The sequence below is a fragment of the Pigmentiphaga aceris genome (assembly GCF_008119665.1).
Lineage (GTDB): Bacteria > Pseudomonadota > Gammaproteobacteria > Burkholderiales > Burkholderiaceae_B > Pigmentiphaga > Pigmentiphaga aceris.
Genome location: NZ_CP043046.1, coordinates 402,690 through 633,375 on the forward strand (window position 1 = coordinate 402,690; position 230,686 = coordinate 633,375).

General features: G+C 62.0%; 183 protein-coding genes, 2 tRNA genes, 3 rRNA genes, 1 pseudogene and 2 riboswitches (1 of these 191 running past the window's edge). Of the genes and pseudogenes, 106 read left to right on the forward strand and 83 right to left on the reverse strand.

The window, feature by feature from the left end:
- Nucleotides 1–209: 209 nt before the first annotated feature.
- The 3 genes from FXN63_RS01680 to FXN63_RS01690 all read right to left on the reverse strand — a co-directional run bounded on the left by FXN63_RS01680 (nt 210) and on the right by FXN63_RS01690 (nt 2,621).
- Nucleotides 210–938: an amino acid ABC transporter permease gene (locus FXN63_RS01680; protein ID WP_148812241.1), complete on the reverse strand. Its 729-nt coding sequence runs from the start codon at nt 936–938 to the stop codon at nt 210–212.
- 112 nt (nt 939–1,050) lie between these two features.
- Nucleotides 1,051–1,737, reverse strand: coding sequence for an amino acid ABC transporter permease (locus FXN63_RS01685; protein WP_148812243.1), 687 nt, complete (start codon nt 1,735–1,737; stop codon nt 1,051–1,053).
- Nucleotides 1,738–1,796: 59 nt separating this feature from the next.
- Complete coding sequence (locus FXN63_RS01690) at nt 1,797–2,621, reverse strand: transporter substrate-binding domain-containing protein (RefSeq protein WP_148812245.1); 825 nt, start codon at nt 2,619–2,621, stop codon at nt 1,797–1,799.
- 157 nt (nt 2,622–2,778) lie between these two features.
- Here FXN63_RS01690 and FXN63_RS01695 point away from each other — a divergent pair, with 157 nt between their 5' ends.
- Nucleotides 2,779–3,132, forward strand: a complete 354-nt coding sequence (locus FXN63_RS01695) for a VOC family protein (protein WP_148812247.1) — start codon at nt 2,779–2,781, stop codon at nt 3,130–3,132.
- A 109-nt stretch (nt 3,133–3,241) separates the two neighbouring features.
- Here the strand turns inward: FXN63_RS01695 and FXN63_RS01700 are convergent, their stop codons facing one another.
- On the reverse strand, nt 3,242–3,769 hold the full coding sequence (locus tag FXN63_RS01700) for an Lrp/AsnC family transcriptional regulator (RefSeq protein ID WP_148812249.1): 528 nt from the start codon (nt 3,767–3,769) through the stop codon (nt 3,242–3,244).
- Nucleotides 3,770–3,908: 139 nt separating this feature from the next.
- Between FXN63_RS01700 and hppD the strand changes: the two genes are divergently transcribed.
- The 3 genes from hppD (at nt 3,909) to FXN63_RS01715 (ending at nt 8,770) form a co-directional block, all read left to right on the forward strand.
- Complete coding sequence (gene hppD, locus FXN63_RS01705) at nt 3,909–5,033, forward strand: 4-hydroxyphenylpyruvate dioxygenase (protein ID WP_148812251.1); 1,125 nt, start codon at nt 3,909–3,911, stop codon at nt 5,031–5,033.
- Between the two features lie 290 nt (nt 5,034–5,323).
- Nucleotides 5,324–7,414, forward strand: coding sequence for a response regulator (locus FXN63_RS01710; RefSeq protein WP_246165001.1), 2,091 nt, complete (start codon nt 5,324–5,326; stop codon nt 7,412–7,414).
- 162 nt (nt 7,415–7,576) lie between these two features.
- Complete coding sequence (locus tag FXN63_RS01715; RefSeq protein WP_148812255.1) at nt 7,577–8,770, forward strand: amino acid aminotransferase; 1,194 nt, start codon at nt 7,577–7,579, stop codon at nt 8,768–8,770.
- A gap of 126 nt (nt 8,771–8,896) precedes the next feature.
- Here FXN63_RS01715 and FXN63_RS01720 read toward each other — a convergent pair whose 3' ends face one another.
- The 3 genes from FXN63_RS01720 to FXN63_RS01730 all read right to left on the reverse strand — a co-directional run bounded on the left by FXN63_RS01720 (nt 8,897) and on the right by FXN63_RS01730 (nt 14,894).
- Nucleotides 8,897–11,671, reverse strand: a complete 2,775-nt coding sequence (locus FXN63_RS01720) for a PAS domain-containing protein (RefSeq protein WP_148812257.1) — start codon at nt 11,669–11,671, stop codon at nt 8,897–8,899.
- Between the two features lie 110 nt (nt 11,672–11,781).
- Nucleotides 11,782–13,938 (reverse strand): putative bifunctional diguanylate cyclase/phosphodiesterase, encoded by a 2,157-nt coding sequence (locus tag FXN63_RS01725; protein WP_148812259.1) that lies wholly within the window; start codon nt 13,936–13,938, stop codon nt 11,782–11,784.
- Entirely contained in the window at nt 13,935–14,894 is a 960-nt protein-coding gene (locus FXN63_RS01730) for a LysR family transcriptional regulator (RefSeq protein WP_148812261.1), read from the reverse strand. Before FXN63_RS01730 ends, FXN63_RS01725 begins: the two co-directional genes overlap by 4 nt.
- Nucleotides 14,895–15,156: 262 nt before the next feature.
- On the opposite strand from FXN63_RS01730, the gene FXN63_RS01735 reads away from it, so the two are divergent.
- The 5 genes from FXN63_RS01735 (at nt 15,157) to FXN63_RS01755 (ending at nt 19,791) form a co-directional block, all read left to right on the forward strand.
- Nucleotides 15,157–15,807: a PCC domain-containing protein gene (locus tag FXN63_RS01735; protein ID WP_187395063.1), complete on the forward strand. Its 651-nt coding sequence runs from the start codon at nt 15,157–15,159 to the stop codon at nt 15,805–15,807.
- The gene (locus FXN63_RS01740; RefSeq protein WP_187395064.1) at nt 15,804–16,214 is read left to right on the forward strand and encodes a PPC domain-containing DNA-binding protein; all 411 of its coding nucleotides are present in this window, start codon (nt 15,804–15,806) and stop codon (nt 16,212–16,214) included. Before FXN63_RS01735 ends, FXN63_RS01740 begins: the two co-directional genes overlap by 4 nt.
- A gap of 342 nt (nt 16,215–16,556) precedes the next feature.
- Nucleotides 16,557–17,102, forward strand: coding sequence for a DUF2946 family protein (locus FXN63_RS01745; protein WP_148812267.1), 546 nt, complete (start codon nt 16,557–16,559; stop codon nt 17,100–17,102).
- 90 nt (nt 17,103–17,192) lie between these two features.
- Entirely contained in the window at nt 17,193–18,785 is a 1,593-nt protein-coding gene (locus FXN63_RS01750; protein WP_148812269.1) for a PepSY-associated TM helix domain-containing protein, read from the forward strand.
- A 109-nt stretch (nt 18,786–18,894) separates the two neighbouring features.
- Entirely contained in the window at nt 18,895–19,791 is an 897-nt protein-coding gene (locus FXN63_RS01755) for an alpha/beta fold hydrolase (protein ID WP_148812271.1), read from the forward strand.
- A gap of 28 nt (nt 19,792–19,819) precedes the next feature.
- On the opposite strand, the gene FXN63_RS01760 is transcribed toward FXN63_RS01755, so the two are convergent.
- The gene (locus FXN63_RS01760) at nt 19,820–21,319 is read right to left on the reverse strand and encodes an MFS transporter (protein WP_187395065.1); all 1,500 of its coding nucleotides are present in this window, start codon (nt 21,317–21,319) and stop codon (nt 19,820–19,822) included.
- A gap of 100 nt (nt 21,320–21,419) precedes the next feature.
- On the opposite strand from FXN63_RS01760, the gene FXN63_RS01765 reads away from it, so the two are divergent.
- Entirely contained in the window at nt 21,420–22,397 is a 978-nt protein-coding gene (locus FXN63_RS01765) for a LysR family transcriptional regulator (protein WP_148812275.1), read from the forward strand.
- A gap of 93 nt (nt 22,398–22,490) precedes the next feature.
- Nucleotides 22,491–22,958: a CreA family protein gene (locus tag FXN63_RS01770; protein ID WP_148812277.1), complete on the forward strand. Its 468-nt coding sequence runs from the start codon at nt 22,491–22,493 to the stop codon at nt 22,956–22,958.
- 268 nt (nt 22,959–23,226) lie between these two features.
- Here FXN63_RS01770 and FXN63_RS01775 read toward each other — a convergent pair whose 3' ends face one another.
- Complete coding sequence (locus FXN63_RS01775; RefSeq protein ID WP_187395066.1) at nt 23,227–24,531, reverse strand: MFS transporter; 1,305 nt, start codon at nt 24,529–24,531, stop codon at nt 23,227–23,229.
- A gap of 481 nt (nt 24,532–25,012) precedes the next feature.
- Between FXN63_RS01775 and FXN63_RS01780 the strand changes: the two genes are divergently transcribed.
- Nucleotides 25,013–25,612 carry a MarR family winged helix-turn-helix transcriptional regulator gene (locus FXN63_RS01780; protein ID WP_148812281.1) on the forward strand — a complete coding sequence of 200 codons (600 nt, stop codon included), beginning with the start codon at nt 25,013–25,015 and terminating at the stop codon, nt 25,610–25,612.
- 40 nt (nt 25,613–25,652) lie between these two features.
- Here FXN63_RS01780 and FXN63_RS26665 read toward each other — a convergent pair whose 3' ends face one another.
- Nucleotides 25,653–25,817 (reverse strand): hypothetical protein, encoded by a 165-nt coding sequence (locus FXN63_RS26665; protein ID WP_187395067.1) that lies wholly within the window; start codon nt 25,815–25,817, stop codon nt 25,653–25,655.
- A 25-nt stretch (nt 25,818–25,842) separates the two neighbouring features.
- On the opposite strand from FXN63_RS26665, the gene FXN63_RS01785 reads away from it, so the two are divergent.
- The gene (locus FXN63_RS01785; RefSeq protein WP_187395068.1) at nt 25,843–26,685 is read left to right on the forward strand and encodes a DMT family transporter; all 843 of its coding nucleotides are present in this window, start codon (nt 25,843–25,845) and stop codon (nt 26,683–26,685) included.
- Nucleotides 26,686–26,706: 21 nt separating this feature from the next.
- Here FXN63_RS01785 and FXN63_RS01790 read toward each other — a convergent pair whose 3' ends face one another.
- Together FXN63_RS01790 and FXN63_RS01795 are read right to left on the reverse strand one after the other, a co-directional pair.
- The gene (locus FXN63_RS01790) at nt 26,707–27,651 is read right to left on the reverse strand and encodes a response regulator transcription factor (RefSeq protein ID WP_148812285.1); all 945 of its coding nucleotides are present in this window, start codon (nt 27,649–27,651) and stop codon (nt 26,707–26,709) included.
- A complete protein-coding gene (locus FXN63_RS01795) occupies nt 27,632–31,033 on the reverse strand; it encodes a hybrid sensor histidine kinase/response regulator (RefSeq protein WP_148812287.1) in 3,402 nt (1,133 codons plus the stop codon). The genes FXN63_RS01790 and FXN63_RS01795 overlap by 20 nt, the downstream gene beginning before the upstream one ends.
- Before the next feature lie 285 nt (nt 31,034–31,318).
- Between FXN63_RS01795 and urtA the strand changes: the two genes are divergently transcribed.
- The 10 genes from urtA (at nt 31,319) to FXN63_RS01845 (ending at nt 41,521) form a co-directional block, all read left to right on the forward strand.
- The gene (urtA, locus tag FXN63_RS01800) at nt 31,319–32,518 is read left to right on the forward strand and encodes an urea ABC transporter substrate-binding protein (protein WP_246165145.1); all 1,200 of its coding nucleotides are present in this window, start codon (nt 31,319–31,321) and stop codon (nt 32,516–32,518) included.
- 203 nt (nt 32,519–32,721) lie between these two features.
- A complete protein-coding gene (gene urtB / locus FXN63_RS01805; protein ID WP_148812289.1) occupies nt 32,722–33,639 on the forward strand; it encodes an urea ABC transporter permease subunit UrtB in 918 nt (305 codons plus the stop codon).
- On the forward strand, nt 33,636–34,766 hold the full coding sequence (urtC, locus tag FXN63_RS01810; protein WP_148812291.1) for an urea ABC transporter permease subunit UrtC: 1,131 nt from the start codon (nt 33,636–33,638) through the stop codon (nt 34,764–34,766). Before urtB ends, urtC begins: the two co-directional genes overlap by 4 nt.
- A 44-nt stretch (nt 34,767–34,810) precedes the next feature.
- The gene (gene urtD / locus FXN63_RS01815; RefSeq protein WP_425468715.1) at nt 34,811–35,581 is read left to right on the forward strand and encodes an urea ABC transporter ATP-binding protein UrtD; all 771 of its coding nucleotides are present in this window, start codon (nt 34,811–34,813) and stop codon (nt 35,579–35,581) included.
- 173 nt (nt 35,582–35,754) lie between these two features.
- Nucleotides 35,755–36,447, forward strand: coding sequence for an urea ABC transporter ATP-binding subunit UrtE (gene urtE / locus FXN63_RS01820; RefSeq protein ID WP_148818823.1), 693 nt, complete (start codon nt 35,755–35,757; stop codon nt 36,445–36,447).
- 135 nt (nt 36,448–36,582) lie between these two features.
- On the forward strand, nt 36,583–37,812 hold the full coding sequence (gene fmdA, locus FXN63_RS01825; protein WP_148812295.1) for a formamidase: 1,230 nt from the start codon (nt 36,583–36,585) through the stop codon (nt 37,810–37,812).
- A 69-nt stretch (nt 37,813–37,881) separates the two neighbouring features.
- Nucleotides 37,882–38,226, forward strand: coding sequence for an FmdB family zinc ribbon protein (locus tag FXN63_RS01830; RefSeq protein WP_148812296.1), 345 nt, complete (start codon nt 37,882–37,884; stop codon nt 38,224–38,226).
- A 150-nt stretch (nt 38,227–38,376) separates the two neighbouring features.
- Entirely contained in the window at nt 38,377–38,736 is a 360-nt protein-coding gene (locus tag FXN63_RS01835) for a hypothetical protein (RefSeq protein ID WP_148812298.1), read from the forward strand.
- A gap of 39 nt (nt 38,737–38,775) precedes the next feature.
- On the forward strand, nt 38,776–39,156 hold the full coding sequence (locus FXN63_RS01840; protein ID WP_222863989.1) for a hypothetical protein: 381 nt from the start codon (nt 38,776–38,778) through the stop codon (nt 39,154–39,156).
- Between the two features lie 160 nt (nt 39,157–39,316).
- Nucleotides 39,317–41,521, forward strand: a complete 2,205-nt coding sequence (locus tag FXN63_RS01845; RefSeq protein WP_148812300.1) for an OsmC domain/YcaO domain-containing protein — start codon at nt 39,317–39,319, stop codon at nt 41,519–41,521.
- 75 nt (nt 41,522–41,596) lie between these two features.
- Here FXN63_RS01845 and FXN63_RS01850 read toward each other — a convergent pair whose 3' ends face one another.
- The 4 genes from FXN63_RS01850 to FXN63_RS01865 all read right to left on the reverse strand — a co-directional run bounded on the left by FXN63_RS01850 (nt 41,597) and on the right by FXN63_RS01865 (nt 44,912).
- Complete coding sequence (locus FXN63_RS01850) at nt 41,597–42,121, reverse strand: helix-turn-helix transcriptional regulator (protein WP_148812302.1); 525 nt, start codon at nt 42,119–42,121, stop codon at nt 41,597–41,599.
- Nucleotides 42,122–42,123: 2 nt separating this feature from the next.
- Nucleotides 42,124–42,405, reverse strand: coding sequence for a hypothetical protein (locus FXN63_RS01855; RefSeq protein WP_148818827.1), 282 nt, complete (start codon nt 42,403–42,405; stop codon nt 42,124–42,126).
- 183 nt (nt 42,406–42,588) lie between these two features.
- Complete coding sequence (locus FXN63_RS01860) at nt 42,589–44,007, reverse strand: MATE family efflux transporter (protein WP_148812304.1); 1,419 nt, start codon at nt 44,005–44,007, stop codon at nt 42,589–42,591.
- A 134-nt stretch (nt 44,008–44,141) separates the two neighbouring features.
- Complete coding sequence (locus FXN63_RS01865; RefSeq protein ID WP_148812306.1) at nt 44,142–44,912, reverse strand: EAL domain-containing protein; 771 nt, start codon at nt 44,910–44,912, stop codon at nt 44,142–44,144.
- A gap of 287 nt (nt 44,913–45,199) precedes the next feature.
- Between FXN63_RS01865 and FXN63_RS01870 the strand changes: the two genes are divergently transcribed.
- Nucleotides 45,200–46,480 carry a DUF445 domain-containing protein gene (locus FXN63_RS01870; protein WP_148812308.1) on the forward strand — a complete coding sequence of 427 codons (1,281 nt, stop codon included), beginning with the start codon at nt 45,200–45,202 and terminating at the stop codon, nt 46,478–46,480.
- 163 nt (nt 46,481–46,643) lie between these two features.
- Here the strand turns inward: FXN63_RS01870 and FXN63_RS01875 are convergent, their stop codons facing one another.
- Together FXN63_RS01875 and FXN63_RS01880 are read right to left on the reverse strand one after the other, a co-directional pair.
- Nucleotides 46,644–48,755 carry a 5'-nucleotidase C-terminal domain-containing protein gene (locus FXN63_RS01875; RefSeq protein ID WP_148812310.1) on the reverse strand — a complete coding sequence of 704 codons (2,112 nt, stop codon included), beginning with the start codon at nt 48,753–48,755 and terminating at the stop codon, nt 46,644–46,646.
- Nucleotides 48,756–48,867: 112 nt separating this feature from the next.
- Nucleotides 48,868–49,494, reverse strand: coding sequence for a DUF2239 family protein (locus tag FXN63_RS01880; RefSeq protein ID WP_148812312.1), 627 nt, complete (start codon nt 49,492–49,494; stop codon nt 48,868–48,870).
- 280 nt (nt 49,495–49,774) lie between these two features.
- Here FXN63_RS01880 and FXN63_RS01885 point away from each other — a divergent pair, with 280 nt between their 5' ends.
- Complete coding sequence (locus FXN63_RS01885; RefSeq protein ID WP_148812314.1) at nt 49,775–50,755, forward strand: aldo/keto reductase; 981 nt, start codon at nt 49,775–49,777, stop codon at nt 50,753–50,755.
- A 143-nt stretch (nt 50,756–50,898) separates the two neighbouring features.
- A complete protein-coding gene (locus tag FXN63_RS01890) occupies nt 50,899–51,546 on the forward strand; it encodes a YitT family protein (RefSeq protein WP_425468641.1) in 648 nt (215 codons plus the stop codon).
- Nucleotides 51,547–51,621: 75 nt separating this feature from the next.
- On the opposite strand, the gene ubiM is transcribed toward FXN63_RS01890, so the two are convergent.
- The 3 genes from ubiM to FXN63_RS01905 form a co-directional block, all read right to left on the reverse strand.
- On the reverse strand, nt 51,622–52,806 hold the full coding sequence (gene ubiM, locus FXN63_RS01895) for a 5-demethoxyubiquinol-8 5-hydroxylase UbiM (RefSeq protein ID WP_148812318.1): 1,185 nt from the start codon (nt 52,804–52,806) through the stop codon (nt 51,622–51,624).
- A gap of 323 nt (nt 52,807–53,129) precedes the next feature.
- Nucleotides 53,130–53,558, reverse strand: a complete 429-nt coding sequence (locus tag FXN63_RS01900) for an organic hydroperoxide resistance protein (protein WP_148812320.1) — start codon at nt 53,556–53,558, stop codon at nt 53,130–53,132.
- A gap of 128 nt (nt 53,559–53,686) precedes the next feature.
- A complete protein-coding gene (locus tag FXN63_RS01905) occupies nt 53,687–54,154 on the reverse strand; it encodes a MarR family winged helix-turn-helix transcriptional regulator (protein ID WP_148812322.1) in 468 nt (155 codons plus the stop codon).
- A gap of 168 nt (nt 54,155–54,322) precedes the next feature.
- On the opposite strand from FXN63_RS01905, the gene FXN63_RS01910 reads away from it, so the two are divergent.
- A complete protein-coding gene (locus FXN63_RS01910; protein ID WP_148812323.1) occupies nt 54,323–55,114 on the forward strand; it encodes a 2-keto-4-pentenoate hydratase in 792 nt (263 codons plus the stop codon).
- Between the two features lie 63 nt (nt 55,115–55,177).
- On the opposite strand, the gene FXN63_RS01915 is transcribed toward FXN63_RS01910, so the two are convergent.
- On the reverse strand, nt 55,178–55,615 hold the full coding sequence (locus FXN63_RS01915; protein ID WP_148812325.1) for a gamma-glutamylcyclotransferase family protein: 438 nt from the start codon (nt 55,613–55,615) through the stop codon (nt 55,178–55,180).
- Nucleotides 55,616–55,885: 270 nt separating this feature from the next.
- On the opposite strand from FXN63_RS01915, the gene FXN63_RS01920 reads away from it, so the two are divergent.
- Together FXN63_RS01920 and FXN63_RS01925 are read left to right on the forward strand one after the other, a co-directional pair.
- Nucleotides 55,886–57,187: a UDP-N-acetylglucosamine 1-carboxyvinyltransferase gene (locus FXN63_RS01920; protein WP_148812327.1), complete on the forward strand. Its 1,302-nt coding sequence runs from the start codon at nt 55,886–55,888 to the stop codon at nt 57,185–57,187.
- Nucleotides 57,188–57,271: 84 nt separating this feature from the next.
- Nucleotides 57,272–57,610 carry a zinc ribbon domain-containing protein YjdM gene (locus FXN63_RS01925; RefSeq protein ID WP_148812329.1) on the forward strand — a complete coding sequence of 113 codons (339 nt, stop codon included), beginning with the start codon at nt 57,272–57,274 and terminating at the stop codon, nt 57,608–57,610.
- Between the two features lie 108 nt (nt 57,611–57,718).
- Here FXN63_RS01925 and gstA read toward each other — a convergent pair whose 3' ends face one another.
- On the reverse strand, nt 57,719–58,351 hold the full coding sequence (gene gstA / locus FXN63_RS01930; protein WP_148812332.1) for a glutathione transferase GstA: 633 nt from the start codon (nt 58,349–58,351) through the stop codon (nt 57,719–57,721).
- A gap of 163 nt (nt 58,352–58,514) precedes the next feature.
- On the opposite strand from gstA, the gene FXN63_RS01935 reads away from it, so the two are divergent.
- From FXN63_RS01935 to FXN63_RS01995, 13 genes are all read left to right on the forward strand, one after another.
- Nucleotides 58,515–58,853 carry a winged helix-turn-helix transcriptional regulator gene (locus tag FXN63_RS01935; RefSeq protein ID WP_148812334.1) on the forward strand — a complete coding sequence of 113 codons (339 nt, stop codon included), beginning with the start codon at nt 58,515–58,517 and terminating at the stop codon, nt 58,851–58,853.
- 166 nt (nt 58,854–59,019) lie between these two features.
- Entirely contained in the window at nt 59,020–60,015 is a 996-nt protein-coding gene (locus FXN63_RS01940) for a Bug family tripartite tricarboxylate transporter substrate binding protein (RefSeq protein WP_148812336.1), read from the forward strand.
- Between the two features lie 338 nt (nt 60,016–60,353).
- The gene (gene dapA / locus FXN63_RS01945; RefSeq protein WP_148812338.1) at nt 60,354–61,247 is read left to right on the forward strand and encodes a 4-hydroxy-tetrahydrodipicolinate synthase; all 894 of its coding nucleotides are present in this window, start codon (nt 60,354–60,356) and stop codon (nt 61,245–61,247) included.
- Nucleotides 61,248–61,344: 97 nt separating this feature from the next.
- A complete protein-coding gene (locus FXN63_RS01950) occupies nt 61,345–62,406 on the forward strand; it encodes an ABC transporter substrate-binding protein (protein WP_148812340.1) in 1,062 nt (353 codons plus the stop codon).
- A gap of 135 nt (nt 62,407–62,541) precedes the next feature.
- Nucleotides 62,542–63,381, forward strand: a complete 840-nt coding sequence (locus tag FXN63_RS01955) for an ABC transporter permease (RefSeq protein ID WP_148812342.1) — start codon at nt 62,542–62,544, stop codon at nt 63,379–63,381.
- A gap of 3 nt (nt 63,382–63,384) precedes the next feature.
- Nucleotides 63,385–64,197, forward strand: coding sequence for an ABC transporter permease (locus FXN63_RS01960; RefSeq protein WP_148812345.1), 813 nt, complete (start codon nt 63,385–63,387; stop codon nt 64,195–64,197).
- A 73-nt stretch (nt 64,198–64,270) separates the two neighbouring features.
- Nucleotides 64,271–65,353 (forward strand): ABC transporter ATP-binding protein, encoded by a 1,083-nt coding sequence (locus FXN63_RS01965; RefSeq protein WP_148812346.1) that lies wholly within the window; start codon nt 64,271–64,273, stop codon nt 65,351–65,353.
- Nucleotides 65,354–65,358: 5 nt separating this feature from the next.
- Nucleotides 65,359–66,792 carry an FAD-binding oxidoreductase gene (locus FXN63_RS01970; protein WP_148812347.1) on the forward strand — a complete coding sequence of 478 codons (1,434 nt, stop codon included), beginning with the start codon at nt 65,359–65,361 and terminating at the stop codon, nt 66,790–66,792.
- 157 nt (nt 66,793–66,949) lie between these two features.
- A complete protein-coding gene (locus FXN63_RS01975) occupies nt 66,950–68,152 on the forward strand; it encodes an alpha-hydroxy acid oxidase (RefSeq protein ID WP_148812349.1) in 1,203 nt (400 codons plus the stop codon).
- Between the two features lie 27 nt (nt 68,153–68,179).
- A complete protein-coding gene (gene hutG / locus FXN63_RS01980; protein ID WP_148812351.1) occupies nt 68,180–68,986 on the forward strand; it encodes an N-formylglutamate deformylase in 807 nt (268 codons plus the stop codon).
- 43 nt (nt 68,987–69,029) lie between these two features.
- On the forward strand, nt 69,030–70,046 hold the full coding sequence (locus FXN63_RS01985; protein ID WP_148812354.1) for a LysR family transcriptional regulator: 1,017 nt from the start codon (nt 69,030–69,032) through the stop codon (nt 70,044–70,046).
- A 123-nt stretch (nt 70,047–70,169) separates the two neighbouring features.
- Entirely contained in the window at nt 70,170–71,147 is a 978-nt protein-coding gene (locus FXN63_RS01990; protein WP_222863990.1) for a hypothetical protein, read from the forward strand.
- Entirely contained in the window at nt 71,147–71,677 is a 531-nt protein-coding gene (locus tag FXN63_RS01995) for a restriction endonuclease (RefSeq protein ID WP_148812356.1), read from the forward strand. Before FXN63_RS01990 ends, FXN63_RS01995 begins: the two co-directional genes overlap by 1 nt.
- Nucleotides 71,678–71,911: 234 nt before the next feature.
- Here the strand turns inward: FXN63_RS01995 and pruA are convergent, their stop codons facing one another.
- The 5 genes from pruA to FXN63_RS02020 form a co-directional block, all read right to left on the reverse strand.
- The gene (gene pruA / locus FXN63_RS02000; protein ID WP_148812358.1) at nt 71,912–73,510 is read right to left on the reverse strand and encodes an L-glutamate gamma-semialdehyde dehydrogenase; all 1,599 of its coding nucleotides are present in this window, start codon (nt 73,508–73,510) and stop codon (nt 71,912–71,914) included.
- A gap of 64 nt (nt 73,511–73,574) precedes the next feature.
- On the reverse strand, nt 73,575–74,504 hold the full coding sequence (locus FXN63_RS02005; RefSeq protein WP_148812360.1) for an electron transfer flavoprotein subunit alpha/FixB family protein: 930 nt from the start codon (nt 74,502–74,504) through the stop codon (nt 73,575–73,577).
- Between the two features lie 2 nt (nt 74,505–74,506).
- Nucleotides 74,507–75,256, reverse strand: a complete 750-nt coding sequence (locus tag FXN63_RS02010; protein WP_148812362.1) for an electron transfer flavoprotein subunit beta/FixA family protein — start codon at nt 75,254–75,256, stop codon at nt 74,507–74,509.
- Nucleotides 75,253–75,888, reverse strand: coding sequence for a HutD/Ves family protein (locus FXN63_RS02015; RefSeq protein WP_148812364.1), 636 nt, complete (start codon nt 75,886–75,888; stop codon nt 75,253–75,255). Before FXN63_RS02015 ends, FXN63_RS02010 begins: the two co-directional genes overlap by 4 nt.
- Complete coding sequence (locus tag FXN63_RS02020) at nt 75,888–77,075, reverse strand: NAD(P)/FAD-dependent oxidoreductase (protein WP_148812366.1); 1,188 nt, start codon at nt 77,073–77,075, stop codon at nt 75,888–75,890. Before FXN63_RS02020 ends, FXN63_RS02015 begins: the two co-directional genes overlap by 1 nt.
- A gap of 264 nt (nt 77,076–77,339) precedes the next feature.
- Between FXN63_RS02020 and FXN63_RS02025 the strand changes: the two genes are divergently transcribed.
- Both FXN63_RS02025 and FXN63_RS02030 read left to right on the forward strand, forming a co-directional pair.
- Nucleotides 77,340–79,004: an electron transfer flavoprotein-ubiquinone oxidoreductase gene (locus tag FXN63_RS02025; protein WP_187395070.1), complete on the forward strand. Its 1,665-nt coding sequence runs from the start codon at nt 77,340–77,342 to the stop codon at nt 79,002–79,004.
- 122 nt (nt 79,005–79,126) lie between these two features.
- Entirely contained in the window at nt 79,127–80,299 is a 1,173-nt protein-coding gene (locus FXN63_RS02030) for a pyridoxal phosphate-dependent aminotransferase (protein WP_148812368.1), read from the forward strand.
- Nucleotides 80,300–80,408: 109 nt separating this feature from the next.
- On the opposite strand, the gene FXN63_RS02035 is transcribed toward FXN63_RS02030, so the two are convergent.
- Complete coding sequence (locus FXN63_RS02035; RefSeq protein WP_148812370.1) at nt 80,409–81,338, reverse strand: LysR family transcriptional regulator; 930 nt, start codon at nt 81,336–81,338, stop codon at nt 80,409–80,411.
- A gap of 178 nt (nt 81,339–81,516) precedes the next feature.
- Between FXN63_RS02035 and FXN63_RS02040 the strand changes: the two genes are divergently transcribed.
- From FXN63_RS02040 to rrf, 11 genes are all read left to right on the forward strand, one after another.
- On the forward strand, nt 81,517–83,049 hold the full coding sequence (locus FXN63_RS02040; protein ID WP_148812372.1) for an ABC transporter substrate-binding protein: 1,533 nt from the start codon (nt 81,517–81,519) through the stop codon (nt 83,047–83,049).
- A gap of 80 nt (nt 83,050–83,129) precedes the next feature.
- Nucleotides 83,130–84,047 (forward strand): ABC transporter permease, encoded by a 918-nt coding sequence (locus FXN63_RS02045; protein WP_148812374.1) that lies wholly within the window; start codon nt 83,130–83,132, stop codon nt 84,045–84,047.
- Between the two features lie 11 nt (nt 84,048–84,058).
- The gene (locus tag FXN63_RS02050) at nt 84,059–84,967 is read left to right on the forward strand and encodes an ABC transporter permease (protein WP_148812376.1); all 909 of its coding nucleotides are present in this window, start codon (nt 84,059–84,061) and stop codon (nt 84,965–84,967) included.
- A gap of 10 nt (nt 84,968–84,977) precedes the next feature.
- The gene (locus FXN63_RS02055; protein WP_148812378.1) at nt 84,978–85,964 is read left to right on the forward strand and encodes an ABC transporter ATP-binding protein; all 987 of its coding nucleotides are present in this window, start codon (nt 84,978–84,980) and stop codon (nt 85,962–85,964) included.
- Entirely contained in the window at nt 85,961–86,809 is an 849-nt protein-coding gene (locus tag FXN63_RS02060; protein WP_148812380.1) for an ATP-binding cassette domain-containing protein, read from the forward strand. Before FXN63_RS02055 ends, FXN63_RS02060 begins: the two co-directional genes overlap by 4 nt.
- Nucleotides 86,810–86,852: 43 nt before the next feature.
- Nucleotides 86,853–88,256 carry a M20 family metallopeptidase gene (locus FXN63_RS02065; RefSeq protein WP_148812382.1) on the forward strand — a complete coding sequence of 468 codons (1,404 nt, stop codon included), beginning with the start codon at nt 86,853–86,855 and terminating at the stop codon, nt 88,254–88,256.
- 1,498 nt (nt 88,257–89,754) lie between these two features.
- Nucleotides 89,755–91,285: ribosomal RNA gene (locus FXN63_RS02070) — 16S ribosomal RNA — on the forward strand.
- Nucleotides 91,286–91,355: 70 nt separating this feature from the next.
- Nucleotides 91,356–91,432, forward strand: a tRNA-Ile gene (locus FXN63_RS02075).
- A 54-nt stretch (nt 91,433–91,486) separates the two neighbouring features.
- Nucleotides 91,487–91,562, forward strand: a tRNA-Ala gene (locus FXN63_RS02080).
- A 391-nt stretch (nt 91,563–91,953) separates the two neighbouring features.
- Nucleotides 91,954–94,837, forward strand: a 23S ribosomal RNA gene (locus tag FXN63_RS02085).
- Nucleotides 94,838–95,033: 196 nt separating this feature from the next.
- Nucleotides 95,034–95,146, forward strand: a 5S ribosomal RNA gene (gene rrf / locus FXN63_RS02090).
- Together the 16S, 23S and 5S rRNA genes with 2 tRNA genes alongside form the textbook arrangement of a ribosomal RNA operon.
- A 378-nt stretch (nt 95,147–95,524) precedes the next feature.
- Here rrf and FXN63_RS02095 read toward each other — a convergent pair.
- A complete protein-coding gene (locus tag FXN63_RS02095; RefSeq protein ID WP_148812384.1) occupies nt 95,525–96,475 on the reverse strand; it encodes a LysR family transcriptional regulator in 951 nt (316 codons plus the stop codon).
- A 129-nt stretch (nt 96,476–96,604) separates the two neighbouring features.
- Between FXN63_RS02095 and tam the strand changes: the two genes are divergently transcribed.
- Nucleotides 96,605–97,366 (forward strand): trans-aconitate 2-methyltransferase, encoded by a 762-nt coding sequence (tam, locus tag FXN63_RS02100; protein WP_148818833.1) that lies wholly within the window; start codon nt 96,605–96,607, stop codon nt 97,364–97,366.
- Between the two features lie 342 nt (nt 97,367–97,708).
- On the opposite strand, the gene FXN63_RS02105 is transcribed toward tam, so the two are convergent.
- From FXN63_RS02105 to FXN63_RS02125, 5 genes and pseudogenes are all read right to left on the reverse strand, one after another.
- Nucleotides 97,709–98,263, reverse strand: coding sequence for an NYN domain-containing protein (locus FXN63_RS02105; RefSeq protein WP_148812386.1), 555 nt, complete (start codon nt 98,261–98,263; stop codon nt 97,709–97,711).
- A 1,305-nt stretch (nt 98,264–99,568) separates the two neighbouring features.
- A pseudogene (locus FXN63_RS27365) lies at nt 99,569–100,397 on the reverse strand (NYN domain-containing protein); the annotation flags it as partial.
- 62 nt (nt 100,398–100,459) lie between these two features.
- Nucleotides 100,460–101,386 carry a hypothetical protein gene (locus FXN63_RS02115; protein ID WP_148812388.1) on the reverse strand — a complete coding sequence of 309 codons (927 nt, stop codon included), beginning with the start codon at nt 101,384–101,386 and terminating at the stop codon, nt 100,460–100,462.
- A 400-nt stretch (nt 101,387–101,786) separates the two neighbouring features.
- On the reverse strand, nt 101,787–102,116 hold the full coding sequence (locus tag FXN63_RS02120; RefSeq protein WP_148812390.1) for a DHCW motif cupin fold protein: 330 nt from the start codon (nt 102,114–102,116) through the stop codon (nt 101,787–101,789).
- Between the two features lie 204 nt (nt 102,117–102,320).
- Nucleotides 102,321–102,959: a glutathione S-transferase family protein gene (locus tag FXN63_RS02125; protein WP_148812391.1), complete on the reverse strand. Its 639-nt coding sequence runs from the start codon at nt 102,957–102,959 to the stop codon at nt 102,321–102,323.
- A gap of 372 nt (nt 102,960–103,331) precedes the next feature.
- Between FXN63_RS02125 and FXN63_RS02130 the strand changes: the two genes are divergently transcribed.
- Complete coding sequence (locus tag FXN63_RS02130; protein WP_148812394.1) at nt 103,332–103,553, forward strand: hypothetical protein; 222 nt, start codon at nt 103,332–103,334, stop codon at nt 103,551–103,553.
- A 5-nt stretch (nt 103,554–103,558) separates the two neighbouring features.
- On the opposite strand, the gene FXN63_RS02135 is transcribed toward FXN63_RS02130, so the two are convergent.
- Nucleotides 103,559–104,092, reverse strand: a complete 534-nt coding sequence (locus tag FXN63_RS02135) for a hypothetical protein (protein WP_148812396.1) — start codon at nt 104,090–104,092, stop codon at nt 103,559–103,561.
- Nucleotides 104,093–104,365: 273 nt separating this feature from the next.
- Between FXN63_RS02135 and FXN63_RS02140 the strand changes: the two genes are divergently transcribed.
- From FXN63_RS02140 to FXN63_RS02170, 7 genes are all read left to right on the forward strand, one after another.
- On the forward strand, nt 104,366–104,995 hold the full coding sequence (locus FXN63_RS02140; protein ID WP_148812398.1) for a helix-turn-helix transcriptional regulator: 630 nt from the start codon (nt 104,366–104,368) through the stop codon (nt 104,993–104,995).
- The gene (locus tag FXN63_RS02145; RefSeq protein ID WP_148812400.1) at nt 104,985–105,956 is read left to right on the forward strand and encodes an ornithine cyclodeaminase family protein; all 972 of its coding nucleotides are present in this window, start codon (nt 104,985–104,987) and stop codon (nt 105,954–105,956) included. The genes FXN63_RS02140 and FXN63_RS02145 overlap by 11 nt, the downstream gene beginning before the upstream one ends.
- Before the next feature lie 19 nt (nt 105,957–105,975).
- Nucleotides 105,976–106,944 (forward strand): threo-3-hydroxy-L-aspartate ammonia-lyase, encoded by a 969-nt coding sequence (locus FXN63_RS02150; RefSeq protein ID WP_148812402.1) that lies wholly within the window; start codon nt 105,976–105,978, stop codon nt 106,942–106,944.
- 189 nt (nt 106,945–107,133) lie between these two features.
- Nucleotides 107,134–107,835 carry a response regulator transcription factor gene (locus FXN63_RS02155; protein ID WP_281290856.1) on the forward strand — a complete coding sequence of 234 codons (702 nt, stop codon included), beginning with the start codon at nt 107,134–107,136 and terminating at the stop codon, nt 107,833–107,835.
- A 139-nt stretch (nt 107,836–107,974) separates the two neighbouring features.
- Nucleotides 107,975–108,361, forward strand: coding sequence for a response regulator transcription factor (locus tag FXN63_RS02160; RefSeq protein WP_148812406.1), 387 nt, complete (start codon nt 107,975–107,977; stop codon nt 108,359–108,361).
- A gap of 35 nt (nt 108,362–108,396) precedes the next feature.
- Entirely contained in the window at nt 108,397–113,508 is a 5,112-nt protein-coding gene (locus FXN63_RS02165; RefSeq protein ID WP_148812408.1) for an AAA family ATPase, read from the forward strand.
- Complete coding sequence (locus tag FXN63_RS02170; protein ID WP_148812410.1) at nt 113,505–115,010, forward strand: ATP-binding response regulator; 1,506 nt, start codon at nt 113,505–113,507, stop codon at nt 115,008–115,010. Before FXN63_RS02165 ends, FXN63_RS02170 begins: the two co-directional genes overlap by 4 nt.
- A 26-nt stretch (nt 115,011–115,036) precedes the next feature.
- On the opposite strand, the gene FXN63_RS02175 is transcribed toward FXN63_RS02170, so the two are convergent.
- Nucleotides 115,037–116,014: an oxidoreductase gene (locus FXN63_RS02175; RefSeq protein ID WP_148812412.1), complete on the reverse strand. Its 978-nt coding sequence runs from the start codon at nt 116,012–116,014 to the stop codon at nt 115,037–115,039.
- A gap of 315 nt (nt 116,015–116,329) precedes the next feature.
- On the opposite strand from FXN63_RS02175, the gene FXN63_RS02180 reads away from it, so the two are divergent.
- Complete coding sequence (locus FXN63_RS02180; protein ID WP_148812414.1) at nt 116,330–117,193, forward strand: response regulator transcription factor; 864 nt, start codon at nt 116,330–116,332, stop codon at nt 117,191–117,193.
- Here the strand turns inward: FXN63_RS02180 and FXN63_RS02185 are convergent.
- Nucleotides 117,129–120,140 (reverse strand): ATP-binding protein, encoded by a 3,012-nt coding sequence (locus FXN63_RS02185; RefSeq protein WP_187395071.1) that lies wholly within the window; start codon nt 120,138–120,140, stop codon nt 117,129–117,131. The two genes, FXN63_RS02180 and FXN63_RS02185, sit on opposite strands and share 65 nt — an antisense overlap.
- A gap of 227 nt (nt 120,141–120,367) precedes the next feature.
- Entirely contained in the window at nt 120,368–121,822 is a 1,455-nt protein-coding gene (locus tag FXN63_RS02190; RefSeq protein ID WP_148812418.1) for a M81 family metallopeptidase, read from the reverse strand.
- Nucleotides 121,823–122,093: 271 nt separating this feature from the next.
- Here FXN63_RS02190 and FXN63_RS02195 point away from each other — a divergent pair, with 271 nt between their 5' ends.
- Nucleotides 122,094–123,029, forward strand: coding sequence for a LysR family transcriptional regulator (locus tag FXN63_RS02195; protein ID WP_246165004.1), 936 nt, complete (start codon nt 122,094–122,096; stop codon nt 123,027–123,029).
- 202 nt (nt 123,030–123,231) lie between these two features.
- Nucleotides 123,232–123,450, forward strand: coding sequence for a hypothetical protein (locus FXN63_RS02200; RefSeq protein WP_148812421.1), 219 nt, complete (start codon nt 123,232–123,234; stop codon nt 123,448–123,450).
- Nucleotides 123,451–123,549: 99 nt separating this feature from the next.
- Here FXN63_RS02200 and FXN63_RS02205 read toward each other — a convergent pair whose 3' ends face one another.
- From FXN63_RS02205 to glpD, 7 genes are all read right to left on the reverse strand, one after another.
- Nucleotides 123,550–125,283, reverse strand: a complete 1,734-nt coding sequence (locus tag FXN63_RS02205) for an ABC transporter substrate-binding protein (RefSeq protein ID WP_148812423.1) — start codon at nt 125,281–125,283, stop codon at nt 123,550–123,552.
- Nucleotides 125,284–125,372: 89 nt separating this feature from the next.
- Nucleotides 125,373–125,681 (reverse strand): DUF2160 domain-containing protein, encoded by a 309-nt coding sequence (locus FXN63_RS02210; RefSeq protein ID WP_148812425.1) that lies wholly within the window; start codon nt 125,679–125,681, stop codon nt 125,373–125,375.
- Nucleotides 125,682–125,709: 28 nt separating this feature from the next.
- Nucleotides 125,710–126,525, reverse strand: a complete 816-nt coding sequence (locus FXN63_RS02215) for a carbohydrate ABC transporter permease (RefSeq protein ID WP_148812427.1) — start codon at nt 126,523–126,525, stop codon at nt 125,710–125,712.
- A complete protein-coding gene (locus FXN63_RS02220; protein ID WP_148812429.1) occupies nt 126,522–127,412 on the reverse strand; it encodes a carbohydrate ABC transporter permease in 891 nt (296 codons plus the stop codon). The genes FXN63_RS02215 and FXN63_RS02220 overlap by 4 nt, the downstream gene beginning before the upstream one ends.
- Nucleotides 127,409–128,479 carry an ABC transporter ATP-binding protein gene (locus tag FXN63_RS02225; RefSeq protein WP_148812431.1) on the reverse strand — a complete coding sequence of 357 codons (1,071 nt, stop codon included), beginning with the start codon at nt 128,477–128,479 and terminating at the stop codon, nt 127,409–127,411. Before FXN63_RS02225 ends, FXN63_RS02220 begins: the two co-directional genes overlap by 4 nt.
- Nucleotide 128,480: 1 nt before the next feature.
- Nucleotides 128,481–129,554 carry an ABC transporter ATP-binding protein gene (locus FXN63_RS02230; RefSeq protein WP_148812433.1) on the reverse strand — a complete coding sequence of 358 codons (1,074 nt, stop codon included), beginning with the start codon at nt 129,552–129,554 and terminating at the stop codon, nt 128,481–128,483.
- Nucleotides 129,555–129,589: 35 nt separating this feature from the next.
- Entirely contained in the window at nt 129,590–131,170 is a 1,581-nt protein-coding gene (gene glpD / locus FXN63_RS02235) for a glycerol-3-phosphate dehydrogenase (protein ID WP_187395072.1), read from the reverse strand.
- A 131-nt stretch (nt 131,171–131,301) separates the two neighbouring features.
- Here glpD and FXN63_RS02240 point away from each other — a divergent pair, with 131 nt between their 5' ends.
- From FXN63_RS02240 to FXN63_RS02255, 4 genes are all read left to right on the forward strand, one after another.
- Nucleotides 131,302–132,069, forward strand: a complete 768-nt coding sequence (locus FXN63_RS02240) for a DeoR/GlpR family DNA-binding transcription regulator (protein ID WP_148812438.1) — start codon at nt 131,302–131,304, stop codon at nt 132,067–132,069.
- Nucleotides 132,070–132,149: 80 nt separating this feature from the next.
- On the forward strand, nt 132,150–133,643 hold the full coding sequence (gene glpK, locus FXN63_RS02245) for a glycerol kinase GlpK (protein WP_148812440.1): 1,494 nt from the start codon (nt 132,150–132,152) through the stop codon (nt 133,641–133,643).
- Nucleotides 133,644–134,110: 467 nt separating this feature from the next.
- Nucleotides 134,111–136,126, forward strand: a complete 2,016-nt coding sequence (locus FXN63_RS02250) for a DUF4034 domain-containing protein (protein ID WP_148812441.1) — start codon at nt 134,111–134,113, stop codon at nt 136,124–136,126.
- Nucleotides 136,127–136,128: 2 nt separating this feature from the next.
- Entirely contained in the window at nt 136,129–138,060 is a 1,932-nt protein-coding gene (locus FXN63_RS02255) for a M48 family metallopeptidase (RefSeq protein WP_148812443.1), read from the forward strand.
- A 46-nt stretch (nt 138,061–138,106) separates the two neighbouring features.
- Here FXN63_RS02255 and FXN63_RS02260 read toward each other — a convergent pair whose 3' ends face one another.
- Nucleotides 138,107–138,901, reverse strand: a complete 795-nt coding sequence (locus FXN63_RS02260; protein WP_148812446.1) for an SDR family NAD(P)-dependent oxidoreductase — start codon at nt 138,899–138,901, stop codon at nt 138,107–138,109.
- A gap of 305 nt (nt 138,902–139,206) precedes the next feature.
- Here FXN63_RS02260 and FXN63_RS02265 point away from each other — a divergent pair, with 305 nt between their 5' ends.
- Both FXN63_RS02265 and FXN63_RS02275 read left to right on the forward strand, forming a co-directional pair.
- The gene (locus tag FXN63_RS02265) at nt 139,207–139,815 is read left to right on the forward strand and encodes a TetR/AcrR family transcriptional regulator (protein ID WP_148812448.1); all 609 of its coding nucleotides are present in this window, start codon (nt 139,207–139,209) and stop codon (nt 139,813–139,815) included.
- Between the two features lie 424 nt (nt 139,816–140,239).
- Nucleotides 140,240–142,711 carry a hybrid sensor histidine kinase/response regulator gene (locus tag FXN63_RS02275; RefSeq protein ID WP_187395073.1) on the forward strand — a complete coding sequence of 824 codons (2,472 nt, stop codon included), beginning with the start codon at nt 140,240–140,242 and terminating at the stop codon, nt 142,709–142,711.
- A 122-nt stretch (nt 142,712–142,833) separates the two neighbouring features.
- Here the strand turns inward: FXN63_RS02275 and glmS are convergent, their stop codons facing one another.
- The gene (gene glmS, locus FXN63_RS02280) at nt 142,834–144,678 is read right to left on the reverse strand and encodes a glutamine--fructose-6-phosphate transaminase (isomerizing) (protein WP_148812454.1); all 1,845 of its coding nucleotides are present in this window, start codon (nt 144,676–144,678) and stop codon (nt 142,834–142,836) included.
- A gap of 144 nt (nt 144,679–144,822) precedes the next feature.
- On the opposite strand from glmS, the gene FXN63_RS02285 reads away from it, so the two are divergent.
- Nucleotides 144,823–145,278, forward strand: a complete 456-nt coding sequence (locus FXN63_RS02285) for an Lrp/AsnC family transcriptional regulator (protein ID WP_148812456.1) — start codon at nt 144,823–144,825, stop codon at nt 145,276–145,278.
- A 19-nt stretch (nt 145,279–145,297) separates the two neighbouring features.
- Here FXN63_RS02285 and FXN63_RS02290 read toward each other — a convergent pair whose 3' ends face one another.
- From FXN63_RS02290 to FXN63_RS02315, 6 genes are all read right to left on the reverse strand, one after another.
- A complete protein-coding gene (locus FXN63_RS02290; RefSeq protein WP_148812458.1) occupies nt 145,298–146,872 on the reverse strand; it encodes a GGDEF domain-containing protein in 1,575 nt (524 codons plus the stop codon).
- Nucleotides 146,873–146,926: 54 nt separating this feature from the next.
- Nucleotides 146,927–148,309: a bifunctional UDP-N-acetylglucosamine diphosphorylase/glucosamine-1-phosphate N-acetyltransferase GlmU gene (gene glmU, locus FXN63_RS02295; protein ID WP_148812460.1), complete on the reverse strand. Its 1,383-nt coding sequence runs from the start codon at nt 148,307–148,309 to the stop codon at nt 146,927–146,929.
- Between the two features lie 33 nt (nt 148,310–148,342).
- Entirely contained in the window at nt 148,343–148,954 is a 612-nt protein-coding gene (locus FXN63_RS02300) for a glutathione peroxidase (RefSeq protein WP_148812462.1), read from the reverse strand.
- A 43-nt stretch (nt 148,955–148,997) separates the two neighbouring features.
- Complete coding sequence (locus tag FXN63_RS02305; RefSeq protein WP_148812464.1) at nt 148,998–150,200, reverse strand: FIST signal transduction protein; 1,203 nt, start codon at nt 150,198–150,200, stop codon at nt 148,998–149,000.
- Nucleotides 150,197–150,727: a PhaM family polyhydroxyalkanoate granule multifunctional regulatory protein gene (locus tag FXN63_RS02310; RefSeq protein ID WP_148812467.1), complete on the reverse strand. Its 531-nt coding sequence runs from the start codon at nt 150,725–150,727 to the stop codon at nt 150,197–150,199. The genes FXN63_RS02305 and FXN63_RS02310 overlap by 4 nt, the downstream gene beginning before the upstream one ends.
- Nucleotides 150,728–150,855: 128 nt before the next feature.
- The gene (locus FXN63_RS02315; protein ID WP_222863991.1) at nt 150,856–152,049 is read right to left on the reverse strand and encodes a fumarylacetoacetate hydrolase family protein; all 1,194 of its coding nucleotides are present in this window, start codon (nt 152,047–152,049) and stop codon (nt 150,856–150,858) included.
- 213 nt (nt 152,050–152,262) lie between these two features.
- On the opposite strand from FXN63_RS02315, the gene FXN63_RS02320 reads away from it, so the two are divergent.
- Complete coding sequence (locus tag FXN63_RS02320) at nt 152,263–153,027, forward strand: DUF3108 domain-containing protein (RefSeq protein ID WP_148812469.1); 765 nt, start codon at nt 152,263–152,265, stop codon at nt 153,025–153,027.
- 134 nt (nt 153,028–153,161) lie between these two features.
- On the opposite strand, the gene FXN63_RS02325 is transcribed toward FXN63_RS02320, so the two are convergent.
- The 7 genes from FXN63_RS02325 to FXN63_RS02355 all read right to left on the reverse strand — a co-directional run bounded on the left by FXN63_RS02325 (nt 153,162) and on the right by FXN63_RS02355 (nt 159,506).
- Entirely contained in the window at nt 153,162–154,184 is a 1,023-nt protein-coding gene (locus FXN63_RS02325; RefSeq protein ID WP_148812470.1) for an ABC transporter substrate-binding protein, read from the reverse strand.
- The gene (locus tag FXN63_RS02330; RefSeq protein WP_148812473.1) at nt 154,184–155,353 is read right to left on the reverse strand and encodes an aminotransferase-like domain-containing protein; all 1,170 of its coding nucleotides are present in this window, start codon (nt 155,351–155,353) and stop codon (nt 154,184–154,186) included. Before FXN63_RS02330 ends, FXN63_RS02325 begins: the two co-directional genes overlap by 1 nt.
- Nucleotides 155,354–155,534: 181 nt before the next feature.
- Nucleotides 155,535–156,449 (reverse strand): ABC transporter permease, encoded by a 915-nt coding sequence (locus tag FXN63_RS02335; protein WP_148818837.1) that lies wholly within the window; start codon nt 156,447–156,449, stop codon nt 155,535–155,537.
- A gap of 80 nt (nt 156,450–156,529) precedes the next feature.
- Entirely contained in the window at nt 156,530–157,288 is a 759-nt protein-coding gene (locus tag FXN63_RS02340; protein WP_187395074.1) for an ABC transporter ATP-binding protein, read from the reverse strand.
- Between the two features lie 4 nt (nt 157,289–157,292).
- Nucleotides 157,293–158,324 carry a tRNA 2-thiocytidine(32) synthetase TtcA gene (ttcA, locus tag FXN63_RS02345; protein WP_148812475.1) on the reverse strand — a complete coding sequence of 344 codons (1,032 nt, stop codon included), beginning with the start codon at nt 158,322–158,324 and terminating at the stop codon, nt 157,293–157,295.
- Nucleotides 158,321–158,692 (reverse strand): dihydroneopterin aldolase, encoded by a 372-nt coding sequence (locus FXN63_RS02350; RefSeq protein ID WP_148812477.1) that lies wholly within the window; start codon nt 158,690–158,692, stop codon nt 158,321–158,323. Before FXN63_RS02350 ends, ttcA begins: the two co-directional genes overlap by 4 nt.
- A gap of 4 nt (nt 158,693–158,696) precedes the next feature.
- Nucleotides 158,697–159,506, reverse strand: a complete 810-nt coding sequence (locus FXN63_RS02355) for an SDR family oxidoreductase (RefSeq protein WP_148812479.1) — start codon at nt 159,504–159,506, stop codon at nt 158,697–158,699.
- Between the two features lie 199 nt (nt 159,507–159,705).
- On the opposite strand from FXN63_RS02355, the gene FXN63_RS02360 reads away from it, so the two are divergent.
- Nucleotides 159,706–160,872 (forward strand): class I SAM-dependent methyltransferase, encoded by a 1,167-nt coding sequence (locus FXN63_RS02360; RefSeq protein WP_148812481.1) that lies wholly within the window; start codon nt 159,706–159,708, stop codon nt 160,870–160,872.
- A 183-nt stretch (nt 160,873–161,055) separates the two neighbouring features.
- Here FXN63_RS02360 and FXN63_RS02365 read toward each other — a convergent pair whose 3' ends face one another.
- The 3 genes from FXN63_RS02365 to FXN63_RS02375 all read right to left on the reverse strand — a co-directional run bounded on the left by FXN63_RS02365 (nt 161,056) and on the right by FXN63_RS02375 (nt 165,344).
- On the reverse strand, nt 161,056–162,282 hold the full coding sequence (locus FXN63_RS02365) for a tRNA nucleotidyltransferase/poly(A) polymerase-related protein (protein WP_148812482.1): 1,227 nt from the start codon (nt 162,280–162,282) through the stop codon (nt 161,056–161,058).
- A complete protein-coding gene (locus tag FXN63_RS02370) occupies nt 162,282–163,268 on the reverse strand; it encodes a complex I NDUFA9 subunit family protein (protein WP_148812485.1) in 987 nt (328 codons plus the stop codon). The genes FXN63_RS02365 and FXN63_RS02370 overlap by 1 nt, the downstream gene beginning before the upstream one ends.
- A 108-nt stretch (nt 163,269–163,376) precedes the next feature.
- On the reverse strand, nt 163,377–165,344 hold the full coding sequence (locus FXN63_RS02375) for a lytic transglycosylase domain-containing protein (RefSeq protein ID WP_148812487.1): 1,968 nt from the start codon (nt 165,342–165,344) through the stop codon (nt 163,377–163,379).
- A 35-nt stretch (nt 165,345–165,379) separates the two neighbouring features.
- Here FXN63_RS02375 and FXN63_RS02380 point away from each other — a divergent pair, with 35 nt between their 5' ends.
- The 5 genes from FXN63_RS02380 to FXN63_RS02400 all read left to right on the forward strand — a co-directional run bounded on the left by FXN63_RS02380 (nt 165,380) and on the right by FXN63_RS02400 (nt 178,055).
- Nucleotides 165,380–166,075, forward strand: a complete 696-nt coding sequence (locus FXN63_RS02380; RefSeq protein ID WP_187395075.1) for a 5-formyltetrahydrofolate cyclo-ligase — start codon at nt 165,380–165,382, stop codon at nt 166,073–166,075.
- A 135-nt stretch (nt 166,076–166,210) separates the two neighbouring features.
- The gene (locus FXN63_RS02385; protein WP_148812491.1) at nt 166,211–166,894 is read left to right on the forward strand and encodes a carbonic anhydrase; all 684 of its coding nucleotides are present in this window, start codon (nt 166,211–166,213) and stop codon (nt 166,892–166,894) included.
- A 308-nt stretch (nt 166,895–167,202) separates the two neighbouring features.
- Complete coding sequence (locus FXN63_RS02390; protein WP_148812493.1) at nt 167,203–170,673, forward strand: Ig-like domain-containing protein; 3,471 nt, start codon at nt 167,203–167,205, stop codon at nt 170,671–170,673.
- A 397-nt stretch (nt 170,674–171,070) separates the two neighbouring features.
- A complete protein-coding gene (locus FXN63_RS02395; protein WP_148812495.1) occupies nt 171,071–171,997 on the forward strand; it encodes a sulfotransferase family protein in 927 nt (308 codons plus the stop codon).
- An 85-nt stretch (nt 171,998–172,082) separates the two neighbouring features.
- Nucleotides 172,083–178,055: an Ig-like domain-containing protein gene (locus FXN63_RS02400; protein ID WP_148812497.1), complete on the forward strand. Its 5,973-nt coding sequence runs from the start codon at nt 172,083–172,085 to the stop codon at nt 178,053–178,055.
- Nucleotides 178,056–178,167: 112 nt separating this feature from the next.
- Here FXN63_RS02400 and metF read toward each other — a convergent pair whose 3' ends face one another.
- The 4 genes from metF to FXN63_RS02420 form a co-directional block, all read right to left on the reverse strand.
- Nucleotides 178,168–179,019 carry a methylenetetrahydrofolate reductase [NAD(P)H] gene (gene metF / locus FXN63_RS02405; RefSeq protein ID WP_246165006.1) on the reverse strand — a complete coding sequence of 284 codons (852 nt, stop codon included), beginning with the start codon at nt 179,017–179,019 and terminating at the stop codon, nt 178,168–178,170.
- Between the two features lie 7 nt (nt 179,020–179,026).
- Nucleotides 179,027–179,365 carry a phage holin family protein gene (locus tag FXN63_RS02410; protein WP_148812499.1) on the reverse strand — a complete coding sequence of 113 codons (339 nt, stop codon included), beginning with the start codon at nt 179,363–179,365 and terminating at the stop codon, nt 179,027–179,029.
- Between the two features lie 153 nt (nt 179,366–179,518).
- Entirely contained in the window at nt 179,519–180,937 is a 1,419-nt protein-coding gene (ahcY, locus tag FXN63_RS02415) for an adenosylhomocysteinase (protein WP_148812501.1), read from the reverse strand.
- Between the two features lie 73 nt (nt 180,938–181,010).
- Nucleotides 181,011–181,189: riboswitch (S-adenosyl-L-homocysteine riboswitch) on the reverse strand.
- Between the two features lie 186 nt (nt 181,190–181,375).
- Nucleotides 181,376–181,582, reverse strand: coding sequence for a hypothetical protein (locus FXN63_RS02420; RefSeq protein WP_148812503.1), 207 nt, complete (start codon nt 181,580–181,582; stop codon nt 181,376–181,378).
- A gap of 404 nt (nt 181,583–181,986) precedes the next feature.
- Between FXN63_RS02420 and FXN63_RS02425 the strand changes: the two genes are divergently transcribed.
- The 13 genes from FXN63_RS02425 to FXN63_RS02485 all read left to right on the forward strand — a co-directional run bounded on the left by FXN63_RS02425 (nt 181,987) and on the right by FXN63_RS02485 (nt 201,440).
- Nucleotides 181,987–183,255 carry an MFS transporter gene (locus FXN63_RS02425; protein ID WP_148818843.1) on the forward strand — a complete coding sequence of 423 codons (1,269 nt, stop codon included), beginning with the start codon at nt 181,987–181,989 and terminating at the stop codon, nt 183,253–183,255.
- 35 nt (nt 183,256–183,290) lie between these two features.
- Complete coding sequence (locus tag FXN63_RS02430) at nt 183,291–184,676, forward strand: NarK family nitrate/nitrite MFS transporter (protein ID WP_148812505.1); 1,386 nt, start codon at nt 183,291–183,293, stop codon at nt 184,674–184,676.
- Between the two features lie 261 nt (nt 184,677–184,937).
- Entirely contained in the window at nt 184,938–188,693 is a 3,756-nt protein-coding gene (locus FXN63_RS02435; RefSeq protein ID WP_148812507.1) for a nitrate reductase subunit alpha, read from the forward strand.
- Nucleotides 188,690–190,258, forward strand: a complete 1,569-nt coding sequence (narH, locus tag FXN63_RS02440) for a nitrate reductase subunit beta (RefSeq protein WP_148812510.1) — start codon at nt 188,690–188,692, stop codon at nt 190,256–190,258. Before FXN63_RS02435 ends, narH begins: the two co-directional genes overlap by 4 nt.
- 73 nt (nt 190,259–190,331) lie before the next feature.
- The gene (narJ, locus tag FXN63_RS02445; protein WP_148812512.1) at nt 190,332–190,994 is read left to right on the forward strand and encodes a nitrate reductase molybdenum cofactor assembly chaperone; all 663 of its coding nucleotides are present in this window, start codon (nt 190,332–190,334) and stop codon (nt 190,992–190,994) included.
- A gap of 18 nt (nt 190,995–191,012) precedes the next feature.
- Nucleotides 191,013–191,696, forward strand: coding sequence for a respiratory nitrate reductase subunit gamma (gene narI, locus FXN63_RS02450; protein ID WP_148812514.1), 684 nt, complete (start codon nt 191,013–191,015; stop codon nt 191,694–191,696).
- A gap of 41 nt (nt 191,697–191,737) precedes the next feature.
- Nucleotides 191,738–192,484: a peptidylprolyl isomerase gene (locus tag FXN63_RS02455; RefSeq protein ID WP_148812517.1), complete on the forward strand. Its 747-nt coding sequence runs from the start codon at nt 191,738–191,740 to the stop codon at nt 192,482–192,484.
- Between the two features lie 87 nt (nt 192,485–192,571).
- Entirely contained in the window at nt 192,572–193,594 is a 1,023-nt protein-coding gene (moaA, locus tag FXN63_RS02460) for a GTP 3',8-cyclase MoaA (RefSeq protein WP_148818846.1), read from the forward strand.
- A gap of 505 nt (nt 193,595–194,099) precedes the next feature.
- Nucleotides 194,100–194,330, forward strand: a complete 231-nt coding sequence (locus FXN63_RS02465) for a hypothetical protein (RefSeq protein ID WP_148812519.1) — start codon at nt 194,100–194,102, stop codon at nt 194,328–194,330.
- 674 nt (nt 194,331–195,004) lie between these two features.
- Complete coding sequence (locus FXN63_RS02470) at nt 195,005–196,912, forward strand: type IV pili methyl-accepting chemotaxis transducer N-terminal domain-containing protein (RefSeq protein ID WP_148812521.1); 1,908 nt, start codon at nt 195,005–195,007, stop codon at nt 196,910–196,912.
- A 107-nt stretch (nt 196,913–197,019) separates the two neighbouring features.
- Nucleotides 197,020–197,703 carry a response regulator gene (locus tag FXN63_RS02475; protein ID WP_148812523.1) on the forward strand — a complete coding sequence of 228 codons (684 nt, stop codon included), beginning with the start codon at nt 197,020–197,022 and terminating at the stop codon, nt 197,701–197,703.
- Between the two features lie 213 nt (nt 197,704–197,916).
- Nucleotides 197,917–198,684: a response regulator transcription factor gene (locus FXN63_RS02480; RefSeq protein WP_246165007.1), complete on the forward strand. Its 768-nt coding sequence runs from the start codon at nt 197,917–197,919 to the stop codon at nt 198,682–198,684.
- Complete coding sequence (locus FXN63_RS02485; protein WP_148812526.1) at nt 198,681–201,440, forward strand: hybrid sensor histidine kinase/response regulator; 2,760 nt, start codon at nt 198,681–198,683, stop codon at nt 201,438–201,440. The genes FXN63_RS02480 and FXN63_RS02485 overlap by 4 nt, the downstream gene beginning before the upstream one ends.
- A gap of 38 nt (nt 201,441–201,478) precedes the next feature.
- Here the strand turns inward: FXN63_RS02485 and FXN63_RS02490 are convergent, their stop codons facing one another.
- Entirely contained in the window at nt 201,479–202,816 is a 1,338-nt protein-coding gene (locus FXN63_RS02490) for a UDP-glucose dehydrogenase family protein (RefSeq protein ID WP_148812528.1), read from the reverse strand.
- Nucleotides 202,813–204,063 carry a lysophospholipid transporter LplT gene (lplT, locus tag FXN63_RS02495; RefSeq protein ID WP_187395077.1) on the reverse strand — a complete coding sequence of 417 codons (1,251 nt, stop codon included), beginning with the start codon at nt 204,061–204,063 and terminating at the stop codon, nt 202,813–202,815. Before lplT ends, FXN63_RS02490 begins: the two co-directional genes overlap by 4 nt.
- A gap of 325 nt (nt 204,064–204,388) precedes the next feature.
- Here lplT and FXN63_RS02500 point away from each other — a divergent pair, with 325 nt between their 5' ends.
- Nucleotides 204,389–206,023: a GGDEF domain-containing protein gene (locus FXN63_RS02500; protein WP_148812532.1), complete on the forward strand. Its 1,635-nt coding sequence runs from the start codon at nt 204,389–204,391 to the stop codon at nt 206,021–206,023.
- Between the two features lie 58 nt (nt 206,024–206,081).
- On the opposite strand, the gene FXN63_RS02505 is transcribed toward FXN63_RS02500, so the two are convergent.
- Complete coding sequence (locus FXN63_RS02505; protein WP_148812535.1) at nt 206,082–206,300, reverse strand: DUF1289 domain-containing protein; 219 nt, start codon at nt 206,298–206,300, stop codon at nt 206,082–206,084.
- 76 nt (nt 206,301–206,376) lie between these two features.
- Complete coding sequence (gene metK, locus FXN63_RS02510) at nt 206,377–207,543, reverse strand: methionine adenosyltransferase (protein ID WP_148812537.1); 1,167 nt, start codon at nt 207,541–207,543, stop codon at nt 206,377–206,379.
- Between the two features lie 396 nt (nt 207,544–207,939).
- Here metK and FXN63_RS02515 point away from each other — a divergent pair, with 396 nt between their 5' ends.
- The gene (locus FXN63_RS02515) at nt 207,940–208,782 is read left to right on the forward strand and encodes a lysophospholipid acyltransferase family protein (protein ID WP_148812539.1); all 843 of its coding nucleotides are present in this window, start codon (nt 207,940–207,942) and stop codon (nt 208,780–208,782) included.
- Between the two features lie 710 nt (nt 208,783–209,492).
- Here the strand turns inward: FXN63_RS02515 and FXN63_RS02520 are convergent.
- Nucleotides 209,493–211,139, reverse strand: coding sequence for an ATP-binding domain-containing protein (locus FXN63_RS02520; protein ID WP_148812541.1), 1,647 nt, complete (start codon nt 211,137–211,139; stop codon nt 209,493–209,495).
- Nucleotides 211,140–211,257: 118 nt separating this feature from the next.
- On the opposite strand from FXN63_RS02520, the gene dapF reads away from it, so the two are divergent.
- From dapF to dksA, 6 genes are all read left to right on the forward strand, one after another.
- Entirely contained in the window at nt 211,258–212,154 is an 897-nt protein-coding gene (dapF, locus tag FXN63_RS02525) for a diaminopimelate epimerase (protein WP_148818848.1), read from the forward strand.
- A 98-nt stretch (nt 212,155–212,252) separates the two neighbouring features.
- The gene (locus FXN63_RS02530; RefSeq protein WP_148812543.1) at nt 212,253–212,915 is read left to right on the forward strand and encodes a DUF484 family protein; all 663 of its coding nucleotides are present in this window, start codon (nt 212,253–212,255) and stop codon (nt 212,913–212,915) included.
- Nucleotides 212,916–212,933: 18 nt separating this feature from the next.
- Entirely contained in the window at nt 212,934–214,025 is a 1,092-nt protein-coding gene (gene xerC / locus FXN63_RS02535; protein WP_148812545.1) for a tyrosine recombinase XerC, read from the forward strand.
- Nucleotides 214,026–214,251: 226 nt separating this feature from the next.
- The gene (locus FXN63_RS02540; RefSeq protein ID WP_148812547.1) at nt 214,252–214,746 is read left to right on the forward strand and encodes a Fur family transcriptional regulator; all 495 of its coding nucleotides are present in this window, start codon (nt 214,252–214,254) and stop codon (nt 214,744–214,746) included.
- Nucleotides 214,747–214,759: 13 nt separating this feature from the next.
- Entirely contained in the window at nt 214,760–215,893 is a 1,134-nt protein-coding gene (locus FXN63_RS02545; RefSeq protein ID WP_148812549.1) for a CobW family GTP-binding protein, read from the forward strand.
- A 229-nt stretch (nt 215,894–216,122) separates the two neighbouring features.
- Entirely contained in the window at nt 216,123–216,482 is a 360-nt protein-coding gene (gene dksA, locus FXN63_RS02550) for an RNA polymerase-binding protein DksA (protein ID WP_148818850.1), read from the forward strand.
- A gap of 65 nt (nt 216,483–216,547) precedes the next feature.
- Here dksA and FXN63_RS02555 read toward each other — a convergent pair whose 3' ends face one another.
- Nucleotides 216,548–217,099, reverse strand: coding sequence for a 6,7-dimethyl-8-ribityllumazine synthase (locus tag FXN63_RS02555; protein ID WP_148812552.1), 552 nt, complete (start codon nt 217,097–217,099; stop codon nt 216,548–216,550).
- 96 nt (nt 217,100–217,195) lie between these two features.
- Nucleotides 217,196–217,352, reverse strand: a riboswitch (FMN riboswitch).
- 176 nt (nt 217,353–217,528) lie between these two features.
- On the opposite strand from FXN63_RS02555, the gene hslV reads away from it, so the two are divergent.
- Entirely contained in the window at nt 217,529–218,077 is a 549-nt protein-coding gene (hslV, locus tag FXN63_RS02560; protein WP_148812554.1) for an ATP-dependent protease subunit HslV, read from the forward strand.
- 2 nt (nt 218,078–218,079) lie between these two features.
- Nucleotides 218,080–219,399 (forward strand): ATP-dependent protease ATPase subunit HslU, encoded by a 1,320-nt coding sequence (hslU, locus tag FXN63_RS02565; RefSeq protein ID WP_148812556.1) that lies wholly within the window; start codon nt 218,080–218,082, stop codon nt 219,397–219,399.
- Between the two features lie 156 nt (nt 219,400–219,555).
- On the opposite strand, the gene FXN63_RS02570 is transcribed toward hslU, so the two are convergent.
- Complete coding sequence (locus FXN63_RS02570; protein WP_148812558.1) at nt 219,556–220,347, reverse strand: sulfite exporter TauE/SafE family protein; 792 nt, start codon at nt 220,345–220,347, stop codon at nt 219,556–219,558.
- A gap of 281 nt (nt 220,348–220,628) precedes the next feature.
- Between FXN63_RS02570 and FXN63_RS02575 the strand changes: the two genes are divergently transcribed.
- Nucleotides 220,629–221,549 (forward strand): LysR family transcriptional regulator, encoded by a 921-nt coding sequence (locus FXN63_RS02575; protein WP_148812560.1) that lies wholly within the window; start codon nt 220,629–220,631, stop codon nt 221,547–221,549.
- A 127-nt stretch (nt 221,550–221,676) separates the two neighbouring features.
- Here the strand turns inward: FXN63_RS02575 and FXN63_RS02580 are convergent, their stop codons facing one another.
- From FXN63_RS02580 to cobT, 5 genes are all read right to left on the reverse strand, one after another.
- Nucleotides 221,677–221,964 carry a copper-binding protein gene (locus FXN63_RS02580; protein ID WP_148812562.1) on the reverse strand — a complete coding sequence of 96 codons (288 nt, stop codon included), beginning with the start codon at nt 221,962–221,964 and terminating at the stop codon, nt 221,677–221,679.
- Between the two features lie 232 nt (nt 221,965–222,196).
- Nucleotides 222,197–222,328 (reverse strand): hypothetical protein, encoded by a 132-nt coding sequence (locus tag FXN63_RS27245; protein WP_281290857.1) that lies wholly within the window; start codon nt 222,326–222,328, stop codon nt 222,197–222,199.
- The gene (locus tag FXN63_RS02585) at nt 222,321–222,980 is read right to left on the reverse strand and encodes a histidine phosphatase family protein (RefSeq protein WP_187395078.1); all 660 of its coding nucleotides are present in this window, start codon (nt 222,978–222,980) and stop codon (nt 222,321–222,323) included. The genes FXN63_RS27245 and FXN63_RS02585 overlap by 8 nt, the downstream gene beginning before the upstream one ends.
- Before the next feature lie 92 nt (nt 222,981–223,072).
- Entirely contained in the window at nt 223,073–223,879 is an 807-nt protein-coding gene (gene cobS / locus FXN63_RS02590; RefSeq protein WP_148812566.1) for an adenosylcobinamide-GDP ribazoletransferase, read from the reverse strand.
- A 52-nt stretch (nt 223,880–223,931) separates the two neighbouring features.
- A complete protein-coding gene (cobT, locus tag FXN63_RS02595) occupies nt 223,932–224,987 on the reverse strand; it encodes a nicotinate-nucleotide--dimethylbenzimidazole phosphoribosyltransferase (protein WP_246165008.1) in 1,056 nt (351 codons plus the stop codon).
- A gap of 548 nt (nt 224,988–225,535) precedes the next feature.
- On the opposite strand from cobT, the gene FXN63_RS02600 reads away from it, so the two are divergent.
- On the forward strand, nt 225,536–227,377 hold the full coding sequence (locus tag FXN63_RS02600) for an ABC transporter ATP-binding protein (RefSeq protein WP_148812570.1): 1,842 nt from the start codon (nt 225,536–225,538) through the stop codon (nt 227,375–227,377).
- A 61-nt stretch (nt 227,378–227,438) separates the two neighbouring features.
- On the opposite strand, the gene FXN63_RS02605 is transcribed toward FXN63_RS02600, so the two are convergent.
- The 3 genes from FXN63_RS02605 to FXN63_RS02615 form a co-directional block, all read right to left on the reverse strand.
- Nucleotides 227,439–229,655 (reverse strand): CopD family protein, encoded by a 2,217-nt coding sequence (locus tag FXN63_RS02605; protein WP_148812572.1) that lies wholly within the window; start codon nt 229,653–229,655, stop codon nt 227,439–227,441.
- Between the two features lie 74 nt (nt 229,656–229,729).
- Nucleotides 229,730–230,104 carry a copper homeostasis periplasmic binding protein CopC gene (copC, locus tag FXN63_RS02610; RefSeq protein WP_148812574.1) on the reverse strand — a complete coding sequence of 125 codons (375 nt, stop codon included), beginning with the start codon at nt 230,102–230,104 and terminating at the stop codon, nt 229,730–229,732.
- A gap of 231 nt (nt 230,105–230,335) precedes the next feature.
- On the reverse strand, nt 230,336–230,686 hold the 3' portion of the coding sequence (locus FXN63_RS02615) for an ABC transporter ATP-binding protein (protein ID WP_148812576.1). It continues 447 nt past the right edge of the window; 351 of the gene's 798 nt are visible here — the last part of the coding sequence; its start codon lies off the right edge, out of view; its stop codon occupies nt 230,336–230,338.

A 230,686-nucleotide genomic window follows, 5' to 3' on the forward strand; every position in this document is an offset into this window, starting at 1 on the left:
CCAAGCAGACAGCAAAACGGCAGACGTCCACAGGCGGGATCAGCTTTTAACCAAGCCGTTTTGAAGGCGTGGGTGGTGGGGCCGGATTGGCTGCCCTTCTGGACGACGTGGAGGGCGGGAGTCCCGACGCGAAAGTCCAGCGGGGCAGACGAGCCGGCCCCACCACCCGCGACTGACTAAAGAACCACCACACAGCCAAAAGCAAACCTTCAAGCCGGCTGATTCCGAACAGCAGCTACAACCACAGCCCCCGAGCCACTGCGTTTCTTCATGATCCGCTTCTCGATCAGGCTCACTCCCCGCCCAAGCAGATAGCAGATGACGAAATAGCTGATCGCCAGCAAGCCATACACCTCGAACGGCTTCGTCAACAACTGCCCATTCACCTGATACGCCGCATTGGTCAGCTCATCCACCCCGATCACATACGCCAACGACGTATTTTTCACCAGCACCACAAACTGGCTGAGAATGCTCGGGATCATATTGAACAGCGCCTGCGGCAACACCACACTCGCAAAAATCTGCGGCGTCGTCAGACCCAGCGCGCGCGCCGCCTGTGTCTGCCCCGACGGCAAAGACACAATGCCCGCGCGCACGATCTCACCCATATAGGCGCTCTCGTAGACGACCAACGCAAACAGCATCATCAGCGTTGCATTGATATCCTTGCCACCAATCAGCGGCACCAGGAAATACGCCCAGAACACCACCAACAGCAGCGGTAATCCACGCACCGTATGCACATAGAACGCCGCCACACGCGCAAGCGGAACCCAGGTCGATACCCGCGCCAATCCAACCAGGATTGCCAGCGGGAAAGAGATGATTAACGCCAGCGCCGCCAGCACCAAAGTCATCGCCAAGCCACCCAAGGGGCCTTGCGGATATTGACCGACCAGCAGTATCAGACCGTAGTCACGAAGAATGTCGATCATGCCGGCATCCCTTGTGCGAACCCATGAACGGTAGCGTCGCAGGCCGCGTCCACGATATTCATGCCGCAGTTCATATCAACGCAGCCAAACCGAAAAACGAACGTGTGCGTAATCATCGTTTGCTCATCGCCACACGTTTGCTGGCTACCGATCCGGCATAGATCAGCAAATAAGAAATCGCCAGGTAACAGATCGACGCCACGATGAACGCCTCGAAGGTTCGATACGTCTCGTTTTCCATCTGCCGCACCGCATGCATCAACTCAGCCACGCCAATCATCATGGCCAGACTGGTTGCCTTGAACAGCGCAAGCGTCTGGTTCACCAGCGCCGGCAAGGCGTTGCGCAGCGCTTGCGGCAGCAAGATGAAACGCATGGTCTGCGTATAGGTGAAGCCAAGCGAACGCGCCGCCTGCGACTGCCCGGACGACACGCTGCGCAAGCCGCTGCGCAGGTCTTCCGACATGTAGGCGGCGGCGTATAAGGTCAGCGCAATCGCGGCCATCAGGAATTCGCCGTCGTTGCGGTTGATCCAGCGTTGCCAGTCTCGGGGCAGCAACTGCGGCACGCCGAAGTACCAGACAAAAATCTGCACCAGGCCGGGCACGTTGCGGTGGTATTCAACGAACAGCGCGATCACGCCTTGAGCAATCTTGCTTGAGGTTGCACGGATCGCAGTCAGCAGCGAAGCGACCACAAGCGCGGCCACCCAGCTGACGGCGAACAGCTTGGCGGTGATGCCAAGCCCGTGCAGCAGCAAGGCAAAGTAGCCAGGCCGCGCGAGGAGGAGATCTTCCATGGGGGAATCGACCGACCGGCAGGCCACAAGCCCGCCCGGCCGGTCAGCAACTCAAAGACTTATTTGGCGAAGGTGGCGATCGGGGTCAGCTTCTTTTCGCGTGCGAAAGCGAAGCGAGTCTCCGGGCCGTACCACTTGACCCACAGCTTGTCGATGTCGCCGCTGGCTTCCAGTTCTTCCAGCGCCTTGTTGACCGCGCCCAACATGGCCGGCTCGCCCTTTTTCACGCCGAGTGCCGACGGTTCCCAGGCCAGCGCGTCGTTGATGTACACGCCTTCACCCTTGGTTTCGGCCAGGTAGCGCAGGCCAGCGGTGTGCGAGGTCACGAAGCCATCGACCTTGTCCTGCATGAACGCCAGGAAGGCGGCCGGGCCGTCTTGATAGGTCAGCACTTCGGACTTGGTCAGCACTTGGCGTGCGTAGATTTCCGGAGTGGACGTCTTCACGGCGCTGACGCGCTTGCCAGCCAGGGCGGCGAAGCTGTCGAGCTTGTCGGCCTTGCGGACCAGCACGCGCATCGGCACCTGATAGTGCGCAGCGGTGAAGTCGACTTGTTCGGCGCGTTCCTTGGTGTAGCCCAGTGCTGCCGACACCAGGTCGACGCGGCCGCTGGCCAGTTCAGGAATGCGCTGCTCGATCGACAGGCCGCGATGCTCCAGCTTGACGCCCAGCTTGGCGGCGATGGCCTCGCACATGTCGACGTCGAAGCCGACGATCTGACGGGTCTTGGGGTCCTGGAAGCCCAACGGCTCGGTGGTGGTCAGCGTGCCGCACACCAGGGTGCCGCGTGCTTTGACGTCGGCCAGTTGGTCAGCGTGGGCGGAGAACGCGGTGGCGCTCAGGGCGACGGCAAACGCCGGGATCAGGGCAAGGCGGAATTTCATCGGGTCTCCTCGTCGGCTCGTCGGCCGGCCACGTGTCGTGGCGAATGTCGGGGTGGGGTCTATGCGCATGCATTATGAAGCAAGGCCGAGCTTCTCGATAAGTGCAATCGCGCTAAGCTGGTCCGATGTGCGACACCACGGAAACATAGGACATCACATGAGTCATCAAGGCCAGGACCGCAAGATCGACAATATCGAGTTCAACGTCACCGACATTGCGCGCACCAAGGCGTTCTACGGGTCGGTGTTCGGTTGGACGTTCACGGACTTCGGGCCGACCTACACGGAATTCACCGATGGTCGGCTGACGGGCGGTTTCACGACGGGCGAGGAAGTTCGGCCCGGTGGTCCGCTGATCATTCTGTACGCCGATGACCTAGCTGCCACGCAGCAGCGCATCGAAGCTGCCGGGGCGCGCATCGTCAAGCCGGTGTTTTCGTTTCCGGGCGGACGCCGGTTCCACTTTGTGGACCCGGATGGATATGAATTGGCGGTCTGGTCTGCAAATTAAGGCTCGGGTTGCGCCGCGCAGCTTGCGCAGATAGCCATCAGAAAGCGCGTAATGGCGCGTGCTGCCACTGCGCGTGATCCACAGGGTTCGACCCACACAGCGCACACCCTCAGCTTTCCCGCTGCACCAACCTTGCCCGCCGCGTCACAGTCCGTGGCCGCGACAACTGGGTAAGCGGCAGCGCCGTACTGGACTTGATCCGCTGCAGCGCAATGCTGGACTGGATGTTCGACACCCCCGGCAGCCGCGTCAGCGGCTTCAACACCACTTCCGACAGATCCGCCAGGGACGCGGCGACGATCTGCAGCATGTAGTCGGCCCCGCCGCTGATCGAATAGCAATCCAGAATTTCTGGAATGCCACCCACTGCACGCTCGAAGGCTTCGCCTTCTTCCCCGCCATGCCGCGCCAGAGTCACGTAGGTGAAGGCGCGCACGTTCAAGCCAAGCAAGGTGGGGTCGAGCAAGGCGACATAGGCCTGGATCAGACCCATGGCTTCCAGTCGTTGAATGCGCCGGCTGACCTGCGACGCCGACAGGTGCAGGCGTTCGCCCATGTTCTGATTGGTGGCGTGCATATCGCGCTGCAGTTCCGCCAACAGGGCCAGATCCACAGGGGCAAGCAGTAAATCGTCCATTTTGGCTCCAGCATGCACGATTTGTGCGTTATCCACAGGCGGAAACGGCAAAGTTGCGCACAAAAATCGCATTTCCGGGCGAATAATACCCCTAGGCCTTAAGAGCAATCATCCCGAAAAATTCCCAGGAGACACCGCCATGAGCAATGCCCCCGAGATCGACGCCATCAACCCCATGGGCACCGACGGTTTTGAGTTCATCGAATACGCGGCACCTGATCCCGCAGCCATGGCGGCTGTCTTCGAGCGCATGGGCTTCACCGCGATTGCCCGCCATCGCCGCAAGAACGTCACACTGTATCGCCAGGGTGAAATCAACTTCATTCTGAACGCCGAGCCCGATTCCTTTGCCCAGCGTTTTGCCCGCATCCACGGCCCCAGCGTCTGTGCGATTGCGTTCCGTGTGGCCGATGCCAAGCAAGCCTATGAGCGCGCCTTGTCGCTGGGCGCGTGGGGGTATGCACAGCAGTCCGGCCCGGGTGAACTGAACATTCCGGCGATCAAGGGGATTGGCGATTCGCTGATCTATCTGGTCGACCAATGGCGCGGCAAGAATGGCGCAAAAGAGGGCGAGATCGGCAACATCGGTTTCTATGACGTGGACTTCCTGCCGCTGCCGGGTGCGTCGCTGAACCCCAAGGGCAATGGCCTGACCTATATCGACCACCTGACCCACAACGTGCACAAGGGTCGCATGGAAGAGTGGGCCGATTTCTACACCCGCCTGTTCAACTTCCGCGAAGCGCGTTACTTCGACATCGAAGGCCAGGTTACGGGTGTGAAAAGCAAGGCCATGGTCAGCCCCTGCGGCAAGCTGCGCATTCCGATCAATGAGGAAGGCACCGCCACCAAGGGCCAGATCCAGGAGTACCTGGACCGCTACCACGGTGAGGGCATTCAGCACATCGCGATGGGCTCGGACAACTTGTACGAGACCGTCGACAAGCTGCGCGAGAAGGGTGTCACCTTGCTGGACACCATCGACACCTATTACGAGCTGGTCGACAAGCGCATCCCGGGTCACGGGGAAGACGTGAAGGCCTTGTTCGATCGCAAGATCCTGATCGACGGCAAGCGGGACGCCTTGCTGCTGCAGATCTTCTCGGAAAACCAGCTGGGCCCGATCTTCTTCGAGTTCATTCAGCGCAAGGGCGATCAGGGCTTTGGGGAAGGTAACTTCCGCGCCTTGTTCGAAAGCATCGAGCTGGATCAGATGCGCCGTGGCGTGCTGGAAGCGAAGCCCGCTGCCGACGCACCGGCCTGAGCCGTTGGTCGGAACGCGCCAGGCGGATGCTGCATCTGGCCGTTCCAATCCAGCACTTCCACTGACGTTTTTCTGAACCGTCGACCATCGGTGCCGGGGGTAACTGTGCCTCCGGTAGCCTCAATTACAACCCCATCCATTTCGCCGCTAAGATAACCGCGGTACGTGCATGTGCCCGGCTTCGCCAGCAGCCGGGCGGCTTAACGGGGTTGTTGCAGATGATCGATTTTTTCGGTGACGGCGATGCCGCCACGCGCGCGCGGAAATCCGCGGAGCAGGCTGGCATCAATATGGAAAGGCGCCTGCGGTTTGCGTTGAACGCAGGCCGCCTGGGTCTATGGGAACTGGACCTCAGAACCGGGGTGATGACCAGCTCGCGCTACTTTCGCGAGACCTTCGGTCGTGACCCGGCCGAGCCTTTTCCGTATGAAGCACTGCTTGCCGCCGTGCACCCCGACGACCGCGCGCATCGCGATGATGCGCTGGCGCACAGCATTGCCACGGGCGAGGACTATCAGATCGAGTACCGCGTGCTGCGGCCCGACGGCCGGGTCGGCTGGGTGCAGGTCAGTGCGCAGGTGGTCCGTTCCCCCGATGCCGTCCCCACTCACATGGCCGGTACGTCGATGGACATCACCGAGCGCCGGGAGTCGGAAGCGCGCACCCAGGTCTTGCTGGAACTCGATGCGCGGCTGGACGAACTGGAAGACCCTGACGAGCTGGCTTTTGCCGCTGCAGAGATGCTGGGCCGCACGCTTGGCGTCAGCCGGGTCGGTTACGGCACCGTCAATCTGAAGAACGAAACCATCACGATTGCGCGTGACTGGAATGCGCCGGGCATTCGTTCGCTGGCAGGCACGCTGCAATTTCGTGACTACGGGTCTTACATCGACGACCTGAAGCGCGGCGACACGGTGGTGTTTGTCGATGCCGACCTCGATCCGCGCACGGCTGCCACGGCCGATGCGCTCAAGGCCATCAGCGCGCAGGCCTTGGTCAACATGCCCGTGACCGAGCGCGACGGGCTGGTGGCCTTGCTGTACCTGAACCATGCCACCCGGCGTGAATGGCTGGCCGATGAGCTGGGTTTCATCCGCGAGGTCGCGCATCGAACCCACGTGGCGGTTGAACGGCGGCGGGTCGAGCAGGAACTGCGGGCGCTGGCCTCGACGTTGGAGGCCAAGGTGGTTGAGCGGACAACCGCGTTGATGGCAGCCGAAGCCGCCTTGCATCAAGCGCAGAAGATGGAAGCCGTGGGCCAGCTCACGGGTGGTCTTGCGCACGATTTCAACAATCTGCTGACCGGTATTTCCGGTGCGCTGGAACTGATCCGGCGACGCCAGGCGGGCGGCACGCTGACCGATGACACCTTGCTGCGTTATGTCTCGATGGCGCAGGGTGCAACCGGGCGCGCAGCGGCGTTGACGCATCGCCTGTTGGCGTTCTCGCGTCAGCAGACGTTGGCCCCCGAGCCCACCGACGTGAACCGCTTGGTGGCTGGGCTGCGCGAATTGATCCAACACACGGTGGGGCCATCGATTGCGATCGAAGTGACGGCCGAGTCGCAGCTCTGGGGCACGCTGGTCGATCCGAGCCAGCTGGAAAGTGCGCTGCTGAATCTCTGTATCAACGCACGTGACGCGATGCCCGACGGGGGGCGTCTGTCAATCGAGACGCGCAATCGCGAACTCGATGCCGATCAGGCCAAGGCGCTGGGGCTGCCGGCCGGGGCTTATGTGGCCTTGTGTGTATCGGACAGCGGTGTCGGCATGTCGCCGCAGGTCATGGCGAAGGCCTTCGATCCCTTCTTCACTACCAAGCCGATCGGGCAGGGGACGGGGCTGGGCCTGTCGATGATCTATGGCTTTGTGCGTCAGTCGGGCGGCCTGGCGCAGATCGATTCCACCCCGGGGGTGGGCACCTCGGTCTGTCTGCTGCTGCCACGCCAAGCCTTGCCGGCGGATACCGCCGACCCGCAAGACCCGGCATCGATCGCACCGCAGGCTGCACCGGGTGAGCGCTTGCTGGTGGTCGATGACGATGCCTCGGTGCGAGCGATTGCCTGTGAGCTGCTGAAAGAGTCTGGCTACATGGTGCTGGAAGCCCAGGACGGGATGGCGGCCATCGACATCTTGCAGTCCGATATCCCGCTGGATCTGCTGGTCACCGACGTGGGCTTGCCGGGCGGCATGAACGGACGCCAGCTGGCGAACGCGGCGCGTGCGGTCAGGCCAGGGTTGAAGGTGTTGTTCATCACCGGGTATGCCGAACAGGCGGTCATGGGGGATGGGCAGCTGGACGCGGGCATGCAGATACTGACCAAGCCGTTTGCGCTGGACGCACTGGCCAAGCGGGTGAAGCAATTGACCGGCAGTGCATGATGACGGGGCGCGTGATCGATATCGCTTATTGATCGCGGCTATCTGATCGCGCCTGATCCGTTGGTGTCTGATCTCACCAGCGGCCTGCCCGCCGCAACTCGCTACACTGTGTATTCGCGCGCCACGTTCCCGGTGCGGGCCCCTTTTTTCGTCGAGACCGTCATGTTCGAACAAGTCGAAGCCTATGCAGGCGATCCCATTCTTTCGCTCAACGAGGATTTTCAGAAGGATCCGCGTTCCAACAAGATCAACCTGAGCATCGGGATCTATTTCGACGACGCCGGCCGTCTGCCGGTGATGAACGCTGTTCGTGAAGCCGAAGTCGAACTGACGCGCGAGATCATCGGCCGTCCTTACCTGCCGATGGAAGGTGGCGCGGATTACCGCGTGGCCGCACAGAAGCTGCTCTTCGGTGCCGACAGCGAAGTGGTCACCAGCAGCCGCATTGCCTCGGTGCAGACGCTGGGTGGTTCGGGTGGCTTGAAGGTCGGTGCCGACTTCCTGCACACCTACTACCCGGACTCCAAGGTCTACGTCAGCAACCCCACCTGGGACAACCATCGTGCCTTGTTCGAAGGCGCAGGTTTCACCGTGGACACCTATCCCTACTACGACCCCGCGACGGGTGGCGTCGACTTCGACGCCATGCTGACCACGCTCAGCGGCTTGGCACCCAACAGCATCGTGCTGCTGCACGCGTGCTGCCACAACCCCACCGGCGTGGACTTGTCGCAAGAGCAATGGGCGCAGCTGATCCCGCTGTTCCGCGAACGCAAGCTGATTCCTTACCTGGACATCGCCTATCAAGGCTTCGGTGACGGCATCGATGCTGACGCCTTCGCCCTGCGTGCGTTGGCCGAAGCGGGTCTGGTGTTCTTTGTGTCCAGCTCATATTCCAAGAGCTTCTCGCTGTACGGCGAGCGCGTCGGCGCACTGAGCGTGGTGTGTGCCTCGCGTGATGACGCCGACCGGGTGCTGGGCCAATTGAAGGCCGCTGTGCGCCGCAACTACTCCAGCCCGCCGACCCACGGCGCGCGCATCGTCGCCAAGGTGCTGGGCACGCCCGCATTGCGCGACGCCTGGGAAGCGGAACTGGCCAGCATGCGCGAACGCATCAAGAACATGCGCGAAGCGTTGCACGCCGGGCTGACCAAGGCCTTGCCAGGCCGCGACGTGGAATATTTCCTGACCCAGCGCGGCATGTTCAGCTACACCGGCCTGTCGCCGGAACAAGTCGACGAGCTGCGCGAAAAACACGGCGTGTATCTGGTGCGCTCGGGCCGCATGTGCGTGGCCGGTTTGAACCAGGGCAATGTCGATGCCGTTGCGAAAGCAATGGCGGCCGTGCTGGCCTGATCGGAATCATCGTCAATGCGCCGTGTTGGCGCATTGGTGTCGATAGCGTCGGCATGACGAAAAAGAGCGCCTGTAAAGGCGCTCTTTTTCGTGGGGACCGCAATGCGTCGGTGAATGCCTTGCGGCTTATTCTTCGACGGTGACGCGTTCTGCCAGCAACGGTTGCAGCAAGCCTTCGGCGCGATCGAAATCGAAGTCGGCAATGGCCGCCTCCAGGCTGGCGGCGCGTGCCGTCCAGCCGTGATCGCGCAGCGTGCGTGCCAAGTCGGCCAGTGCGCCGTCGTCGAGTGCACCACGGTGCAGCGCTTCGATCACGCGGCGGGCGCATACCTGCACCGCATTGCGGGCCAGGTCTGGTGCGGCGCGTGCATCGGGCGCGGCAGCAGCCGTACCCGCCATCGGGTCGACGGTCTGGCGAATGGCTTCGAACGCGCCTTCAATGGTCGACAGCAAGACCGGGACGGCATCGAGTTCGTTGTGCTTGAGCGCGTGTTCCAGCTGTCCGGCCAAGTCGTGCAAGGCGGGCAGGGCCAGGTTGCCGGCTGCGCCGGTAATGCGATGCGCCAGGGCACCCATTGCCGTCAGATCACGCTGATTCCACTGCGTGGCCAACTGGGTGCTGGCGTCTGCATGGGCAGCCAGGAAACGCCGGATCGCCAGGTTGAGCGCATCGGCGCTGCCCCAGACGAAACCACCTTGTTCATGATCGATCGCTCGGTTGTCTGCTTGCGCGGCCTCAGCCGGCTCGGCATCTTGTGACTCAGGCGGAAGCGGGCGGGGCAGGTCGGCAGCCGGAATCACCCGTGCGGGGTTCATGCCCACCACACGTGCAATCTCAGTAACCAGCGCACCGATCTCAACGGGCTTGGACGCAAAGCCCTGCATGCCGGCAGATTCAGTCGCGTGCCGGTCTTCGGCTTGCACGCTGGCTGTGAGTGCAATGATCGGCACCGCCGCCAGGCGGTAGACAGATTCGTGTTCGCGGATCAGGCGGGTAGCGGCCAGGCCGTCAAGCACCGGCATCTGCACATCCATCAGGATCACGTCGAAGCGGTTGTTGCAGGCGGCATCTACCGCCTTGGCACCGTCGTCGACGCTGACCACATGGTGGCCCAGCTTGCCCAGCGCAATCACCAGCAGTTCGACGTTTTGTTCCACGTCGTCGGCAATCAGAATGCGCAGCGGCGGCAGGTCGTCATTGGCGGCTGCCGGCAGCGTGAGTATGTCCTCACCTTGCAGCAGGGGCAGATGCACGTGGAACACGCTGCCCACACCCAGCTCGCTTTCCACCGAGATCTTGCCGCCCATCAGATCGACCAGCTGGCGCGCAATTGAAGTCCCCAGGCCCGTGCCACCGTAGCGGCGTGTCATGGACGGGTCGGCCTGCGCAAAGCGGTCGAAAATCTTGCCGATACGATCTGGCGCAATGCCCAGGCCGGTGTCGTGGATGGCCAGGTGGACCATCTCGTTTTCCTGGCTGATCGACAGACGGACCGAGCCGCGCTCGGTGAACTTGATGGCATTGCCCAGCAGGTTGACCAGCACCTGGCGAATGCGCAGCGGGTCACCCTTGAAGAACTCGCCCATGCCGGGGGCGTAATCCATTTCCAAGGGCAGGTTCTTTGCCTGTGCCGACAGGCGCAAGGACGACGCGATGTCCAGGCACAGTTCGCGCAGCGAGAAGTCGACGTATTCCAGTTCGACCACGCCTTTTTCCAGCTTGGCCGTATCCAGAATGTCGTTGAGCAGACCCAACAGCGACCGTGCCGACTGGTGCACGGTTTCCAGATGCCCGCGCTGGCGTGCGTCCAGAGGGGTATCCAGCAGCAATTCGGTGAAGCCGATCACGGCATTCATCGGCGTGCGGATTTCATGGCTCATGTTGGCCAGGAAAGTGGTCTTGGCCGCCGCCGCGCGTTCGGCACGGTCTTTGGCGTCGCGCAGCGCAACTTCCATTTCCTTGCGCACGCTGACGTCAGTGGCCAGTTTCACCACCTTGAAGGGGCGGCCGTCGGCATCCAGAATCGGGTTGTACGAGGCCTGAATCCAGATCGGGCGGCCGTTCTTGGCGTAGCGCTTGTATTCGCCCGCGTCGAATTCACCTTGGCCCAGGCGTTGCCAGAAATCGCGATAGGCGCGGCTGTCGGCATAGGCCGGGTCGCAGAACATGCGATGTGAGTGGCCACGAACTTCATCGAGTTCATAACCGATCATCTTCAGCGCGTTGTCGTTGGCGCTGAGGATATTGCCGTCCATGTCGAATTCGATCACCGACAGCACACGGCCAATCGCATTGAGCGTGCTTTCGAATTCGGCGGTGCGCAGTTTGGTTTCGGTGACGTCGAGCAGTACGCCGTCGATCCACGATTCCCCGTTTTCCTCAGAAAACATGACTTCCGCGTTTTCCCACACCCACAGTTCATGGCCGTCGCGATGGCGGATGCGATATTCGACCGAGTAGCTGCGCTGCGCCTGTTGCGCGTCTCTGACCACGCCAGACAGGCGCTCGCGGTCGTCGGGGTGGATCAGGCTGGCAAAGCTTCGACCCTGGGATACGAATTCTTTCGGCGAATAACCGGTGAGCGTCAGCGCCGCGTCGCTCATGAAGAGCATGGTCCAGTCTTCATCCACCTGGCAACGGAATGACACCCCGGGAATGTTACGCACCAGGGAAGTAAGTTGTTGCTCGGTGTCGTGACGTGCGCGTTCAGCCTCTTTGCGGCCGGCGACGTCCGACAAAATGCCGTCCATCGCCTGATCGGCAGAGTGGCGCAGTCGTTCTGTTTCGTCGCGCAGGGCGATCAGTCGTTTTCGATCGCGCTGCCAGCCAATGACATTGACGATCAGCGTCACGGCAACGAACAGAATGAGCAGGTTGCTGGGGGTGAGGAAGGAAGGCAACTGGGGACTTGGAGAGGGGTGACGGGCGACGCGAAACTATCGCCCATGCATTGCCAACGCGCAAGGCGCGGACGGTAGAGTGTGGCGTGCAGGTTGCGAAGCGTGGCCGTTCAGCGTTTAAGTATCGTCAACATGTCATCTAAATTCATGGGACGTGCCAGATAAAAGCCCTGGTATTGGTCCACGCCCAACGATTTGAGCAAACGATATTGCGCTTCGGTTTCAACGCCTTCGGCAATCGTGCTCAGCCCCAGGGTGCCGCACAAGGTCACCACTCCAGCCAGCAGCCGCCGAGATTTCTCGTCTTCGTTCACGTCGATCAGGAAGGTCCGGTCGATCTTGATGGTGTCCACCGGCAGACGTCGCAGGTAACTGAGCGATGAATAGCCCGTACCGAAATCGTCCATGGCGATCTTGAAACCTTCGGCCCGCAACGCCGTCAGGCGCTGTTCCGAGGCATCGAAATCCTGCAGGAAGACCGATTCGGTCACTTCCAGCTCAAGCTGCCAGGGTTCGATCCGATGTCGATTGCACGCGGTGTGCAGCACGTGATTGAGCTGCCCTTCCATGACCTGCAAGGGCGACACGTTCACGGCAATCGGCATGCGGTGGCCCGCCCGGCCCAATGCGGCCGCATAGTAGGCCGCGCGGTCGATTGCCTGGTTGCCCAGGGCGACCGCCATGCCGCCTTGTTCGGCAAGCGGAATGAATACGGCAGGCGACACGACTCCGTGGGCTTCGCTGTTCCAGCGCGCCAGCACTTCCGCACCGCTCATGGTGCCGTCCCGGTCGAATTTGGGCTGCAGCACAAAGTCGATCTGGCCGCGTTCCACCGCCGAGCGCAGCTGCGTGAGCAAGGTCATGCGGTGCAAGGCGTCGGCAGCCAGCCCGCTGTGATAAAGCGCAAAGCGGTTTTTACCCGCGTTTTTTGCGGCGTACATGGCGGCGTCGGCATGGCGCAGCACCGATTCGGTGTCGGCCCCGTCCAGCGGTGCAAACGCAATGCCGATGCTGCCCGACATGCTGAGCACATGGCCGCGCACGGTAATGCGCTGGCTCAGATCGGCCAGAATGCGGCGCGCCACCCGCCGTGCGCGTTCAGGTTCGTTGCCGATGCGCAGCGCTGCCACGAATTCGTCACCGCCCCAGCGCGCCAGCATGTCGTGGGTAGGTACGGTGGCCACCAGGCGTTCGGCCATGGTGCGCAGCATTTCATCGCCGGCTTCATGGCCAAGCGAATCGTTGACCTCTTTGAAGCCATCCAGGTCGATGAACAGCACGGCCAATTGATTATCGTTCGAGACCGTGCGCAGTGCCTGCGCCAGGTGGCTTTGCAGGGCTGCCCGGTTGGGCAATTGCGTCAGCGTGTCATAACGCGCGATGCGTTCCAGTTCGTTCTCGGCGCGTTTGCGATCGGCAATATCGCGGATGGTGATGCCCAGGTAGGACACCGCGCCCGGTTCGGCCTTGAAGCGGCTGAGCGACATTTCGACCGGGACAAGCCGGTCGGCTTTGTGAAACGAGGTTTCGCACTGCGCATAACCGCTCAGGTCTATCTGAGCCAGCAAGGCTGGCGGCACATCCAGATAACGCCGCAGGTCGGCACCCGCAACGCTGCCCGGTTCCACGCCCAGCAGCGCGTGGAAGGCCACGTTGGCTTCGATGATGCGCAAGTCTTCGCGCAGCATCACCATGGCGTCGCGCGAACTGGCGAAGGCAGATGCCATCAGTTGTGACGCGTAGTCGGCGTCGCGCTGCATGGTGATGTCCTTGACCGTGCCCACGATGCGACTGGCCTGGCCGTCGGGCTGGAAAGACACCGCCTTGCCGCGCAACCTGATCCAGCGCGGGCCGGTGCGGAAATCGCGTTGCACCGCCGTATCCAGCACGTCGGATGCGCCCGTGGCGTGCAGACGCCAGTTCAGGCGGAATGCATCGCGGTGCGCCGGCAGCAGGGTGGAAATAAAACTGGTCAGGGTCCCGCTCGATACACGGGCAGGGGCGTCGGCGGCGGGAAACCAGCGGACGACATAGGCGTCGGTGTCGGCAGACCATTCCCAGATCGATTCCCCACTGGCCCACAACGCGGTTTCCAGCAGGCGCTGCGCATGTTCGGCGTGCTGCAAGGCCTGACGCAGCACGTCGGGGGTGGCAGGCACTTCGTTGACCGCGGCCTGGCGACGTTGCAGCGCAGTGCGCGGCCGTCGTTCGATCGGCGAGGGCGGGTCGGACTCGATCGGCGCGGGGGGAAGGTCGTGCTCGCTCACATTTCCTCCAGGGGCGGAGTGGTGGTCGGGGTGTTGCCAGGCAGATCTTCGCGTGTGCCCTGGCGACCTGTCTCGGCTTTCCCGGCCCGGGGCAGGTGTTCAAGAAAAGCGCGGACGATGCGCGAGTCATCCAGTTTGCGCCATGCAATGCCAGTTTCAATATTCGGTGCACTGCCGGCCATCTGACGGTACACCACCCCCTCGCGTTTCAGGTGACGCAGGCAGTCCGGTACCAGTGCAACTCCCGAGCCGCCAGACACCAGACTGACAATGGTTTGCATTTGCCGGGCTTCCTGCGCAATGCGCGGGCTGAAACCATGCTGCGCGCAGAAGCCAACGATGGTGTCGAACACCAGCGGGCTGAATTGTCGCGGAAAGATCAGGAAATTCTCGTCAGCCAGGCTTTTCATCGGTACCCGGTCCCGGGTGGCCAAGGGGTGGCACTCAGGCAAGGCCACGATCAGGCGTTCGCGCAACAGCGGGCGGTATGACAGCGTGGGAGACGCGACCGGCGCAAAAACGTAACCGATATCCAGCGTTTCTTTTTCGAGTTCCGCCAGGATGACGTCGGAGGTCGATTCGCTGAGTGAAATCTTGATGCCCGGAAAAGCTTCGTGGAAACGCTGGTAGGTACTGGGCAGGAAACTGTAATTGGCCAGACTGATGAAACCCAGGGCCAGCGAGCCGATCTGGCCGGTGGCGGCGCGCCTTGCGTGTTCTTCCATGGCATCGAGCCGCGCCAGCACGGCACGGGCGTCGCGCAGCAATTCCTGGCCAACGGGGGTCAGGGCGGTGCGGCGGGACGTGCGCTCGAACAACAGCAGGCCAAGCTCGGTTTCCATTTCGCGGATGGCCAGGCTGACCGGAGGCTGCGACACATGCAGACGCTTGGCCGCGCGACCGAAATGCGATTCTTCGGCGACCGCGACGAAGTAGCGCAAATGGCGTAAATCCATGGAATTTCCACGCTCAGGGTTAGTACCAAGCTTAATAGTATCGATATTAAATGGATATAGATCGATATAAATTAAGAATTATCACGAATGGAAGGGCGGGCGTAGACTCCGTTTTCTGGCCGTTTTGTGGATGGATTCGGGCAACCCCCGAATTCCGCCACCGGCCATTCGGTCACCGGACGGTCCGGCGAGCGCGGTTCGATCAACCGTCGTGCGTCTTCCTCTGGTGCTGGCATGCCATAAGCATAGAAGGAGATTCCTCATGGATAACGCCGTCCTATCGGTGCGACCCAAAGCACCTGTATTTGCGCCCGCAGTCGTTCCCGTTCTTACGCCCGCACCGGTCTTGCGCCACGTTGCCGCAGACCACGCCGCTGCAGATCACTTCCAGCATCCCGGCGACACCCTCTTCCCCCGCTTGATGACCGTCACCAGCGACGTCTGCCGTGAATTCATGGTTGATGTGCCCGCAGGCGTGAACCTGTTCACCCATCTGCAGGAAGTGCTGGCTGCCGCCGGTGCCGAAAGCGGCATCATCGCCTTCACGGGCGGCGTGTTCGACACGATCGACTATCACACCGTCACCTATTTCCCGCCGGAACCCGCCGCGGGCAAGGCCGCCAAGGTCTACGGCAGCTCGATCCGCGCCGCCGGCCCGATCACGCTGCTGGCCGCCACGCTGAGCTTCGGCCTGACGGCCGACGGCGCACCGCTGCTGCACTGCCACGCTGCGTTTGTCGACAGCGACGGCAACACGCACGGCGGTCACCTGTCGAACCAGAACTGCATCGTTGCCGCCGAAGGCGTGCAGGCATGCGTCAGCGTGTTCGGCGACATCCGCTTCCGTGCACGTCACGATTCGGAAACCACCTTCTCGGTGTTCCACCCGGAAGTTGTCGGAGCCGCAGCATGAATGCGGTGGCCGAATCGCGTGTTGAACAAGGCCAGTATGGCCGCGTGTTCGCGTTGCGCGTGCGTCCCAATGAAGACCTGGTGGCAAGCCTGCGCACCCTGGTCGCCACCCAGGGCCTGCGTCATGCGGTGATCAAGGGTGCGGTCGGCAGCCTGATCGACGGCAATCTGGCTTTCGGCCCGGCTGCCACGGCCACGACCGTACACATTCCTGGCCCGGGCGTTGAAATCCTGTCGATCAATGGCGACATCCGTGTCGGCGACGATGGTCAGGCAAACGTTCGTGTGCAGGGCACGCTTGGCGGCCTGGATGGCAAGGTCTACGCAGGCACCTTCGTGCCGGGCGGTAACCTGGCTTTCATCACCATGGAAGTGGTGGTGCAGGAGTGGGTGCCCAGCGCGGCCTGAGTTGGTCCGCGTCGGTAGCAAGGAAAAGCGGCTTCGGCCGCTTTTTTTGCGTTTGGGGGATGGGTTTCGGGGCGTTGGATGACGTGTTTATGCCGCGTATGCATGCTTGTCGGGCATGACTACATGTGGTGACAGTCGTTGTCCTGAGCGACCGGAAAGACATAAGGTGCGGGGTGCTGGATTTTGCCGTCCGTTAAAATTCCGGGTTGGTCTGGTTCGGGCGATTGTTGAAGCGCTTCTAACCAAAGGTCCAGGCGCAGGCGTCAATCTTGCGGGCCTGGGCTTTGATCTGGCCCGCGTGCCGTTACCCCGTTTTTGGCTTCACCCCTCGCTGTCTTGCGCATGAGTACGCCCGTCTTCCGCCGCCTGGCCAATCCGCTGTCCATCTGGATCGCGCTGTTGGCGATCGTGCTGCAATCGGTGATGCCGATGGTGGCGCAGGCGCGTATGCGGGTGGTGGTGCCCGCTGGGGAGATGCATGCGGTTGATGCGCGTGTTGCGGTGGCTGCGCATGGGCATGGTGTGGGTGGTCATGATCGACATGCTCACGAGGCTGGGCATGATGTCGTCGCGATGGCAGATGCCTTGGCCGACGACGCGGTGGATGGGGCAAGCAATCACACGGCATCGCAGCTCGTCACTGTATCCACTGACCACGCGTCGCATCCACCATCCGACTCGCCTGCCAACCCGCACGCCTTGCATGGCGATGCGCCCTGTCCGTACTGCCGCGTCCACCTTGACGCGCTTGCCTTGCCGGTCTTGCCCAATCCGCATTGGGTGCTGTTGGTCAGTGTCATTCATCGTGCAATCGAACACGATGCGATCCCCGCGCTGCCTGAAGCCTGGTCGCAGACCCGGCCGCGTGGGCCTCCTGTGATGTCCTGAATTTGACCGACTTTCCCGTCAGGTGCCAAGCACCCGGCGGGACCGCTTTCGACTGCGACGCCTGCTGCGTCGCCAGATCAGGATCTACCCATGTCTTCCCCTTCCTTGGCCGACGCGAGGGTCGGCGCGCGTCCGCGCACACGCAGCATTGACGTGTATCGCGCCGTCTGGCGCTGGCATTTCTACGCTGGCCTGCTGGTGCTGCCGTTCTTGCTGCTGCTGGCGATCACGGGTGCCATCTACCTGTTCCACCATGAGATTGACGCGTACGTGTACCGTGACCTGCGCACGGTGCCGGCCAGCACCAACCTCAGTACCAGCACTATCCAGGCACCGTCTGCCATTGCCGATGCCGCGCTGAAATCCCACCCAGGCACGGTGTTCCGTTATGTGCCGCCAGCCTCTGCCACCGCATCTGCCCAGGTGGGCATTCGGGACGCAGCGGGCAAACACGTGGTCTACGTCAATCCCTACACCGGACAGGTGCTGGGCAGCATGATCGACCGTGGCGGCATCGTCTGGCTGGTACGCGAGCTGCACGGGCTGAGCTATTTCGGACCGATTGCCAACGGCATGATCGAAGTCGCGGGCGGCTGGACCATTCTGCTGGTGCTGACCGGCATTTACCTGTGGTGGCCGCGCGGGCAGAAGGGCGGTGTGGTGAGCGTGCGAGGTGCGCCGCGCCAGCGTGTGTTCTGGCGTGATGTGCACGCGGTTACCGGCTTGTTTGCGGCGTTCTTCATCCTGTTCCTGGCGATCACGGGCATGCCGTGGTCGCTGGTGTGGGGCGCGAAGGTCAATCAATGGGCCAACGGCAACAACTTCGGATATCCGTCCGGCGTGCGCGTGAACGTGCCGATGTCGCGCGAGCGTCTGGCTGACAGCCAGCAGACCACATGGTCGCTGGAGCAGGCGCGCATGCCGATGTCGACGACAGACCATACGGGGGCGGGTAGTGCGGGACCGCATGCTGCCCACGATGCCTCGCATGCGGGCATGACTGCGCATGCTGGTCACACCGCCGCAGGTGCTGGGGCGGCCACCACTGTCGCCACCGCCAACGCTGCCGACGACGAACACGCCGGCCACGGCGGCGGCGCAAGCCCGTCCACGACAGCACCGCCTGCATCGGCCATTCCGGCCGGCCCGGCGCAAGCCCCCATCGGTCTGGATGCCGCCGTCGCCGCCTTCACCAAACTTGGCATGGCCCCCGGTTACGCGATTGCCATGCCTGCCTCGCGCACGGGTGTGTACACCGGGTCCGCGTATCCGAACGACCTGAGCAAACAGCGCGTCGTGCATCTTGACCAATACCGTGGCACTCCGCTGATCGACATGTCTTATGCCGACTACGGGCCGCTTGGCAAGAGCCTGGAATGGGGCATCAACGTGCACATGGGGCAGGAGTTCGGCCTGGCCAATCAGTTGCTGATGTTGGTGGTCTGTCTGGCGATTGTGCTGCTGTGCGTGTCGGGTGCAAGCATGTGGTGGAAGCGCCGCCCCAGCGGGGCCGTGGGTGTGCCGCCGATGCCGGCCAACCCCAAGGTGCTGCGCACGGTGGTTCTGTTGCTGGCGATCGGTGGCGTCATTTTCCCGCTGGTGGGTGCGTCTTTGCTGGTGATGCTGGCCATCGATCTGATGTGGGCGCGACGGCAGCGCGCATCGACGGATCTGCCGGCGTAAGCAACGCGGTGTGCGGGGGCAGTGTGTTGAATCGAGACACGCCCCGCAACGGTCACGTTGAAGGCACCGGGGCACCTACAATGTCTGCATTGCATCCAGGTGATTTCCCATGCGCCATCTTTCACTCGCAGCCGTGTTCGCAACGTCCCTGTTGCTGACACCCACGGTCATTCCAGTGGCACAGGCTGCGGATACCGCAGCCACCGGCAACCGATTCTCCGTGCAGGTCGAAGGTCAGGGGCCGGATGTCATTCTGGTTCCCGGCCTGGGTTCGGGACCCGCCGTCTGGACGGCCACCGTCGCGCAGCTGAAGGCAACCCGGCGCGTGCATGTGATCCGTGTGGCGGGTTTTGCAGGGGAGGCACCTGGGGCGAATGCCAACGGTGACATTGCCGCCCCCTTGGCCGAACAACTGGCCCGATATATCGATGCCGGCAAGCTGAAGTCCCCTGCCGTCATCGGCCATTCCCTGGGCGGTGAAGTTGCGCTGATGCTGGCTGCGCGTCACCCCGACGCCGTGGGCCGGGTGATGGTGGTCGATGCCTTGCCCTTCTACAGCTTGCTGCTTGATCCCACTTCTACTGCCGACAGCATGAAACCGCGCGCCGCCGTGTTCCGCGACGCCATGCTTGCCGCGCCGCCCGAGCAGGCGGCGGCTGTACAGACTGCGACCATGGCGCGACTGATCAAAACCGCGGATGCGCGACCCGCCATCGTGGCCGCCGCGCAGCAGTCCGACCGCAGCGTACTGGCGCGCGCCACCTACGAGATCATGACGACCGACCTGCGCCCCGAGCTGTCGCGCATTCGTGCACCGTTGACGGTCGTATACGCGCACGACAAGGCGTATGGCTTTTCGCCTGCCCAGGTGGATGCGAACTTCCGCACCGTATATGCGCAGGCCAAGACTGCGCGCTTCGTGCGGGTGGATGACAGTTTCCACTTCGTGATGATCGATCAGCCCAAGGCTTTTGCGCAGGCGGTTGAGGCTTTCCTGGCGAACTGAACGGCCATCGTGCCGTCCTCGGACGGCACTAAACGATCTTGCGTTGCAGAACAAAAATAGTGCCGATCACCACGGCCCCGCAACCCAGCGCAAAGAAGAAATCCAGGCAGGCCATCAAGGTTGCCTGCTGGGTCAGTAAAGATGCCAATTGTTGGAGCAGGGCAGGCTGCGTCGGGTCTGTCGCCAGCCCGATGAACGGGCCTGCGGTCAGCGGGTCCAGGTGCGCAAGGTCGATGCGTTCGGTCAGCCTTGCATAGTGTGTGGTGCTGCGCGATTGCAGCACCAGTGTCGCCAGTGAAATGCCGGTTGAATTCACCAGTTCGCGCATCATGTTCTTGGCCTGATAGGCCTCGGAAAACACGTCTTCACCAATCTCGGCAAACGAATTCAACGCGGCGGTTCCTTGCGCAAATGAACCGAAGATCGCGTAGCCGATCAGCGGCCATACAAAGTGCCACAAAGACACGTCAGGGCTGGCCGCGCTCATGCTGAACCCGAAGGCGGCCAGGCACACGAAGGCCAGCAGCAGGTATTTGCGCTGCGCGGGAAACGCGCGCACCAGCGACACATGCGCCAAGGCGGCCACGATGCCGACCATGGCCGCCGCGCTCAGCAACGTGCCGGTCGCCAACACCGGAAATCCCAAGCCGCGTTGCAGCATCACAGGCAGCATGTAGCCAGTGCTCGACAAGACCAGGTAGCACAGCGCATACAGGCTGATGCCCGCCGCAAAACGCCCTCCTGTAAAGCGTTCGATTGGCAGCAACGCACCCGGACGTCCGAACTCCATGCGCATGAAGCCATACAGCCCGACACCTGCCAGCACCAGCAACACCGCCAAGTGCAAAGGACGCGCAAAGAAGTCGTATTGATTGCGTTCCAGCAGATACTGCGCAGACAGGATCATGCCGGCCAGCAGCATAGTGCCGACCGGGTGCGGATAGGACCGACGTGCGTGCGGCACACGGTCTTCCAGTGTCAGTTCGCACAGCACGGCGGCAACCGCCACCATCAGCAGCGGGGCGATGAACAGTGCACGCCACGAGGCATGTTCAAGCAGCATCGAGGCCAGCCATGCTCCCATCGATGCGCTGGCGATCAGGCCACCGGCCATGAAGCGGATGGCCACGCCGCGCGCCGGACCCTTGAATCGATTGACCTGAACGCGGGCACCGGTGAAGAAGGCCGATCCGCCAATGGCTTGCACCAGGCGACCGAAAATCAGCCCGTTCGGCGTGTCGGCCGTGGCGCACAGCAGTGCGCCGACAGTGAAGAACAGAAACGCGCAGCGCATGAACAGCCGGTAGCCCAGGTGCTCGACCAGCCAGCGATGCATGGCGATCATCATGATCGCGGTGCCGGCGTAGACCGCAGCGGCCAGGCTGAATTCCTCGGGCGCGGCCCCGACACCGCCCGACACGTATGCCGATGAAAACGACAGCATCGAATTCTGCAGGAACTCGATGCCGACCAACATCATGATGGTCCAGCGCAACAGGCGGGGGTGGGAAAGCGGCGCGGAAAGCATGGCAAAACCGTGGCGAACGGACTGTGGCAAAAAGAAAGTCTGAGCCTGTGCCATGCATATATAAAATGAATTTCTCGGATGCCAACCATAAATACCGTGCATGACTACGCCTGACCCCAGTGCCATTGCGCCGCATTCCACCGCCTTCCACCGCGAACTGCGTCGCATCGATCTCAACCTGCTGGTGACGCTCGACGCCTTGCTGGTCGAGGGCGGCAACGTCACACGTGCGGCCGAACGACTGGCGATCAGCCAACCTGCCGCCAGCCACGCGCTGGCCCGGCTGCGTGAAGCCCTGGACGACCCGCTGTTTGTGAAGACCGGTATTCGCATGGAAGCCACGCCGCGTGCGCTGGCCTTGGCACCCCAGGTAGCGGCTTGTTTGCAGCAGGCCTATGGCCTGTTCCAGCCTTTGCCCGATCTGGACCCGTCCCGTATGCAGGCCGATATCCGGCTGACCTTTCCCGAACACATCGAAACCCTGCTGCTGCCAAGCCTGCTGGAACGCCTGTTCCACGAGGCACCCGGCATCCAGATCCACGCGCGTTCCCTGCCGCTCGACCGGGTGCTGGATGCCATCGATACCGGCGAAGTCGATCTGGCCTTGATTGCCTCGTCGGCGGAATCACGCGCCTGGCAGTCGCGCGAGCCTTTGTTCGATGTGGGTTTTGTGCTGATGTACGACCCGCGTCAGGTCACGCTGCCACCGCGACCCACGCTTGCACAGTTGAGTCGGCTGCCGCAGTTGGCCTTGGGGTATGTCGGCAGCTACCCATCTGCGGTGGATCGTTTCTTTGCGGAACACGGCGCGCCGCGACGCCAGACGGCGACGGCGGTGGGTGTTGCCGTGGTGCCGGAAATGGTTCGCCGCCTGCCGATCGTGGCGATCCTGCCCGACCTGATCGCGCTGGACGAGGCCACGCGTACGGCGCTGGTGATCGAACCCTTTGCCCCGGACGAGCTGTCGGTGACGGTCTCGATGGTGTGGCATCGCCGGCACGAGGCAGGTGCCCTGGCCTACGTGCGCACGGTGTTGCGCGAACTGACCGGCGAGGGCGTGCACGGGGTGTTGCGATAAGACCGCATCCGGTTTCAGGTGCTTGCACAGCGCCCCGGGCGCGTCACGCGAGCAAGCCATAATGGGATTTTCCGTTCTCCCGCAGGCCCATTCATGAAATACCTGTTCGCGTTGGCCCTTGTCGCCGCCAGCTCCGTGGCGCATGCCGAATCCGTGGGCGAGGTCGATACCGTCTTCAAGCTCATTGGCCCGGATCACAAGATCGTGGTCGACGCCTACGATGACCCGAAGGTCAAAGGCGTGACGTGCTACGTGTCGCGCGCAAAAACGGGTGGTCTCAAGGGCGCGGTGGGCTTGGCCGAAGACAAGGCCGAGGCGTCGATTGTCTGCCAGCAGACCGGCCCGGTGTCGTTCACGGGCGAACTGCGTCAGCAGGAAGAGGTGTTCAACGAGCGCCTGTCGATTCTGTTCAAGAAGCTGCGTGTGGTGCGCATGGTGGACAGCGCACGCAACACCTTGGTGTACCTGAGCTATTCGGATCGCCTGGTTGAAGGCTCGCCGCAGAACAGCGTGGCGGCGGTGTCGGTGCCGGCTGGGACGGTGATTCCGGTTCGGAAGTGAAGGGTTAAGGGAGTGCCGAAGGGAGTGCTTAAGTGAGTGCTTAAGTGAGTGCTTGAGTGAATGCCTGAGAAACGAGGGCAGTGGATGTCACTGCCTTCGATGCATTGGCTTTGCTGCACTTTTTCGACGCACTTTTTCGATGCACTTTTTCGACGCACTTCGTTGATTCACTAGTTCGATGTACGTCTTCCTTGCATCGCCTTGCTGAAGCGGCACCGTCCAGGCCGTCCAGGCCGTCTGCGCCGGACGCCCCGCATCGTTTCCATGCTTACTTGAGCGGCTTCAGTCGCATGGCCATTGCAAGCAACACCAGCGTGCCGCCCGCCATCAGCATCCACGCATAGTCCAGCTGGCCCAGCGCGCTGCGAATCGCACCAGCGGCCAAGGGCATGGCGCTGGCGATCAGATAACCACCGCCTTGCACGAAGCCCAACAGGCGACCGGCTTGCGCCGGGTCCGGGGCATGGTCCAGCGTCACGATCAAGGACAACGGGAACAAGCCGCCGATACCCAGGCCCAGCAGGGCGCAGGCAGGAATGGCCAGTTGCACCGGTGCCAGCAGAAGACCACCCAATCCCAGCAACAGCGCCAGCAGTACGGCGGCCAAGGCCGGACGCCGGTCCGGGAAGCGGCCGATCAGCGCCGACACCAGCAGGCCGGCAATCACTTCCATCAAGGTGACGCCACCCAGCAGCAGGCCACTTTGTGCCGAGGTCCAGCCGAGCGCCGTGTAGAACGGCGGCAGCCAGGCCAGCACCAGGGTGTAGGCGGCCGTGCCAAGGCCAAAGAAAATCATCAGCAGCCAGCTGCGGGTGGGGGGGATGGCAGGGGCTTGGGATGGTGTGGCGGGTGTCGGTGCGGGTGCTACGCGAGCGTTCGCACTGGTGTTTGTGTTCGTGCCCTTGCGCCCGTCGTTCTGAACATCGTCGTGTCCACCTGCGCGTTCGCCCTGTGCGTGTTCTTCTGCGTGTCCCCCCTCTGCGCGTTCCCCCTTGCGCGCCGGCAGCATCCGCCACCAGACCGCCGCCGCAATCGCTGCCGGCAAGCCCCACCACGCCAACGCATGGGGCCAGTTGTCGTGCGCGGCCAGCCACGGCGTAGCGGCTGCGGCTACCGCTGCACCGCCCATGATTGCCGTGCTGTAGATGCCCATGGCCCGGCTGGCCCCATCACCAAAACGTTCGCGAATGAAGGCAGGCAACAAGGTCTGCACGCAGGCAATGCCGATGCCGGCAGCAAGCGCCGTCAGGATCAGCCCCACGGCGTCGCTGGCCCAGGCGCGCGCGGCGCAGGCCAGCGCGATCAACACAATGCCTGTACGAATGCCGCTTACCGTGCCCAGGGCCGCGTACAGGCGGCTGCCCGCCAGTGCACCCAAACCCATGGCCAGCACGGGCAAGGTGGTCAGCATGCCCGCCCCGGTGTGCCCCAAGCCGGTTGCCGCCTGGATCTGGTCCAGCACCGGCCCGACCGATGCCAGCACTGGCCGCAGATTCAGTCCGAGCAACACGATGACCGCGATCAGCGCCACATGATCGGCGTTGCGCAAAGGAGGGGAAGCAGTCTTGGACATGGTGGGCTTTGAAGAGGTGATGCAGGGCGCAGGTGATGCAGAAGGCAGTGCTGCGTGCCGGTGGGTGGTCCTTGCCGGCTGCGCGCAGGCAATGCAAAGCATGCTTCGCGTTAGCGTGCGTGGTGGTCAGTCTTACTGTCTGTAGCGGACCAAGGCGGCCTGGAGGAGTCCGCTTCGGTCCGCAGCGGTCATGCAAACCAGATTTTATCTTAACGAAAAGAATCTTGCTGTTAAGATAAATTTTTATCGAGCATGTCTTGTTCGGCGTGGGCTTAAATACCGGGCTGCGTGCTTGCGCTGATCATGACGGTTCAATAAGCATCTTTGATGTCTGGCGTTGCCCGTGGACCCCTGACGTGGATGTGTGACCTGATGCTTGATCTGGATGCCCGACCTTGACGCCCGACCTCGATGTTTGACCGCAACCGTCTGCCCGGCCCGCATGCCGCGATTGTCTGCCTTTCCCTGACCGGACCGCTATATGGATACCTCCCCACCCGATCGAGCTGCTGTGGCCATTGAGCAATGGCGTCGCGAGCGGCCCGATCTTGACCTGCTGCCCATGTCGGTGCTCGGCCGTTTTGCCGAAGTCGCACACCTGATCGCGCGGGATCACATCAATCCGCTGTTTGCGCGCATGGGCCTGCAGCAAGGCGAATTCGACGTGCTCGCCACCCTGCGCCGCGCCGGCGCACCATACGCGCTGACCCCGACGGTGCTGTACACCGCGCTGATGATCTCGTCGGGTGGCATGACCAGCCGCCTTGACCGCCTGGCACGTGCCGGCCTGATCGAACGCCAGGCGCATCCCGAAGACCGCCGCGCGGTGCAGGTGGCATTGACCCCTGAAGGCTTGCGCCTGATCGACGGCATGATGGCCCCACACGTCGAGAACCAGCGCACGGCGCTGGCGGCGCTGAGCCTTGCCGAACAGCAGGAATTGAATCGTCTGCTGACAAGCCTGGTGGCGGGGCTGTCGGGCGGTGCCCAGCCTGAAACATCCCCCGACATGCCGACCGAAACACCAAGCAGCGCCCCGCATCACCCCCGCACCACCCGGCCTCGCAAAGGGACGACATGAGCACGTCGCACGTGACGCCTTCTTCGCCGGGGTCGAACGCTCAGCAGAACACCCAGCAGAACGCAGCCGCTACCGGCACGTGTCCGCCGATGCCGGATGTATCGATGCCAAACACATCGATGCCACACACATCGACACCAAGCGCATCGACACCACACACATCGACATCATCCCGATCTGCCAGCAAGCCGACACCGCCCAGCACAGGCCGCCTGCTGCCGCTCTTCTGTTTGCTGAGCGTCGGCCTGCTGCTCGGTATCACCGCCACCCTGGTCAAATTCGCGCTTGTCGAAGGCTGGGCACCGCTGGCCTTCCTGTCCTGGGGCTTGGGCGGCGGCAGCCTGATGCTGCTGGCCCTGTCATTCATCGTGCGGAAACCGCCCGCCCCCACGCGCAGCCAGCTACCGTTCTATCTGATCTCATCCTTGATCAGCATTGCCGTTCCGCAGGCCATCATCTTCGCCGCCGTCCCCCACGTCGGCGCAAGTTTCGTGTCGCTGTGCCTGGCATTGCCACCCCTGCTGACCTACGCGCTGGCGCTGTTCCTGCGCATGGAACGGCTGCGCCTGCTGCGCGCCGTGGGCATCACCAGCGGCCTGGCCGGTGCCAGCCTGCTGGCGATCGCCAAACTGCAAGGTACCCCCGACAACCCTGGCTGGATCGCGCTCGCGCTGCTTGGCCCGGTCGTCATCGCCCTGGGCAACATCTACCGCACCAAACGCTGGCCCCCCGGCGCAAGCGCCGTGTCACTGGCACCTGGCCTGCTGGGCATTGGCGCAGCCATGCTGTTCACCTGGACGCTGATCGTCGGCACGCCGATGACACCGGGCAATGGCAGCGCGTTTGCGATCTGGCTGGTGGTCGGGCAGATGCTGCTGTTCTGCGTCAGCTACTCGCTGTTCTTCGTGCTGCAGGTGATCGCCGGCCCGGTCTACCTGAGCCAATGCGGATCGGTGGGGGCGGTGTCGGGTGCCGCGATTGCGATCGCGGTGTTTGGCGAACCGGCAGGGGCACTGGTGCTGATCGGCACCGCCGCGATTCTGGCGGGCGTGTTGATGGTCAGTCGGGGATGAGCGCAGCCATATCGCAGCGCCTCACGTGGCATGCATCTGCGTCAGCGCCAGCGACGTTGCTGCTGCCCGTGTCTCCACGCCCAGCTTCACGAAAATGTGTTCCAGGTGTTTGTTCACCGTGCGCGGGCTCATGCCCAGAATGTCGCTGATATCGCGGTTGGTCTTGCCCTTGATGACCCACTGCAACACGTCCAGCTCGCGGGTCGTAAGCGAATAGGTAGCGGCCAGTGTCACGCTGGGGTCGGCGGGCAGCAGACGTTCTTCCAGCAGCAACACATATTCGGCGGCCTTGCGTGATGCGGTGAGTCGCAGCGTCAGTTGATGGCGTCCGTGGGTCGCCTCGAATACCGGTGCTTCACCCGTCAGCCCGCCGCCCAACCCGCCTGGACGCCGCAGACAATCGGCCACCCACGCATGCACCGATGGCGGCAAACCGGACATGGCTTCATCCCCGCCGAAGTAGTGGCTCAACCAGTAACGCGCCTTGCCGGTGCGCCACACGGCGCGGCCTGCGTCGTCCAGCACCACCACCGCGTTGGCCACGGCATCGATGGCGTCCATCGCAACCGACATCATGCGTGCGGTGCGCAGGTGTGCTTCCAGCCGGGCCAGCACCACGTCGGTTTCGATGGGCTTGGTCACGTAGTCCACCCCGCCCGCCTGGAAGCCGCGCACCACGTCGCTGGGGTCGGTCAGGCCGGTCATGAAGACCACCGGCACGTGGCTGCCCAGCCGGTGTGCTTTCAGGCGGCGGCAGGTCTCGAAGCCGTCCATGCCGGGCATGACCGCGTCCATCAGCACAATGTCGGGCACCACGTAATCCAGCCGTTCGATGGCCGATGCGCCGTCGATGGCGACCACCACCATGTAGCCCGCCTGGTCCAGCGCGTCGGACAACATCTTCAGGTTGTCGGGCACGTCGTCGACCAGCATGACGAGCTTGCTGTCAGTGCGCACGGGAACCATGCCGCTGCATCTCCTGTTTCAGGAAGTTCTGATATTCGGACAGCCGGAACTCGCGCGCCATGTCCAGCAAGACGTCCAGCAGCGGGCCGTTGTGCGGGGCCGTTGCGCGGATCTCTTCGATCTTGCACAGAATGCCTTTCACGTAGCCCATGGCCCCCAGTTCAAGCAGGGCCTCGGCATCGGCACGGCTCAGGCTCAGGTGACGCACGTCGGCGGGTTGCGGGCGCGGCGGTGCGGCCTCGGCGGGGGCCACGGTCCAGCGCAGGCCCATGTGCTGGCCGATCTTGCCCAGCAAGTCGTCCATCATCACCGGCTTGGTGACGAAGTCGGTGTGACCGGCCAGGCGCACATCGCGGGCTGCCTCGTAGGCATTGGCCGACACCATGATGATGGGCAACTGCACCCCCCGCTCGCGCAGCGCGGCACAGGTTTCCCAACCGGTCATGCCGGGCATGGACACGTCCATCAGCAACACATCGGGCAGGGTCGTGGTGTCCATGCGTTGCAGGCATTCGGTGCCGCTTGCGGCTTCAGACACCTCAAAGCCCAGCGGCACCAGCATGTCACGCAGCAAACCGCGTTGCGCGGCGTGGTCATCCACCACCAGCACCCGCCGCCGTTCGCCTTCATAACCGTTGATCACGCCGTGGGCGGGCAGGCCGCTGCGCGGGGCGCGCATCTCGGGCAGGAAGAGCTTCAGTGTGAACACGCTGCCACGGCCGACTTCGCTGCGTACAGTCAGCTCGCCACCCATGATGTGGGTCAGCATCTGGCAGATGGTCAGGCCCAGGCCAGTACCGGTGTCGGCCTGATCGGTGGCGGCCCAGCTGCGCTCGAAAGCCAGGAAGATGCGGTCGAGATCGCCAGGGGGAATGCCCGGGCCGCTGTCTTCGATCTCGAACTGCGCCATGTCGCTGGCATAGCGCACCCGGAACGAGATGAAACCGGTTGCGGTGAACTTCACCGCATTGCCCAGCAGGTTGATCAGAATCTGGCGCAGGCGCTTTTCGTCGATCTGCACCACGGCGGGCAGTTTGGCGTCTGCGTGGTAATCGAATTGCAGGCCGCGTGCCGCCATCTGTGGCTGGAACATCTTGATGATCTGGTCCAGAAACGGCCCCAGATGCGTCTCGACAGGTTCCAGCCGGAACTTGCCCGCTTCGATGCGCGAAATATCCAGCAGGCCGTCGATCAGGCCAATCAAATGGCGTCCGCTGCGGTGTATGACATCCACCGCTTCGCGCCGGGCCGGTGGCACCCCCGGGTCGCGTTGCAGAATCTGCGCGTATCCCAGAATGCCGTTCAGCGGTGCCCGCAGTTCGTGACTCATGCCGGTCATGAAACGGCTCTTGGCCAGGTTGGCGGATTCCGCCACTTCCCGGGCCTTTTCCAGCTTGGCATCGGTCTGGCTGTGGGCTTCGATTTCGCGCAGCAGCAGGTGGGTCTGGCGGTCCGACTCTTCCTGCGCCACCAGGCGGCTTTCGTTGGTCAGCACCAGCCACCAGGCAGCCACGCCGCCGGCCAATAACAAGGTGGCGAATATCTTGATGAAGGCGCTTCGCAAGGGCGCGATGTCGGCCCCGGTGTGGGCGTAGGCAACGGCTTCCTGGTAGTAGAACAGACCCAGAATGGCCGCGAACAGCGTGCCCAGCATGGTGACCAGAATCAGGTAGTGCGCCAGCCGCGTGTGAAACAGCGGTGTGACGGGCGCAGGCAGGCAGCGCGCCAACGCGGTGCTGATCTGTTCGCCCAGCCTGGAGTTGGTCTTGCAGCGGTCCTGGCAACGGGCGTCCAGCGTGCAGCACAAGGAACAGATCGCGCCGCCGTAAGCCGGGCATTGCGCCATGTCGGCGCGTTCGAACGCATTGACGCAGATCACACAGGCCACAGTGTGCCCGTCGCCTTTGCCTACCGCTTCAACAGGCCGCGCCAGGTTGTAGCGGCCCTTGGTCAGCACGGCGATCAATGGGGCCACGGCAAACGCCGTCAGCAGCGCCAGAAAGGGTGATAAGGCCTGCGCGTGTTCCCCGAACATGCCACCGAATGCTGCCAGCGACACCACGAAGGAAATCAGCATGCTGCCGACGCCCACCGGGTTGATGTCGTACAGATACGCGCGCCGGAATTCGATGCCGGGCGGGCTCAGGCCCAGCGGTTTGTTCACCACCAGATCCGCCACCAGCGCACCTATCCAAGCAATGGCAATGTGCGAAAACACCGCCAGCACGTGTTCCAGCGCATCGAACACGCCAAGCTCCATCAGCACGATGGCAATCAGCACGTTGAACACCAGCCACACCACGCGCCCCGGGTGGCTGTGCGTGACCCGGGCAAAAAAGTTTGACCACGCCAGCGACCCGGCATAGGCGTTGGTGACGTTGATCTTCACCTGCGCCACGATCACGAACAGCGTCATCGCGGCCAATGCCCAGCGTGGGTCGTCGAACACGTAGCGGTAGGCCAGCAAATACATCTGCGTGGGGTCCACCGCTTTGTCAGCACCGATGCCGTGCTTCACCACCAGGTAGGCCAGGAACGCACCGCCCAGCATCTTGGCCGCACCCGGCACGATCCAGCCCGGCCCCGCGCAGATCACCGCTGCCCACCAGCGCTTGCGGTTGGCGATGGTCTTCTCGGGCATGAAACGCAGGAAGTCGACCTGTTCACCGATCTGCGTGATCAGTGCCGATGCCACCGCCGCCGCCGCCCCGAACATCAGCAGACTGAAGCCGACGCCATTGCCGGCGGTGCCCGCAAAGGACATCAATTCCTTCAGCGCATTCGGGTCCTGATACAGCACCGCCGCATACGGAATCACCAGCAAGATCAACCACACGGGCTGTGTCCAGGTCTGCAGGCGGCTGATCAACGTGATGCCGTAGGTCACCAGTGGAATGATGCACAGCGCGCACAATAAATAGCCCAGCGATAGCGGCAGTCCGGTGGACAGCTGTATCGCCAGCGCCATGATGGCCGCTTCCAGCGCAAAGAAGATGAAGGTGAACGACGCGTAGATCAGCGAGGTAATGGTCGAGCCGATGTAGCCAAAGCCCGCGCCGCGCGTGAGCAGGTCCATGTCCAGCCCGTACTTGGCGGCGTAGTACGCAATCGGCAAGCCGGTCAGGAAGATCAGCAGCGACACCGCGACGATGGCCCAGAAGGCGTTCACGAACCCGTAGTTCAGTGCCAGTGCACCGCCAATGGCTTCCAGCGCCAGGAACGACACCGCCCCCATCGCGGTGTTGGCCACGCGGAATTCAGACCACTTGCGAAACGCGTGTGGGGTGAAGCGCAGGGCGTAGTCCTCAAGCGTTTCGTCGGCGACCCAGCTGTTGTAGTCGCGGCGGATCTTGATGATGCGTTGGGTCGCATTGGCGTCCACGGGGCAAGCTCCGGTCGGGTCGGAATGCGTCGATGGGGTAAGTAAGGGCAGCCTAGTTTGTACCGTGCCAGCCTGCCGGGCCGCATACGTCGATCGACGTATGTTGCACTGCGCAAACGATCCCTAGTATGGCAGCGATCCCCCGGAAATGTGCATGCATCCGGTCCCATCGTTGTCATCTGCAAGGAGCGTTTGATGTCTCGCAAAGCACCGTTTGCCGCCGATTTTCCCGCAGCATCTGTCGACGCCCCGTCGTCTCCCGCCCGCCGCCGCGCCGCGATGACGATGGCCGCCGTGCCCATGATCGCCGCCATGCCCGGACTGGTGCGCGCCCAGACGCCGGCCACCGCCACGGTGAACACCACCAAGCTGGCGATTACCGATACCGAAGTCACGGTCGGGCAACTGCACTCGGCCACCGGCACCATGGCCATTTCCGAGACGGGTTCGATCCAGGCAGAACAACTGGCCATCGACCAGATCAACGCGATGGGCGGCGTGCTCGGCCGCAAGATCAAGGTGATTCAGGAAGACGGTGCCTCGGACTGGCCGACCTTCGCCGAAAAGGCCCGCAAGCTGCTGGTGAGCGACCGCGTGGCGACGGTCTTCGGCTGCTGGACCTCGGCCTCGCGCAAGGCCGTGCTGCCGGTGTTCGAAAAAGAAAACGGCCTGCTGTACTACCCCACCTTCTACGAAGGCCTGGAGCAGTCGAAGAACGTGTTCTACACGGGCCAGGAAGCCACGCAGCAGATTCTGTCCGGGCTGGATTGGATTCAGAAAGAAAAGAAGGCCCAGACCTTCTTCCTGATCGGGTCCGACTACATCTGGCCGCGCACCTCGAACAAGATCGCCCGCAAGCACATCGAGAACGTGCTGAAAGGCAAGGTGGTGGGCGAGGAATACTACCCGCTGGGCCACACGCAATTCGGTTCGCTCATCAACAAGATCAAGCTGAACAAGCCCGATGTCGTCTACGCGATCATCGTGGGCGGCAGCAACGTGTCCTTCTACAAGCAACTGAAAGCAGCCGGCATCACCGCCGACAAGCAGACGGTGCTGACCATCTCGGTGACCGAGGACGAGCTGCTGGGCATCGGCGGCGAGAACTGCGAAGGCTTCTTCTCGTGCATGAAGTATTTCCAAAGCCTGGACAACCCCAACAACAAGAAATTCGTCGAAGCCTTCAAGGCCAAGTACGGCCCGAAATCCGTCATCGGCGACGTGACCCAGGCGGCTTATCTCGGCCCGTGGTTGTGGAAGATGGCGGTGGAAAAGGCCGGCAGTTTCGACGTGGACAAGGTGGTCGCTGCATCGCCAGGGCTTGAGCTGAAGACCGCGCCGGAAGGCTACGTGAAGGTCGATGCCAACCATCACCTGTGGTCCAAGACCCGCGTCGGCAAGATCCGCCGCGACGGCCAGTTCGATGTCGTCTACGAGACGGCGGAACTCATCAAACCCGATCCCTTCCCCAAGGGTTACCAGTAAGCAGGCGGCACGTCGCGGGTGGCAGATGCCACCGTGATGTGCGTTGCGCCTGCAAGCGTTCCCGCCATGTCTGCAAACCCGCCCAAGGCCTTGTGCCGCGGGCGTGTGCGGTGGCGTTGCGCAGTGGTTGATTCTCGGCCCGGCCACATGCCGGCCGCAGCACAGCCGGCCTTGGGCTGGCAGCAATATTCGAGAGGCCAGCGATGGATTTCTTGTCGGAGTTCGGTGCGATCCTGATGATGCAGGGCTTCAATGGTTTGTCGGTCTTCAGCGTGCTGCTGTTGATGGCGCTGGGCCTGGCCCTGATCTTCGGCCAGATGGGCGTGATCAACATGGCCCACGGGGAATTCCTGGCCGTGGGAGCCTACGCCACCTACCTGGTGTCGGCCACGGTGCAGACCTATCTGCCGGCTTTCATGCCGCACTACTTTTTCTTCGCGATGGCATTGGCGTTTGCCGTGACCTTCGTGCTGGGCTGGCTCACCGAGTGGCTGATGATTCGTCACCTGTACAAGCGCCCTTTGGACACTCTGCTGGCTACCTGGGGCCTGTCGCTGGTGATGCAGCAATCGCTGCGTTCCATCTTCGGCCCGCGTGAAGTCAGCCCCACCATGCCCGACTGGTTGATGGGCTCTTGGCAGCCCACCGATGGCGTCGACATTCCCATCAATGGGCTCTTCGTGATGAGCATCACGCTGATCCTGACGGTGGGCCTGCTGGTTGCCTTGTTCCGATCCGGCTGGGGCCTGCATGTGCGCGCCACGGTGCAGAACCGCAGCATGAGCGGCGCGGTGGGCATCGATACCAAACGCGTGGACCGCGTGACCTTTGCGCTGGGTTGCGGCATTGCAGGCATTGCAGGTTCTGCGTTCACCACCATCAGTGCCACTGGCCCCACCAGTGGATCGCTGTACATCGTGGACACCTTCCTGACGGTGGTGTTCGGCGGCGCAAGCAGCCTGCTGGGCACGATTGCCTCGGCCTTCCTGATTGCCCAGACGCAGTCGGTGTCGGAATTCTTCATGACGGGGTCGATGGCCAAGGTGCTGACGCTGTCGGCCATCGTGCTGATTCTGATGCTGCGCCCGCAGGGGCTGTTCTCGATCAAGGTGCGCAAATGAATCCCTTTTATCGCAACGTGCTGGGTGGTCGCGAGGGTGCCATCGGCATCGCCATCCTGGCAGCCCTGGTCTTCATCGTGTTCCCGCTGACGCTGGATGTGTTCCGGCTCAACCTGGTGGGCAAGTATCTGTCCTACGCCTTCGTCGCCATCGGACTGGTGATGTGCTGGGGATACGGCGGCATTCTGAGCCTGGGGCAGGGCGTGTTCTTCGGCATCGGCGGCTACTGCATGGCGATGTTCCTGAAGCTGGAAGCGTCCACGCCAGAAGCCACCAAGATTCAGTCCACACCCGGCATTCCCGACTTCATGGACTGGAACCAGCTCACGGAATTGCCCTGGTTGTGGGTGCCGTTCAAAAGCTTCCTGTTCACGATGCTGGCCGTGCCACTGATCCCCGCGCTGCTGGCCTTCATCATCGGCGTGGCGATGTTCAAGCGCCGCGTGGGTGACGTGTATTTCGCCATCGTCACGCAAGCGATTGCGCTGATCCTGTCGGTGCTGATCATTGGCCAGCAAGGGCTGACGGGCGGCGTGAACGGCATCACCGATCTGAAGACCTTGCTGGGCTGGGACATCCGCACCGACTCGGCGCGTTTCACGCTGTATTTCGTCAACGCTGCGCTGCTGTTCGGCTGCGTATTGCTCGGTCGATTCCTGCTGTCGTCCAAGCTGGGCAAGCTGCTGCTGGCCATGCGCGACAAGGAAGAGCGCGTGCGGTTTTCCGGCTACGACGTGGCCAGCTTCAAGGTGTTTGTGTTCTGCCTGGCGGCCATGTTCTCGGCGATTGGCGGGGCCATGTTCACGCTGCAAGTGGGCTTCATGTCGCCGTCGTTTGTGGGCATCGTGCCCTCTATCGAGATGATTATCTACGCCGCCGTGGGCGGGCGCTTGTCTCTGCTGGGGGCCATTTACGGCACGCTGCTGGTCAACTTCGGCAAGAGCTATTTCTCCGAGACCTTCCCGCAGTTGTGGTTGTTCCTGATGGGTGGACTGTTCATCTCGGTCGTGATGGCCTTCCCCAACGGCCTGGCAGGTTTGTACGTCAGCCATGTGCGACCGCGTCTGTTCAGAAAGCGTGTCGCGGCTGATGCCGCAGTGGCTTCCGACGACAAGGTGACCGCATGACGCCGCCGAACAGCACGCCCAACAGCACACCCAACAGCACGGCCATCGGCGGTACGCCGATTGGCGCAGGCAAGCGTCCCACGGAATTCACGTTGTACATCGAAGACCTGACCGTGAAATTCGGCGGCTTCACGGCGGTGGACAAGCTCAACCTGTACGTGGACCGCAACGAGTTGCGGGTGGTGATCGGCCCCAATGGCGCAGGCAAGACCACGCTGCTGGACCTGATCTGCGGCCGCACCAAGGCCACGTCCGGCAGCATCCGCTTCAAGGACATTGAACTCACCGGCATGAGCGAGCACCGCATCGTGCGCGCAGGCGTCGGCCGCAAGTTCCAGACGCCGTCCATCTACGAGAGCCTGTCGGTGCGCGAGAACCTGGAAGTGTCCTTCCCGCGCGGGCGCTCGGTATTCGGGGCGATTGCGTTTCGCCGCACCCGCGATGTGGTCGAACGGGTAGAGCAAGTCGCTGAAGACATCTTCCTGTCCGAGATGCTCGACCGATCTGCCGAACTGCTGTCGCACGGCCAGAAACAGTGGCTGGAGATCGGCATGCTGCTGATGCAGGAACCCGAACTGATGATGCTCGACGAGCCGGTGGCCGGCATGAGCGTGTCGGAACGCGAGAAGACGGCGGAATTGCTGAACCGCATCAGCCGCAACCGTTCGGTGATCGTGATCGAGCACGACATGGAATTCGTGAAACACATCGCGCACAAGGTCACCGTGCTGCACCAGGGCAAGGTGCTGGCCGAAGGACCGATGGACAAGGTGCAGGCCGATCCACGCGTGGTTGAAGTCTATCTGGGGCATTGAGATGACGATTGATCGAGTCACTGAATGGGGCGTGGTTTGCATCGCGGATCGCATCCTTGCCGACGCCAGCGCGTTACCTGACGCGCAGCCCGCCATTGCTGTCATCCACGGAGCCGCACATGAGTGAAGTCGACGTGCTGGAACGACCAGCAGTTGCTGCCACCCGTCCCGAGTTGTTGAAGGTGTCCGGCCTCGTGTCCGGCTACGGCCAGAGCGAAGTCATCCACGGCATCGATCTCAGCGTTGGCCAGGGCGAGATCGTGGCCATCATGGGCCGCAACGGCATGGGCAAGACATCCTTGTTCAAGACGCTGATGGGCATTCTGCCTACCACCCACGGACAGGTCCGCGTGGCCGATACCGACCTGACAAAGCTGGACAGCTTCCAGCGTGTGCGTGCAGGCATTGCCTACGTACCGCAGGGCCGCATGATTTTCCCGACGCTTACCGTCGAAGAAAACATCCGCACCGGCCTGCGCCACAACGCGATGCGCGCGCCGATTCCTGCCGAGATATATGCCCTGTTCCCCGTGCTGTTCGACATGCGCAAAAGGCGCGGCGGCGATCTGTCCGGGGGCCAGCAGCAACAGTTGGCGATCGCCCGCGCCTTGGTCACCGAGCCGCGTGTGCTGATGCTGGATGAACCCACGGAAGGCATCCAGCCCTCGATCATCAAAGACATCGCCCGCGCACTGCTGGAGATCCGCCAGATGAAGAACCTGGCCATCGTCGTGTCGGAACAAGTGCTGAGTTTCACCATGCAGATCGCCGACCGCCTGATCGTGATCGACCGGGGCAGATTCGTGCACGAAGACCTGCGCGCCAACGTCGATGAACAGACCATCAATCGTTATCTGTCGGTGTAGTCGCGACAGGTATTTGCAGGTGTTGCGCTGACCAGGCTGGCGCGCTGGCCGCATACCGATTCGTCGCTGAACACCGATTACTGAAAGGCCATCACGGACGCCCATCACGGCGCCTTCCACCCCAGGAGACCTGTCATGCCCAAGACCCTGATCGACGTTGATCTGGCGCAATCGCCCTACGACAACCCGATGATTCACAACCGCTGGCACCCGGACATCCCGATGGCCGTCTGGGTCAAACCCGGTGACGACTTCGTGCTGGAAACCTACGACTGGACGGGCGGCGCGATCAAGAACGACGACAGCGCCGACGACGTGCGCGACGTGGACCTGTCCACCGTCCATTTCTTGAGTGGCCCGGTGGGCGTGGAAGGCGCAGAACCCGGCGACCTGCTGGTGGTGGATCTGCTCGACATCGGTGCCAAAGACGACAGCCTGTGGGGCTTCAACGGCTTCTTCTCGAAGAAGAACGGCGGCGGTTTCCTGACCGAACACTTCCCGCTGGCGCAGAAATCCATCTGGGACTTCCACGGCATCTACACCAGCTCCCGTCACATCCCCGGCGTGAAATTTGCGGGCCTGATCCACCCCGGCCTGATTGGCTGCCTGCCCGACCAAGCCTTGCTGGATACCTGGAACAAACGCGAAATCGACTTCATCGCGACTGAACCCGACCGTGTGCCGCCGCTGGCCAATGCCCCGTTCGCCCCCACCGCTCACATGGGCAAAATGACCGGCGAAGCCCGCGACAAAGCCGCTGCCGAAGGTGCCCGCACCGTGCCCCCGCGCGAACACGGCGGCAACTGCGACATCAAGGATTTGTCACGCGGATCGAAGGTGTTCTTCCCCGTGTACGTGGACGGCGCGGGCCTGTCGGTAGGCGACCTGCACTTCTCGCAAGGCGACGGCGAAATCACCTTCTGCGGTGCCATCGAGATGGCCGGCTGGGTACACATGAAGGTCAGCCTGATCAAAGGCGGCATGGCCAAATACGGCATCAAGAACCCGGTGTTTCAGCCAAGCCCCCTGGTACCGAATTACAAGGACTACCTGATCTTCGAAGGCATCTCGGTCGACGAGCAGGGCAAGCAGCACTACCTGGACGTACACGTCGCCTACCGCCAGGCATGCCTGAACGCCATCGAATACCTGAAGAAATTCGGCTACAGCGGCGCGCAGGCGTACTCCATTCTGGGCAGCGCGCCGGTGCAAGGGCACATCAGCGGCGTAGTCGATATTCCGAACGCATGCGCCACCTTGTGGCTGCCAACGGAGATATTTGAGTTCGACATCAAACCCAATGCGTCCGGGCCGATCCAGCACATCAAGGGCGACATCCAGATGCCCTTGTCGCAGGACCGTTGATGCCCTGACTGGATCTCTGGCCGGGGCGCGGTCGCGCCCTGGTCCGCTCGCTTTCAAAGGACTGTCGTCATGCCCCTGTACGAATACCGCTGCGCCGATTGCGGCGACTTTGCCGCCATGCGTTCGATGGCGCGTTATCAGGAACCGGCAGCGTGCCCGGCCTGCGGAGCGTCCTCGCCCCGCGTGCTGATCAGCGCGCCGGCCTTGGCGTCGATGTCAGGCGTGCTGCGCAAGTCGATCGAGGTGAACGAACGCAGTGCACATGCGCCGCGCAGCAGCAGCGGTGGGCATGGGATGAGTTGTTCGTGCTGCAAGGGCGGTTCAAAAGCAGGTGCCTTGCCCAGCCGGACGGTGAAGGGTGCGGATGGCAGCAAGCGCTTCCCGTCGGCCAGGCCGTGGATGATCAGTCATTGATGGCCACGTAGGCGGAAAGCCGCCCGCTTGGGGTACCGGGGTATCAGAATTGGCCGACCCATCGCATGCGCGATGGGTCGGCCGGTGTTTTTGGGGATCGGCCTTTAGTTTGTGAGAAGCTGTGCACGCTTCCTACTTTCCGAGCGAGCAATGGCCAAAAAAACACCCGAGCAAAAAGCCGAAGAAGCGCTTCGTTACGACGCGGCCCGGACCGCGTCCACCAAGGAAGAACTGGAGCCTTTCCTGACCGACCCCAACCAGGCCATCCGCGTGGTCGCATCCATGAACTGGGCAGCAGACGCCGAGATGCTGGATCGCTTTGCGGAGGACAAGTTCTGGGGCGTGCGCATTCAGATCGTGGGTCATCCCAATATCAGCCAAGCCACGCTGCGCAAGCTGCTGGAGGCGAACACGCGCAAACGCGGTGTGGTGCACCACGCGGCGCGTGAAAAGCTGGAAGCACTCGGTGTAGTGTTTGGGGATGACGGCATGCCACTGGACGCAGCGTAGCGCGCAATCAACGCGTTATGTTGGTGGTAGACAGCAGAGATGAAAATGGTATTGGTCAGTGAAATATTGTCCCGAATGAATGACGGCGTTTTCTTGGAAAACGTGTTTTCTCGGGACGCAGATTGGGATGCTGCGCTGGATGCCAGAGACGCGCCTGATTTCGATACGGCGTGGTGCATGAGCGACGAGAAAGTCAGCGCCTCATGCCCGCCGGAAAGCAATACGGTCAACGCAATTCGGGAATCGGCATTCAAGCGGGTTTATGCAATAACCCAGTCGGCTGATCTCGCAGGGTATGTGTCGGACGATATGGGGCTGATTGCCTTGGCGTTCGACAATCAGCTGGAAATTGAATTCGTTGACGGGCTATGGGAGACGTATTCGCAGGGAAAATTTCCAGGTGGCGTCGTGCAGGACTGAGCTTGGGGCGGAAGGCCTGGCCGCAGCCCCGTCTGAGCATCTTGCAAGCAGCCCGCATGCCCCGCACCGGTGATGCCGCTCGCCCAGTGCGGCGCGGCGTCCATTCTGGAAAAAGCGGATAATAGTGGCTAAATTTTGAGCACTATTCTGGAATTCTGCGATGGAAATCAAGGTCAACTTTCTCGACAAGCTTCGCCTCGAAGCCAAGTTCGATGACTTCACGGTAATTGCCGACCAGCCCATCCGTTACAAGGGCGATGGTTCTGCCCCGGGCCCATTCGACTATTTCCTGGCGTCGTCGGCTTTGTGCGCGGCGTACTTCGTGAAGTTGTACTGCGTGAACCGCGATATTCCAACTGAAAATATCCGCCTGTCGCAGAACAATATCGTTGATCCGGAAAACCGATATCAGCAGATATTCAAAATCCAGGTTGAATTGCCTGGCGATATTTCCGCCAAAGACCGCGAAGGTATCCTGCGTTCCATCGACCGTTGCACGGTCAAAAAGGTGGTGCAGGCTGGCCCGGAATTCGTGATCGAAGAAGTCGAGAATCTGGATGCCGACGCGCAGGCTTTGCTGACGCTGAACCCGGATGCCAACGCCAAGACTTTCATCCCCGGCAAGGACCTGCCGCTTGAGCAGACCATCGCCAACATGTCGGCCATGTTGGCCGACCTGGGCATCAAGATTGAAATCGCGTCTTGGCGCAATCTGGTGCCGAACGTCTGGTCGCTGCATATCCGCGATGCGCATTCGCCCATGTGCTTCACCAACGGCAAGGGCTCTACCAAGGAAAGCGCCTTGGCGTCGGCCTTGGGCGAATACATCGAGCGGATCAACGCCAATCACTTCTACGCCGGCAGCTTCTGGGGCGAAGATATTGCGAATGCAGAATTCGTCCACTACCCGGACGAGCGTTGGTTCAAGCCGGGCCGGAAGGACGCGCTGCCGAAAGAAATTCTGGATGAATACACCCGCGAGATTTACGACCCCGAAGGTGAACTGCGCGCGTCGCACCTGATCGACACCAATTCCGGCAATGCTGCGCGCGGCATCTGCTCGCTGCCGTATGTGCGTCAGTCGGATGGCGAAACGGTTTACTTCCCGTCCAACCTGATCGAGAACCTGTACGTCAGCAACGGCATGAGCGCAGGCAATACGCTGGCCGAAGCGCAGGTGCAGTGCTTGTCGGAAATTTTTGAGCGCGCGGTCAAACGGGAAATCCTGGAAGGCGAAATCGCGCTGCCCGACGTGCCGCAAGACGTGCTGGCGAAGTACCCCGGCATTGTGGCGGGCATCAAGGCGCTGGAAGAGCAGGGCTTCCCGGTGCTGGTGAAGGATGCATCGCTGGGCGGCCAGTACCCCGTGATGTGCGTGACCTTGATGAACCCGCGCACGGGCGGCGTGTTCGCGTCCTTCGGCGCGCACCCCAGCCTGGAAGTGGCGCTGGAACGCAGCCTGACCGAACTGCTGCAAGGCCGCAGCTTCGAAGGTCTGAACGATCTTCCCCGGCCCACGTTTGCCAGCGATGTGGTGACGGACGAGAACAACTTCGTTGAACACTTCATCGATTCCAGCGGCATCGTGTCCTGGCGCTTCTTCAGCGCCCGCGCCGACCACGAATTCGTGGAATGGGACTTCACCAGCAAAGGCGACAACGCCAACGCCGAAGAAGCCGCAACGCTCTTCGGTATTCTGGAAGGGATGGGCAAAGAGGTGTACGTGGCCGTCTACGAACACCTGGGTGCCACCGCTTGCCGGATTCTGGTGCCGGGCTATTCCGAGGTCTACCCGGTCGAAGACTTGGTCTGGGACAACACCAACAAGGCACTGCTGTTCCGCACCGATGTATTGAACCTGCATCGCCTGGACGACGACGCACTGGCAGCCTTGCTGGATCGTCTGGAAAACAATGAGCTGGACGACTACCTGGACATCGCCACCCTGATCGGCATCGAGTTCGACGAGAACACCGACTGGGGCCAGCTGACGGTGCTGGAACTGCGCCTGCTGATCAACCTGGCCTTGAAGCAGTTCGATGCCGCGCAGGAGCTGGTCGAGGCCTTCCTGCAATACAACGACAACACGGTGGAGCGCGGCTTGTTCTATCAAGCCATGAGCGCCGCGCTGGAAGTCCTGCTGGACGACGAGCTGGAGATGGACGACTACGTCACCAACTTCCGCCGCATGTTCGGCAACCCGCGCATGGATGCGGTGCTGGGTTCACTGGACGGCAGCGTGCGCTTCTTCGGCCTGACCCCCACCAGCATGAAGCTGGAAGGTCTGGACCGCCACGCGCGTCTGATCGACAGCTACAAGAAATTGCACGTGGCGCGCGCGAAGACAGCGGCTGTTGTCGGCTGAGTTTGCAGGATCAGATCGCTGATCTTCAGCAACGATAAGAGCAGCGGATTAAAAGTCCGTTGCTCTTATCCACACTCACGCTACCAAAGCCCGAATTTCGCGCTGCACCTTCGGTGCCATCTGACGCGCTTCCTTGGCCAAGTTGATCTGCATGGTGGTGGCAGCAATCTCCACGATGGCAGGCGTCAGCAGATAGCCTCCCTTTGCCTGTAGCCACGACAACACATCGGCCAAATGCCATACCGCCGAGCTGCCTTCGTGCACCGGTGCAGGAAAGCTTGTCGCATGCGTGACCATCAATTTGCGCATGTTCTGACGCGACACGCCGACGATCTCTGCCACGTCCGTCAGTCCGACAAAGTCGGGTGACGCTTCAATCAACTTCGCAGATGGCACCGCGCGTCTAATGTCTGCCAGCGCACTGAGCAACGCGTCTTTGGCAGTTTGCGCATCACGCGCAAAGTCCAACGCAATGCGTCCAGGCTGGCCTATGCCGATAAGCGCGTCGTCACAGCCCTCGGCACCCAGCCGTTCCACGATCTCATCTGGATTGCAGTCTTGAGGCGACAACTGATATTTGAGCGTGAAGGTGTATTCCACGGTTATTCCTTGGACAGGCCATCGCCTGCAAGCTGACGCTGCAGTTTGTGAGCCGCACAGTTATCCACCACGCGCCTTATCGATCTGGCGTGGTTGCCCGGATTTTTCGGGGTGCTCCAGATACAGGCAATGCAAAACTCACCGCAGCGGCATTCTTCGTCGTTATAGGGGCAATACAGCTTGCCCCAAGCATGGGAACCACCGATCTGGACGCGCCAGCCGTGGGTTTCCGCATGCTTGATCGCGGCTTCGACCTCTTTCTTGGGATGGGTAGGCCTGACCATGCTTTGCAAATCAGTGCTTAGAGTAGAAATAAGGCGATCTGGTTGTCAAGTGACAACTTGTCGTGTGCTGGCGTGGCGCTCTCGAACGCCGTGTGCAGCACCTTAAGTCCATCTTGCAAAACCAGGCACCCGGTTTGATCCCTTTTTATCCAGGTCAGATTGCCCGTCGACCAACCGCCGTTTTCACCGCGCCCCTTCCTCCACCATCGCGTGATCCGCGATCTTCGCAATCTGGTGGTCATCCTCCGTCAGCCGTTTCGTCTTCCAGCTTCCCCGCGCAAACCAGCACACCGACACCAGCGCCACCACCACGTTGGTGATCGGGAACGACCACCACAGGCCATCTGCGCCCAGCGTGGTGTGCTTGGCCAGCACGTAGGCCAGCGGGAACTGGATCATCCACTGCGACACCATGGCAATGACCATGGCCATCAGCATGTTGCCGGACGCGCGGAACGCGGAAACGATGCACAGCTGCACACCGATGCCGCCCCAGGCCAGGCACATGATGCGCAGGAAATGCGCGCCTTCGCGGATGACGTCGGCGTCGTCGGGGATGAAGAAGGCGATCAGGGTCGGGGCCAGCAACCAGGCGATTGCGCCCATCAAACTAAGCAGCAGGAAGCCTACGACTGCACCCAGGCTGGCTGCTTTTGCGGCACGTTCGACCTGGCCTGCGCCAATGTTCTGGCCGACCAAGGTGGACACGGCCATCGACAGGCCCATGACCGGGACGGTGACGATCTGCAGAATGTTCGAGCCCACGCCGTAGGCGGCGATGGTCAAGGTGCCGAAGCTGGCCACCAGGAAGGACATGATCATCAGTCCCAGTGCCCGCGTGGACAGCTCCAGTGAGCCGGGGATACCCAGGAAGAACGCGCGGCGCAGGTAGGTTGGGTCGGGCATGAACCCGCGCCAGGTCAGCTGGATGCCGTGTCGGCCGCGCAGGAAGATGACGATGCCGGCGACAGCGGCCAGTGCCTGGGTGATCAGGGTGGCGAAGGCCGCACCCATGACGCCGAAGCCGGGGATTGGTCCCCAGCCGAAGATGAATAGCGGGTCGAGCACGAAGTTCAGCAGCACGGTGGCGGCCACGATGATGAGCGGCACGCGGGTCTGGCCCACGCCGCGCATCAGCGCCTGGAACATGGCGTAGGTGAAGACGAAGATCACGCCCACGAAGGACACGCGCATGAAGCCCAGTGCGTTGGTGTAGACCTCGGGGGCCACGCCCAGCAAGGACAGCAGGTAAGGGGCCAGCACATAGCCCAGCGCACCCAGCAATACGGAGGTCACGACCACCATCAGCATGGTCTGCGCGGCGACGTGGTTCACCATGTCTTGCCGGCCTGCGCCCATGTATTGGGACGACAAGGTGGCACCTGCCATGGCCAGGCCGGAGCCAAGGGCGATCACCAGGAAGGTGACGGGGAAGCTGACGGAAATGGCGGCGACGGCCGATGCGCCCAGGCGGCCGACCCAGAAGGCATCGGTCAACTGATACCCGGTCTGCAGGATGTTGGCCAGAATGATGGGTACGGCCAAGTGCAGCAAGGCGCGGGGGATCGATCCGGTCAGGATGACCGACTGAGGTTTATCCATGGTGTATTACCTTGACTGTCTGCCGGGCGAACACAGTCGTGTCCCCGCACGTGTGTCATCGAACATGTGTCCCCGAACATGTGTCCCCGAACATGTGCCGCCGCACGCACGTCACCGTCTTCATGCCGCTGCATTCACGCCAACGGCAATTCGCCGATCATGGGCCGCGCAAAGTAATACCCCTGCTGATAACGCACGCCCAGCGATGTCATGCAGGCCGATTCTTCCGCCGTTTCTACCCCCTCGGCAATCGTTGTGATGCCAAGGCGTCGGCAGATCAGCACCACGCCACTGACAATGGCCTGTTGCACCGGGCGCTGGTCGATGTCGCGGGTGAATTCCATGTCCAGTTTGATGACGTGCGGCTGGAAGCGAGCCAGCAGCGTCAAGCCGGCATAGCCCGCACCGAAGTCATCGATGGCGGTGATCAGCCCCTGGCGGCGATATTCCGCAAAGATCGACATCAGGTGGGCCGGGTTGCGCACCTGTTCGCCTTCGGTCACTTCGAACATCAGTCTGCCGTGATCCAGCTCGGCCCGTTTCGCGGCCTGCATGGTGGCGCGAATACAGGTCTCGGCGCGGTAGACCGCATTGGGCAGGAAGTTGATGCTCAGACGGCAATTCGGCAACGAACTCAAGCCAAGCTCGGCGGCCTGGTCGATGGCGCGCACGCGGCACGCCTGGTCGAAGCGGTAACGGTTGGTGTCGTTGACTTGTCCCAGGATGCTGGCAGCAGACTCGCCTGCCAGCCCACGTACCAGGGCCTCGTACGCAAACGGGCGGCCGGTTTCGACGTCCACAATGGGCTGAAACGCCATGGTGAAGTCGAAAGGCAACTGCGACGGGTCGCGGCATCCGTCGCAGGAAAGCGGCTGGAAGGGCTGATCGAAGATGGTGGTTGGCATGTCAAGGATTCCGGCGTCGCGACGAGGGTTCGAGCTGCTGCGTGGGTAAGGGTCGACGTCTTGGCGCGCTGACAGTATGACGTGTGCGCGCGGGCCAGGGCGCAAGTCCCATGCCGAGGTGCCTGATCTGTTGGCTTTTCGAAAAAAATGGGTGCTCTGCATCTACGTTCGCACGCGCGTTTCGGATGTGGGAAGCGTGTACATCGCGTCGCACCTGCTGCACTTTCAATCAGCATGGCGCGGAATAATCCCGGCACAATTGGCTATCGCTTGACCGAGTGCCGCCCATGCCCCCCACCACGCCGTCTGCCATTGACTACGATGACACCCGCCGTCGCGCGCTGCGTCGCATGCAGGTGATCGCCACTGGCTTGTTGATTGCGGTGGCGCTGTTGTACGTGCTGGCGGTGTCGCTACGTGCGCATCATGGGGCGTGGGACTACGTGGCCGCGTTTGCGGAAGCCGCCATGATCGGTGCCTTGGCTGACTGGTTCGCGGTGGTGGCTTTGTTCCGGCATCCCTTGGGCATGCGTTTCATTCCGCACACGGCAATCATTCCGAAGAACAAGAACCGTATTGCCGACAACCTGGGCCAGTTCGTGCAGGGTGAATTCTTTGCCACCGAGCGGGTGTTGAAGGCCCTGCGCGACCTGCATCCGGGCCGGCGACTGGCCATTTTGTTGTCGACCCCCTCGCAGGCCGATCGGCTGGCATCTGCCGCGCTCCAGATGGCGGGGTACGCCCTGACGGCGCTCAACGAGAAAGCCGTGCAGCGCTGGCTGCAGAACGTGGCGGGTGATCTGGTGCGGCGGCTGGACCTGGCCACGCTGATCGGCGAGGTGCTGGACCTGCTGACCCGCAACGGCCGTCATCAGGAATTGCTGGACCGCCTGCTGGCGCGTGCTGCCGCTTTCCTGAACGAGCCGGAAGTGCGCGAGAACATCGAGGCGCGCGCGCAGGAACACATTCCGCTGTATTTCCAGACACTGAAAAAGTACGGTGCCGAGAAGGTGGTGTCGCGGGTGTTGGAAGTGGTGGCCTCCATCCTGACCGAGATCGACAAAGACCCCGCGCACCCGCTGCGTGCCACGCTGGACGAAGGCTTGGCGAAGATGGTGGAACGGCTGCGCGCCGATGACAGCCTGCGTGAGCAGGTCGAGCAGTGGAAAGCCGGTCTGGCTACCGACCCTGCCGTGGCGCGTTATCTGGCGCGGGTCTGGGCCGACCTGCGCGAGTGGATGGGCAAGGCGGCACAAGACCCGAGCACCGTACCGCATGTGTCAGTGGTGATTCAGCGTGTGGGCCGTGCGCTGGCGGCAGATGATCGTATGAAAGCCTGGATCGACGATGAACTTGCCACGCATGTGCCCGGCCTGTTGGACAGCCTGCGCCCGCGTCTGGCGCGCTTCATTGCCGAGAAGGTGCGGGAATGGAACGAATCCGAGATCGTCGAAAAACTTGAACTGAATATTGGTCGTGATCTGCAGTTCATCCGCATCAACGGCACGCTGGTGGGTGGCGGGGTGGGCTTGCTGCTGCATGCGGTGACGCAGTGGCTGACGGGTTGAAGCACATAGGCAGCACGCAAAGAACCGGCACATGAAAAACGGCACCCGCATTTCTGCTGGTGCCGTTTTTTTATGCATCGCTGCATCATCGCGCGGGAATTTCCCAAGTGGATCGAGTTAAAGATCTACCCCGGCATTCATCCCGCGCAATGATCCTTCACACTCACTTGCTCAGATCCACCCGATAGCTCGACAACTGCGTCACCGGGTCCTTGTCCGTGCTTTGTACCGACACGTTGTCCACGCCATGCGCCACCGCCATCGGCAGGCTGTCGGGCACCGATCGGAACACCACCGGGCCGGCCGTCGTCACCTTGGCAAAGCGCCAGCTGCGGTCCAGACCGAAGCGCGGCAGGTCCAGATCCTTGGCCTGCTTGATGTACGCAATCAGCACATCGCGGCTGGCGTCAGGTGCCTGCAACACGATGTCGCCCTTGCCACCGACCAGTCCCGGGAAGTTGCCGCCACCGCTTGCACGGTAGTTGTTGGTGACCACCAGGAATTGCTGGGTCAGATCGAGCGCCCGGCCTTGATAAGTCAGCGTGGTGATGCGCGAACCAATCGGCTTGGTGATGTCGATTTCATACTTCAGCGCGTTGTTCTCGGCGTACAGCACGTCGAAGTTGAAGGTCGGGAACACCGTGTCGATCAGGTCTTGCGAAGCGGTTGTCGCCGGGTTGATCTGCTTGAACTGCTCGGCCGATTTTTCCAGCCACTGGCGCACGATGTCACCGCTGACACGCACGACTTGCAGCGTGTTCGGGTACAGGTACAGGTCGGCAGCGTTGTTGATCGCCACATCACCTTGTTTCACGTAGGTGAAGTCGCCCGGGCCATTGCGGCCACCCTTGAACGGGGCGGCGGCCGACAGAATCGGCAGGTTCGCGTAGGTCGGGTTGTTCTTGGCGATGAAGGTCTTCAGGTAGTCGATCTGCGCCATGTTGACGATCTGCAGCGCAGACACGTCACCGGCCAGTGCGAAGTAGGTCGACAGATCGAAACTTGCACGACCGATGGGCGTTTTCACATAGGCAATGGTGGCTTCGTGCGCCGACTGCACCAGCTGTTGCAAGGATGTCTGCGGTGCCACGTAGGTAGCCGGCGTCGTGCCTTGTGCGGCGGTCAGCAGGCTGGTGGCGCGCGACACGGCGGTTGCATCTTTGCGGATCTTCCAGCCGCCTTGGTAGCTCAGCGCCAGCTTGACGATGCCCAGGTTGTTGCCCCACTGGCCCGGCTGCACGGCGGGTACGCCGTTGATGGTGCCCTTGACCGGATCGACGCCAGGCTGACCACGGAAGGTAGACGTGGCGCTGGTGTCGGGGAACAGCAAGTGTTGGTGGCCGGTCAGGATCACGTCGATACCCGGCACTTCGCTCAGGTAACCCGATCCGTTTTCCATCAGCGGGGTGTACGGCGTATTCATGTCGATGCCGCCGTGCGCAAGCGCCACCACAATGTCGGCGCCTGCTGCCTTGATGGCGGGTACGTAACGTTGAGCGGTTTCCTTCCAGCCCGTGACTTCCACGTGGCCGTCCAGGTTGGCCTTGTCCCACTGCATGATGGGCGGCGGCGCAAAGCCGATCACACCGACCTTGAACTTGACCTCGATGGCCTTGCCGCTGGCATCTTTGCCCTGGAAGGTCTTTTCAACGATGCGCCAGGGTTGGAAGATCGGGTTCTTGCTGGCGGCCGACACCACGTTGGCCGACACGAACGGGAAGCGCGGCGCTGCGCAGGTCTTGGCCTGCGTCGGGTTGGTCTGCGCGGTGCCCTTGGTGATGCCTGCCAGGCCGAAATCAGTATTGGTGATCTGCGACAGGTAGGGCAGGCCGTAGTTGAATTCGTGGTTGCCCATGGTGCCGGCGTCATAGCCCAGCGTGTCCATCTGGCGGTAGATCGCGGGCATCTCGGAACACGACGTGGGTGCGATCAGCGCCTGGTAGTCCGACAGGGCCGTGCCTTGAATCGTGTCACCGTTGTCGAACAGCAAGGTGTTCTGATTCTGCTGGCGTGCCGTGGCGATCAGCGTGGCGGTGCGGTCCAGCCCGTAGCTCTTGTCTTCGGCCAGCTTGTAGTAGTCGTAGCCAACGACATTGGCGTGCAGGTCGGTGGTTTCCAGCACGGCTACATCGAGCGTGGCACCTTCCAAGGTAGCGGGGGGCGCGGGCGGCGTGACGGGTTGATCGTCATCGCCATCGCCGCCGCAAGCGGAAAGCGTGGCCAACAGCAGGGTGGCGGCCGTGACGGCCAGGGTTCGGTGGGTGCGTCGTGTCACAGGGACCTCCAGAGAGAGGCCGCATTGTCTGCACCCGACATGACCTGCCGGTGACACGGAATGCGCGAAAAGGTTCCGCGCAGTGGCTCGATCCGCCGCTACCCTTGCTGCATCAGGCTGCTGGCGATTCTGTCACCGGTTTTGACAAAGCCGGTTCCGCCAGCCAGCGCGCGTGTTGTCGCACATCGCTGGGCCAGTCCTCGGTCAAGGTGTCGAAGCCCGTTGCGTCGCTGGCGTACAAGGCGCGCAGCGCATCTTCAAAACGCGGTCGGTTGCCGGCCATCGTGGTCATGAAGTGGCAGGCCGCATCTTGTGCCTGACGGATGGCGTCGCGTGCAGCATTGGTCTGGCGGGCCGCGTCGACCAGCTTGCGCAGCGTGACTGACGCACCGCCCGGTTGTTCGGCCAGCCAGGCCCAGTGGCGTGGCAACAATGTGATCTCGCGGGCGACCACACCCAGCTTGGGGCGGCCCGGGCCGCGCGGTGCAGCGGGGGCCGGCGCGGGGGCTTCGGGTACAGGTGCGGGTTGTGGATGGCTGAGTGCCAGCCGCGCCACGATGTCGTCGGGCGAGCCGCGCAGATCCAGATCGATCTGTTCGCCAGTGGTGTTGTCGAAGATCAGGATGCCGGTCTCGCCGCTGGTGAGGGCAGCACCGACATGCAGCGCAACATCGGACAGAGAACCGTGCGCAATGCGTCGGTCGTCGGCGAATGCGCTGTGGGTAGGCAAGGTAGTCATGGCGCGCCCCTTGATGGCGATGAACGCCCATGATGCGGTACGTTTTTCAGCAATGCAATATGACCCGGATTCAACATGACGAGCGGCAGGTGTACCCGTCGTTTGGCAGCCTATTCGTGGCGATTTTGCTGACTGACAGCACGTTCCGGACCTGGGGTCATCCCCCACTCTGTACCGTGGCGGTACTGAAAATTCTTGCCGCGTCACACCGCGCTGTTACGCTTGACTGACCATCGAATTCGTTGCGGTTTTGCCGCACACAGCCTTCCGGACACGCACCATGGAATACCGTTACGTCGGCACCAGCGGCCTGAGAGTTTCTGAACTCTGTCTGGGCACCATGAACTTTGGCCGCGAAGCCAATCGCGACGCAGCGCGCGAGATCGTCGCGGCGGCGCTGGACGGTGGCATCAATTTTTTCGACACGGCCAACTCCTATACCGCAGGTGAGTCCGAGCGGCTGATTGGCGACATCTTGCGCGAGCGTCGGCACGATGTGGTGCTGGCCACCAAGTTCGGCAACCGCGTGGGGCCTGGTCCCAACGATGGCGGCGCGTCGCGGGCGCATATTCTGCGCGCGGTCGAAGACAGTCTGCGACGGCTGCAGACCGATTACCTGGACGTGTACTACGTGCATCACGTAGACCCGCGTACCCCTGCCGAAGAAACCTTGTCTGCCCTGGACACCCTGGTACGTGACGGCAAGGTGCGTTACCTGGGGGCCAGCAATTTCGAGGCGTGGCGGCTGCTTGAGTCGATCTGGGTCAGCCAGGTGAATCACCTGAGCCGTTACGTGATCTACCAGCCGCAATACAGCCTGCTGGTGCGCGATGTGGAAGAAGAAATCCTGCCGGTGTGCCAGATGAAGGGGCTGGGTGTCGTGCCTTGGTCCCCGCTGGCTGGTGGCGTGTTGTCGGGCAAATATCACGGTATCGATGGTGTGGTGCCGGGTACCCGCCAGGCCGATGACCGGTTCGGGCGCGGCGCGAACTACCTGACTCCCGAGCGTGACCAGATCGTTGCCGCGCTGATGGATCTGGCCGGCGAACTGGGTCATTCGCCCGCGCCAATCGCGTTGCGCTGGCTGCTGGACAATCCGCTGGTACCCAGCGTGATCATCGGCGCGCGCACCGCAGATCAGGTGCGCGCCAATCTGCATGCAGTGGGGTGGCGCTTGCCGGCCACGGCGCGTCGCACCTTGAGCGACCTGTCGCGTCCCGCACCACGGTATCCGCGCGATTTCGAGGCTGGGCGTACCTAGGTGATGCAGGGGAAGCAGGCGGATGCTTGTCGGGAAGGCGGGTTTGTTGTTCTACTGTCAGCTTGCTAAGGGTTTTCCCGCGCAAATCGTGCCCTGATGTGTTCCACTTTGGCGTCCCCATGACGCGCTACCGGAAACTCCCCTTGACCTCTTCTGCCTCTGCCGCCGCCCCCTTGCAGGCCGGGCGTCGCGCCCCGTCGATCAGCCACAGCCGTCGTGAAGACCTGTTTGCCATCGTCATCGGCACGCTGTTCGTGTCCTTCGGCATCACCTTGTACGGCCAGGCCGGACTGGTCACGGGCAGCACGGCAGGCATGGCCTTCCTGCTGCACTACGCCACGGGGCTGCCGTTCGGGGTGGGATTCTTCCTGATCAACCTGCCGTTCTACGCGTTTGCGGTGATACGCATGGGTTGGAATTTTGCGCTGCGTACCTTCTGCTCGGTGGCGCTGGTGTCGGCGTTTTCCTTGGTGCATCCGAAGTTTGTGCAGTTCAACGGTGCTGAGCCTTTCTACACCGCCATCTTCGGGGGCCTGCTGATCGGCACGGGTTCGATCGTGCTGTTCCGCCATCGTGCCAGCCTGGGCGGCGTGAACATCGTGGCGCTGTATGTGCAGGACAAGTTCGGTTTCCCCGCCGGCAAGCTGCAGATGTGCGTGGACATCTGCGTGGTGTTTGCGGCGCTGTTCGTGGTAAGCCCAATGGCGATACTGGCATCGATCATCGGTGCCGTGGCGCTGAATCTGGTGATCGCGATGAACCACAAGCCGGGTCGCTACATGGGGATTTGAGTGGGGCAGGGCGTGTGATGGTCTTGTTGGCGAGGCTGCTCAACAGCCGCCTGCCATCGCACACAGCCACTGAACTCAACGCCCGCCGCTTGTCACCGTATGGCTCAACTGCGCCGCCAGCGCGCGCTTGAACGGTGCCAAGCGATCCGCCACCTGCAATGCCGCCGCGCGCAACAGACGCGCCGGTGGGCTGTCATCGGTATACAGCGAGGCCACCAGATTGGTCGCCAAGTACAGCGGATGCGTGGCCAGGCGATGGCCGCGTTCATAACGTTTCAGCAAACCGGGGTCGGCAATGTCGGCTCCCAGTCGAACCGCATTCAGCAGCGCATCGGCCAGGCGTTGCTGGCTTTGCAGCCCGAAGTTGAAACCGTGCGCGGTCACCGGGTGCATGCCTACTGCCGCATCCCCAATCAGCGCGGCGCGTGGCCCCACCATGCGCTGGGCGTAGGTGCCCACCAGCGGATACACATGCCGGGTGCCGGCCACCTTCATGCCACCTAACCGGCCCTGGAAACGACGCTGAATCTCGCGCTCGAAATCGCCGTCTTCCAATTGCATGACCTGCTGCATGTCACGCGGCGGCAGCGTCAACACCACTGACGACCGATTGCCGTTCAGCGGCAGCAACGCCAGCGTCTGACCGTAGTCGAACCATTCCCACGCTGTGTGTTCATGCGGCAGCTCGTGTGCCATGCGGCACACCATCATGCTTTTGCCGAAGTCGCGCATCTGCGCGCCGATGCCCAGCATGCGGCGGGTTTCCGAAAAACGGCTGTCGGCAGCGATGATCAGGCGGGCATCCACACGTTCGCCATCGGACAAGGCCAACGTGACGCCACTGTTCTCCACACGCAGCGAAGACAGGCCCACGCCCGTGCGAAGCGCAACGCCGGGCTGGTCCTGGATGGCGGCGTAGGCCGCGCGGCGGATCAAATGATTCGGCACCAGCGCGCCCAGGGTGGGATCGCTGCCCACCGGCACGATCTTCATGCCCGGCAGATTGGAACCGTTCATCACCTGCGCATGGCGCAGCGGTGAAATCTCGTCGGCGTCGATGCGTTGCCAGATGCCCAGACGGGCCAGAATGTCTTGCGACGCGTGGGTGAGCGCAATCTCGCGGCCGTCGAAGGCCGGGTCGGCAATCGCGTCATGCGGCTGCTTGTCGATCAACAACAGCGACAGACCGCTGTTCGCCAGCGAGCGGGCCAGGCACAAGCCGGTCGGGCCGGCACCGACAATGGCGACATCCACGTTCATGCGCAATTCCTCCGAGTCAATCGGAGGAGTCTACCCGCGCCGCTTGCCGCGAGGCTTGATCCCCGTCATGGCAGCAGGGGCGTTCGGGCGTCGCGGTGACGTCCAGGCCCTTGCATCGTGACCGGACAATGCTGTCGCCAGACGCCCGTCGGGGCGGCCATCTCTGGCCGCCCCGACGGGTCGTGCTGCAAGTCGGCCGCGCGAAGCTCACCGTGACCGACCGCAACGCCTCGGAGGGGAGCGTCGCGGCCGGGCCACCGAACCTGGGGCCTGACCTGCTACTTGCTTATTGCACCTGCGTACTACCTAGTGCCTGAAACGCCTTACACCACCACGTTCAGCGTGACGTCGATGTTGCCGCGCGTGGCGTTCGAGTATGGGCAGACGATGTGCGCTTTCTGCACCAGGTCGTCGGCAACGCTCTTTTCCAGGCCGGGCAGCGAGATCGTGAGCGCGGCTTCGATGCCGAAACCGGTCGGGATCTGGCCGATGCCAACGGTGCCTTCGACGCTGACGTCAGCCGGCAGGGCGACTTTTTCTTTCGAGGCGACGAACTTCAGCGCGCCCAGGAAGCAAGCCGAATAACCTGCCGCGAACAGCTGTTCCGGGTTCGTGCCTTCGTTGCCGGCACCGCCGAGTTCACGCGGGGTGGTGAGCTTGACATCCAACACCTTGTCCGACGAGACGGCACGGCCTTCGCGGCCACCGGTTGCTTGAGCAGTTGCGCGGTACAGCACTTTTTCGATCGACATGGAAAAACTCCTTGGAGGTGGGTACAACGGGGCGATAAGAAAACGAGAATACACGTTTAGTTGCTTGCTATCTAATCGTGCACTACTTTAATGACAGAGAGATGCGGGTTCGGATGCTTCTCTGCCGTTTACATGTTTTCCGCCAGCTGCGTACGCAGGCGGTCCAGCTGATCTTTCATCTGCGTCAGTTCTTCAGGACTGCAAGACGACGCGCACATCACGGCTTCCGGCATGGCCTTGGCCTGTTCACGCAATGCGCTGCCGGCGTCGGTCAGCGTCACAATGACCTGACGTTCGTCGGATGCGGCGCGTGCCCGGCTGAGCAGACCCGACGATTCCATGCGCTTCAACAACGGGGTAAGCGTGGCGGAGTCCAGGAACAGACGTTCGCCGATTTCCGACACCGTCATGCTGTCGCGCTCCCACAGCACCATCAACACCAAGTATTGCGGGTAGGTGATGTCCAGCGGGCCAAGCAGCTTGCGGTACAGCTTGTTCATCGCCAGCGAAGTCGAATACAGCGTGAAGCACAGCTGCTGATCGAGTCGGGGCGTGTCGCTGTCGCGGCTACCGGGGGAAGGGCGTTTCGTCGTCATGGGAAGGATATTAAATAGTGCGCTATTTGATTGCAAGCGATTTTTAAATTTATCTGTTCAAGGGATTGTGACGAGGTGTGCCGCAGCGCGGGATTGTCCGCATGCCTCGCCGGGTGCATGGCTTGCTGCTCGCTTACAGTACCCATTGGGTAATCACGAGAGAGATTGATGACCGATTCCACGACTTTCCGCCAAGCGTCCGACCTGCTCTGGACCACTTGGCAAAGCGGTGGCCGTTTGAGCACTGGCTTGTCCGACGCCCTGCGCCCCACCAGCCGCAAAGACGGCTATGCCATTCAAGCGCTGCTGGATGCGCGCAGTGCCAGCCCGATCTTTGGCTGGAAAATCGCCGCCACCAGTACCGCAGGCCAGGCGCACATCGGTGTGGACGGCCCGCTTGCCGGCCGCATTCTGGCCGAACGCGTGCACCCGGACGGGGCCACGCTGTCACTGGCCAACAACCTGATGCGGGTCGCCGAATGCGAGTTTGCCTTCAGGATGGGGCGCACGCTGCTGCCACGTGTAGCGGCTTACACCCGTGGGCAAGTGCTGGAAGCTGTCGCCAGCCTGCATCCCGCCATCGAAGTGCCAGATTCGCGTTATGAAGCTTTCGAGAAAGTTGGTGTGGCGCAGCTGGCCGCCGACAATGCCTGCGCGCACGACTTTCTGCTGGGCGCGCCCACGCAAGCCAGCTGGCGCGGCCTGGACCTGGTGAATTTCACAGTCGAAGCCGTGGTGAACGACGGCCATCGGCACATCGGCAAAGGCGAAAACGTATTGGGTGACCCGGTGATTGCGCTGGTCTGGCTGGCCAACGAGTTGTCGTCGCTGGGCATTCCGCTGGAAGCCGGGCAGGTAGTGACCACGGGCACCTGCGTGAAGCCGATTCCTGTATCGCCGGGTGATGAAGTGAAAGCTGCCTTCGGGGAACTTGGGCGGATTTCGGTGCGCTTCGCCTGACAGCAGTGGGTGGGGTCGATGCGGTGATCTGGAGTCATCGACCATCACCTGCGCACCAACGCTTTACTCAATACCCGCCGCGTCCAGCGCAGCCTTGTCGCGCGCCTGCCGATACGCAATCCAGTCGTTGTGGTCGATGGCCACTGCATCCCCCAGAAAACGCGTGTCGATCGGGTAGTAATGCGCCTGGACCGCCAGGCCATCCAGCTGCAAGGCAATGCTGCGACGGACAAAACAACCATCCACCCCCGGCACATGCTCTTCGATCTCGTCCATCAAGGGCAGCAGGCTGGCGTCCACATCGAACACCTCGCCCAGCACCCCGGGCAGGGTGCCGTCATCGATCAGACCGGGCCAGCCACCAAAATCGACCAGCCGACCGGGGACCCGGGCCTGACCCAGTGTGCGCGGCGGTGGCAGCCCGCGAGATTCCGCGTGCACGGCCAAGTCGTTGGCTTCGCCGGAACGCAGGGTGCCGTAGGCAAAAACATGATGGCGCATGGTTGAGTGCAGCGTGGCCCGGGATGGATGACTTTTCATTCTAGCCACAATGCCGACAGGGCCAATCTGTGCGGCCAAGAGACTTGCCGGTAGCGAAATACCGGCGTTACATCGGGTTTCATCCCCCGCAAGCCGCATTCCTGCTGGCTCTGCGGCGGGTAAGTGCTGCAAGACCAAGCGCTACGCGGGCGTCCGGGCAGGCACCGCATCCGGCAACTTGAAGTGGCACGTGGCATCATGCCCGCCTGCTTCAATTTCCGGTCATTTTGCATGTCCCATCTTATCGTTCACGGTGGTCGCCCCCTGCGCGGCCAGATTCTGCCGTCCGCCAACAAGAACGCCGTGTTGCCGGTGCTGTGCGCCACCTTGCTGAGCGACAAGCCGATCAGGTTGCACAACGTGCCCGAGATCACGGACGTGAAAAAGATCCTGGATATTTTCCGTCTGCTGGGCAGTCAGGTGGCGGTCGACTTCAAGGCCGGCACGCTGGACCTGCATCATCAGCACACCAAATTCGACCCCCTGGTGCACCGCCTGCCGGAAGAAATGCGTTCGTCCATCATGCTGGTGCCGCCGCTGCTGGCCCGCTTTGGCGTGGCGCGCCTGGAAGACGACGTGAAAGGCTGCACGCTGGGTGTGCGCGAAATCGATCCGCACGTGGAAGTGTTCCGTCGCTTCGGCGGCGTGGTGGAACGCACCGCAGGTTCGCTGATCATTCGCACTGAGGCCACCTTGCAGGCCAACGACCACTGGCTGGATTACGCGTCGGTCACCACCACGGAAAACTTCGTGCTGGCCGCCGCATCGGCCAACGGCGTGTCCACCCTGACCAATGCTGCATGTGAACCGCACGTGCAGGAATTCTGCCGCTTCATGATGATGCTGGGCGTGCCGATCCAGGGCGTGGGCACCTCGCGCGTGACCGTGCAGGGTGGGGCGCAACTGGGTGGCGGTGAATTCCACTTCGAAGAAGATTTCCACGAAATCACCACCTTCCTGGCGCTCGGTGCCATCACCGACGGCGAAATCCGCGTCAAGAACACCGCGCCCACGCAATTCCCGCTGATCGACCGCACCTTCCAGAAATTCGGCATCGAGATCGAACACCGCGACGGCTGGAGCACCGCCCACCGCGACGGCCCGCTGAAAGTGCGCCAACCCTTCACCGCCAACACCCTGACCAAAGTCGAAGCCGCCCCCTGGCCATACTTCCCGGTCGACCTGCTGCCGATCTTCATCGCACTCGGCGTGCAGGCCCAGGGCAGCGCGCTGTTCTGGAACAAGGTCTACGACGGCGCACTGGGCTGGTCGGGCGAACTGTCGAAATTCGGCGCGCACGTGTTCCAGTCCGACCCGCATCGCCTGATCACCTTCGGCGGCTCGCCGCTGGTGCCGGCGGTCGTCGAAAGCCCCTACATCATCCGTGTGGCGATTGCCCTGTTGATGGTCGCGGCCAGCGTCGAAGGCGAATCGCAGATCATGAACGCCACCCCGATCCGCCGCGCGCATCCGGGCTTCATTGAAAACCTGCGCTCGGTGGGTGCGGAAGTGGAGTGGATGGCTGACGAGTAAAGGGCGGGGCAGTTTGATCTGGCGCAGCCCGGCTGACAGTCGGGCCGTCTATACTCGCGCGCCCCTTACTGCCTGGAACCTGTCATGACCGCAGCACTCACCTGTCCCCAATGCACGCTTGAAAACGTCTACCCGGACGGTGCGAATCATGTCTGCGCCGACTGCGGTTTCGAGTGGCCGTTGCATGCTGCTGACGCTGAAGAAGATGACGATGTCGTGGTGAAAGACGCCAACGGCAACGTGCTGGTCGATGGCGATTCGGTCGTGCTGATCAAAGACCTGAAGGTGAAAGGCTCGTCCATCGTGCTGAAAGTGGGCACGAAGGTGAAGAGCATTCGTGTGGTCGGCGGCGACCACGATATCGACTGCAAGGTCGATGGCGTGAGCTTCAGTTTGAAGTCGGAGTTCTTGCGCAAGGCGTGATCATCGACGCCCAGGCATCGCCACCCAAGCATCGCCCCCAGGCCGAACGCCCATCGGCCTGCCCGCCGTTCAACACGGCGGGCACCACCATCATCGTGATGGCCTGGTCTATTTAAGACCTTCCGCCGCCAGCGCCAAGCGCACGGCTGGCCGCTCCCGCATGCGCAGGTACCAAGCCTGCAGGTGTGACAGCGCATCGAAGTGAATATCGGCCCGGTAGACGGAAGCCAGCCACGGAGCTTGACCCCACTGGGTCAGCGCAAACAGATAAGCATCTGCCACCGTATAGGTGTCGCCCATCAGGTAAGGCCTGTCTGCAAGCTGCGCATCGATCCACGCGTAACGCTTTTCCAGTTTCGGCTTGGCATGCTCAACGCCATATTTGCCCGCCGCCACTGCATACAACAGCGGAATGAATCCCTTGTGGATTTCCGAGTTGATGAAGCCCAGCCACTCTTGCAGACGCAAGCGCTCACGCGTTCCGCCGTCTGGTGTCAGACGCAAGGCGGGCTGTAAGTCGGCCAGGAACTGCAAGATGGCCGGCCCTTCCCGCAGGACGTCACCGTCATCAAGCGCCAGTACCGGCACATAGCCAAATGGGCTGAGTTCGTAAAAGTCCCGGCCGTCTTCAGTGGTGTGCGTCTTGTGATCCACCTTGACCAGGGTGACGTCCAATCCCAGCTCGTGCATCACGATATGCGGAGCCAGCGAGCAGGCGCCAGGAATGTAGTAGAGCTTCATGTATGGGTATCCGGTAGCGATTGGAAAGCGTGTGAACCCCCTGGCCAGGAAGCTCCGCCATTTTAAAAGTCTGGGATAAAAAAGGAAGAAGGCAGTAAATTGTTATATAGGTACAAAAAATATACCTACTGCTTTTGAATTTTGTTTTGTTCTGGATCTTGCGATGAAAGAAAGCCTGACTGGCTGTTCCGTGGAAGAGTCGATGCGTCTGTTGGGTGGACGCTGGCGTCTGCTGCTGGTGTCCTACCTGCTGGATGGCCCCAAGCGCTTCAACGACCTTCGCCGCGACGTGCCCGGTATTTCGCAGCGCATGCTCACGCTGGACTTGCGGGCATTGGAAGATGCTGGTTTGGTGAAGCGCACGGTGTATCCGACCTCGCCGGTCAAGGTTGAATATGACTTGACCGAGGACGGCAAACGATTGCATCCCGTCGTGGATGTGATGAAGGAATTCGGCCTGTGGCTGAAGCAGCGTGATGCTGATAAAACCGCCGCGCGATAACGCCGCATCGCACTCAGCATCATCGCGCCGCACGCGTCCCGACATTCCTTAACGTGCAGCGTGCAAGATTCTTTCCTCTGCTGCGGGTGATCCGGGATTCACATTTCGCCCATCGGCAGTACCATGACCCGCCCGCCGCATCACCCCGGCCAATTGTTTTCACTCGATGCCACTCATGACTTCTCGCAGACACCTTCTGACCTCGGCTGCCGTTCTGGCCGCTGTGCTGGCTACTCCGTTCGCGCTGTCACCGGTACACGCGCAAGACCGCCCGATTCACCTGATCGTGCCGTATCCGGCCGGTGGCCCGCTGGACGTGACCTCGCGCGCACTGGCCGAAAGCGTGCAGAAGACGCTGGGCACGGTGATCGTGGACAACAAGCCCGGCGCAGGTGGCAACATCGGTGCTGACGCGGTCGCCAAGTCTGCCCCCGACGGTTTGACCATTGGCTTGGCGGCAACCGCCACCCACGCGGTCAACCCGTGGCTGTACTCGAAAATGCCCTACGACGCGGCCAAGGATTTTGAAGCCATCACCCAGATGGTGACGGTGCCCAACGTGCTGGTGATCAACACCGAACGCGCCGCCGCGCTGAAGATCAATTCGGTCGCCGACCTGATCGCCTACGCCAAGGCCAACCCCGGCAAGCTGAACTACGGCAGCGGTGGCAACGGCAGCGCCGGCCACCTGGCAGGCGAGATGTTCAAGCAGCGCGGTGGTTTCTCGGCCGTCCACATTCCTTACCGTGGTGCGAGTCCCGCACAGCTGGCGCTGCTGGCTGGCGAAGTCGATTTCAACATCGACAACCTGGCCGCTGCTGCCCCGAACCTGAGTTCCGGCAAGGTCAAGGCCTTGGCCGTCACCACGCTGCAAGCCAGCCAGATGTTGCCTGGCGTGCCCCCGCTGGCGGACACCATCAAGGGCTTCTCGATCGACACCTGGTGGGGTCTGGTTGCGCCGGCCGGTACGCCCAAGGATGTGATCGCCAAGCTGAACAAGGCGTTTGTCGACGCGCTGAACGCACCGGAAACGCAAAAGCGCTTTGCGTCGCTGCTGGCACAGCCCGCGCCCAGCACGCCTGAACAGTTCGACAAGCTGATGACGGCCGAGCGCGCCAAGTTCGAACAAGTGGTGAAGGTCTCGGGCGCGAAGATCGACTGATCGCACTTCCCGCGCCGGGAACGTCACCGGCCGCAGTTCACACCCCAAGCATCGGCCCTGGCGCTTGGGGTGTTTTCATTGCTGAGCAGGCCACCTGACCCTTCATCTGCCCGTGAAATCAGTGATTACCCGGCTATTTCTGCAAAAATCCTGTATTCGCGCGTGAACTGTCATCGATCTTTCATGCGGAATACTTATCTATTGTTTCACCCGTACTGATGTTAGGACCCCGTCTGGCGAAAGCCACATAGGATGCTTCAACGGTTGTCAGCCTTAATGCCCTACCCATGTGATGGTCACCGGGAGCAGCGCGTGGCGAGCCGACCGAAGGAGCAGGGATGACAGTGCAACACAAGTATCGCGGCATCATGACCGCGACACCGACGCCGTTCACCGCAAACGGCCAGATCGACACCGCCGCGATCGCCGCCCACGTGGACCGCATGATCGCCGCCGATGCGGACGCCTTGGTGCCGCTGGGTGGTACCGGTGAATACACCTCGCTGACCTCCGCGCAGCGCATGACCGTGCTGGAAACTTCCGTAAAAGCCGCCGATGGCCGCATCCCGGTCATCCCGGGCGTGCTCTCGCCCGGCATTGGTAACGCAACCGAAGCCGGCCGCGCCTTCATGAAAGCCGGTGCCAACGCGCTGATGGTTGTCACGCCGTACTACTTCCGCCCGACCCAGCAAGGCATCGTCGACTACTTCAAGAAGTTCTCGGATGAAGTCGATGCCGACATCATCCTGTACGAAATCCCGTATCGCACCGGCGTGTCGCTGAACTACCAGACCGTGGCGCAACTGGCTGCCGAGACCCGTGTGGTCGGCATGAAGGCTTGCAACCCGGACCTGGCGCAGCAAATGCGCGTGGCCGAGCTGACCCGCAACAAGATCGCCATCCTGACCGGCGAAGAAGACGTGCTGCCGCTGCACGTGGCCATGGGCGCAGTCGGCGCGATCATCTCCAGTTCCAACCTGGTGCCGCGCCAGTGGGCGCGCATCCTGAAGCTGGCGATGGACGGTCAGTTGACTGAAGCCATGGCACTGCACACCGCATTGCGCCCGCTGATCGACTGCGTGTTCGCCGAACCCAACCCCGCGCCGATCAAGGCCGCGATGGAATTGCTGGGCTGGGGTGGCAGCGACGTGCTGGCCCCCATGTTGCCCGCCAGCGCCGCCTTGCGCGAACGCCTGACCAAGATCGTGACCGAGCACCGCGGCCGCGAGTAAGACCTGTGATGGCGGCGGGTATTCCCCGCCGCATCCAAACGCAGTTGAAGACCGTTCTATACGCATCGCCCCCAACCGCTATTGTGTGAGGTCCCACATGTCCAAACCCGTCACTGCCTTGCCGCGCCGCCGCTTCCTGCAGGCTTCCGGCTCGACCATGCTCGCCGCCGCCATCGGCGCCCCGATGATCCTCACCTCCAAGACCTCGCGTGCCGCCGGCCGCCTGGTCGTGGTCAGCTGGGGCGGCAACTACCGCGTCGGCGTCGAAGAAGCGCTGGCCAAACCCTTCGCCAAGGAATTCGGCGTTGAAGTCATCCTGATCGACACGCCCGACCTCGCCAAGGTCAAGGCCCAGGTCATGACCAAGAACGTCGAATGGGACGTGTTCGACGTGGTCGGCCCGATGGGCTTCACCGGCTCGAAGAACGGCTACTGGGAACAACTGGACCCGGCGCTGTTCGACAGCAAGGACCTGATCGCCCCGGTCACCAAGGACATGGTGCCGTTCTACGGCTTCACCGGCGGCTTCTGCTACGACAGCAAGAAGCACCCGGAAGCGCCCAAGACCTGGGCCGATTTCTGGGACGTCAAGAAATTCCCGGGCCGCCGTGCGCTGCGCAACCGCGCCAGCGAAACCCTGGAAGTCGCGCTGCTGGCCGATGGCGTGCCGGCCGACAAGATGTACCCGCTGGACATCGAGCGTGCCTTCAAGGCGCTGGATCGCCTGAAGCCGCACGTCGGCAAGTGGGTCGACCAGACGCCGCAGACCGTGTCGCTGGTGCAGACTGGCGAGATCGACTACAGCTACACCTACACCACCCGTGTGAAGGCGGCGCAGGAAGCCGGTCAGACCATCGACTTCGCGTTCGACGAGAACCTGATCGGCCTGGAATACCTGGCCGTGCTGAAGGGCGCGCCGAACAAGACCAACGCCATGAAGTTCCTGCAGTTCGCCATGCGCCCGGAAAACCAGGCCGCACTGATGAACCACCTGGCCAACACCCCGGCCAGCAAGAAGGCGCTGGAGATGGTCAAGCCGGACGTGCGCAAGTGGATGTCCAACCCGGGCAACCCCAAGCACGTGGTCAGCAACGACATGTGGTGGGCCGACCATTACGACGACGTGTCGCGCCGCTTCAAGGAATGGGCGCTGACCTGAACGTGACCTGGGGCGGACCATCCGCCCCGGCATGACCGCCCCGCGACGCATGGTTAACCCAGCGTCGCGTTTTCGATCCGAAACGATCCGAACGCGCCCCGGGCATCACCCGGTGGCAGGTGCATGTGAGCCGCCATGACCCAAAAGAAAGATGCATTGCTGTACGTGGGCCCGGCCACGTTGTTCCTGTTCCTGGTGATCCTTGTGCCGCTGGGCTTTGTCGCCTGGACCAGCCTGCACACCGGTGATTCCTGGTCCTTCGCGGCCTACACCCAGCTGTTCGAAAGCGTGCTGTTCCGCCGCACGCTGTGGACTACCTTCGAGATCAGCATTCTGGCCTCGCTGGGCAGCCTGTTGCTGGGCTACCCGGTGGCGCTGCACCTGGCGCGTGTGTCGGCCCGCAAGCGCGCCATCTACATGGTGCTGGTGCTGATTCCGTTCTGGACCAGCATTCTGGTCAAGAGCTTTGCCTTCACCGTGCTGCTGGGCCGCTCGGGCATGGTCAATACCTTCCTGAGCTGGCTGGCCGGCAGCCCGGTCGAAGTGCCCATGCTGTTCAACCGCCTGGGCGTGATGGTCGGTATGACCAACTACCTGGTGCCCTTTGTGGTGTTCCCGGTGCTGGCCAGCCTGCTTGCCATCGACCGCTCGCTGTACCAGGCCGCCGAAATCATGGGCGCCAAGCCGCCGCGCATCTTCTTCCGCATCACGCTGCCGCTGAGCCTGCCCGGCGTGGCCGCTGCCGTGCTCAGCACCACCGTGATGTCCATGGGCTTCTTTGTGATCCCCGCACTGCTGGGCGGTCGCCAGGACGTGATGTTGTCCAACCTGGTCGACTTCTACACCCGTGAAACCCTGGACTGGAACATGGCGTCTGCCATTGGCGTGATCCTGCTGGGCATCGTGACGATTGCCGCGCTGGGTGTCGATCGCCTGCAAAAATTCGGAGCCCGTCCGCGTACGGCGGCGGTGTAAGCCATGAACGACTCGACTCTGCTCGACCCCCAGGCCCGTGCCTACGGGAACATGCGCACGGTGATCGTTGCGATCGTCCTTGTGTTCCTGCTTGCCCCCAGCCTGCTGGTGATCCCGATTTCCTTCGGTGGCCCCGGTGAAATCACCTTCCCACCGCGCGACTTTTCCTGGGATCTGTATCGCCAGCTGTTCACCAGCGCCGACTGGGTAGGCGCCATCATGCGCAGCCTGCGGGTGGCGGTGCTGACCATGGTGATTGCGCTGCTGATCGGCGTGCCGGCCGCCTACGGCCTGGTGCGTTACGACTTCCCGGGCAAGAAGCTGGTGCTGCTGCTGGTGATGAGCCCGATCCTGATCCCGGTGATCGTGATCTCGCTGGGCCTGTACCTGTACCTGTCGCGCCTGGGTGCGGTGGGCACGGTGTCTGGCCTGGTGGCTGCGCACGTGGCCTACGTCACGCCCTTTGTGATGATGACGGTGATGGCCGGTGTGAAAAAGCTCGACCCGGCGCTGGAATTCGCCAGCTCCATCATGGGCGCCAACCGCCGCACGGTGTTCTTCAAGGTGGTGCTGCCGCAGCTGCTGCCCTCGATCGGCGCGGGCGCACTGTTCGCCTTCCTGATCTCGTTCGACGAAGTGGTCATTGCCTGGTTCCTGACCGGCGCGTCCACCACGACCTTGCCGGTGAAGATGTACAGCAGCATTCAGTGGGACATCTCGCCGGTGATCTCGGCGGTGTCGGCCCTGCTGACCTTCCTGTCCATTTTGTTCTGCTGCTTGTCTGTGTGGCTGCAGCCCAGCCAGCGCACGGAGTGACGGCCGCGTCCGTTTTCCCCCATTGTGTAGACGCGTCGGGCCCCGCCCGCCGCCGAGTTTGAAGGATCGCAATATGGCCTCACAGGCAACGAACGACGCCGCCATCGTTTTCGCAGGCGTCGGCAAGAACTACGGCGGCGCAACCGCGCTGCATCCCATCGACCTGTCGGTGCGACGCGGCGAATTCCTGAGCCTGCTGGGCCCCAGCGGCTCGGGCAAAAGCACCATCCTGAACCTGATCGCCGGCGCGGTGGCCCCCACCAGCGGCCGCGTGATGATCGACGGGCAGGACGTGTCGAACAAGCCGGCGCGCGAGCGCGGGCTGGGCATGGTGTTCCAGAACTACGCCTTGCTGCCGCACCTGAACGTGTTCGACAACGTCGCCTTCCCGCTGCGCATTCGCGGCGCGAGCAAGGACGAGGTGCAGAAGAAAGTCACGGAAGCGCTGGACCGCGTTGGCCTGCGTGGTTACGAGCAACGCAAGCCGCGTGAAATGTCTGGCGGCCAGCAGCAGCGTGTGGGTATTGCACGCTGCATCGTGTATGCGCCGAAAATCATTTTGATGGACGAGCCGCTGGGCGCGCTGGACAAGAAGCTGCGCGGCCAGCTGCAAGACGAAATCAAGCGCCTGCACCGTGAACTGGGTACCACTCTGGTCTACGTGACCCACGACCAGGAAGAAGCCCTGAACCTGTCGGACCGCGTCTGTTTGATGAGCGGCGGCAAGATCGCCCAGCACGGCACACCCGACGAGCTGTACTTCGAACCGGCCAGCGAATTCGTGGCCGACTTCGTGGGTGAATCCAACTTGTTCAAGGGCAAGCTGGGTGCCGATGGCGTGGTCACCACCGATACCGGCCTGGCGATCAAGGTGCAAGGGCCCAAGGGCCATGCAGCCGGTGCGCAGGTCAAGGTGCTGGTGCGCCCCGAGAAGGTCTGCGTGGGCGAGGGCGCCGGCGCCGACAACGGCGCACGCGGTGTGGTGCAGTCGGTGTCCTTCGTGGGTGGCACCACCCGCTTCGAGATCCAGACCGAACGCGGCGCCAAGGTGCTGGTCACCGGTATCTCGGAACGCAGTGCAGGACGTATCGCCATTGGCGACCAGGTTGCCGTCAACTGGGCGGCGCAAGACAGCGTGGTGTTGGCGCAGGAATGAGCGTGATGAAGCAGCAACAGGAAGTGGTCGCCGCGATGCGCGGCCTGGTGGGCGATACCGATGTGGTCGATACCGCCGCCGACATGCAGGCCTATGTGGCCGACTGGTGGGGCCGCAACGCCGGCGTCGCCGCCTGCGTGGTGTTCCCGCGCAGCACCGAAGCCGTGTCCAAGGTGCTGGCATGGTGCAACGAACACGACGTGTCGGTGTTCCCGCAGGGCGGCAACACCAGCGTGTGCGGTGGGGCCATCCCCGACCAGCAGGGCTGCAGCATCGTGCTGAACCTGCTGCGCATGAACCGCATTCGCGACATCAACCCGCGCGACAACGCCATGACGGTGGACGGCGGCTGCGTGCTGGGCGTGATCCACGAGGCCGCGTTGTCGGTGGAACGGATCTTCCCGCTGAGCCTGGGTGCGGAAGGCTCCTGCCAGATCGGCGGCAACCTGTCGACCAACGCCGGCGGCACCAACGTCCTGCGCTACGGCAATACCCGCGACCTGGTGCTGGGCGTGGAAGTGGTGCTGCCCGACGGCACCATCTGGAACGGCCTGCGCACCCTGCGCAAGAACAACAGCGGCTACGACATGAAGCACTTGTTCATGGGCGCCGAGGGCACGCTGGGCGTGATCACCGGCGCATCGCTGAAGCTGTTCCCCAAGCCCCGCACCGTAGTCACCGCACTGCTGGGCCTGGCGACCGTGGAAGCTGCCGTCGACGAAGGCCTGCGCCTGCAGGGTGCCTTCCCCGGCACGCTGGACGGCCTGGAAATCATCTCGCGCAGCGAAATGGAAATCGTGCTGGCGCATGCGCACGGCACGCGTGACCCGCTGGCGCAACCCGCCAACTGGTACGTGCTGGTGGAACTGGCCACGCCGCAGGCCAACGACGACACCTTGTCCGAGAAACTGATGACGGTGCTGACGCCGTCATTGGAGTCTGGTGCGATTGAAGATGCGATCGTCGCCAGCAGTGAAAAGCAGCGCCAGGACATATGGAAGATTCGCCATGCGGTGACCGAGTGCAATCGCCATGAAGGCATGGGCCTGTCGCACGACATCGCCGTGCCCATCCACCGCATTCCCGACTTCATCGCCCAGGCCGAAGCCACGGTGAAACGTGAGTTCCCCATCGCCCGCCAGGTGGTGGTGGGCCATATGGGTGACGGCAACCTGCACTACATCACCATGATCCCGCACGACGTGTGGGCAGGCATCGAAGACAAGCCGGCCTACGCACGCCGCGTGGCGCACGCGCTGTACGACATCGCCGCAAGCATGGGCGGGACGTTCAGCGCGGAACACGGCATTGGTTCCGCGCACGTGGCCGAGATGAGCAAGTACAAGGATCCGGTCGAGCTGGCGATGATGCGGCAGGTGAAGGGCTTGTTCGATCCGAAGGGCATCATGAATCCGGGGCGTGTGCTGCCTGCTGCTTGACGGTGGGCGCTGGTGTTCGGCTTCGCCGCCGTCGTGCTGCAAGCATGCCGCGCACGATGCCAGCGCCGTGTGTCTTTCCCTGATCTCGCCCCGGCGTTTGCATTCGCCGGGCTGACTTCACATTCCGCCTGACTTTCCGCCAGAGAACGAGACTGCGATGCGTGCCAGCGTAGTGGACTACCGAGATGCGGCGCGTGCTTACTTGCCGCGCTTTGCCTGGGGCTACCTGGAAGGGGGCGCGGAAGACTGGCGCAGCATGCAGCGCAACCGCGACGCGTATGCGGCGCTGAGCTTCCTGCCACGCGTATTGATCGACGTAAGCGCGGTCGACACCGTCGTCAACGTGGCCGGGTCATCCCTGGCATTCCCCGCCATCGTCGGTCCCACCGGCCTGAACGGCCTGTACCGCCACCGCGCCGAAGAAACCCTGGCCCGCGCCGCCACTGCCGCCGGCTTGCCCTTCGTGTTGTCCACCGCGTCCAATTCCCTGATGGAAGACGTGCGCAACGCCGCGCCCACTGGCGACCTGTGGCTGCAACTCTACGTGCAGCAAGACCGCCGCATCGCCGAAAGCATGATGGCGCGTGCGCAAGCCTGCGGCATGCACACCTTGCTGCTGACCGTGGACACCCCCGTCACCGGCAAACGCGACCACTACGCCCGCACCGGTTTCACCCTGCCGTTGAAGTGGACGCCCCGCCTGCTGTGGGACGTGATTTCGCACCCGCGCTGGCTGATGGCCGTGGGCCGCCACGGTGTGCCGCAGTTGGCCAACCTGGCGCGCAGCGCAGGCGTATCTGAAAACATCGAAGCCCAGGCCGCCGCCATGAGCCGGCAAATGGACACCCGCCTGGCCTGGAGCGACTTGGCCTGGGTACGCAAGCACTGGAAGGGGCGCGTGCTGGTCAAAGGCGTGCAGCGCGTCGCCGATGCTGAACTGGCCAAACAGCACGGTGCCGATGGCGTGGTCCTATCCAATCACGGCGGAAGGCAATTGGACGGTGCACTCAGCCCGTTGGAAATCCTGGCGCAAACCGTTGATTCCGTCGGGCACAAACACTTCGACGTCATCATCGACGGGGGCGTGCGCCGGGGCAGCGACATCGCCAAGGCCGTGTCGCTGGGCGCATCCGCCGTACTGCTGGGCCGTGCGCCCCTGTACGGCCTGGCGGCCGACGGTGAATCCGGGCCGGCCGACGTGCTGACGATTCTGCGTGCAGAATTCGACACCTGCCTGCGCCTGCTGGGATGCCCGCGTGCAGCAGAACTCGATGCGAGTTATCTTGCACCGCTGACAGGTGCCGGGCCGTTTTGTGGGCCGTTTGGCAGTGCATCCACACCGCCATCCACTGCGCTGTAACCCAATTCATCAAGGAAGACGACGTCCATGTCCGACCCGAAATTCGTATTCAAGCAAGGCAAGTCGCCGCTGCTGATCTCCATCCCCCACCTCGGCCGCATCATCCCGCCGCAGTACGCCGCGCGCATGACCGACGTGGCAAGCCAGATCGCCGACACCGACTGGCACCTGGAACAGGTCTACGCCTTCGCCGACGAACTGGGCGCATCCGTGCTGGCCGCCACCCACTCGCGCTACGTCATCGACCTGAACCGCCCGCCGAACAACGAAAGCCTGTATCCCGGCCAAACCACCACCGGCCTGTGCCCCACGGAAACCTTCCGCGGTGAACCGCTGTACCTGGAAGGCCAGGCACCCACCGACGCCGACATCCAGGAACGCCTGGCCGGCTACTGGAAGCCGTACCACGACAAACTGGAAGAAGAAATCCAGCGCATCAAAGCCGCGCACGGCGGCGCACTGCTTTGGGAAGCGCACTCCATTGCCAGCGTGCTGCCCCGCCTGTTCGACGGCAAACTGCCCGACCTGAACATCGGCACCGGCGCAGGCTCCGCATGCAGCGAAGACATCGTGCAGGCAATCACTTCTTCTTTGGACGACGTTAGCGATTTCACGTGGGTCGTGAACGGTCGATTCAAGGGCGGTCACATCACCCGCCACTACGGCCGCCCGGCCCAGAACATCCACGCCGTGCAGCTGGAAATGTGCCAATCCACGTACATGAACGAGACCGCACCCTTCGACTACCGGCCCGACCTGTCGGCGCAAATCTCCCCCGTCGTCCGCAAGATGGTCACCGCCGCCGTCGAGAAACTCCAAGCCTCTCTCGTCTAAGTCGATTACTCTCAAGGGCAACAACGCAATGCTGGTGCCCTGCATGCCCAAAGCAAGTCCCACGACCCTGGCCGCCCGGGAGAGCTATCCCGACTGGAGCCTGCTCACCACCTGGGTGGCCGTGGTCGATTCCAAGTCCGTCTCCGCTGCCGCCACGCTGCTGGGTATCTCCCAAGCAGCCGTGTCGCAGCGCATCAAGCTGCTTGAAGCCTCGCTGGAAACCAGCCTTCTAGATCGCAGCACCCGCCCCGCCAAACCCACGACCGCCGGAGAACGGCTGTTCGAACACGCCACGCAGTTGTTGCAGCGGGCGGATGAGATGGTTGAAGGGGTGCGGAATTTGAGCCGTGCAAAGCGGCATATTGTTCGGTTCGGGTGCGTGGATTCGTTTGCGGCGACGATTGGGCCGACGTTGATTCGTGGGTTGTCAGGGGCTTCGCGGCAGATTCGGTTGTGGTCGGGGCTGACGCCAGTGCTGGACTCGCTGCTTGAGAATCGGCAGTTGGATATTGCGGTGACGACTAGTTCGGTTAGTAGTCGGCCTGGGATTAAGCGGCAGACTATCTTTACTGAACCCTACCTGTTGGTGCTGCCCAAGGATTTCGACCTGTCGGGCTGCCGCAGCTTTGGGGACATTGCTCGGCGGTTGCAGTTCATTCGCTATAGCTCGCGCTCTGTCATCGGTCAGGATGTAGACCGGTATCTGGAGGGATTGGGGGAGTTCTTCGAGCGCAGTTATGAGTTCGATGCGACCGATCCGTTGCTGAGTCTGGTGTCTGAAGGGCTTGGCTTTGCACTGACTACGCCGCTGTGCATCTGGCAGTCGCGGCATCTGATTCCCACGTTGCAGGTGTTGCCCGTGTCACGACTACGTGCTGCGGGCGACCCGTATCCGGTCCTGACGCGCACTTTCTATATGGCCTACCGCGAGAATGAAATGGGGAAGTTGCCTGGAGAGGCACGAGATGTAATGTTGATGGCGTGGGAAAAAATGGTGGCGCGGCAAATGGGGCCTGCGATGGGACTAGCTTCCAGTGATATGTGGGTAGAACTAAGTTGAGTTGACAACCTTCGCGTACGGTGGCTCGATAAGTCAGGTTATTGCGCTCGCATAGTGTCCGAGATACGCCGAATTTAAATTATTGCAGGGACTTGCGTATTGCTTTGAAAGATTTTCGATGGGGTGGAAGATGAATCTGTTTCGTTTGATTGGGCTTGCGTGATGAAAATTATTGGATACCTGTCTAATCACCGAGGCCGAGACGTAGTGTTGGCAGCGCTACAGGAGTTAGCGGCGTATGAGAACTATCGGATAGAAACTGTCGGTGATTTTTCCCGGGTTGGCTCGATTGCTCAGGCAATATGGGGGCTGATCAATATATCTGATGTATTGGTGGCTTATATATCTAAAGAGTCTCCGTACTTGTATTATGAGATTGGGCTTGCGCATGGGTCCGGAAAGCCTGTAGTAATTTTGGCCGAAAAGTCAGTGGCTCCTCCTGTGGAAGTGCTTGGGCAACGAGTATTTACGATTGATCCTCTGGTTGAGTCTGTTGAAAACATCGCTTTTCGAGTTCAAGATGCTATTGAAGAGGCTGTCCGAAAGAAGAATCTGTTCATTGGGTATCGCAATCCACGAGATTCTGACTATCTGCCGTCACCCCAAGGTTATCTATCTCCGATAGGTGACTTTCGCGCACTTTTTTCTTATGAAGGTGCTGCCCGAGGGCACCGTTTTGAACGGTGGTTTGTGGAAGCGGCGAAGAGTGTGCCTGGTTGGGAGGTAATCGAATCTGAGCGAAATCATAGACGTGATGACGGTTTTGATTGCGTGATCTGGAACTCGAGGGAGGATTACGAACTTACTGTTCTTGGAAATCCGATTGCGATCGAACTAAAGTCAATTCGGGGGATGACTGCTGATGTCCTTTCAAAGTTTCTTCATCGGGCGAGAATTAGCGGTCTCAAAGCAGTTGTGCTCGCTACAACGGGTAAAAATGACGCTCGTACACTAAAGCTTCTTTCGCGCCTAAGAAAGGAGGAAGGTATTAATGCTATTGCTCTGGATAGAGATGATCTAATTCATGTCTCTGATTCAGAGGGTATGGTTAATTTATTTAAACATAAAATCCGCGAATTGCTTTACGGAGGGGAGTACTGATGTTCGACCCCGCTCGTTTGGCAGTTTTAATTGCGGATGTCGATTCTGCTGTTTCTAATAATGAAAAGGGTGCGCGATTTGAGAATCTTGCTATCTATTTGTTTGAACATTTAGATGGTGTTGAGGTCGCTGAGCACGATATTATGATGGCATCTGAAGAAATTGATATAGTACTTTGGAATGCCCAGCGAGAAGAGGTGCTTCGTCCATGGGAGGCGGTAATTCTTGTCGAGTGCAAGAACTGGAGTGCTCATGTTGATGCGAAGGCTTTGGATAACTTTATTGCGAAGCTCAGGCGCCGCAGCTTAAAAACAGGAATATTTGTGGCGGCTAATGGGGTTACTGGCGGATTTATAAATGGGAATGGAAATGAGCCGGGGGCTGTGGGTGTAATTCGGAGCGCGCTACAGGAAGGTATTCGCGTGATTGTCATAACTTTAGATAACATTAGGCTGATGACGTCGCTTGATGATATTCGGCGGCTGATTAAGACTCGCTATTGCGGATTGTATGTGCATAAGGTTTTATAGGTTTGCTGAGTTGATCTGGTAAGAGGGCTGGCGGCGATAAGCTGTCAGAAGCCGGGTGTTAGGTATTTGAAATTAGTCTTGTTCTGGGTGGCGTGTAATTTTCCTCAATTTTAGAGGTGTTGCTGCGTCTAAAAATTTGATTGGGGTTTTCGTTTTCGAAAGCTCCCTGCTACGTAGCAGGGAGGTCTCGTTTTTAACGATAGAGGAATTGTTGCGGTAAAGAGCGGTTGTTAATTAGAACCCCCGCGCCGGCGCGTAAGTCTCCTTAACCACTCTCGCCGACGTCCAACGCAGCAGATTCATATACGAACCAGCCTTGTCGTTCGTGCCGCTGGCGCGGCCGCCGCCAAACGGATGCTGGCCGACGACTGCGCCGGTGGGCTTGTCGTTGATGTACAGATTGCCCACGGCATTGATCAGCACACGTTGTGCTTCCAGCAGCGCCGCGCGATCGGTCGAGAAGATCGAGCCGGTCAGTGCATACGCGGTGGTCGAGTCGATCAGCGGCAGCGTTTCGCTCCACTTGGCGTCTTCGTACACGTACACCGCCAGGATCGGTCCGAACAGCTCGTCACGCATCAGCGCGTGCAGCGGGTCCGACACTTCGATCACGGTCGGCTCGATGAAGAAGCCCGGCTCGTCCCAATACTTGCCGCCGGCGACGATCTTCACGCCGCTGTCGTTCTTGGCTTCGTCGATGCGGGCCGACAGGCGGGTCCACGAGGCGCGGTCGATCACGGCGCCGAGGTAGGTGTCGCGCTCTGCGACGTCACCGACCTTCAGCGAGCCGAGGATGCTTTGCATGCGTTCGCGCACGGCCGGCCACAGGCTCTTGGGGATATACGTACGCGAGGCGGCGCTGCACTTCTGGCCGCCGTAGCCGAAGGCGCCGCGCACCAGCGCGACTGCCACTTCGTCGGCGTTGGCCGAGGGGTGGGCGAGCACGAAGTCCTTGCCGCCGGTTTCACCAACCAGGCGCGGGAAGGTGCGGTAGTTCTCGATGCCGCCAGCGGCGCGGGCCCACATCGAACGGAAGACCGACGAGGAACCGGTGAAGTGCAGGCCGGCGAAGTCGCGCGAGGAGAACACGGCGTCGGTGGTTGCGACGGCTTCACCCGGCACGAAGTTGATGACGCCCGGGGGCAGGCCGGCTTCCAGCAGGGCTTCGTAGAAGATCCAGTTGGACAGGGCCGACTTGTCGGAGGGCTTCCACAGCACCACGTTGCCCATGATGGCGGGCGTGCACGAGATGCCGGTGCCGATGGCGGTGAAGTTGAACGGCGACACGCCGTAGATGAAGCCTTCCAGCGGGCGCCAGTCGGCGCGGTTCTGCGCGTGGCGGGTCGAGGGCGGCTGGTCGTTGTAGATGCGCTGGGCGTTGGTGGTGTTGAAGCGCAGGAAGTCGATCAGTTCGCAGGCGCTGTCGGGTTCGGCTTCTTCGATGGTCTTGCTCTGGCCGAGCATGGTCGCGGCGTTGATGCGATGGCGATCGCGGTCGGCAATGATTGCGGCGGCGCGGTGCATGATCGCGGCGCGGTCGGCGAAGGGCAGCTCGGCCCAGTCGCGCGCGGCGGCGAGGTTGCCGGCGATGGATTCCTTGATCTGCTCGACCGAGGGGCGGTGCACGCGGGCCAGCAGGCGCGACTGGTCGTGCGGCGCACGGATCTCGAAGGTGTCGTTCGAGAAGATTTTCTTGCCGTTGATGAAGGCGGGGACTTCGACGACCTCAGTCGACTTCAAGAACGGCTGCAGCGCAGCCCATTCGGCCGAACCGGCTTCGTAGCGCAGTTCGACTTCGTTATCGGGGCGCGAGAAATTCGGCGTTGCGTTCATGCGATGTTCCTTCTGAAATGCACACTGCCGCACAAGGCGGCAGCGGGGGAGGGAGGCTTTCTGATTACAGGGCGGCGGTCAACTGCGGTACGGCCTGGAACAGGTCGTCCGTCAGGCCGTAGTCGGCCAGACCGAAGATGGGGGCTTCGCCGTCTTTGTTGATGGCGACGATGACTTTGGCGTCTTTCATGCCGGCCAAGTGCTGGATGGCGCCGGAGATGCCGACCGCCACGTACAGCTGCGGGGCGACGATCTTGCCGGTCTGGCCGACTTGCCAGTCGTTGGGGGCGTAACCCGCATCCACGGCGGCGCGCGAGGCGCCCAGTGCCGCGCCCAGCTTTTCGGCCAGCGGGTCGAGGATCTTGAAGTTCTCGGCGCTGCCCAGGCCGCGGCCGCCAGACACCACGCTGCGGGCGCTGGTCAGTTCGGGGCGTTCGTTCTTGGCGACTTCGCGGGACACGAAGGACACCTTGTCGGAAGCTGCGGCGGCGGCTACGGATTCAACTGCAGCAGTACCACCCACCGAAGCAACCGCCTCGAAAGCGGTGGTACGCACGGTGATGACCTTCACCGCATCAGCGGACTTCACGGTTGCAACCGCGTTGCCGGCGTAGATCGGGCGGCTGAAAGTATCCGGCGATTCCACCGAGATGATCTCGGAGATCTGCGCCACATCCAGCTTGGCGGCCACGCGCGGGGCCACGTTCTTGCCGCTGGCGGTGGCGGCGAACAGCAGGTGGCTGTAGCCGGCGGCCACGGCCAGCACCTGCGCCGACACGTTCTCGGCCAGGAAGTCGCCCAAATGCGCGGCATCAGCCAGCAGCACTTTTTCCACACCTTCAACCGCAGCCGCTGCATCGGCAGCACCGCGTGCGCCGGAACCGGCCACCAGCACATGCACCGGCGCACCCAGCAAGCGGGCAGCGGCCACGGTATTCAAAGTCGCGCTTTTGATCGAACCGTTGTTGTGTTCGGCAATTACCAGGGTCGTCATGATCAGATCACCTTCGCTTCGTTCTTCAGCTTGTCCACCAGGGTAGCCACGTCGGGCACCTTCACGCCGGCCTTGCGGGCGGCGGGTTCCACCACTTTCAGGGTCTGCAGGCGCGGGGCCGGGTCCACACCCAGCGCCTCGGGCGTCAGCGTCTCCAGCGGCTTCTTCTTTGCCTTCATGATATTGGGCAGCGTGACATAGCGCGGTTCGTTCAGGCGCAGGTCGGTGGTCACGATGGCCGGCAGGGTCAGGCGAACCACTTCTGCACCGCCGTCGACTTCACGCGTCACCGTGGCCACGCCGTCTGCGACCTCGACCTTGCTGGCAAAGGTGGCTTGCGGCCAGTCCAGCAGGGCAGCCAGCATTTGGCCGGTCTGGTTGGCGTCGTCGTCGATGGCTTGTTTGCCCAGGATGACGAGCTGCGGTTGTTCTTTGTCGACCACGGCCTTCAGCAGTTTGGCGACGGCCAGCGGTTGAAGTTCCGCGTCGGTCTGCACCAGCACGGCGCGGTCGGCACCGATGGCCAGCGCGGTGCGCAGGGTTTCCTGCGACTGCAGCACGCCGCAGCTGACGGCAACCACTTCGGTGGCCTGGCCTTTTTCGCGCAGGCGGGTGGCCTCTTCGACGGCGATTTCGTCGAAGGGGTTCATGGACATTTTCACGTTGGCGATGTCCACGCCCGATTGGTCGGACTTCACGCGGACAGAGACGTTGTAGTCGACCACGCGTTTGACGGCGGTGATGATCTTCATGAGTCGGTTTTCCTCGGTGATGCAAGGCCGGGCGCCGTGTCGGCGAGCGGCCAGATTCGGATCAGGGCCAGCGTGCCGGCCTGTGCCGTGCCGGCTTGGGCCAGCAAAAAGGGTTCGATTGCGGTGGTGTCTACCGCGAATTCGCCGGCGTGAAGACGCAGGCTGGTGTCGGCGGCGTCGAGCTGGCCTTCCTGGTTGAAGGCGACGATCAGGCGTACTTCAGACGCGCTTACTTGCTGCGCGCTGGTGACGGATTCGACGACGGACTCGATGCTGGCGCCAAAGCGCGTCTCGTCCACCATCACGTTCAGTGCGCGCACCGGACCGTCGACCAGGGTGGCGTCCCAGGCGGGGGCACCGGCGTAGGCCACGGGTTGGTGGCGGCGCAGCGCCAGCTGCGTGTCGCCGTCGGCCAGGTCCACGCCTTCGCCATTCAATATCAGCGAGTGGCGTTGCTGGCCGACGAAGCTGGAATACGCGCCGTCGCGTGCGATGTCGGCCAGGCTCACGCGCCAGCCCGGTTTGCCCTGGGCGTCCGGGCCGCCCTGGGCCAGGGTGCGGGTGGTGCCGCCGCCGTTTTTCCAGGGCTCGGCGGGCAGCTCGTGCAACCAGCCAACACGCACGGCAGACATCAGGACACCGCGCCCAGGCCGTACTTGCCGGTCAGCAGGTTGCCGGTGGCAAAGCGGGTGATGTCGTACGGGGTGAGCGACACGTCGGTGGCCAGGCCCAGCGCTTCCTGCGCCAGCACCTTGCCCACGGTGGGCGACAGCTTGAAGCCGTGGCCCGAGAAGCCGTAGCCCACGATCAGGCCTTGCACGCCAGGCACGCGGCCCAGCACCGGGTTCCAGTCCGGGGTCACGTCGTACACGCCGGTCCACGACGAGGCCAGGCCGGCTTCGCCGTAGGCGGGGAAGCGGTCGGCAACCTGTTCGCCCACTTCGGCCACGTAGTCCAGCGGGATGTCGCCTTGTTCGGCTTCCGGGCCACCCAGCTTTTCACCCACGATGCCTTCGCTCACCAGCATCTGGTTGCCGCCGTAGCTGCGGCAGTACAGCATGCCCGGCGAACCCAGGTCTTTATAGACGGGCATCTTGAAGGTGTACGGGGCGGCTTCGCATTCCAGTGCCAGCACGGCGTGGCGCTCGGGCACCACGGGCATGGGCACGTTCACCCAGGCAGCCAGTTCCGGGGTCCAGATGTTCTGGGTGCTGACCACCGTTTCGCAGGCGAAGTCACCGGCGCTGGTGGACACGCCCACCACCTTGCCGTTTTCGATCAGCACGCGGTTGACGTTGACGTTTTCCTTCACGGTCACACCGCCGCGGCGGGCGCTGCGCGCAAAGCTGGTGGCGACCATGTAAGCGTCGGCGAAACCGGCTTCCGGCTCGTAGCCGATGACGGCGGCGTCGTCGAAGCGGCAGATCGGCAGCAGCTCGCTGGCTTGCTGGGCGCTCAGGTATTCCAGCGGAATGCCTTGGTCCACTTGCTGGGCCAGCGAGGCGCGCAGCGGGCCAAGCTTGTCGCTTTCCGGTGCGGCGATCAGGTAGCCGCACTTGACCAAGCCGGCCGAGGCGTCTTCGTCGCCCACGTAGGCGGCGAAGTTGTTGAAGACCTGCCAGGAGCGGCGCGCCAGCTCGACGTTCTCGGACACCGAGTAATGGGTGCGCAAGATGCCTGACGACTGGGACGTGGTACCGGCACCGATGGTGCCACGGTCCAGCAACAGGACCCGCTTGGCGCCGAGCTGAGCCAGGTGGAATGCCACCGAGCTACCGACCACGCCCGCACCGATGACGATCACATCGTAACTATTCACGAGAAGCACTCCGCGTTTTTGATGGACGCAGTGTGCGTGGGGTGCGCAAAAACCCCGCAAATATAAGAAACACTGATTTTGAGTAGAAGCGCGTGTAAGGCGGCTCTCACCAATGGCCAGCTTGCGTGTTGCTTCTTCTGAACATCAGCGCTGCTTATCCAAGCGGGCAGGGCGCCTGGCGTGTTTAAGCTGCGCTCCGGTTCATACGAAATGGGCCGCGCGCAGGCCTGTTCCCCGGTCTGGCGAGACTGCAAAGGAACGAGGATGGCTGGCGAAACGATGGACGTGGCACGCGACGAAATGGACTATGACGTGGTCATCGTTGGTGGTGGCCCCGCCGGCCTGGCTGCCGCCATTCGCCTGAAGCAGCTGGCAAAGTCGCAATCGCGCGAGCTTTCCGTCTGTGTGCTGGAAAAGGGTGCGGAAGTCGGCGCCCATATTCTGTCTGGCGCGGTGATGGATCCGCGTGCCATCACGGAATTGCTGCCCGACTGGCAGGCCGACGGCGCGCCACTGAATGTGCCGGTGGTCGAGGACCAGTTCCTGTTCCTGACCAAGACGGGCGCGCACAAGGTGCCGAACTTCCTGCTGCCGGACTGTTTCCAGAATCACGGCAACTACGTCATCAGCCTGTCGGACGTGGTGAAGTGGCTGGGCCAGCAGGCTGAAGCATTGGAAGTGGAAATCTTCCCCGGCTTTGCCGCCGCCCAGGTGGTCTACGGCGACGATGGCTCGGTGCGCGGGGTGATTACCGGCGACATGGGCATCGAGAAGAACGGCGAGCCCGGCGGCAACTACCAGCCCGGCATGCAGCTGAACGCCAAGTACACGCTGTTCTGTGAAGGCACACGCGGCCACCTGGGCCGCGAGCTGATGGAACGCTTCGACTTGCGCGCCAACAGCGATCCGCAGTCCTACGGCATAGGCATCAAGGAATTGTGGGAAGTGCCGGAAGCCCAGCGCAAGCCCGGCCTGGTGGTGCACTCCGCCGGCTGGCCGCTGGACACCAAGACCTACGGCGGCGGCTTCCTGTATCACGGGGCAGACGGCACGGTGTCGGTGGGCTGTGTGATCGGCCTGGCCTACCGCAACCCGCACTTGTCGCCCTTCGAGGAATTCCAGCGCCTGAAGACCCACCCGGCAATCCGCAAACACCTGGAAGGCGGCAAGCGCATTTCCTATGGTGCACGCGCGATCACGGCGGGCGGGCTGAACAGCTTGCCGACGCTGGTGTTCCCGGGCGGCGCGCTGGCGGGCTGCGAGGCTGGCTTCCTGAACGCGTCCCGCATCAAGGGCAGCCACGCAGCGATCAAGACAGGCATGCTGGCGGCCGAAGCGGCCTTCGAGGCGCTGGGCAAGGACCGCCAGCACGATGTGTTGAGCACCTATCCCGAAGCCTTCCGCGCGTCCTGGCTGCACGAAGAACTGCACAAGGCCCGCAACTTCAAACCCTGGATGAGCAAGGGTTTGCTGCTGGGCACGGCCATGGTTGGGCTGGAGCAGACGGTATTACGCGGCCGCATGCCCTGGACGCTGCACACCAAAAAGGCCGACCACGAATACCTGCTGCCGGCCGCCAGCTGTGCGCCCATCGACTACCCCAAGCCCGACGGCAAGCTCACCTTCGACAAGCTGTCGTCGGTCTTTGTGGCCAACGTCAGCCACGAGGAAAACCAGCCGGCCCACCTGACTTTGAAAGATGCGTCGGTGCCGGTGGCGATCAACCTGAAACGTTACGGCGGCCCGGAGGCCCGCTACTGCCCGGCCGGCGTCTACGAGTTCGTGAAGGAAGACTCGGGCGAAGACCGCCTGCAGATCAACGCGCAGAATTGCGTGCACTGCAAGACCTGCGATATCAAGGACCCGACCCAGAACATCGTCTGGGTCACGCCGGAAGGCAGCGGCGGGCCGACCTACAGCGGGATGTGAGTCGGCACGTTTGCATGTCAGGCCGCTGTTGGTAACTCCCCCGACGGCGGCTGTGGATAAGAAAATCAACAACAGGCCGCCGGCCTTGCTTGGACCGGCGATGCTCAAAAACCGGAGAAGAGATGAAGTACGCGGACTTGGTCAATCGCATCCAGGGCAAGCGCGCCCTGGCCTGGGGCATCCACCGTCGGGCGCTGCAGGCGCAGGACGCGGGCGAGGATGTCATCGTGCTGACCGTGGGCGACCCGGAATTCCCCACACCGGCACCCATCGTCGAGCGTGCGGTCGAGGCCTTACGGGCAGGCGACACCCATTACGCCACGCAATCCGGCCGTGAACCGCTGCGCGCGCTGATCGCCGAGCAACACCGCGCCCGCAACGGCGGCGATGCGGATGTGGCCAACGTGATTCTGCTGCCGGGTGCGCAGAACGCCTTGTTCGCGGCGTCCTTGTGCTTGCTGGAAGCTGGCGATGAAGTCATCGTGCCCGAGCCCATGTACCTGACCTATGAAGCCTGCGTGCGCGCCACCGGTGCAACGCTGGTGTTGGTCCCCGTGCACCGCGACCGCGCCTTCCACCTGGACTGCGACGCCATCGCCGCCGCAGTCACCGACAAGACCCGCGCCATCTTCTTCGCCACGCCTTGCAACCCGACCGGGGTGGTGGTGCCGCGTGAAGACCTGCAACGCATCGCCGACATCGCGACCCAGCACGACCTGTGGGTGCTGTCCGACGAGGTCTACGCCGACCTGACTTTCGAGCCCACGCACGTCAGCATCGCATCCTTGCCCGGCATGGCCGAGCGCAGCATCACGCTGGGCAGCCTGTCCAAGTCCTACGCCATGGCCGGTTGGCGCGTGGGCTGGGCGATCGGCCCGCAGGAATTGATCGGCCACATGGGCACCTTGGCGCTGGCCATGTTGTTCGGCCTGCCAGGCTTTGTGCAGCAAGCCGCGATGACTGCCTTGCAGCAGCGCGAGTCCATCGTGGCCGACATGAAGGCCATCTACCAAACCCGCCGCGACTTGGTGTTCGCACGCATCGGGCAGATTCCCCGCCTGCGCTGCCTGCTGCCCGAGGCCGGCATGTTCATGCTGATCGACGTAAGCGGCACCGGGCTGGAGCCGCTGGCCTTCACCGAACGCCTGTTCGAGGCGGAAAAGGTATCGCTGATCGACGCCAGCACCTTTGGCGAAAGCGCGCGTGGCTTCGTGCGGCTGGGCTTTGTGGTGGACGAGGCGCGATTGGAGGAAGCCTGCCGGCGCATCGAGCGCTTTGTGCGTTCGTTGCCGTAATCGGCAGCACAAGGTCAAAAAGGGCGGGGTCGTTCACCTGCAAATGGCCCCGTTTTCCCTTCGCCTATGAGTCATCGCGCCCGCAGCGGCCAATCACGCCCCTCGCGCGTCAAGGCCCGCCCTCGGCCAGCTGCTTGACCATATAGTCCAGAAACGCCTGCGAGGCCCGTGACAAGGTTCGGTCCTCCATCGTCTGCACTTCTATATTGCGCAGTTCCAGTCCCGGGTCGGATAACGGCACGCTCGCCAGTTCCCCCCGATCTACCTGATTGCGTACCGTCAGTCCACCGGCAATCGTGATGCCATCGTGGTAACGCAAAAATCCCACCAGGCTGCTGGTGTAATTGCAGGTCAGCGTGGCTTCCAGCGGCAGGCGTTGGCGGCTGACCGCAATGTCGAACAGCTGCCGCACCGTGGTGCTGGTTTCCGGTAGCGCGAGCGGGTATCCCTGCAACTGCGCCAGCGTAATGCTGGCTTCACCGCTCAAGGGATGGCCGTGGCGCATTACCGCCGTGACAGGCGACGCCGCCAGGTACACCACGTTCACCCCCGTCTGCGGTGCCCGGCTCATGGTGATGCCAATATCCGCATCCCCAGTCTGCACGCGCCGCGTCGTCTCAATGGGCGTGTGCACGTCCAGGTAGAACTGAAGACCTGGGTGCAGCTTCACGAACTCGGCAATCATGCGCGGCAGAAATTCCAGCGCAAAGCCTTCCGACGACGCAATTTTCACGCGACCGCGATGCATGCCTTGCAGGGCTTCGATGTCGTAGACCGCACGCTCGGCTTCGTGGGATGCCTTCAGCGCATGCACGGCCAGCATCTCGCCCGCCGCGCTGGGAATCATGCCGCGCCGGTGCCGCTCGAACAGCGGCGTACCCAGCAAGGATTCCAGCTGCGTGATGTGCCGGCTGATCGACGACCCCGCCACGTTCAGCCGGGCCGACGCCTCACTGATAGATCCGCAACGGACGACTTCCAGGAAATAGCGCAGCGCGGTGTCTTGCAACTGTCGAGCAACGAGATGAGAACGAGACATGGCCGATGGTTTACCCGCTGAAGGTTTGCCCGAATGTGGTTTGCCCTAAAGGCAACGAAATCTTAGAAATTTTATAACGATGGAAACGTGATTGTGGCCGCGTTCTTGCATAACGGTATGTTCAATCGCCACCTCGACCATGATCAGGGAGTTATTAATGAGGCATTTCGCTACCGTAATGAAGCACGCGAGCACCAACGTGGTGCGCAGTGCGTGTCTGGCTGTCGTCCTGGCTGCCAGCGCGACCGCAGCTCACGCGGGAAAAAGCAATGACACCCTGGTTTATGCCTCGGACAACGAAGTCGACAATATCAGCCCGTATCACAACAACATGCGCGAAGGCGTGGTGTTGGCAGCCCTGGGTTGGGACACACTGATCTTCCGTGATGTGGACACCGGTGCCTACAAGCCCGGCCTGGCACTCAGCTGGAAATGGGAAACGCCCACCGCACTGGTGCTGACCTTGCGCCAAGGCGTCACCTTCCACAATGGCGACAAGTTCACCGCCGACGACGTGGTCTACACCTTCAACACGGTCACCGCCCCCGAAGCCAAGATCGCCACCCGCCAGAACACCGACTGGATCAAGAACGCCGAGAAAATCGGCGAATACGAAGTCCGCCTGAATCTGGTATCGGCATTCCCCGCCGCACTCGAATACCTGGCTGGCCCCACCCCGATCTACCCGGGTGCCTACTTCGCCAAGGTCGGCGTCGAGGGCTACAGCAAGGCACCGGTCGGCACCGGCCCGTACAAGATCACCGCGGTGATCCCGGGCCAGGGCGTGAACATGGAAAAGAACGTCAATTACTACAAGGACGCACCCTCGGGTCAGCCGAAGATCGGCAAGATCAACTTCCGCGTCATCCGCGATCCGGAAGCACGCACCGCGCAGTTGATGACCGGTGCGGTTGACTGGATCTGGCGCGTACCCGCCGACCAGGCCGAATCCATGAAGGCCATGTCCAACATCACCGTGCTCAGCGGCGAAACCATGCGTATTGGCTTCCTGAGCATGAACGCCAACGGCACCACCCCGGAAACGCTGCCCTTCAAGGACGTGCGTGTTCGCCAGGCGGTCAATCACGCCATCAACCGCAAGGGCCTGTCCGACAGCCTGGTGCGTGGCGGCAGCCAGCCGGTGTTTGCACCGTGCTTCCGCACCCAGCTGGGCTGCGAAACCGGCAAGGTCGTCAAGTACACCTACGACCCGGCCAAGGCCAAGGCACTGCTGGCCGAAGCGGGCTACCCGAACGGCTTCGACACCGACCTGTGGGCCTACCGCGAGCGTGAATACGCCGAAGCCATGGTGGGCGACCTGCGCAAGGTCGGCATCCGTGCCCGCCTGCACTTCGTCCAGTACCCGGCACTGCGCAACGAGTTGCGCTCTGGCCGCGCGCCGATGAGCTTCCAGGCATGGGGCTCGTTCTCGATCAACGACGCATCGGCCTTCGTCGGCAACTACTTCAAGGGCGGCCCGGACGACACCGCCAAAGACCCGCAAACCATCGGCATGGTGCAGATCGCCGACACCACGGTCGATGTGGCGGAACGCAAGGCCAAGTACGCACAGGCCCTGCAACGCATCTCCGAGCAAGCCTTCTGGGCACCGATGTTCTCGTACTCCACCAACTACGCGTTCACGTCCGACCTGAAGTTCGATGCACAGCCGGACGAGCTGCCGCGCTTCGTGCGAGCCAGCTGGAAGTAATTCTCCCCAGCTTCTTCCGATAGCAAGGGGCGGGACACCCGTCTCGCTCCTTGCGGACTTTTGCGGAACAACACATTCCCATGCTGACTTATATATTCCGCCGGCTGCTGGTCGCGCTGGCCGTGATGATGACGGTTGCCGTCGTCAGCTTCATGTTGCTGCACCTGTCCGGTGACCTCGCCACCGCCATTGCCGGTCCCGAGTCGAGCGCCGCAGACGTCGAGAAAATCCGAATTCAGTACGGACTGGACCGTCCCATGACGACCCAGTTCTTCGAATGGTTCTGGGCCGCGCTGCACCTGGACTTCGGCCGCTCCTTCTACTTCCCCAACACCGTTGTCGAACTCATCGGCGAACGCCTGCCCATCACCTTGAAGCTGGGCGGCATTTCTCTGCTGCTGGCCGTGCTCGTGGCAATCCCGCTGGGCGTGGCCGCCGCGATCTATCGCGATTCCTGGGTGGACCGTGTCGCACTCGGCATCGCCGTGGTCGGCCAGGCCATGCCCAGTTTCTGGTTCGCATTGACGCTGATCCTGATCTTCTCGGTGCAACTGAAATGGCTGCCGGTGGCGGGTAACGTCAGTTGGCAGCACTTTGTGTTGCCGGCGATTGCGCTGGGCTACTACGCCATGCCGTCCCTGATGCGCCTGACCCGTGCCGGCATGCTGGACGTGCTGGGTTCCGATTACATCCGTACCGCCCGCGCCAAGGGCCTGTCGCGCAAACGCGTGGTGTTCAAACACGCGCTGCGCAACGCCATCATCCCCGTGGTGGCGCTGGCTGCTGTGGAACTCGGCTTCATGCTGGGCGGCTCGGTGGTGATCGAATCGGTCTACTCCATGCAAGGCCTGGGGCAACTGGCCTGGGATTCCATCTCGCGCAATGACTACCCCGTGGTGCAGGCGGTGGTCTTGATCATCGCCGTGTTCTACATCGGCCTGACCTTCGTGGCCGACGTGCTCAACGCCGCCCTCGATCCCCGCATGCGCACGCGCTAGGAACCGACACCATGTCATCTCCCCCCATCACATTCGGCAAACAGCCGCTGCCACTGCCGGTCATCCCCGCCTGGCGGCGCTGGACCAAGCGCGTGCTTGGTCACCACGGCCTGACGCTCGGCGCGATCATCTTGCTGGTGATTTCTGTCGCCGCACTGCTGGCCCCGTGGATCGCCCCGCACGACCCCTACGAACAAGACGTCACCCGCCGCATGATCCCGCCGGTCTGGTACGACAAAGGCAGCTGGGAATTCATTCTGGGTACCGACAAACTGGGGCGCGATTACCTCAGCCGCCTGCTGTACGGTGCACGCGTGTCGCTCATCATCGGCATGGCTGTCACGCTGATCTCCGGTGTCATCGGCACCACCATGGGCGTGCTCGCCGGTTACTTCGGTGGCCGGGTCGATGCCGTCGTCAGCTACATCCTGACCGTCCGTCTGGCCATGCCCGTGGTGCTGGTCGCCCTTGCGATGGCATCGCTGGTGGGGGGATCGCTGAACGTGGTGATCCTGCTGCTGGGCCTGTTGTTGTGGGATCGCTTCGCCATCGTCACCCGTTCCGCCACCCAGCAACTGCGCGACGCCGAATTCATCGCCGCCGCCAAATCGCTGGGCGCATCCACGCCCTACATCGTCATCCGCGAACTGCTGCCCAACCTGCTGAGCGCGCTGCTGGTGGTGGCCACGTTGGAAATGGCGCACGCGATTCTGCTGGAATCCACGCTGTCCTTCCTGGGCCTGGGCGTGCAACCGCCCACCCCGTCCTGGGGCCTGATGGTTGCCGAAGGCAAGGCCTACATGTTCTTCCAGTCCTGGGTGATCCTGATCCCCGGCATTGTGTTGGCGACCCTGGTGCTTGGCATCAACCTGCTGGGCGACGGGCTGCGCGACCTGACCGCGCCCGACGGCCGCAATTAAGGAACGCGCCATGAGTCTCTTGCTCGACATCAAAAACCTGAAGGTCGACCTGCCTACTGAGCGCGGCGTCCTGCAGGCCGTGCGTGGCATCGACATCCAGGTCAAACGCGGCGAAATGCTGTGTCTGGTGGGCGAATCCGGTTGCGGAAAATCCATGACCTCGCTGGCCTTGATGGGCCTGCTGCCCAGCAAGGCCAAACGCAGCGCCGACCACATGCGGTTCGACGGCATCGACCTGCAATCGCTGGACGAGCGCGGCATGGCGAACCTGCGCGGTTCCCGCATGTCGATGATCTTCCAGGAGCCGATGACCTCGCTGAACCCGTCCTATACATTGGGCGATCAGCTGTGCGAAGCCTTGCACGCGCACAAGAAAGTCACCGCTGCGCAAGCCCGCGACCGCGCGGTCTATCTATTGGAGCGTGCCGGTGTTCCCATGGCTGCTGATCGCATGCGCCAGTACCCGCACCAGTTGTCGGGTGGCCTGCGCCAACGCGTGATGATCGCGATGGCGCTGATGTGCGAACCCGACCTGATCATCGCCGACGAACCCACCACCGCATTGGACGTCACCATCCAGGCGCAAATCCTTCGCCTGATCCGCGAACTGCAAAAGGAATTCGGCACGGCCGTGGTCTTCATCACGCACGACCTGGGTGTGGTCGCCCGCATCGCCGACAACGTCTCCGTCATGTACGCGGGGCAGGTCGTGGAAAACGCCCCGGTGCGCGAAATCTTCACGCATCCTTCTCACCACTACACCCGCGGCCTGCTGAACTGCATCCCGGTTCGCGGCAAGACGGAACCAGGCAGCCGCCTGCAATCCATCCCCGGCGTGGTGCCCAGCCTGATCGGCAAGATCGAAGGCTGTACCTTCGCCAACCGCTGCGCCCACGTGCGCGACGCCTGCATCGCCCCGCCCAACGTACAGGTCGATCCCACCCACACGGCGCTCTGCGTCGATGCCGTGCCGCTCGCATCCCTGGAGACCGCATGAACACGCACGCCTCCACCGCATCGAGCACCGACGATATCGCGCTTGAACTGTGCGACCTGAGCCGTACCTACCGACTGAAACGCGGCCTGTTCCGCGCGCCTGGCATGATCAAAGCGGTCGATGGCGTCTCGCTGCGCATTCGTCGTGGCGAAACGCTGGGCCTGGTCGGTGAATCGGGCTGCGGCAAAAGCACGCTGGCCAAAATGCTGCTGGGTCTGCTGGAACCGAGTTCCGGCAACGTGCTGATCCACGGCAAGGAAATCAACCCAAGCAAGCGCCTGGCCCTGGCCCGCAGCATTCAGCCGATCTTCCAAGACCCATATTCATCCCTGAACCCGCGCCGTACCGTGGGCGACATCGTGGGCGTGCCGCTGCAACTGCACAAGGTCGGCAACGACGCGGAACGCAAAAAGAAAGTGCGCGACATTCTCGACATCGTCGGCATGCCGGAACGCACGCACACGCAGTACCCGAATCAGTTGTCCGGCGGTCAACGACAGCGCGTGGCCATTGCCCGCGCCCTGGTCCTTCGCCCCGACATCCTGATCTGCGACGAACCCACTTCCGCGCTCGACGTGTCAGTGCAGGCCCAGATACTGAACCTGCTGTTGGACTTGAAGGCCGAATTCGGCCTCACTTACCTGTTCATCAGCCATGATCTGGGTGTGGTCGAACACCTGGTCGACCGGGTCGCCGTCATGCACCGTGGCAAGATCGTGGAACAGGGCACGCGCGAACAGATCTTCGCCCGCCCGGAACACCCCTACACCCGCATGTTGCTGGCCTCGGTGCTGACGCCCGAACCAGGACTCGGCATTCCCGAACTCAGCACCGAGACACTGTGATCTCGCTGCTCTTTGCCCTTCACCCACCCAGAGGAAAAGTTTCATGAGCCGCCAAGAAGCCATCGATGCCACGCTGGCCAGCTTCGATGATGGACGCTTCCAGCAAACGCTGGCGCGCCGCGTTGCCTATCGCACCGAAAGCCAGGACGCCAACAGCGGCCCGATCCTGCTTGCCTACCTGAACGAAGAAATCGCCCCGCAACTGGCCGCGCTGGGTTTCACCAGCCGCGTGGTCGACAACCCCATCGCCGGCAAAGAGCCCTTCCTGCTGGCCGAGCGCATCGAAGAAGGCGCGGCATTCACCGTACTGACCTACGGTCACGGCGACGTGGTGCGCGGCTACGACGCGCAATGGCGCGACGGCCTGAAGCCCTGGGAAATCGTGGTCGAAGGCAACCGCTGGTACGGCCGTGGCACTGCCGACAACAAGGGTCAGCACACCATCAACCTGTCGGCACTCGAACAAGTGCTGGCCGCTCGCAATGGCAAGCTGGGCTACAACGTCAAGATCATCCTGGAAATGGGTGAAGAAGACGGCTCGCCCGGCCTGAACGAAGTCTGCAAGCAGTACGCAGCCGAACTGAAGTCCGATGTGTTCCTGGCATCCGATGGCCCGCGCGTGTCGTCCTCGCGCCCCACCATGTTCCTGGGTTCGCGCGGCGTCTTCAATTTCAACCTGCACGTGGAACTGCGCGACGGTGGTCACCACTCGGGCAACTGGGGCGGCCTGTTGGCCAATCCGGCCATCCGCCTGTCGCACGCCATCGCCAGCATGATCGACGCCCACGGCAAGATCCTGGTCGACGGCCTGCGTCCGCCGGAAATTCCCGCCAGCGTGCGCGCCGCCTTGGCCGACATCGAAATCGGCGGCGACCCGGGTGATCCGGAAATCGACCCGACCTGGGGCGAACCGGGCCTGAGCGCATCGGAACAAGTCATCGGCTGGAACAGCATGGAAGTGCTGGCCTTCACCAGCGGCAACCCCGCCATGCCCGTCCACGCCGTCCCGCCCACCGCACGTGCCCACTGCCACATGCGTTATGTGGTTGGCAGTGATCGCGAGAATTTCCTGGCCCACATCCGCAAGCACCTGGATGACCACGGCTTCCAGGATGTCGAACTGCGCAGCAACGAAGTCCGCATGGCCGCCACCCGTCTGGACCCGGACGACGCCTGGGTACGCTGGGCACTGGCTTCGATCGAGAAGACCAGCGGCAAGCGCCCGGCACTGCTGCCCAACCTGGGCGGCTCGCTGCCGAACGAAGTGTTCTCGGAAACCTTGGGCCTGCCCACGCTGTGGGTACCGCACTCCTACCCGGCATGTTCGCAACATGCACCGGATGAACACATCTTGGGCGACCTGACCCGTGAAGCGCTGGGCATCATGGCCGGCATGTTCTGGGACCTGGCGGAACAAGGCCCGTCGGTGATGAAGGAACGCAAGTAAGACAAGGCTGGCTGGCGCTGTAGATGTGTCAGCCAGTTCACCTTGTCCACAGGGCAGAGATGCCTGCTTGTGCACAGGGAGCGGATTTCCCGGATGGCCCTCTATATATAGAGGGCCATCGTCGTTTTGGGCGACCGCTTCTTAACGGCGTCGTGGCGGGGCGGTTCCGCGCTGGCTTCGATCTGCGACTTCGCAGGGGATAGGCGTTGGCGCTGTATGTGTTGGCGGCGGACGTAGCCGTGACTGGTGGGACGCCGACGTTACTCGCCGTTAGCGCAGAAGGGCAGAAGGGCAGAAGGGCAGAAGGGCAGAAGGGCAGAAGGGCAGAAGGGCAGAAGGGCAGAAGGGCAGAAGGGCAGAAGGGGCGGCCCTTTGCGGAGCCTCTATATATAGAGAGAGGGGAGCGTACACGGTGCGGCGACTGTCTGCGACGCAGTGCACCCTCTATATATTAGAGCATTGGACTTGGCCTACAGGTATCCAGGCAGCAACTACTTCCCGAGTGGCTCTCTATGTAGAGGGGTTGTTTGGTGTGGGATGGAACGATGTAGAGCAGGCGTGGCGACTGAGCTCTTCCATAGATCTTGTGGCGCTGGCACTTCGTCAGCGTAAATAAGGGATATCTCTGTAAAGCGTTTGACACATCCGAAATACGTGTGCATAATTCGCCTCCCTGTTGAACACGACGCGCAAGCGGCGGGGTCAGCAAGGCAGAAACAGCGAGTTGGGATGAGGCGAAAGCCGCAGTTCTGATGAGCAAGCGGCGTGAAGTTTTTTTAGTTCGAAAGTTTGAGCAAAGAAAATTTCACGTAGGCGAAACAAGCCTGGATTTATCGTGCTATAGTTTCTGGCTCGGCGCTACAAAAACAGCGGTGAGCAAATAGCGAAGCGGTTCGGAATAAGATTCTGAATTGGCCAAGCGACACCCGATCTACTGGAAGTTCAGTTGATCAGCTGAAAAGACATTTCAGCTTGTGGTGTGAAGTTTTCGTGTTATAGTTTTGGGCTTGGCGGTGCAAAAACAAGTCGGCGGTTAGCAAGCAAGGTTGGCGAAAGTTGATCTAGTTGGCGAAACAAGTTGATGAGTTAGAAAGTTTGCAACGATGAGTTGAAAGCAGTAACGAAAACAGTGTAGAATGCACGACTCGCTGATCGCGACGCAGTAAATAGCGAAACGGTTAGTAAGTAAGAATTAGCAATAAACGGCAGCGATGCCGGGTGCGATTAAGTCGATGACTTGATTGGCCGAACGCTCTTTAACAACTAAACAGCCGATAAGTGTGGGCGCTTGAATGACGGCGCTGCCGGCAGATCGATCTTCGGATTGGTTTGCTGGCTAGCGAACAGAAATTAAGTGCTCACTTGAGAAATAAAGAGTAAGACCAGAGACGCAAGTCTCGATCCCAATCTTCATTTCCTTTGAGCAAGCGACCTACTGGGAAGCTGTCGTGATCTTCGGGTTGCTGCAGTCCCCTTAAGTAGGAAAAAACTAGAGATTAAACTGAAGAGTTTGATCCTGGCTCAGATTGAACGCTAGCGGAATGCCTTACACATGCAAGTCGAACGGCAGCACGGACTTCGGTCTGGTGGCGAGTGGCGAACGGGTGAGTAATGTATCGGAACGTACCCAGTAGCGGGGGATAACTACTCGAAAGAGTAGCTAATACCGCATACGCCCTGAGGGGGAAAGCGGGGGATCTTCGGACCTCGCACTATTGGAGCGGCTGATATCGGATTAGCTAGTTGGTGAGGTAAAGGCTCACCAAGGCGACGATCCGTAGCTGGTTTGAGAGGACGACCAGCCACACTGGAACTGAGACACGGTCCAGACTCCTACGGGAGGCAGCAGTGGGGAATTTTGGACAATGGGGGAAACCCTGATCCAGCCATTCCGCGTGTGTGAAGAAGGCCTTCGGGTTGTAAAGCACTTTTGGCGGGAAAGAAACGGCGTCGATTAATACTCGGCGTAACTGACGGTACCCGCAGAATAAGCACCGGCTAACTACGTGCCAGCAGCCGCGGTAATACGTAGGGTGCAAGCGTTAATCGGAATTACTGGGCGTAAAGCGTGCGCAGGCGGTTCGGAAAGAAAGATGTGAAATCCCAGGGCTCAACCTTGGAACTGCATTTTTAACTACCGGACTAGAGTATGTCAGAGGGGGGTGGAATTCCACGTGTAGCAGTGAAATGCGTAGATATGTGGAGGAACACCGATGGCGAAGGCAACCCCCTGGGATAATACTGACGCTCATGCACGAAAGCGTGGGGAGCAAACAGGATTAGATACCCTGGTAGTCCACGCCCTAAACGATGTCAACTAGCTGTCGGGACCTTCGGGTTTTGGTAGCGCAGCTAACGCGTGAAGTTGACCGCCTGGGGAGTACGGTCGCAAGATTAAAACTCAAAGGAATTGACGGGGACCCGCACAAGCGGTGGATGATGTGGATTAATTCGATGCAACGCGAAAAACCTTACCTACGCTTGACATGTCTAGAATCCCGAAGAGATTTGGGAGTGCTCGAAAGAGAACTGGAACACAGGTGCTGCATGGCCGTCGTCAGCTCGTGTCGTGAGATGTTGGGTTAAGTCCCGCAACGAGCGCAACCCTTGTCATTAGTTGCTACGAAAGGGCACTCTAATGAGACTGCCGGTGACAAACCGGAGGAAGGTGGGGATGACGTCAGGTCCTCATGGCCCTTATGCGTAGGGCTTCACACGTCATACAATGGTCGGGACAGAGGGCTGCCAACCCGCGAGGGGGAGCCAATCCCAGAAACCCGATCGTAGTCCGGATTGTAGTCTGCAACTCGACTGCATGAAGTCGGAATCGCTAGTAATCGCGGATCAGCATGTCGCGGTGAATACGTTCCCGGGTCTTGTACACACCGCCCGTCACACCATGGGAGTGGGTTCTACCAGAAGTAGGTAGCCTAACCGTAAGGAGGGCGCTTACCACGGTAGGATTCATGACTGGGGTGAAGTCGTAACAAGGTAGCCGTATCGGAAGGTGCGGCTGGATCACCTCCTTTCAGAGCGAAATGCGCCTGAAGCAAGCGTCCACGCTTATCGGCTGTTGCAGTAAATCAAGTTGAAGTCTGAGGGTCTGTAGCTCAGTTGGTTAGAGCACCGTCTTGATAAGGCGGGGGTCGTTGGTTCGAATCCAACCAGACCCACCAGTTCTTTAGACGAAATTTGATTGAAATACTGCGCGGCAATTACGCAAGACCCTGGGGGGTTTAGCTCAGCTGGGAGAGCACCTGCTTTGCAAGCAGGGGGTCGTCGGTTCGATCCCGTCAACCTCCACCAGTCTTACTGATCTTCACGATCGCAGCATCATCGGATGTGTGATCGAAGTCTTGTGTACTTATCTGCATAGAGTTCAGGCTTGAACGATGACGGCAAATTATTTGCTGACTGCGTTGAAGGCTGAATTTTGTTCAGCGGCTGTTATGTTCTTTAACAATTTGGAAGAAGCACAACAATAAAGTGTGTTTCGTGAATCTCGAACCTCTAGGTTAACTCCTTGAGTGTGACAGATCTTGCGAACATAACGGGTTGTGATTGCATATATAAATCCGGCTGCGGTCGCGATGTCTAACCTACATCGTGACCACGCAAGCGGCCGGAGCACAAACGCTGTAAGACCAAGGTTCTATAACCCCTGGCGCTGGAAGTCAGCCAGCCGCTACGGTTATAGGATCAAGCGACTAAGTGCACGTGGTGGATGCCTTGGCGATTACAGGCGATGAAGGACGTTGTAGCCTGCGATAAGCTGCGGGGAGCTGGCAAACAAGCTTTGATCCGCAGATTTCCGAATGGGGAAACCCACTCCGCAAGGAGTATCTCTAGCTGAATACATAGGCTATTGAAGCGAACCGGGTGAACTGAAACATCTCAGTAGCTCGAGGAAAAGAAATCAACCGAGATTCCGAAAGTAGTGGCGAGCGAAATCGGATGAGCCTGTACGTTTTAGCGTTAGTCATAGTCGAACAGTCTGGAAAGTCTGGCCATAGCAGGTGATAGCCCTGTAGACGAAATGTCTTTCGTGGAACTAAGCGTACGACAAGTAGGGCGGGACACGTGAAATCCTGTCTGAATATGGGGGGACCATCCTCCAAGGCTAAATACTCGTAATCGACCGATAGTGAACCAGTACCGTGAGGGAAAGGCGAAAAGAACCCCGGAAGGGGAGTGAAATAGATCCTGAAACCGCGTGCATACAAACAGTAGGAGCCTCCTTGTGGGGTGACTGCGTACCTTTTGTATAATGGGTCAGCGACTTACATTCAGTGGCAAGCTTAACCGATTAGGGAAGGCGTAGCGAAAGCGAGTCCGAATAGGGCGTCCAGTCGCTGGGTGTAGACCCGAAACCAGATGATCTATCCATGGCCAGGTTGAAGGCACGGTAACACGTGCTGGAGGACCGAACCCACTAATGTTGAAAAATTAGGGGATGAGCTGTGGATAGGGGTGAAAGGCTAAACAAATCTGGAAATAGCTGGTTCTCCCCGAAAACTATTTAGGTAGTGCCTCAAGTATTACTCCAGGGGGTAGAGCACTGTTATGGCTAGGGGGTCATGGCGACTTACCAAACCATTGCAAACTCCGAATACCTGGAAGTACAGCTTGGGAGACAGAGCACCGGGTGCTAACGTCCGGACTCAAGAGGGAAACAACCCAGACCGCCAGCTAAGGTCCCCAAATATAGCTAAGTGGGAAACGAAGTGGGAAGGCATAGACAGTCAGGAAGTTGGCTTAGAAGCAGCCATCCTTTAAAGAAAGCGTAATAGCTCACTGATCGAGTCGTCCTGCGCGGAAGATGTAACGGGGCTAAGCTATATACCGAAGCTGCGGATGCGTGGATCATATCCATGCGTGGTAGGGGAGCGTTCTGTAAGCCTGCGAAGGTGACTTGTAAAGGTTGCTGGAGGTATCAGAAGTGCGAATGCTGACATGAGTAGCGATAAAGAGGGTGAAAAGCCCTCTCGCCGTAAGTCCAAGGTTTCCTACGCAACGTTCATCGGCGTAGGGTGAGTCGGCCCCTAAGGCGAGGCAGAGATGCGTAGCTGATGGGAAGCAGGTTAATATTCCTGCACCATTGTTTAATGCGATGGGGGGACGGATCGCGGAACGTCATCGGGGTGTTGGAAGTCCCCGTTGCTGCATCGAAGATGGTACTTAGGCAAATCCGGGTACGTAAATCAAGGGTGTGGCACGAGCAGCTTTTAAGCAGCGAAGTGATCGGAAGTGGTTCCAAGAAAAGCCTCTAAGCTTCAGTTAAACAAGACCGTACCGCAATCCGACACAGGTGGACGGGATGAATATTCTAAGGCGCTTGAGAGAACTCGGGATAAGGAACTCGGCAAATTGATACCGTAACTTCGGGAGAAGGTATGCCCTGGTAGCGTGAAGCACTTGCGTGCCTAGCGTGAAAGGGTCGCAGAGAATCGGTGGCTGCGACTGTTTAATAAAAACACAGCACTCTGCAAACACGAAAGTGGACGTATAGGGTGTGACGCCTGCCCGGTGCCGGAAGGTTAAGTGATGGGGTGCAAGCTCTTGATCGAAGCCCCGGTAAACGGCGGCCGTAACTATAACGGTCCTAAGGTAGCGAAATTCCTTGTCGGGTAAGTTCCGACCTGCACGAATGGCGTAACGATGGCCACACTGTCTCATCCCGAGACTCAGCGAAGTTGAAGTGTTTGTGATGATGCAATCTACCCGCGGCTAGACGGAAAGACCCCATGAACCTTTACTGTAGCTTTGCATTGGACTGTGAATCGGTCTGTGTAGGATAGGTGGGAGGCGCTGAAGCGATGTCGCTAGATGTCGTGGAGCCAACCTTGAAATACCACCCTGATTTATTTGCGGTTCTAACCTTGGTCCGTTATCCGGATCGGGGACAGTGCATGGTGGGCAGTTTGACTGGGGCGGTCTCCTCCTAAAGGGTAACGGAGGAGTTCGAAGGTACGCTAGGTACGGTCGGAAATCGTGCTGATAGTGCAATGGCATAAGCGTGCTTAACTGTGAGACTGACAAGTCGAACAGGTGCGAAAGCAGGACATAGTGATCCGGTGGTTCTGAATGGAAGGGCCATCGCTCAACGGATAAAAGGTACTCTGGGGATAACAGGCTGATACCGCCCAAGAGTTCATATCGACGGCGGTGTTTGGCACCTCGATGTCGGCTCATCTCATCCTGGGGCTGTAGCCGGTCCCAAGGGTATGGCTGTTCGCCATTTAAAGAGGTACGTGAGCTGGGTTTAAAACGTCGTGAGACAGTTTGGTCCCTATCTGCCGTGGGCGCTGGAAATTTGACGGAGCCTGTTCCTAGTACGAGAGGACCGGAATGGACGTACCTCTGGTGTACCGGTTGTCATGCCAATGGCATTGCCGGGTAGCTATGTACGGAAGAGATAACCGCTGAAGGCATCTAAGCGGGAAACTCGTCTGAAGATAAGATTTCCCAGAGACTTGATCTCTCTGAAGGGTCGTTCGAGACCAGGACGTTGATAGGCTGGGTGTGGAAGCGCAGTAATGCGTTAAGCTAACCAGTACTAATTGCCCGTGAGGCTTGATCCTATAACCCTGGCGGTTGTAGCGTTCGTGTCTTTATATGGTCACAACCCGAACACCTGCAAGACGCTCTGTATATAACGATATACACAGCCTCGAAACACACGTATAATTATGCTTCTCTCCAAATTGGGCAGGTTGCTCATAGTTGTCGGCTAATCGAAAGATCAAGCCGACACGAACAACCCGCCAACCAGTTATGCCTGACGACCATAGCAAGGTGGAACCACTCCTTCCCATCCCGAACAGGACAGTGAAACGCCTTTGCGCCGATGATAGTGGACGGACGTCTGTGAAAGTAGGTCATTGTCAGGCTAGTTATACGCAAAACCCCATCTGTGAAAACAGGTGGGGTTTTGTCATTGTGCGACGGGAAAATAGATTACATGCAGAGCAACGCGGCACAGAAAACTGCGCCTCATCCTCCACCCTTTGCAGATCACGAATACCCCGGGGGATTGAATGTTTCATGCATAAGGCCCCTCATCGAAGGGGCTTTTTAACGCCTGCACGGGATGAAAACCACCCTGAATACTCAAAAATAGGGGGGTGTGAAAGTCGAGTTTCTTGCAGCCAAAGCATGAGTGTTGGCATAAATCGAGTTTTTCAAACGCTTCGTTTCAACGGCCCGAAGCAGGAAAGGCGACATTCGAAGATCGGATTTGGTCAAGCTGTGTTCGCATAAGCCGACTGCTAATCGGCCATCTGTTTGTCATCTCGGGTTGCCTGCTTCACCACCGTGTCTATAAAACGCGCCAAAATCGGCGAACGGTCCGTTATTCTGCTCGCTAGGTATAGCGGTGCAAGCAATCCAGGGCACCCGCTCAGCGTTCTATAAACCACACCATCACCACGCAACCTGGCCATCGAAGCCGGTACGATTGAAATTCCCAAACCTGCCGCGACCAAGCTCATCGTTGCAGTCATGCGTGGTGCTTCTTGCGCTACGGTTGGACTGAAACCAGCTGCTTTGCAGGCAGCCAGCAGTGCATCGTACAAACCGGGGCCGGCAGGCCGTCGGTACAGCACAAAAGCTTCGCTGGCCAACGAAGACAATGGCACTGGTGAACCTGATGCTTGCGCCATCGGGTGATCGGTTGCAAGCGCTACCACCATCGGTTCGCGCAGAATGGTGTCGACGCGCAGGCCCGGCGTATTGATCAGATTGGTCAGGTTGGTCGTGTGTGCCAGCTGTGAACGCACAAACGCTGCATCCAGGCGTTCGTGCATCAACGCGTCCACCAGTTCTGCGGTGCCTGCCTCGTCCAACACAACCGATACGCCTGGCACGCTTTGGCGGAATGTGCGGATCACGCTGGGTACGAAAGGATTGAGTGCCGACGAACTGGTGAATCCCAATGCCAGTTTTCCTTGTTCGCCACGTGCGGCTCGGCTGACGACATCGTTGATGCCTGCCGCGCGCTGCAATACGGCACGCGCTTCAGCCAATAAAGCGGTGCCTGCGGCAGTGGGACGAACGCCTTTTGGGAAGCGTTCCATCAGTGGCACGCCCAGATCACGTTCTAGTCCATGCAATAAGCGCGTAAGTGGCGGCTGCTGCATGCCCAGCCGCGCGGCGGCTCGTGTGATGTGGCCTTCTTCTGCGATGACCACAAAAGCGCGCAGTTGCCGAAGCTCGATCACGGAATACCTGCAAGGTATGGGAAAGTGCTTATTTTGGCATTTGAAGTCATGCTGTGACAGGCTTACGCTTGTGGCTTGGGAGTTCTTCTTCTGAACTTTTCACCAACCACCTTCTTCAAGGAAGACGCTGTGACCTGGTCTGCCAAGCAATATTCGGCCTTTGAGAACGAACGTACTCGTCCCGTACGGGATCTGGTGGCGGCGCTACCTTCGCAAGATGTGCGTGTTGCCGTCGATCTGGGTTGTGGTCCGGGGAATTCCACCGAGGTATTGGCGGCCCGCTTTCCTGATGCGACGGTCACCGGGCTGGACAGCTCGGAAGATATGGTCGCGGCGGCGCGCAAGCGCTTGCCTGCGCTGAACTTTGACGTGGCCGACATCGGCACCTGGGCACCGTCGCAGCAATACGATGTGATTCTGGCGAACGCGTCGCTGCAGTGGCTGCCTGACCATGCAACGCTGTATCCGCAGTTGCTTGGCAAGTTGGCCAAGGGCGGCCATCTGGCGATTCAGACACCGGACAATCTTGAAGAGCCTGCGCACCGCTTAGCGCGCGAGACCGCGGCAAATGGGCCGTGGGCCGGCAAGATCGGCGGCATCAAGCACCCACCTCGCCACAGTGCGAGCTTCTACTATGAATTGCTGCGCGAACACGGCAGCCATGTGGACGTGTGGCGAACCACGTATATGCACCCGCTGGCAGGGGCTGCTGCCGTGGTGGAGTGGTTCAAGGGATCGGCGCTGTTGCCTTATCTGGCGCAGCTGGATGCCGATGAGAGCAAGGCTTTCCTGGCCAGCTATCAGGCGGCAATTGCCGATGCCTACCCGGCGCTGAAAGACGGCACCGTGTTGTTGCCGTTCCCCCGGCTCTTCATCGTCGCACGTCGCTGAGGGCTAGATTTACAGGCACCCGCTTTCCTGCAGCAAACAGTGGCACGGCGTTACAGCGGTCCCTGATTTGTCTTCGTCGTGCGGTCCTGAAGATCAAGCGGGTAAGCGACTGTCTCGCTGCGTTAAGCAATAGCACCGCGTGGCCTTTGGTCTTCATCGTATGCGTCGTTGAGGACCAAACCAGGGTGCGTCGTCCGCTTGGATGGGCAGCCACGACGCAATCGCTGCGCGCGAATAAGTGGTGGAAAAGCGCACGCTCCGCTCGGCGTAGCGCCTGACCCATCAGCACTTAACACATTGGCACTTACCGCACTGGCACTTAGTTCGCCAGCGCCCAACCCATCAACGCTGAAACTCACCCTTGTCGATTGCCGGCGTCATGTCGTCCAGCCACAGTACGCGGTCGGAATAGGACTGCAGGTCGGTCGACAGCGTGGTGGTCGCGCCGTTGAGCCAGAACTGTTTGTGCAGGTCAGACTTGATGTACGAGATGGCATCTTCGAAGTCGCCATCACCGGCTGACAGGATCAGCCGGTCGTACACGTTCTGTACGGCCAGCTTGATGATCAGCGTGGCAATGCCCACGTCTACGCCTTTTTGCACCGGCCGGTCGAACTGGTGGCTACAGGCGGGGCACTTGTTGTGCAGGTCTTTCAACTTGTACAACTGCACTCGCATCTTCGGCCCCTTGGGGGCGGCCGATTTGATCCACGAATGGAACGAGTTCTGCGCGTCGTTGAGCGGCTCGGAGATCGAGTTGAGGTAATAGGCCTCGTGGATCGGCTCGCCGTTGGCGCGTTCGAGTTCGTTCTTGAGTTTCAGGTAGTCGATGCCGCCGGGGCGGCTCTTGCCGTAGTTGAATAGGTAGGCGGCGTCGGCAATCCAGACTGTTTTCATGGGTACTTCCTGTTGTTCATCCCGCGTCCGGTGCGGACGTGGTTTTGCGCGGGCGACGGCTGCGTGCCGGGGTCTTGCGTGCTGCGGGTTTGGCGTCGGTGGCCGCCTCACTGCTGGTTTCTTTGTCCGCTGACTTTTCCTGGTCAGCAGATTTCTTGCTCGGGGCTGCAACCGGCGCGTCGACGGCGGCGGGCTTGTCGACGGCAGTGGCGGCACTGATGTTCTCTGCGCCTGCTTCAGCCGGGTCTGCTGCGCGCCGACGGCGGGGCGCGCGCGTGACGGTGGCTGCTTTCTTGGTGGTGGGTGCCTGTGCCGATTCAGGCAACAAGAAGGCGTTGCCGATGAAGGGTTTGGCAGCCGGAGGCGTGGCAACGGGTGCCGCTGCTGCGTTCGTCGCAGATGCGGCAGGTGCTTCGTTGGCGTTTGATGCAGGTGCTATTGCTGCCTTGTCGACCGGGGCTGCGTCGGTGCTGTTGGCAGTGCTGCTGTTTGCGCCGCGCCCACGATTGCGACCGGTTTCACGCGTGCGGCCGCGCGCAGGGCCACGAGATTCGCGGGTCGAGTTACGCGTAGCGCCCGACGCTGAATCTGCGCTTGAATCTTGCGTCGAGGTTTGCGTAGATACTTGTGCCAATGCTTGTGCCGCGCCATCCTGCGGTTCACGCACCGCGGCAGCCGATTCGGTCTTGGTATCGCGCAGTGCGCGCGGCGCATCTTCAAACGGATTTGCCTGCGGGCCTGTTGCTGACGATGCCGGCAGCTCATTCCATGCCGGCAGGGGGGATTCGTCTTGCGCGACGGGCCAGGCTTGATCGCCACTCTGACGGGCGTCGGCATTGTCTCGGTTGCGACGTCCGCCTCGGTTGCGGGCACCGCGTCCGGTCTTTTCGCCGGATCGTTTGTCTTCTCGTCGTCCGACCTGACGTTCTGCTGCGGATGCCGGTGCCGATGTTGAGGCATCGGTCACGTCGTCTGCTGCATCGTCATCTGAGTCGTTCTGGACGCTCATCCAGTTATCGACACCGCTGTTTTGCGAAAACGGTTGCTCAACGTCGGTCGGTGCGTGGTCATCACGCTGGTCTTGCGCAAACCCGCTGCGGTTTTCCGCGCCTGCCAGCGGCAGTGTTGCCTGCTCGCCCTGCACGGCGTCTGCCTGGTTGGCGGCATTGTCACGCAGGCGCGAGTTTCCATTGCGGCCACCGCGTTTGCGGGGTTCACGTCGGTTGTTGCTGGATGCGGGAGCATCTGTGTCCGTACCAGCAGTACGTTCCACGCGATCCACACCCGGTTCAACATCAATGGCGCTGCCGGTGCCTCGGTACACGTAGGTGCCTGATTTTTCATCGCGGCCGAATTCCAGCAGGCCGCGCGCTTGCGCTTCTTCCAGCAGGTTGCCGAAGGCGCGGAAGCCGTAATAGCTTTCGTTGAAATCGGGCTTGCGGCGCTTGATGGCTTCCTTCAGCACGGACGCCCACATCTTGCCGCCGTCGCCACGTTCCAGCACCAGCGCATCGAAGGTTTCGACCGCCAGTTCAATGGCCTTGCTGCGACGGCTGGCAATGTCTTCCTTGCGACGCTTTTCTTCTTCTGGCGAACGGTTGTTGGCCGGTTGCGATTCACGTGTGCCGGGATTGCGCTTGGCTGCCCGGCGCTGGTTCTCACGCACCAGGTCGTCGTAGAAGATGAATTCGTCGCAGTTGGCCACCAGCAGGTCGGACGTCGATTGCTTTACGCCGACCCCGATCACCTGCTTGTTGTTCTCACGCAGCTTGGACACTAGTGGCGAAAAGTCCGAATCACCGCTGATGATCACAAAGGTGTTCACGTGCGACTTGGTATAGCAAAGGTCGAGCGCATCCACGACCAGGCGGATGTCGGCCGAATTCTTGCCTGACTGACGCACGTGCGGAATTTCGATCAGCTCGAAATTGGCTTCGTGCATGGGCTTCTTGAAGCCCTTGTAGCGATCCCAGTCGCAGTAGGATTTTTTGATCACGATGCTGCCTTTCAGCAACAGGCGTTCCAGGATCGGCTTGATGTCGAACTGTTCGTAATTGGCGTCGCGCACACCGAGTGCAACGTTTTCGAAGTCGCAGAACACCGCCATGCTGACGTTGTCTTGGGATGAAGCCATATATCTATCCAAATGTAGAAAGCCAGCAGGCGCGCGCCGAATCTTCGGCGACAGCGGGCCTGCTAACGGTAGGTCTGTGCTGCCTGGGACCACTTCAGGCGTTGCGTGGTCCCTTCTATCCTGGACTTCAAGACCAGGTCGTAATAACCGTCGGTGGCGCGGTTGGATTGCACCACCAGAATTTTGGCGTCTTCATAGATGTCATGGTTGCGGGTCTGGTCCGGGTTCCAGTCGCCCGCAATGTCCTGGAACGCAGACATGGGTTCCGCCATCACCACCTTGAGCTTGTCGCCTTGAATGGCGAACAGGTAAAGCGCTTCGAACGACGCGCCGCCGCCTGCATAGCCTTCCGACCAGCTTGCACGCAGGCCGAAGGCATAGGTGTCTGCGCGGATCAGGTACGGAGCCAGATCAAAGCGCTGCCAGCGTTCAGGGGCGATCAAGCCCTTGGGGTCGTCTTCCGCGGCGACAGGAGAGGCGGGCAGGTCGCTGTTCAACCAACTGGTTTTGCGGTCTACCGGTCCGCTGGCCGCAATCAGGCGTGGCGGGCTGCCCTGCACCAGTTCTACCACACCGACATAAACCGCCGGTTGGGCACTGTCACGACCTTGGCGCGCACATTCCGGTTCGCGGGGGGCGGGCTCGTTTTCCGCTCGCGTGCAGACAATCACCACGTAGCTGTCCTTGCGACGCGGCCAGGGTTTGGCACCCACCAGCGATACCCGATGAAATTCCTGTTGGGGTACCAGCAAGTCCAGCAGCTCATTGCGATTCAGCCCGACAGGCAGCTTCACGCCCAGGCCGTCAGGCGCAGGTTTGCCCAGCATCTGCTCGTCCCAGGTGGCGCGGCCTTCAGGGGTCTTGATCAGTCCGGGCACCTTGTCCAGCGACTTGGCAGTGTCTTGGGCCAACACGGGCGCAGCCGGCATTAATGCCAGCAGGCACAGCAAAGCCAGGGTGTTTGGCAGTCGCAGAACGGAAGAAGACATTGGGGGCGCGCAGATCGTGGGTGGGGCAATGCAGGTGGGCTGATACGGGCGAAGCAGGTACGACTGAGGCTGACGATGACGGATCGATGTGGGTCGATGAAAAGGGGCTGCACAGGCAGCTCTACACCCTTCGGCTACCGGTTTGGCTCGAGAACTGCAGTTCAAACGGTGCAGTTCAAGCCAGTCGGTCGATGCGTATCTATCCAGCTACGTTGCGCTGCAGTTCGGCCTTTACGCCGGGTCTACACACGAGCTTACCGCGATGGCGGAAAAATAAAGGTATCGCTGCGTGTCAGACCGCCCTGGCCTTGTCGTGTCCGTGGGACAACGGATACGCCAAGGGGCATCAGGAATACGGCTGGAAAATTTACTGGCTACACCGCAGCAGGGAAGCCGCCATTCAATCGACAATGAACAGCGTTGCACCGATCTCGGTAGAGGACCGATGCGGCTCGGCGCCATCGGCTACCTGGTAGCTCATGCCCGGGGTCAGTACAAAGCGGCGACCGTCTTCCAGTTCGGTGTCGAGCTGGCCAGCCACACAGAACAAAATGTGGCCCTTGCTGCACCAGTGGTCCGCCAGATAGCCGGGGCTGTAATCCACCATCCGTACCCGGATATCCCCGAATTGGCGAGTGCGCCAGTGCGCCACGCCGGTTTCGCCCGCGTGCGGTACCCGCTCAAGCTGGGCCCAGTCGGTGGTGCCAAAGGGAATATCGGTCAAACGCATGGTGGCTCCTGAGAAAGGGGAGGAGCATACCTCGGGCCAATGCCTCGGCGAAGACCTGGTGAAGCGACGCAAGGTGGCGCTGCACCAGGGAATCGGTATTGCAAGGCAAGACCGCGACAACGAGAGCGCTGAAACGAGGCCAAGGAACCCGCATCACGCGCTGAAGCGGCTTGAGCGACGCAAGGTGGCGCTTCAAGTGCAAGATCAGGACAGCGTCTGGTCCAACACCCCGACAGCGGCCGGGCGCGTACGCATGGCTTCGTACCAGCGTTCCAGGTGCGGCCAGGTTGAGCGCGGTTGCGGCAGGTTGAACCAGCGATGCGCCTCGCAGGCGATGGGAATGTCGGCCATCGTGAAATGATCGCCAATCATGTATTCGTGCGTGGCCAGATGCGCGTCCAGCATGGCCAGCAGCGGTTCCGTCTCGGCAACCGATTGAGCGATGATTGCCGGATCGCGCTCGGCGGCCGGGGTGCGGATCAGTTGCAGGAAGGCCAGGCGACCGGCCTTGTTCAGCGAGGTCTGCTGCCAGTCCATCCATTTTTCTGCTTCAAAACGCGCGGGCAGGGCTTCCGGGTACAGCGGGGCTTGCAACCCTTGCTTCGGATACCGCGCGCACAGATAACGCACGATCACGTTCGACTCCCACAGCACCACCGCACCATCGTCGTCTTCCAGCATCGGGACCAGACCGTTGGGATTGCGGCGCAGATATTCCGCGTCTTGCGTATGGCCGAAGGTGCCACCCGCGTCGGTACGGGGCAGGTTCAGCCCAAGCTCTTGTGCGGTCCAGACAACCTTGCGTACGTTGATCGACGTAATCCGTCCCCAGAGATGGGTCATGCGTGCCTCCAATGGCGGTGGGAAGAAGCGATGCGTGCTGCGCGTTCCAGGCGTTGTGGGTGTAGAAGGATTTGCCCGGAACGTCTGGACTTTACCGGCCCGGATTGTGGGCTGCCAAGCGTTCTTTCCGGACGTTTTTGTTCTGCCGTGTGGCGCTGAAATGACGCTGGCACACCCGGTATTGCGCGATGTCTGTGTGTGGCAGGTATGTCGGCTTGCTGGTTGTGCGCATCGCGCATAATGGCGGCGCGGATGGCACGACCGTGCTTTCAGGCGTCGGCGCTTTTGCGCGGCGCGGGCATCGAATCAGCAATACGAATCGGCCACACGAATTCAGCGATAAGCATCAAAAAAACAAGCAAGGGAACGCGCATGACCTACGAAGAGTATCTGGACGAAGTCACGACGGTGATCTACGAAAACTACGACGTGACCGAGTCGGGCGCGGTCAAGTTCGTGGTGAAGGCGCAGGCGGCGGGGTTTTTCATTGCGCATGACGACAACGAATCGATGCGCACGCTTGAGCAGGCCGCGATCGACGCAGACACCATCATGGAACAGCGCGCGGCGGCCAAGGCGAACAAGCCGGCCTGAGTGCTCTAAAACCCTGCATCCAGCGCAACCTTGTCCAGCACAGGGATTCTGCTTTTGTCGCCATAGGGGTAGGTGACCACGCCGGTGACCCGGACGGACGTCTTGGGCGGGATGGTCTGATAGTCGTCCGAGATGAAGGTCGTGGTCTCATTGTCGATCAACTGGTCAAGCAGCATCAGGTTGCGCGGTTGAAGATCGAGTATGCGAAAGCGCGGCTTGGCGGCGTCTTTTCCAGCAATCGTGATGTTTGCCTTGGCCACCTGAGGGCTGCTGCAATCCTGCTGGGCGTGGATCTCGATGACCGCCACTTCACCTGGGCGGTACGCGGTCGCCGGGTTGCATATCAAGGGGTAGCCGACGACAGACACGCGTCGGTTCTCCAGACTGCGATCGGTGTTCAGGGCTTTCAACTGTTCAGGGTTGAGGGTCATGCCAGCCTCTGACGGCGGCTCGTTTTGTTGACCGCAGGCACTCAGGGTGCCCACGCTGAACAGCATCACAGCCGCTTTTTTCAGCAGCAGGGTTTTTTTCAACAGCATCAATGACGTCCAGACGGATCGGATCCTGCGTATCGAGGTACGTCAGGGAGTCCGTTTATTCATGGCGAGGCGTAGCCCGCTATCAGTTGCATCGGCGACGAGTCCGACCGCCGCCATACTCGCCGATCTGCCATATTTTCGTCTCATTCACTTGGATGAGTTGTGGCTGAGGAATAGCAAAGAGACGTAATTGCCAAGCGTGATTCAACGGGTGCTCACCGCAGGTCGATATCGATAATTGACCTTTAGTCTAAATCTGGACAAAATATCCAGATGACCACACGAACCGATACGCAGCGCGTGCTGCTTGACCAGCTCCTGCAGGTCGCCGAAGGCCTTGGCGCAACCTTCGCCCCTTTCTGCGAAGTCGCCGTGCACGACTTGCTGGATCCCAAGCACGCCATCCTGGCCATTCACAACAATCTGTCCGGACGTGAGGTTGGCAGCCCCGCCACCGAGCTGGGGCTGATGCGCATTCTTGACCCCGACTATGCGCAGGTGGTGGCCAATTATCCAAACCGGTTTGCCGATGGTCGTCAGGCCAAAAGCACCTCGATCGGCATCAAGGATGAAGACGGGCAATACATTGCCGCGCTGTGCATGAATGTCGATCTCAGCTTGTTCCACAGCCTGCAAAGCGCCATGGGCCAGTTCGTGGCGATGGATGCCAACGCGGTCCCGCGCGAATCGCTTGACCCGGCCGGTGCCGACGCCATCCGCGCGCGCATCGACCAGATCGCCGCGCGGCTGGCTACCACCCCGCGAGCCCTGAAGGCCGAAGATCGCCGGGCACTATTGAAAGAACTCAAGGAGGCAGGCTTGCTGGACGTTCGCAAATCCATGGAAACCGTCGCGGCCCATTTGGGCATTTCGCGTGCATCGGCGTACAGCTATGCCAAGTGATGCACGCTTGTTGATGGTGGACAAGGCGGCCGTCGAAGCCGTCTTGCAGCCCGATCAGGTCATGACCGCCGTGCGTGAAGCCTTTGTGCTGCACAGCAAACGCGAAGGGCGCGTGTTCCCGGTGGTACGTGAAGCGCTGTCCACGGGCGGCATCTTTGGCATCAAGTCTGGCGATGTGGCATCACAAGGCTTGCTTGGCTTCAAGGCGGCGGGGTTCTGGCCGTCCAACCGCCAGGTTGGCGGTGAGCCGCATCAGGCCACCATCATGCTGATCGACCCGGCCACCGGTCGGCCCACCTGCATCATCGACGGCAATGCCATCACCACCGTGCGCACTGGCGCAGCGGGCGCACTGGGCTTGCAGAATCTGGCGCGGCAAGACAGCACACGGGTGTGCGTCTTCGGTTCTGGTGTTCAGGCCAGCATCCAGCTGGAATTCGCGTTGCGCGTGTTGCCCGCGCTGTCGGAAGTCGGCTATGTGACACCGCAGCGTACTCGTGACGATGCGTTCGAAGCGCGCTTCCAGGATCGCTGCAAGCTTGTCTGCGCCACCGACCCGGATGCCGCCGTGGCGGCCAGCGATGTGGTCATCACCGCCACGCCAGGCGGCGGTGCCTTGTTCGATGCACAGGCCGTCAAGCCCGGCACACACCTGAACTGCGTGGGGGCCGATACCCGTGGCAAGCGCGAGTTGCCGCCAGGCTTGCTGGCGCGTGCACGCCTGTTTGTCGATGACCGGGAACAGGCCACGCAGATCGGCGAGACCCAGTGGGCACCGACCACGCATTGCGACGAGCTGGGCGACGTGTTCACCGGGCATATCACGGTGAATCGAAAACCCGACGACATCACGATTTTTGATATGACAGGGCTTGCGCTGCAGGACCTGACCGTCGCGCGCCTCATTCACGAGCGCGCATCCGCAACCGGCCTGGGCGCAAGCATTGCCTGGCCTTGGTAATCCACTTCAAGTCGACGTCATGAACACACGCACTGCTCCTACCTACGACGATGTTGTCGCCGCCGCCCAGCGCATCGAAGGCCATGCGCATCGCACGCCCGTACTGACCTCCCGCACCGTGAACGAAGCACTTGGTGCCGAGGTGTTCTTCAAGTGCGAAAACCTGCAACGCATGGGTGCCTTCAAATTCCGTGGCGGCTTCAATGCCTTGTCGAAGTTCGACGCCACGCAGCGCGAGCGCGGCGTGGTGGCATTCTCGTCAGGCAATCATGCGCAGGCCATTGCACTGTCGGCCAAGTTGCTGGGCATTCCTGCCACCATCGTGATGCCCGAAGATGCACCTGCCATGAAAATCGCTGCCACCAAGGGGTATGGCGGCAACGTGGTGACTTACGACCGCTACAAGGACGATCGCGAACAGATCGGCCGCACGCTGGCTGAAAAGCATGGCATGACCCTGATCCCGCCCTACGATCATCCTGACGTGATCGCCGGCCAGGGCACGGCTGCCAAGGAACTGTTCGATGAAGTGGGTGCGCTGGATGCGTTCTTTGCACCGCTGGGCGGTGGTGGACTGCTGAGCGGTTCTGCGCTGGCTGCGCGTGCGCTGTCGCCCGCCTGCAAGATCTACGGCGTCGAACCTGCTGCCGGCAATGACGGCCAGCAATCGTTTCGCAGTGGCAGCATCGTGCGCATCGACACGCCCAAGACCATTGCCGACGGTGCGCAGACGCAATATCTGGGCAACTACACCTTCGACATCATCCGCCGCGATGTGGACGATGTGCTGACTGCCACCGACGAAGAACTGGTGGAGTGCATGCGTTTCTTCGCTGCTCGCATGAAAATGATCGTCGAACCCACCGGCTGCCTGGGCTTTGCTGCGGCCAAGCAGATGAAGGCGCAATTGCAGGGCAAGCGCATTGGTGTGCTGATCAGCGGCGGCAACATCGACATCGCACGCTTTGCCGAGCTGATGGCGCAATAAGGCGGCAAGGTCGCTGTTCGTCATGCCCGATCCCAGGGCGCTGACGGGCAGCGTCCCGACAGGCAAATGCCCGGTCGGCCGGGTACAGGCGGCCGTGGGCAAGAACGCCGCGCCGCGCTGGGGCACAATAAGACTTATTCAAAGCGCTTCCCAGAGCCCTGTCTTGTCCATGTCTGTCCTTCACGCACCGTGACCACCGCGGCATCTCCCTTCGTATTTGTGGTGGATGACGACGACGCCATGCGTCGCGCAATCCTGACGCTGCTGCGGTCTGTGCAGCTGCCAGCACAAGGGTTTGCCTGTGCGGCCGATTTCCTGCTGGCATCGGAACCCGATGGCCCCGCCTGCCTGATTCTCGATGTGCGCCTTCCCCAGGCCAGTGGCCTGGACCTGCAGAAGCTGCTGTGCGATCGAGGCTGGGATCTGCCCATCATTTTTGTAACCGGCTATGGCACGATTCCCATGACGGTGACCGCCATGCGAGCCGGTGCGGTCGAGTTCCTGACCAAGCCATTCTCAGACGAGGAACTGCTCGAGGCCGTGCAGCGCGCCCTGGTGCTGGATGAGTCGCTGCGATCCAACCGTATCGAAGTGCGCGCGCTGGCGGCCCGTTACGCGACGCTGAGCGCGCGTGAACGGCAGGTCATGGACTACGTGGTGCGTGGCCTGTTGAACAAACAGGTGGCTGCAGAACTCGGCACCAGCGAAATCACCGTGAAAGTGCAGCGACGCAAGGTCATGGACAAGATGCAGGCCGGGTCGCTGGCCGAACTGGTACGCATGGCCGAACGTCTGAATCCGGGTGGTTTCAGTGTTGCTGCGTCATCGTCAGCCACGGGGCTGGCCGGCGATGCATCAAGCGATGATGCATCTGTCGACACCTCGGACTGATCCCGCCTGAGCCTCGCACCTATACCAAGGGTGAATAGGCGCGCGCGCCGGAATCGCCTAGCCTGACCAGTGGCCGTGAAGCAGCGGGACATTGGTGCAGGGCATTGAGGCGAGGCATTGACTTGGCAAGGGTGACGGCGTGATCTGCATCGTGGACGACGATGAATCGGTACGAACCGCCCTCGTTCGGCTGTTGAAATCGGTGGGCCTGGACAGTTGCAGTTTTGCGTCTGGCGAAGCCTTTCTCAGCGCCGATGTCGTGCGCGACACCGCATTGCTGATCATCGATGTGCGGATGAAAGGGGTCAGCGGGCTGGATGTGCAAACCGCACTGCTGCGCCAGGGTGTGCAGATCCCGACGGTGTTCGTCTCTGCCCATGCTGACGCCGTACTGCGCGATGCGGCGCTGGCCGCCGGCGCGATCGGGTTCCTGTCCAAACCGTTCAGTGCGGATGCCTTGCTTGCGTATGTGCTCGCGCACGTGTCGGCGTCTCCCGGTGGGGCGGTTTCCCCCAGGCCTGACTGACGGTCGCCTATCTATCCATCATCCCTGGAGATTCCGTGAGGTCCACCCCTGCGTCTGTTGCCCAGTCTGTTGCATCGGTGGATAACACCTCGTCCTTGCCTGTCCGGCCGCCGCTGTGGCTGGTGGAATTGCTTGGCGAAGAGAATCTGGCGGCTGCATGGACCGTGCTGCGGCGCGACGGCAGGCTGGCGGTACACCGCAGTACTGATCCGGGCAGCCACACCCTGCTGATAGCCAGCCCTGACGGGACATCGGCAAGCCCGACCGACATCAACCAGCTGGCGCACGAGGTCGAGCTTGCTCCGACGCTGGATGCTGCCTGGGCGGTCATGCCACTGGCGCTGTATCGTCGCCTGGATCGCGCCGCGCTGGTACTGCGGGACCCGGGCGGCGAGTTTCTGGAAGGCTTGCTCGACCAACCCTGGCCCGTGGGCGACTTTCTGGGTGCCGCGCGTGCCATTGCCCAATCGGTGTCCGCCATGCATGCCGCTGGCATTGTGCACACGGCCCTGAAACCGTCGAACCTGTTGGTGGACAGGCCGCGTGCCAGTGCGCGCGTCACCGGTTTCGGGCGGGCCGCGCGTATTGCGGACGGTCCGCTGACACCGTCGCCCGCAGAGCGGGTCGGAGACGATCTGCCCTACATGTCGCCGGAACAGACCGGACGGACCGGGCGCCTGGTGGACGTGCGCAGCGATCTGTATGCGCTGGGAATCATTTTTTATCGGATGCTGGCTGGCGAGCTGCCTTTCGCTGCCTTCGATCCGATGGCATGGGTGCATAGTCATCTTGCACGCCGTGCCGTGCCGCTCAGCGAATCGGGGCAGGTACCCGAGGCCGTGTCGGCGATTGTGATGAAGCTGCTGGCCAAGGCACCGGAAGAGCGCTATCAGACCGCTGCGGGCCTGGCCTTCGACTTGCAGCGTGCCTTGATGCAATGGGATGCCGCCAACAAGGTGGATGATTTTGCGCTGGGTGAGCGTGACGCCAGCCCACGCCTGAGCATTCCCGACCATCTGTACGGCCGCGAGGCTGAAGTGGCCCGGCTGGCGGCTGCGTTCGGGCATGTTGCCGATACCGGGGCGTGTTACCTGGTGCTGGTGTCTGGCCCTTCCGGCTCAGGAAAGTCTGCACTGGTCGGGGCCTTGCAGAAAAAGATCGATGCGGCCAGGGGGCGTTTCGCGGTCGGCAAGGTAGACCAATATCGTCGGGACGCCCCGTACGCAACTTTGTCGCAGGCACTTCAATCGCTGGTGCGCGGCGTGCTGACCCAGCCTGAAGCAGAGCTGGCGGCCTGCGCTGCGCAACTGCGGCTGGTGCTTGGGGCCAATGCCGCCTTGATGATCAATCTGGTGCCCGAGCTTGAGCACGTGATCGGCAGACAAGCCCCTGTGCCCGAGCTGCCGCCCACCGAGGCACAGGCACGGTTCCACCGGTTGCTGTGCGGCTTCCTGGGCGTGTTTGCCAAGGCGACGCATCCGCTGGTGCTGTTTCTGGACGACCTGCAATGGTTGGACAGCGCAACGCTGCACTTCCTTCGGCAGGTGCTGGTCGATGGGGAGCTGGCCCACCTGCTGCTGATCGGTGCCTATCGCGACAACGAAATCGCGCCTGCGCACCCATTGACGGCCACGCTGGACGATATTCGTCTGGCCACCCAGGCCAGGTTCGAAGAACTGCGCTTGCCGCCGCTTCAGCACGCCGATTTGCAGCAGTTGGTGGGCGACGCCCTGCTGTGTCCGCCCGGCCCGGCCGGGGAGCTGGCTGACATCTTGCAGCGAAGCAGCGAAGGCAATCCATTCTTTGCCATCCGGCTGCTGCGCGAGTTGGTGGAAGACCAGTCGATCACCTTCGATGCCGCGCGATCGGCCTGGGCTTGGGACGCCTCAGAGATCGCTGCGCGTTCGTATGACAACGATGTGCTTGGACTGGTGGGTGGTGCCCTGGCGCGCCTGAGCCCCGCGTCACAGGCGTTGGCGATCGACCTGGCCTGTCTGGGTGGCAAGCCGTCGCGCGCCATGTTGTCGGCAATCACCGCAGGGCAACAGGCACCGCTTGAGGAAACACTGTTGGCGCTGGTTTCAGCGGGCTTGCTTGCATGGAGCACGGACGGCGTGCATTTCGTCCATGACCGCATTCAGGAAGCCGCCCATGCCTTGATGCCGGCGGCTGACAGCGCATCCACTCATCTGCGTCTGGCGCGTGCTTTGTGTGCGCGGCCTGCGCCGCCGGGGCTGGCCAACCAATGGTTGTTCGATACGGTCAGTCAGTATCGCCGCGCCATACCGCTGGTGGTCGAGCTGGATGAGTGTCTGTCGCTTGCCGCGCTGAGCTTGCAGGCCGGGATGAACGCAAAGACCGCAGGGGCTTACGAGACCGCCGCCGGGTTCTTGTTGACCGGGCTTGCGGTCTTGCCGGCAGATGCCTGGGACACGCAATACGCGCTGGCGTTTCCGCTGAACTACCAGCTGGCCGAGTGCGAGTTTCAGGCGGGCGATCTGCAAGGTGCGGCCCAGCGTTTGCAGATACTTTCCGTGCGGGCCTCTGGCCAGATCGACCGGGCAACCGTTGCCTGGTTGCAGGTCACCTTGCACACCGCCATGGACCAGAGCGATCGGGCCATCGAGCTGTGTCTGGACTATCTCCGGCAGGTTGGCATTGCGTGGGATGCGCGCCCGACGCCTGCACAGGCCCGGGCGGAATACGACGCCTTGTTGCAGCGCCTGGGCCAGGCGTCGATCGAGTCGCTGGCCGACCGTCCACAGATCGCCGACCCCTTCCAACGCGCTACCTTGGACGTGTTGACCGCCGTGCTGCCGCCGGCTTTTTTCCGTAGTGAAAACTTGGTCTGCCTGGTGCTGTGCCGGATGGCAAACCTGAGTATGGAATTCGGCAACGGCGATGCGGCACCCTTGGCCTACGCTTACCTTGGCATGGTCGTAGGTTCGCAGTTTGGCGACTACAACGCGGCCTTCCGATTCGGCAGCCTGGGCTTGACGCTGGTCGAACGCAATCCGTCCAACCGGTATGCGGGTCGTGTGTTCCACACCTTTGGTGCCCACGTCATTCCGTGGTCGCGGGACATTCACACGGCCCCGCCTTTCTTGCGGCGTGCCTTCCAGGCGGCGACCACGATTGGCGACGTGACCTATGGTGGCTTCAGTTCCTGCACGCTGATCACCAGTCGGTTGGGTGGCGGGGATGCGTTGGACAGCGTGCAGTGGGAAGCCGAGACCCGGCTTGCGTTCGTGCGCAAGGCAAAGTTCGGCCTGATCGACGACATCATCACCTCGCAGCTTCGCCTGATCCGCAGCCTGCGGGGTACCTTGCCGGGCATGGTGTCGTTTGACGATGCCGAGTTCAGCGAGAGCGCATTCGAGATTCACCTGGCGGCCAATCCCAGCCTGGGCATTGCCGAGTGCTGGTACTGGATTCGCAAGATGCAGGCATGCCTGTTCGGCGGCGATTTCCAGGCCGCCCTGCGTGCAGCCTGCAAGGCCGATGCACTGATCTGGACATCGCCCGGCCACTTCGAATGGGCCGAATACCATTTCTTTGCTGCGCTCACGCGGGCGGCCTGCCACGATATCTGCGCGCCCGAAGACCGCGCCGACCTGCGTGCCATGCTGACCTCGCACCATGCGCAGTTGCAGGTGTGGGCTGGCACGTGTCCTGCGAATTTTGGCGGGCGTGCCGCGCTGGTAGGTGCAGAGATCGCCCGTATCGAGGGCTGGCATCGTGAAGCCATGCACGGGTTCGAAGTTGCCATTCAAGGCGCGATTGCAGGCCAGCGACACAACGACGAAGCACTGGCCAGCGAGGTTGCCGCGCGCTTTTACCGTGAGTCGGGCCTGGCTATCGTCGCCACGGCTTTGCTGCGCAAAGCCCGACGTGCCTATCTGCGCTGGGGAGCGATCGGCAAGGTGCATCAGCTTGATCGCCAGCACCCGGGGCTGGCGCAACGTGACGACGATATGGACTCGCTGTCGACGTCGACCAGCGCCGATCTCACCCATCTGGATCTGGATACCATCGTGAAAGCGTCCGAGGCCGTGGCGAGCCAGGCGGGTTTGCCGCAGCTGATCGACACCTTGATGGTGGCCGCGCTGGAACATGCGGGCGCGCAGCGCGGGCTGTTGATATTGCCGCAGGATGGCAGGTTGCGCATCGAGGCTGAGGCGAAGACACGCGTTGAAGGTGTCAAGACCCGCTTGCGTCAGGCGGCGGTCACGGCGGCCGATCTGCCGGAATCGATTCTGCATTTCGTGATTCGCACCCAGCAGATGGTGTTGCTTGATGATGCCGCGACATCCAATGATTTTTCGGGCGACCCGTATCTGTCGACGCGGCGGTGCCGGTCGGTGTTGTGCTTGCCGCTGATCAAGCAGGCTGAATTGATCGGCTTGCTGTACCTGGAAAACGAGTTGTCTGCAGGGGTCTTCACACCGTCACGGGTGGCGGTGCTGCGCTTGCTGGCATCGACTGCCGCTGTGTCGGTGCAGAACGCCACGCTGGAAGAAAAAGAGTCTCTGCTGAAAGAGGTGCACCACCGTGTGAAGAACAACCTGCAACTGATCAGCAGTCTGCTCAGCTTGCAGGCTTCCAGCGTGGCTGACCCGGCGGTTGCCGAGCTGTTTGCCGAAAGCCGCAACCGGGTGCGTTCGATGGCACTGGTGCACGAGAACCTGTATCGCGCAGGGAACTTCGCCCGGGTGCCGATGCTGGCGCATCTGCAAAGCCTGTGTGCGCAACTGGTGCGCGCCTATGGTATGCAGGCGCGCAGCGCGGAATTGATCGTGGAAGGCGACAACGTGCAGCTCGATCTGGACCGCGCGATCTCTTGCGGGCTGATTACCAACGAGCTGGTGTCCAACGCGATGAAACACGCGTTCCCACCCGAGCGTCGCAGCGGGCGTGTGGTGGTTGCCATGCGCCTGAATGACGGTGGGCGGCTGGCGCTGAGCGTGGCCGACGACGGCATTGGTCTGCCCGAGCACATCGACATCGCCAATGCGCCATCGCTGGGCTTGCAGCTTGTGCACGACCTGAGCATGCAGCTCGATGGTCGCCTGGTGGTTCGCCGCGAAGGCGGTACGTCCTTCACCATCACCTTCGATCTCGGCGATGCTGCGCCGAACGCATCATGACCCCCGCACGCATACTCGTGGTCGAAGACGACCGTATCGTCGCGCGCGACATCGCGCAGCAATTGGCGCGCATTGGCCACAGCGTGGTCGGCATGACGGCGGTCGGCACCGAGGCCATCGAGATTGCGCTGGATCAGCGCCCCGATCTGGTCTTGATGGACGTCCGCCTGGATGGCGCACTCGATGGCGTTGAGGCCGCATTGCGCATTCGCGAACAAGCGCGCATTCCCGTGGTGTATCTGACGGCCTATGCCGACGATGACACCATCACGCGCGCAAGCATGACCGAGCCTTTCGGTTATCTGCTCAAGCCATTCGACAATTCACAGCTGCGCACCGTGATTGAAATGGCGCTTTACAAGCACAACGCCGAGCGCCGCTTGCACGAAAGCGAACGTCGGTATGCGGCCACTTTGTCGAGCATTGGTGACGCCGTAATTGCCACCGACAATGAATCGCGTGTGACCTTCATGAACCCGGTGGCGGAAGCGCTCACCGGTTGGACTTTGCGAGACGCGGCGAGCCGTTTGGTCGGCGAGATCTTCGTGACCGACGACGCGCGCGGTGGGCCGGGGGACGCGCACCGCAACAGACACGTGTCGTGTGCCGATCTGGTGTCCGGGCAGGAAGCCCAGGCGTGGCTGGTGGCACGCAGCGGGCGCGAGATCCCCGTCGATGCGCGGGGTGCGCCGATCATTGGCGATCATGGTGATGTGGTGGGTTCAGTGCTAGTGTTTCGCGACATCAGCGAACGTCTGCGCAACCAGGAAGCCTTGCGCAACGCGCAGTCCGAACTGGCACGCGCATCGCGGCTGACGACCATGGGTGAACTGGCCGTGTCAATTGCGCACGAGATCAATCAGCCGCTGGGTGCGGTGGCGGTCAATGCCAGTGCGGGCCTGAATTTCATCAATCGCGACCCGCCTGACATTGCCGAGGTGCGGCAGGTATTGCACGAGGTGAAAGCGGATGCGCGGCGTGCGGCCGACGTCATTCGCAGCTTGCAGGCACTGGCACGCAAGGCTGCTCCCGAACCCACCCGCTTCCAGTTGGACGAGCTGGTCCACGAGGTGCTGGCCTTGAGCCGGGGCGAGTTGCAAAAGCACCGCATACAGGTGCGCACCCGCTTTGATCCGGCAAGCCTGCCGTGGTTTGCCGACCGGGTGCAGATTCAGCAGTTGCTGTTGAACCTGATCCTGAATGCCATCGATGCCATGAGCGTGATCGACGATCGTGCGCGAACCTTGAATATCGTGTCCGAGGCCACGGAAGATCAGCGCGTGGCGGTGATCGTGGAAGACAGCGGCATGGGGATCGCTGCGCAGACACAAGAAAAACTCTTCGACGCATTCTTCACCACCAAGGCAGAAGGCCTGGGCATGGGCCTGGCGATTTGCCGCAGCATTGTGGATGCGCATGGCGGGCGTTTGAGCGTCTCGGCAGCGCTGCCGCATGGGGCGGTGTTTCGTGTCGAATTGCCGGGGGCGGGGGAACTCGCATAGGCACGGAACGCGAGCGTGGAGCGGTTTCAGTGTCGCGGTATTTGCGGGTCTGCGTCGTGGCGGCGGACCAGATGATTGTCGGGGTCGAGCTCGTTGAGCGCTGAGTTTTTCATCAGGCGATCAAGCAGGTCCGGGTTGGCCAGGAAGGCGCGTCCGAATCCGATGGCATCTGCGTCGCCGTGCTCGACACGGGTCATGGCATCGGATCGGGTGAAGCCGCCCGAGACCAGCAGTTTGGTTGGACACGCGTCACGCAGCAGGTGGGATGCACGTTGGCAGGCGGCGTCACATTCATGGCTGCCTGCTGTGGGTGACAGGTCTGCAATGTGCACAAATGCGAGGGCATCGTGGTGCAAGTTGTGGGCGAGCGTCTGGTAAGCAGCAAGCCAGTTTCCCGCGTCTTCGTGCAGTGGCGGTGACAGGCACACACCGACGCGATCGGCCCCCCAGATATTCGCAAGCGTGCTGGTCAGAAAATTCAGAAATTGGCCGGCGTAGCGATGGCTGCTGTCGAGTCGCATCAGCCGCGCTGGCAAGGCCCCGTGTGCCGCGTGCAATTCGACACCGTCGAAACCTGCGTCGCCAGCATGCTCGGCGGCATTGCGATAGTCGATCAGCGCCGCTTCCAGCGCATCGTCATCCAGATCGGTTTCCGTGTGCGCCCTTGTTCCTGCCCAATGCGAGCTGTGGTCCAGTTGCGCCATGACAATGCCGCCGCGTGCGTGCACCGCATCTGTCACACGATGCCAGTGGTTGACTTGTTCAGCCGTGTGCAGGCCCGCTGCATGACGGCCCAGCGCGCGTGCCGATACCGCACAGGCTTCGCAGATGATCAGGCCCCCTTCGGTTGCACGATCACCGTAGTGCCGCACCATGCGGTCGGTGGGCACACCGGTGTCCGAAGCCTGGCTGCAATTCATGGCGGGCATGACCACGCGATGAGACAGGGTGAAGGCACCGAATGTCACAGGCGTGAACAGCTTTCCGGGTGATGCGCTTGTCATGCCGATGTCCACCCTTCGTGCGTCGATGCATGCGTCACCGCGCCCCGATCGGGCCGCAAGCGATGCCAGTGTATTGGTACCAGCTTGAGCCGTAGTGGCTGCACTGATGTGGTGCAGATCATGGCGGCACTCCGCATCGGGCGTCGAGAAAAAATATGCGAAATCCCCGCTGCGTGGACGTGGGCAGCGTTTCCCATCTTTTCACAAGTCATAACTGGCCCATCCACCTCGCTTGGCTGAGTATCGACGTGTCAGTCCGGGGTCATTCGCGCGCGTGCGCGCATTGGTCAATGCAACATCCAATGTGGGATAACTATGAAAGCAAACCTCGATCCAATCACCGTCCTCGTGGCGCATGCCGAGCCGTTCGTTGCGATTGGGGTGGCCGCCGTATTACGTGAGCAGGGCGGGCTGGACGTTGCCTTGTGCAAGGGCGCATGTCCGCTTGATGCGACTGACCAGCAGGTGTCTGGGCGAACCGCCGATGTGGTGGTGACCGACTACGACAGCGGCATGGCGCTGCTGGCCAGTCGGCGCGATGGTGCGAACACGGCAAATGGTCCGAGGGTGATGATGTTGACGCACAAAGCCCGCGAGCAAGACGTGCGCATCGCCCTGGAGGCTGGTGCACACGGTTACGTGCTGCTGGATTGCCCGGTGGAAGAAGTTGCCGACGGCATGCGAGCGCTGAAATGCGGCGTGCGTTATCTGTGCGCTGCGGCTGCGCGCAGCATGGCCGACAGCCTGACACGTGAAGCCCTGACGCCGCGTGAACTCGATGTGCTGGTCAGCCTGGCGCGCGGCAACTGCAACAAGCTGATCGCCACTGAACTGGACCTGGCGGTGGGCACCATCAAGATTCACTTGAAGGCGCTGATGGCAAAGATGTCGGCACGCAGCCGTACACAGGTGGTCACGACCGCGATGGCGCGTGGGTTGATTCCGGCATCTGGCCCGGCCACGGCAGAGGCACGCGCGGTATCTGCCGTAGATCGTGCACAGACCGAGCGTCGTGGGGTTGCTTATCTGCCCAGGCCGGTGCCCGCATCGACAGGCCGGATGACTGGCCAACCCATGGGTCAAGCAACCGGCAGCCAAGCCATCGAGGCTGCGGCTACGCCGCCGAGGCCTGCCCGCTATTTCGCCGCAACGTCTCGGCCAGTTGCGTGGCTGCGATAACGTCAGCGGTGTCGAAGCCCTCGGTCACCGCAGCCAGCGGGCCGGCAAGCGCCCGTTGCGCCTCAACATGCCGCCCGTCTTCATGCAGCAGCCGTGCCAGGCTGGTGCTGGTGCGCAAGATCCAGGCATGCGCACCCTGGTCACGTGCAATTTTCAGCGCCTGACGCAAGCTGGCTTCTGCCGCGCGGGTCTGGTCTGGTCGGGCCGCGCGCACACGGTCTGCAGACACCCGCATGACTTCCGCGACACACCACAGATTCATGCCGGTGCTGGTTCGGTGCAGCACCAGCGGAGAAAGATATCCTTCCGACAAGGTGGGCAGCATGTCCACCAGGCTGATCTGCAACTGGGTGTCGTCCACGTTCGTCAGACCCGTCGCACCCTCGCGGGCACGCAGCACCTGATCGTACAGCCGTGCCCAGGACGCCCAGAACATCAGGCCATTGCTCTCGGCGCATTTTTTCAGCATGTCGATGTAGCGACGCGCAGCAACCAGGTCACCGCGCCATAAGGACACCGGACAGGCGGCATAGGCAAGCGCATAGGTGAGCGACAGCGCATCGTCAAAGGTGGTGGCGGTATCGATGGCATCGCGCACCGCTGCCGCGGCCTGATCGGCATGTCCTTGCAGCCACAGAATTCTGGACAACTGCGTGAAGACGGCAGTGCGATGGTCGAATTGGAACGGGCTGCCATGCAACTGACGCACGACGATGCCCGCCGGCGTCAGCGCCTGACGCAAATGCTTCAAGGCGGGTGACAACTGCCCAAGCATTTGCAGGCACACCGCCTTGACCCGGTGGTAGGCCAGGCAATGACGTTCATCGTGGCTGGCACGCGCCACCGCGCCGAACGCTTCCACCGCATCGTGGGCAGCCGCATGATTGCCGCGATAGGTTTCCCAGGCAAAGACGCCCCAGTGCGCACGCAATTGGTAGTCCGAGTCGCCCAGCGATTGCGCGATGTCAATGCAACGCACCAGCGCAGCGCGTGACTGCGGCACGGCACCATGCATGGCAATGCTGGTCTGACCAAAGGCCAGCAGCAGACGCATTTCCAGCGAGGTTCCCGTGGCGGCAGCAGGCAGTTGCGCCATTACCTTTTCGACTGCGCCAAGATAGTGCTGCACGGCCCCGATCCCGAACCACAATGACGCGGAATCCGCCGTCAGCATGGCTTCGATCTGCGGGTCGCCGTCCGGGCCTGCGGACCAGGTCAGTGCGGCGCGCACGTCGTCAATCGAACGTGCATAACGCATGCGCCAATGGGCCGGCAGCAGCACGTCGAAATCTGCCGCTGCACGCAGCAGCCAGCGGTGGCACAGCAGCGCGTGGCGTCGGGATACTTCGTGAAGTTCGCCGCTGGCTGCAAGTGCGCGTGCTGCGTAGGCGCGGGTGGTTTCCAGCAACCGGTATTGCATCTCGCCGTCGTGTTTTTCTGCCGCAACCAGCGATTTGGCGATGAGGTTCATCAAGGCCATTTCGGACTCGTGCGTGGCCATGAGGGTCGATTCGGCGTTCAATCCGTCATCGACATCGATCGCAATGGCTGACGCCAGGACGAAGCGTTCGCGGAAGATCGCCAGACGACGCAGCAGGCGCTGTTCACTGGGCTGCAGCAGGGCATAGCTCCAGTCCAGCGTTGCCTGCAAGGTCTGATGGCGGGGCAGGGCAGTGCGCAGGCCCAGCGTCGGCAGCGGAAGGTGATTGTCCAGCGCGGCAGTCAGGCTGCTCAGGCTGAAGTTCTCGGCACGCGCGGCGACCAGTTCGATTGCCAGCGGAATGCCATCAAGACGTGTACACAGCCGCGCAATGCTGGCGACGTCTGCATCACCAAAGCGGACGCTGTCGCTGTTGGCCGTGGCGCGTTCCACGAAGAGTTCAAAAGCCGGGTAGCTCAGCGCCGTCTCGAACGAGGTTTGCGGGGTGACGACAGGAATGGCCAAGGATGCCAACCGTTGCACCCATTCGCCTTGTGCACGCAGCGGTTCGCGACTGGTGGCCAGTACGTGGATGCCTGGCGACTGGCCCAGCAGAAATTCCACCATGGCGGCCGCTGCCGCGATCACGTGCTCGCAGTTGTCCAGCACGATCAGCATGGATTTGGACGCGACCCAGTTGCCGATATCTTGCAGGCTGTCTGCCGTGTGCGTGCGCATGCCAAGTGCCGTGGCCACGGCTTCTGTCGCCCGCTCGGCGTCGGGCAGCGCCCCAAGGTCGACAAAAAACGCGCCGTCCTGGTAGGCCGGGGCCAGCCGTGCGGCGGCCACCAGCGCGGTGGTGGTCTTGCCCATGCCGCCCGGGCCGACCAGCGATACGAACCGCCGCGTCGGCAAGGTGCGGATCACCGCATCTACCGCTTCGTCGCGCCCAATGATGCGGGTCAGCACGGTGGGCAAGGTGCCAAGCGATGCGCGTACCGGCACGGCAGGACGCAGAATCTCTTCGTAGGCAGGCGCTGTCAATGACAGTTGCAGCCGGCGAACCGGTGTCACCAGGCTATAGCCTCGCTGCGACACGGTGGCGATATGGCGCACGCCCGTGCGGTGTTCGCCCAGGGCCTTGCGCAAGGCCGCCATCTGCACACGCAGCCCGCTTTCGTCGATCACCAGATCGCGCCAGACGGCGGTGATCAGCTCGTCTTTGCCAATGATGTCGCCGGCCCGCCGAACCAGGGCCAGCAACAGGTCGAACGCGCGTCCGCCCAGACGAACCGGGTTGTTGTCTTCTTCCAGCAGGCGCTGCGCAGGGATCAGCCGAAACGGGCCGAAGGCAAACACCGTATCTTCGGGCTCGATGTCTGTGTCGTGTGCAACGATCGGTGGGGCAGAACGGGTGTCGTTGGCGGCGTGTGTGCCAACGGGTGCAGCGTGGACGTGACCTGATGCCTCGCCCGCGCTGTGAGGCGGGTGTGGCTGACTGGTTGGCAGGGAGGCAGGTCGTTTCACGCTGGCGCGGTCTTCATTGTCTGGGGCAATGGGAGCGCATCGGCTTGAGGGCCGCACCAGGCGCGGCCAGAAAATCCGAGTAGCTGTCAGCCTGGAGTGTTGTCCGACAGGTGCCTGGGGTCAATTATCCGAAGGTATAGCAGTGGTGTGGCGCCCTGCCTGAGCGCGTAAGTTGACGCCGTTTCCACCGATGCGTGCCGATCCGAACGCGCATCGGTAGCCGTGCTTTATCGGTCCATCGGCCACTTCGGGCGGCTGATGTTGGCAAAGGGCAGCATCGACAAATCGCGCACCACCACGCCCGGCGCACCCACGTAGATCACCTTTGCAGCCAAGGGCGCAAACGACGCGTAGAAGTGCTGCGAGGATTTCACCACGACGATTTTGCGGTCCTCGGGGTTCAGGCCAAGCTGCGTGAACAGATCGCGGCCAAATGCCTGCGTGCGAATGGTGCAGATCACCACCGCCACACCTTGCGACTCGATCAGCGCGCAGTCCCCCAGCTTGGCAAGCGTGCCCGCCAGGCCGTTCATCAACATGTCACGCTTGAGTGCCTTGACCGTCCAGATGGCGTCAACCGGGTCACCTGACTGCGGGCAGATCTTGCCGCCAATGCGCATCGGCAGCCTTGCACCCACCCCTGCGTCAAAGGCCAGCTTCACGGCACCGGCGTCCCACAGCGGGCCGACGCAGGCGCTGTCGATGCCGCGTTCGAACAAGCGACGAAGGATGTAGGTGGAATCGCTGGGCGCGCCGCCGCCTGCGTTGTCGGCACTGTCGGCCAGCACGATGCTGCCGTCCGTCGCCAAGGCATCGTCCAGCGCGGTATCGATGTCAGGCCAGGGGCTTTCAAACTGATCGCGTGCCGCGCACAGCGCATCGGCAATTTCCTGGGCCACCGCGTTGGCGCGCACGCCACTCGGGTCTTGCAGCGCGTCGCTGTAGACCAGCATCTTGGTCCCCATGTCGGGCACGTCGCCCCAGGCAAAACCATGCACGATGGACACCGACAGAATGCCGTCCTTGCCTTCCAGCGCGGTGCAGCGATCGACAAAGCCGCGCGCAGGTTGGCGTGTGGTGTGCAGTGACACGATCATGCCCGTATCGACCACGGCCGCCTGCGGCCTGATCTTGCCCGCATGGGTGTCGGCACAGATCTGCACCAGCTCGCGAGCGCGTTCCAGAATGTCGGTGTGCGGATACTCCTTCCAGCAGATCAGCACATCGGCGCTGTCCGTCATCTTCTGGCTCAGGTGGGTGTGCGGGTCCAGCGTGGCACCAATCACCGTGTCCGGCCCGGCAATCTCGCGGATGCGCGCCAGCAGGTCGCCCTCACAGTCCTCATAACCATCGGCCACCATTGCGCCGTGCAGGCCGATCAAGGCCATGTCCACCGGCAGGGCCGCACGCAGGTCGTTCAGCAGGTCATCGCGCAAGGTTTCATAAGCATGGCGCGTCGTCAGCCCGTTGGGCACGGCGGCGGCCACCAGCCCCTCGATCAAGGTCCACCCCCGCGCCGGACCGACTTCACGCGCCGCCCACAGCGGGCCGCTGTGCATCTGCATCTTGTCCGGGTGTTCGCCCGCCCGGAAATAGGCGCGTTCATGGAAGGCGGCAATGCCCGTGGGCATGGGGCCGAAGGTATTGGTCTCAGTGGCGAGCGCACCGGAGAAAACACGCATGACGATCCTTGGGGGCAGGGGATGGGAAACTTGCGAAGCAAGTATCTGCCCGGGCGAGTCATGCGATCAATAAAGAATCTTGTAATGTGGTGTTGACTACAGAGCAACGCTCGTTGAGCCAGATGAATAGCGAATTGAACGATCGGTGCGGAGTCATCGCTTGATGGGTTGTGCTGAGTTTCGGTTTTACTTATTCGTCTCCAGCCGCCATATTTCCGCAACGCAGCTTGTTGCATGCATCTGTTTTCTTAGGCGCAGGATCGCCATGCCAATGAACCCCTCCGCCCTCAACGAAAAGCGCCTTGGCTATTTCTCAGAGACCGTTCGCAGCGGCTCGATGCGCGCTGCTGCCGAAAAACTCGACGTCGAAGCCTCGGTAGTCAGCCGCCAGATTCAGCAGTTGGAAGAAGACGTTGGCGCGGTCCTGTTGGAACGTCGTGGACGCGGCGTGGTGCCGACCGAAGCAGGGCTGCTGGTCATGGCTTTGTGCGAGGAGCGCAGCTTGGGGGAAGACACCCTGCGTCATCGCTTGTGGGAACTACAAGGCCTGGAGCGCGGCGAACTGCGCATCGTGGTCGGTGAGGGGTTCCTGCCTGCTTTGATGGATGGCGTGGTTCACGCGTTCACACGCCGTTATCCGCGCATCCTGGTGACGGTTGACACCATGGGGGCCAGCGAAGCGGTGCGGGAAGTCTCGGCAGGCCGCGCCAACCTGGGTATCGCCCTGAGCGCGCCCGTCGACCCAGGCGTGCATGTGGTGCGCGAACGGCATCAGCCGGTATGCGTAGTGGCATCGCCGCAGCATGCGGTCGCGAAAGGGAAACGGCCAATTGCCTTGGCGGATTTGGCAGGTTATGCGCTGGCGCTGACGACCCCCGGCAGCGGCCTGCGCATGCTGGCACAGACTGCCGAGCAGGCCGACGGGGTGAGGCTGTCGCCCAGCTTCACCAGCAACTCTGTCGATGCGCTGAAACGCCATGTGATCGCCACCGATTCGATCACCTTCCTGACAAGATTTGCGATCCGGCAGGAACTGGCACGTGGTGAACTGATTGCGCGCCGGACATCCAACACGGTGTTCGAGGCAGCGCATGCCCAGTTGTTCGTGCAGCAGGATCGACGCGCGTCAGCTGCGCTGCAGGCCTTGTTGAAACTGGCGGAAAGTGCGCGGTTTCTGGCCAATCCCCCTGCGACGTTCGCCAGATAAGCGCAGCGTCAGCGGGCAGAGAGCCAGCAGGCAAAGATTCTGCCCTCGAATCACGCTTTTAACCTTGTTTTCATCGGTTCATCGCATGCATCCGTCACGCTTGCCGCGCTAAGCTTGAACTGCGTACTTTCAGCAGCATATGCATGAATAAGCCTGTCAGCGTCCGCTGATCCGGCACTTGAGAAAAGGCACCCGCCGACCCATGAAGACCATCGACGAGATGCTGCACCTGGACTTGCTCACCGCCGAGCAACACCGTGACATTGGCGCATGGATTGCGCGCGCCGGGTCACCGGAAGAAATCCTGAACATGCCTGCGCCCTTGTGGCAAGCCGTGGAACGCGCCGCCGCCGTGATGGGCGTGGATGACGACTTGATGCGCCCGCCTGCATTGGATGCGGGTGACGTGGTGCTGTCCTAGTCTTCCAATGCAAACGAGGCCGATGCGATCATCCGCATCAGCCTCGTTCGGTTAGGCATTGATAGCAGCCCCGGCTAGTCGCCGGGGCGATATTGCTTATTAGCGCACGCGGCCTTCCTTCCACGCGCCCAACAGCTTGTCATAGGCGATCGTCTCGCCCTTGGGCTTCTCGTTGGCCAGCTTCTTCCACGGGGCGTGGTCGTCGCTCAGGTACTTGGCCGGATCACCCTTCGGGGTCAGCTTCGGTGCGCAATGGGCCATGCCAGCGCGTTCCAGGCGGGCCATCACGTTGTCCATTTCGTCAGCTAGGTTGTCCATGGCCTTCTGCGGGGTCTTCTCGCCAGTGACGGCCTCGGCCACGTTCTTCCACCAGAGCTGTGCCAGCTTCGGATAGTCCGGCACGTTGGTGCCGGTCGGCGTCCACGCGACGCGGGCCGGGCTGCGGTAGAACTCGATCAGGCCGCCGTACTTGCTGGCGTTCTGGGTGAAGTACTCCGAGCGGATGTCGCTGTCACGGATGAAGGTCAGGCCGGTGATGGACTTCTTCAGCGAGGTGGTCTTGGCGGTGATGAACTGTGCGTACAGCCAGGCAGCAGCCGTCTTGTCGGCATCGTGGCCCTTGAAGAAGCTCCACGAGCCTACGTCCTGGTAGCCGTTCTGCATGCCTTGCTTCCAGTACGGGCCGTTCGGGCCGGGGGCCATGCGCCACTTGGGCGAGCCGTCGGCATTGACCACCGGCAGGCCGGGCTTGGTCATGTCGGCGGTGAACGCGGTGTACCAGAAGATCTGCTGTGCGATCTGGCCTTGTGCGGGCACCGGGCCGGATTCGCCGAAGGTCATGCCCATGGCTTCCTTGGGCGCGTACTTCTTCATCCAGTCGATGTACTTGGTCAGTGCATAGACAGCAGCAGGCGAGTTGGTGGCACCGCCGCGCGAGACCGATGCGCCGGTGGGGGTGCACTTGTCTTCTGCGACACGAATGCCCCACTCGTCGATCGGTTGGCCGTTCGGGATGCCCTTGTCGGCGGCACCAGCCATCGACAGCCATGCATCGGTGAAGCGCCAGCCCAGCGACGGATCTTTTTTGCCGTAGTCCATGTGACCATAGATCGGCTTGCCGTCGATGGTTTTCACGTCGACGCTGAAGAATTCGGCGATGTCTTCGTAGGCGCTCCAGTTGAGCGGCACGCCCAGGTCGTAGCCGTATTTGGCCTTGAACTTTTCCTGCAGGTCCTTGCGGTCGAACAGGTCGGCGCGGAACCAGTACAGGTTGGCGAATTGCTGGTCGGGCAGCTGGTACATCTGGCCGTCAGGGGCCGTGGTGAAGCTGGTGCCGATGTAGTCTTTCAGGTCGATGCCGGGGTTGGTGAATTCCTTGCCCGCGCCTGCCATGTACTCGGTCAGCGACATGATCTTGCCGTAGCGGTAGTGCGTACCGATCAGGTCGGAGTCCGACACCCAGCCGTCGTAGATCGACTTGCCGGATTGCATGGAGGTCTGCAGTTTTTCAACCACGTCGCCTTCCTGGATCAGGTCGTGTTTGACCTTGATGCCGGTGATTTCCTCGAAGGCGCGGGCCAGCGTCTTCGATTCGTATTCGTGGGTGGTCAGCGTCTCGGACACCACCGAGATTTCCTTCACGCCCTTGGCCTTCAGCTTGTCGGCGGCTGCCATGAACCACTTCATTTCTTCCATCTGCTTGTCTTTCGACAGCGTGGAAGGCTGGAACTCGGCGTCGATCCATTTCTTGGCTTCGGCTTCGCCGGCCGACGCACCCTGCATGGTGAACGTCGCGGCCAGCGCCAGTGCCAGCGCGGTGTAGCGCATCTTCATGTTGAATCTCCTCAAGCTGTTTTTCGTCCCCAAAATTGTCAGACCGTGGCTCCGGGGATCTGGGAGCCAACGGTTCAAGAAAAAATCGTTCAGCCTTTGCGCATCACCAGGGCCAGCAGCAGCATCGAGGCCACGAAGCTGATCCAGATCGAGGGCTCGGCATCCAGGCTCAACCACTCCTGGAATTTGCCCGCAAACCCGACGAACACCAGGTTCACGTAGGCGGCCAGCAACAGGCCGATGAACAGGCGATCACCGCGCGTGGTCTCGATCGGCAGCCAGCCGCGTCGCAGTGTCGTGGGCGACTTTATTTCCCATACGGTCATGCCGGCGAGCATCAATGCGATGCAGCTGAAAAACACGGCCACGGGGGTGGTCCAGACCATCCAGTCAAACATTCTTGTCTCCTGTCTCAGATGTGGCCGATTACACGCGGCCCATCGCAAAGCCCTTGGCGATGTAGTGACGCACGAACCAGATCACGATCGCGCCCGGCACGATGGTCAGCACACCGGCTGCCGCCAGCGTTGCCCAGTCCATGCCGGACGCACTGACCGTGCGTGTCATGGTGGCCACGATGGGCTTGGCGTTCACGCTGGTCAGCGTGCGCGCCAGCAGCAGTTCGACCCAGCTGAACATGAAGCAGAAGAACGCCGCCACGCCTACGCCAGCCTTGATCAGCGGCAGGAAGATGCGGATGAAGAACTTCGGGAAGCTGTAGCCGTCGATGTAAGCCGTCTCGTCGATTTCACGCGGAATGCCGCTCATGAAACCTTCCAGAATCCACACCGCCAGCGGCACGTTGAACAGCAGGTGGGCCAATGCAACGCCCACGTGCGTATCCATCAGACCCACCGTGCTGTACAGCTGGAAGAAGGGCAGCAGGAAGACTGCGGGCGGCGTCATGCGGTTGGTCAGCAGCCAGAAGAACACGTGCTTGTCGCCCAGGAACGAATAGCGCGAGAACGCATAGGCGGCGGGCAGGGCAACGGCCAGCGAAATGACCGTGTTGATGGCCACGTAGATCAGGCTGTTGATGTAGCCGGAATACCAGGACTCATCGGTGAAGATGCGAACGTAGTTGTCCCAGGTGAACTGCTGCGGGAAGAACGAGAAGCTGGACAGAATTTCTTCGTTCGTCTTGAAGCTCATGTTGATCATCCAGTAGATGGGCAACAAGGCAAACAACAGGTACAAAGCCAGGAAGATGATGCGCTTCTGGAAGCGGCGGTTGGGGTTCATTGCTCCACCTCTGCTTTTTGGGTTCCGACGCGTTGCATCCAGTTGTAGAGGACGAAGCACAGCAACAGAATGATCAGGAAATAAATCAGCGAGAACGCGGCTGCCGGGCCCAGGTCGAACTGGCCGACTGCCTTCTGCGTCAGGTACTGGCTAAGGAAGGTGGTGGCGCTGCCTGGACCGCCACCTGTGAGCACGAAAGGCTCGGTATAGATCATGAAGCTGTCCATGAAACGCAGCAGCACCGCAATCATCAGCACGCCGCGCATTTTGGGCAGCTGGATGTAGCGAAACACGGCGAACTTGCTGGCACCGTCGATGCGTGCAGCCTGGTAGTAGGCGTCGGGGATCGAACGCAGGCCGGCGAAGGCCAGCAAGGCCACCAGCGGTGTCCAGTGCCAGACGTCCATTACCAGCACGGTCAGCCATGCGTCGGTGGCGTTGCCGGTGTAGCTGTAGTCGATGCCGATCTTCTGCAGGGTGTAGCCCAGCAGACCGATGTCGGCACGGCCGTAAATTTGCCAGATGGTGCCGACCACGTTCCACGGAATCAGCAGCGACAGCGCGATCACGACCAACACCGCCGACGACTTCCAGCCTTTGGCCGGCATCGACAGCGCCAGCGCAATGCCCAGCGGGATTTCAACCAGCAGTACCGAGAATGAGAAACCAAGCTGGCGCAGCAGGGCCGAGTGCAGTTCTTCGTCGCGCATCATGGCGGCAAACCATTCGGTGCCGACAAACACGCGCCGCTCGGGCGAGATGATGTCCTGCACCGAATAATTGACCACCGTCATCAACGGCACGATGGCCGAGAAGGCCACGCAGATCAGCACTGGCAGGATCAGGAACCAGGCTTTCTGGTTGACGGGTTTGGTGGTGGTGCTCATGGAACGAGCTCCTCGTCACGGTAGTAGCAGGTATGGACATCCAGAACCTGGAGCCAGATGGTGTTGCCGACGGCGGGCAGGTCGGCGTCGGCGTGCAGGCGAGCCTTCAGCTTGTTGCCGTTGGCATCCGCCGTCAGCAGCGCGTGGGTGCCAACGTCTTGCACTTGCGTGACGACCGCCGTGATGGCACCCGGCGTATTGGCCTCGACCACCCGCAGGTATTCCGGGCGAATGCCAAGCTTCAGCGTGCCCTTGGGCAAGCTGCGGGTGGCGCGCAAGGGTGTGCCCGCGACGTCGATGGTGTCGCCACGGCTGGTCGCAGGCAGGAAGTTCATGCCGGGCGAACCGATGAAGTGACCTACGAAAGTGTGTGCGGGTTGTTCGAACAGGGCCTCGGCGCTGCCGACCTGAACGGCCTTGCCGCGCGTCATCACCACCACTTCTTCAGCGAAGGTAAGTGCTTCGACCTGGTCGTGCGTCACGTAGATCAGCGTGAGTTTCAGTTCACGGTGAATCTGTTTCAGCTTGCGGCGCAACTGCCATTTCAGATGCGGGTCGATCACCGTCAGCGGTTCGTCGAACAGCACGGCCGACACGTCGCTGCGCACCAGGCCACGGCCCAAGGAGATTTTCTGTTTGGCGTCTGCCGACAGACCGGCTGCGCGCTGGTCCAGCTGGCCGCTCATGTCCAGCATCTCGGCGATTTCGCCGACACGCTTCTTGATCTGGTCGGCCGGCACCTTGCGATTGCGCAGCGGGAAGGCCAGGTTCTCGGCCACCGTCATGGTGTCGTAGATCACCGGGAACTGGAACACCTGCGCAATGTTGCGTTCTTGCGGGCTGGCCTGCGTGACATCGCGGCCGTCGAATTTGACGCTGCCGTGCGAGGGCACCAGCAGGCCCGAGATGATGTTCAGCATGGTCGTCTTGCCGCAGCCCGATGGCCCGAGCAAGGCGTATGCGCCACCGTCGCGGAAGCTCATCTTCAGCGGCAAGAGCGCGTAGTCACTGTCTTGCTGCGGGTTGGCGCGGTATGCGTGCGCCAGGTCGAGATCGATGCGCGCCATGTCAGTGACCCTTGCGCCAGCGCGGCGCGACCGCCAGTTGCCCGGCAGCATCGAAGACATAGGCTTGCGATGCGTTGAAGTAAAGCGTCAGCGGTGCACCCAGCTCGACGCGGTGCACGCCGGTCAGCTGCGCGACCAGTTCGCCTACGGCGGTGTGGACGTGCACAAAGGTGTCCGACCCCGAGATTTCAGCCAGTTCCACCTGGCCAGAGATGGCCAGATCGCCAGGGGCTTGCTGCACGTGCAACGCGCCTGAACGCAGGCCGACCGTCAGTGCGCCGTTAAGTCCTGCGGGCAGTGACAAGGCCAGCGCGGGGCCGCCTGCCAACTGCACGCCGCCTTCAATGGCAGTCGCGGTCAGCAGGTTCATTGGTGGGTCGCTGAATGCGCGGGCGACACGCAGGGATTTCGGCTCGTGGAAGACTTCGGACGTGGGGCCGTACTGCAGCAGTTCGCCTGCATCCATCACGGCCGTGTAGCCGCCCAGCAGCAGTGCTTCACCGGGCTCGGTGGTGGCGTAGATGACGGTGGAGTCACCGGTGGCGAACAACTGGGTCAGTTCTTCGCGCAGGCCTTCGCGCAGCTTGTAGTCCAGATTCACCAGCGGTTCGTCCAGCAGCATCAGCGGGGCGTTCTTGGCCAATGCACGTGCCAGCGCCACACGTTGTTGCTGACCACCGGACAACTCGGCCGGCAGGCGTTCCAGGAACATGCCGATGTGCAGCTTGTCGGCCAGGCCACGAACCCGGGCGTCGATGTTCTTCTCCCCGCTGAGTTTCAGCGGCGATGCGATGTTGTCGTACACCGTCAGTGACGGGTAGTTGATGAACTGCTGGTAGACCATGGCAACGTTGCGCTCGCGCACGGGCATGCCGGTTACGTCGCGGCCGTCGACCAGCACCTTGCCGGTTGTTGGCGCATCCAGGCCGGCCATCAGTCGCATCAGGCTGGTCTTGCCAGCCTGTGTGGCACCGAGCAGCACAGTCACCGCGCCACTGCGGGGCGCAATGCTCTGCTCGTACAGCCATGTTTGGGCGCCCACCTGTTTGGTGACGCGCTCGAGAGTCAATTGCATCGATCTTCCTCGGGTTTTTCTATTCTTGGTCTTGCTTAGATATTCTTGTGGTTGTCCAGCCAGAGGCCGACTGCCGAACGCTGTGCTGGCGTGTAGTGCAGGCCCAGCTTCGAACGGCGCCACAGGGCGTCTTCACCTGTCTGCACCCATTCGTTGGTCTGCATGAAGCGCAGTTCCTGTTCGTGCAGGCCAGGGGCGATCTCGGCACCCAGGTCGGCCATCGACGCGGCATTGCCAAGCAGGTCGGCCACGCGTGCGCCATAAGCGCGGGCCAGGCGGCGGGCAAGCTGCGGGTTGAGCCAGGTGTAGCGGGCCTGTACGGCAGCCACAAAACGTTCGAACTCATCGTTTGGCCGTGCGCCGCGTGCGCCTTTGCCGATCCAGGGCGACAGATCGCCGCCGGCAAGAAACGCGTCTTCCGTCCAGGCCGGACGCTGTGATGGTCCCTGGCCGAGCATGGTGCCGACTTCGTTGGCGGCATCTTCAGCGAGCTTGCGGAAGGTGGTGATCTTGCCGCCCCATACCGACAGCAGCGGTGCACCCGTGGTGTTGGATTCCAGCAGGTAGTCGCGCGTGACGGCTGACGGATCGCCCGATGCGTCGTCGAGCAAGGGACGTACTCCCGAATAGGTCCAGACCACGTCGGCCGGCGTCACGGGTTTCTCGAAATAGCGGCTGACCTGTTCGCAGAGGTAGCTGATTTCGCTGTCGCTGATCCGCGCCGCGCCAGGATCGGTGCCTTTCAGCTCGACATCGGTGGTGCCGATGAGCGTGAACTTGTCCTGATACGGGATCGCAAAGATGATCCGCTTGTCAGGGCTTTGGAAGATGTAGGCGTGGTCGTGTTCGAACAGGCGTTTGACGACCAGGTGGCTGCCCTTGACCAGACGCAGGCTTTTGGTGGCCATCTGCTCACCGCGCGCCGAATGGGCGACGCCGCGCAGGAAGGATTCAGCCCAGGGGCCAGCAGCGTTGACGACGGCGCGTGCGCGCACGGTGCGGATGCCGTCGGGGCCTTCAAGTGTGGCGGTCCATCCGTCGGCATCGCGCTGCGCACTGGTGCAGCGGGTGCGGGTCAGGATGTCGGCACCGCGATTTTTTGCGTCCACCGCCGTCAGCAGCACCAGACGTGCGTCATCGACCCAGCCATCGGAATACACGAAGCCGTGCTTGAATAGCGGCTTGAGCGGTTTGCCTGCGGTGTGCGTGCGCAGATCGATGCCACGCGAACCCGGCAGAACTTCGCGCTTGGCCAAGTGGTCATACAGGAACAGGCCAATGCGGATCAGCCAGGCCGGGCGTGTATTGGGGTCGTGCGGCATGACAAAACGCAGCGGCCACATGATGTGCGGCGCGCTTTTCAGCAGCACCTCGCGTTCTTGCAGCGCCTTGCGCACCAGCGAGAACTCGTAATATTCCAGGTAACGCAGCCCGCCGTGGATCAGCTTGGTCGACGATGACGAGGTGTGCGAGGCCAGATCGTCCTTCTCGCAGAGCATGACGCGCCAGCCGCGACCGGCCAGATCGCGCGCGATGCCGCAACCGTTGATCCCCCCGCCGATGATGAGCACATCGTAGTCAGTGGCATTGGCGGACGAGGGGGAAAGGGCAGTCATGTGGGTGGGTTCGTTATTTTCGTATCCGTTCATTATTGCTCCTTAATGCGCGATTTTCGTCGTGGTTTACCCTCGATGTAATTCGTTTTTTTTCGTTTTATCATTGCCCGTCCTTTGAGTACCCGCCTCACGTGAATTCAAATCCCCGCCAGATCAACCTGCTCGAAGCTGTCCGCACGCGCGGTTCGATGACGGTCGAGCACCTTGCAGACATGCTGGGCGTGACGCTGCAAACCGTGCGGCGTGACGTGCAGCGGCTGGCCGACGAAGGACTGCTGACGCGCTTTCACGGCGGCGTGCGCATCCCGATTTCCACCACAGAGAACATTGCCTATCTGCAACGCGCGTCTTTGCACGCCGATGCGAAAGCGCGCATTGCGCGCGCCGTGGCCGAACGGGTGCCGAACGACTGTTCCTTGATCCTGAATATCGGCACCACGACCGAGGCCATCGCCCAGCAGTTGATGCGCCATACCGGTCTGCGTGTGATCACCAACAACCTGAACGTGGCGAGCATCCTCAGCGGCAATACCGCCTGTGAGGTGATCGTGGCGGGTGGATCGGTGCGTTCGCGTGACCGTGCGGTGGTGGGCGAATCGGCCATCGATTTCATCCGCCAGTTCAAGGTGGACATTGCGCTGATCGGCGTGTCCAGCATCGAATCCGACGGCACGCTGCGCGACTACGACCTGCGCGAAGTGAAAGTGGCGCAGACCATCATTGCCCAGGCGCGTGAGGTGTGGCTGGCCGCCGATGCCAGCAAGTTCAACCGGCCCGCGATGATTCGTCTGGGTTCGCTTTCCGACATTCACCGCCTGTTCACCGACGCGCCACCACCGCCGCCGTTCCCCGATCTGCTTGACCGCGCGCAGGTGCGTTGCGAGATCGCAAGCGCGTAATGCGGGTCGCGCGCAATGTTGCGCGGCCCTTGCTGTCCGACTCTACGCAGAAACGAAAAAAACCGAAGGATTCGCCAGCCATGACCTATCTGCTTGCTCTCGATCAGGGCACCTCCAGCTCGCGCAGCATCGTCTTCGATGCGCAGGGCCGCATCGTTGCCGTTGCTCAGCGTGAAGTGCCGCAGATTTATCCGCAGCCTGGCTGGGTCGAACACGATCCGAACGAGATCTGGTCTGGCCAACTGGCCACCGCCCGCGAGGTCTTGAGCAAGGCCGGGCTGACGGCGAAAGACATTCGCGCGATCGGCATCACCAATCAGCGCGAAACCACCGTGCTGTGGAATCGCAAGACCGGCCAGCCCGTGCACAACGCCATCGTCTGGCAGGACCGTCGCGCCGAACCGCTGTGCGCGCGCTTGCGCGAAGAAGGCGCGGGCAAACTCATTTGCGAACGTACCGGCCTGATCGTTGACGCCTATTTCTCGGGTACCAAGCTGCGCTGGTTGCTGGACAACGTGCCGGGTGCGCGTGCGCAGGCCGAGCGCGGTGAACTGGCTTTCGGCACCGTGGACAGCTGGCTGATGTGGCAACTGACGGGCGGGCGTGTGCATGTGACTGACGTCAGCAACGCATCGCGCACCATGCTGTTCAACGTGCACACCAATCAATGGGATGCCGAGTTGCTGGCGCTGCTCGACATCCCGGCGTCGTTGATGCCAACCGTGCAGCCATCCAGCTCGCATTTTGCGGATACCGATGCCGACCTGCTGGGCAGCGTGTTGCCCATTGGCGGTGTGGCGGGTGACCAGCAAAGCGCCTTGTTCGGCCAGGCATGCTTTGACGCCGGCATGGCCAAGAATACCTACGGCACGGGCTGCTTCCTGCTGATGCACACGGGTGATGCATTCCGGCCGTCCAACAACGGCCTGCTGGTGACCAGCGCCGCGCAGGTCGATGCGCAGCCGCGCTACGCCATGGAAGGCAGCGTGTTCGTGGGCGGTGCGGTGGTGCAGTGGCTGCGCGACGGCTTGAAAGCCATCCCGGGCAGCGCACAAGTGCAGTCATTGGCCGAAAGCGTGCCCGATGCCGGCGGCGTGATGATGGTGCCCGCGTTCACGGGCTTGGGCGCACCGTACTGGGACGCCGATGCGCGCGGCATCATCACGGGGCTGACGCGCGGCACGTCCGTGGCCCACATTGCACGCGCTGCGCTGGAAAGCATCGCCTACCAAAGCACGGCGCTGCTGCAAGCCATGAGCCGCGATGCGGTGGCGGCAGGTGGTGCACCGGTGAGTGAATTGCGCGTGGATGGCGGGGCGTGTGTAAACGACTTGCTGATGCAGTTCCAGGCGGATTTGCTGGGCATTCCAGTCCTTCGACCCGAGGTCGTTGAAACCACGGCACTGGGTGCGGCCTATCTGGCGGGGCTGTCGTGCGGCGTGTTCGAGAACGTCGAGGCGCTGTCGAAGCTGTGGCGCGTGGAACGGCGCTTCATGCCGACCATGGGACGCGCGCAGGCAGAGGAAGCGATGGCTCGGTGGGAAAGGGCGGTGCGACAGGCACGCGCGCAATGAACGGAATGAGCAAAAAGCGGTTTGCTTGGTAACAGGACTCTACGCTGCATATTGAACGATCTGGCCTTCTACACATTCTGAAACGGTAAGCCGACTATCCAGCGCTACTGGTTTCGTACACTTCAAGCTTGAATATATCGCCCTGTTGGTATCGCCCAATAGGGCGATTTTTTTTTGCGTGTGCATTCGGCGTGGTTGGTCTGAAGGTGGTTGTCTAGTTTGTTTGAATGGGTTAATGAATTGTTAATATGTCGGGCGGTTATGATCAGCGTTTGTTGATTGACCGGGGCTGGGCGTTTGGCTGTGTGATTGGCACAAGTTGATGGCGTTGAGCCTTGTGTTGACGCCCGGTCTTCGATTCGCAGTTTTGATTCTCGGTTTGTCGCAGCTTTTCCTTTGTTTGGCCCCTGTTTTCACAGACCCTTAATCTCTAAGGCGGGCGTTGCTCGCTATGCCAGGTGACCTTTTTGAAAGCTATTTCTTCTATTCGCGCTACCGTTCGCGCGTTGGTTCAATCTCGTTCTTATATTCAGCTTGATGATTATTACGCCACGCTGGAACAGCAGGATTGGGAAAACAAGGAAGAACCCGGTTTTCCTTATCTTGAAGCAGTCCGGGCCGGCACGCTGTTTGATTATTCGCTGACATCCTGGCAGGACGCGTCCGAGTTTCTTCAGAGCTGGATCGCCGCACGCCCTGATTCCTATCACGCGCGCCTGATTATGGCGGGCTTCTGCTTTGGTCGTGCCGGCGACATTCGCGGTAGCGGTTGGGCCGACAGCGTGACGCAGGATCGCTGGCTGGGCGCGGCATTGGCATGCGAACGATCGGCAGCCTTGTTTGTGCAGGCAATGGAACGGTCGCCGCGCCCGATTGCGGCATGCATCGAGATGATGCAGATGACGGCGCATTTTCAGGAACCCTATTGGCTGCGCCAATTGTTCGCGGGCCTGCCGCCTGAAACCATCACGCACGACGATATCGAAGAACCGGGTCTGATGGATGCGGCACTGGCGCATCTGGCAGCGGTGGGTGTGCCGCGTTTGCAGCTGGACGAGGTGCCGCAGGTCTTGCCGAGCAGCCTGGCCCCGCGTGCCGAGCATGAAACGGATCAGGCCAAGGATTACTGGTTGATGCGCGCGCTGGATCTGCGCCCGGACCACGTCGGTGCCTTGATGAATTACGCGAATTACCTGCAACCCCGTTGGGGCGGCAGCCTGGAAGATATCGATGGCCTGGCAGGTGGCCCGCTGTGCGCAGCGCTGTCAGAGCCTCAGCGCAATGCGATCCGCTGGATTGGCATCTACGATGAACTGCAGAGTTTCCCCGACTCGGACGACACCCCGGCGGTCGAAGAATATCGCCGCATATTCGAATCGTTCCTGGCGCGTGATTTGCGGCCGGACGAACGTGGCGAGGCCTTGGGTCGATATGCGCATTTCGTCAGCTATTCCATGGCGGATCATGCGCGCGCTCGCGACCTGCATGCGCAAAGCGTTGCAGCGTTTCCGCCCGATATGTACTTCTTCGATGTGGACGGGCCATTCCGCAGTTTTGCGCACGTCAGCATCATTCACCACATGCCGGACCACGACGGCGCATTCAAGCGCGTGCTGGAATTGATGTCCCAGTGGAACAGCATGGCCACACCGATGGCATTGCTGGCGGTAGCGCACCAGTTCGGTCGGTGGGGCGTCGAGCAAGACTCGGCGCGCGCGCAGCAATTGCTGGATCGCGCAGCAGTGCTGGCCAGCAAACCGACTTACGACGATTTCACTGCGCTGGCGGCTGCCGCGATGCTGTGGGATGGTGGCGATCACGAGCAGGGATACTTCCTGCTTCAGCAACTGGCAGAGCGCCGGGTGCCCGAGATCGCCAGCAACCTGTACGACATTCACCGGGGCTTCCGCGACAACACGCCGGACAGTTATCTGGACGACACGGCGCGCGATCTGTGGTTGCAACGTGCGGTCGATGAAGGCTCGCCGCTGGCCATGTACAACATGGCCTATCGCAAGATTTTCGAGGATGCGACGGACTTCTCGCAGCGCCAGAATCTGGACCACGTAGTGGGCTTGTTGCAGGGCGCACGCAAAGAGCCGCGCACGGAAGCCTTGTCGCGGCTGCGCATTGGTGTGCTGCTGCGCGACCATGGCACCGAGCAAGAGCAGCAGCAAGGCGTTCGCGAATACCTGCGTCCCTTGGTGGATGAAGACCACGACTGGCGTGCCGCCAAGGCAAGTGCCGAGATTGGCTTGGCCTATGCGTATGGCCGAGGCGTGAAGAAAAGCCGCTTTGCCGCGATTGAATGGGTGCAGCACGCCGTTCGAATCGAGCCCGATGACGAAAAGATCAACGACGTCCAGGCAGAGGTCATGAACTCGCACAGTCTGGTGAAAACCGTTGGCACGGTCTTCGGTGCCTTCATGAGTCGCGGCAGCGTGTCTGCAGAAGACTTGCCGCCCAAACCGACCGAGCAGTAAGCATGTCGAGCAAAGACGCGTCAGGGTGGCGGCTTTCCATCCGCTTGCTGCTGGGTGACGCTGCGCTGGTCGGCACCGGACTGGCGCTATGCACGGCCCCCATCTGGCTGTACGCGGCCTTGCCCGGTGTGCTGGGTGTGGCTGCTGCAGTCCTGGCGCTGACACTGCCCTTCATTGGCTGGCCGATGCTGCGCTTGCCCTTCGCGCCGCGTCTGCCGGGCGCGGAAAACGGCATTCCGTTGACGGCGGCAGATGCACCCGCGCTGTTTCATGAGATCGAGCAGGTGCGTGCTCGCCTGGATAGTCCGGTGCTGCATGCGGTCTATCTGACGGAGGATTTCAACGCCAGCATTCGGCAGCATCGACGCCTGCTGGGCGGTACGCGCAATGTGTTGTGGCTGGGGCTGCCGCTGTTGGAGGTGCTGTCGGCCGACGCGTGCCGCGCCATCCTGGCGCACGAGTGTGCCCACATCGCGGGCAAGCACGGGCGCTACGCCAGCCGGGTGTATTTCGCGCGGCTGCAATGGCAGGAAGCTGCGCGACAGTTGGCCCTTCGCAAAGGGGTGTCCACCGGGCCGCTGCGCCTGTTCATGAACTGGTACGTGCCGCGCTTCCTGGACGCCAGCATGGGCTTTGCTCGGTCGTGTGAGTATCAGGCCGATGCGGAAGCGGCCAGGGTCTGCGGCGCAGACGCTGCCGCAGAAGCCTTGCTGGGCTTGGCTGTGCAAGGACGTGCATTGCGCAAGCACTGGCACGACCACTACGCCGAGGCAACATCGCAGCCGCTGCCTTTCACCGATCTGGCAGAAGGGCGCGCGTGGCGGGTGCCTCAAGATGAGTTCGAGGCGCGGTTCTGGTTGCACGAAGCCTTGTGTGATCCCACGACCAGCGACGACACCCATCCGTCCTTGTCCGATCGTCTGAAGTCGCTGGGCAAGCTGGATGCATACCAAAGCAGCGCACAAGCCCCCTTGCCTTGGCAACGCGCGTGCCCAAGCGCGGCCAGTCAGTGGCTGCAAGGCCAGCACCTGCCGCTGGCCCGTGCCATGGACGAATCGCAAAACGATGCCACGGCGCAGCGCTGGCGCATTGCGCAAAATGAGCAACGCGAAGCACTGGCGAGCTATCACGATCTGTTGCGCAAGCAGCGCATACGTGGCCTGAATGCCGACGAACGCGCGACGTTGGCGTGGCATACCGATGCGGTGACGGGTGATGTGCGTGGTGCGGTAGACATGCTGACACTGAACCTGCGCGATCACCCCGACCATGTGATGTCGATGTGCAATCTGGCGGTCTTGCTGCCGCGACTGCCTGCGGATGTGGTGGCTATGGATGCTGTGCCTGAGGTCGACAGGCTTGATGGCGAGGTGCTTGCGGCAGATCAGCGTCCACAAGCCAACTCGACCGATTCTCCACAACTGCAAAACGCCGAGGAGTTATGGCGCAAGGCAGCAGCCGAGCCCGGTTCCCATCAACGGTATTGCCTGCGGCAACTGACAGCGGCAGCCTTGCGACGCAACGACTCGGATCAGGCACAACGCTATCGTGAAGAGGCTGATCGGCTGGACCTGCAAACCCGACACGAGGATGCCAGTCCGCGCTTCGAACCGCATGGTTTGCGCGAGGCAGAGCTGCGCAAACTGGCACAGACGCTGGACCCGCTGCTGCGCGCCGCAACCAGCGTCTGGCTGCTGCGCGACAGCGTTCATCGACATCACGTGTTGATGGTGCTGGTTCAGGACTCGTGGTTGTCGCGTGCTGTCGGGCAACTGACGGGCGAAGGCAGTTATGTGCAGCGCGATTGCAAAATGCTGGCGGACCGGCTGTTGCCGCGCATCGATCGTGCTATCGAGCCGGTGTGGCTTGAAGTGGGCGACACACGACTGCTTGCGTGTACGGATGCAGATCGCGTGATGCGGGCAGAAGGCTGACAAGCATCGTGCCAGGTTGGCCGCGATGTCTGTCAGCACGGTACCTTCATTCTTTGTTGGTGGCGCGATAGCGTTCAGCTGCATTGGTCTGGCGGATGTCCGACATCAAGCCTTGACGCGCGCCATCCAGGGCGTCCCATCGCTCGGCAACGTGCAGGGGCGGGATGGTGACCAGCTCGCGGCGGTCGAAGCCGACCAAGGCGGCATCAACCAGTTCGTTCACGTCCATGATGTCGGTGATCTGGTTGATGTCGATGCCCGCACGCTCCCAGATTTCAGTGCGCGTGGAAGCGGGCAGCACGGCTTGCACGTAGACGCCCTTGGGTGACAGTTCCTGGTGCAGGCCTTGCGACAGGAACAGCACAAATGCCTTGGTGGCACCGTAGATCGTCATGCCGAATTCCGGCGCGAAAGCCACCACCGAACCAATATTGACGATGGCACCGCTGCCCGACTCGGCAAAGCGCGTCGCAACCGCCGCGGCAAGCCGAGTGGGGGCCGTGGTGTTGAGCTTGATCAGGCGCTCGATGGCCTCGGCGCTTTGCTGCGCGAAGCCGCCCGACTGTGCCATGCCGGCGTTGTTGATCAGGATGCCGATGCGGGCGTCATCGCGCAGACGTGCTTCAAGCGTCGACAGGTCTGCGTCATTGGTCAGGTCGGCGCGCAGCACGTCGACGGCGACACCGTATTGCTCGCGCAGGCGTGCGGCCAGGGTGTCCAGGCGCGCCTGGTCGCGGGCAACCAGTACCAGGTCGTGGCCTCGGCGGGCAAAACGGTCTGCATAGGTGGCACCGATGCCAGTGGATGCGCCGGTGATCAGAACGGTGGAAAGTGTGGTCATGGATGTCTGCTTTTGAATGTGGGGTTCAGGTCGTGTCAGAGGCGGCGAGGCTTCAAGCAGTCATGCCCCGCACCCGCGCGATTGCGTGTAAGCGGTGCCATGACGATGCGGTTGGCCTGTGGAATGGGGCCAAGTTGGTAGGGCTCTAAATGCGACTTGTCAGTCATGCCGTGAAATGTCCGGTAGCGTTGTTTTATTTATGATGACGATCATAATCAAACAAGTCAAATTTTTGATGATGAATAGCATCAATGTATAGTTGGAGGCTTATCCAGTCCCACGCTCATACTTCCACACGGTCAACCATGAAAGTCACCAAGGCACAGGCGCAAGCCAACCGCGCGCACGTGGTGCAAACCGCATCGACCTTGTTCCGGGATCGTGGTTACGACGGTGTCGGCGTGGCCGACCTGATGGCGGCCGCCGGGTTCACGCACGGCGGCTTCTACAAGAACTTCCGTTCCAAAGCCGACCTGATCGCGGAATCGACCGCGTGTGGCATGGCGGGCACGGTCGACCTGGTGGATGGCGTGAAGCCTGCCGATTTCGTGCAGCAATACCTGTCGCGCGCGCACCGTGATGGTCGCGCCGCCGGTTGCTCCCTGGCCGCGTTGAGCGGAGACGCCGCGCGCCAGCCGGATGAGGTTCGAGCGACGTTCGAAGCAGGCATCGAACGTATGCTGGCCGCGCTCAGCAAAGGGGTGGGCGCGCAGGGTGATGACCCGGATCTTGCTCGGGCGAAGTGTCTGGACATGATGGCGCACGCAGTGGGTGCCCTGGTCATGTCGCGTGCCTGCCCGGACGATTCGCCATTGGCTGATGAGATTCTGGCGGTGTGTCGGGAGGCTTTGTTGGCGTCGTTGGCACCGGGGAAGGCCGGGGCGTCAGCAGGGCGCAGTAGTGTGTCCGCTTAATTCGCGACGCAGTGCGTCACGAATTGGAAAGACCAGAAAGAAGCCGCGCATGTGACGTAGCTTCAGCGCCAGACTAACCCCCAAGCCCAGGCCGCAACTCCTCAGCGATGCGATCAACGTTCGACGGCCTGACGTTCCAGCACGCTGCATCTTCGCATCCGAGTCGATAGTGAATTTTCCGCTCACGCGATCGATGCTGGCTGCCCAGTCCGAACCGACGCGCAAAACGATGGCAAGACTGCAACGCGGCTTATCGTAATACCGTCTGAAACCTGCGTCTGACTGCCTTTGAAACACCTTCTGCGGGTCGCCGGGTTATCTTCACGCTGGCGTACTTTTCCAATATGGAAAGTGCGGAACCTGGCAGTCTTTTGTGGCCCGTTGTGCTGGCCGGACGCAGCCTGGTCCCAGGGCGGAGATGAACGTGCAAGATGATCGATCGGCAAGCGTGTGTGAAGGCCTGTCTGCCCATGCAGACCTGGGCGCGGTGTTTGCCGCCATTCCGGGCATGAACTTGTTGTTGGCACCGGATGCGCCGCGATTCACGATGCTGCTCGCCAGCGACGAGCGGCTGGCTGCCACGATGAGCACGCGCGAAGGAACCTTGGGGCGGCCGTTGTTTGACGTCTTTGCCGATGCGAATCCCGCCAATCCGTCCCCGTCCGGGGTGCAGAATCTGCGAGCGTCCTTGGAAACGGTATTGCGCACCGGCGAGCAGCATTGCATGCCGCTTCAGCGCTACGACTTGCAACGTGCAAACGGTTCCTGGGAAGAACGGTATTGGAGCCCGACCAATGTGCCGGTGAAGGACGCCAACGGCAACGTGAAGTACCTGATCCACCAAGTGACGGATGTCACGGAAGCTGTGCTGGGCCGTGCGGCGCTGGAACGCGCAGAGCAGGGCGCTGCGCGTGTGCTGGGGCGGATGACGGACGCGCATTTCCAGCTGGATGGTGCCTTTCGTCTGGTGGAGATGAACCCCGCTGCAGAGCGGATGACCGGGACGATGCGGCACGAGGTGCTCGGGCTGACCTGCGAGGATGCGTTTCCGGCATCGTTCGATCCGGCCGTCGATGCGGCTTTCCGGCGCGTGGTGGCATCTGGACGTGAAGAGCACTTGCTGCAGCATTACGTCAGCGAGGGCAGCGATGTCTATGTCGAGGTCGATGCGTATTCGACCGATGATGGGGGCGTGGCGATCTTTGCGCGTGATGTGTCCGAGCGCGTCAGCGCCGTGGAAACGCGACGCGAGATGGAAACGCAGCGCTTTCTGACCCGGCTGGGCGATGTGCTGCACCGGGAAGGCGATACCGCCACGCTTTATGAAGGGGCCGCGCGCTTGCTGGGCGAGCATCTGGGCTCCGGTCGCGTGCTGTACGCCGAGGCCAGGGAGGAAGACAACGCCATCGTGGTCGTGGCCCAGCATCTGCGTGAGGGACTGGTGCCCGTTGCGCGTGATTATCGTTTTGATGACTACTGCCCTTGCGTGACGATCAGCCTGCGGAGCAGGCGGACGCTGGTCATGACCGATGTCACCACAGAAGCGCAGCTTGACGTCTCTGAACGCATGTTGATCGCGGCGGCAGGGGTAGGTGCAAGCGTGACGGTGCCGATCTTGCAGGATGGGCGGATTGCAGCCTGCCTGAGCGTGGTGCAACCCACCTCGCGCAAGTGGACGTCGCACGAAGTTGCCTTGATCGAAGAAACCGCGCAACGCACCGCGATTGCCGCCGCGCGCTCGCGCGCCGAGGCTGCGTTGCGGGCATCGGATCGCCGGAAAGACGAGTTTCTGGCGGTGCTAGCGCATGAACTGCGCAACCCGCTTGCGCCCGTGCGCAATGGCCTGCAAATTTTGCGCATGGCCCCGCACGACACGCAAAAGACCAACAAGGTGCTGGGCGTGATGGACCGGCAGCTGACGCACATGACCCGGCTGATTGACGACTTGCTGGATGTGTCTCGTTTCACCAGCGGCAAGGTGGTGTTGCGGCGCGAACGGATTCCCCTTCGTGCGGTGTTCGACAATGCGCTGGAAGCAAGCCTGCACCTGATCGAAGCCAGCCGCCATGTGCTGATGTCCCACTTCTCGCACGAAGCGCTGTTCCTGGATGCCGACGCCACGCGGCTGGTGCAGGTTGTCGGCAACCTCATCAACAATGCCGTCAAGTACACGCCTGACGGGGGCCAGATCGATTTGTTCGGTGAACGCGATGGCAACGATGTGTTGATCCGTGTTCGCGATACCGGCGTGGGTATTTCGTCAGACATGCTGCCGCATGTGTTCGACTTGTTTGCGCAAGTCAGCGGCAGCAGCCTGGCACGCGCGCAAGGCGGTCTGGGTATCGGTCTGTCGATATCACGCCAACTGATTCACATGCATGGCGGCACGCTGCGCGCCGAGAGCGATGGCCTGGGCAAGGGAGCGACGTTCACGGTTCGCCTGCCGATGGCAGCAGAACCCGAGTCTGAGCGAGCCGCACCGGGCGCGGCAACAGAAGCAGAGAACCTTGCGTCGCAAGAGATTCTGGTGGTCGATGACAACATCGATGCTGCCGATTCCTTCACCACCATGCTGGAACTCTCCGGCCATGTCGTGACGACGGTCTACACCGGCGCGGACGCCTTGGCGGCAGTCGCCAAGCGTCGTCCATCGCTGGTCTTCTGCGATATCGGCATGCCGGGAATGAATGGCTACGAGGTTGCCGAGCGCATCCGCGCCGATGCGTCTCTGGCCCCGGTACGCCTGATCGCCGTGACGGGATGGGGGCGTGACGAGGACAAACGCCTGGCGTTGGAAGCGGGTTTTGATGCGCACCTGGCGAAGCCGATCGCCTGGGCGGCGGTGGAGGCGGTGCTGACTGCACAAGAGCCTGGCGAAGCCTTGCTCAAGCGTTGAAAGACGGGTTCAGATCAAACGATTCGCGACGCATTGCGTCGCGAATCGGAGCATCCTGAAAAAAGCGCAGCACAGGTTCAGCGGTCATCGCCGCCAAGCGTGCTGCCGCATCCCAGTCCCCGTCACTCCACCGTCACACTCTTCGCCAGATTCCTTGGCTTATCCACATCCGTCCCCCGCACACACGCCGTGTGATACGCCAGCAACTGCAGCGGCACCACATGCAGAATCGGTGACAACTGGCCGTAGTGTTCCGGCAGGCGGATCACATGCACGCCGTCTTCGCTGCCGATCTGGCTGTTGCCGTCGGCAAACACATACAGTTCGCCGCCGCGTGCGCGTACTTCCTGCATGTTGGATTTCAGCTTTTCCAGCAGCTCGTCTTTGGGTGCAACGGTGACCACCGGCATCTTGCCCGTGACCAGTGCCAGCGGGCCGTGTTTCAGTTCGCCAGCCGGGTAGGCTTCGGCGTGGATGTAGCTGATTTCCTTCAGCTTCAGCGCGCCTTCCAGGGCTATCGGGTAGTGCAGGCCACGGCCCAGGAACAGGGCGTTTTCCTTGGCGGCGAATTCTTCGGCCCAGGCGATGATCTGCGGTTCCAGCGCCAGCACGGCTTGCAGGGCCACCGGCAGGTGGCGCAGGGCCTTGATGCTGTTGGCTTCCTGTTCTTCGCTGAGTTTGCCCTTCACTTGCGCCAGCGACAGCGCCAGCAGGTACAGCGCAGACAGCTGGGTGGTGAAGGCCTTGGTGGACGCCACACCGATCTCTACGCCTGCACGCGTGATGAACGCCAGTTCGCATTCGCGCACCATCGCGCTGGTGGCGACGTTGCAGATGGTCAGGCTGTGGGTCATGCCCAGGCGGCGGGCGTGTTTCAGCGCAGACAAGGTGTCGGCGGTTTCGCCGGATTGCGAAATCGTCACGACCAGGGTGCGCGGGTTGGGCACGCTGGTGCGGTAGCGGTATTCGCTGGCGATTTCGACGTTGACGGGCACGCTGGCGATCGATTCGATCCAGTAGCGCGCGGTCAGGCCGGCGTAGTAGCTGGTGCCGCAGGCCAGGATCAGGACGTTGTCGATTTCCTTGAAGACGCTGTATGCCTTGTCGCCGAACAGTTCGGGCGTGATGGCTTCGATGTCCTGCAAGGTGTCTGCGAGCGCGCGCGGCTGCTCGAAGATTTCCTTTTGCATGTAGTGGCGATAGGGGCCGAGTTCGGCGGCGCCGGTGTGGGCCTGCACGGTGCGGATGTCGCGCTGCACGGGCTGGCCTTGGTCGTCGACGATCCACACGCCTTGCAGTTGCAGGTCGACCACGTCGCCGTCTTCCAGGTACATGATCTGGTCGGTGGTGCCGGCCAGCGCCAGTGCGTCAGAGGCCAGGAAGTTCTCGCCTTGGCCGACACCGATGACCAGCGGCGAGCCTTGGCGTGCGCCGATCACGCGCTGCGGTTCGTCACGACAGAAGGTGGCGATGGCGTAGGCACCGGTCAGACGTTTCACGGCCTGCTGCACGGCGTCGAACAAGTCGTCGTGATACAGGTGGTTGACCAGGTGGGCGATGACTTCGGTGTCGGTCTGGCTGACGAACACGTAGCCCAGGCCCTGCAGTTCGGCGCGCAGTTCTTCGTGGTTTTCGATGATGCCGTTGTGCACCAGCGCAATCCGGTCGCGGCCGTGACGGTCTTGCGACACGTGCGGGTGGGCGTTGTCGGTGATGGGCGCGCCGTGGGTGGCCCAGCGGGTGTGTGCGATGCCGGTGTAGCCCGCCAGGTGCTCGGCGGCAACCTGGGCTTCCAGTTCGGCGACACGCGAGGTGCTGCGCGCACGCTGCAGGCTGCCTTCGGGCACGCCAGCGGCGTAGACCGCCACGCCGCAAGAGTCATAACCCCGATATTCCAGGCGTTTCAGGCCTTCAACGAGGATGGGGGTGATGTCCCGTTGCGCAACGGCGCCAACAATTCCGCACATGGCTGGGCTCACGAATGTGGTTGAGAAGACCGCATTCTGAGCGCGTTGGGGTGAAATTAGATTTCTTGTTTAAGATTGTTTTGGAATATTCTGTCTCAACACAATCTACATGAAATATACATTCATCTATCACAGGAGTTTTTTATGATTGATGAACTTGATCGACGCATCCTCGCCATCTTGCAGGTAGACGCGTCCATCAATAATCAGGACTTGGCCGAGCGTGTGCACGCGTCTGCGCCAACCTGCCTGCGCCGGGTGAAGCGCCTGCGCGAGATCGGTGTGATCGAGCGGCAGGTTACCTTGCTGTCACCTACCGCCCTGGGGCCAAGCCTGACGGCGATTGTCGAACTCAGCCTGGATATCCAGTCGGCAGAACGGCTGGATGCATTCGAAGCCCGGGTGGCTGGCGAAGCTGCGGTGATGCAGTGCTATCGCGTCTCGCCGGGGCCGGACTTCGTGCTGGTGGTGCAGGTGGCCGACATGCCTGCCTACCATGCGTTGGTACACCGCTTGTTCAACGCGGCGGCCAACGTGCGCAATGTACGCGCTTTCTTCAGCGTGCAACGAACCAAGTTCGAGACCGCATTGCCGCTGTGAACGCGGGCTGCTTTTTGCTTTATCCGCGCAGGGCAGCGGTGCGTACGCAATTGCGACCGGCGTGTTTGGCTTCGTACAGTGCCTCGTCTGCCAGTTTCAGCACCAGGGTGCTGTCACGCGTATGCGTGGGCGAATGCGCCACCCCTGCCGACAGCGTTACACCGTGGTCTATCTGCGTGACTGCATGTTCCATCATCGAACGCAGGCGTTCTGCCACGGCTTCGGTCTGTTCAAGCGACACGTTGGGCAACAGCATCACGAATTCTTCCCCGCCCATGCGGCCCAGGACATCGCCTGCGCGTGAACTGTGGCGCATCAGGGCAGACAGTTGCTGCAGGATCTTGTCGCCTGCGTCGTGCCCGTGAACGTCGTTGACCTTCTTGAAGAAGTCGATGTCCGTCATCACCACGCCGAAAGGAATGCCGGCGACGTCGAGCTGCGCGCGGACTGCATCCACGCCGCGTCGGTTCAGCAGGCCGGTCAGCGGGTCGGTGGCGTTTTCTTCACGTAAGTGACTGATCATCACGTCAATCGACGCCAGGCCTTCCAGCAGGGCGCGCTTGAGCTGCAGGGCTTCCACGTACCAGGCGCGAATCATGGAAATGCCTTCGCTTGCCTGCTGGGTGTCCATGCGTTGCGCCACCTTGGCCATCTGCGACAGCGGACGCGAAATCAGGCGCGACAGCCACCAGATCAGCACCAGCAGCACCAGCAACATGGGCAGTGTCTGACGCACCGTTGACCACAGCAGCTCGTCCTGCCGGTTCAAGGTGACTTCCAGGGGGCGTTGTGCAATCACGCCCCAGTTGGTGGAATACATGGGCGCAAAACCGGCCAGCATCGGCACGCCACGCGTGTTGGTGAGTTCCATGTTGCCGGTGGTGCGGGCCAGGGCTGCGCGTACCGCCGGGTTGTCGATAACCAGGTCACCCACGCGTTTGGGGTCTGGGTGAAACAGCAGGCGACCGCTTGGATCGACCACGAACAGATACGAGCCGTCGCGGTGCGGGTGCTCGGCCAGCATGGTGTGCAGTGCGTTGGTTTCGTGCAGGTAGATGCTGCCCACCAGCGCGCCCATGAATTCCCCATGGCGCGAGAACACCGGCTGGCTCAGGCTGACGATCCAGCGCCCGGTCACGCTGATGAAGGGCTGTGAAATCGTGGGGTGGCGGGCGTTGACGACGTTCTGGGTGACGGGCGTATCGATGCGTTGTCCGGCCAGGCCGAGCGAAATCGGCGAGGTGTACAGGATCACCTTGTCATCGGTAATGAACCCGGTGGAATTGAAGATGTAGGACTGCAGTTGCAGCCGCTCGACTTCGTTGCGGATGTTGAGCGTAGTGACACCACCCTCGGACAGCGCCATGGCACCGAAGGCCAGTGCGCGCACCGCATCCTGCATGGTGATGTCGGCCATTGCGGCCGTCTTCACCGCGTACGCCCGGTTGCTTTCCAGGGTGTTGTTGGTAAGGATGTCGCGCTGTACGCGGTAGCTGGCGTAGAAGCTGTTCAACAGCGCGAAGGTGATCGCCACCACGCTGAGCCAGAGAATCAGGCCTTGAAGATTGATGCCGCGAGAAATACGGGTGCGCATGCGTGCCTGACGGTCTACCGCGAAAAGGAATGGGTGGTGATCACGGTATGTCGATCAAGGTTTCTGCGGGCGCTTCCAGCCAGGGAAGCTGACTTGTTTGCCCCCGCGCGAGACGGTCAGTTGTTCTGCGGGCGCGTCCTTGGTCAAGGTGGTGCCGGCACCCAGCGTGGCACCGTGGCCGATGCGCACCGGGGCGATCAACTGGCAGTCCGACCCGATGAACGCGTCGTCTTCGATCACTGTGCGGTGTTTCAGCGCGCCGTCGTAGTTGCAGGTGATGACCCCTGCACCGATGTTCACGCGGGCTCCGATGGTGGCGTCGCCGATGTAGGTCAGGTGATTGGCCTTGGCGTCGTCGGCCAGGTTGCTGTTCTTGACCTCAACGAAGTTGCCGATGTGGGTGCGCGAGCCCAGGACTGAGCCCGGACGCAGGCGGGCGTACGGGCCGACACGGGAATCCGGGCCGACACGGCTTTCGTCCACGTGGCTGTATGCCTCGATGCGTGCGTTGGCGGCGATGTGGGCGTTGCGAATCACGCTGTGCGGACCGACATACACCCCGTCGTCCAGCGTGACGTCACCTTCGAAGATGCAGCCGACATCAATGAATACGTCTTTGCCGCAGCGCAGCGTGCCGCGCTGATCGAAGCGTGCCGGGTCGGCCAGGGTCGCGCCGGCTTCCAGCAGGGCATCGGCCTGCGCGCGCTGGAAGATGCGTTCCAGTTGTGCCTGTTGCTGGCGGCTGTTGACGCCCAGCGTTTCCCAATCGTTGCCAGGGTGTGCCGCGCGCACCGGCACACCTTCGGCGACCGCCATGCCGATCACGTCGGTCAGGTAGAACTCACCTTGTGCGTTGTCGTTGCGCAATTGGCCAAGCCAGGTGCGCAGTTTGGCGGTGGGCACGGCGATCAGGCCCGTGTTGACCTCGTTGATCTGCAATTCGGCAGGGGTGGCGTCTTTGTGTTCAACGATGCGTTCGATAGCACCTTGCGCATTGCGCACGATGCGGCCGTAGCCGGTGGGATCGTCCATGCGAACCGTGAGCACGCCCACGCCGGTTGCGCCGTCGCCGCGCGCGGCCCCCAGCAATGCCCGCAGCGATTCCGGCCGAACCAGCGGCACGTCGCCATACAAGACCATCGTGATGCTGTCGTCACCGTCGCCTTGCAGCAGCGGTGCAGCCTGTTGCACGGCGTGGCCGGTGCCTTGCTGCGGAATCTGTTCGGCGTATTGCAGGCTCGAATCACTGGCGTACCAATCGCGCACTGCTTGTGCGCCGTGGCCGACCACTACTACGACGTTGTCGGGCGACAGCGCCTGCGCGCTGGCAAGCACATGGGACAGCATCGGTTGGCCTGCCAGCGTATGCAAGACCTTGGGGCGCGCCGATTGCATGCGCTTGCCCAGGCCGGCGGCCAGAATCACGATATTGAGCATCTTTGAAAACCTCGATGGGGCGGACAACGGTCGTTACGGGCGGGCCAGCAGCTTTTCGAGTTCGCCAACCAGAGCGGGGTCCTCGGGCGTCACATTGCTTGCAAACGCGCTGACTGGCCGGCCTTGCCGGTCCACCAGATATTTATGGAAATTCCACTTGGGCGGCGAGTTGGTCGCCTGGGTCAGTTGCGCAAACAGCGGGTTGGCCTGCGCGCCGGTGACCACGGCCTTGGAGAAGATCGGGAATTTGACCCCGTAGGTGTTGAAACAAAGGTCGGCAATTTCCTTGGCTCCGCCAGGCTCTTGCTGACCAAAATCATTCGATGGAAATGCCAGGATTTCCAGGCCGCGTGCACGGTACTTGGCGTACAGGCGCTCCAGGCCTTCGTACTGCGGCGTGAAACCACAATAGCTGGCGGTGTTCACCACCAACAGCACACGTCCCGCATATTGGCACAGCGACTGTGGGACTTCGTCCTGCAGGCGCGGATAGCTTTGGTTCAGCAAGGCGGGACACGCAGCCGCGCTGGTGGCCGTGGGTTTGGCAGTCGCATCGGCCGCGTGGCTTGTGCGGGGGGCGGCGGCCGGCAGGATCACCAGCATTGCTACGGCGGCGGCGAGCAGGGCGGGAGTGAAGAAGCGCATGACAGACTCGACGGTAGCGGTGGACGATCGGCCGGCGGCGCAATCAGGTGAATATGGTCAGGACGCCGGTTTGGGCAAAGAGCTGGTTGTGATGGATTTCACCATTGGCGAAAAATCCGATCAGTGGGATGTCGCCCAACTGGCGCTGCAACAGCTGCATTTCCGCAGACGGCCCACCCAGCAGCGCACCGGTACGGCCCAGACAGGAAATATAAATCGCGCCGCGTGCTGCCGATAGCGAACCCGTCTCGTTTTCGATCGTTTCACGCAGTTCGGTGCAGGCTCGGACCAGATCGGCCCTGGCCGCCTCACGATCGCGTCGGCAAAACGCCACATGATCGGCCGTATCCAATTCTGAACCGACTGCCAGCGCGCGTGCCCCCGGATCAACCCCGATCAGTGGGCGCACCACGTAATCGCCACGTTTGAAGGCGTCGCCTTCCCCCACGCCAATGAAGGTGCCCTGCAACATGCGCACGGTCGATGCCGTCTGCTGTTTGCGGCTGTCTTCGTCGTCGCCGTCGGGCTTGCGTGCCAGCGCGTCGGGATCGACTCCGATGTCACGCAGCAAGACGTCCAGCGCGGGATTGTTGTCCAGCGTGTGCAGCAATTGACCGCTGGCCTGGGTAACCCGGTGTACCGGCCCGATCGGCCGGCAGCCTTGCGTGATGCGGGTCGACAAGGCGATGTCTTCCGACAACATGACGCCCGACAGGCCCCCGGCCAGCACCTGATCGGCAATCATGGTGTTGCGATGACGGCTGCTCGACAGCCCGCCCGCCAAGTGGCCGCTGGCCACCTTGTGGGCCATGTCGCGCACCAGTTCCGGCAGGTCCGGGGTGGACGAGTCGCCATGCACCATGGCCGTCCAGGATGCGCGCCGCCCGTTGGGCGTGCGGGCATCGCGCGGGCGTGGGCGTGCCATGCCCGAGAACACCTGGAATTCGTCTGTCGAATAGTCCGCCAGCATGACGGCCATGGCGGGTTCGTCGATGTATTCCGCGCTGCCTGCGGCAATGCCCATGCCCAGCGCGCCAACCCAGTGCGTGACCCCGGTGCGCTCACGCATCAAGGCCAGGATTTCCGGTGCCTGATCGCCGTAGTGATCGGTCAGGTACAGGAAACCAAGCGTGGGTGGCCCCACGCCGCCGCTGCGGCTGAACGCTTCGACTTGCGCCAGGCACAAGGCCGCCGCCATCCTCCAGTCGGGATGGGTGGCGTGCCCCCAGGGAAATCGCGGCTTCATCGCCCGCCTGTGCTCGGTGTTTTCTTGGCTGCGGTTTTTCGTGCCGGCTTGGGCGCGTCAGGCGCGCTGGCCGCCTTGGCCCGGCTGGCTGCGGCCGCAGGCGATGCGGGCGGCGTGGCGGCTGCCTTGGCAATCGCGCTGAATTGATCCTGCACCATGTTCCACCACGCCTGCATCGGGGCAGCAGCGTCGCCGGTTGCCTTGGCGGCGTCTGCGGGCGGGGTCACGAAAGACTGCAAGGTGGCGAAGGTGGCGCGCTGCACTTCCAGGCCTTGGATGGTGCTTTGCAGCAGGGCCTGGTTCACGCGCAGCCAGTTTTCGACGGCTTTCAGATCGGTGATGCGGCGATCCAGGTCTTCCGGCTTGAAGCCCGGGCCGAACGCGGGTGCAGACGTACCCATGGTGCCCAGGTTGGTCCAGACCTTGTTCAGCATGTCCAAGCCTTGCATGACCGGATTGGGTGCGCCGGCCGACGTATCCAGGCCGGGGATTCCAGGGATGCCGAAGGGGTTGGTGGCTTGACTCATGAGAAAGCTCCTGTAGGGGGTACGGATGCAAACTGCTTAAATGGGTACGTCTGGGGGCACATCTTGAGGCACATCTGGAACACAGGATGCGCCCGGATAAAGGGCGCACCGCTGAACACGCGGCGTACTCAGGCCGTCAGGGAATCGGAAATGTCGGTTTCTGCGGTCTCTGTCTGCGACGAATCTTGGGGTGAGTCAGGGGGTGAATCAGGCGGCGGGGCAGCTTTTGACTTGGCCTTTGATCTGGCTCGCGATTTGGCGGGTGATTTTGCTTTTGACTCTGCTGATGAATCGATGGGGGATTCATCGGGCGATTCAGTTGATGACTCGGCTGATGGTTCTGCGGACGACTCAGTGGACCACTCGGCAGACGAATCAACTGACAACGCGTCAGATTCAGCCTGCGATCCCGCGAATGACCGGCTGCGCGATACGCTGCCGCCAGTTGCTTCGCTATCTGGGTCGGCTGCCGTTTCGTCCAGCGTGTGTTCGATCGCGCCGAACAGGCTGCGGCCATCGACATCCAGCATTTCCAGGCGCACGCGATCGCCAGCATCCAGGCCACGCAGGGTATCGCGAGCACCCGCAGGCGCTTTTTCATCCAGCCCGGCAATCAGACCCGAGCCAACCAGCGAGCCGGCACGCGCCGGCCGGGTCTGGGCCAGCATGGCAATCAGCAGATGCAGACCGGTACGTGTGCCCGCACCCGCATCGGGGCGACCCACCACTTTGCCATTGCGGCTGACCGTCAGCGGCAGATGGATCTTGCCGCGCTTCCAGGCAGCGCCGACTTCATCGGGCGTGACCACCACCGGTGCAAACACGGTGTGTTGCCGGTCGGGCAGCGTGACGCCATCAGGCCCGGGAGGCGAGGGCAAGCGCCAGTCTGCCGACAGGGCAAGCAGGCGTACACAGTCGCCGGCGGCGTCAGAACGCACGCCGGGAGGGACATCACCGGTGATTGCCACCATCTGCGCCGTCAGGCTGGCCAGCGCATCGGCCACCGGGCCTTCGTTGGCACCCAGCAGCACATCGCTGGGGCGCTGTGCCAAGCCACCTTCGGGCAAGGCTGCCGTCCATTGGAATGCGCGCGGCAGCGGTGCGGCAACCTTGGTCGGATCGAACGGGAAGGCATGACGGGCCCGGCCTGCGTTCAGGGCGGCGTACAAGTCCTGCAATTGCGGCAGGAAGAAGTTCCAGTCGTCGAGCGCGCGTTGCAGGGTGCCGGTGATGTCCGTGGCGAACTGCGCGGTGCGCAGATCGCGTGACACGACAGCGAGCTGGCCGTCGCGGGAACCATCACGGAAAGAAGCAAGTTTCATGGGCGTTGCAGAGTGGAAAACGACGGCGGCGCGAGCGCTCGTGCGTCACATTCCGCACAACATAACACGAGGCTGAAAACCCTCTGCCAGCCGTGGCCGCCCAGCGGGCGCGGCGTCGTCCGGTACGATAGGTCCATCGTTGTGATCTAGTCGCATTGGTGCTGCCGCGCACGGCTCGTGCGGGCGCATGTTGCGTGAAAGGAGCCGTACCGAATGTCTGTTTTCCATATGCCTGTTCTCGATCCTGCGTCTTCGCTGCGCCGTCGCCTGTTGGCCGTTTGCGTGCTGACTGTCAGCGCGCTGGCCGGCACCGCCGCGCAGGCGGCAGCGCCGTCGCCCCCGCCCGATGCCCATCTGTATTACCAGACCAAGGTAGCCGCCAAGGGCATGAGCCTGAGTATCGACAGCGAAATCGAGTGGTCGCGCCAAGGTGACACCTATCGCGTGTTGAACCATGCGCAGCACATGCTGCTGGGTAACCTGACCTTCGACAGCAGGGGCCGTGTCACACCGGCAGGCCTGGTTCCCGAGGCCTATCTGGAAACCCGTCGCAAACGCGAAAAGCTGGTCACCATCGACCAGGCGAGCAAACAGGTGAAGTTCTCGGGCGGCCAGACTGCGGCTGCACCGGCCGGTCTTCAGGACCGCACCTCGGTGCTGTTGCAGCTGTCTTCCTTGGCGCGTGGCGACGCAGCTGCCTTCCAGACCGGCAAGACCTTGACGGTGCCGGTGGCCGGATCGAGCCAGGTGCAGGAGTGGGTGTTCCAGATCGTTGGCGAAGAAACGCTGTCCAGCCCGATGGGCAAGCTGCGCACCGTACACGTGAAGCGCCAGCCGCGCGCAGGCCGTGACGGCCCGGACGAACAGCAGGTGGATGTGTGGCTGGCACCGGATCGCAACTGGCTGCCGGCGCGGGTGCGCCTGCGCGAAGCCAATGGCGATGAGTTCGATCAGGTGGTGTCGCGCATCGAACCGTGACGCGCGTGGATCGGGTGCGGAAAGCGGGCTGGATAGTCGAGCTGTAGCGATCCGGTTTAAACAAGCAATCGATCAGAACAACAGGCCTTGGTCATCCAGGCCTGTCTTCTGACCGATCGCCCGTACTTGGACCTTCAGGGCAGCACCTTCACCCGGTCAACGATCTGCGTGGTGTAAGCCGTGCGCGGGTCGACCGATGCCTTGATCAAGCCATTCTTCACCATGAAGTCGAAGGTTGCCTGCCAGCGCGCATCGGTCATGGTCAGCAAGCCCCGTGTGGCGGCATCCCCGCCCGTGACCAATTGGTGTTCGCGCAAGGCTTTCACGCCGTAGTCCAGCGCGTCCTGTTCCAGCTGCGGATTGTCGCGGCGGATCAGTGCGTTGCCGGCTGTTGGGTCGCGCAGATAATTGCGCCAGCCTTCGGCACTGGCCTCCACAAACCGGCGCAATACATCGGACTTGTTCTTCAAGCCGTCGCGGGTGGTGACCAGCGTCTGTGCGTAGGGCGGGTAGCCGTAATCACCCAGCAGAAATACCTTCGGGGTGACGCCTGCGCGTGTGACGGCAAAGGGTTCGGACGCCAGATACCCCTGCGTGACCGATTGCTTGTCGGCCAGGAAGGGCTGGATCGAATAGGTGTACGGCTTCTTGTACTTGTCCGAGAACCCGAAGGTGGACTTCAGCCACGGCCAGTAGGTGGTTTCGCTGGTCTGGCCGACGAAGATCGGCCGGGTGCGCAGGTCTTCCAGTTTGGTCGGGCCGGGGTGCGACAGCAACACGGTGGGCGAACGCTGGAAGGTGGTGGCAATGGTGACCAGCGGCAAACCTTGTTCAACCGCTTTCAGCGTCTGCAGGTCATCGCCCATCGCCACGTCGTACTTGCCCGCCAGCAGCAATTGCATGGCGTTGACCTGCGGTCCACCCATGCGAATGTCCACGTCCAGCCCGTGCTTGGCATAGGTGCCATCGGCAACCGCCTGGTAGAAGCCGCCGTGCTCGGTCTGCGCATACCAGTTGGAGCCAAACACGATGCGTGCAGGTTTGGCATCTTGTGCGTAAACCATCTGAACCGCTTGGCCCGTCGCAAGCAAGGCCAGCCCGCCCAGCACGCCGATCAGACGACGCCGGGTAGACGGCAGGGCAACAATGCCGCCCATCAGGCGGCTGCGCGCAGTTGTTCGCCGATCACGCTGCCCAGGATGGCAATGCCTTCGTGGATGCGTGCTTCGGGCACCGTCACGAAGGACAGGCGCAATGTGTGGGTTTCGGGTTGGTTGGCATAGAACGGTGCGCCCGGCACATAGGCGACGTTTTGCGCCACCGAGTGCTGGAACAAGGCCGTGGCATCCAGGTAGGTCGGCAGCGTGACCCAGGTGAACATGCCGCCCGTCGGGCGGTTCCAGCTCACGCCTGCCGGCATCGACTTGTCGAGTGCGGTCATCATGGCGGCGCATTGCGCGGCATACAGGCTGCGGATGGTGGGGATGTGCGTGTCCAGCAGGCCGGTGCTGACCGCTTCGAACACCACGCGTTGCGTGAAGCCGGGGGTGTGCAGGTCGGCGGCCTGCTTGGCTTGGCCAAGCTTGAACAGCACGGCTTCCGGTGCGATCACATAACCCAGGCGCAGGCCCGGAGCCAGAATCTTCGAGAACGAACCCAGGTAGATGACGCTGTCCGGTGCCATCGACAACAGGGTGGGATGGGTGTCGCCGGTGTAGGACAGATCGCCGTAGGGATTGTCTTCCACGATGGGCAGGCCCAGCTTTTCTGCCTGTGCAATCAGTGCTTTGCGGCGCGCCAGGTCCATGGTGCGGCCGGTGGGGTTCTGGAAGTTCGGCAGGATGTAGGCGAAGCGTGCGCCTTTGGTCAGTTCAGGCGTCAGCGCTTCCGGCACCACGCCGCCTTCGTCCGAGGGCACCGACACGAAGCGCGGGCCGTACAGGGAAAATGCCTGCAAGGCACCCAGGTAGGTCGGGGTCTCGACCAGCACAGGGCTGTCGGGGTCGATCAATACCTTGCCGATCAAGTCCAGCGCCTGTTGCGAACCGGTGGTCAGCATCACGCGGGTGGGGCTGACGCCGTGCTGTGCCGCGACCCATTCGCGCAGGGGCATGTAGCCCTCGGTCGGGCCGTATTGCAGTGCAGCATGGGGCTTGTTGGCGAACAACCGGTCGGTAGCTTCGCGCAGCGCTTCAATCGGGAACGTCGCCGGGGAGGGCAAGCCACCCGCGAAGGAAATGACCTCGGGTCGCTCGGTGATCTTCAGCAGTTCACGGATGGCGGAGGACTTGAGCGCGAGGGCGCGCTGCGAGAATTGAACGTTCACGGCGGGATCTTTGGCGCAAGAAGGGGAGCCAATAAAGATACGCCTTGTGATGGGAATCGTCCATCTCGCACCAAGGTGGGTGCCACGTTGTGACGAAAACGATGTTTCGGTGAACAAGGGCTGAAGGAACGATGTTTCAGGGCACGGTGCTTCAGTACGCAGCGCCTCGGTCCGCAAGGCCTCAATCGCGTGCGCTGTCGTGCCAGCGTTTCAGCACCAGTCGGCCGATGAGCGTCATCACGGCAAACAGCACCACGCCGCTTGCGGTGATCAGCAGCAAGGCTGCAAACAGGCGCGGAATGTTCAACTGCAAGCCGGCTTGCAGAATCTGATAGGCCAGCCCGCCCTGCGTGCCGCCCGTGCCGGCGACGAATTCCGCCACGACGGCACCGATCAATGCCAGCCCCGTAGCGATCCGCAGACCGCTGAAAAACGCTGGCAAGGCCGACGGCACCCGCAGCCGCCACAAGGTCTGCCAGCGCGATGCATGATGCAGCGCGAACAGGTCGCGCAAACCGGGATCGATGCTGCGCAGGCCGAACACCGTGTTGCTGATGATCGGGAACAGCGCCACGATGGTGGCGCACAAGGTCAGCGCGATCAGACTGTTGTCGACCCAGATGACGATCAGCGGCGCAATCGCCACGATGGGCGTGACCTGCAACAGCACGGCGTAGGGAAACAGACTGAGTTCGATCAGGCGGCTTTGCACGAACAGGAACGCCAGCGCCACGCCAAGCACGGTGGCCGTCAGCAGCGCCAGCGCGGTGATGCCCAGCGTGAACCACAGCGACGCGGACAGCAGCGCCCAGTCGGCCAGCAAGGTGGTCCAGATCACGCTGGGTGCCGGCACTAGAAAGACAGGCACCTTGAACACGCGCACTGCGCCTTCCCACAGCAGCAGAAGTGCGATGGCGACGACCAGCGGTGCGACGATGGCGGGCCAGAGGGCGGCCTCGCGCCGGGATGAGGTGTCCGGCTTTGATCCGGGGATTACTTGCGGTGTGATGTTGGTCTTGCTGTGCGGATGCGTGCCAGTTTTTGCTTGGTTGCCGGTTACGCGCGGGCCTTCAACCCCAGCAGCGTTGCCAGTCATCGTTTCCCGCGTGGCGTAACCATCGGTCGATGGATTTGATGTACCACCCGGCCGCTTGTCTGACGTCCCATGCGACGCGCTCATGCTGTCGCCTCGCTGGCGTTCAGCAGCGCCGTATGCAACTGCATCGCCAACGCACCGTACTGGGCCGACTGTCGAAACGCCGCGTCTCGCACGGGGGCGTCGATGCGTATCTCGTCCACGATGCGGCCTGGGCGCGGGCTCATTACCGCGACACGATCGGACAGATAGGCGGCTTCGAACACATTGTGGGTGACAAAAACCACGCTCAGTCCTTGCGCGCGCACCAGCGCCAGCAGTTCGTCATCCAATCGCTGACGGGTAATGTCGTCCAGTGCACCGAAGGGTTCGTCCATCAACAGCAAGCTGGGTTGCGTAACCAGCGCTCGCGCAATCGACACGCGCATCTTCATGCCGCCCGACAGTTCACGCGGATACGCCTTCGCAAAGTCGGACAGACCGACGCGGGCCAGGGCGTCGTCCACGCTGGCAGCACGGTCGCGGGCGGGTACGTTGTCCAGCACCAGGGGCAGCGCCACGTTGGCGGCTACGGTGGTCCAGGGCATCAGTGTGGCTTCCTGGAACACAAAGGACAGGCGGGCCGAGGGATCACGCAGGATTTCCCCATCGCTGGGCGCATCCAGGCCCGCAAACAGGCGCAGCAAACTGCTCTTGCCGCAGCCCGATGGGCCGAGCAAAGTCAGGATTTCGCCTGCGTGCAGGGTCAGGTCGATGTCCGACAGCGCCACCACGCCGCGATCGAAACGGCGCGCCACATGACGCGCCTGCAACATCGCGGGGCGGGTACCGTCCGTCATCAGGTCAGCGGGAAACCAGACGCGTGAAGCGGATGGGCTGCGGGCCGTCGGCGGGCGTCGAGCCACAGTCGTCGGCCGCGCCCGCTTTTTCCGGCTCGTTCGGGTTCACCGGGTCCACCTGGTCGAAGGCCATGTCGCCTTCCGGGTCGGGCGTGCCGGTGGGGCGCAGGTTCACGAAGTCGAACAGGTCACGATCCATAAGGTGCGAGGGCGCAACCCGCGACATGGCGTTGAAGATGTTCTCCACGCGCCCCGGGAATTTGGCTTCCCACTCGTCGATCAGCTTGCCCACTTCCTGGCGCTTCAGGTTTTCCTGCGAGCCGCACAGGTTGCACGGAATGATCGGGAACTGCTTCCAGTTCGAATACGCGATCAGGTCTTCTTCCTTGGCATAGGCCAGCGGGCGAATCACGGTGTGACGCCCATCGTCCGACACCAGTTTTGCCGGCATGCCCTTCATGGTGCCGCCGTAGAACAGGTTCAGGAAGAAGGTAGCCAGAATGTCGTCGCGATGGTGGCCCAGCGCAATCTTGGTCGCGCCCAGTTCGCCCGCCACGCGATACAGAATGCCGCGACGCAGCCGCGAGCACAGCGAACAGGTGGTTTTACCCGGCTCGATCACACGCGTGACGATGGAATAGGTGTCCTGCGTTTCGATGTGGAACGGCACACCGATGCGGGTCAGGTATTCCGGCAGCACGTGTTCCGGGAAGCCCGGCTGCTTCTGGTCCAGGTTGACGGCAATGATCTCGAAGTTGATCGGCGCGCGCTGGCGCAGCTTCAACAACAGGTCCAGCATGCCGTAGGAGTCCTTGCCCCCCGACAGGCAGACCATCACCTTGTCGCCTTCCTCGATCATGTTGAAGTCGGTCACCGCGCGGCCCATTTCGCGCATCAGGCGGCGATCTAGCTTGTTGCGCTCGCGGGCGATTTTCAGGTCGGCTTGGTTGGCGAAGGTGACGGGCGCGTCGCCCGGTGCCGCGATGGTATCCAGGTCGGTGTCGACGTGGGCGTCCAGATGTTCGACGAAGTTCATGCCGTCACCTCGCGGGTGGCCGTCACTTCAATACCGACTGCCGCGCAGTCCGCAAAGGCCAGCGGCTTGCCGATGCGCAGGCGCAGTGCCATGACGTCGGGGAAGTCGGCCAGCAGGCGGGCCTGCAACTGGTCGCACAGGGTTTCGAGCAAGTCCACATGGGCGCGCGTGCACTCGTCGATGATCGCTTCGCGCAGGCGTCGGTAGTCGAGCACCTCGTGGATGTCGTCGACCTTGCGCGACGTGTGGATCTTGACATCGAATTCGGCATCGATGTGCAGCGGCTGGCGTGCACCGCGCTCGTGGTCAAGAATGCCGATCTGGCTGTCGACTGCCAGACGCGAGAAGAAGATGCGGCGAGTTTGCATGGGGTCAGGAATCAGTAGGCCGGGGCGCGCCGTCGGCAGGGTTCATCATGCTGAAGTCACGGGCAAAACCCATCAGGTGTTGCCCGCCATCGACCAGCAGCGTGGTGCCGGTCATCGCAGGGTTGGTGGCGGCGAACAGCACGGCCTGGGCAATGTCTTCCGGGCGGCTTGCCTGGCCCAGCGGGGCCAGCTTGTGCGCGTTGGCAAAACCTTCCGGCGTCTGCAGGTGGCTGATCAGCGTCAGGCCAGGGGCCACGCCCAGCACCCGCACGGTGGGTGCCAGCGCCTGCGCCAGCATGGTGGTGGCGGCTTCCAGCGCAGCCTTGGTCAGGCTGTAGGACAGGAAGTCGGGATTGTAATTCCACAGTTTCTGGTCGAGCAGATTGACGACCACGCCGCGTGCGGTGGGGCTTTCTGCCTGCAAGCGCGCAGCCAGGTCGCGAGCCAGCACGATCGGGGCAACCAGGTTTGCGCCCAGGTGGCGTTGCAGGTTGGCACCGCAGAAACTGCCTGCGTCGTCGTATTCGAAACGCGAGGCGTTGTTGATCACGGCATCGACCCGGCCCAGGCCGTCGGCCACCCGCGCCAGCAAGCCGTTCACGGCAGCTTCGTCGTCCAGGTCGCAGGCCAGGGTGATGGCATCGACGCCGAATTGGCGCACCTGGGCGGCAGTGTCTTCAGCGTCGTCGGCCGAGGTCGCGTAATGCACGGCCACGTTCCAGCCCTGACGGGCGAAGGCCAGCGCGATGTCGCGGCCGATGCGGCGCGCAGCGCCGGTGACCAGCACGGTCTTGCGCAGGGGAGTGTCGCTCATGGAGGGGGATAAACCGAAAGGCGTGGGCGCAAGTGTACCAATGGGGCTGTGCGCGATGGTTGTAGGAACACGGCGCGAGGGGGGCGGGACGGGTCTGCCAGACGGCTGGACGTGAAGGGGGCTCGCACCCTGTCACGCCAGGGCAACCGGTAAACATGGTGTTTAACCCGCCAGCCCGTCGGCATGGGAAAATCCCCGCATGACGACGCTCCCTGACCTCGATTCCGCCTCCCAGGCGCAAGCCAACCTCGTGTCCGACGCACTGCGCGCCCATATTGCGCAGGCCGGTGGCTGGGTTCCCTTTGACGACTGGATGGGGCAGGCGCTGTACGCCCCGGGGCTGGGGTATTACGCCGCCGGGTCCGCCAAATTGGCGGTCGGTGGCCAGACGGCCAGCGGCGACTTCGTCACCGCCCCTGAACTCACGCCCTTGTTTGCAAAAACCATTGCATTCCAGGTGGCGCAGGTGCTGCAAGCGATTCACAGCGTGGATGTGCTGGAATTCGGCGCGGGCAGCGGCGCGCTGGCCGAGGGTGTGCTGGAAGAACTGGCAACGCTGGGTATTCCGGCGCGCTATCAGATCATCGAAGTATCGGCCGACTTGCGGGCGCGGCAGCAGGCAAGGCTGGCTCGATTCGGCGAGCATGTGCACTGGCTGGACCAACTGCCCCTGCACTTCGAAGGCGTGGTGTTGGCCAACGAAGTGCTGGACGCCATGCCGGTGCAGGCTTTTGCGTGGACCGAAGACGGCACCCTGGCTGAACGCGGCGTGTCGGTTTCCGAGCAGGGTGCGTTTGTGTGGGCCGAGCGGCCCGCAGGCATGGTGCTGGAACACGAGATGTCCCGCCGCATGCCGCCAATGCCCGGTTATCACTCGGAAATCAATCTGCAAGGCGAGGCCTGGGTGCGGGCGATGGGCGGCTGGTTGCTGCGCGGTGCCGCGTTCCTGATCGACTACGGTTTTCCCCGTGCGGAGTTCTATCACCCGCAACGCGCAGCAGGCACCTTGATGTGCCACTTCCGCCATCACAGCCACGCCGATCCGTTCTGGGCACCGGGCGTGCAGGACATTACCGCGCACGTGGATTTCACCGCGATGGCAGATGCCGCGCTGGAAGGCGGGCTGGACGTGCTGGGTTACACCTCGCAGGCGCGTTTCTTGATGAACAGTGGCCTGATGCAGTTGCTGGGGCACCTGGACCCGTCCGATGCCCAAGCCTACGCGCGGGCTATTGCACCGGTGCAGAAGCTCTTGTCAGAGGCCGAGATGGGCGAACTGTTCAAGGTGCTGGCCGTGGGACGAGGTATTGACCAGCCGCTGACCGGTTTTTCTCGTAGCGACCGGCGCGAGACGCTGGGGGATTGATCGGTGTGGAGTGAGGCCCACGCCGGATGGCAGCGGGACATGGGTTCGGTTGCGGGTAAGCGTCCGGGATGTGAATTCGCAGTAGGTGCGGGCGATCAGTACGGACAATATGCGCGGGCAATAAGACAGTACGCCGCGCAAGCCGCCGGGCACTGAAAATTCAGACCCGGCAGCCGCTTGCTTTTACCCTGCAGCAAGCGCTGCGCGTCTTGCAGCGCGCACTGCGTCCTTGATCCCGCGTGGTTCGCCTGCATGGGCTTTGGCAATCGCGCCGGCATCCACCGCCAGCACGGTGTTCAACGCCGTCTGCCATGCATGCTGATCGACTGTCGTGCGCAGCGCAGCAGCTTGCAGCAGCGCACTCAGGCGTTCCGGTTTGCGCAGACCATCGGTGCGCTCGATCACATCCAGGGCGGCATCAGGATCACGTGCTGCATCGCTATCCAGCGAGCGCGCCAGCAGCAATTGCAGCAAGCGCGCCGCGTCGCGTGCCTCGGACGGCACCCGCCAGCGCTCGGCCAGCGACTCGGCTTGCGGCGACGCTGCGCACAACAAGGCATAGCGGGACATCAAGGGCAGATCGGCTGCCGCCGCGGCATCCAGGCTGGCAATGACCTCGTCGGTCAGCTCCAGCGCGGGGGCGACGTGCGACAGCGCATGGGTGTCGCGCAATACCGCCAGCATTCTTGACGGCGTGTCTTGCATCAATCCGCGTGACATTTCGCGCCAGACCCGTTCGGGCACCAGTGCATCGGCTTCGCCTTCGGCCACCATCTGCTGGCACAGCACCAGCGTGTCGTCGGCCACGGTGAAGTCAGCAAAGCGGGCAGCAAAGCGCGCCAGACGCAGGATGCGCACGGGGTCTTCGGCAAAGGCTTCGCCCACATGGCGGAAGCGTCGCGCCGCCAGGTCTGCCTGGCCGTCGAAGGGGTCGACCAGCTTGCCGTCTTTCCCGCGCGCCATGGCGTTGATGCGCAGGTCGCGGCGGCTCAGGTCTTCTTCCAGCGTGACCTCGGGGCCGGCATAGAAGGTGAAACCGCGATAGCCGCGCCCGGACTTGCGCTCGGTGCGCGCCAGCGCGTATTCCTCTTTGGTGCGGGGATGCAGGAAGACCGGGAAATCGCCGCCCACCGGGATGAACTTGCGCCTGGTCATGTCCTCGGGCGAGGTGCCCACAATCACCCAGTCCCGGTCGCCTGCTGGCAGGCCCAGCAGCTCGTCGCGCACTGCACCGCCCACCACGTAGACAGACAGGCCGTCGGTGGCGGGGTCGGCTGATGGAAAACCGTGGCTTGTGTCCGACGCCGGGTTGTCGATCCGGGCGGGTTGCAAAGGTGCTGAATCGACTGCGGTGTCGTTCACAGCCGCAGGTACGGAGCCAACCGGGTCAAGCGAATCACGAGACGCCATCAGTGCGTCCTGTTATGCCGGTCTTTCGTGCGGCGTAGTCCGTCGTAGCGCGTGCGCGCGTGCTGTCCCGACAGATAACCCGGCGCAATGGTTTCCAGCGGCGTGGGCGTCACGCCCAGTTCCGGCGGTTGCAGATCGGTATGCACCGAGTCCACCGCCAGACTGTCCAGGTTGTCGCGGCTCAGCAGCGGGTCGCCTGGCAGCATCTCGAAAAACGTGGCTTGCAGATGGCCGATGCTCATCGGCAGCGGCAGCACCGTGCGTTCGTTGCCGCTCCAGCGCGCTGCCAGCGACACCAGGTCGCCCAGCGTGTAGATCTGCGGGCCGACCAGGGTGTAGGTGTGGCCGATGCTGCGCGGCTCGTCCAGGGCGTGAACGATGGCCTGCACCACATCACCCACGTATACCGGTTGCATGCGTGCACCGCTGCCCGCCACCGGCAGCACCGGGAACCAGCGCGCCAGGAACGCAAACTTGTTCATGAACTGGTCTTCCGGGCCAAAAACTACTGATGGTCGGAAGATCGTCAATTCACCCTGGGGCCAACCAGCAAACACCGCCTTGACAGTTTTTTCGCCGTCGGCCCGCGAGCGCAGGTACATGCTGGGTGCTGCACTGTCTGCGCCCAGGGCGCTCATGTGGATCAGGCGGCGCACGCCATTGCGCTGGCAGGCCTTGGCCACCCGTTCGGGCAAGGTGACGTGGTTGGTGGCGAAGGCCTTGCCGTAAGGCGTGCCCCGGTCGCTGTGCAACACGCCGATCAGATTGACCACCGCATCGACGTCGCGCATCTGGGCGTCGAGGTCGGCGTCGTCGTGCACGTTTGCTTCCACCACCTCGACGGTGGGCAACATGATCAGGTCACGCGCACTGTTACGGCGGCGGGTCGGCACCCGGACCGATCTGCCTTGGGTGACCAGGCGGGCCACCAGATGCTGGCCAATGAAGCCTGAACCACCGAGAACCAGTACGCGTACATGTTGCATATGTCGAAGCGCTCGCAAAGGGGGAGGGGCATAGGGGGAAGGGCATCACGTAAAAGAAACTGCACGCCCGTATTAACCCTTGATCTTACTCCCGCGAGGCGATTCGCATTACGGAATGGCTGTCTGCTCTACCAGTTGCGGCGCGACCGTACCCAGGCGTTGTTTCAAGGATTGCGGCTCGCCGCTGAACAGCGCGGCGTAGTACGTGGCGTTGGACAGCACCTTTTTCACGTAGTCGCGGGTTTCGTTGAACGGAATGGTTTCGGCGAAGATCGCGCCTTCCACCGGGCCGCTGAGCGTGCCGCGCCAGGTGTGCGGGCGACGCGGGCCGGCGTTGTATCCCGCCGAGGCCAGCAAGGGCGAATTGTTCAGGTCTTCCAGCACGATGCGCAGGTAGTTGGTGCCCAGGGTCAGGTTGGTGTCCAGATCGTTGACGCTGCTGGCGCTGTAACCCTGCATGCCGATCTTGCGCGCCACCCAGGTGGCGGTGGCGGGCATCAGCTGCATCAGGCCGGACGCGCCTGCGGTGGACTTGGCATTGGTGATGAAGCGCGATTCCTGGCGGATCAAGCCATAGACCCAGGTGGGGTCGATGCCGACTTCACGCGCCTTGGCCACCAGTTCGTCATGGAAGGGCGACACGAAACGCAGGTCGAAGTTGTGTTCGTCGCGGGTGCGGTCGGCGGTGTTGACGGCACGATCCAGCACTTCGCGCTGATAAGCCAGTTCCGATGCGGCAATCAGTTCGCGGTCTTTCATCTTGCTGATGGCGAAATTCCACTCGCGCACCGCCTCGGTACGCCAGCCGATGTCGAACAGCGCAAGCGCGCGCGCGAGGCCCTCGTTGCGCGCGGCGCGGCGGCGTTCGGCATCCGTGGGGGCAGCAGCGCGGGGCGGAATGACCACGGGCTGACCAAGTTCTTCCAGCGCCAACTGACCGTAGAAAGTGAAGTTGCCCGCGATTTTCTGCATGGCGGCATTTGCACCGGCCACATCGCCCAGTGCACCCTGACCGCGTGCGCGCCAGTAGGCCCAGGCATCGTCTTCATGCATGGACGGCGGCATCTGGTCGATGACCGCCACCACACGCGCCCAGTCGATTGGCGTTTCGCGCAGCGCCATGCGTACGCGCCAGGCCTGACCGGTTTCGCTCAGCGCAGCACCATCGGCTTCGCGATACCACTGCTTGGCGGCAGGGTCGAGACGCAGGGCGGCAATATAGGCAAACTGGCTGCGGATCCACTTCAGGTCCACGGCGGGCAGGCGGCTGCCCCAATTGCGTTCCACGTAGGTGTAGCCCGTGGCCAGGTCGCCCGAGCGCGCCAGGCGGCCCAGCGCCAGCACCACCAGTTCGCGGTCGATGGGCGTGCTGATGCTGGGATTGTTCCGCGTCAGCCACACCATCGGATTTTCCAGCATGGCCTTGAAGCTGATACGGCGCGGCGCGTCGAACACGTATTCCGCCATGCGCCGCGTGTTGTTCAGTTCATTGTCCCGAACGCTGCTTTCGACCATGTCGCGCAGTTGCGGAGCCAAGTCTTCCCAGCGCAGCGCGCCGTCGTTGACCAGCTGGGTATACAGCGTCCAGCACGCTTCGCCCGGCGAGAAGGTAGCAATGGCCTTCTGGGCAACATATTCGCGGTGCAGGTGATGCGCGCGCAAGATCGCACAGTCAATTTGCGCAGTGCTGGTGGCCGTGCGTTCCAGCGCAATGACGGTGGAATAATCGCCACGGCGATCCGCAGCCAGAATCCAGTCGCCACGCAGCCTTTCCGCCAGGTAAGTGGCGGGGTAACGTTCCATGAATGCACGCAGGTCGCCTTCCGGTGGTGGCACCCGCATATCGTTCAACTGCTGGTTCAATAACCAGTACTGCGGGTACGCTTCCAGCACATGGCCGCTGGCCTGGGGAATGAAATTGCGCAGATCTGCCCAGCGGCCCGTACGCACCGCGTCGCGCGCCGACAGGATGACCGAGTCGGGCGGTGGCGGCGGCGCAGCCGAGACGCTGCAGGCGATGCCCAGCAGGGTAGTGGCGGCGAGGAGCTTCGTGCGGGACAGTGCGCGATGAATCATGCGGATAACGACACGAAAAAATGGATCATTCAAAGATGGAAGCAAGGATAGCATCGGGTCATTCGGCGACCGGCACGGGCGCAGCGGCAAATGCCGGGTCTGACGACAAGGGCGTGGCCGATGTCGGCACTGCAGCGGCCTTGCGGCCGCAGTTGCGGGCGGCGCGGACGGCCATGTCGGAAGATCAGCGCGCCCAGGCCAATGATCGGATCGCCGACTACCTGGATGACTGGGCCGTTCAAGGCTTGACCCGTCCCATGCGCAAGGGTTCCGCACAACGTGTATTGGCCGCCTTCTGGCCGCTTGGACCGGAACCCGATCTGCGCGACTGGCTGATGCGCCAATCTGCCGACCCGGAATTGATGCTGGCCTTGCCCGTGGTGGTCGAACGCGATGCCCCACTGGTGTTCAAGCGCTGGTGGCCGGGTGCGCCGATGCGTGACGGTGCCTACGGCATTGCCGAGCCCGATCATGACCAGATTGTGACGCCCGACGTCATGCTGCTGCCTGCGCTGGGCTTCACAGCACAGGCCGATCGTATTGGCTACGGCGGCGGCTATTACGATCGCACGCTGGCAGGTTTCGATGTGGCCGGGCGCAAGGTGCAAACGATTGCCGTGGCCTACGCATGCGGATTGTTGGCCGAGGGCACCCATGTGCCGGCACCCCACGATCGGCGGGTGGACGCCGTGCTCAGCGAAACGGGGTGGACACCAAAAATGCCGGTGTGACGGGCGATGCAGACTGCCCCAGCGGCCTGCTGCAAGCCAGCTTTCAGCACACTGTAAAGAGGTAAAAAGCCTGGTTCAGTGGTAGCCTGCTTCCCGGTTTTTATTGCGCCAATGTATTCGCAGGAGAGGTTGAACATGCAAGATGTGGAACGTTTTATTGCCGGATTCGAGCGCTTCCGGCGTCAACACTTCGACGAAGCCCCTGATAGCTGGCAAGACCTGGTCGCCGAGCAGCGTCCGCGTACGCTGCTGATCGGCTGTAGCGATTCGCGGGTCGACCCGGCGCTATTGCTGGGCAGCGATCCCGGCGAAATCTTCACGGTGCGCAACGTGGCCAATCTGGTGCCGCGTAACGAGAACACCATCGGCAATCACGGTGTGTCCGCCGCAATCCAGTTTGCCGTCGATTCCCTGTTGGTGGAACGTGTCATCGTGCTTGGCCACAGTTCATGCGGTGGTATCGGCGCATTGATCTCGCAGCACTTGCCGCAGGAAGGCGAGTACGACTTCATCGGCCGCTGGGTCAGCATCGCCGAGCCGGCACGCCTGCGTGTCATGCGCGAAATGCCCGATGCAAGCCTGGCTGCTCGCCGGCGCGCCTGCGAGATGGCGTCCATTCTGGTGTCGCTGAAGAACCTGATGAGCTTCCCGTGGGTGCAGCGTCGCGTCGAAGCTGGGGAACTTACCCTGCACGGCTGGTATTTCGACATGAAGGCGGGTGCGCTGCTGGCGTATTCGCGCGAAACCGATACGTTCGAGCCTTTGGGTGAGCCGCGGTCGGACATGCAAGACCCGACTCCCGGTACCGAGACTTCCTGAGGTCTTGCACGCTGTGTCGGTCGACCGCCATCCCGGAGGAACGTGAATCCGGGGGGGCTGAGCGACGAGTCATCTGCCAAAAAAAACAGGGGGAGCTTGCTTGGCAAGCTCCCCCTGTTTTTATTGTCTGTGTCGTCATGCGATTCTGGTTGTTAACCATAGCCTGACAATAATATTTCTTTCATCCGCCTGAATTTCCCGCTTGGGGAATTTTCTGTTCCCGAATACTCTGTTACCAAACGTATTGGCAGCTCAATTACGGGTTGCGCCAGTAATCGCTTTGTTTATGCCTGTTTCGCGGTAATCCGATGGTTTCGGCGTCTGCCAAGGGCTTGCGTTCGATTCCGTCGCCCGCTGACGGCATATCGACCCATTCCCTTTCCGCTCCCTTCCTGGGCATAAAAACAGCCATGTCAGAAACCATTGTCTCTACATCGGGTACCAAAGCCCGGGAAATCGTTTTCATCGACAGCCGGGTCAAGGATCCGCAAACCTTGCTTGCAGGCTTGGCCGAAGGCGTTGAAGTCGTCTACCTGAATGCCCAGGCCGATGGTCTGGCTCAGATGGCCGAGGCCTTGGGCGAGTCGGGTGAATACGCTGCCGTACATGTGTTTGCCCACGGCGATAACGGGCGCATGTTGCTGGGCAACACCCTCGTGGATGAGGGCGCGTTGGCTGGCCACGCAGACACGTTGGCGGCGTTGGGACGCGGCCTGACCGAAGACGGTGACCTACTGCTGTTTGTCTGCGATCTGGGCAGCGGGGAGGTTGGTGCACGGTTCGTCGCGAGCCTGGCTGCGCTGACGGGTGCCGATGTGGCCGCCAGCGATGACCGCACCGGTGCGGGCGGTGATTGGGACCTGGAGGTCACCCAGGGCAGCATCGACAGTGGCGGGGTGTTGTCGGCGGAGGCTTTGGCTGCCTACCAGTACAGCCTGGCGATACCGACTGCGACCATCGTGGTCAGCAACCCAGCGATGAAGATCGGTTCCACTTCGCTGGTGACCATTACCTTCAGTGAAGCGGTGATCGGGCTTGACCACAGCGCCTTCACCGTGGCCGGCGGGACCTTGAACACCGTCAGCAGCTCAGATGGCGGCATCACCTGGACCACGACTTTTACGCCGACTTCGGGCATTACCAGCAGCAGCAACGTCATCACCCTGGACAATACCCTGGTCACCAGCGTATCGACCGGCACGGCGGGTGTTGGCAGCACCCCGTCCAACAGCTACGCAGTCGATACCCAGCGGCCGACGGTCACCATCGTCGTGGCGAACGACCGTCTGGGCATTGGCAGCAGCTCGCAGGTAACCTTCACCTTCAGTGAGGCGGTGACCGGTTTCACCACTCTCGACCTTACCTCCTCCACTGGCATTGTGCACACGCTGACCACCAGCGATGGCATCACCTGGACCGCAACCCTGATACCGTTGTCAAATTCGACGAGCCTCAGCAACGTCATTTCCCTGGACGGTGCAGGCGTGGCCGATGTGGCGGGCAACATGGGTAGCGGTTCACCGATTTCAAACAACTACATTGTTGATACGGTTGCCCCGACCGCCACCATTACCCTGGACAACTCGGCCTTGAAGGCGGGCGACACGTCCTTGGTGACGATTGCCTTCAGCGAAGCGGTCACGGGGTTCAGCAATGCCAGTCTGACCGTCGCCAACGGCAGCTTGGGCACCGTCAGCAGCGCAAATGGCGGCGTCACCTGGACAGCGGTCTACACGCCGGACGCGGGCATCACCAGCAACACCGGTGTCATCGGTCTGACCAATGCCGGTGTGACGGATCAAGTGGGCAACGTCATCACCGGCACCGTCAACTCGGACAACATCACCGTGAACACCGTGCGGCCCACCGCCACGATTGCGATGTCCGACACCGCCGTGGTCGAAGGCGACTTGCCGGTGGTGACGATCACCTTCAGCGAAGCCGTCACGGGCTTTGCCAATGACGACCTGACAACGCCCAGCGGCACGCTCAGCGCTGTCAGCAGCGCCGATGGCGGCATTACCTGGACGGCCACCTTCACCCCGAATGGCAATGTGGGCGCGCTGAACAATGCCATTGTTCTGAACATGGCGGGCGTGACCAATGCAAGTGGCAATACGGGCACCGGCACGGTAGCGTCCAGCAATTACTCGGTGGATACCGTCGTGCCCACGCCGCCGACCGCCCCGACCGGACCTGCGATCGATGTCGATGGTGCACAGGTCAGCACCGGTACGGCCCCTGACGGATCCATCGTGACCACCATCGCGCCGGTGACACCCCGCACGAACGATCCTGCATCCGGCAACGTCAAACAGGCCGAGGTGCCCGTGGTCACCACAGCCGACGGGCAGGTCATTCTGCAGGTCAGCGTACCGGTGGGCGTGGGTGTGCAGGTTCAAGGCAACGCCAATGCGTCCACGGGCGATGCCGCCTTGGCGGAATTGGTCAATCGCATTCGTGATTCCAGCAGCAATCCCGACCTGTTGGGCAGCGGCCAATCGTTTGTCGGTGCGCTTGGGGCGAACACACCACTTACGGTCCGCACCATCACGGGTAGCACCGCCGCCGGGTTCGATCCGGCAGTACCGCTGGTCATCAGCGGCAATACCACCGGTCAACAAGCCATTGTTCTGGACACCCGTTCTTTGCCGACGGGCAGTATCGTCAGGATGGACAACGTCAACTTTGCCGCGGTGGTGGGAACCGCCCACCTGGTCGGTGGCGCTGGATCCAACGTGGTGTTCGCGGACGATGCCGAGCAGTTCATGGTGTTGGGTGCCGGTGACGACGTGATCCACGGCGGCGGTGGCAATGACACCGTCGGCAGCTTGCGCGGCAAGGATCAGATCTTCGGCGATGCGGGCGACGATGTGGTCTATGGCGGGGCCGACGACGACACGTTGAGCGGCGGTACCGGCAACGACCGGCTCAATGGCGGCTTCGGACTGGACACCGCCTTGCAAAGCGGCACGCTGGCGGACTACGCCGTGACACGTGACGGCAATACGGTGGTGTTGACGCATCGCAGCTCAGGCGAAATCGATCGTCTGCTGGACGTGGAGGTCGTTCAATTCGACAGCGGTCGCAATCTGGTGATCGCACACGAAGCCAGTGATGTGGCGATGCTGACCGCGCTGCATCCGACTGCGCAACTGATCGAGTTGAACCTGACGCGCGCCGTAAGGGGCACCGATGGCAACGATGTGGTCACGCCGACCCTGGGTATTGGACTGAACATCGATCTGGGTGCAGGGCTGGACGTGGTCCGGCTGGCCGGTGGTCGCGCCAGTGTTCACCTGGAGGTCGAGGCAGGCCACCTGGTTGAACTGACGCGCCTGGAAGACGGCGCGATGCTGTCGTTCAGAAATACCGAGCTGCTGGCCTTTGCCAATGGCGATGTCACCGTGTTGGCGCAGACCAAGGATCAAGCGGTATTGGGGCGTGCCTACGAGTTGCTGCTGAATCGCAACGTCGATGTGGACGGTTTTCAGTTCTGGGCGAGTGGACTGGCTGCCGGGGCGAGCCTGCAAAGCGTGTTGACCGAGATCACCACGTCGCGTGAAGCAGCCAGCATCTTTTCGCTGTCGGACAGCGCGTTCCTGGATCAGCTGTACCTGCGCGGCTTCGATCGCGCTGCGGATGCAAGCGGCAAGGCCTACTGGTTGGATGCGTTGGCCAGAGGTGAAAGCCGCGCCAAGGTGCTGGAAGGTTTCGCCGGGTCGAACGAGGCAATTGCATTGATCGGCAGCACGGTGGACGTGACCGTGATGACCTGAGTTTGAGGGGCGCGTCGATACCCGGCTGCTGGCAATCCTTGATTGCCGAAGCTTGAGGATTTTTCCGTCGACCGCCACCCTGGCGGTTGACGTCTTTCAGTCCTGCTGCAAACGCAGGCACCCACATCGGTCTGATGCACTGTCAACACGAATCATTCGTTTCTTGAGCCGGTGACCCACATGCTTTGGTCATCTCGGCAGCATTCCTGTAAATGCCGATAGTTACATATTGTTTCATTAAGTTGCGATCTGTCAGGTTAGGCCGCGCATGTGCCCATGCGTCTTCTTAATCAGCTGAACACGTTCAGTTGATTCAGGTTCCTCCTGGCACGTCGGTTTTTTCTGGCAACGCCCAGTCGCTTCCGTCTGCCGCTTATTCATCAGCTGTAGGCGCCGAATGCTTGCCCAGTTCCATTTCATCTGCGGCCTTCCACGCTCTGGCAGCACCTTGCTGTCCGCGCTGCTTCGCCAGAACCCGCGCTTTCACGCCGGCATGAGCAGCCCAGTGGGCAACTTGCTCAACGGCATGCTGGGTCAATTGGGTGCGGGTAGCGAGTTTGGCCCGCTGGTCACGACCGAACAACGCCGTCGCCTGGGGCGTGGCCTGTTCGACGCCTATTACGCCGACCACGCGGACAAGGCGGTCATCTTCGATACCAATCGCGGATGGAGCGGCCAGATGGCGGCCGCGCTCGATATGTTTCCGCGCGCCAAATTCATTGCCTGTGTGCGCAACGTGGCCTGGGTCATGGACAGCATCGAGCAGCGCTATCGCGCCGACCCGTATGAGATCACCAAGCTGTTCACCAACGACGCCGAGCGCAACGATGTCTACAGCCGTGTCGAGGCGCTCGCGCAGCGCAATCGCATGGTGGGCGGTCCTTGGGCTGCGTTGAAGCAGGCCTTCTACAGCAACGAAGCCGAAAACCTGCTGGTGGTCGATTACGACCTGCTGGCCCAGGCACCCGACAAGGTGCTGAAGCTGATTTATGACTTCATTGGTGAGCCCTGGTTTGAACATGACTACCAGGGTCTGAACTACGACGAGCCGGCGTTCGACCGCAATCTGGGACTGCCCAACCTGCACAAGGTCCGCGAAAAAGTGGCACTGCAACACCGCCGCAGCGTGTTGCCGCCAGACCTGTTCGCCCAGTACAGCCAGCTGTCTTTCTGGCAGCACGGTGCCGACAGCGCCGCCCGTGTGATTGCCGTCAAACCACCCCCGGATCAACACGGCAACGCCAACGTGGCTGCCGGCATGCCTCTGCCTTCCTCGAACACCGATTTGCACGGAACGAAACCGCCTCGCAACACGATCGGCTGAGCGTTGTCCGTAACGCCTGCTGTTTGTTCTCCGGTTTCGTATCAATCGCGTCCTCACCTCACTGCTTAGGGCAGGAAAGACCGCCATGTCAGAACTCAACATCGTCCCCCAGGGTGTTCCCGCCCGCGAGATCGTTTTCATCGACAGCCGCGTCAAAGACGCCGATGTCTTGCTTCAGGGCCTGGCCCCTGGCGTGGAAGTCGTCTATATCGATGCGCAGACCAACGGGCTGGCCCAGATGGCAGCCGTGCTGGGCGAGTCGGGCCAATATTCCGCTGTCCACGTGTTCGGGCACGGCGATGAAGGGCAGCTGTGGCTGGGCGATACCTTCCTGGACGGCAATTCCTTGTCGGGGCAGGAAGCTACGCTGGCCGCGTTGGGGCGCGGCATTACCGAGGATGGCGACCTGCTGATCTACGCCTGTGACCTGGGTGAAGGGGAGGTCGGTGCACAGTTCGTGGCGACGCTTGCGCAGTTGACGGGTGCCGATGTCGCCGCCAGCAATGACCGCACGGGTGCGGGTGGCGACTGGAATCTGGAGATCACCAGCGGCACGGTGGAAAGCGTAGGCGTGCTGTCGCAGCAGGCGATGGATGCCTATGCCTGGAGCCTGGCAACGATCACGGTGACATCCAATGCCAGTACAGGGGCGGGGTCATTGCGTGCAGCGCTGGCGAATGCCCAGAACGGCGATATCGTGACGTTCGCCAGTGGCATGACGGTCTCCTTGGATGCGCAGTTGGTGGTCAACAAGAACATCACCATCGATGGCGACCTGAACAATGACGGCATCGCGGATGTCACGCTGGATGGTCAGTACCAAACCAGCGTCATTCAGGTCACGTCGGGGACAACCACCACCTTTGATGGCGTGATCATTACAAAGGGCCGGGTCAGTACGGCAGGGGCCAACAGCGGTTCTGTGATCAATGCAGCTGATGCATTGGGTGCAGGCATCAGCAACGCGGGTAACCTGACTTTGCTCAATACCACGGTGACGGCCAATGCTGCGGCAGGCGGTGGTGGTGGTGGCGGTGTGCTGTCGCCGAACATCGGCGGTGGCGGCGGCGGTGGTGGCGGCATTGGCGGCCAGAACGGTGCTGCCGGGGGTGGGGCAGGTAGCTATAGCCCGTCATCCCCATCGACCAATACCGGGGGTAATGGTGCGGCGTTCAGCCCCATCTATTTCGGTGGCCGTGGCGGTAATGCCAGTGGCGGCGGTGCGGGTGGCGTGGGCACGCCTTATGGCTACACCAACGGTGGTGCAGGTGGCACCGCGACGTCTGCCGGAATCACCATTGGTGGCGGCGGTGGCGGTGCAGGCTTCGACGCCAACGGCGGTCGTGGTGGCGCAGCGGCAGGCGGTATTTTCAACGGCAGCACTGGCACCCTGTCGATCATCGGTACGTCGAACATCACCGGCAATATCGGTGCAGGGGGCGGTGGCGGCGGTGGCGGTTCCATTGGGGGCAACGGTGGCGTGGGCGTTGGCGGCATCTGGAACCAGGGCACGCTCAATATCACGGCGGCGAACAATGCGGCCATGAACAACAAGGGTGTCAGTGGTGTGGGTGGCCAGTCGACCAGCGGTGGTACGACCGGCATATCGCCAACGGCGAGCGACAACATCCGCAACGATGGCACGCAAAACACCAGCTACGTGGCTGACACCACGGCACCCACGATCTCAAGCATCGTGATTGCCAATACCTCGCTGACAGCGGGCAATACGTCTCTCGTCACCTTCACCTTCGACGAGAAGGTGTTCGGCCTGGATATTTCCGAGATCACCGTGCCCAACGGCACGCTGACCAATCTGACGACCGCCGACAACGTGACATGGACTGCCACGCTGACGGCAGCCGCCAACGCCACATCTGCCAGCAACGCCATCAGCTTGTCTGGCTCGGCAGTACAGGATTCCGCCGGCAACATCGGAACCGGCACCAAAAGCTCCAACAACTACGCGGTGGATACGGTTGGTCCGACGGCGACCATCACGATGGCAGACACCGCGCTTACCACCGGCGAAACCTCGTTGGTCACCTTCACGTTCAATGAAGCGGTAACCGGTTTCACCAATGCAGACTTGACGATACCTACCGGTACCTTGAGCGTAGTCAGCAGCAGCGATGGCGGGCTGACATGGACGGCCATCTACACGCCGAACGCCAATGTTTCCAGCAACACTAACCTGATCACGCTGAACAATGCGGGCGTGACAGACCAGCTTGGCAACGCGGGGACCGGTTCGACCAATTCGCCCAATTTCACCATCAACACCGTGCAGACGACTGCAACGGTAGTGGTGGCGTCCAATGCGCTGAAAATTGGCAGTGATTCATTGGTCACCTTCACGTTCAGCGAAGCGGTGACCGGGCTCACCAATGCCGCGCTGACCGTTCCGAATGGCACGTTGACACCTGTCAGCAGCACGGACGGCGGCATCACCTGGACGGCAACGCTTACCCCCACGGCGGGTGTCACCAGTGCCACCAATGTCATCGCCATAGACATGGCCGCCGCGACCGCAGGGGCCAGCAACCCGGGCAGCGGGAGCACGCCGTCCAACAATTACACCGTTGACACCGAGCGTCCGACCGCGACCATCGTCGTGGCGAACAATGCCTTGAAAGCAGGTGAGACCTCGTTGGTGACGTTCACCTTCAACGAAGCGGTGACCGGTTTCACCAATGCGGACCTGACGCTGGCTGGCGGCATGCTGAGTGCGGTGTCGAGTGCCGACGGGGGCACGACCTGGACGGCAACCTTCACGCCGTCGGCCGACACGACCAGTACCGGCAATGTCATTACCTTGAACAACACGGGTGTCGCCGACCTTGCAGGCAACGCTGGTACCAGCACAAAAGACTCCAACAGTTTCGCCATCGATACCGCTCGCCCCACGGCGAACATCACGATGTCAGACTCGGCCCTGGTGGTGGGTGAAACCTCCTTGGTCACCTTCACGTTCAGCGAAGTGGTCACGGGGTTCACCAATGCTGCGTTGACGGTACCCAATGGCACCCTGAGCACGGTCAGCAGCGCGGACGGCGGGCTTACCTGGACGGCAACCTACACGCCAACTGCCAATGTTGCCAACGGCACAAACGTGATCGCTCTGAACACGGCCAGCGTGACAGATGCGGCGGGCAACACCGGGCTGGGGTCAAGCAACTCACCCAATTTCACGATCAACACCGTGCAGGCGACGGCCACGGTGGTGTTGGGGAACAGTGCGCTGAAAGTGGGCGACACTTCACTGGTCACGGTCACGTTCAGCGAGGCGGTGACCGGTTTCACCAATGCGGCGTTGACCGTTCCGAGTGGCACGCTGAGTACGGTCAGCAGCGCAGACGGTGGCATTACCTGGACGGCCACGTTTACGCCCGCAGCAGGCATCAGCAACGCTGCCAATGCCATTGTCGTGGACATGACTGCGGTGACCGCGGTGTCGGGTAACCCCAGCGTAGGTACGGCGAGTTCCAGCAACTACGCCGTCGATACCTTGCGTCCGACCGCGACCATTGGCGTGGACAAGTCCACGCTGAAGGCGGGAGACACCGCGTTGGTGACGATCACCTTCAGCGAAGCGGTCAATAATTTCACCAATGCCGATCTGAACGTTGCCAGCGGCACGCTGAGTGCAGTCAGCAGCGTTGACGGCGGCATCACCTGGACGGCAACGCTTACGCCGTCGGCAGGCACGACAGCCTCGGGCAACGTCATCACCTTGAGCAACAGCGGCGTGACCGATCTGGCGGGCAACGCAGGTTCTGGTTTAACGCCATCAAGCAGCTACCTGGTGGACACGGCGGCCCCGACCGCGACCATCACCGTGGCCAACCTGGCCTTGAAGGCGGGCGACACGTCCTTGGTGACGATTGCCTTCAGCGAAGCGGTGACCGGGTTCAGCAATGCCAGCCTGACCGTCCCCAATGGCACCTTGAGCACGATCAGCAGCGCAGACGGCGGCATGACCTGGACAGCCATCTACACGCCGACTGCGGGCGTAATCAGCAATGCCGGTGCCATCGGTCTGACCAATGCCGGGGTTACCGATGTGGCAGGCAATGTCGTGACCGGTACGGCCAATTCGGCCAACATCACCATCAACACCGTGCGGCCCACTGCCACGATTGTGATGTCCGACACCGCCGTGGTCGAGGGCGACTTGCCCGTGGTGACCATCACCTTCAGCGAAGCCGTCACGGGCTTTGCCAATGACGATCTGACGACGCCCGGCGGCACGCTCAGCGCCGTCACCAGTACCGATGGCGGTGTTACCTGGACAGCCACCTTCACCCCCAACAGCAATGTGGGCACGCAAAACAATGCCATTGCCCTGAATATGGCGGGTGTGACCAACGCAAGTGGCAACACGGGCGCGGGCACGGCAACGTCCGGCAGTTATTCGGTGGACACCGTGGTGCCCACCCCGCCTTCCACCGGCCCGACAACCCCGACCGGACCTGCAACCGGCGTTGACGGTGCACAGGTCAGCACGGGAACGGCCCCCGATGGATCTACCGTGACCACCATCGCGCCAGTCACGGCAGACCGTGTGGACGACCCCACGTCTGTGAATGCTCAATTGGCCGATGTGCCCTTGGTCAGAGGCAGCAACGGGGAAGTCATTTTGCAAGTCAGCGTACCGGTGGGCGTGGGCTTGCAGGTTCAAGGCAACGCCAATGCGTCCACGGGCGATGCTGCCTTGGCGGAATTGGTCAATCGCATCCGTGATTCCAGCAGCAATCCCGACCTGCTGGGCAGCGGTCAATCGTTTGTCGGTGGCTTGGGCGCAAACACGCCGCTTACGGTGCGCACCATCACGGGCAGCACTGCCGCTGGGTTCGACCCTGCCGTGCCGCTGGTCATCAGCGGCAATACCACCGGTCAACAAGCCATTGTTCTGGACACCCGTTCTTTGCCGACGGGCAGCATCGTCAGGATGGACAACGTCAACTTTGCTGCGGTGGTGGGGGCGGCTCACCTGATCGGCGGTGCCGGGTCCAATGTGGTTTTCGCCGACGATGCCGTCCAGTTCATCGTGCTGGGTGCTGATGACGACGTGATTCACGGCGGCGGTGCCAACGACACCGTCGGCAGCTTGCGCGGCAAGGATCAGACCTTTGGCGACGCGGGCGACGATGTGGTGTATGGCGGCACCGACAACGACACGCTCAGCGGCGGTACCGGCAACGACCGGCTCAATGGCGGCTTCGGCCTGGACACTGCCTTGCAAAGCGGCACGCTGGCCGACTACGTCGTAACGCGTGACGGCAATACGGTGGTGCTGACACATCGCACCTCGGGCGAAATCGATCGTCTGCTGGATGTGGAAGTGGTCAGTTTCGACAGCGGCCCTGGTCTGGTGATTGCACACGAAGCCAGCGACGTGGCGATGCTGACCGCGCTGCATCCGACTGCGCAATTGATCGAATTGAACCTGACGCGTGCGGTAACGGGCGCAGAGGGCAACGATGTGGTCACGCCGACGATGGGTATCGGGCTGAACATCGATCTGGGTGCAGGCCAGGACGTGGTCAGGCTGGCTGGTGGTCGCGCCAGCGTTCACCTGGACGTCGAGGCAGACCGCCTGGTTGAACTGACGCGACTGGAAGACGGTGCGATGCTGTCATTCAGGAACACCGAGCTGCTGGCCTTTGCCAACGGTGACGTAACGGTGCTGGCGCAGACCAAGGAACAGGCGATTGTCGGACGTTCTTACGAACTGATCCTGGATCGGAACGTGGACGTCGAAGGCTTCCAATTCTGGGCAGGCATGCTGCAAGCCGGGGCAAGTCTGCAAACGGTAATGGGGCACATCGTGCGTGCGCCGGAATCCAGCGGCGTGATGGCGCTGTCGGACAGTGCGTTCCTGGATCAGTTGTACCTGCGCGGCTTCGATCGTGCTGCAGATGCAAGTGGCAAGGCTTACTGGATGGACGCGTTGGCCCGAGGCGAAAGCCGCGCCAAGGTGCTGGAAAGTTTCGCCGGGTCGAACGAGGCGATTGCACTGATCGGCAGCACGGTGGATGTGAGTTTGATGACTTGAGGGTGATGGCCTGATGCGCTAACTGATGCGCTCAGCCTGACACGCTGTCATCACAAAAAAACGGGAGCTTGCAACGCAAGCTCCCGTTTCCTATTACTGGTCTTCTTTAGACTCAGATATCCAGCTCACGCCACAGCCCCAGCGTAGGCTCGGACTGGTTCATGGTGTAGAAATGCAGGCCAGGTGCACCGCCATCGAGCAGCGTCTGGCACAAGCCGGCAACCACATCGTGACCAAAGGCACGGATGGACGCACGGTCGTCACCGAAGGACGCCAGTCGCAAGCGAATCCAGCGTGGGATCTCGGTGCCGCACATTTCCGAGAAGCGTGCCAACTGGCTGTAGTTGGTGATCGGCATGATGCCGGGCACGATCGGCTGGGTGATGCCGCGTGCCAGCGCCCGGTCGGCAAAGTCGAAGTAGGCATCCGCATTGAAGAAATACTGGGTGATGGCGCTGTTGGCACCCGCCTGCATTTTTTCAACGAAGTGCTTCAGGTCTTCGTCGGGGCTGCGGGCCTGCGGATGGCTTTCCGGGTAGGCAGCAACTTCGATGTGGAACCAGTCGCCCGTTTCGGCGCGAATGAAGCTCACCAGTTCACTTGCGTAACGCAAGTCGCCCATCGGCCCCATGCCCGAGGGCATGTCACCACGCAAGGCCACCACACGGCGCACGCCAAGCTCGCGGTATTGCGCAAGCAAGTCTCGCAGTTCGGCACGGGTGGCACCGATGCAGGACAGGTGCGGTGCGGCGTCGTAGCCCTGTGCACGCAATGCCTGTACTGCTGCCAAGGTGCCGGCGCGGGTAGAGCCGCCAGCACCGAAGGTGACGCTGACGTAGCGCGGCGACAGTTCGTTCAGAGCGGTTGCGGCTTGCAGCATGCGTTCGCTGCTGGCCTCGTCGCGCGCGGGGAAAAATTCCAGGCTGAAGACGGGCTCGGGGGAGTGCAAATGCGGTTGTGTCACGTAAGCCTCAGGAAACAATCTTCGACAGGAACCAGGAGATCAGGGTGTACACCAGCGCACCTGCTACGCCCCACCAGAAACCCTCGACCCGGAAGCCTTTGATGATCGAGCCGGCAAACCAGAACAACAGACCATTGAGCACCAGCACGAACAGGCCGGCGGTGAGCAAGGTGATCGGGATGGTGAGCCAGAACAGAACCGGTTGGACGACGGCGTTCAACAGGCCCAGGATCAGTGCAGCAATCAATGCCGAGCCAAAGCTGGCCACCGAGATGCCGGGCAGGATGTACGCAACGCCCAGCAGGGCGACTGTGTTGAGCAACCAGATGAGCAGATAGGAAAACATGGCGAACTCCCGGTCGAACGCCAGCCGGGGAATTCCGGCCGGCACAATCGATTCCGGCCTGTAATCAGGCCGGATGGAACCACATTGCCAGGGCGTCATGACAAGGTCTGCCGCCCTGGTGATCAGCTATCCAGGGATAGCGATCAAGCGCTATCAATAACGATAGGTTTCGGGCTTGTACGGGCCGTCGACGTTCACGTGGATGTAGTCGGCCTGGTCTTGACGCAGCACGCTCAGTTGCGCGCCCAGCTTCTTCAGGTGCAGGCGTGCCACCTTCTCGTCCAGGTGCTTCGGCAGCACATAGACCTGACCGCTGGTGTAGGCGTCGTTGCGGGTCCAGAGTTCGATTTGCGCGATGGTCTGGTTGGCGAACGACGACGACATCACGAAGGACGGGTGGCCGGTGGCGCAACCCAGGTTCACCAGGCGGCCCTGGGCCAGCAAGATGATGCGCTTGCCGTCCGGGAACACGATGTGGTCGACCTGCGGCTTGATTTCGTCCCAGTTGTATTGCTTCAGCGAAGCAACGTCGATTTCGTTGTCGAAGTGACCGATGTTGCAGACGATGGCCTCGTCCTTCATGGCCTTCATGTGGTCATGGGTGATGACGTGGTAGTTGCCGGTCGCGGTCACGAAGATGTCGGCCTTGTCGGCGGCATATTCCATGGTCACGACACGATAGCCTTCCATGGTGGCCTGCAGGGCGCAGATCGGATCCACTTCAGTGACCCACACTTGGGCGCGCAGTGCCGACAGCGCTTGTGCGCAGCCCTTGCCCACGTCGCCATAGCCGACGACCACGGCGGTCTTGCCGGCGATCATCACGTCGGTGGCGCGCTTGATGCCGTCAACCAGCGATTCGCGGCAGCCGTACAGGTTGTCGAACTTCGACTTGGTGACCGAGTCATTGACGTTGATGGCGGCAAAGGCCAGTTCGCCCTTCTTCGACATCTGGTACAGGCGATGCACGCCGGTGGTGGTTTCTTCGGTCACGCCCTTGATCTGCGGCAGGCGGGTCGAATACCACTTCGGGTCACGTGCCAAGGTCTTCTTGATCGACGCGAACAGTTCGGTTTCTTCTTCGCTGGTGGGGTTCTCAAGTAGCGAAGGATCGGTTTCGGCGCGGGTGCCCAGATGCAGCAGCAGGGTCGCGTCGCCGCCGTCGTCCAGGATCATGTTCGAGTAACCGCCATCGGCCCACTCGAAGATGCGGTGCGAGTAGTCCCAGTAGTCGGCCAGGCTTTCGCCCTTGACGGCGAACACGGGGGTGCCGCCTGCGGCAATGGCAGCAGCAGCGTGGTCCTGGGTCGAGAAGATGTTGCACGATGCCCAGCGCACATCGGCGCCGAGTGCCTTCAGCGTTTCGATCAGCACGGCGGTCTGGATCGTCATGTGCAGGCTGCCCGTGATGCGCGCGCCCTTCAGGGGTTGCGCAGCCGCGAATTCTTCGCGGATGGCCATCAGGCCGGGCATTTCGGTTTCGGCAATGCTGATTTCCTTGCGGCCCCAGGCGGCAAGAGACAGATCGGCGATCTTGTAGTCGGTGAAGGCTTTGTTGCTGACGTCGTTCATGGATAGCTCCAGTGAACTGCGGCACGCGGGAAGGGAGGGAGAAAGCAGCTCACCTTCGCCTGCGGACGCAGGGGTTCGGTGAGCGCGGTTGCCTGACCAGCGGGCAGCCGGTCTTGAACGAGTCCTGAGCCTGGCGGGCGGGGTGCCGTGATTCGGAAAGAATCGGCACACCTGGCGGAATTGGCAAAACATGATCACAAGGATTGATCGTGTCTTGCGATTCGCGCGCCCGTCGCAGCGCTCCTCAGGAGGCACGCATTGTAGCCGGGAAGTGGCAAAGGTCCATGGCGATGTGCGCAGGTGTGGTCAGGATCACTCGTCAGGATCACTCGTTGACCGGCGCAACCGCGCCGCGTCATCCCGTGGGGGACGCATAAAAATCAGTGTGGGTTCAATCGAACAGTTTGTTCAAACGAACAGATTTTCAGAAAAAAATATTCAAGCGAACAGGTAATAAAGAAAAACCAGAACGGCGGCGAGCAGGTGAACGCTTGCGGTCCACGGTTTATCTTCCTTCACGTCTTTTCTTGTGCGCTTTTCTTTCTCTCCACCCATTATTCGACATGCGGAAATAATCAGGGAAAGCGTCAGGACTGCTGCGGTGATGGTAAGGAAGGCTGTTTCCAAGATCGGGCCTTGATTCATGGTGGATTTCTTCAGCTGGCGTGGCCAAATACCGTCTGGTGAGCTTAAGGGAGCGTCGCGACTTTAGTGCGCGCACGTTTGGGTGATGTCAGGTTTTGTCAGCTATTGTTGTTTTGAATACTGCTGCTGAAATTAGTCACTGCAGAAGGCTGTTTTTGATTTTTAGAAAATAATAAAAATTTGTTATGCACGGCTGTTAATGGTGTTGCGCCCCCCTGGGCGCTTTACTAACCACCAGACCATGCCCTGCCTGAGTAACTAGTCCTTTTGACCATGCCAAGCCTGGTCGTGCGGAGAATGGGCGCGCGTGGCGTACGTCCATAAGCTGCGTTCGAGGTGTCTTTGCACCGATCGAGCCAACCATGTCCGCGTCCGCACCGTCCCATCCAACGTCACGCACCGCCATGTCGGTGCTGGTGTCCAGCACGTTCTCATTCACGATCTGCTTTGCCATCTGGATGATGTTCGCGGTACTGGGCATTCCGCTGAAACAACAGCTTGGCCTGTCGGAAACCCAGTTCGGCGTGCTGGCGGCCATGCCGGTGCTGACCGGTTCGCTGGTGCGCGTACCGCTGGGCATCTGGACCGACCGGTTTGGCGGTCGCATTGTGTTCTTCGCGCTGATGCTGTCCACGGTGATCCCGATCTGGCTGATTTCCTACGCCACGCAGTATTGGCAGTTTCTGGTGCTGGCCCTGTTTGTCGGATTGGCCGGCGGTTCGTTCTCGGTTGGAACGCCTTACGTTGCGCGCTGGTTTCCGGCGTCGCGCCAGGGCTTGGCAATGGGCATCTTCGGTGCAGGCAATTCGGGTTCTGCGCTGACCAAATTCATTGCACCCGGCTTGATCGCGCTGGCAGGTGGAGCCTGGACCATCGTGCCGCAGGTCTACGCGGTGGCGATGTTGGTGACGGCTTTGCTGTTCTGGGTGTTCTCGGCATCCAACCCCGCGCATCGCGTCGTCAAGGCTGGTGGCTTTGCCAGCCAGTTGGCCACCTTGCGCAACCCGCGCGTCTGGCGCTACTGCCAGTACTACTCGGTGGTGTTCGGCGGCTACGTGGCCCTGGCCTTGTGGATGACCAAGTACTACATCGGTGAATACGGCTTCGACCTGCGCACCGCCGCCTTCCTGGCCGCCTGTTTTTCCTTGCCGGGCGGCGTGCTGCGTGCCTTGGGCGGCTGGGTGTCCGACCGTCACGGTGCCTACAAAACTACCTGGTGGGTGATGTGGGTGTGCTGGGTTGCCTTGTTCCTGCTGAGCTATCCGCAAACCAGCCTGACCGTGGCGACCGCCAACGGAGCACTGAGTTTCTCGCTTGGGTTCGGCCCTGTCACGTTCACGGTCTTGCTGTTCGTGGTGGGCATTGCCATGGCCACCGGCAAGGCCTCGGTCTTCAAGTTCATTGCCAACGAATTCCCCGACAACATCGGCGCGGTGTCCGGCGTGGTGGGTCTGGCGGGTGGCCTGGGTGGCTTCGTGCTGCCCATTCTGTTTGGCATCGCGCTCGACCTGACGGGCGTGCGCACCAGCTGCTTCATGTTGCTGTACGGCGCGGTCTGCGTGTCCCTGGTGTGGATGCACTTCGCGTTCCGCGCCGAGCGCCTGGCGGCTGACCGTGCTGCGAACGCCAGCACTACGAACGCCAGCCCCAGCCCTGTCGCCGCGCGCGCCTGATTCCCCCTTTTTTCTCCTGCTTCGGAGCGTGTTCCATGTCCAGCTATGTCCAGACCCGTTGGGAACCTGAAGACGAGGTCTTCTGGCGTACCCACGGTGCGCGGGTGGCGCAACGCAATCTGTGGATTTCGATTCCCGCCCTGATGCTGGCCTTCAGCATCTGGATGCTGTGGAGCGTGGTGGTGGTCAACCTGGGCCACGCTGGGTTCCAGCTGTCGAAGAACCAGATGTTCTGGCTGACGGCCCTGCCTGCCTTGTCGGGGGCCACCTTGCGGATCTTCTATTCCTTCCTGGTGCCGATCTTCGGCGGCAGACGCTGGACGGCAATCTCGACCGCGAGTCTGCTGGTGCCGGCCATCGGCATGGGCTTTGCGCTGCGCGACCCAAGCACTGGCTTCCCCACTTTGCTGGCACTGGCGCTGCTGTGCGGCTTGGGCGGGGCCAACTTCAGTTCCAGCATGGCCAACATCAGCTTCTTTTTCCCGAAGTCGAAGAAGGGCGTGGCCACCGGGCTGAACGCCGGCATCGGCAATCTGGGGGTGTCGATTGCCCAGTTCGTGGTGCCGCTGATCATCTCGGTGGGCGCGCTAGGCGTGTTTGGGGGGGAGGCACAAACCTACGTCGAGGGTGGGGTGACGCGCCAGCTGTGGCTGCAGAACGCGGGCTTCATCTGGGTACCGTTCATCGTGGTCGCTTCAGTGGCAGCCTGGTTCGGCATGAACGACATCGCGGATGCCCGCGCATCGTTCTCGGAACAGGCGGTGATCTTCACGCGCAAACACAACTGGCTGATGTGCTGGTTGTACGTCGGTACCTTCGGATCCTTCATCGGATTCTCGGCGGGCATGGCGCTGTTGACGCAGTCGCAGTTTCCGCACATCGATCCCACTGCCTACGCCTTTCTCGGCCCGCTGGTGGGGGCGCTGACGCGTCCGGTGGGCGGCTGGGTGGCGGACAAGGCAGGCGGCGCACGCGTGACCTTGTATTGCTTTGTCGGCCTGTGCCTGGGGGTGTTGGGCGTGTTGCAGTTTCTGCCCCAGGCGGGAATCGGCGGCAGCTTCATCGGTTTCCTGGGCATGTTCATCGTGCTGTTTGCGCTGACCGGCATCGGCAACGGCGCGACCTTCCGCATGATCCCCGTGATCTTCCTGACCGAGCGTCAACGTGCGGCCCACGGCAAAGGCGAGCAGGCACAGCGTCAGGCCGTGGTGGACGCGGGCAAGGAATCTGCGGCGGTATTGGGCTTTTCGGGGGCCATTGGCGCGTATGGCGGCTTTTTCATCCCCAAGAGCTTTGGTACCTCGATCGCCATGACCGGCAGTGTGGATGCCGCCTTGTACTGCTTCATCGGTTTCTACCTGAGCTGCATCCTGGTCACGTGGTGGTTCTATGCGCGCAGGCACGCACCCATGCCGTGCTGATGTGATGTTGGCCCGACAGGAACTAGTCACTTCGACCTATGCGGCGTAGGCCCGATGCCGGGTCTGCACCCTACCGCCGAGGAATGGTCGGTTGCCAACCCCGGGGCATAGAGTGAATGGGTCGTCTTGCATCTCGACAGGCCTGTGCGAAGGCACGAAAAAACTGGCCTGAAAACGCCAGTTTCAAGACCTGCACTCAAGACCCGCATTCAAGACCAAAACCCCCAAGAGGCTGGCGTGTGGTCAGCCGGAGAAATGCAAATGAGCCACTTTCTGGATCGCATCAAACTGCTGTCACGCACCGCATCCACCTTCTCGGACGGGCATGGCGCAGTGGTCGAAGAAGACCGTCGTTGGGAAGAGGCGTACCGAACCCGCTGGCAGCACGACAAGATCGTGCGTTCCACGCATGGCGTGAACTGCACCGGATCGTGTTCCTGGAAGGTCTACGTCAAGAGCGGCCTGATCACCTGGGAAACGCAGCAGACCGACTACCCGGCCACGCGCCCGGACCTGCCGAATCACGAACCGCGCGGTTGTCCGCGTGGTGCGTCCTACAGCTGGTACGTGTATTCCGCCCAGCGCGTGAAGTACCCGATGATTCGCGGTCGCCTGATGGAAATGTGGCGCGAGGCGCGGCTGACCATGGACCCGATTGCTGCGTGGAAATCGATCAGCGGCAATCCGGAAAAAGCACGCCGCTACAAGTCGGTGCGCGGCCTGGGTGGTTTCGTGCGAGCAGACTGGGACAGCGCGCTGGAAATGATCGCTGCCGCCAACGCCACCACCATTGAACAATACGGCCCCGACCGCATCGTTGGCTTCTCGCCAATCCCGGCCATGAGCATGGTCAGCTACGCCGCCGGCACGCGTTACCTGAGCCTGCTGGGCGGCGTCTGTCTGAGCTTCTACGACTGGTATTGCGACCTGCCGCCCGCCAGCCCGCAGATCTGGGGCGAGCAGACCGACGTGCCCGAATCGGCCGATTGGTACAACTCGAACTACCTGATCGTGTGGGGCTCGAACGTGCCCATGACCCGCACGCCGGATGCGCACTTCTATACCGAGGTTCGCTACAAGGGCACCAAGACCGTGGCGGTGTCGAACGACTACGGCGAGATGGTGAAGTTCGGTGATATCTGGCTGGCCCCGCGCCAGGGCACCGACGCCGCGCTGGCCATGGCCATGGGGCATGTGATCCTGACCGAGTTCCATGTGCCGGGCAAGTCCGACTACTTCACCGGCTATCTGCGCCAGTACACCGACATGCCCATGCTGGTGATGCTGCGCGAACATGCCGGGCATGCGGGTCAATACGTGCCCGATCACTTCCTGCGTGCATCTCACATGGCGGGTGCACTGGGCGAGGCCAACAACCCGGAATGGAAGACCCTGCTGATCGACGAGACCACGCAGGAACTGGTGGTGCCGAACGGCACGGTCGGTCTGCGCTGGGGTGAAGGCAAGGTGGACGACGGCGCGCGTGTGGGGCGCTGGAACCTGGAAATGCGCGACGCGGCCAGCGGCCGTGAGGTGCTGCCCTTGCTGAGCCTGATGTCCACGCGTGACGACGTGGCCGATGTAGCCTTCCCGTACTTCGGCAGCGAGCACGATGACATGCTGCTGCGCAAGGTGCCGGTCAAGCGCATGACGCTTGCCGATGGCAGCACGGTGCTGGTGGCAACCGTCTACGACTTGCAATTGGCGAACTACGGTGTGGATGCCGGCCTGGGTGGCCCGAACGTGGCCGCAAGTTTCGACGACGAGGTGCCCTACACACCGGCCTGGCAGGAAAAGCACACCTCGGTGCCGCGCGACAAAGTCATTCAGGTGGCCCGCGAATTCGCGCAGAACGCGCACGACACCGAAGGTCGTTCGATGGTCATTGTGGGAGCTGGTCTGAACCACTGGTACCACATGGACATGACGTATCGCGGCATCATCAACATGCTGATGCTGTGCGGCTGCATCGGGAAAAGTGGCGGTGGCTGGGCGCATTACGTGGGTCAGGAAAAACTGCGCCCGCAGTTTGGCTGGGCACCGCTGGCGTTCGCCGGTGACTGGTCACGCCCGCCGCGCCAGATGAACGGCACATCCTTCTTCTATGCCCACACCAGCCAGTATCGCCACGAGAAACTGGGGGTGGATGAGATCCTGGCCCCGACCGCCGACCGCGCACGTTACGACGGCCAGAGCATGATCGACCTGAACGCCAAGTCCGAACGCATGGGGTGGCTGCCGTCTGCCCCGCAGTTGCAGACCAACCCGCTTGATGTCGTGGCGCAGGCCGAAGCCGCCGGGCAAGACCCGGTTGCCTACGCAACGGAACGTCTGCAATCCGGTGCCTTGCAGATGAGCTGCGACGACCCGGAAAACCCGGCCAACTTCCCGCGCAACATGTTCGTGTGGCGATCCAACCTGCTGGGTTCCAGCGGCAAGGGCCACGAGTATTTCCTGAAGTATTTGCTGGGCACGCAAAACGCCTTGTTCTCGGATGAGAACGACGCCATCAAACCCAGCGAAGTGACCATGGGCGAGGCCGCCGCCGATGGCAAGCTGGACCTGCTGACGGTGCTGGACTTCCGCATGAGCACCACCTGCCTATATGGCGACATCGTGTTGCCCACGGCCACCTGGTACGAGAAGGACGACCTCAACACCTCGGACATGCATCCGTTCATTCACCCCTTGTCGGAAGCGGTGAATCCGCTGTGGGAAAGCAAGACCGACTGGGAAATCTACAAGCTGCTGGCGCAGAAATTCAGCGAGATCGGCGGTGCGCATCTGGGTACCCGCAAGGACATCGTGCTGACGCCGCTGCTGCACGACACCCCGGGTGAGTTGGGCCAAGCGTTCGACCCGAAAGACTGGAAGCATGGCGAATGCGCGTTGATCCCCGGCAAGACTGCCCCGAGCATGACGGTGGTGGAACGCAACTACGCCGACATCTACCGCAGGTTCACGTCTGTTGGCCCGCTGCTGGACAAGCTGGGCAACGGCGGCAAGGGCATCAGCTGGAACACCGAGCATGAAGTTCACGAGATGGGCGACATCAATCGCCGCGTGACCGAGCCCGGCGTGAGTTTCGGTCGTCCGCGCCTGGACAGCGCGATCGACGCCGCCGAGATGATTCTGAACTTCGCGCCCGAGACCAACGGCCACGTATCGGTCAAGGCCTGGGACGCGCTGGGCAAGATCACCGGCCGTGACCACCGTCACCTGGCGCTGGGCCGCGAGCACGACAAGATCCGCTTCCGCGATGTGCAGGCACAGCCACGCAAGATCATTTCGGCCCCGACCTGGTCAGGCCTGGAAAGCGAAGAAGTCAGCTACACCGCCGGCTACACCAACGTGCACGAGCTGATCCCGTGGCGCACGCTCACCGGCCGCCAGCAGTTCTACCAGGACCACCGCTGGATGCTGGACTTCGGTGAGGGCTCGTGTGTGTACAAGCCCGCGATCGACACGCGCACGGTGGCTCCCATGCTGGGCAAGCACAGCAATGGCGAGAAAGAGCTGGTGCTGAACTGGCTCACGCCGCACCAGAAGTGGGGCATTCACAGCACCTATTCCGACAACCTGCGCCTGCTCACGCTCAGTCGTGGCGGCCCGCATGTGTGGATCTCGGAAGACGAGGCAAAACGCGGCGGCTTGGTCGACAACGATTGGGTAGAAGTCTTCAACACCAATGGCACGCTGACTGCGCGGCTGGTGGTCAGCCAGCGCATTCCGTCGGGCACCTGCCTGATGTATCACGCCCAGGAAAAAATCGTGAACGTGCCCGGTGCGCAGACCAGCGGCAAGCGCGGCGGTATTCACAACTCGGTGACGCGCGCGGTGCTCAAGCCCACGCACATGATCGGGGGCTATGCCCAGCAAGCCTGGGGCTTCAACTACTACGGCACCGTGGGCAGCAATCGTGATGAATTCGTGGTGCTGCGCAAGCTGAACAAGGTCGACTGGCTGGAAGGCCCGTTGCGTGAAAAAGCAGGTCAGGAACAGGAAAGCCAATCATGAAAATCCGCGCCCAGATCGGCATGGTGTTGAACCTGGACAAGTGCATCGGCTGCCACACCTGTTCCGTGACCTGCAAGAACGTATGGACCAGCCGCGACGGTGTGGAATACGCCTGGTTCAACAACGTGGAAACCAAGCCCGGTATCGGCTACCCCAAGGACTGGGAAAACCAGACGCGCTGGAAGGGTGGCTGGAAGCGCCGTGCCGATGGCAAGCTGGAACCGCGCCAAGGCGGCAAGCTGCGCATCTTGGCTAACCTGTTTGCCAATCCGAACCTGCCGGCCATCGACGAATACTACGAGCCCTTCACCTTCGACTACGAGCACTTGCAGAACGCCGCGCTGAGCGAAACGCCGCCCACGGCACGCCCGGTGTCGCTGCTGACCGGCAAGAAGATGGACAAGATCACCTGGGGCCCGAACTGGGAAGACGACCTGGGTGGCGAGTTTGCATCGCGCGGCCGTGATGCCTTGTTCGAAGGGGTGCAGAAAGAGATGTACTCGACCTTCGAGAACACCTTCATGATGTACCTGCCGCGCCTGTGTGAACACTGCCTGAACCCCAGCTGCGTAGCCAGCTGCCCGTCGGGTTCGATCTACAAGCGCGAAGACGACGGCATCGTGCTGGTCGATCAGGACAAGTGCCGCGGTTGGCGCATGTGCATCTCGGGTTGTCCGTACAAGAAGATCTACTACAACTGGCAAAGCGGCAAGGCCGAAAAGTGCACCTTCTGCTTCCCGCGCATCGAGGCCGGCCAGCCGACCGTGTGTTCGGAAACCTGTGTGGGGCGCATCCGTTATCTGGGCGTGCTGCTGTACGACGCCGACCGCATCGAACAGGCTGCTTCCACCGCCAACGAACAGGACTTGTACGAGCAACAGCTTGGCGTGTTCCTGGACCCGCACTCGCCCGAGGTGATCGCCGAGGCCCGCAAACAGGGCATTCCGGAAGCCTGGCTGACGGCTGCACGCAAGTCGCCGGTCTACAAGATGGCCGTGCAGTGGAAGGTGGCCTTCCCGCTGCACCCGGAGTTCCGCACGCTGCCGATGGTCTGGTATATCCCGCCGCTGTCGCCGATCCAGTCGGCGGCCGATGCAGGCCACATGCCGCAAGCAACGGTCGGCCGTCACGGCATGATCCCCGACGTGAAAAGCCTGCGCATTCCGGTGCGTTACCTGGCGAATCTGCTGACCGCTGGCAAGGAAGCCCCCGTGGTGCTGGCGCTGGAACGCATGCTGGCCATGCGTGCCTACAAGCGTGCGCAGGTGGTGCACGGCGATGAAGACACCGAGGTGCTGGAACACGTGGGCCTGGATGCCGAGACGGTGGAGGACATGTACCGGATCATGGCGCTGGCCCAGTACGACGATCGTTTCGTGATTCCGTCCAGCCACAAGGAAATGGTCGAGAACAGTTTCCAGGACCAAGGTAGTTGCGGCTTCACCTTCGGCAATGGGTGCAGCGATGGGGTGTCGGAGGTGTCGCTCTTCGGTCGCCGCCCCAAGGGCACGGTGATTCACGTGGACTTGCCCAAGTCACGCAAGACCCCGGCGCAGGCGGGTTGATGCGCAACCGGCCGACCAGCCTGATCTGGCCGGCCAGTGATCCATCCCCGTGTTCCGTTTTCTGGAGAATTCGATGTCCGCCATTCCCCCGCTTCGCTTGTATTCGCTGTTGTCCGCGCTGCTCGATTATCCCGGGCAAGAATTGCTCGACGCCATGCCCGAGCTTGATGCCCGACTACATGACCACCCCATTGCGCGTGTCACGTTGATGCCGCTGACCGAGCTGCTGGCAAGCACACCGCTGATTGCCTTGCAGGAGAACTATGTTGCGACCTTCGATCGCAACCCGGCGCATTCGCTGCACCTGTTCGAACACATTCACGGTGAAAGTCGTGACCGTGGCCAGGCCATGGTCGATCTGCTGGCCGAGTATCAACGGCATGGGCTGGAACCGCAGGGCTACCAATTGCCCGATCACGTGCCGCTGTTCCTGGAATTCCTGGGCACGCTGAGCGCCGACGAAGCAGAGAACCTGTTGGACGACGCCATTCACGTGCTGGCTGCAATCGGTTCACGCCTGGCGCGCAACGACAGCCCGTATGCATCGGTGTTCAAGGTCTTGTGCAGCCTGACCTCGGTGGAGCCGCGCGAACAGGCAGACCCGCCGGTGCGCGACATGGACGAGGCGATGGAAACCTTCGGTGTTGGCCCGGACGGTGCCGAGCCGTTGTTGCGAACCATGCCGTCCGGCCCGCAACCGCTGCGCTTCCACCCCCGCGCCGCGACCGCCCATTGATCCGCCGGAGGACTCGTCATGCTTCATAAATTCCTGTTCGGCATCTACCCCTACATCGCCTTCGCCATCTTCCTGCTGGGCAGTCTGGTGCGCTTCGAACGCGAGCAATACACCTGGAAGAGCGACAGTTCGCAGCTGCTTCACGAAGGCAATCTGCGTCTGGGCAACATCCTGTTCCACATCGGCATCATCGGCCTGTTCTTCGGCCACCTGGTTGGCCTGCTGATGCCGGTGCTGGTGTGGGACACGCTGGGCGTGGGCCACGGTTTCAAGCAGATGGTTGCCATGTCGATGGGTGGGGTGCTGGGTGTCATCACCCTGATCGGTTTGGTGATTTTGCTGCATCGCCGCTTCACCAATCCGCGCATTGCGGCCGTGACCCGCACGGGCGACAAGGTCTTGCTGCTGTGGCTGTTGGTGACGCTGCTGCTTGGCCTGTCGACCATCGTGCCGTCGTACAGCCACATGGACGGCGAAATGATGTTGACGCTGATGGGCTGGGCACAGCACCTGGTGACCTTGCGCAGCAGCGCCGCCGACCTGATCGTGGACACGCCGCTGCTGTTCAAGCTGCATCTGTTCATGGGGGTCACGCTGTTTGCGATCTTCCCGTTCACCCGCCTGGTGCACGTGTGGAGTGGGTTTGGATCGGTGTTCTATCTGGGCCGCGCCTGGCAGCTGGTACGCCCGCGTCGTCGCTGATCACGGCTTCATCCCACCGCTAAATTTTCTGGAGAAACATCATGCCGGTCATCGTCAATGGCAAGGAATTCAGCGACGCGGACATGGAGGCCGAATTGCCCTCGCATCGCGACGCCCCCAACCCCATGCGGCGGGCCATGACTGCGCTGGTGTTGCGGCAGGTATTGCGTGACGAAGCCAAGCAGCTTGGACTGCCCACCGATTCCGATGAAGCGATCATCGACGGCCTGGCGCAAGGCCAGTTGAAGGTGCCGGTGGCGACAGAGGCCGACTGCCGCCGCCACTACCAGCAACACCCCGATCACTTCACCGTGGGTGAGTTGGTCGAGGCCGATCACATTCTGTTCCAGGTGACCGAACGCGTCGATCTGGACGCCTTGCGTGCCCGTGCACAGTCGGTGCTGGATGCCGTATTGGCCGAGCCAAGCAGTTTTGCCGAGCATGCGGCGGCGTGCTCCAACTGTCCGTCTGGGGAGGTGGGCGGCAATCTGGGGCAACTGAGCAGAGGTGCCACGGTGCCGGAGTTCGAGAAGGTGGTTTTTGCGATGCCTGCGGGCACCATCTTGCCGCACTTGCTGGAGACACGCTTCGGCCTGCACATCGTGCGTGTGGCCCGTCGCGTGGACGGCAGCTTGCTGCCCTTCGAACACGTGGCCCCGTCGATTGCCGCCGCCCTGGGAGCAGCCGCCCGCGATGTCGCATGGCGGCAGTACCTGAGCGTGTTGGTGGGGCGCGCGAAGATCGAAGGGATCGAACTCGAAGGTGCCGACAGTCCGTTGGTGCAATAGGCGGAGCCGCACATGCTGCCTTCTGCCGAGCCTGCTATCCCGGTGCCGTCCGCCGCGAGCGTGTCCCCCGCGTTGTCTGCCACTACGTTGTCGACGCGGCCTGCTTCGTCACCCATTGGCCTGATCGATGGCTTCGGCCGTCGCATCGACTATCTGCGCGTGTCGGTCACTGACCGCTGCGACCTGCGCTGCACCTACTGCCTGCCCAAGGGATTCAAGGGTTTCGAAGAGCCTGCGAACTGGTTGAGCCTGGCGGAAATGCAGCGTCTGGTTGGCTTGTTCGTTGAGCTTGGGGTGCACAAGGTGCGCCTGACCGGTGGTGAACCGTTGCTGCGGCGGGGCATCGGCGAACTGGCTGCGGGCATTGCTGCGTTGCCCGGTCTGAAAGACCTGTCGGTATCCACCAACGGCACCCGTTTGACGCATCACGCCACGGCCTTGCGCCAAGCGGGCGTGACGCGCCTGAATGTCAGCCTGGACACCTTGGACCCCGCCTGTTTTGCGCGCATCACCGGGCGGGATTGTCTGTCCGATGTGTTGTCGGGTCTGGCGGCGGCGCAGGCGGCGGGGTTCGATCCGATCAAGCTGAATATGGTGATGCAGGGGGCGGTGAACGATGCTGATGTCGAGCGCATGGTGGCATTCTCGATCGAGCATGGTTTTGTGTTGCGTTTGATCGAGGCGATGCCGATGGGGGATACCGGGCGGTCGGTGATGCCGGTGGATGCCAGTGCCTTGGGGATTCGACTGGCGGCGCGTTTTGGGCTGGTACCGGCGATTGAGCGGGGCGGGGGCGGGCCGGCGCGTTATTGGCGTGCTGCCAGTGCGGATGCGTCGGTGCGGGGGGGCATGAGTCTGGGGGTGATTACGCCGATGTCTCAGCATTTCTGTGCATCGTGCAATCGGGTGCGTTTGGGGGTGGATGGGACCTTGTATTTGTGTCTGGGGCAGGAGGATAAGGTCGACTTGGGGCGGCAGTTGCGGGATGGGGCGAGTGATGCTCAGCTACGGTCGGCGATTGTGGCGGCGATGGCGATGAAGCCTGAGCGGCATGTGTTCGATTCGAGGCCGGGGCAGGTGGTTCGGTTCATGTCGCAGACTGGGGGGTGAGTTTTGCTGTGACGGTGTTTTTTTGTTCTTTTGCCAGTCGCGGGTGGTGGGGCCGGCTCGTCTGCCCCGCTTGACTTTGGCGTCGGGTCTCCGCCCTCCACCTTGTCCAGAAGGGCAGACAATCCGGCCCCACCACCCACGCCTTCAAAGACGTTTGGTTAAAAGCTAATCCCGCCTTTGGGCGTGCGCCATTCTCTGGCTGCCAAGTGCTGGAATCGGTTCTCGGTATTCCTGGGCCACGTTTCTTGATCGCCACGCGGCTGGCCGTGGGGACTGGCTGGCCAGGTCGCCACGAAGCGGTTTCTCCGGCTCACGATTCGGTGGGTTCTTCAGTTGCCTTTTACGGCAGTGCCACTCAAGAATATTTGCGCGCCTGCTTGGTGGTGGGGTGACACCGAAGCGGGTGGCCGCCGCGTTACGGCATGCGGAGAGCGGCAGCGACGATCGTGGTGCTGGCGGCTGATTGGCGAAAACGCTTGTGCTGCGATTGGTCAAGGCGCTTGCCATGCTCGATAGCAACGCCACCGGGGCATTGGTAGCCTGGAATGCTGAGCTGCGTACGGTGATCTTCGCGTGCTCGATCATCTTGGTCCCATCAACGGTGACGAGCTGGTTCTCGATCGGTGGCACGCCCTGGGTTGTTGGAAGTGCTTGGCATCATCGGCATGCACCACTGCTCACTACCATTCATCGCCGCCTTGAACGTCTTTACCGCTTCGAACGTTCATCGCTTTGAACATTCGTCATCGCTCCGAACGTTGATCAGCAGCCCGAACGTTCAATGCATAGCCTTCAAAGCGCCAACCTTCAGCGCCCCGCCTTTTCGTCGCATTACCTGGTGCGCGGCCACCCGCTTCCGTGTCACCCCACCGCCAAGCAGGCGCGCAAATTTTCTTGCGTGGCGCTGCCCTGAAAGGCCCCTGATATACGGCCAGAACCGTGAGCCGCTGAGTCGCTTCGTGGCGACCTGGCCAGCCAGTCCCCACGGCCAGCCGGATAGCGTTTAAGCATGGTGGCCCATGCACGCCGAGAACCGTTCACAGCACCAAGCAGCCAGAGAATCAATACGCGTCCAAAGGCGGCATGCGCTTTTAACCAAACGTCTTTGAAGGCGTGGGTGGTGGGGCCGGGTCGGCTGCCCTTCTGGACAAGGTGGAGGGCGGGAGCCCCGACGCCAAAGTCCAGCGGGGCAGACGAGTCGGCCCCACCACCCGCGACTGGCAGAAGAACAAACCCACCGTTCCAAAAAACCAAAAAACGACGCCACAAAACCCCGCGCGCGCCATCCTAAGCACGTTTGTCTGCACGACATTTGTTGTAGATCAAATCGAACCATCGTCAGGAAGCGCGGCACAGGAACACGCGGGCTACGCTGAAAAGCTCAGCAATCGCCGCGCACATACCGCCCCAATGTCCAGTCAGTCAGCCCCCGACGACCAGCCACGCCTGCGCAATCGCCTGTCCACCCGCATCATCGGAGCCTCGCTCGCCGCACTGCTGATCGTCGTCAGCATGGTCTGCTGGACACTGTGGCTGTCCTGGCAACTCGAAGGCGCAGGCGCTGCGATCAACGACACAGGCAGCTTGCGCATGCGTGCCACCCGCGTGGCGGTAGCACTCCTGCGCGGTGAAAGCGCCGACGTCGACATGACGATGCAAAACACCGTGCTGGCCCGACTGGTTGAAGGCAACCCGGCGCGGCCCCTGTTTTTGCCGACCGACCACGACGTGCAGGTGCAAATGACAGTCGTGGCGCAATCGTGGCGAACGCAACTGCAACCTGCGCTGGTGTCAGCGCTGGCCGGAGAAGGCAACGACATCTACCTGGACCTGCTGCCGCGGTTTGTTCATCAAGCCGATCGGCTCGTGCGGCTGATCGAACGCGACAATGCCGGCAAGACCTCCTTGCTGCGGTTCTCTCAAGGCGTACTGCTGGTCATGGCCGGGATGGGCACACTGGCCATGATTGCGTTGCTGCACCTGTGGATCATTGCCCCCGTGCTGCGGCTGCGGGACGGACAGCGGCGACTGGCTGCGCGCGAGATGGGGGCGCGGGTGCCGGTCATCGGCGGTGACGAACTCGGCAAGCTGGCAGAAGGCTTCAATCAGATGGCGGACGAACTGGCTGCCGCCTACGCCGATCTGGAAACACGCGTCGAAGAAAAGACCGCGCAACTGGCCACCCAGAACCGCGAGCTTGCCGCCTTGTACGACATGGCGGCGTTTCTGAATCAGCCCAACGATATCGAGCAGACCTGCCACGGCTTCCTGACCCGGGTAATGGCACAGTTCGGTGCCGATGGCGGCAGTGTGCGTGCCATCGATCCGCGTGGTGAAAACCTGCACCTGGTGGTGTCGGAAGGCTTGTCGGACGAGCTGGAAGATGCCGAGCATTGCATGCCGGTGAACGCGTGTTTCTGCGGGGAAGCCACGCGCCAGGGTGTGATCGTGATCCACGATTTTCATGCTGCACCCACACGCGATTTTCGTTGTGCGCAGGAAGGTTTCGGCAGTCTGGCGGTGTTTCGCATCGTCACGCCTGACGAGGTGCTGGGTTCGTTCTCTTTGCATTTTCGCCAGCAGACCAAGCTGTCGGCCAGCCAGACGCAACTGGCCAGCACGCTTGGTCAACACCTTGGCATCGCGCTGGATAATTGCCGGCTGGGTGCGAAAGAACAGCAATTGGCGGTGGCCCAGGAACGCAATCTGGTGGCGCAGGGGTTGCACGACAGCATTGCGCAGGGGCTGAATTTCCTGAACCTTCAGGTGCAGATGCTGACAGCCGCTGCCACGCGTGGCGACTTGGCCGACATTCGTGCAACCGTGCCATTGATGGCAACCGGCGTGCGTGAAAGTTACGAGGACGTGCGTGAGTTGCTGGTGAATTTCCGCACCAGGCTTGACCATGAAGAACTGCGCTCGGCAGTCGAAGAGGCCGTCCTGCGTTTCCGTCGCCAGACTGATATCCAGGTCGATCTGGATATCGACGAAGACGGCGGCGCACCCTTGCCACCCGACCAGCAATTGCAGGTCTTGTTCATCCTGCAAGAGGCGTTGTCGAATGTCCGCAAGCATGCGCAGGCCCAGCGGGTACACATCCAGATCGTCAACCAGCGCGACTTCTCGCTGACGGTATCCGACGATGGGCAGGGCTACGATCCCGCGGAGGTTGCCGAGCGTGGCGAGCGCCATATAGGCTTGAGCATCATGGCCGAGCGGGCGGCGCGCATCCGGGCGCAGCTGCACCTGACGGGCAAGACGGGGCATGGTGCAAGTGTGTCGCTACAGCTTGCGCGCGAGGAACGACTGTCTGCCTGAGCTTGTCCGGGAGTCGTGTGGCTGCCGATTTCCGCAGCGCTAACACCGCGATGCACAGCACGTTCGTCGCGCAGTACCGCTGTCTTTTGAACTCATTTTTCCAACCCATGACCATTCGAATCCTGCTGATCGACGACCATTCCCTGTTTCGTTCCGGTGTGCGCCTGCTGTTGCAGCGTCAGGCCGATTTCGAGGTGGTGGCCGAGGCGGCGGATGGGCTGGACGGCGTTAAACGGGCGCGTGAGCACCGCCCTGACGTGATCCTGCTCGACCTGAACATGCCGGGCTTGTCGGGGCTTGAAACCTTGAAACTGCTGACCCAGGAGCTGCCTGACAGCGCGGTGCTGATGCTGACGGTGTCGGAAGATGCCGATGACCTGGGCGACGCCTTGCGCAGCGGTGCGCGTGGCTATCTGGTGAAAAACATCGAGGCCGATGCGCTGACGAGTGCGATTCGACGCGCGGCAAGTGGTGAAGCGGTGATTGCCGACAGCATGACGGCCAAGCTGGTGGCGCAGTTTCGCGCGCAACCTGCTCAGGCATCTGCCGCCGACACCCCGGCAGCACGTGCCCGCCTGACGGCCCGTGAGCGCGATATCGTGCAGTGCCTGGCGCGTGGCGAAAGCAACAAGGAAATCGCCCGTCATCTGGATGTCGCGGAAAGCACGGTGAAGATCCACGTGCAGAACATCTTGAAGAAGCTGAACCTGACGAGCCGTGTGCAGATTGCGGTGTATGCGGTCGAGCATGGGTTCGGCAGCGATCAAGGCGGTGATCAAGGGGGGGCTTGAGTCAGATCTCGAAAGGTCAGACTCGAAAGTCTGGGTCTGCGCAACAATCGCAAAAACCGAACCAATGTTGGTTACGCCTCAGGGGAAGGCAAAGTATTGATGCACGATAAAATATGTTGAGAGACGGTTTTTTTCCGTGGGCTGGATGCGACGGAAGCACCTTCTCAGCCTGACATCCTCCAGAATTTGACCTTTCACCCCATGGCAAGTTTTGTGTCGCTGCCCCGCATTCTCCTGATCGACGATTCACCCGTGGACCTTCGCCTGATGGTCGAGTTTCTGCGCGGTCGTGGCTTTGTCGTGCTGATTGCCCAGGATGGCGAGCAGGGGCTGGCGCGTGCGCATGACTTGTCGCCAGACCTGATCTTGCTGGACGTCCGCATGCCGGGTGCCGACGGATTCACCATTTGCCGCCGTCTGAAGCAAGACGAGGTCACGCGTCACGTTCCGGTGATTTTCCTGACGGGCGCAGACGAAGTCAGCGAACGGCTGGCCGGATTCGAGGCGGGTGCGGTCGATTACATCGTAAAACCCTTCTTCGAAGAAGAAGTAGTAGCGCGTATTCGCGTGCATCTGCAGCGCGGGCGTGCGCCGCTGGCCGTGGCACCGGCCTCTGACGTGGTGCCACCAGAAGCGGTATCGCGCGAAAAAGACTGGGTGCAGCAAGCCTGCTCGTTGCTCGACGAGCGTCTGAGCGATCCGCCGTCGGTATTCGATTTGGCGCGCATCGTTGGCACCAACGAGCGTCGCCTGAGTGAACTGTTCCGCGAGCAGGTGGGCAATACCGTGTTTGGCTACGTGCGTGAACAGCGTCTGCTGCTTGCCGCCCGCTTGCTGGTGCAGACCAGTGTGCCGGTTCAGGATATGGCCGAACAGGTGGGCTACAGCACCAGCAGCAATTTCATCACCGCTTTCCGCGCCCGTTTCGGCTGTTCGCCACGGCGCTATCGCACGGCCAACGCGACAGGGCGCGCGGCGTGACGCTGACAACTGCGCTCGCCAGACGGGCGCGGTGGCAATGGGTGTTGGCGCTGGGTCTGCTGTGCTGTTGCCTGCAGGCCTTTGCGATGGTGCTTCCGGCGGGGTCCAACGCGCCGACCATGCGTGTCGGACGGATGATGGATGTTGCCGAAGACGTGCAAGGCAAGTGGTTGCTGTCAGACGCCATCGCGCACGACGCAGACTTCGCCCCGGTGGTCGCGGAAAATTTCTCTGCCGGGTTCTCGGCCTCGGCCTGGTGGTTTCGCATCACCTTCGACAACCAGGACGACGTTCGCATACGACGCCTGTTTCGGGTGGACCCGCCACGGCTTGAGCGTGTGACGGTGTTTGTGCCCGATGCGGCGGCCAACGATATCGACCTGCGCCGCGCAAAAGATGCGACGGCTCCCGGCTGGTGGATATTGCGCGCCGGCATGGCGGTGCCGATTCAGGAACGCGCCACTGCCGAGCGGCTGCTCAACTATCCGCTGTCATTGCCCCCGGGGCAGACCACCATCTACGTGCGGGTCGAAAGCCGCGGCATGATCACCTTGCAAGCGTCCTTGCTGGCGGTGGACCATGCCCGTGAACAAGCGCGTGCCCAAGACCTTGGCATGATGGCCATTTTCGGCGGCCTGGCCATCTTGGCGATTGCTGCGCTGCTGATTTCCGTGATGGCAGGCGAACGCATCATTGCCTATTACGGGCTGATGATCCTGTTCTATCTGCTGTATGAGATGGGCGTGCAGGGTTACGGGTCCATGCTGCTCTGGTACCGCATACCCGAGTCCAGCTTGCTGCTGTTCAATGTGATGACGCTGTTCGAACTGGTGTTCGCCGTGGAGCTGCTCAAGCTTGCCACGCAGGCGCAGAACATTTCGCGGATGGTGGCTCGACTGCTGGATACCTGCAAGTTCATTGCAATCGGCATGATTCTCGCCGCGTTCGTGATGCCGGTTCCAACCCTGGTGTCCATGGGTTTGAACCTGGCGATGTTGTTCATCATGATCTTCGTCGGATCCCTGCTGTATCTGGCATGGCGCAAGTCCGGCGCAGCGCGCATTCTGTTGTGGTCCCTGCTGCCCGTGCTGACGATCAGTTCGGTGCGTGTGGGCGATTTCCTGAGCCTGTATTCGCTGGGCGGCTATGGCGACCTGCTGTTGCCGCTGGGGTATCTGGCGTCGATGCTGTTCCTGGCGACGCTGGTCGCCAACCGCTTGCGACTGGCCCAGGCGGCACGGCTGAGCGAACAGGCCGACAGCCTGATGCAGGCCACCTATGCCCAGGAAGCACTGGAACGCGCCATCAGCGCCCGCACCCGCGAACTGCGCGTGGCCAAGGAACGCGCGGAAAGTGCCGACATGGCCAAAGGCCATTTCCTGGCGCGCATGGGTCACGAGCTGCGCACGCCGCTGCACGCCATTCTGGGTTATGTGCAATTGCTGCGCCGCCAGCGTCGGGCCGATGTCGCCTTGCAGACGCCGCTGGCCATCATGGAAGGCAGCGGCCGTCACCTGCTTGAGCTGATCAACGATGTGCTGGATTACTCGCGCGGTGAGCTGGCCAGCCTGGTGCTGCGGCCAACGCCTACCTACTTGTTCAGCCTGTTGCAGTCGGTGACCGATCAGCTCAGCAAGAACGACCCGTCACAGTGGGACCGCATTCGGCTGGATGTCTCGGATGATCTGCCCAGCGTGATCTGGGTCGATGGCCAGCGGTTGCGCCAGGTGCTGTTGAACCTGCTTGGCAATGCGCTGCGCCATGCTGCCGACGGCGCCGTCGATCTTCGGGTGCGGCGTGAAGATGTGGACGGCACCATGCGCCTGTATTTCGAGGTATGCGACGAAGGCCAGGGCATTGCGCCAGAGGATCAGGAGCGGATCTTCGAGCCGTTCTCCCACGACAAGGCAAGTCCCACCGCCACCGCCGGTATCGGGCTTGGCCTGACCATCAGCCGCCAGTTGGTCCGCCTGATGCGCGGAGAACTTTCCCTGAGCAGTGTGCTGGGGGAAGGCAGCCGCTTCTATTTCTCGATTCCTCTGGAAATCGCCAGCGAGGCCGACGTGCCGCGTGACCGCGCCACTGTTCCCTTCGGGCGTTACCTGGGACCGATGCAGCACATTCTGGTGGTTGACGACGTACTGGATAACCAGCGTTTCCTGGCCGACCTGCTGGGCGAGGCGGGCTTCGAAGTGACGCTGGCCGCCAACTGCGACGAAGCGCGTTCTGCCTTGCGTCTGGGCGGCATCGACGTGGCCTTGTTCGACCAGTTCCTGCCCGATGGCAGCGGGTGGACCTTGCTGCGTGATGCACGCCAGCTTGCGCCCGGCATGCCCGCACTGCTGGTGTCGGCCGCGCCACCCTTGCCGCCTAAGGATTGGGCGGATGACGAGAAGGGATTTGCAGCCTGCCTGCTCAAACCCATTGACGTCGACATCTTGCTGGCGGCCTTGTCGGAAGCCCTGAACTTGTCGTGGCCGTCTGACGATGTGTCGTCGACTGCGTCCGGTCAGGAAGGTGAAGTGCAGGACGCTGCTGCTGCCCGTGCGTCTTTGTGCGCAGCGGTGGCAGACGGTGACATCTTTGCAATCGAGGCGTGGGTGGCAACGCACCTGGAAGACAGCGACGCGTCCTTGTCAGGACTTGCCCGCGCCCTGTCGCGTGCGGTCGAGGCCATGGACTTCACCGCCATGAACGCCATCGTCAACGCCAGCACTGCCGCGCTGAATACGCCGCCCCAGGCTTGCAGCGAATAGCAGCACCTGGGGTTTGAGGACTGACGCGTCAACGGCGTTTAATGGACGCGTTCCCCTGCCGCACGGCCGATGCCGTAATAGCGCAGGCCGCATTCTTCCACGTAGTCCGGTTCGTACAGATTGCGGCCGTCGAAGATGGCAGGTTGCTGCAAGGTCTTGGCCAGCCAGCGGAAGTCGGGTGACTTGAACTCGCGCCATTCGGTGACGACCACCAGCACGTCTGCGCCTTCACACGCCAGATTGGCGCGCGACACGATCTCCAGCGCCGGATCGGGGATTTCACGTCGTGCGTTACCGCTTGCCACCGGGTCGTAGGCACGTACCCGTGCGCCTGCAGCCAGCAGATCGCGGATCAAGGCCAGGCTTGGGGCTTCACGCACGTCATCGGTATTGGGTTTGAAGGCCAGGCCCCAGATGGCCACTGTGCTGCCGGCCAGGCGTGTGCCCAGATGCCGTGACACCTTGTCGAACAGCACCCGCTTCTGTCGTTCGTTGACCGTCTGCACGCTGTTGAGCATGTCAGCCGGCACGCCGTGTTCGGTCGCCATGTGGGCAAGCGCCTGCACGTCCTTGGGGAAACACGAGCCGCCGTAGCCCGCCCCTGCGTACAGGAAATTCGGGCCGATGCGCGGGTCGGCACCCGTGCCGTGTCGCACGGCTTCGATATCGGCACCCAGCTTTTCCGCCAGTTGCGACAGCTCGTTCATCAGCGAAATGCGGGTGGCCAGCATCGCGTTGGATGCGTATTTGGTGAATTCGGACGAACGGACGTCCATGTCGATCAGGCGGTCGCGGTTGCGGTTGTAGGGCGCATACAAGGCGCGCAACAGGCGCAGCGCCTGGCTGTCGTCGGTGCCGATGACAATGCGGTCCGGACGCTGGAAATCGTCGACCGCATTGCCTTCCTTCAGGAATTCGGGGTTCGACGCCACCGATACCTGCCAGCTTGCGCCACGGGCGCGCAGCGCGGCACGCAAGGTGTCGAGCACCTTGTCGCAGGTGCCCACCGGCACGGTCGATTTCACGACGACGACCGTGTCGCGCTCGATGGCGTCACCGATTTCTCGGCTGGCAGCCAACACGTGCTGCAAGTCTGCCGAGCCATCTTCGCGCGGCGGGGTGCCGACGGCGATGAAGACCAGATCGGCATCCCGCACGGCAGTGGCCAGATCGTCAGTGAAGCTCAGGCGTTCGGCCTGCAGATTGCGTGTGACCACGTCTGCCAGACCGGGTTCGTGGATGGGAATCTGACCGGCGTGCAGCATGGCCAGTTTGGCCTGGTCGCGATCGACGCAGGTGACGCGGTTGCCCACATCGGCCAGACACGCGCCGGTGACCAGGCCAACATAACCGGTACCAATGACAGCGAGATTCATCGTGCGGCCTCGCTCAGTGCAGCAGCGTCGGCGCGGGCCGTCAGGCTGCGGTGGTGTTGCATGATGCCCAGCAAGGCCAGGGTGACGGTGGCGCACAGGCCGGTGATCACCCACTCAAGCGGCAACGAGGTGCCGCGTACGCCGGCATACAAGGCAAGCATCAACATGATCGAGGCGTTCTCGCAAAAGTTTTGCACGGCAATCGACTGGCCGGCATTCATCAGTTTGTAGCCGCGATGTTGCAGCATCGCGTTCATCGGCACGACAAAGAACCCGGCCACCGCACCGGTGGTGGCCATCAGCAGGCAGACCAGCGGAATCGACTTCAGCGGCAGCAGCATCATCACCAGCGGGCCGAACAGCAGGCCGGCGGGCAGAATGCTCAGCGCACGTTCCAGCGTGAGCATGCGGGCGGCGAAGAACGCACCGCCAGCCGCACCCAGCGCCACCATCGCAGGCAGCATGGATGCCCGGTCCAGCGTCAGGTCCAGCCCGACTCGGCCCCAGTCGATGATGACGAACTGCAGCACGGCACCAAAGCCCCACAGCAGCCCGGTCACCATCAAGGCCACACGGGCCTGCGGATCACGCAGCAGCAGCATGAACGAGCGGCCAAAACCGCTGGCCAGTTGTCTGGGTGTTTGCGCGGCTGCATGCGGCTGTACGCCTGATTCCGGCACGAATACGTTGGTCAGGGCCGCCATGCCGTAGACCGCCAATACCGCCAAGGTGGACAGGTGCAGCGGTGCCGTACTGGCAAACACGCCGCCCAGTTGGGCCAGCAGCCCCTGGAATTCGGCGCTGATCAGCACGCCGCCCAGTCCGGTGCCCAGAATCACGGCGGCAATCGATAAACCTTCGAACCAGGCATTGGCTGCCACCAGGCGCAAGGGCGGCAGCAATTCCAGCAGCAAACCGTATTTGGCGGGCGAGTAGGTGGCCGCACCCACGCCGATCAGGGCGTAGGCGGCGACCGGATGCAGTCCGGTCAGCAGCAGGGCACAGCCCAGCGCCTTGACGCCGTTGGTGATCATCATCACGCGGGACTTGGGCAGTCGGTCGGCGATGTGGCCGGTGGCGAACGCCAAGACGACGAACGACGCGATGAAAAAGAACTTCAGGGATGGCGTCATCCAGGCCGGGGCGGCCATTGCGTCGAGACTGGCGATGGCAATCACCAGCAAGGCGTTGTCGGCGAGTGCCGAGAAAAACTGCGCGCCCAGCAGCATCGTGACACCGCGGGGCATGGTCAGTCCGTTGGACATGGGAGCATCACGCGAAAAGAGGGGCGAGCGGCGGCCCACGCTTGCGACAAGCAAGGGCATCGAGGTCAGCCGAGCAGCATACCCGGCCCATATCGGCCATATTCGCGGCCATATTCGACGCGACGTAGCGAACGTATCGGCATGTAAATGCCAACTTCGCGTCCGTGGCGCGCAGACAATACCTGCAAGCCTTGCTGCAGCGCGCTTGCGCGGGTATCTGGCAGCGCTGCTAATATGAGGCTACCTGTCGGTTTCACAGGCAGGCGTAACAGTTTTCTTTCTCTTTGCAGCATTTGGCAGACGTCATTTGTCCACACATCCCGAATCTGTTGCCGCGCCTGCATCCGCGCCAGCCGATGCACCCTCGTTATGGGGGCGCTTGAAGCACTTCCTATGGTGGGGGCTGCTGCTGGTCATGGTGGTGCTGATGGGCCTTGCGCTGCTGGCCTTGCGCCACCAAAGCGACGAGCTGACCGGCCCGCAGCGCTACAACGACGTCTGGTACATGCACCGGACGGCCACCGAGCTGGAACGCCTGAACCTGGCGATCACGGCGGTGCGCAATGGCGTCGATGTCGAGCGCGACACCTTGTCACTGCCGCTCGAACGCATGTTGAGTGCCGTGGAAGTGGTCGACCGGGCCCCGCAGCACGCCACGGTGGTCATCGGTGAAATGCCGCAGCTGGTGTTGCAGCTGGGTGCGCTGGCCTCGGAAGTGCGGGGGTGGCTGGCCCAGGCCGGCACCGCCGATCCGATTGCGCGCATTGCCATTGCTGAAGACGTGCAGGCACGCATTCCTGCATGGCGTGAAGTCCTGCAGAACGGTGCGATCGATGTGCAGTTCAATCTTTCTCAGCGTATTGACGGTGATCGGCGTGGCCTGTTCAGTGCACTGACGGTGGTGACCTGGGCCTTGGGCGCGTTGATGCTGTGCACAGCCGCGCTGCTGGCGCATCTGTTGTGGTCCAGGCGGCGCGCACAGCAAGTGTCGCGGGTGTTGAGCGAACTCAACCGCACGCTGGAACAACGCATCGACGAACGCACGCTGGAACTGGGCGAACGACGCGCCTTGCTCGACTTCATTCTGGAAGCCAGCCCCAGCGACGTGGCCTTGTCCGACGCGGCAACCGGGCGTCTGCACTTTGCCAATCACCGGCTGCTGGAACGCCTGGGTTTGCCGGCGGATGTGGAATTCCTGCCCGTAGAGCACCTGTTGGCTGACCCGCTGCAAGGGTCTGAATTGGTGGCGGAACTCGACCGGCATGGCCGAATCGAGGGGCACGAAGCCCGCATGGCAGGCATTCCGCCGTACTTTGGTCTGGTGTCGGCCCGCAAGCTGGCCGTGGGTGGGGTGCCGGCCTACCTGATGTGGAGCTTCGACATTTCCGAGCGCATTGCGCTGGAATCGCGGCTGCGCGAATTGGCCAGCACCGATGTGCTCAGCGGCCTGTTGAACCGCAGGGCGTTCCTGCAGCAATGCGCCAGCGCCTCGGCCCAGTGTCTGCGCCACAGTCGGCCCTACGCGATGCTGATGATCGACATCGATTACTTCAAACGCATCAACGACACCTACGGGCACCACGTAGGCGATGAAGTCATCCGGGCAGTTGGCGAACTCATGCACGAGCACGCGCGTGAATCCGACATTTCCGGTCGCATGGGCGGTGAGGAATTTGCGGTGATGTTGCCGGAAACGTCCTTGGAGGACGCCATGCGGGTGGCACGCCGCCTGCATTCTGCCGTCAACGAATTGCGTCTGGAACTGAGTGAAGCCAAGGAGCTGCGCTTCACCTCGTCGATTGGCGTGGCGGATGCCAGCCTGGACGAGCGCAGTGTGGAAACGCTGTTGCAACGCGCCGACAGCGCGCTTTATCAAGCCAAGCGCAACGGACGCAACCGTATCGAGGCGGTGCCGATACAGACGCAGGACGCCGCCAGTTGAAGGTTCAGACCACTGACGGTTCAACCCACTGAAGGTTCAATAAGGTGGGCTTGTCGCCTTAGCGGCTGCGCCGTGGATAACCCTCGGCGCGTATGCGTTGCCAGACGATGCGCTTCTCGTCGTCCGTCATGAATACCCAGTTGGCCACTTCCATGGCCGTGCGCCCGCAACCGCGACAGACATCGTCAAACAGCGTGGAACACACCGCCACACAGGGCGAATCGGTGACCTGCAGTGAATCTGCAGGCTGATGGCGAGAGGGCGGTGCGTCGTTCATGGCGGGTCTGTGCACCCTGTTGCGCCTGGGCGGCGCAAGAACGGACCGGGCGAGGCTGCCCCCGGTCCTGTTGCTTTTAGAGGCCAGCAGCCTTGCGCAGTTCCGCAGCGCGGTCGGTCGCTTCCCAGGTGAACTCGGGCTCCGAGCGGCCGAAGTGACCATAGGCAGCGGTCTTGGCGTAGATCGGACGCAGCAGGTCCAGCATCTTCACGATGCCGCGCGGACGCAGGTCGAACATTTCACGGACCAGCTTGGCAATCTGCTCGTCGGGGATCAGGCCGCTGCCTTCGGTGTAGACCGTGATGTTGATCGGCTGGGCCACGCCGATGGCGTAGCTGACTTGCACCTGCGCCTGGCGGGCGAGGCCGGCTGCGACGATGTTCTTGGCCACGTAACGCGCGGCGTAGGCAGCCGAACGGTCGACCTTGGACGGGTCCTTGCCCGAGAACGCGCCGCCACCGTGCGGGCATGCGCCGCCGTAGGTGTCGACGATGATCTTGCGACCGGTCAGGCCGCAATCGCCTTGCGGGCCGCCGATGACAAAGCGGCCGGTGGGGTTGACCAGGTACTTGGTCTGCGCGGTCAGCAATTCAGCCGGAATGGCCTTCTTGATGATTTCTTCGATGACCGCTTCGCGGATGGTCTCTTGCGAGACTTCCGGTGCGTGCTGGGTAGACAGCACCACGGTGTCGATCTCGGTCGGCTTGCCGTCGACATAACGGAAAGTGACCTGCGACTTGGCGTCCGGGCGCAGCCACGGCAGACGGCCGTCCTTGCGCAGTTCGCTCTGGCGCTGCACCAGACGGTGCGAATACCAGATCGGGGCGGGCATCAGGTCGGGGGTTTCGTCGCAGGCGTAGCCGAACATCAGGCCCTGGTCGCCAGCGCCTTGGTTCAGGTTGTCGTCCTGGGCGCGATCCACGCCCTGGGCGATGTCGGGCGATTGCTTGTCGTAGGCGACCAGCACCGCGCAACCCTTGTAGTCGATACCGTATTCGGTATTGTCGTAGCCGATGCGCTTGATGGTGTCGCGGGCGACCTGGATGTAATCGACATTGGCGCGCGAGGTGATTTCACCTGCCAGCACGACCAGACCGGTATTGCACAGCGTTTCTGCCGCTACCCGCGAGGTGGGGTCCTGGGCCAGCAAGGCGTCCAGAATGGCGTCGGAGATTTGATCGGCAACCTTGTCGGGGTGCCCTTCGGAAACGGATTCCGAAGTGAAGAGGAAGTCATTGGCCACGCAAATAGTCCTTTTTTTCAGGCTACCGGCGGCACGCGCGCCGGCATGGATGCGGCGCCTCGTGGGTCTTTGGAAACTGCGGGACCCAGCGCGACGCTTTAGCGGAATTTAGAATGCGAACTGGCATTGCCGTCGCGTATCGCCCCGCAAGTTGTCGTGTTAACCCGGCGATTTGATTCATTTTAGGGGAAAATCGGCCAGGGCTGTTTGATGTCCTGCCAGAGCCTGTGGGTAATCGATATTCGACCCCATGTTGTCATGGGTCAGTCTGTCGATTAGTCCGTGGTTTGTGCCCTGTTTGTTCTGTTGTGCCGTTTTCTGTTGTGCTTTGTTCGTCCTTTTGCTGCTCCTGTTGTTCCCCGCTGTTCCCCGCTTTTCCCACCACCTTGGTACTCAATGCTTCAGCTTTTCCGTCTGCTTGCCTATCTTCCGCTGTCCTGGCTGCAAGCCATTGGCCGCCTGCTGGGGCGTTTTACCCGCGCCCGGTCGCAGCCCTATCGCGAGCGGCTGCACGAGAACGCGTTGCAGGCGGGTTATGACGACCCTGCGCTTGAGCGCGAGGCGGCGGCGCAGGCGGGTGCCAGTGTGTTGGAACTGCCACATGTGTGGTTTCGCGGCGACCGTGCGGTGGGTGCGGTGCTGTGTGATGACTGGGCGGTGGTGGAGGCGGCGCGTGCCGAGGCGCGGGGCATTCTGTTTTTGACTCCGCACTGGGGGTGTTTTGAAGTTACGGCGCGTTATTACGCGCGTGAGGCGCCGATCACGGTGTTGTATCGACCGCCGCGCAAGCGTTGGTTGGCACCGTTGATCGAGGGGGCGCGCAGTGGTGCGAATCTGAATACTGCGCCGGCAACCTTGAAGGGGGTGCGTGAGCTGGTGCGGGCGTTGCGTCGGGGCGAGGCGGTGGGGATGTTGCCGGATCAGGTGCCGGGGGAAGGTGAGGGTGTTTGGGCACCGTTCTTTGGTCGCAGTGCGTTCACGATGACGTTGCCGGGGAAGCTGGCGGCGCAGACGGGGGCGGCGGTGATTCTGGCGGGGGCGGAGCGGCTGTCGGGGGGCAGGGGCTGGCGTTTGCATTTGTCGCGTGTGGAGGGGCCGGTGCCGGAGGATGCGGTGGCGCAGGCTACCTGGGTGAATGCGGCGATGGAGCGTATGGTGCGGCGTAATCCTGGTCAGTATCTGTGGGGCTATAACCGGTATAAGACGCCGCGTGGGGAGCATGCTGCTGCGCCTGAGTAGGGGTTTGTGTTTTTTTAGTCCCGGTGTGTCGTTCTTGAGTCAGTCGCGGGTGGTGGGGCCGGCTTGTCTGCCCCGCTGGACTTTCGCGTCGGGACTCCCGCCCTCCACCTCGTCCAGAAGGGCAGCCAATCCGGCCCCACCACCCACGCCTTCAAAGACGTTTGGTTAAAAGCGCATGCCGCCTTTGGGCGGTTTTTGTTTTTCTGGCTGCTTGGTGCTGGAATCGGTTCTCGGCATTTGTTGGCCGCCATTCTTGATTGCTACGCGGCTGGCCTTGGGGATTGGCTGGCCAGGTCGCCACGAAGCGATCTCGCCGGCTCACGATTCGGTGGGTTCTTCAGCAGCCTTTTACGGCAATGCCACGCAAGAAAATTCGCGCTTCTGCTTGGTGGTGGGGTGACACGGACGCGGGTGGCCGCGCACCAGGTAATGCGACGAATGATTGGGCGGCTGGTGGTCGTTGGCTGCTGTTTGTTTGTTGAAAGGCTGTCATCAGCTTGGTGATCGGCGGACGTGTACGGCCCAGACCATGGGGACGGGAAAAAGTCATCCACAGGCGAGTATCGAATCGAGCTGTGTATAACTTGAAAGTGTGGGGTCGTGTATCGACTTCGCTCGGATCGATACACGGCCCCGCGACTGGTTCAAGGACGACCGCCGATATGCGTCACTGCATTGACTAAAGCGCTCCACGCCACCAAGCAGAACCCTTACGCCTGCGGTTCCAACGCTGGTGTCTTCCACAGTTCATGCGCGCGGCGCGACATCACTAGTACCAGCTTCAGCATGGCGCGGGTCGCCCCGACGAACAGCTTGCGCCGCGTTTTCTCGTCGAGCGTTGAGAAGTCGATTTCGGTGAATACGATTGCTGGTGCCGACTGCCCTTTGAATCGGTACACGGATTCGATCAGCACTTCGCCTTCGGAATATTCTGCCTGCCCGAACAGGTCATAGCTGCCGGTGAAGCCACGCAGCGGATGCGGGCCCAGGTGATCGAGATTCAGCAGGGCGGAATGTTCGCGTCCGCGGAAGCTTACGATCGCGATGTCTTCGCGTTTGAAGCCCGAGGCCAGGCAATGCGATACGGCTTTCTTGGTGTGTTCGACAAGCGAGTCCTGGTCCCCGTACACCAGTACATCGATGTCGGCGCTGGCCACTGGACCGCGTGCGTCGATGCGTTGGTCTTCTGGCACCAGCTCTTGCAGCATGCGCACGATGTTGCGCGGGCTGCGGTAGTTGGTGTGCGCGTGCATCGTGACCCAGCCCGGTAGCGGCACTCGGGGCATTTCGTACAGGTTCTGCATGGGGTCTTCCAGCCACGTGATCCGTGCATCGGGCGTTGCATGGCGCATCACCTGATCCCGCCACGCTGCCGAGAAATCCTGTCCTTCATCGACCACGACCGTGTCAAAACGCAGTGCGTCCGGTACCGGCATGCGACCAGCTGCGTCAATGACTGCTGCAAACGCATCGCGGCGGCCGAAGTCGGGCGTGACGCCTGACGCGCGCAGCACTTGTTCGCACAGGCTGTGGAAGGTGCACACCAGGCCGCCTTCCGGGGCAATGGCACCTACGTGGTCGGCCAAGGGGCGGTTGAAACAGACGTATAGCGGGCGTTGGCCACGCAGCAGCGCGGCGCGGTATTCGGCCAGGGCCAGTTGGGTCTTGCCCGATCCGGCAGTGCCGATCACGTGCAGACGGAACGGCTCGAATTCCAGTTGTCGTGCCCAGTGCGCCAAGCCGCCTGCAATGCGGGTGACGGCGCGTTTGGTCTGGCCGATCAACGCACCGGTGTCGGGTTGCAGCTGGATGATGTCGCGCAGGAAACGATGCACCTGCATCGGCTCATCGGCCGGGCTGGCTGCTTTGGTGGTGGCTTCGACAATCGGCACCAGCTGGTCGCGTCGGGTCGAGTCGATCACGCGCTCGGGGGCCACGCCTGCCGCTTCGGGCTGCCGGACGGTGTAGTCGGGGCAGTACAGCAGGTATTCGACGCGAACTTCTTGCTGGTCCAGTCGTTTCATCAATCTGGCTTGCAGGCGCTGCACCGACTGGCCGATGTGCACCGCCACGTTGCGCGGACGGCCGCTGGTTTTCTTGTGCAGGCCGTCGCCGGTTTCGTCGAGAAAGCCGCTGACCTGTTCGATCAGCAAGACCTGGCCTTGCGGGCCGACCACTGCGAAATCGATGTCGCCGTAGATCGAATATCCCTGCTCGACATTGGTGAAGTGCACGGCGTGATAGACCGTGTAGTGGTCAGGCAGGCCCCGTTCAAGCAGGGCAAGCGTGTCGATCTCTCGGCGGGCGGCACCGGTCGCACCGGTTTCGCGCCAGCCGTCTGGAATGATGCGGGCCATGAAAGGAAGCGAACAAAGCGCTTGAGGCTGACGATGCAGGAATCATCGCATGTCTGCGCCTTGGCCCGCGCCGGGGGCCTGTCAGGCGGCCTGGGTGCAACGATGCGATAATTCACGGATGCATTGGAAATTCACCAAAATGCACGGCGCAGGCAACGACTTTGTCGTCCTGGACGGCGTGCGAGAGACCATCGCCCTGACCCCTGAGCGCGCGCGCAAGCTCGCGCATCGCCAATTTGGCGTGGGCGCAGACCAGATCCTGCTGGTGGAACCGGCCACCCGCGCCGATGCCGATTTCCGCTATCGGATCTTCAATTCCGACGGCAGTGAAGTCGAACACTGCGGCAACGGTGCGCGCTGCTTCGTGCGCTTCGTGCGCGAACAGGGCCTGACCGATCGCAACCCGGTGCGCGCCGAAATCGCGACTGGCGTGATCACGCTCGATCTGCGTGACGACGGCAGTGTGTCGGTGGAAATGGGCAGCACCCGTTTCGACCCGGCATCGGTGCCTTTCGATGCCAGCGGGCTGACCCCGCGCATCGAAGGCGAGGCTGAACTGTGGCCGCTGGACGTGTCCGGTACCGCCACCCCTGACGATGCCAATGCCGACCCGGCGCATACCGCCTGGGTCACCGTGGTGGCGATTTCCAATCCGCACGCCGTGCAGGTGGTGGACGATGTGGACACCGCCCCGGTTGCCATCGTGGGCCCGCGTGTGGAACACCACCCGCGTTTCCCGCGTCGGGTGAATGCCGGTTTCATGCAGATCGTTGACCGACAGCAGATTCGTCTGCGGGTCTATGAGCGCGGTGCCGGTGAAACGCTGGCCTGCGGTACGGGCGCATGCGCAGCCGTCGCGGCGGGTATTCGTCGCGGTCTGCTCGACAGCCCGGTGCAGGTGCATACGCGCGGCGGCATTCTGACCATCGATTGGGACGGCGCGCAATTGCGCATGGCCGGCCCGACCCAGACCGTCTTCGAAAGCACGGTGGATGTGGACGCGTTGATCGGCTAAGCATCGCTTGCTGCCGCGCTTCGTGCGCGGCACGGCTGTGTTTGTCCGTCTTCGCGCTGTCCTCGGCTCATCGCAACATTTTTCTCTGTACAGGCATCATGAACGCCCACGACGTCGCGCAATACCTGCAAGAAAATCCCGAATTCTTCGAGCGGCACGCCGATCTTTTCGCTTCGTTGCGGGTGCCCAGCCCCCACGGTGGCAGCGCGGTGTCGCTGGCGGAACGCCAGGTCGGTGGCTTGCGTGACCGGCTGCGCGCAAGCGATGCCCGGCTCATGGAGCTGGTGCGCAATGCGCGCGAGAACGAGATCATCTCGGAAAACATGTTCTTCTGGTTGCGCGGTCTGCTGATCGAACGCGATCCGCTGCGCCTGCCCGATATGCTGACCAAGACACTGGCCAGCAGCTTCACCGTGCCTGATGTCGCCTTGCGTCTGTGGGGCGTGGACAATGCACCCGCCGAGGCGGTCGAAAGCGGATGGGCGCAACCGGTGCCGGACGATGTGCGCAGCTTCGTCAACAGCTTGATGGCCCCGTATTGCGGCCTGAACTCAGGCTTTGCGGTGGCGGGCTGGTTGTCCGAGCACGTGCGCTCGATGGCCCTGATTCCGCTGCGGGTGGGGGTTGCGCCGCAGGCGTTTGGCCTGCTGGTGCTGGGTTCACCCGACCCGGAACGTTTCGCGCCGTCGCTGGGCACGGGTTTCCTGGCGCGTATTGGCGAGCTGTCCAGCGCCAGCCTGTCGCGCCTGCTGCCGCGCTGATCGGCAGCGGGGTCCGTCATGCGATCGTCCCCGCGCACGTCGAACCAGAACCTGGACCCAGACGCGCCCGACGTAGACCTGCCGCCTGCGGTGCTGACCTGGCTGGCCGAGCTGGAAAGCGTGCGCCGTTATTCGCGCCACACGCTGGACGCTTATCGACGCGATCTGTGTCACCTGGTGTCTTGTGCCGGCAAGGTGCCTCTGGAAAGCGTGGCTGCCGCTCAAGTGCGCCGGTTTCTGGGCCAGTTGCACAGCCAGGGGCTGAGCCCGCGCAGCCTGGCCCGCATCCTTGCTGCCTGGCGGGGCTTCTACAAATGGTGGGGGCCGCAGCTTGGTCTGTCGGCCAATCCGGCAGACGGTATTCGCGCGCCGCGCGCGCCACGCAGTCTGCCCAAGGCCTTGGGGGTGGAACAGACCCAGGCCATGCTCGATCATGGCGCAGCCAAAAGCCAGGGCGGCAGTCCGACCGAGCGCTGCGACGCGGCCATGTTCGAATTGCTGTATTCAAGCGGCTTGCGCTTGTCCGAGCTGACCGGGCTGGACCTGCGCTACAGCCGCACTGCTGAGTACGAATCCACCGGCTGGCTGGATATCGATGAAGCCGAGGTCACGGTGCTGGGCAAGGGCGGCAAGCGCCGCACCGTGCCGGTCGGTGCCAAGGCCATTGAAGCCCTGCGGGATTGGCTGGCAGTGCGCGCAGATGTCGCGGCTCCCAATGGCGCCCCGGAAGATGCGTCTGCATTGTTCCTGGGCGAGCGCGGCAAGCGGATTGCCGCTCGTCGTGTCCAGACCCGTCTGGCTCGCTTTGGCGAAGAAGCGGGGGTTGCAACCCGGGTCCATCCCCACGTCTTGCGTCACAGTTTTGCCAGCCACGTGCTGCAATCTGCCGGTGACCTGCGTGCCGTCCAAGAGATGTTGGGACACGCCAGCATTTCCACCACCCAGATCTACACCCGCCTGGATTTCCAGCATCTGGCGGCGGCCTACGACCGTGCCCATCCGCGCGCAGCTCCCCCGCCAATCGATGTCGATACGGTTCCGGCACCAGCCGCGACTGCCGTCGATGCGCCACATGCTGGCGCAAAAACCAGGCGGCCACGCGGACGATGAACGGCATATGACCGTTTAACCTGCTTACATCGTGTGTCGTTTTTCCCTAAAAACACTTGATAAGCACCGATCTATCCCTAAATAGATGTGTGCGTACCCCTGACGGTGTTACAAGAGCGGGCTGCCGCGTTTTGGTACACCGCATTGGGGTGTTTCAGGGTTTGCCGGAAGCCGGGCGCTGTGCTGTAATCCGGCGCCATTTGCGTACTCGCGCAAGGAGAAAGGCTTGGAAGAACAGGCTCGTACAGCTATCAGTGCCACTGGCGCGCGGATCACCGCGACGCGGGTACGCGTGCTGTCGTCCCTGCTCGCGGCCGGCAGTGCGCTGTCACACCAGGAACTGTTTGAACACATTGGTAGCCAAGGTTCGGTTGACCGGGTCACGCTGTACCGGGTGCTCGAATGGCTGGTCGAAACCGGCCTTGCGCACCGTATCGCGGGCGAAGACCGGATCTGGCGCTTCAGTGTGGCCCAGCCTGGCGAACCTGATGCACAAGGCCATTCGCACCACTCGAATGAGCCGCACGGCCATTTTCAGTGCGACGCGTGTCGTCGCATGTTTTGCATCGATGCCCCGGTTGGCATCGAACAGAATCTATCCCGTCTGCCCGAAGGTTTTGTCGGGCGAGACGTCGAATTGCTGATTCGTGGCACCTGTCCTGCCTGCGCGCGCCAAGTGCGCAAGCCGGCCCGGGTTGCGCGACGGGTCAGCGCCGCTTAAGGGAGTGCAGGCAATGAGTGCCGCTGTAGATACGAATTCCTTGGTTCCGGTCACCGTGCTGACTGGCTTTCTGGGCGCGGGCAAGACGACGCTGCTCAATCGCATCCTGAGCGAGAACCACGGCCGTCGTGTTGCCGTGATCGAAAACGAATTCGGACCGGAGAGCATCGACAACGATCTGCTGATCCGCGAAGAAGGCGAACAGATCGTCGAAATGAACAACGGCTGCATCTGCTGCACGGTTCGTGGCGACCTGGTGCGCATCCTGCAGGAACTGAAGGCCAAGCGCAAAGCCGGCGAACTGAAGTTCGAACGTGTGGTGATCGAGACCACCGGCATGGCCAACCCGGGCCCGGTCTGCCAGACCTTCTTCATGGATGAAGAAGTCGAGTCGTACTACATGCTGGATGCCGTCATCACCGTGGTCGATGCCAAGCACGGCATGCAGACCCTGGACGAGCAACCCGAAGCGCTGAACCAGGTCGGCTTTGCTGATCAGTTGCTGGTGTCGAAGACCGACATCGTGACCGAGCAGGAATTCCAGGCACTGCGCAGCCGTCTGGTGCACATCAACCCGCGCGCGCCGATCACCAAGGTGGACTTCGGCAAGGTCGACCTGAAGAAGGTGCTGGACCTGCGTGGCTTCAATCTGAATTCGATCCTGGACATCGACCCGGACTTCCTGGCACCGGAACATCCGCACGCCGCCGAAGCCGGTCATGACCACGATCATGCACATGATCACGACCACGGTCACGATCACGAACACCAGCACATCCATGCTGATGGTTCGGTGTGTACCGACCCGAGCCACAACCACGACCACGCGCATGTGCATCATCACCACGATGACGCGATCAAGGCCTTTGTCTTCAAGTCGGACAAACCCTTTGATGGCATGCGCCTGGAAGAATTCCTGGGTGGCATCGTGCAGGTATACGGCCCGGACCTGTTGCGCTACAAAGGCATCCTGTACATGAACGGTGTCAATCGTCGCATGTTGTTCCAAGGCGTGCATATGCTGATGGGTGCCGATGTGGGCAAAGCATGGCAAGCTGGTGAAAAGAAATCCAGCAAGGTGGTTTTCATCGGCCGCAACCTGCCGCAAGACGTGTTCACCAAGGGCCTGGAGCAGTGCCTGGCATAAGGTCTGCTAGAGGCGGGTGAACAAGCAGCACGGAAGTACCGCAAGGCGATATTCAGTCGAAGGTTTCCAGGCGGTATTCGACGTACTGCGCAGCAAAGATGGCAACCACCGTGGCAAGCAAAACCAAGGCAAGCACAAGGAGTACGAGGTGAATAGCGTTATCGCCAATGCAGCAGCAGACAATTTGCTCACAGAAGCAGAACTGTTGGCTCAGTCCGAAGCGGACTACATGAGCGAGCGCCAACTGGCGTTCTTCCGGAACCGTCTCCACGAGATCGAGCGTGAGTTGCTGTCCAATGCCGGTGAAACCACCGAGCACCTGCGCGAAACCGCGTTCGTGCCGGACCCGGCAGACCGCGCGACCATCGAAGAAGAGCATGCGCTGGAACTGCGTACGCGTGATCGCGAACGCAAACTGCTGAAGAAAGTGCAGCAGTCCCTGGCGCGCATCGACGGTGGCGACTACGGCTGGTGTGAGGAAACCGGTGAACCCATCGGTATCCCGCGTCTGCTGGCTCGTCCGACGGCCACGCTGTCGCTCGAAGCACAGCAACGCCGCGAACTGCGTCAGAAGCTTTACGGCGACTGATCGGGGCGCTGACCGCTCATGGTCGCAATGAACAAAACGGCACCTTTTTGGTGCCGTTTTGTCATTTAGGCTGCCAAGGGCTGCAGATGTTGTGCAGGCGTGTGCTGCACGGCGATGTCCTGCAGGCTGCGCAGTGTGCCCAGCACGGCCGTGGCCGCTTCTTCGCCCTTGTGAACGAAGTGTGCCTTGAAGAAACGTTGATGCTCTGCGTGTTCGTGGAAGTGATGCGGCGTCAGCACCACCGAGAACACCGGTACGTCGGTGGCCAGCTGCACGTCCATCAGCGCCGACACCACGGTGCTGGCGACGAAGTCGTGGCGGTAGATGCCGCCGTCGACCACAAAGCCGCATGCGACGATGGCGTCGTACTGGCCGGTGGCCGCAAGCCGCTTGGCGTGCAGCGGAATCTCGAAGGCACCCGGCACCACAAAACGGCTGACGGCATCGGCCGAGACGTGCTGGCGGGCCAGTTCGGCGACAAAGCCGGTGTGTGCCTGATCGACGATGTCGCGGTGCCAGGAAGACTGGATGTAGGCGATGCGCGGTGCGGAAGCTTGGGAAGTGGTGTGGGAAGTGACGTGCGAAGAATGCTGCGAAGTGCGGTCAGTCTGATTCATGGAGTGCCTAGGTGTCTGTTGCCAGAACGGTTGCCAGAATCAGGGCGTGCGAATGCGCGACTACGCCTTCCGTAGGAAGGACGTGCGTGGACGAACCCGCGTTTCTCTCTCATCCGGACTATGACCGTCGGCTTCGGAATCGCACCGAAATCTGCTGACCCCATCGCCTGCCTGGCCGATGGGCGCTCGCGGGCTAGACGAAAAAATCGCCATTACCGCCGGTGGGGAATTGCACCCCGCCCTGAGAACGCGTCGCATCGCCAGATGGCGTGCGACACAGGAATTGTAGCGCCGTCACGACATGGCGTTAAATAACCGCTCGTTGAATGTAAACAATGTCTTTTGCGGATACATACCGGTCGCCCCGTGGCTGCGGTATTTTTCTGCTTGAGTCTTGTCCTTGCCTACCCCTGTCCCCATCTGCGAAAAATGGAAAAAGAACTCCCCCAATTTCACGGCACGACCATCGTCAGCGTGCGGCGCGGCAACCGCGTCGCCATCGGTGGAGACGGCCAGGTCACGCTGGGCAACATCGTGGTCAAAGGTAGCGCGCGCAAAGTGCGGCGCTTGTACAAGGACTCCGTGCTGGCGGGCTTTGCGGGCGCGACCGCAGATGCATTCACGCTGCTGGAACGCTTCGAGGGCAAGCTGGAAAAGCATCAGGGTCACCTGCTGCGCGCTGCCGTCGAGCTGACGCGCGACTGGCGCACCGACCGCGTGCTGCGCAGGCTCGAAGCCATGCTGATCGTCGCCGACCGCACGTCGACGCTGATCCTCACCGGCAACGGCGACGTGCTTGAGCCTGAAGACAGCCTGGCAGCCATCGGCTCTGGCGGCGCATACGCGCAGGCCGCCGCATTGGCACTGCTTCACAACACCGAGATGGCCCCGGAAGACGTGGTCAGCAAGGCACTGGGGATCGCTGGCGACCTGTGCATCTATACCAACCAGCATCACACGATCGAGGTGCTGGAATGAACATGACGCCGAGCGAAATCGTCTCCGAACTGGACAAATACATTGTTGGCCAAGACCGCGCCAAGCGTTCGGTATCGATTGCTTTGCGCAATCGCTGGCGTCGTCAGCAGGTGGCCGAGCCCCTGCGCCACGAGATCCACCCCAAGAACATCTTGATGATCGGACCCACCGGGGTCGGCAAGACCGAGATCGCCCGTCGCCTGGCCAAGCTGGCCGACGCGCCGTTCGTGAAGATCGAAGCAACCAAGTTCACGGAAGTGGGTTATGTCGGCCGTGACGTCGACACCATCATTCGTGACCTGGCCGAAGTGGCCGTCAAGCAGACCCGCGAAGCCGAAATGCGCCGCGTGCGCACCCAGGCCGAAGATGCTGCCGAAGACCGCATCATCGACATTCTGGTGCCGCCTGCACGTGATGCCCACGGCAATCCGCAGCGCGATGACAGCAACGCCACGCGCCAGACTTTCCGCAAGCGTCTGCGGGAAGGCCAGCTGGACGACACCGAGATCGAGATCGATCTGGCGCAGTCCGTGCCGCAGATGGAAATCATGTCGCCGCCCGGCATGGAAGAGATGACCGAGCAGATTCGCGGCATGTTCGCGGGCATGTCTCAGGGCAAGAAGAAGACCCGCAAGCTGCGGATCAAGGAAGCCTTCAAGCTGGTGGTCGACGAAGAGGCTGCCAAGCGCGTGAACGAAGAAGAACTGCGCGCCAAGGCCATTACCAGCGTTGAGCAGAACGGTATCGTGTTCCTGGACGAGATCGACAAGATCGCGGCGCGCCAGGAAGGCAACGGCGTGGATGTGTCGCGCCAGGGTGTGCAGCGCGACCTGCTGCCGCTGGTGGAAGGCACGACCGTCAACACCAAGTACGGCCTGATCCATACCGACCACATTCTGTTCATCGCATCGGGTGCATTCCACCTGTCGCGTCCGTCGGACCTGATCCCGGAACTGCAAGGTCGTTTCCCCATTCGTGTGGAACTCGACTCGCTGAGCAGCAAGGACTTCGTGCGCATCCTGTCCGATACCGATGCGTCGCTGATCAAGCAGTACAGCGCCTTGCTGGGTACCGAAGAGGTCGAACTGTCGTTCACCGACGACGGTATCGAGCGCTTGGCGGAACTGGCGTTCTCGGTGAACGAGTCCACTGAGAACATCGGTGCACGTCGCCTGTACACGGTGATGGAAAAGCTGCTGGAAGAGCTGTCCTTCGACGCCACGAAAAAGAGCGGCCAGACCGTGGTGATCGATGCTGCCTATGTGAATGCACAGCTGAACGACGTGGCTGCACACCAGGACTTGGCGCGCTTCGTTCTGTAAAGCGCAGCAGCGTCGAGTCTGTAGGTCGCGCAAGTCAGCGCGTCAGACAGGAAGAGAGCCCGCGAGTGATTTCGCGGGCTTTTTTTGTCTCAAGCTTCCTCTTTAATTTCGCATCGAATGTCGCGTCATGACGCGGCGAATTTTCTGGAATCCCAATCAGCCCATCCGTTCCAGCAGACGAGGCAATGAAGACCCCAGCATTGCCAGCCCGGACAAGCTCAGCAGCACCAGCACGATCTGCCGGAAGCGGGCCTCGCTGATGCCGATATAGAGCTTTGCACCCCATAGCGTGGGGATCAGCATGGCCGGTGCGACGATGGCAAACAGAGGTAGCATGTCACGGGTGACCATGCCCTTGGCCAGATACGTGCCCATGGTCGTCAACAACATGGCCAGGTTGAAGTTCTGAATGATCGCGCGCTGACTGTCTTTGTCGAAGCCGCGCAGGGTGCACCACAGGGTGGGTACGACGCCAGTGAAACCGCCAAGGCCACCCAGCATCCCACCGGCTACACCAACTGCGCCATCTGCCAGGCGGTGCTTGGCGCTAGTGTTCGACTGAATGCTCGACTGAATTTTCGGCTGGGTTTTGGATACGTGTGCCGCCCACAGCATGGCGGGGCACCAGCACACCAGCAGCAGGCCAAGCATGGTCTTGAACCCATCCATGTCCAGATAGGGCAGCAGGGCCACGCCAAGCGGGACCCCAGCCAGCCCACCAACCAGAAATGGCAGCAGGCGTTTGACGTCCACCGCGCGTCTTACGGTGACTGCGGCCAACACTTGGCCCAGCAAGGCGCCAAACACCACCAGCGTGGCAGCCAGGCGCGGGTCGAGCACCCACGCCCAGAACGACATCGCCACCATGCCGAAGGCGAAGCCTGACAAACCTTGCACAAAACCTGCGACCGCTGCCCCCAGGGCCACCACCAGATAAACCGTGTCCATTGCCTTTCCTACGTGCTGTCTTGGTTCAATTCACGGCTGACGGCAACGCAGGGGGCAGGCATATTCTGGTGCGACGAAATAAGGAAAGCATCGTATGTTTGAATAGCACCATACTGATTCACTTATGAGAGATTCGCTTGTTGAAATCAGCTACCTCCGGTTCTGGCTCGTCGGCACTGGGTAAGCCTGCATCCGGTAAGCCCAGATCTGGTAAGCCTGCATCTGGTACATCTACCCCCAGCACCTCTGCGCTGAGCCATCGCCTGGCCACCCGGCTGCGCATGAAGCACCTGCTGTTGCTGATGGCAATCCGTGAGCATCGGTCGCTCACGCGTGTGGCAGAACACATGGCCACCAGTCAGCCGGCAATCACGCAGGCGCTGGCGGATCTTGAAGGCATCTTTGGGGCACCCTTGTTCACACGCTCATCGCGCGGCATGGTGCCAACTGCGCTGGGCGAGCTTGCCGTGTCGCGTGCGCAGACCTTGCTGGCCGATGTCGCCCACTGGGCGCAGGACATCGAAGCGGTAGACCAGGGGCGGGCGGCCCATCTGCATGTGGGGGTGATTCCGTTTCTGCCAGGACGCATGCTTGCGCAGGCCATCGGCCGCACGCAACCACAAGGCCGACGCGTGACGGTCACGCTGCATGAAGACACCAGCGACCATCTGATTGCGCGCTTGCGCGCGCATGAACTGGATTGCGTGATCGGGCGCATGTCTGCGATTCTGGACATGAGCGGCCTGAGCTACGACGTGCTGTATCAGCAAGAGCCTCGGCTGATCGCACACAAGCGGCTGGCGGCGCGGCTGGGGCGTCGGCCACTGGCCTGGGCCGAGCTGGCAGAACTCGATTGGGTACTGGGCGCGCGCAAGACGCCGATGCGTGAGCAGATCACGGACTTCTTTCTGCGAGCAGGCGTGGCACCGCCGCCGCCGGTGGTGGAAAGCCTGTCTTCCAAGGTGATCGGAGAACTGGTGGCGGCCAACGAGCGGGCCGTATCGATCGTGCCGGCCGACATTGCGCAGGAACTGGTGCGCATTGCCGGCGTGGCCATCGTGCGCCATCGCTTCGGCTGGACCTTGCCGCCCATCACACTGTTTCAGCGCAGCGAGAGCGCGCAGTACCCGGAGCAGGCCTTGTTTGCGGCGGCCTTGCGTCAGGTCTGTGCAGAACTGGTGCCTGCGGCCAACGCTGGCTGAGTGTGCGGGATGAATTGCGGCACGAACCGCAGCAAGCGTGTGCGTGCGGCGTCTGATGGCTGTGAACGAACCGGCTGGCCTGCATTCATGCCGGGCGCGGACCAGTGCAACAGCCGGCCACCATCGATTATTTGACGGCAGTAATGGTGTATTGACCGTCGATCTTGGATACGTCCACGCGCACTTTTTCGCCGGCCTTCATGCGGTCGAGCATGGCTGGGTCGCTGACGCGGAACACCATGGTCATGGCCGACAGCTTCATCTCTGAGATGCCATCGTGCTTCAAGGTGACCTTGCCGCCTTCTTTGTCGACGCGACGAACTTCTCCGCTGACCGTAGCTGCCTGAGCGAATGCAGCACCTGCGGCAAATACAGCCGCTACCGCAGCAGTGGCAATCAACCATCGTTTTTTCATGCTCGACATCCTTTCTGTAATTTTCCACGGGGCAAGCGTGGGACCACGCTGTTCATAACGGGTTCCCTGTGGACAAATCTGTGTAAAACCGCTTCACAAGCTGTGCAAAACGCGCCTTTTCCTGTGCGTAAGCCTGGGGAAAAGCCTGTGATCATCCGGTGAATAGGGCAGGTATAAGCTGTGGGCAACCGGTGGATAGCCAGTGGATATATCGTACCCGGGCCTGGGTGTTTCAGCAGACGTTTGCCCTGTTGGTGCCATAGTATCGACGGGCCATTTCAGGTTTTTCAATGTCGGGATACAGCTCGAACACGGGCTTGCCGGTGAACAACTCGACCATGAAATCGAAGGACGGCTCAGCCATGTTCAAGAATGTGGATGTTGCCTTGCGCATTCAAGCGGCATTCCACCAGCGCGCCATAGGCCAGCTTCTCGCCCCGCTGCGACAAGGGCTGGCCGCGCAGCTCGCGCATCAGCAATTGCATGGGGCCAGCGTGTGTGACGATCAGCGCGTCTTGTGCGCCGTGGGTGCGCCAGTCCTCAAACGCGGCACGCACCCGCGCGGCAACCTGCCGCACCGATTCGCCACCGGGCGGCAGGTAGTCCAGAAAGTCGGCCGCCCAGGCGTCGATCGCGGGCCGGGAAATCGCGTTCCACGCGCACATTTCCCATTCACCAAAATGCATCTCGGCCCAGCGTGGGTCGAACACCGGTGGGGCGGCGTGGCGGGAGTCGGCAATGGCCTGCGCAAGCACCCGGCAGCGCAGCAGGGGGCTGGAGGTGACGGCCAAGCCTGCCGGCACCCGCACGTGCAGGCGTGCAACCAGCGCGCGCAGGGCGTCTGCGTCGACGTCCAGGTCGCTCTGGCCGTAGCAGATGCCGGATGCGATGAGTGGTTGCGGATGGCGCACCAGCCAGAGCGTGCGTGGGCCGTTGTGTCGGGCTGCTGATGTTGTCTGCGAGGGCGTGTTGGATGGCGCGTTTGGCTGTGTGGCGGAGCGGGCGCTCGTGTTCAAGGATGCGTCTGCGTTTGGAGTTGTGGGTGACGTCGATGCAGAGTTCACCATTCGGCTCATATGTCGGTTCACCCCTGACTGCTCGGCCTTGTTCAAGCGCCACTCCAGTTGCGCGCAATTGCCACCATGGCCAGATAGCAGACCAGCTCACCCGCTTGCTGCGCCGCGCCCAAGGTGTCGCCGGTGTAGCCGCCCAGGCGTTGCGCTGCCCACATGCCCGTCAGCACACTGGCCAGCAGACCCAGCCCGGCACCGGCACACAAGGGGGCCACGATCCACCAGGGGTGACCTGCCTGCATCAAGACCAGCAGGCAGCCCAGCAACAGCAGCAGGCCCCAGCCGATGCCGATGGCCACCGCGCGCCAGCCAACATCCGTGGTCGCGGCGCGTGCCTTCGATGGCCCGGTGCTGCGCACATGGGACAGGCTGGCCATCAGCGCCAGCGGGCCGATGCGGGACCAGGTGTGGGCCACCACCAGACCGAACATCACCCACGGAGCGGGCAACCAGTCCAGTGACAGAAAACGTGCCAGCAGCATGGCGACCAGACCCAGCACACCATAGGTGCCCACGCGCGAGTCCTGCATGATCGTCAGCATGCGTTCGCGGGTGCCGCCTGCACCCAGCGCGTCGCAGGTGTCGGCCAGGCCGTCTTCGTGCAACGCGCCGGTGATCAGCAAGCCGGAAGCGATTGCCGCCAGGATGGCCAGATTGCTGGGCAGCAACTGCAGCGTCAGCCAGAACACCAGCGCACTGCTCAGGCCGACCACGGCACCGACCACCGGCAGATAGGACATCGACTGTGGCAGCCAGGTCGCGTCGAAACCGACCCACTGCGGCTTGCGCAGGCGGGTCAGGTATTCCAGCGCGGTGAAGAACAGGCGTAGTTGCTGAAGCATTGGGGTCGCTGTTTGGCGGGTTGGCTTGCTGGCCGGTTAGCTGTCTGACCGTTCAACCGGTCGCCGTGTCCACGCCCGCGTCGGTGAAGCTTGCCATGTCGCGGACCACGGCGCAGGCGGTGCGAAGCAAGGGCATTGCCAGCGCCGCGCCGGTGCCTTCGCCCAGGCGCAGCCCCAGATCGAACAGGGCCTGAGCCTGCAGGTTTGCCAGCAACAGACGATGGCCTTGTTCAGCCGAGCGGTGTGCAAACACCGCGTACTGGCGCACGTTCGGCTCCAGTCGGGTGGCAACCAGCAAGGCGGCGCTGACGATGAAGCCATCGATGACCAGGACGGTGCCGCGCGAGGCTGCGCCAAGCATGGCACCGGCCATCATCGCAATTTCCAGTCCGCCATAGGTGGCCAGCCACGCCAGCGGCGAGGTGGGGCGCGGGCGCACGCGCAAGGCGTCGTCCAGCAGCGCCAGTTTGCGCGCCACACCGGCTTCGTCCAGGCCGGCACCGGCACCTACGCATTGCGCCAGCGGCACGCCGGTCAACCCGTGCATCAGCAGGGACGCGGATGCGGTGTTGCCGATGCCCATTTCACCGAAGCCGAGGGCATCGACCTGCAAGTTCTGACCGAAGGCAAGGCCACGCATCAGTGCCTGCTCGCAGGCTTCCTGAGTCATGGCACCCGCGTTGGCCGGGTCGGTGTAGTCACGCGTGCCGTGCATGACCACGGCGTCGATCAGGCCGTCGCGCTGGCCGAACTCGTGGTCCACACCGGCGTTGACGATGTGCAAGTCCACGTTCAGGCTGCGCGCCATCACGTTGATGGCGGCACCTCCGGCCAGGAAATTCTCGACCATCTGCCAGGTGACATCGGGCGGATAGGCCGATACGCGGTGCGCCGCGCCGTGGCTGGCAGCAAACAGGGCTACCGCGCATTTTTCCATTTGCGGCGGGTTGCGGTCCTGGATGGCACCGATATCGACGGCCAGCGCTTCCAACATGCCGAGCGAGCCCAAGGGTTTGGTTTTCGCATCCAGGCGGGCACGCAGGGCAGCACGCAAGGCAGGGCGTTTGGCGTCAGCGATAGGGGGCAAGGACAGGGCGGGACTCGACACAATGGCATCCAGACAGGCGGGGCAACGACAACCCTGGCCCGTACGGGCGGCAGCGGGCAGGGCAGGACGGGTAAAACACCAGCAGGCACCGGTCTGCACACCGCAGACAAACACCGACGAACAGGCCGGGCAAGTCGCAGAACAGGGCATGATCGACCAGGCGCAAGGGGGAAGCGCGCATTGTGGCACGCGGCCCGCCTGGCTTGTATCGCGGCATTACGGTGCCATATAGATCGCACCCAGGTAGCACGCAGATGGCGCGCGTAGTTGGCATATGGTTGACATCCGCGTCGTGTGAAGTGCTTTGGTGTGGCCAACGCTGCTGTCGGGGCAAGGGCGGGTGCAAGCCTCGGTAGTAATGTTGATGCTGGTCCGATGTCGGGACTAATGCCGCTATCAGTGTCACCCCCAGGTCGCTACCAACTACTCACGTCAGTACGCCCGTCGTCGCCACACGTTTCCGCGTGTCGGCTCACGCATCGCCGCGACGAGCCGTTTCTTGTCAGCATCCACGCATGTGCTGTTGCCCGTGCCGTATTCCTTTCCCGATGACCGCTGCCCCTGATTCTTCTTCGCCATCTGCCTCGTCTGGCCAAGCACCTTTCCTGCCGGCCACGCCGTTGCGCTTTGCGCTGCACTTCGTGCACCGCTTCCGCTGGTGGTATCTGCTGATCGCCTTGTTGCAGGTTGGCGCTGCCGCGAGCGGCGTCTTTACGCCCTATGCGCTTGGGCAGGTGGTGGGTGCAATCAGTGGCGGCACGGCCGACCGGGCGTCGATCTTTACGGTGCTGGCCTGGCCGCTTGCCATGTTTGCGCTGTTCAACCTGAGCGAACTGGTTTTCGCGCGCCTGGCCGGCATGTGCCGGGTCTACGTCGGCCCCTTGCAGCGCGCGCGGGTAACCAGTGAGCTGTTCAACTACCTGCAACACCATTCGCATCGCTTTCTGACCAGCAACTTTGCGGGCGGGCTGGCTGCACGGATTTCCGAGACCTCGATGGGCGTCAACATGGCGATCTGGACGGTGGTCTTCGACTTCCTGCCCATCATCGTCACGCTGTCGGTATCGGTGGCGCTGCTGTATCACGCAAGCCCGCTGCTGTCCTTGTTCACGCTGACCTGGTCGGTGCTGTTCGTGGGCATCTCTTTCCTGTTCGCGCGGCGCAGCCGGCGTTATGCGCACAGCCACGCGGCAGCACGCAGCGAAACCACCGGGCGCATCGTGGATGCGGTGACCAACCTGTCGTCAGTGCGCTTGTTCGCAGCGCTGGATTTCGAGCGCGAATACCTGCGCGGCGTGCTGAGCAAAGAGATCAAACAGGCGCGTCAGGCCTTTGGCTACAACGAAAAAACCGTGTTGTTCCAGTTTGGCTCTGCGCTGTTGCTCAAGCTGGGCATGTTGGTGGTCGCGGTCATGTTGTGGCGTGATGGCCGCATTGGTGTGGCCGAGTTCGTGATGAGCACCAGCCTGTCGCTGGTGGTGATCGGCGAAGCGCGCAACATCAGCCGTCGTTTCCTGGAAATTTTCGAGTACACCGGCAACGTGGAAAACGGCGTGCGCACCATCGTGCGCCCGCACGAAATCGTGGACACGCCACAGGCGCGCGACATCACCATCGCGCAGGGCAGCATCGTGTTCGATCACGTCGACTTCGGTTATTCGCCCGACCGCCTGGTGTTCAAGGACTTGAACCTGCGTATTGAAGCGGGTCAGCGCGTGGGGCTGGTCGGTTTTTCTGGTTCAGGAAAATCCACCTTGCTGAACCTGCTGATGCGTCTGTACGAACCGCAGAGCGGCCGGGTCGTGATCGATGGTCACGACGTGCGTGACTTCACGCAAGCCTCGCTGCATGCGCAGATCAGCCTGATTCCGCAGGACCCGGGCCTGTTCCATCGCAGCCTGTACGAGAACATCGGTTATGGCAAACAGGGCGCGGATCACGAGGCGGTGGAAAGCGCTGCCCGCCAGGCCAGCGCGCATGACTTCATCGAACAGATGGACGAGCGCTACGAGTCGCTGGTGGGCGAACGTGGGGTGAAGCTGTCGGGCGGCCAACGCCAGCGCATTGCGATTGCGCGGGTGATCGTGAAAAACGCGCCGATTCTGCTGATGGACGAGGCGACATCGGCGCTGGATTCCGTGACGGAGCGCGCGATTCAGGATGCGCTGGAAGAAGTGATGGCCGACAAGACGGTGGTGGTCGTGGCCCACCGCCTGTCCACCGTGGCGCATCTGGATCGCATCGTGGTGTTCGATCAGGGGCGTGTTGTCGAAGACGGTTCGCACGCTGAATTGCTGAAGCAGAACGGCCCGTATGCGCGGCTTTGGAACCAGCAGGTGAATGGTTTTCTGCCGGCACATGCTGACGCGGATGCAGATGCGGTGATCTGATGGTGGATTGGTTTAGAAGCTGTAGCGCGTCTACGTGTGGGTCTTGTCCGAGCGGCTGAACTCAGTGCGCATGGCCGGCGCGTTGGTCTTCTACCGGCGCGGCGTCGATGCGTCGGATCAGGTCAGCTAAGCGCGCGTGGCTGTCGCTGAGTGCGGCTCCTTGTGCCGCCTGCCATGCGCGCGGTGCTGGCGCATCCGGCAGGGTCCAGCCGGTGTCGTTGGCCAAGTAACGCGCGCGCAGCCAGCCTTCGCGGTCGATCAGGATCTGGGTGCCAGCAAAGGTGTCTGGCGTCAGGCCCGCGATCTGTGCGTATGCCGTCCATGCGGACGGGTCGATTGCCGTGCAGACGCGAGAACTTGTGGGCAGGTCGGGCAAGGGGTTGCGCAGCAGCACCAGGGTGGTGGCCAAGCCGTTATCGGCCCGTGCCAGTTCCGCCAGCGCGCTGGAAGATACATCGGCCATCGCCAGCACATGCACGACCTGCCCGCGCAAGGAGTCTAAAGCCAACATGTCTTCGCCACATTGCAGTTGCAGCACGGGTGCACGCAAGGGTTTTATCCAGCCGCCGTGTTTGTCGGCTGACATGCCACCTGCGTTGGCGAACAGGAAATTCACCAGCGCCCAGATGTCGTCTTCCGGCAGCTCGGCAGCAAAGCCGGGCATGGTCTGGGTGCCGGCCGCGTTGCGCAGGCCGTGGCCGATGCGCCAGAAAACTTCGCCGTCGGTGCGGTCCCACAGCATGTGGCCGGCCAGGTTCGGTGGCCACATGGGCAGGCTGGCTGCACGGGGCCCACGACCGCTGGCGTCGTCGCCGTGGCAACTGGCGCAGTGCTGGGCAAAGCGTTGCTGACCCAGCACGATGGATTCTGCGTCAAACCCGTTTGGTGCGTGTTGGAAGCTGCTGGGGTAGGCGGGGATCAGCCACAGACTTGGCGATGGCAAGGGTGCAGCCGCCAACAGGCAAAGGCTGCCCGCAAGCGCCCATACGCGCAGCCGCCGCGAGAAAAGTGCCACGATCAGCAGCGCGCCAGCAGTCAGTGCCATGATCGCGGCTTGGGTCAGGCGACGGACATATCCTTCGTCAGCCAGGACGGCCGGGTCGGGCCGCCAGGCGAAGGGCCACACGGCCAGGTCGTGGACACCGGGTGGCTGCGTGGCCAAGCCGGCTGCCAGCGCAAGGGTGATCAGACCAAGCAGCACTTCGATGCCCAGCGATACACGCAGGCGGGCTTGGGCGGATGCAGGGCATGAATTTATGGATGCGGTGTGGGTACATGATGCGGCGACTGGTGTTGCATCTTCAGTAGCTGCATTTCCAGGTGCTGCATTCTTCGGCGTTGTATCCGCAGGTGCTGCGCCTTCACGTGCTTCCTCGCCAAGAGCAGAGTTCCCCAGTGCCGGCACCAAGCGCCAGCGATGCAGTGCCGCCAGCCCCAGAAGCCCGACCAGCAACACCAGCTTGGCCAACAGTAAGCGCCCGTAATCGGTGGAAACCAAGCCGACCCAACCACCTGCCCATTCCCAGGCCAAGCTCAACGCACTGCCCGCGAGCGCCGTCACCGCCACCGAGCCCACGCCAGAGAAACGTCGCAAGGCCAACACCGCGACGGCAGGTGCGAGCTGCCGCACCGTCAATAGAAGCGGTAGCAAGGCTCCCAGCCACATGGCGGCGGCCAAGATGTGAATCCCGTGCGCGATGCTTATCCAAGTCTGGTCGCTGGCTGCGGCGTGTCCCATCTCGGTCTGGAGTATCAGGGCGATACCGCACAGCAACAGCGCCAGCATTAAGCGGCCGTCGTACCCACGCAAAGCGGACGAGGTTGGCGAATCAGACCCGTCATGCAGGCCGGGCGGTGCGGCTGCTGCGGTCGTATCGCCCGCATTCGGGTGGGCGGTGTTTGCACTGTCTGGTGACTGCTTGCGACGCCAGATCGCCAGCGCCGTCCCGATCACCAACAGCAGCCGCAGGCTCCAGGCGTGACCAAACCCGGTATGCAAGGTAAGCACCGGGGTAGCGGCCCACACGGTAGACCAATCTTCGGCACCTGCCGTCTGGGCTGCCTGAAGGGGCAGCCACACAAACGCACTTACCAGCACAAGCGCCAGGGCGCGCCACGTCCAGGCGTCGAGCGAGTGCGTCAATGCGACGCTGCCTTGGCGGTCCGCCCGGACGAGCGCAGGCAGGAATGCCAGCCGGTACGCCAGCATTCCGAACAGACCGACCAGCGCTGTCAGGTGCAGACCCCGCGCGGCCGGTAGGGCGAAAGACAGATCCAAGGGCAGATTCAAGAAAGCGCAAACAAGGCGGAACTGCTCATGCCATATGCATCAGCATGACGGGTGTTGCGTGTTTACTTGCCAACCTGAAAGCTGAAGTTGCCCTTGGTGCGGTGGGTGTCCACCGACGCAGCCTGCCAGTCGACGCGATACGTGCCGGGTGGCAAAGATGGTTTCAGCGCCACGCCAAGTCGCTGCGCATTGCCGCCGATGGCGTGCACCCCATCGCGGTCGACACGTTCACCGGCCGCGTTGCGGACTTCGATGCGGCTGAGTGCAGGTTCCAGCGCTTGCGAGAAACTCAGTTCGACCTGGGCGGGTGCCGTGGCGACGACGGCATTGGCAGCGGGCAATGCCGCTTTCAGGCCAGCATGTGCATGGGCCAACGGTGAGAGCAGGCACAAGACGCCGGCTGCCAGCCAGGCGGACGGAATGAAACGTGGGGGCATGGGAAATCCGATAGGAAAATGCCCGCCGTGTTGAGGCGGGCAAAAAAGAATAAAACAATTGTGGTGGGGGCAGGGGACGTGATGTGCTGCGGTCACCGCCGCCCCGCGTCAGGAAATGTGGCATCAAGCGCCGACCTTCCGGCACTGATCGTCAGGCATCAATCTTCAAGCAGCGCCCTTCAAACATCAGCCATCAAACCTCAGCCGTCAAACGCCAACGTCAAACCCCCATCACCAAGTCGCATCCAGCCCCAGCAGCGCAAGCGCCTGCCGCCGCAGCTCCACCAGCCGCGGATCGCCCCGATGGCGCGGATATGGCAGGTCGTTGATCAACTCAGCCTTGATCTGCGCCGGCCGCCCGCTGAACACCACCACCCGCTGTGCCATGAACAGCGCTTCCTCTACGTCGTGAGTCACCAGCAGCGCTGTGTACCCCGCGCGCTGCCACAGGTCCACCAGCTCGGTCTGCATGGTGATGCGCGTCAGCGAATCGAGCTTGCCCAGCGGCTCGTCCAGAATCAGCAGTGACGGATCGTTGACCAGTGCCCGGGCCAGCGCAACCCGTTGCGCCATGCCGCCCGA

Coding starts and splice junctions, on each gene's coding strand:
- FXN63_RS01680 (WP_148812241.1), bottom strand. CDS start 938: ATGATCGACATTCTTCGTGACTACGGTCTGATACTGCTGGTCGGTCAA.
- FXN63_RS01685 (WP_148812243.1), bottom strand. CDS start 1,737: ATGGAAGATCTCCTCCTCGCGCGGCCTGGCTACTTTGCCTTGCTGCTG.
- FXN63_RS01690 (WP_148812245.1), bottom strand. CDS start 2,621: ATGAAATTCCGCCTTGCCCTGATCCCGGCGTTTGCCGTCGCCCTGAGC.
- FXN63_RS01695 (WP_148812247.1), top strand. CDS start 2,779: ATGAGTCATCAAGGCCAGGACCGCAAGATCGACAATATCGAGTTCAAC.
- FXN63_RS01700 (WP_148812249.1), bottom strand. CDS start 3,769: ATGGACGATTTACTGCTTGCCCCTGTGGATCTGGCCCTGTTGGCGGAA.
- hppD (WP_148812251.1), top strand. CDS start 3,909: ATGAGCAATGCCCCCGAGATCGACGCCATCAACCCCATGGGCACCGAC.
- FXN63_RS01710 (WP_246165001.1), top strand. CDS start 5,324: ATGGAAAGGCGCCTGCGGTTTGCGTTGAACGCAGGCCGCCTGGGTCTA.
- FXN63_RS01715 (WP_148812255.1), top strand. CDS start 7,577: ATGTTCGAACAAGTCGAAGCCTATGCAGGCGATCCCATTCTTTCGCTC.
- FXN63_RS01730 (WP_148812261.1), bottom strand. CDS start 14,894: ATGGATTTACGCCATTTGCGCTACTTCGTCGCGGTCGCCGAAGAATCG.
- FXN63_RS01735 (WP_187395063.1), top strand. CDS start 15,157: ATGGATAACGCCGTCCTATCGGTGCGACCCAAAGCACCTGTATTTGCG.
- FXN63_RS01740 (WP_187395064.1), top strand. CDS start 15,804: ATGAATGCGGTGGCCGAATCGCGTGTTGAACAAGGCCAGTATGGCCGC.
- FXN63_RS01745 (WP_148812267.1), top strand. CDS start 16,557: ATGAGTACGCCCGTCTTCCGCCGCCTGGCCAATCCGCTGTCCATCTGG.
- FXN63_RS01750 (WP_148812269.1), top strand. CDS start 17,193: ATGTCTTCCCCTTCCTTGGCCGACGCGAGGGTCGGCGCGCGTCCGCGC.
- FXN63_RS01755 (WP_148812271.1), top strand. CDS start 18,895: ATGCGCCATCTTTCACTCGCAGCCGTGTTCGCAACGTCCCTGTTGCTG.
- FXN63_RS01760 (WP_187395065.1), bottom strand. CDS start 21,319: ATGCTTTCCGCGCCGCTTTCCCACCCCCGCCTGTTGCGCTGGACCATC.
- FXN63_RS01765 (WP_148812275.1), top strand. CDS start 21,420: ATGACTACGCCTGACCCCAGTGCCATTGCGCCGCATTCCACCGCCTTC.
- FXN63_RS01770 (WP_148812277.1), top strand. CDS start 22,491: ATGAAATACCTGTTCGCGTTGGCCCTTGTCGCCGCCAGCTCCGTGGCG.
- FXN63_RS01775 (WP_187395066.1), bottom strand. CDS start 24,531: ATGTCCAAGACTGCTTCCCCTCCTTTGCGCAACGCCGATCATGTGGCG.
- FXN63_RS01780 (WP_148812281.1), top strand. CDS start 25,013: ATGGATACCTCCCCACCCGATCGAGCTGCTGTGGCCATTGAGCAATGG.
- FXN63_RS01790 (WP_148812285.1), bottom strand. CDS start 27,651: ATGGTTCCCGTGCGCACTGACAGCAAGCTCGTCATGCTGGTCGACGAC.
- urtA (WP_246165145.1), top strand. CDS start 31,319: ATGGCCGCCGTGCCCATGATCGCCGCCATGCCCGGACTGGTGCGCGCC.
- urtB (WP_148812289.1), top strand. CDS start 32,722: ATGGATTTCTTGTCGGAGTTCGGTGCGATCCTGATGATGCAGGGCTTC.
- urtC (WP_148812291.1), top strand. CDS start 33,636: ATGAATCCCTTTTATCGCAACGTGCTGGGTGGTCGCGAGGGTGCCATC.
- fmdA (WP_148812295.1), top strand. CDS start 36,583: ATGCCCAAGACCCTGATCGACGTTGATCTGGCGCAATCGCCCTACGAC.
- FXN63_RS01830 (WP_148812296.1), top strand. CDS start 37,882: ATGCCCCTGTACGAATACCGCTGCGCCGATTGCGGCGACTTTGCCGCC.
- FXN63_RS01835 (WP_148812298.1), top strand. CDS start 38,377: ATGGCCAAAAAAACACCCGAGCAAAAAGCCGAAGAAGCGCTTCGTTAC.
- FXN63_RS01840 (WP_222863989.1), top strand. CDS start 38,776: ATGAAAATGGTATTGGTCAGTGAAATATTGTCCCGAATGAATGACGGC.
- FXN63_RS01845 (WP_148812300.1), top strand. CDS start 39,317: ATGGAAATCAAGGTCAACTTTCTCGACAAGCTTCGCCTCGAAGCCAAG.
- FXN63_RS01855 (WP_148818827.1), bottom strand. CDS start 42,405: ATGGTCAGGCCTACCCATCCCAAGAAAGAGGTCGAAGCCGCGATCAAG.
- FXN63_RS01860 (WP_148812304.1), bottom strand. CDS start 44,007: ATGGATAAACCTCAGTCGGTCATCCTGACCGGATCGATCCCCCGCGCC.
- FXN63_RS01865 (WP_148812306.1), bottom strand. CDS start 44,912: ATGCCAACCACCATCTTCGATCAGCCCTTCCAGCCGCTTTCCTGCGAC.
- FXN63_RS01870 (WP_148812308.1), top strand. CDS start 45,200: ATGCCCCCCACCACGCCGTCTGCCATTGACTACGATGACACCCGCCGT.
- FXN63_RS01880 (WP_148812312.1), bottom strand. CDS start 49,494: ATGACTACCTTGCCTACCCACAGCGCATTCGCCGACGACCGACGCATT.
- FXN63_RS01885 (WP_148812314.1), top strand. CDS start 49,775: ATGGAATACCGTTACGTCGGCACCAGCGGCCTGAGAGTTTCTGAACTC.
- ubiM (WP_148812318.1), bottom strand. CDS start 52,806: ATGAACGTGGATGTCGCCATTGTCGGTGCCGGCCCGACCGGCTTGTGC.
- FXN63_RS01900 (WP_148812320.1), bottom strand. CDS start 53,558: ATGTCGATCGAAAAAGTGCTGTACCGCGCAACTGCTCAAGCAACCGGT.
- FXN63_RS01905 (WP_148812322.1), bottom strand. CDS start 54,154: ATGACGACGAAACGCCCTTCCCCCGGTAGCCGCGACAGCGACACGCCC.
- FXN63_RS01910 (WP_148812323.1), top strand. CDS start 54,323: ATGACCGATTCCACGACTTTCCGCCAAGCGTCCGACCTGCTCTGGACC.
- FXN63_RS01915 (WP_148812325.1), bottom strand. CDS start 55,615: ATGCGCCATCATGTTTTTGCCTACGGCACCCTGCGTTCCGGCGAAGCC.
- FXN63_RS01920 (WP_148812327.1), top strand. CDS start 55,886: ATGTCCCATCTTATCGTTCACGGTGGTCGCCCCCTGCGCGGCCAGATT.
- FXN63_RS01925 (WP_148812329.1), top strand. CDS start 57,272: ATGACCGCAGCACTCACCTGTCCCCAATGCACGCTTGAAAACGTCTAC.
- gstA (WP_148812332.1), bottom strand. CDS start 58,351: ATGAAGCTCTACTACATTCCTGGCGCCTGCTCGCTGGCTCCGCATATC.
- FXN63_RS01935 (WP_148812334.1), top strand. CDS start 58,515: ATGAAAGAAAGCCTGACTGGCTGTTCCGTGGAAGAGTCGATGCGTCTG.
- FXN63_RS01940 (WP_148812336.1), top strand. CDS start 59,020: ATGCCACTCATGACTTCTCGCAGACACCTTCTGACCTCGGCTGCCGTT.
- dapA (WP_148812338.1), top strand. CDS start 60,354: ATGACAGTGCAACACAAGTATCGCGGCATCATGACCGCGACACCGACG.
- FXN63_RS01950 (WP_148812340.1), top strand. CDS start 61,345: ATGTCCAAACCCGTCACTGCCTTGCCGCGCCGCCGCTTCCTGCAGGCT.
- FXN63_RS01955 (WP_148812342.1), top strand. CDS start 62,542: ATGACCCAAAAGAAAGATGCATTGCTGTACGTGGGCCCGGCCACGTTG.
- FXN63_RS01960 (WP_148812345.1), top strand. CDS start 63,385: ATGAACGACTCGACTCTGCTCGACCCCCAGGCCCGTGCCTACGGGAAC.
- FXN63_RS01965 (WP_148812346.1), top strand. CDS start 64,271: ATGGCCTCACAGGCAACGAACGACGCCGCCATCGTTTTCGCAGGCGTC.
- FXN63_RS01970 (WP_148812347.1), top strand. CDS start 65,359: ATGAAGCAGCAACAGGAAGTGGTCGCCGCGATGCGCGGCCTGGTGGGC.
- FXN63_RS01975 (WP_148812349.1), top strand. CDS start 66,950: ATGCGTGCCAGCGTAGTGGACTACCGAGATGCGGCGCGTGCTTACTTG.
- hutG (WP_148812351.1), top strand. CDS start 68,180: ATGTCCGACCCGAAATTCGTATTCAAGCAAGGCAAGTCGCCGCTGCTG.
- FXN63_RS01985 (WP_148812354.1), top strand. CDS start 69,030: ATGCCCAAAGCAAGTCCCACGACCCTGGCCGCCCGGGAGAGCTATCCC.
- FXN63_RS01995 (WP_148812356.1), top strand. CDS start 71,147: ATGTTCGACCCCGCTCGTTTGGCAGTTTTAATTGCGGATGTCGATTCT.
- pruA (WP_148812358.1), bottom strand. CDS start 73,510: ATGAACGCAACGCCGAATTTCTCGCGCCCCGATAACGAAGTCGAACTG.
- FXN63_RS02005 (WP_148812360.1), bottom strand. CDS start 74,504: ATGACGACCCTGGTAATTGCCGAACACAACAACGGTTCGATCAAAAGC.
- FXN63_RS02010 (WP_148812362.1), bottom strand. CDS start 75,256: ATGAAGATCATCACCGCCGTCAAACGCGTGGTCGACTACAACGTCTCT.
- FXN63_RS02015 (WP_148812364.1), bottom strand. CDS start 75,888: ATGTCTGCCGTGCGTGTTGGCTGGTTGCACGAGCTGCCCGCCGAGCCC.
- FXN63_RS02025 (WP_187395070.1), top strand. CDS start 77,340: ATGGCTGGCGAAACGATGGACGTGGCACGCGACGAAATGGACTATGAC.
- FXN63_RS02030 (WP_148812368.1), top strand. CDS start 79,127: ATGAAGTACGCGGACTTGGTCAATCGCATCCAGGGCAAGCGCGCCCTG.
- FXN63_RS02035 (WP_148812370.1), bottom strand. CDS start 81,338: ATGTCTCGTTCTCATCTCGTTGCTCGACAGTTGCAAGACACCGCGCTG.
- FXN63_RS02040 (WP_148812372.1), top strand. CDS start 81,517: ATGAAGCACGCGAGCACCAACGTGGTGCGCAGTGCGTGTCTGGCTGTC.
- FXN63_RS02045 (WP_148812374.1), top strand. CDS start 83,130: ATGCTGACTTATATATTCCGCCGGCTGCTGGTCGCGCTGGCCGTGATG.
- FXN63_RS02050 (WP_148812376.1), top strand. CDS start 84,059: ATGTCATCTCCCCCCATCACATTCGGCAAACAGCCGCTGCCACTGCCG.
- FXN63_RS02055 (WP_148812378.1), top strand. CDS start 84,978: ATGAGTCTCTTGCTCGACATCAAAAACCTGAAGGTCGACCTGCCTACT.
- FXN63_RS02060 (WP_148812380.1), top strand. CDS start 85,961: ATGAACACGCACGCCTCCACCGCATCGAGCACCGACGATATCGCGCTT.
- FXN63_RS02065 (WP_148812382.1), top strand. CDS start 86,853: ATGAGCCGCCAAGAAGCCATCGATGCCACGCTGGCCAGCTTCGATGAT.
- FXN63_RS02105 (WP_148812386.1), bottom strand. CDS start 98,263: ATGAAAACAGTCTGGATTGCCGACGCCGCCTACCTATTCAACTACGGC.
- FXN63_RS02115 (WP_148812388.1), bottom strand. CDS start 101,386: ATGTCTTCTTCCGTTCTGCGACTGCCAAACACCCTGGCTTTGCTGTGC.
- FXN63_RS02120 (WP_148812390.1), bottom strand. CDS start 102,116: ATGCGTTTGACCGATATTCCCTTTGGCACCACCGACTGGGCCCAGCTT.
- FXN63_RS02125 (WP_148812391.1), bottom strand. CDS start 102,959: ATGACCCATCTCTGGGGACGGATTACGTCGATCAACGTACGCAAGGTT.
- FXN63_RS02130 (WP_148812394.1), top strand. CDS start 103,332: ATGACCTACGAAGAGTATCTGGACGAAGTCACGACGGTGATCTACGAA.
- FXN63_RS02135 (WP_148812396.1), bottom strand. CDS start 104,092: ATGCTGTTGAAAAAAACCCTGCTGCTGAAAAAAGCGGCTGTGATGCTG.
- FXN63_RS02140 (WP_148812398.1), top strand. CDS start 104,366: ATGACCACACGAACCGATACGCAGCGCGTGCTGCTTGACCAGCTCCTG.
- FXN63_RS02145 (WP_148812400.1), top strand. CDS start 104,985: ATGCCAAGTGATGCACGCTTGTTGATGGTGGACAAGGCGGCCGTCGAA.
- FXN63_RS02150 (WP_148812402.1), top strand. CDS start 105,976: ATGAACACACGCACTGCTCCTACCTACGACGATGTTGTCGCCGCCGCC.
- FXN63_RS02170 (WP_148812410.1), top strand. CDS start 113,505: ATGACCCCCGCACGCATACTCGTGGTCGAAGACGACCGTATCGTCGCG.
- FXN63_RS02175 (WP_148812412.1), bottom strand. CDS start 116,014: ATGACAAGCGCATCACCCGGAAAGCTGTTCACGCCTGTGACATTCGGT.
- FXN63_RS02180 (WP_148812414.1), top strand. CDS start 116,330: ATGAAAGCAAACCTCGATCCAATCACCGTCCTCGTGGCGCATGCCGAG.
- FXN63_RS02190 (WP_148812418.1), bottom strand. CDS start 121,822: ATGCGTGTTTTCTCCGGTGCGCTCGCCACTGAGACCAATACCTTCGGC.
- FXN63_RS02195 (WP_246165004.1), top strand. CDS start 122,094: ATGAACCCCTCCGCCCTCAACGAAAAGCGCCTTGGCTATTTCTCAGAG.
- FXN63_RS02200 (WP_148812421.1), top strand. CDS start 123,232: ATGAAGACCATCGACGAGATGCTGCACCTGGACTTGCTCACCGCCGAG.
- FXN63_RS02205 (WP_148812423.1), bottom strand. CDS start 125,283: ATGAAGATGCGCTACACCGCGCTGGCACTGGCGCTGGCCGCGACGTTC.
- FXN63_RS02210 (WP_148812425.1), bottom strand. CDS start 125,681: ATGTTTGACTGGATGGTCTGGACCACCCCCGTGGCCGTGTTTTTCAGC.
- FXN63_RS02215 (WP_148812427.1), bottom strand. CDS start 126,525: ATGAACCCCAACCGCCGCTTCCAGAAGCGCATCATCTTCCTGGCTTTG.
- FXN63_RS02220 (WP_148812429.1), bottom strand. CDS start 127,412: ATGAGCACCACCACCAAACCCGTCAACCAGAAAGCCTGGTTCCTGATC.
- FXN63_RS02225 (WP_148812431.1), bottom strand. CDS start 128,479: ATGGCGCGCATCGATCTCGACCTGGCGCACGCATACCGCGCCAACCCG.
- FXN63_RS02230 (WP_148812433.1), bottom strand. CDS start 129,554: ATGCAATTGACTCTCGAGCGCGTCACCAAACAGGTGGGCGCCCAAACA.
- glpD (WP_187395072.1), bottom strand. CDS start 131,170: ATGACTGCCCTTTCCCCCTCGTCCGCCAATGCCACTGACTACGATGTG.
- glpK (WP_148812440.1), top strand. CDS start 132,150: ATGACCTATCTGCTTGCTCTCGATCAGGGCACCTCCAGCTCGCGCAGC.
- FXN63_RS02255 (WP_148812443.1), top strand. CDS start 136,129: ATGTCGAGCAAAGACGCGTCAGGGTGGCGGCTTTCCATCCGCTTGCTG.
- FXN63_RS02260 (WP_148812446.1), bottom strand. CDS start 138,901: ATGACCACACTTTCCACCGTTCTGATCACCGGCGCATCCACTGGCATC.
- FXN63_RS02265 (WP_148812448.1), top strand. CDS start 139,207: ATGAAAGTCACCAAGGCACAGGCGCAAGCCAACCGCGCGCACGTGGTG.
- glmS (WP_148812454.1), bottom strand. CDS start 144,678: ATGTGCGGAATTGTTGGCGCCGTTGCGCAACGGGACATCACCCCCATC.
- FXN63_RS02285 (WP_148812456.1), top strand. CDS start 144,823: ATGATTGATGAACTTGATCGACGCATCCTCGCCATCTTGCAGGTAGAC.
- FXN63_RS02290 (WP_148812458.1), bottom strand. CDS start 146,872: ATGCGCACCCGTATTTCTCGCGGCATCAATCTTCAAGGCCTGATTCTC.
- glmU (WP_148812460.1), bottom strand. CDS start 148,309: ATGCTCAATATCGTGATTCTGGCCGCCGGCCTGGGCAAGCGCATGCAA.
- FXN63_RS02300 (WP_148812462.1), bottom strand. CDS start 148,954: ATGCGCTTCTTCACTCCCGCCCTGCTCGCCGCCGCCGTAGCAATGCTG.
- FXN63_RS02305 (WP_148812464.1), bottom strand. CDS start 150,200: ATGAAGCCGCGATTTCCCTGGGGGCACGCCACCCATCCCGACTGGAGG.
- FXN63_RS02310 (WP_148812467.1), bottom strand. CDS start 150,727: ATGAGTCAAGCCACCAACCCCTTCGGCATCCCTGGAATCCCCGGCCTG.
- FXN63_RS02315 (WP_222863991.1), bottom strand. CDS start 152,049: ATGAAACTTGCTTCTTTCCGTGATGGTTCCCGCGACGGCCAGCTCGCT.
- FXN63_RS02320 (WP_148812469.1), top strand. CDS start 152,263: ATGTCTGTTTTCCATATGCCTGTTCTCGATCCTGCGTCTTCGCTGCGC.
- FXN63_RS02325 (WP_148812470.1), bottom strand. CDS start 154,184: ATGGGCGGCATTGTTGCCCTGCCGTCTACCCGGCGTCGTCTGATCGGC.
- FXN63_RS02335 (WP_148818837.1), bottom strand. CDS start 156,449: ATGACTGGCAACGCTGCTGGGGTTGAAGGCCCGCGCGTAACCGGCAAC.
- FXN63_RS02340 (WP_187395074.1), bottom strand. CDS start 157,288: ATGACGGACGGTACCCGCCCCGCGATGTTGCAGGCGCGTCATGTGGCG.
- ttcA (WP_148812475.1), bottom strand. CDS start 158,324: ATGAACTTCGTCGAACATCTGGACGCCCACGTCGACACCGACCTGGAT.
- FXN63_RS02350 (WP_148812477.1), bottom strand. CDS start 158,692: ATGCAAACTCGCCGCATCTTCTTCTCGCGTCTGGCAGTCGACAGCCAG.
- FXN63_RS02355 (WP_148812479.1), bottom strand. CDS start 159,506: ATGAGCGACACTCCCCTGCGCAAGACCGTGCTGGTCACCGGCGCTGCG.
- FXN63_RS02360 (WP_148812481.1), top strand. CDS start 159,706: ATGACGACGCTCCCTGACCTCGATTCCGCCTCCCAGGCGCAAGCCAAC.
- FXN63_RS02365 (WP_148812482.1), bottom strand. CDS start 162,282: ATGGCGTCTCGTGATTCGCTTGACCCGGTTGGCTCCGTACCTGCGGCT.
- FXN63_RS02370 (WP_148812485.1), bottom strand. CDS start 163,268: ATGCAACATGTACGCGTACTGGTTCTCGGTGGTTCAGGCTTCATTGGC.
- FXN63_RS02375 (WP_148812487.1), bottom strand. CDS start 165,344: ATGATTCATCGCGCACTGTCCCGCACGAAGCTCCTCGCCGCCACTACC.
- FXN63_RS02380 (WP_187395075.1), top strand. CDS start 165,380: ATGGAAGCAAGGATAGCATCGGGTCATTCGGCGACCGGCACGGGCGCA.
- FXN63_RS02385 (WP_148812491.1), top strand. CDS start 166,211: ATGCAAGATGTGGAACGTTTTATTGCCGGATTCGAGCGCTTCCGGCGT.
- FXN63_RS02390 (WP_148812493.1), top strand. CDS start 167,203: ATGGTTTCGGCGTCTGCCAAGGGCTTGCGTTCGATTCCGTCGCCCGCT.
- FXN63_RS02395 (WP_148812495.1), top strand. CDS start 171,071: ATGCTTGCCCAGTTCCATTTCATCTGCGGCCTTCCACGCTCTGGCAGC.
- FXN63_RS02400 (WP_148812497.1), top strand. CDS start 172,083: ATGTCAGAACTCAACATCGTCCCCCAGGGTGTTCCCGCCCGCGAGATC.
- FXN63_RS02410 (WP_148812499.1), bottom strand. CDS start 179,365: ATGTTTTCCTATCTGCTCATCTGGTTGCTCAACACAGTCGCCCTGCTG.
- ahcY (WP_148812501.1), bottom strand. CDS start 180,937: ATGAACGACGTCAGCAACAAAGCCTTCACCGACTACAAGATCGCCGAT.
- FXN63_RS02420 (WP_148812503.1), bottom strand. CDS start 181,582: ATGAATCAAGGCCCGATCTTGGAAACAGCCTTCCTTACCATCACCGCA.
- FXN63_RS02425 (WP_148818843.1), top strand. CDS start 181,987: ATGTCGGTGCTGGTGTCCAGCACGTTCTCATTCACGATCTGCTTTGCC.
- FXN63_RS02430 (WP_148812505.1), top strand. CDS start 183,291: ATGTCCAGCTATGTCCAGACCCGTTGGGAACCTGAAGACGAGGTCTTC.
- FXN63_RS02435 (WP_148812507.1), top strand. CDS start 184,938: ATGAGCCACTTTCTGGATCGCATCAAACTGCTGTCACGCACCGCATCC.
- narH (WP_148812510.1), top strand. CDS start 188,690: ATGAAAATCCGCGCCCAGATCGGCATGGTGTTGAACCTGGACAAGTGC.
- narJ (WP_148812512.1), top strand. CDS start 190,332: ATGTCCGCCATTCCCCCGCTTCGCTTGTATTCGCTGTTGTCCGCGCTG.
- narI (WP_148812514.1), top strand. CDS start 191,013: ATGCTTCATAAATTCCTGTTCGGCATCTACCCCTACATCGCCTTCGCC.
- FXN63_RS02455 (WP_148812517.1), top strand. CDS start 191,738: ATGCCGGTCATCGTCAATGGCAAGGAATTCAGCGACGCGGACATGGAG.
- FXN63_RS02465 (WP_148812519.1), top strand. CDS start 194,100: ATGCTCGATAGCAACGCCACCGGGGCATTGGTAGCCTGGAATGCTGAG.
- FXN63_RS02470 (WP_148812521.1), top strand. CDS start 195,005: ATGTCCAGTCAGTCAGCCCCCGACGACCAGCCACGCCTGCGCAATCGC.
- FXN63_RS02475 (WP_148812523.1), top strand. CDS start 197,020: ATGACCATTCGAATCCTGCTGATCGACGACCATTCCCTGTTTCGTTCC.
- FXN63_RS02490 (WP_148812528.1), bottom strand. CDS start 202,816: ATGAATCTCGCTGTCATTGGTACCGGTTATGTTGGCCTGGTCACCGGC.
- lplT (WP_187395077.1), bottom strand. CDS start 204,063: ATGCCCCGCGGTGTCACGATGCTGCTGGGCGCGCAGTTTTTCTCGGCA.
- FXN63_RS02505 (WP_148812535.1), bottom strand. CDS start 206,300: ATGAACGACGCACCGCCCTCTCGCCATCAGCCTGCAGATTCACTGCAG.
- FXN63_RS02515 (WP_148812539.1), top strand. CDS start 207,940: ATGCTTCAGCTTTTCCGTCTGCTTGCCTATCTTCCGCTGTCCTGGCTG.
- FXN63_RS02520 (WP_148812541.1), bottom strand. CDS start 211,139: ATGGCCCGCATCATTCCAGACGGCTGGCGCGAAACCGGTGCGACCGGT.
- dapF (WP_148818848.1), top strand. CDS start 211,258: ATGCATTGGAAATTCACCAAAATGCACGGCGCAGGCAACGACTTTGTC.
- FXN63_RS02530 (WP_148812543.1), top strand. CDS start 212,253: ATGAACGCCCACGACGTCGCGCAATACCTGCAAGAAAATCCCGAATTC.
- xerC (WP_148812545.1), top strand. CDS start 212,934: ATGCGATCGTCCCCGCGCACGTCGAACCAGAACCTGGACCCAGACGCG.
- FXN63_RS02545 (WP_148812549.1), top strand. CDS start 214,760: ATGAGTGCCGCTGTAGATACGAATTCCTTGGTTCCGGTCACCGTGCTG.
- dksA (WP_148818850.1), top strand. CDS start 216,123: ATGAGCGAGCGCCAACTGGCGTTCTTCCGGAACCGTCTCCACGAGATC.
- FXN63_RS02555 (WP_148812552.1), bottom strand. CDS start 217,099: ATGAATCAGACTGACCGCACTTCGCAGCATTCTTCGCACGTCACTTCC.
- hslV (WP_148812554.1), top strand. CDS start 217,529: ATGGAAAAAGAACTCCCCCAATTTCACGGCACGACCATCGTCAGCGTG.
- hslU (WP_148812556.1), top strand. CDS start 218,080: ATGACGCCGAGCGAAATCGTCTCCGAACTGGACAAATACATTGTTGGC.
- FXN63_RS02570 (WP_148812558.1), bottom strand. CDS start 220,347: ATGGACACGGTTTATCTGGTGGTGGCCCTGGGGGCAGCGGTCGCAGGT.
- FXN63_RS02575 (WP_148812560.1), top strand. CDS start 220,629: ATGAAGCACCTGCTGTTGCTGATGGCAATCCGTGAGCATCGGTCGCTC.
- FXN63_RS02580 (WP_148812562.1), bottom strand. CDS start 221,964: ATGAAAAAACGATGGTTGATTGCCACTGCTGCGGTAGCGGCTGTATTT.
- FXN63_RS27245 (WP_281290857.1), bottom strand. CDS start 222,328: ATGGCTGAGCCGTCCTTCGATTTCATGGTCGAGTTGTTCACCGGCAAG.
- cobS (WP_148812566.1), bottom strand. CDS start 223,879: ATGCTTCAGCAACTACGCCTGTTCTTCACCGCGCTGGAATACCTGACC.
- FXN63_RS02600 (WP_148812570.1), top strand. CDS start 225,536: ATGACCGCTGCCCCTGATTCTTCTTCGCCATCTGCCTCGTCTGGCCAA.
- copC (WP_148812574.1), bottom strand. CDS start 230,104: ATGCCCCCACGTTTCATTCCGTCCGCCTGGCTGGCAGCCGGCGTCTTG.